Source organism: Acidovorax sp. LjRoot194 (assembly GCF_964253015.1).
GTDB lineage: Bacteria > Pseudomonadota > Gammaproteobacteria > Burkholderiales > Burkholderiaceae_C > Acidovorax.
On sequence record NZ_CAXUQB020000001.1, the window covers coordinates 5,092,501 to 5,315,014 of the forward strand.

General features: G+C 66.4%; 219 protein-coding genes, 1 tRNA gene, 1 pseudogene and 1 riboswitch (2 of these 222 running past the window's edge). Of the genes and pseudogenes, 109 read left to right on the plus strand and 112 right to left on the minus strand.

The features are described 5' to 3' along the window. A protein-coding gene (locus ACSQ3N_RS22980; protein ID WP_056172988.1) for an ATP-binding cassette domain-containing protein crosses the window boundary here: on the plus strand, positions 1-1,560 show its 3' portion. It extends 351 nt beyond the left edge of the window; the window shows 1,560 of its 1,911 coding nt (coding positions 352-1,911); its start codon lies beyond the left edge, outside the window; its stop codon occupies positions 1,558-1,560. 124 nt (positions 1,561-1,684) lie between these two features. Here ACSQ3N_RS22980 and ACSQ3N_RS22985 read toward each other — a convergent pair whose 3' ends face one another. From ACSQ3N_RS22985 to ACSQ3N_RS23015, 7 genes are all read right to left on the minus strand, one after another. Further along, the gene (locus ACSQ3N_RS22985) at positions 1,685-2,785 is read right to left on the minus strand and encodes a protein-glutamate methylesterase/protein-glutamine glutaminase (RefSeq protein ID WP_056172983.1); all 1,101 of its coding nucleotides are present in this window, start codon (positions 2,783-2,785) and stop codon (positions 1,685-1,687) included. 15 nt (positions 2,786-2,800) lie between these two features. Beyond that, positions 2,801-3,550 (minus strand): chemoreceptor glutamine deamidase CheD, encoded by a 750-nt coding sequence (cheD, locus tag ACSQ3N_RS22990; RefSeq protein ID WP_056172980.1) that lies wholly within the window; start codon positions 3,548-3,550, stop codon positions 2,801-2,803. 32 nt (positions 3,551-3,582) lie between these two features. Then, the gene (locus tag ACSQ3N_RS22995; RefSeq protein ID WP_056173073.1) at positions 3,583-4,482 is read right to left on the minus strand and encodes a CheR family methyltransferase; all 900 of its coding nucleotides are present in this window, start codon (positions 4,480-4,482) and stop codon (positions 3,583-3,585) included. Positions 4,483-4,582: 100 nt separating this feature from the next. Beyond that, positions 4,583-5,071 (minus strand): chemotaxis protein CheW, encoded by a 489-nt coding sequence (locus tag ACSQ3N_RS23000; RefSeq protein ID WP_056172977.1) that lies wholly within the window; start codon positions 5,069-5,071, stop codon positions 4,583-4,585. A gap of 63 nt (positions 5,072-5,134) precedes the next feature. Further along, positions 5,135-7,285 (minus strand): chemotaxis protein CheW, encoded by a 2,151-nt coding sequence (locus ACSQ3N_RS23005; protein ID WP_056172974.1) that lies wholly within the window; start codon positions 7,283-7,285, stop codon positions 5,135-5,137. A gap of 43 nt (positions 7,286-7,328) precedes the next feature. Then, positions 7,329-7,691, minus strand: a complete 363-nt coding sequence (locus tag ACSQ3N_RS23010; RefSeq protein ID WP_056173069.1) for a response regulator — start codon at positions 7,689-7,691, stop codon at positions 7,329-7,331. 49 nt (positions 7,692-7,740) lie between these two features. After that, positions 7,741-8,187, minus strand: coding sequence for a hypothetical protein (locus ACSQ3N_RS23015; RefSeq protein WP_056172971.1), 447 nt, complete (start codon positions 8,185-8,187; stop codon positions 7,741-7,743). 184 nt (positions 8,188-8,371) lie between these two features. Between ACSQ3N_RS23015 and ACSQ3N_RS23020 the strand changes: the two genes are divergently transcribed. Together ACSQ3N_RS23020 and ACSQ3N_RS23025 are read left to right on the plus strand one after the other, a co-directional pair. After that, positions 8,372-9,484, plus strand: a complete 1,113-nt coding sequence (locus ACSQ3N_RS23020) for an ATP-binding protein (protein WP_436147560.1) — start codon at positions 8,372-8,374, stop codon at positions 9,482-9,484. Continuing rightward, positions 9,481-10,110: a response regulator gene (locus ACSQ3N_RS23025; RefSeq protein ID WP_056172965.1), complete on the plus strand. Its 630-nt coding sequence runs from the start codon at positions 9,481-9,483 to the stop codon at positions 10,108-10,110. Before ACSQ3N_RS23020 ends, ACSQ3N_RS23025 begins: the two co-directional genes overlap by 4 nt. A gap of 16 nt (positions 10,111-10,126) precedes the next feature. On the opposite strand, the gene fliR is transcribed toward ACSQ3N_RS23025, so the two are convergent. The 13 genes from fliR to fliF all read right to left on the minus strand — a co-directional run bounded on the left by fliR (position 10,127) and on the right by fliF (position 21,264). After that, complete coding sequence (fliR, locus tag ACSQ3N_RS23030) at positions 10,127-10,891, minus strand: flagellar biosynthetic protein FliR (RefSeq protein ID WP_436147561.1); 765 nt, start codon at positions 10,889-10,891, stop codon at positions 10,127-10,129. Positions 10,892-10,963: 72 nt separating this feature from the next. Continuing rightward, positions 10,964-11,233 (minus strand): flagellar biosynthesis protein FliQ, encoded by a 270-nt coding sequence (gene fliQ, locus ACSQ3N_RS23035; RefSeq protein WP_056172960.1) that lies wholly within the window; start codon positions 11,231-11,233, stop codon positions 10,964-10,966. A gap of 11 nt (positions 11,234-11,244) precedes the next feature. Further along, the gene (fliP, locus tag ACSQ3N_RS23040) at positions 11,245-12,015 is read right to left on the minus strand and encodes a flagellar type III secretion system pore protein FliP (RefSeq protein ID WP_056172958.1); all 771 of its coding nucleotides are present in this window, start codon (positions 12,013-12,015) and stop codon (positions 11,245-11,247) included. After that, a complete protein-coding gene (locus tag ACSQ3N_RS23045; protein ID WP_056172956.1) occupies positions 12,008-12,397 on the minus strand; it encodes a FliO/MopB family protein in 390 nt (129 codons plus the stop codon). The genes fliP and ACSQ3N_RS23045 overlap by 8 nt, the downstream gene beginning before the upstream one ends. A gap of 7 nt (positions 12,398-12,404) precedes the next feature. Continuing rightward, positions 12,405-12,848 (minus strand): flagellar motor switch protein FliN, encoded by a 444-nt coding sequence (gene fliN / locus ACSQ3N_RS23050; RefSeq protein ID WP_056172953.1) that lies wholly within the window; start codon positions 12,846-12,848, stop codon positions 12,405-12,407. Then, on the minus strand, positions 12,838-13,842 hold the full coding sequence (gene fliM / locus ACSQ3N_RS23055) for a flagellar motor switch protein FliM (RefSeq protein ID WP_056172950.1): 1,005 nt from the start codon (positions 13,840-13,842) through the stop codon (positions 12,838-12,840). The genes fliN and fliM overlap by 11 nt, the downstream gene beginning before the upstream one ends. An 18-nt stretch (positions 13,843-13,860) precedes the next feature. Further along, positions 13,861-14,457, minus strand: a complete 597-nt coding sequence (locus tag ACSQ3N_RS23060; protein WP_056172947.1) for a flagellar basal body-associated FliL family protein — start codon at positions 14,455-14,457, stop codon at positions 13,861-13,863. Positions 14,458-14,666: 209 nt separating this feature from the next. Continuing rightward, positions 14,667-15,968 (minus strand): flagellar hook-length control protein FliK, encoded by a 1,302-nt coding sequence (locus tag ACSQ3N_RS23065; RefSeq protein ID WP_436147562.1) that lies wholly within the window; start codon positions 15,966-15,968, stop codon positions 14,667-14,669. Positions 15,969-15,973: 5 nt separating this feature from the next. Beyond that, a complete protein-coding gene (gene fliJ / locus ACSQ3N_RS23070; RefSeq protein WP_056172944.1) occupies positions 15,974-16,435 on the minus strand; it encodes a flagellar export protein FliJ in 462 nt (153 codons plus the stop codon). A 30-nt stretch (positions 16,436-16,465) separates the two neighbouring features. Then, complete coding sequence (fliI, locus tag ACSQ3N_RS23075) at positions 16,466-17,860, minus strand: flagellar protein export ATPase FliI (RefSeq protein ID WP_056172941.1); 1,395 nt, start codon at positions 17,858-17,860, stop codon at positions 16,466-16,468. Next, positions 17,850-18,575, minus strand: a complete 726-nt coding sequence (locus ACSQ3N_RS23080; RefSeq protein ID WP_082517117.1) for a FliH/SctL family protein — start codon at positions 18,573-18,575, stop codon at positions 17,850-17,852. Before ACSQ3N_RS23080 ends, fliI begins: the two co-directional genes overlap by 11 nt. After that, positions 18,559-19,554 carry a flagellar motor switch protein FliG gene (fliG, locus tag ACSQ3N_RS23085; protein ID WP_056172936.1) on the minus strand — a complete coding sequence of 332 codons (996 nt, stop codon included), beginning with the start codon at positions 19,552-19,554 and terminating at the stop codon, positions 18,559-18,561. Before fliG ends, ACSQ3N_RS23080 begins: the two co-directional genes overlap by 17 nt. A gap of 24 nt (positions 19,555-19,578) precedes the next feature. Beyond that, the gene (gene fliF / locus ACSQ3N_RS23090) at positions 19,579-21,264 is read right to left on the minus strand and encodes a flagellar basal-body MS-ring/collar protein FliF (protein WP_056172934.1); all 1,686 of its coding nucleotides are present in this window, start codon (positions 21,262-21,264) and stop codon (positions 19,579-19,581) included. A gap of 177 nt (positions 21,265-21,441) precedes the next feature. Between fliF and fliE the strand changes: the two genes are divergently transcribed. Beyond that, a complete protein-coding gene (fliE, locus tag ACSQ3N_RS23095; RefSeq protein WP_010466044.1) occupies positions 21,442-21,753 on the plus strand; it encodes a flagellar hook-basal body complex protein FliE in 312 nt (103 codons plus the stop codon). 398 nt (positions 21,754-22,151) lie between these two features. Here the strand turns inward: fliE and ACSQ3N_RS23100 are convergent, their stop codons facing one another. The 4 genes from ACSQ3N_RS23100 to ACSQ3N_RS23115 form a co-directional block, all read right to left on the minus strand. Further along, on the minus strand, positions 22,152-22,451 hold the full coding sequence (locus tag ACSQ3N_RS23100; protein ID WP_056172931.1) for a flagellar protein FliT: 300 nt from the start codon (positions 22,449-22,451) through the stop codon (positions 22,152-22,154). Between the two features lie 3 nt (positions 22,452-22,454). Further along, entirely contained in the window at positions 22,455-22,913 is a 459-nt protein-coding gene (fliS, locus tag ACSQ3N_RS23105) for a flagellar export chaperone FliS (protein ID WP_056172928.1), read from the minus strand. Between the two features lie 63 nt (positions 22,914-22,976). Continuing rightward, on the minus strand, positions 22,977-24,410 hold the full coding sequence (gene fliD, locus ACSQ3N_RS23110; protein WP_056172924.1) for a flagellar filament capping protein FliD: 1,434 nt from the start codon (positions 24,408-24,410) through the stop codon (positions 22,977-22,979). A 231-nt stretch (positions 24,411-24,641) separates the two neighbouring features. Further along, a complete protein-coding gene (locus ACSQ3N_RS23115; protein ID WP_056172922.1) occupies positions 24,642-26,132 on the minus strand; it encodes a flagellin in 1,491 nt (496 codons plus the stop codon). A gap of 321 nt (positions 26,133-26,453) precedes the next feature. Between ACSQ3N_RS23115 and ACSQ3N_RS23120 the strand changes: the two genes are divergently transcribed. Next, positions 26,454-27,944 (plus strand): flagellin, encoded by a 1,491-nt coding sequence (locus ACSQ3N_RS23120; protein ID WP_436147563.1) that lies wholly within the window; start codon positions 26,454-26,456, stop codon positions 27,942-27,944. A 117-nt stretch (positions 27,945-28,061) separates the two neighbouring features. Further along, a complete protein-coding gene (locus tag ACSQ3N_RS23125) occupies positions 28,062-30,275 on the plus strand; it encodes an O-linked N-acetylglucosamine transferase family protein (protein WP_056173058.1) in 2,214 nt (737 codons plus the stop codon). A 14-nt stretch (positions 30,276-30,289) separates the two neighbouring features. Here ACSQ3N_RS23125 and ACSQ3N_RS23130 read toward each other — a convergent pair whose 3' ends face one another. From ACSQ3N_RS23130 to rfbF, 7 genes are all read right to left on the minus strand, one after another. After that, complete coding sequence (locus ACSQ3N_RS23130; protein WP_056172915.1) at positions 30,290-30,937, minus strand: hypothetical protein; 648 nt, start codon at positions 30,935-30,937, stop codon at positions 30,290-30,292. A gap of 61 nt (positions 30,938-30,998) precedes the next feature. Next, entirely contained in the window at positions 30,999-31,649 is a 651-nt protein-coding gene (locus tag ACSQ3N_RS23135; protein WP_056172912.1) for a GNAT family N-acetyltransferase, read from the minus strand. A gap of 16 nt (positions 31,650-31,665) precedes the next feature. Beyond that, the gene (locus ACSQ3N_RS23140) at positions 31,666-32,790 is read right to left on the minus strand and encodes a DegT/DnrJ/EryC1/StrS family aminotransferase (RefSeq protein WP_436147564.1); all 1,125 of its coding nucleotides are present in this window, start codon (positions 32,788-32,790) and stop codon (positions 31,666-31,668) included. Between the two features lie 88 nt (positions 32,791-32,878). Next, entirely contained in the window at positions 32,879-34,120 is a 1,242-nt protein-coding gene (locus tag ACSQ3N_RS23145) for a methyltransferase domain-containing protein (protein ID WP_436147565.1), read from the minus strand. Next, a complete protein-coding gene (locus tag ACSQ3N_RS23150; protein ID WP_436147566.1) occupies positions 34,117-34,689 on the minus strand; it encodes a dTDP-4-dehydrorhamnose 3,5-epimerase family protein in 573 nt (190 codons plus the stop codon). The genes ACSQ3N_RS23145 and ACSQ3N_RS23150 overlap by 4 nt, the downstream gene beginning before the upstream one ends. Then, complete coding sequence (rfbG, locus tag ACSQ3N_RS23155; RefSeq protein ID WP_436147567.1) at positions 34,686-35,744, minus strand: CDP-glucose 4,6-dehydratase; 1,059 nt, start codon at positions 35,742-35,744, stop codon at positions 34,686-34,688. Before rfbG ends, ACSQ3N_RS23150 begins: the two co-directional genes overlap by 4 nt. A gap of 45 nt (positions 35,745-35,789) precedes the next feature. Then, positions 35,790-36,560 carry a glucose-1-phosphate cytidylyltransferase gene (gene rfbF / locus ACSQ3N_RS23160; RefSeq protein ID WP_436147568.1) on the minus strand — a complete coding sequence of 257 codons (771 nt, stop codon included), beginning with the start codon at positions 36,558-36,560 and terminating at the stop codon, positions 35,790-35,792. A 501-nt stretch (positions 36,561-37,061) separates the two neighbouring features. Between rfbF and motA the strand changes: the two genes are divergently transcribed. The 9 genes from motA (at position 37,062) to ACSQ3N_RS23205 (ending at position 46,513) form a co-directional block, all read left to right on the plus strand. Then, positions 37,062-37,922, plus strand: a complete 861-nt coding sequence (motA, locus tag ACSQ3N_RS23165) for a flagellar motor stator protein MotA (protein ID WP_056172898.1) — start codon at positions 37,062-37,064, stop codon at positions 37,920-37,922. 38 nt (positions 37,923-37,960) lie between these two features. Beyond that, positions 37,961-38,893: a flagellar motor protein MotB gene (gene motB, locus ACSQ3N_RS23170; RefSeq protein WP_056172895.1), complete on the plus strand. Its 933-nt coding sequence runs from the start codon at positions 37,961-37,963 to the stop codon at positions 38,891-38,893. Positions 38,894-38,965: 72 nt separating this feature from the next. Next, a complete protein-coding gene (cheY, locus tag ACSQ3N_RS23175; protein WP_010466076.1) occupies positions 38,966-39,352 on the plus strand; it encodes a chemotaxis response regulator CheY in 387 nt (128 codons plus the stop codon). A gap of 4 nt (positions 39,353-39,356) precedes the next feature. After that, on the plus strand, positions 39,357-39,977 hold the full coding sequence (locus tag ACSQ3N_RS23180) for a protein phosphatase CheZ (RefSeq protein ID WP_056172893.1): 621 nt from the start codon (positions 39,357-39,359) through the stop codon (positions 39,975-39,977). A gap of 254 nt (positions 39,978-40,231) precedes the next feature. After that, entirely contained in the window at positions 40,232-41,386 is a 1,155-nt protein-coding gene (locus ACSQ3N_RS23185) for an EscU/YscU/HrcU family type III secretion system export apparatus switch protein (RefSeq protein WP_056172890.1), read from the plus strand. Next, positions 41,383-43,464, plus strand: a complete 2,082-nt coding sequence (flhA, locus tag ACSQ3N_RS23190) for a flagellar biosynthesis protein FlhA (protein ID WP_056172887.1) — start codon at positions 41,383-41,385, stop codon at positions 43,462-43,464. Before ACSQ3N_RS23185 ends, flhA begins: the two co-directional genes overlap by 4 nt. Continuing rightward, positions 43,461-45,005, plus strand: a complete 1,545-nt coding sequence (flhF, locus tag ACSQ3N_RS23195; protein WP_436147569.1) for a flagellar biosynthesis protein FlhF — start codon at positions 43,461-43,463, stop codon at positions 45,003-45,005. Before flhA ends, flhF begins: the two co-directional genes overlap by 4 nt. Next, positions 44,998-45,795, plus strand: a complete 798-nt coding sequence (locus ACSQ3N_RS23200) for a hypothetical protein (protein WP_056172883.1) — start codon at positions 44,998-45,000, stop codon at positions 45,793-45,795. The genes flhF and ACSQ3N_RS23200 overlap by 8 nt, the downstream gene beginning before the upstream one ends. 4 nt (positions 45,796-45,799) lie before the next feature. Next, positions 45,800-46,513: an RNA polymerase sigma factor FliA gene (locus ACSQ3N_RS23205; RefSeq protein ID WP_056172879.1), complete on the plus strand. Its 714-nt coding sequence runs from the start codon at positions 45,800-45,802 to the stop codon at positions 46,511-46,513. Positions 46,514-46,784: 271 nt separating this feature from the next. Here ACSQ3N_RS23205 and ACSQ3N_RS23210 read toward each other — a convergent pair whose 3' ends face one another. The 3 genes from ACSQ3N_RS23210 to flgA all read right to left on the minus strand — a co-directional run bounded on the left by ACSQ3N_RS23210 (position 46,785) and on the right by flgA (position 48,426). After that, positions 46,785-47,159, minus strand: a complete 375-nt coding sequence (locus tag ACSQ3N_RS23210) for a hypothetical protein (protein ID WP_436147570.1) — start codon at positions 47,157-47,159, stop codon at positions 46,785-46,787. 85 nt (positions 47,160-47,244) lie between these two features. Further along, on the minus strand, positions 47,245-47,565 hold the full coding sequence (gene flgM / locus ACSQ3N_RS23215) for a flagellar biosynthesis anti-sigma factor FlgM (protein ID WP_056172875.1): 321 nt from the start codon (positions 47,563-47,565) through the stop codon (positions 47,245-47,247). Positions 47,566-47,658: 93 nt separating this feature from the next. Then, a complete protein-coding gene (gene flgA, locus ACSQ3N_RS23220) occupies positions 47,659-48,426 on the minus strand; it encodes a flagellar basal body P-ring formation chaperone FlgA (RefSeq protein WP_436147571.1) in 768 nt (255 codons plus the stop codon). Between the two features lie 256 nt (positions 48,427-48,682). On the opposite strand from flgA, the gene flgB reads away from it, so the two are divergent. The 21 genes and pseudogenes from flgB (at position 48,683) to ACSQ3N_RS23325 (ending at position 69,830) form a co-directional block, all read left to right on the plus strand. After that, positions 48,683-49,144 (plus strand): flagellar basal body rod protein FlgB, encoded by a 462-nt coding sequence (gene flgB / locus ACSQ3N_RS23225; RefSeq protein WP_056172869.1) that lies wholly within the window; start codon positions 48,683-48,685, stop codon positions 49,142-49,144. A gap of 40 nt (positions 49,145-49,184) precedes the next feature. Further along, a complete protein-coding gene (gene flgC / locus ACSQ3N_RS23230) occupies positions 49,185-49,589 on the plus strand; it encodes a flagellar basal body rod protein FlgC (protein ID WP_436147572.1) in 405 nt (134 codons plus the stop codon). A 15-nt stretch (positions 49,590-49,604) separates the two neighbouring features. Beyond that, positions 49,605-50,264 carry a flagellar hook assembly protein FlgD gene (locus ACSQ3N_RS23235; RefSeq protein ID WP_056172862.1) on the plus strand — a complete coding sequence of 220 codons (660 nt, stop codon included), beginning with the start codon at positions 49,605-49,607 and terminating at the stop codon, positions 50,262-50,264. Between the two features lie 43 nt (positions 50,265-50,307). Continuing rightward, complete coding sequence (flgE, locus tag ACSQ3N_RS23240; RefSeq protein ID WP_056172859.1) at positions 50,308-51,588, plus strand: flagellar hook protein FlgE; 1,281 nt, start codon at positions 50,308-50,310, stop codon at positions 51,586-51,588. A 59-nt stretch (positions 51,589-51,647) separates the two neighbouring features. Continuing rightward, on the plus strand, positions 51,648-52,388 hold the full coding sequence (gene flgF / locus ACSQ3N_RS23245; protein ID WP_056172854.1) for a flagellar basal-body rod protein FlgF: 741 nt from the start codon (positions 51,648-51,650) through the stop codon (positions 52,386-52,388). 36 nt (positions 52,389-52,424) lie between these two features. Next, entirely contained in the window at positions 52,425-53,207 is a 783-nt protein-coding gene (gene flgG, locus ACSQ3N_RS23250; protein ID WP_056172850.1) for a flagellar basal-body rod protein FlgG, read from the plus strand. Between the two features lie 29 nt (positions 53,208-53,236). Then, complete coding sequence (locus tag ACSQ3N_RS23255; protein WP_056172847.1) at positions 53,237-53,926, plus strand: flagellar basal body L-ring protein FlgH; 690 nt, start codon at positions 53,237-53,239, stop codon at positions 53,924-53,926. Between the two features lie 431 nt (positions 53,927-54,357). Continuing rightward, complete coding sequence (locus ACSQ3N_RS23260) at positions 54,358-55,509, plus strand: flagellar basal body P-ring protein FlgI (protein ID WP_369817191.1); 1,152 nt, start codon at positions 54,358-54,360, stop codon at positions 55,507-55,509. 153 nt (positions 55,510-55,662) lie between these two features. Beyond that, positions 55,663-56,583 (plus strand): flagellar assembly peptidoglycan hydrolase FlgJ, encoded by a 921-nt coding sequence (gene flgJ / locus ACSQ3N_RS23265; protein ID WP_056173050.1) that lies wholly within the window; start codon positions 55,663-55,665, stop codon positions 56,581-56,583. Between the two features lie 16 nt (positions 56,584-56,599). Continuing rightward, on the plus strand, positions 56,600-58,576 hold the full coding sequence (flgK, locus tag ACSQ3N_RS23270; RefSeq protein WP_436147573.1) for a flagellar hook-associated protein FlgK: 1,977 nt from the start codon (positions 56,600-56,602) through the stop codon (positions 58,574-58,576). Between the two features lie 31 nt (positions 58,577-58,607). Beyond that, a complete protein-coding gene (gene flgL, locus ACSQ3N_RS23275) occupies positions 58,608-59,861 on the plus strand; it encodes a flagellar hook-associated protein FlgL (RefSeq protein WP_056172828.1) in 1,254 nt (417 codons plus the stop codon). Between the two features lie 91 nt (positions 59,862-59,952). Further along, complete coding sequence (locus ACSQ3N_RS23280; protein ID WP_436147574.1) at positions 59,953-61,182, plus strand: HDOD domain-containing protein; 1,230 nt, start codon at positions 59,953-59,955, stop codon at positions 61,180-61,182. Positions 61,183-61,507: 325 nt separating this feature from the next. Further along, positions 61,508-62,734: a hypothetical protein gene (locus ACSQ3N_RS23285; RefSeq protein ID WP_436147575.1), complete on the plus strand. Its 1,227-nt coding sequence runs from the start codon at positions 61,508-61,510 to the stop codon at positions 62,732-62,734. Beyond that, positions 62,731-63,333, plus strand: a complete 603-nt coding sequence (locus tag ACSQ3N_RS23290; protein ID WP_436147576.1) for a hypothetical protein — start codon at positions 62,731-62,733, stop codon at positions 63,331-63,333. The genes ACSQ3N_RS23285 and ACSQ3N_RS23290 overlap by 4 nt, the downstream gene beginning before the upstream one ends. Beyond that, the gene (locus ACSQ3N_RS23295; RefSeq protein WP_436147577.1) at positions 63,330-66,761 is read left to right on the plus strand and encodes a cytidine deaminase-like fold-containing protein; all 3,432 of its coding nucleotides are present in this window, start codon (positions 63,330-63,332) and stop codon (positions 66,759-66,761) included. Before ACSQ3N_RS23290 ends, ACSQ3N_RS23295 begins: the two co-directional genes overlap by 4 nt. A gap of 2 nt (positions 66,762-66,763) precedes the next feature. Next, positions 66,764-67,150, plus strand: coding sequence for a DUF6911 family protein (locus ACSQ3N_RS23300; protein WP_436147578.1), 387 nt, complete (start codon positions 66,764-66,766; stop codon positions 67,148-67,150). A gap of 36 nt (positions 67,151-67,186) precedes the next feature. After that, a pseudogene (locus ACSQ3N_RS23305) lies at positions 67,187-67,462 on the plus strand (IS5/IS1182 family transposase); the annotation flags it as partial. 99 nt (positions 67,463-67,561) lie between these two features. Next, on the plus strand, positions 67,562-67,804 hold the full coding sequence (locus tag ACSQ3N_RS23310; protein ID WP_436147579.1) for a YrhB domain-containing protein: 243 nt from the start codon (positions 67,562-67,564) through the stop codon (positions 67,802-67,804). Between the two features lie 191 nt (positions 67,805-67,995). Then, complete coding sequence (locus tag ACSQ3N_RS23315; protein ID WP_436147580.1) at positions 67,996-68,376, plus strand: deaminase domain-containing protein; 381 nt, start codon at positions 67,996-67,998, stop codon at positions 68,374-68,376. A gap of 1 nt (position 68,377) precedes the next feature. Continuing rightward, entirely contained in the window at positions 68,378-68,551 is a 174-nt protein-coding gene (locus ACSQ3N_RS23320; protein ID WP_436147581.1) for a hypothetical protein, read from the plus strand. Between the two features lie 418 nt (positions 68,552-68,969). Then, positions 68,970-69,830: a hypothetical protein gene (locus ACSQ3N_RS23325; RefSeq protein WP_436147582.1), complete on the plus strand. Its 861-nt coding sequence runs from the start codon at positions 68,970-68,972 to the stop codon at positions 69,828-69,830. Positions 69,831-70,002: 172 nt separating this feature from the next. On the opposite strand, the gene ACSQ3N_RS23330 is transcribed toward ACSQ3N_RS23325, so the two are convergent. Next, the gene (locus ACSQ3N_RS23330) at positions 70,003-71,496 is read right to left on the minus strand and encodes a PLP-dependent aminotransferase family protein (protein ID WP_436147583.1); all 1,494 of its coding nucleotides are present in this window, start codon (positions 71,494-71,496) and stop codon (positions 70,003-70,005) included. 192 nt (positions 71,497-71,688) lie between these two features. Here ACSQ3N_RS23330 and ACSQ3N_RS23335 point away from each other — a divergent pair, with 192 nt between their 5' ends. The 11 genes from ACSQ3N_RS23335 to ACSQ3N_RS23385 all read left to right on the plus strand — a co-directional run bounded on the left by ACSQ3N_RS23335 (position 71,689) and on the right by ACSQ3N_RS23385 (position 80,103). Beyond that, complete coding sequence (locus tag ACSQ3N_RS23335; protein ID WP_436147584.1) at positions 71,689-72,303, plus strand: LysE family translocator; 615 nt, start codon at positions 71,689-71,691, stop codon at positions 72,301-72,303. Further along, positions 72,300-73,214 carry a DMT family transporter gene (locus ACSQ3N_RS23340; protein WP_436147585.1) on the plus strand — a complete coding sequence of 305 codons (915 nt, stop codon included), beginning with the start codon at positions 72,300-72,302 and terminating at the stop codon, positions 73,212-73,214. The genes ACSQ3N_RS23335 and ACSQ3N_RS23340 overlap by 4 nt, the downstream gene beginning before the upstream one ends. A gap of 60 nt (positions 73,215-73,274) precedes the next feature. Continuing rightward, complete coding sequence (locus ACSQ3N_RS23345) at positions 73,275-73,604, plus strand: DHCW motif cupin fold protein (protein ID WP_056172810.1); 330 nt, start codon at positions 73,275-73,277, stop codon at positions 73,602-73,604. 25 nt (positions 73,605-73,629) lie between these two features. Then, positions 73,630-73,953 carry a cupin domain-containing protein gene (locus ACSQ3N_RS23350; RefSeq protein WP_082517113.1) on the plus strand — a complete coding sequence of 108 codons (324 nt, stop codon included), beginning with the start codon at positions 73,630-73,632 and terminating at the stop codon, positions 73,951-73,953. Beyond that, on the plus strand, positions 73,950-75,170 hold the full coding sequence (locus ACSQ3N_RS23355; protein ID WP_436147586.1) for a PLP-dependent aminotransferase family protein: 1,221 nt from the start codon (positions 73,950-73,952) through the stop codon (positions 75,168-75,170). The genes ACSQ3N_RS23350 and ACSQ3N_RS23355 overlap by 4 nt, the downstream gene beginning before the upstream one ends. A gap of 3 nt (positions 75,171-75,173) precedes the next feature. Next, positions 75,174-75,803 (plus strand): glutathione S-transferase, encoded by a 630-nt coding sequence (locus tag ACSQ3N_RS23360; RefSeq protein WP_436147587.1) that lies wholly within the window; start codon positions 75,174-75,176, stop codon positions 75,801-75,803. Between the two features lie 12 nt (positions 75,804-75,815). Continuing rightward, entirely contained in the window at positions 75,816-76,679 is an 864-nt protein-coding gene (locus tag ACSQ3N_RS23365; protein ID WP_436147588.1) for a PhzF family phenazine biosynthesis protein, read from the plus strand. A 190-nt stretch (positions 76,680-76,869) separates the two neighbouring features. After that, complete coding sequence (locus tag ACSQ3N_RS23370) at positions 76,870-77,745, plus strand: PhzF family phenazine biosynthesis protein (RefSeq protein ID WP_436147589.1); 876 nt, start codon at positions 76,870-76,872, stop codon at positions 77,743-77,745. Further along, positions 77,742-78,473 (plus strand): VOC family protein, encoded by a 732-nt coding sequence (locus ACSQ3N_RS23375; RefSeq protein WP_436147590.1) that lies wholly within the window; start codon positions 77,742-77,744, stop codon positions 78,471-78,473. Before ACSQ3N_RS23370 ends, ACSQ3N_RS23375 begins: the two co-directional genes overlap by 4 nt. A gap of 5 nt (positions 78,474-78,478) precedes the next feature. After that, positions 78,479-79,120 carry a LysE family translocator gene (locus ACSQ3N_RS23380; RefSeq protein ID WP_056172781.1) on the plus strand — a complete coding sequence of 214 codons (642 nt, stop codon included), beginning with the start codon at positions 78,479-78,481 and terminating at the stop codon, positions 79,118-79,120. Further along, positions 79,117-80,103 carry a threonine dehydratase gene (locus tag ACSQ3N_RS23385; protein ID WP_056172778.1) on the plus strand — a complete coding sequence of 329 codons (987 nt, stop codon included), beginning with the start codon at positions 79,117-79,119 and terminating at the stop codon, positions 80,101-80,103. The genes ACSQ3N_RS23380 and ACSQ3N_RS23385 overlap by 4 nt, the downstream gene beginning before the upstream one ends. Before the next feature lie 84 nt (positions 80,104-80,187). Here ACSQ3N_RS23385 and ACSQ3N_RS23390 read toward each other — a convergent pair whose 3' ends face one another. Continuing rightward, positions 80,188-80,655 carry a DUF2846 domain-containing protein gene (locus ACSQ3N_RS23390; protein ID WP_056172775.1) on the minus strand — a complete coding sequence of 156 codons (468 nt, stop codon included), beginning with the start codon at positions 80,653-80,655 and terminating at the stop codon, positions 80,188-80,190. A 221-nt stretch (positions 80,656-80,876) separates the two neighbouring features. Between ACSQ3N_RS23390 and ACSQ3N_RS23395 the strand changes: the two genes are divergently transcribed. The 4 genes from ACSQ3N_RS23395 to ACSQ3N_RS23410 all read left to right on the plus strand — a co-directional run bounded on the left by ACSQ3N_RS23395 (position 80,877) and on the right by ACSQ3N_RS23410 (position 84,327). Continuing rightward, the gene (locus ACSQ3N_RS23395; RefSeq protein WP_056172772.1) at positions 80,877-81,548 is read left to right on the plus strand and encodes a histidine phosphatase family protein; all 672 of its coding nucleotides are present in this window, start codon (positions 80,877-80,879) and stop codon (positions 81,546-81,548) included. A gap of 83 nt (positions 81,549-81,631) precedes the next feature. After that, positions 81,632-82,852 carry an aspartyl protease family protein gene (locus ACSQ3N_RS23400; RefSeq protein ID WP_436147591.1) on the plus strand — a complete coding sequence of 407 codons (1,221 nt, stop codon included), beginning with the start codon at positions 81,632-81,634 and terminating at the stop codon, positions 82,850-82,852. Positions 82,853-82,971: 119 nt separating this feature from the next. Then, complete coding sequence (locus tag ACSQ3N_RS23405) at positions 82,972-83,754, plus strand: tripartite tricarboxylate transporter permease (protein ID WP_156372204.1); 783 nt, start codon at positions 82,972-82,974, stop codon at positions 83,752-83,754. Between the two features lie 195 nt (positions 83,755-83,949). Further along, complete coding sequence (locus ACSQ3N_RS23410) at positions 83,950-84,327, plus strand: VOC family protein (protein ID WP_056172762.1); 378 nt, start codon at positions 83,950-83,952, stop codon at positions 84,325-84,327. Positions 84,328-84,417: 90 nt separating this feature from the next. On the opposite strand, the gene ACSQ3N_RS23415 is transcribed toward ACSQ3N_RS23410, so the two are convergent. Further along, positions 84,418-85,281 carry a creatininase family protein gene (locus tag ACSQ3N_RS23415; protein ID WP_056173043.1) on the minus strand — a complete coding sequence of 288 codons (864 nt, stop codon included), beginning with the start codon at positions 85,279-85,281 and terminating at the stop codon, positions 84,418-84,420. Positions 85,282-85,338: 57 nt separating this feature from the next. On the opposite strand from ACSQ3N_RS23415, the gene ACSQ3N_RS23420 reads away from it, so the two are divergent. The 4 genes from ACSQ3N_RS23420 (at position 85,339) to ACSQ3N_RS23435 (ending at position 93,550) form a co-directional block, all read left to right on the plus strand. Further along, positions 85,339-86,100: an alanyl-tRNA editing protein gene (locus tag ACSQ3N_RS23420; RefSeq protein WP_436147592.1), complete on the plus strand. Its 762-nt coding sequence runs from the start codon at positions 85,339-85,341 to the stop codon at positions 86,098-86,100. Between the two features lie 262 nt (positions 86,101-86,362). After that, on the plus strand, positions 86,363-90,304 hold the full coding sequence (locus ACSQ3N_RS23425) for a DUF748 domain-containing protein (RefSeq protein WP_436147593.1): 3,942 nt from the start codon (positions 86,363-86,365) through the stop codon (positions 90,302-90,304). A gap of 252 nt (positions 90,305-90,556) precedes the next feature. Continuing rightward, on the plus strand, positions 90,557-92,830 hold the full coding sequence (locus ACSQ3N_RS23430; RefSeq protein WP_436147594.1) for a protein-disulfide reductase DsbD family protein: 2,274 nt from the start codon (positions 90,557-90,559) through the stop codon (positions 92,828-92,830). A 105-nt stretch (positions 92,831-92,935) separates the two neighbouring features. Then, positions 92,936-93,550, plus strand: a complete 615-nt coding sequence (locus ACSQ3N_RS23435) for a thioredoxin family protein (protein ID WP_056172753.1) — start codon at positions 92,936-92,938, stop codon at positions 93,548-93,550. Between the two features lie 43 nt (positions 93,551-93,593). Here ACSQ3N_RS23435 and ACSQ3N_RS23440 read toward each other — a convergent pair whose 3' ends face one another. From ACSQ3N_RS23440 to ACSQ3N_RS23455, 4 genes are all read right to left on the minus strand, one after another. Continuing rightward, a complete protein-coding gene (locus ACSQ3N_RS23440) occupies positions 93,594-94,205 on the minus strand; it encodes a hypothetical protein (RefSeq protein WP_056172750.1) in 612 nt (203 codons plus the stop codon). Continuing rightward, positions 94,181-94,717: a hypothetical protein gene (locus ACSQ3N_RS23445; protein WP_436147595.1), complete on the minus strand. Its 537-nt coding sequence runs from the start codon at positions 94,715-94,717 to the stop codon at positions 94,181-94,183. The genes ACSQ3N_RS23440 and ACSQ3N_RS23445 overlap by 25 nt, the downstream gene beginning before the upstream one ends. After that, entirely contained in the window at positions 94,717-95,121 is a 405-nt protein-coding gene (locus tag ACSQ3N_RS23450) for a L,D-transpeptidase (protein ID WP_235507492.1), read from the minus strand. The genes ACSQ3N_RS23445 and ACSQ3N_RS23450 overlap by 1 nt, the downstream gene beginning before the upstream one ends. A gap of 171 nt (positions 95,122-95,292) precedes the next feature. Beyond that, complete coding sequence (locus tag ACSQ3N_RS23455; RefSeq protein ID WP_056172748.1) at positions 95,293-96,105, minus strand: IclR family transcriptional regulator; 813 nt, start codon at positions 96,103-96,105, stop codon at positions 95,293-95,295. Between the two features lie 144 nt (positions 96,106-96,249). Between ACSQ3N_RS23455 and ACSQ3N_RS23460 the strand changes: the two genes are divergently transcribed. The 4 genes from ACSQ3N_RS23460 (at position 96,250) to ACSQ3N_RS23475 (ending at position 100,407) form a co-directional block, all read left to right on the plus strand. Then, a complete protein-coding gene (locus ACSQ3N_RS23460; RefSeq protein ID WP_056172744.1) occupies positions 96,250-97,206 on the plus strand; it encodes an MBL fold metallo-hydrolase in 957 nt (318 codons plus the stop codon). Positions 97,207-97,370: 164 nt separating this feature from the next. Continuing rightward, complete coding sequence (locus ACSQ3N_RS23465; RefSeq protein ID WP_436147596.1) at positions 97,371-99,023, plus strand: FAD-dependent oxidoreductase; 1,653 nt, start codon at positions 97,371-97,373, stop codon at positions 99,021-99,023. A gap of 19 nt (positions 99,024-99,042) precedes the next feature. Next, a complete protein-coding gene (locus tag ACSQ3N_RS23470) occupies positions 99,043-99,318 on the plus strand; it encodes a DUF2783 domain-containing protein (protein WP_436148002.1) in 276 nt (91 codons plus the stop codon). A 120-nt stretch (positions 99,319-99,438) separates the two neighbouring features. Continuing rightward, positions 99,439-100,407, plus strand: coding sequence for a Bug family tripartite tricarboxylate transporter substrate binding protein (locus tag ACSQ3N_RS23475; RefSeq protein ID WP_436147597.1), 969 nt, complete (start codon positions 99,439-99,441; stop codon positions 100,405-100,407). A gap of 182 nt (positions 100,408-100,589) precedes the next feature. Here ACSQ3N_RS23475 and ACSQ3N_RS23480 read toward each other — a convergent pair whose 3' ends face one another. Genes ACSQ3N_RS23480 through ACSQ3N_RS23490 form a run of 3 tightly spaced genes read right to left on the minus strand, consistent with a single transcriptional unit; the run spans position 100,590 to position 102,325 of the window. Then, a complete protein-coding gene (locus ACSQ3N_RS23480; protein ID WP_436147598.1) occupies positions 100,590-101,153 on the minus strand; it encodes a DUF2062 domain-containing protein in 564 nt (187 codons plus the stop codon). A 7-nt stretch (positions 101,154-101,160) separates the two neighbouring features. Beyond that, on the minus strand, positions 101,161-101,322 hold the full coding sequence (locus ACSQ3N_RS23485) for a hypothetical protein (RefSeq protein ID WP_200912460.1): 162 nt from the start codon (positions 101,320-101,322) through the stop codon (positions 101,161-101,163). Positions 101,323-101,341: 19 nt separating this feature from the next. Then, on the minus strand, positions 101,342-102,325 hold the full coding sequence (locus ACSQ3N_RS23490) for a TerC family protein (protein WP_056172726.1): 984 nt from the start codon (positions 102,323-102,325) through the stop codon (positions 101,342-101,344). Positions 102,326-102,479: 154 nt separating this feature from the next. Between ACSQ3N_RS23490 and ACSQ3N_RS23495 the strand changes: the two genes are divergently transcribed. Continuing rightward, positions 102,480-103,385: a LysR family transcriptional regulator gene (locus ACSQ3N_RS23495; protein ID WP_056172723.1), complete on the plus strand. Its 906-nt coding sequence runs from the start codon at positions 102,480-102,482 to the stop codon at positions 103,383-103,385. A 411-nt stretch (positions 103,386-103,796) separates the two neighbouring features. On the opposite strand, the gene ACSQ3N_RS23500 is transcribed toward ACSQ3N_RS23495, so the two are convergent. Together ACSQ3N_RS23500 and ACSQ3N_RS23505 are read right to left on the minus strand one after the other, a co-directional pair. Further along, positions 103,797-105,125 carry a sulfatase family protein gene (locus ACSQ3N_RS23500; protein ID WP_056172721.1) on the minus strand — a complete coding sequence of 443 codons (1,329 nt, stop codon included), beginning with the start codon at positions 105,123-105,125 and terminating at the stop codon, positions 103,797-103,799. A 333-nt stretch (positions 105,126-105,458) separates the two neighbouring features. Beyond that, entirely contained in the window at positions 105,459-106,412 is a 954-nt protein-coding gene (locus tag ACSQ3N_RS23505; RefSeq protein WP_056172719.1) for a tripartite tricarboxylate transporter substrate-binding protein, read from the minus strand. A 133-nt stretch (positions 106,413-106,545) separates the two neighbouring features. On the opposite strand from ACSQ3N_RS23505, the gene ACSQ3N_RS23510 reads away from it, so the two are divergent. From ACSQ3N_RS23510 to ACSQ3N_RS23550, 9 genes are all read left to right on the plus strand, one after another. After that, positions 106,546-107,085: a MarR family winged helix-turn-helix transcriptional regulator gene (locus ACSQ3N_RS23510; protein ID WP_056172716.1), complete on the plus strand. Its 540-nt coding sequence runs from the start codon at positions 106,546-106,548 to the stop codon at positions 107,083-107,085. A 163-nt stretch (positions 107,086-107,248) separates the two neighbouring features. Beyond that, positions 107,249-108,829: an MFS transporter gene (locus tag ACSQ3N_RS23515; RefSeq protein WP_056172711.1), complete on the plus strand. Its 1,581-nt coding sequence runs from the start codon at positions 107,249-107,251 to the stop codon at positions 108,827-108,829. 157 nt (positions 108,830-108,986) lie between these two features. Next, positions 108,987-110,099 (plus strand): uroporphyrinogen decarboxylase, encoded by a 1,113-nt coding sequence (gene hemE / locus ACSQ3N_RS23520; protein ID WP_056172708.1) that lies wholly within the window; start codon positions 108,987-108,989, stop codon positions 110,097-110,099. A gap of 717 nt (positions 110,100-110,816) precedes the next feature. Then, positions 110,817-112,946 carry a replication restart helicase PriA gene (gene priA / locus ACSQ3N_RS23525; protein WP_436147599.1) on the plus strand — a complete coding sequence of 710 codons (2,130 nt, stop codon included), beginning with the start codon at positions 110,817-110,819 and terminating at the stop codon, positions 112,944-112,946. Positions 112,947-113,054: 108 nt separating this feature from the next. After that, on the plus strand, positions 113,055-114,095 hold the full coding sequence (locus tag ACSQ3N_RS23530; protein WP_436147600.1) for a type IV toxin-antitoxin system AbiEi family antitoxin: 1,041 nt from the start codon (positions 113,055-113,057) through the stop codon (positions 114,093-114,095). Next, a complete protein-coding gene (locus ACSQ3N_RS23535) occupies positions 114,076-114,966 on the plus strand; it encodes a nucleotidyl transferase AbiEii/AbiGii toxin family protein (protein WP_436147601.1) in 891 nt (296 codons plus the stop codon). Before ACSQ3N_RS23530 ends, ACSQ3N_RS23535 begins: the two co-directional genes overlap by 20 nt. Positions 114,967-115,057: 91 nt before the next feature. Next, on the plus strand, positions 115,058-115,339 hold the full coding sequence (locus ACSQ3N_RS23540) for a cupin domain-containing protein (protein WP_436147602.1): 282 nt from the start codon (positions 115,058-115,060) through the stop codon (positions 115,337-115,339). A 229-nt stretch (positions 115,340-115,568) separates the two neighbouring features. Then, positions 115,569-115,949, plus strand: coding sequence for a hypothetical protein (locus tag ACSQ3N_RS23545; protein ID WP_056420195.1), 381 nt, complete (start codon positions 115,569-115,571; stop codon positions 115,947-115,949). After that, entirely contained in the window at positions 115,950-116,768 is an 819-nt protein-coding gene (locus ACSQ3N_RS23550; RefSeq protein WP_056420197.1) for a hypothetical protein, read from the plus strand. Positions 116,769-116,829: 61 nt separating this feature from the next. Here the strand turns inward: ACSQ3N_RS23550 and ACSQ3N_RS23555 are convergent, their stop codons facing one another. Together ACSQ3N_RS23555 and ACSQ3N_RS23560 are read right to left on the minus strand one after the other, a co-directional pair. Beyond that, on the minus strand, positions 116,830-117,783 hold the full coding sequence (locus ACSQ3N_RS23555) for an AEC family transporter (protein WP_056420200.1): 954 nt from the start codon (positions 117,781-117,783) through the stop codon (positions 116,830-116,832). A gap of 221 nt (positions 117,784-118,004) precedes the next feature. Beyond that, positions 118,005-119,192 carry an ABC transporter substrate-binding protein gene (locus ACSQ3N_RS23560; protein WP_156372209.1) on the minus strand — a complete coding sequence of 396 codons (1,188 nt, stop codon included), beginning with the start codon at positions 119,190-119,192 and terminating at the stop codon, positions 118,005-118,007. Positions 119,193-119,540: 348 nt separating this feature from the next. Here ACSQ3N_RS23560 and ACSQ3N_RS23565 point away from each other — a divergent pair, with 348 nt between their 5' ends. From ACSQ3N_RS23565 to ACSQ3N_RS23575, 3 genes are all read left to right on the plus strand, one after another. Then, positions 119,541-121,616 carry an ATP-dependent helicase gene (locus ACSQ3N_RS23565; RefSeq protein WP_436147603.1) on the plus strand — a complete coding sequence of 692 codons (2,076 nt, stop codon included), beginning with the start codon at positions 119,541-119,543 and terminating at the stop codon, positions 121,614-121,616. A 569-nt stretch (positions 121,617-122,185) separates the two neighbouring features. Further along, on the plus strand, positions 122,186-123,472 hold the full coding sequence (locus ACSQ3N_RS23570; RefSeq protein ID WP_436147604.1) for a phospholipase A: 1,287 nt from the start codon (positions 122,186-122,188) through the stop codon (positions 123,470-123,472). 362 nt (positions 123,473-123,834) lie between these two features. Next, on the plus strand, positions 123,835-124,221 hold the full coding sequence (locus tag ACSQ3N_RS23575) for a hypothetical protein (protein WP_436147605.1): 387 nt from the start codon (positions 123,835-123,837) through the stop codon (positions 124,219-124,221). Positions 124,222-124,335: 114 nt separating this feature from the next. Here the strand turns inward: ACSQ3N_RS23575 and ACSQ3N_RS23580 are convergent, their stop codons facing one another. Then, positions 124,336-124,815 carry a universal stress protein gene (locus ACSQ3N_RS23580; RefSeq protein ID WP_056172679.1) on the minus strand — a complete coding sequence of 160 codons (480 nt, stop codon included), beginning with the start codon at positions 124,813-124,815 and terminating at the stop codon, positions 124,336-124,338. Positions 124,816-125,010: 195 nt separating this feature from the next. On the opposite strand from ACSQ3N_RS23580, the gene tgt reads away from it, so the two are divergent. Together tgt and ACSQ3N_RS23590 are read left to right on the plus strand one after the other, a co-directional pair. Further along, the gene (gene tgt / locus ACSQ3N_RS23585; RefSeq protein WP_436147606.1) at positions 125,011-126,183 is read left to right on the plus strand and encodes a tRNA guanosine(34) transglycosylase Tgt; all 1,173 of its coding nucleotides are present in this window, start codon (positions 125,011-125,013) and stop codon (positions 126,181-126,183) included. Between the two features lie 33 nt (positions 126,184-126,216). Next, the gene (locus tag ACSQ3N_RS23590) at positions 126,217-127,056 is read left to right on the plus strand and encodes a YiiX/YebB-like N1pC/P60 family cysteine hydrolase (RefSeq protein WP_436147607.1); all 840 of its coding nucleotides are present in this window, start codon (positions 126,217-126,219) and stop codon (positions 127,054-127,056) included. A gap of 12 nt (positions 127,057-127,068) precedes the next feature. Here ACSQ3N_RS23590 and ACSQ3N_RS23595 read toward each other — a convergent pair whose 3' ends face one another. After that, the gene (locus tag ACSQ3N_RS23595; RefSeq protein ID WP_436147608.1) at positions 127,069-127,482 is read right to left on the minus strand and encodes a hypothetical protein; all 414 of its coding nucleotides are present in this window, start codon (positions 127,480-127,482) and stop codon (positions 127,069-127,071) included. Positions 127,483-127,738: 256 nt separating this feature from the next. Between ACSQ3N_RS23595 and ACSQ3N_RS23600 the strand changes: the two genes are divergently transcribed. Further along, on the plus strand, positions 127,739-128,353 hold the full coding sequence (locus ACSQ3N_RS23600) for a hypothetical protein (protein WP_436147609.1): 615 nt from the start codon (positions 127,739-127,741) through the stop codon (positions 128,351-128,353). Positions 128,354-128,598: 245 nt separating this feature from the next. Next, entirely contained in the window at positions 128,599-130,023 is a 1,425-nt protein-coding gene (locus ACSQ3N_RS23605) for a diguanylate cyclase (RefSeq protein WP_436147610.1), read from the plus strand. A gap of 223 nt (positions 130,024-130,246) precedes the next feature. Here ACSQ3N_RS23605 and ACSQ3N_RS23610 read toward each other — a convergent pair whose 3' ends face one another. From ACSQ3N_RS23610 to ACSQ3N_RS23625, 4 genes are all read right to left on the minus strand, one after another. Further along, positions 130,247-131,299 carry a serine endopeptidase gene (locus tag ACSQ3N_RS23610; protein ID WP_436147611.1) on the minus strand — a complete coding sequence of 351 codons (1,053 nt, stop codon included), beginning with the start codon at positions 131,297-131,299 and terminating at the stop codon, positions 130,247-130,249. A gap of 92 nt (positions 131,300-131,391) precedes the next feature. Further along, a complete protein-coding gene (locus ACSQ3N_RS23615; RefSeq protein WP_436148003.1) occupies positions 131,392-132,189 on the minus strand; it encodes a DUF2145 domain-containing protein in 798 nt (265 codons plus the stop codon). A 79-nt stretch (positions 132,190-132,268) separates the two neighbouring features. Beyond that, positions 132,269-132,724: a hypothetical protein gene (locus tag ACSQ3N_RS23620; protein WP_056172661.1), complete on the minus strand. Its 456-nt coding sequence runs from the start codon at positions 132,722-132,724 to the stop codon at positions 132,269-132,271. A 104-nt stretch (positions 132,725-132,828) separates the two neighbouring features. Beyond that, entirely contained in the window at positions 132,829-133,323 is a 495-nt protein-coding gene (locus tag ACSQ3N_RS23625) for a YiaA/YiaB family inner membrane protein (protein ID WP_056420228.1), read from the minus strand. Between the two features lie 228 nt (positions 133,324-133,551). Between ACSQ3N_RS23625 and ACSQ3N_RS23630 the strand changes: the two genes are divergently transcribed. Together ACSQ3N_RS23630 and ACSQ3N_RS23635 are read left to right on the plus strand one after the other, a co-directional pair. Further along, positions 133,552-134,751 (plus strand): saccharopine dehydrogenase family protein, encoded by a 1,200-nt coding sequence (locus tag ACSQ3N_RS23630; protein WP_436147612.1) that lies wholly within the window; start codon positions 133,552-133,554, stop codon positions 134,749-134,751. A 151-nt stretch (positions 134,752-134,902) separates the two neighbouring features. Next, positions 134,903-135,808, plus strand: a complete 906-nt coding sequence (locus ACSQ3N_RS23635; protein ID WP_200926966.1) for an EamA family transporter — start codon at positions 134,903-134,905, stop codon at positions 135,806-135,808. Between the two features lie 143 nt (positions 135,809-135,951). Here the strand turns inward: ACSQ3N_RS23635 and ACSQ3N_RS23640 are convergent, their stop codons facing one another. Then, positions 135,952-136,470 (minus strand): Lrp/AsnC family transcriptional regulator, encoded by a 519-nt coding sequence (locus tag ACSQ3N_RS23640; protein ID WP_056172649.1) that lies wholly within the window; start codon positions 136,468-136,470, stop codon positions 135,952-135,954. Positions 136,471-136,630: 160 nt separating this feature from the next. Between ACSQ3N_RS23640 and ACSQ3N_RS23645 the strand changes: the two genes are divergently transcribed. Continuing rightward, positions 136,631-137,647 carry a 1-aminocyclopropane-1-carboxylate deaminase gene (locus tag ACSQ3N_RS23645; protein ID WP_056172646.1) on the plus strand — a complete coding sequence of 339 codons (1,017 nt, stop codon included), beginning with the start codon at positions 136,631-136,633 and terminating at the stop codon, positions 137,645-137,647. A 289-nt stretch (positions 137,648-137,936) separates the two neighbouring features. Then, on the plus strand, positions 137,937-138,938 hold the full coding sequence (locus ACSQ3N_RS23650) for a Bug family tripartite tricarboxylate transporter substrate binding protein (RefSeq protein WP_056172643.1): 1,002 nt from the start codon (positions 137,937-137,939) through the stop codon (positions 138,936-138,938). A 63-nt stretch (positions 138,939-139,001) separates the two neighbouring features. Here ACSQ3N_RS23650 and ACSQ3N_RS23655 read toward each other — a convergent pair whose 3' ends face one another. Next, positions 139,002-140,987 carry an MFS transporter gene (locus ACSQ3N_RS23655; protein ID WP_056172639.1) on the minus strand — a complete coding sequence of 662 codons (1,986 nt, stop codon included), beginning with the start codon at positions 140,985-140,987 and terminating at the stop codon, positions 139,002-139,004. Continuing rightward, on the minus strand, positions 140,984-141,934 hold the full coding sequence (locus ACSQ3N_RS23660) for a hypothetical protein (RefSeq protein WP_436147613.1): 951 nt from the start codon (positions 141,932-141,934) through the stop codon (positions 140,984-140,986). The genes ACSQ3N_RS23655 and ACSQ3N_RS23660 overlap by 4 nt, the downstream gene beginning before the upstream one ends. Positions 141,935-142,077: 143 nt before the next feature. On the opposite strand from ACSQ3N_RS23660, the gene ACSQ3N_RS23665 reads away from it, so the two are divergent. The 12 genes from ACSQ3N_RS23665 to ACSQ3N_RS23720 all read left to right on the plus strand — a co-directional run bounded on the left by ACSQ3N_RS23665 (position 142,078) and on the right by ACSQ3N_RS23720 (position 154,047). After that, a complete protein-coding gene (locus tag ACSQ3N_RS23665; RefSeq protein WP_436147614.1) occupies positions 142,078-142,818 on the plus strand; it encodes a helix-turn-helix domain-containing protein in 741 nt (246 codons plus the stop codon). 496 nt (positions 142,819-143,314) lie between these two features. After that, entirely contained in the window at positions 143,315-144,235 is a 921-nt protein-coding gene (locus tag ACSQ3N_RS23670) for a TetR/AcrR family transcriptional regulator (RefSeq protein ID WP_056172635.1), read from the plus strand. After that, complete coding sequence (locus ACSQ3N_RS23675) at positions 144,232-144,807, plus strand: DUF2867 domain-containing protein (protein WP_436147615.1); 576 nt, start codon at positions 144,232-144,234, stop codon at positions 144,805-144,807. Before ACSQ3N_RS23670 ends, ACSQ3N_RS23675 begins: the two co-directional genes overlap by 4 nt. Before the next feature lies 1 nt (position 144,808). Further along, entirely contained in the window at positions 144,809-146,176 is a 1,368-nt protein-coding gene (locus ACSQ3N_RS23680) for an ABC1 kinase family protein (protein WP_436147616.1), read from the plus strand. Further along, positions 146,154-146,612: a DUF6463 family protein gene (locus tag ACSQ3N_RS23685; RefSeq protein ID WP_436147617.1), complete on the plus strand. Its 459-nt coding sequence runs from the start codon at positions 146,154-146,156 to the stop codon at positions 146,610-146,612. Before ACSQ3N_RS23680 ends, ACSQ3N_RS23685 begins: the two co-directional genes overlap by 23 nt. Further along, positions 146,609-146,992 (plus strand): hypothetical protein, encoded by a 384-nt coding sequence (locus ACSQ3N_RS23690; RefSeq protein WP_056172629.1) that lies wholly within the window; start codon positions 146,609-146,611, stop codon positions 146,990-146,992. The genes ACSQ3N_RS23685 and ACSQ3N_RS23690 overlap by 4 nt, the downstream gene beginning before the upstream one ends. Before the next feature lie 179 nt (positions 146,993-147,171). Continuing rightward, entirely contained in the window at positions 147,172-147,645 is a 474-nt protein-coding gene (locus ACSQ3N_RS23695) for a YXWGXW repeat-containing protein (protein WP_056172626.1), read from the plus strand. 174 nt (positions 147,646-147,819) lie between these two features. Further along, complete coding sequence (locus ACSQ3N_RS23700; protein ID WP_056172623.1) at positions 147,820-148,275, plus strand: YXWGXW repeat-containing protein; 456 nt, start codon at positions 147,820-147,822, stop codon at positions 148,273-148,275. Between the two features lie 206 nt (positions 148,276-148,481). Continuing rightward, positions 148,482-149,489, plus strand: a complete 1,008-nt coding sequence (locus ACSQ3N_RS23705) for a Bug family tripartite tricarboxylate transporter substrate binding protein (protein WP_056173027.1) — start codon at positions 148,482-148,484, stop codon at positions 149,487-149,489. Between the two features lie 51 nt (positions 149,490-149,540). After that, positions 149,541-151,076 (plus strand): NAD(P)-binding domain-containing protein, encoded by a 1,536-nt coding sequence (locus ACSQ3N_RS23710; RefSeq protein WP_436147618.1) that lies wholly within the window; start codon positions 149,541-149,543, stop codon positions 151,074-151,076. Positions 151,077-151,124: 48 nt separating this feature from the next. Beyond that, positions 151,125-152,327, plus strand: coding sequence for a CMD domain-containing protein (locus ACSQ3N_RS23715; RefSeq protein ID WP_436147619.1), 1,203 nt, complete (start codon positions 151,125-151,127; stop codon positions 152,325-152,327). A gap of 189 nt (positions 152,328-152,516) precedes the next feature. Beyond that, positions 152,517-152,637: riboswitch (glycine riboswitch) on the plus strand. Between the two features lie 93 nt (positions 152,638-152,730). Then, positions 152,731-154,047 carry a D-amino acid dehydrogenase gene (locus ACSQ3N_RS23720; RefSeq protein WP_436147620.1) on the plus strand — a complete coding sequence of 439 codons (1,317 nt, stop codon included), beginning with the start codon at positions 152,731-152,733 and terminating at the stop codon, positions 154,045-154,047. Positions 154,048-154,149: 102 nt separating this feature from the next. Here the strand turns inward: ACSQ3N_RS23720 and ACSQ3N_RS23725 are convergent, their stop codons facing one another. Both ACSQ3N_RS23725 and ACSQ3N_RS23730 read right to left on the minus strand, forming a co-directional pair. After that, positions 154,150-154,566, minus strand: coding sequence for a c-type cytochrome (locus ACSQ3N_RS23725; RefSeq protein WP_082517108.1), 417 nt, complete (start codon positions 154,564-154,566; stop codon positions 154,150-154,152). Next, positions 154,563-155,783, minus strand: coding sequence for a sulfite oxidase (locus tag ACSQ3N_RS23730; protein WP_436147621.1), 1,221 nt, complete (start codon positions 155,781-155,783; stop codon positions 154,563-154,565). Before ACSQ3N_RS23730 ends, ACSQ3N_RS23725 begins: the two co-directional genes overlap by 4 nt. A gap of 234 nt (positions 155,784-156,017) precedes the next feature. Between ACSQ3N_RS23730 and ACSQ3N_RS23735 the strand changes: the two genes are divergently transcribed. Continuing rightward, positions 156,018-157,196 (plus strand): rhodanese-like domain-containing protein, encoded by a 1,179-nt coding sequence (locus tag ACSQ3N_RS23735; protein WP_436147622.1) that lies wholly within the window; start codon positions 156,018-156,020, stop codon positions 157,194-157,196. A 183-nt stretch (positions 157,197-157,379) separates the two neighbouring features. Continuing rightward, the gene (locus ACSQ3N_RS23740; protein WP_056172606.1) at positions 157,380-158,702 is read left to right on the plus strand and encodes a hemolysin family protein; all 1,323 of its coding nucleotides are present in this window, start codon (positions 157,380-157,382) and stop codon (positions 158,700-158,702) included. A gap of 86 nt (positions 158,703-158,788) precedes the next feature. Here the strand turns inward: ACSQ3N_RS23740 and ACSQ3N_RS23745 are convergent, their stop codons facing one another. The 6 genes from ACSQ3N_RS23745 to ACSQ3N_RS23770 all read right to left on the minus strand — a co-directional run bounded on the left by ACSQ3N_RS23745 (position 158,789) and on the right by ACSQ3N_RS23770 (position 165,203). Next, entirely contained in the window at positions 158,789-160,129 is a 1,341-nt protein-coding gene (locus tag ACSQ3N_RS23745) for an FIST signal transduction protein (protein ID WP_436147623.1), read from the minus strand. Positions 160,130-160,194: 65 nt separating this feature from the next. Continuing rightward, the gene (locus ACSQ3N_RS23750) at positions 160,195-161,082 is read right to left on the minus strand and encodes a PhaM family polyhydroxyalkanoate granule multifunctional regulatory protein (RefSeq protein ID WP_436147624.1); all 888 of its coding nucleotides are present in this window, start codon (positions 161,080-161,082) and stop codon (positions 160,195-160,197) included. A gap of 166 nt (positions 161,083-161,248) precedes the next feature. Then, positions 161,249-161,743, minus strand: coding sequence for a copper chaperone PCu(A)C (locus ACSQ3N_RS23755; protein WP_436147625.1), 495 nt, complete (start codon positions 161,741-161,743; stop codon positions 161,249-161,251). Positions 161,744-161,846: 103 nt separating this feature from the next. Beyond that, complete coding sequence (locus tag ACSQ3N_RS23760) at positions 161,847-162,392, minus strand: YcnI family copper-binding membrane protein (RefSeq protein ID WP_235507489.1); 546 nt, start codon at positions 162,390-162,392, stop codon at positions 161,847-161,849. Positions 162,393-162,403: 11 nt separating this feature from the next. Beyond that, complete coding sequence (locus tag ACSQ3N_RS23765) at positions 162,404-164,755, minus strand: TonB-dependent receptor (RefSeq protein ID WP_436147626.1); 2,352 nt, start codon at positions 164,753-164,755, stop codon at positions 162,404-162,406. A 79-nt stretch (positions 164,756-164,834) separates the two neighbouring features. Then, positions 164,835-165,203 (minus strand): DUF2946 family protein, encoded by a 369-nt coding sequence (locus ACSQ3N_RS23770; RefSeq protein WP_436147627.1) that lies wholly within the window; start codon positions 165,201-165,203, stop codon positions 164,835-164,837. 146 nt (positions 165,204-165,349) lie between these two features. Between ACSQ3N_RS23770 and ACSQ3N_RS23775 the strand changes: the two genes are divergently transcribed. Continuing rightward, positions 165,350-165,988 (plus strand): glutathione S-transferase, encoded by a 639-nt coding sequence (locus ACSQ3N_RS23775; protein WP_436147628.1) that lies wholly within the window; start codon positions 165,350-165,352, stop codon positions 165,986-165,988. Between the two features lie 530 nt (positions 165,989-166,518). Then, on the plus strand, positions 166,519-166,932 hold the full coding sequence (locus ACSQ3N_RS23780) for a VOC family protein (RefSeq protein WP_056173014.1): 414 nt from the start codon (positions 166,519-166,521) through the stop codon (positions 166,930-166,932). Between the two features lie 337 nt (positions 166,933-167,269). Here ACSQ3N_RS23780 and ACSQ3N_RS23785 read toward each other — a convergent pair whose 3' ends face one another. Continuing rightward, the gene (locus ACSQ3N_RS23785) at positions 167,270-167,818 is read right to left on the minus strand and encodes an Rrf2 family transcriptional regulator (RefSeq protein ID WP_056172588.1); all 549 of its coding nucleotides are present in this window, start codon (positions 167,816-167,818) and stop codon (positions 167,270-167,272) included. 150 nt (positions 167,819-167,968) lie between these two features. Between ACSQ3N_RS23785 and nhaR the strand changes: the two genes are divergently transcribed. Continuing rightward, positions 167,969-168,865 carry a transcriptional activator NhaR gene (gene nhaR, locus ACSQ3N_RS23790; protein ID WP_056172586.1) on the plus strand — a complete coding sequence of 299 codons (897 nt, stop codon included), beginning with the start codon at positions 167,969-167,971 and terminating at the stop codon, positions 168,863-168,865. A gap of 367 nt (positions 168,866-169,232) precedes the next feature. Here the strand turns inward: nhaR and ACSQ3N_RS23795 are convergent. From ACSQ3N_RS23795 to ACSQ3N_RS23915, 25 genes are all read right to left on the minus strand, one after another. After that, a tRNA-Met gene (locus ACSQ3N_RS23795) sits at positions 169,233-169,309 on the minus strand. Positions 169,310-169,331: 22 nt separating this feature from the next. Continuing rightward, a complete protein-coding gene (gene rplQ, locus ACSQ3N_RS23800; protein WP_436147629.1) occupies positions 169,332-169,724 on the minus strand; it encodes a 50S ribosomal protein L17 in 393 nt (130 codons plus the stop codon). 169 nt (positions 169,725-169,893) lie between these two features. Continuing rightward, positions 169,894-170,886 (minus strand): DNA-directed RNA polymerase subunit alpha, encoded by a 993-nt coding sequence (locus ACSQ3N_RS23805; RefSeq protein WP_008906514.1) that lies wholly within the window; start codon positions 170,884-170,886, stop codon positions 169,894-169,896. A 112-nt stretch (positions 170,887-170,998) separates the two neighbouring features. Beyond that, positions 170,999-171,622 (minus strand): 30S ribosomal protein S4, encoded by a 624-nt coding sequence (gene rpsD, locus ACSQ3N_RS23810; protein ID WP_056172580.1) that lies wholly within the window; start codon positions 171,620-171,622, stop codon positions 170,999-171,001. Positions 171,623-171,712: 90 nt separating this feature from the next. Then, a complete protein-coding gene (gene rpsK, locus ACSQ3N_RS23815) occupies positions 171,713-172,117 on the minus strand; it encodes a 30S ribosomal protein S11 (protein ID WP_005793662.1) in 405 nt (134 codons plus the stop codon). Positions 172,118-172,135: 18 nt separating this feature from the next. After that, the gene (gene rpsM / locus ACSQ3N_RS23820; RefSeq protein WP_035206424.1) at positions 172,136-172,501 is read right to left on the minus strand and encodes a 30S ribosomal protein S13; all 366 of its coding nucleotides are present in this window, start codon (positions 172,499-172,501) and stop codon (positions 172,136-172,138) included. A gap of 23 nt (positions 172,502-172,524) precedes the next feature. After that, positions 172,525-172,638, minus strand: a complete 114-nt coding sequence (gene rpmJ, locus ACSQ3N_RS23825; protein ID WP_005793651.1) for a 50S ribosomal protein L36 — start codon at positions 172,636-172,638, stop codon at positions 172,525-172,527. Positions 172,639-172,779: 141 nt separating this feature from the next. Further along, the gene (gene secY / locus ACSQ3N_RS23830; RefSeq protein WP_436147630.1) at positions 172,780-174,099 is read right to left on the minus strand and encodes a preprotein translocase subunit SecY; all 1,320 of its coding nucleotides are present in this window, start codon (positions 174,097-174,099) and stop codon (positions 172,780-172,782) included. A 24-nt stretch (positions 174,100-174,123) separates the two neighbouring features. Continuing rightward, positions 174,124-174,555, minus strand: coding sequence for a 50S ribosomal protein L15 (gene rplO, locus ACSQ3N_RS23835; RefSeq protein WP_056172575.1), 432 nt, complete (start codon positions 174,553-174,555; stop codon positions 174,124-174,126). 10 nt (positions 174,556-174,565) lie between these two features. Further along, entirely contained in the window at positions 174,566-174,748 is a 183-nt protein-coding gene (gene rpmD / locus ACSQ3N_RS23840; RefSeq protein ID WP_007861725.1) for a 50S ribosomal protein L30, read from the minus strand. A gap of 13 nt (positions 174,749-174,761) precedes the next feature. Then, positions 174,762-175,280, minus strand: coding sequence for a 30S ribosomal protein S5 (gene rpsE / locus ACSQ3N_RS23845; RefSeq protein WP_056172572.1), 519 nt, complete (start codon positions 175,278-175,280; stop codon positions 174,762-174,764). Between the two features lie 17 nt (positions 175,281-175,297). Continuing rightward, on the minus strand, positions 175,298-175,663 hold the full coding sequence (rplR, locus tag ACSQ3N_RS23850) for a 50S ribosomal protein L18 (protein ID WP_007861721.1): 366 nt from the start codon (positions 175,661-175,663) through the stop codon (positions 175,298-175,300). A gap of 11 nt (positions 175,664-175,674) precedes the next feature. Further along, on the minus strand, positions 175,675-176,208 hold the full coding sequence (rplF, locus tag ACSQ3N_RS23855; RefSeq protein WP_056172570.1) for a 50S ribosomal protein L6: 534 nt from the start codon (positions 176,206-176,208) through the stop codon (positions 175,675-175,677). Positions 176,209-176,233: 25 nt separating this feature from the next. Continuing rightward, on the minus strand, positions 176,234-176,629 hold the full coding sequence (gene rpsH, locus ACSQ3N_RS23860; RefSeq protein WP_056172567.1) for a 30S ribosomal protein S8: 396 nt from the start codon (positions 176,627-176,629) through the stop codon (positions 176,234-176,236). A 20-nt stretch (positions 176,630-176,649) separates the two neighbouring features. After that, a complete protein-coding gene (rpsN, locus tag ACSQ3N_RS23865) occupies positions 176,650-176,955 on the minus strand; it encodes a 30S ribosomal protein S14 (RefSeq protein WP_007861712.1) in 306 nt (101 codons plus the stop codon). Positions 176,956-176,963: 8 nt separating this feature from the next. Further along, the gene (gene rplE / locus ACSQ3N_RS23870; protein ID WP_056172563.1) at positions 176,964-177,503 is read right to left on the minus strand and encodes a 50S ribosomal protein L5; all 540 of its coding nucleotides are present in this window, start codon (positions 177,501-177,503) and stop codon (positions 176,964-176,966) included. Positions 177,504-177,512: 9 nt separating this feature from the next. Then, positions 177,513-177,833 carry a 50S ribosomal protein L24 gene (gene rplX / locus ACSQ3N_RS23875; RefSeq protein ID WP_056172560.1) on the minus strand — a complete coding sequence of 107 codons (321 nt, stop codon included), beginning with the start codon at positions 177,831-177,833 and terminating at the stop codon, positions 177,513-177,515. A 9-nt stretch (positions 177,834-177,842) separates the two neighbouring features. Beyond that, positions 177,843-178,211, minus strand: coding sequence for a 50S ribosomal protein L14 (gene rplN / locus ACSQ3N_RS23880; RefSeq protein ID WP_007861702.1), 369 nt, complete (start codon positions 178,209-178,211; stop codon positions 177,843-177,845). Between the two features lie 205 nt (positions 178,212-178,416). Further along, positions 178,417-180,015, minus strand: a complete 1,599-nt coding sequence (locus ACSQ3N_RS23885) for an FAD-dependent oxidoreductase (protein ID WP_436147631.1) — start codon at positions 180,013-180,015, stop codon at positions 178,417-178,419. A 200-nt stretch (positions 180,016-180,215) separates the two neighbouring features. Continuing rightward, entirely contained in the window at positions 180,216-181,946 is a 1,731-nt protein-coding gene (locus tag ACSQ3N_RS23890; RefSeq protein WP_396504930.1) for an ABC transporter substrate-binding protein, read from the minus strand. A gap of 111 nt (positions 181,947-182,057) precedes the next feature. Then, positions 182,058-182,366, minus strand: coding sequence for a DUF2160 domain-containing protein (locus tag ACSQ3N_RS23895; protein ID WP_056172550.1), 309 nt, complete (start codon positions 182,364-182,366; stop codon positions 182,058-182,060). A gap of 149 nt (positions 182,367-182,515) precedes the next feature. Next, complete coding sequence (locus ACSQ3N_RS23900; RefSeq protein WP_436147632.1) at positions 182,516-183,328, minus strand: carbohydrate ABC transporter permease; 813 nt, start codon at positions 183,326-183,328, stop codon at positions 182,516-182,518. Then, positions 183,321-184,217, minus strand: a complete 897-nt coding sequence (locus ACSQ3N_RS23905) for a carbohydrate ABC transporter permease (RefSeq protein WP_056172543.1) — start codon at positions 184,215-184,217, stop codon at positions 183,321-183,323. The genes ACSQ3N_RS23900 and ACSQ3N_RS23905 overlap by 8 nt, the downstream gene beginning before the upstream one ends. Before the next feature lie 58 nt (positions 184,218-184,275). Then, entirely contained in the window at positions 184,276-185,367 is a 1,092-nt protein-coding gene (locus ACSQ3N_RS23910) for an ABC transporter ATP-binding protein (protein WP_436147633.1), read from the minus strand. A gap of 1 nt (position 185,368) precedes the next feature. After that, on the minus strand, positions 185,369-186,457 hold the full coding sequence (locus tag ACSQ3N_RS23915) for an ABC transporter ATP-binding protein (RefSeq protein WP_056172541.1): 1,089 nt from the start codon (positions 186,455-186,457) through the stop codon (positions 185,369-185,371). A gap of 212 nt (positions 186,458-186,669) precedes the next feature. Between ACSQ3N_RS23915 and ACSQ3N_RS23920 the strand changes: the two genes are divergently transcribed. The 3 genes from ACSQ3N_RS23920 to proC all read left to right on the plus strand — a co-directional run bounded on the left by ACSQ3N_RS23920 (position 186,670) and on the right by proC (position 190,115). Further along, entirely contained in the window at positions 186,670-187,434 is a 765-nt protein-coding gene (locus tag ACSQ3N_RS23920; protein WP_056172538.1) for a DeoR/GlpR family DNA-binding transcription regulator, read from the plus strand. Positions 187,435-187,599: 165 nt separating this feature from the next. Next, on the plus strand, positions 187,600-189,093 hold the full coding sequence (gene glpK, locus ACSQ3N_RS23925) for a glycerol kinase GlpK (RefSeq protein ID WP_056172536.1): 1,494 nt from the start codon (positions 187,600-187,602) through the stop codon (positions 189,091-189,093). A gap of 164 nt (positions 189,094-189,257) precedes the next feature. After that, positions 189,258-190,115: a pyrroline-5-carboxylate reductase gene (gene proC, locus ACSQ3N_RS23930; protein ID WP_056172533.1), complete on the plus strand. Its 858-nt coding sequence runs from the start codon at positions 189,258-189,260 to the stop codon at positions 190,113-190,115. 37 nt (positions 190,116-190,152) lie between these two features. On the opposite strand, the gene ubiA is transcribed toward proC, so the two are convergent. Continuing rightward, positions 190,153-191,040, minus strand: a complete 888-nt coding sequence (gene ubiA, locus ACSQ3N_RS23935; protein WP_056172530.1) for a 4-hydroxybenzoate octaprenyltransferase — start codon at positions 191,038-191,040, stop codon at positions 190,153-190,155. A gap of 331 nt (positions 191,041-191,371) precedes the next feature. Between ubiA and ACSQ3N_RS23940 the strand changes: the two genes are divergently transcribed. The 4 genes from ACSQ3N_RS23940 to ACSQ3N_RS23955 are packed head-to-tail and all read left to right on the plus strand — an operon-like array spanning position 191,372 to position 197,575. Then, positions 191,372-194,881, plus strand: coding sequence for a response regulator (locus ACSQ3N_RS23940; protein ID WP_436147634.1), 3,510 nt, complete (start codon positions 191,372-191,374; stop codon positions 194,879-194,881). 29 nt (positions 194,882-194,910) lie between these two features. Continuing rightward, positions 194,911-195,750: a CheR family methyltransferase gene (locus tag ACSQ3N_RS23945; protein WP_056420379.1), complete on the plus strand. Its 840-nt coding sequence runs from the start codon at positions 194,911-194,913 to the stop codon at positions 195,748-195,750. 11 nt (positions 195,751-195,761) lie between these two features. After that, positions 195,762-196,391, plus strand: a complete 630-nt coding sequence (locus ACSQ3N_RS23950) for a chemotaxis protein CheB (protein ID WP_436148004.1) — start codon at positions 195,762-195,764, stop codon at positions 196,389-196,391. A gap of 23 nt (positions 196,392-196,414) precedes the next feature. After that, the gene (locus tag ACSQ3N_RS23955) at positions 196,415-197,575 is read left to right on the plus strand and encodes a hybrid sensor histidine kinase/response regulator (protein ID WP_436147635.1); all 1,161 of its coding nucleotides are present in this window, start codon (positions 196,415-196,417) and stop codon (positions 197,573-197,575) included. 143 nt (positions 197,576-197,718) lie between these two features. On the opposite strand, the gene ACSQ3N_RS23960 is transcribed toward ACSQ3N_RS23955, so the two are convergent. The 5 genes from ACSQ3N_RS23960 to recG form a co-directional block, all read right to left on the minus strand. Beyond that, positions 197,719-198,087, minus strand: coding sequence for a response regulator (locus tag ACSQ3N_RS23960; RefSeq protein ID WP_056172520.1), 369 nt, complete (start codon positions 198,085-198,087; stop codon positions 197,719-197,721). Between the two features lie 163 nt (positions 198,088-198,250). Next, on the minus strand, positions 198,251-198,775 hold the full coding sequence (locus tag ACSQ3N_RS23965; protein ID WP_436147636.1) for a Dps family protein: 525 nt from the start codon (positions 198,773-198,775) through the stop codon (positions 198,251-198,253). Positions 198,776-198,897: 122 nt separating this feature from the next. Then, positions 198,898-200,637: a dipeptidase gene (locus ACSQ3N_RS23970; protein WP_436147637.1), complete on the minus strand. Its 1,740-nt coding sequence runs from the start codon at positions 200,635-200,637 to the stop codon at positions 198,898-198,900. 188 nt (positions 200,638-200,825) lie between these two features. Further along, the gene (locus ACSQ3N_RS23975) at positions 200,826-201,791 is read right to left on the minus strand and encodes a LysR substrate-binding domain-containing protein (RefSeq protein ID WP_436147638.1); all 966 of its coding nucleotides are present in this window, start codon (positions 201,789-201,791) and stop codon (positions 200,826-200,828) included. 67 nt (positions 201,792-201,858) lie between these two features. Beyond that, positions 201,859-203,922 carry an ATP-dependent DNA helicase RecG gene (gene recG, locus ACSQ3N_RS23980; RefSeq protein WP_436148005.1) on the minus strand — a complete coding sequence of 688 codons (2,064 nt, stop codon included), beginning with the start codon at positions 203,920-203,922 and terminating at the stop codon, positions 201,859-201,861. Positions 203,923-204,253: 331 nt separating this feature from the next. Here recG and queA point away from each other — a divergent pair, with 331 nt between their 5' ends. Next, on the plus strand, positions 204,254-205,378 hold the full coding sequence (gene queA, locus ACSQ3N_RS23985; RefSeq protein WP_436147639.1) for a tRNA preQ1(34) S-adenosylmethionine ribosyltransferase-isomerase QueA: 1,125 nt from the start codon (positions 204,254-204,256) through the stop codon (positions 205,376-205,378). Positions 205,379-205,409: 31 nt separating this feature from the next. Here the strand turns inward: queA and ACSQ3N_RS23990 are convergent, their stop codons facing one another. Genes ACSQ3N_RS23990 through ACSQ3N_RS24000 form a run of 3 tightly spaced genes read right to left on the minus strand, consistent with a single transcriptional unit; the run spans position 205,410 to position 207,053 of the window. After that, the gene (locus ACSQ3N_RS23990) at positions 205,410-206,174 is read right to left on the minus strand and encodes a hypothetical protein (RefSeq protein ID WP_436147640.1); all 765 of its coding nucleotides are present in this window, start codon (positions 206,172-206,174) and stop codon (positions 205,410-205,412) included. After that, on the minus strand, positions 206,175-206,423 hold the full coding sequence (locus ACSQ3N_RS23995; RefSeq protein ID WP_436147641.1) for a helix-turn-helix domain-containing protein: 249 nt from the start codon (positions 206,421-206,423) through the stop codon (positions 206,175-206,177). It lies immediately after the preceding gene. A 30-nt stretch (positions 206,424-206,453) separates the two neighbouring features. Further along, positions 206,454-207,053, minus strand: coding sequence for a DUF2975 domain-containing protein (locus ACSQ3N_RS24000; RefSeq protein WP_436147642.1), 600 nt, complete (start codon positions 207,051-207,053; stop codon positions 206,454-206,456). A 134-nt stretch (positions 207,054-207,187) separates the two neighbouring features. On the opposite strand from ACSQ3N_RS24000, the gene ACSQ3N_RS24005 reads away from it, so the two are divergent. Continuing rightward, a complete protein-coding gene (locus ACSQ3N_RS24005) occupies positions 207,188-207,835 on the plus strand; it encodes a hypothetical protein (RefSeq protein WP_436147643.1) in 648 nt (215 codons plus the stop codon). A gap of 54 nt (positions 207,836-207,889) precedes the next feature. On the opposite strand, the gene ACSQ3N_RS24010 is transcribed toward ACSQ3N_RS24005, so the two are convergent. Together ACSQ3N_RS24010 and ACSQ3N_RS24015 are read right to left on the minus strand one after the other, a co-directional pair. Continuing rightward, entirely contained in the window at positions 207,890-209,491 is a 1,602-nt protein-coding gene (locus ACSQ3N_RS24010; RefSeq protein ID WP_056172492.1) for a gamma-glutamyltransferase family protein, read from the minus strand. Between the two features lie 241 nt (positions 209,492-209,732). Then, complete coding sequence (locus ACSQ3N_RS24015; protein WP_436147644.1) at positions 209,733-210,716, minus strand: Bug family tripartite tricarboxylate transporter substrate binding protein; 984 nt, start codon at positions 210,714-210,716, stop codon at positions 209,733-209,735. 266 nt (positions 210,717-210,982) lie between these two features. Here ACSQ3N_RS24015 and ACSQ3N_RS24020 point away from each other — a divergent pair, with 266 nt between their 5' ends. Continuing rightward, on the plus strand, positions 210,983-211,894 hold the full coding sequence (locus tag ACSQ3N_RS24020; protein WP_436147645.1) for a LysR substrate-binding domain-containing protein: 912 nt from the start codon (positions 210,983-210,985) through the stop codon (positions 211,892-211,894). On the opposite strand, the gene ACSQ3N_RS24025 is transcribed toward ACSQ3N_RS24020, so the two are convergent. From ACSQ3N_RS24025 to trpE, 9 genes are all read right to left on the minus strand, one after another. Beyond that, positions 211,866-212,162 carry a DUF3253 domain-containing protein gene (locus ACSQ3N_RS24025; protein WP_436147646.1) on the minus strand — a complete coding sequence of 99 codons (297 nt, stop codon included), beginning with the start codon at positions 212,160-212,162 and terminating at the stop codon, positions 211,866-211,868. The two genes, ACSQ3N_RS24020 and ACSQ3N_RS24025, sit on opposite strands and share 29 nt — an antisense overlap. Before the next feature lie 96 nt (positions 212,163-212,258). Next, complete coding sequence (locus tag ACSQ3N_RS24030) at positions 212,259-212,975, minus strand: uracil-DNA glycosylase (RefSeq protein WP_436147647.1); 717 nt, start codon at positions 212,973-212,975, stop codon at positions 212,259-212,261. Positions 212,976-213,043: 68 nt separating this feature from the next. Beyond that, positions 213,044-213,844, minus strand: a complete 801-nt coding sequence (trpC, locus tag ACSQ3N_RS24035) for an indole-3-glycerol phosphate synthase TrpC (protein WP_436147648.1) — start codon at positions 213,842-213,844, stop codon at positions 213,044-213,046. An 827-nt stretch (positions 213,845-214,671) separates the two neighbouring features. Beyond that, on the minus strand, positions 214,672-215,709 hold the full coding sequence (trpD, locus tag ACSQ3N_RS24040; RefSeq protein ID WP_056172475.1) for an anthranilate phosphoribosyltransferase: 1,038 nt from the start codon (positions 215,707-215,709) through the stop codon (positions 214,672-214,674). Between the two features lie 159 nt (positions 215,710-215,868). Then, positions 215,869-216,540: a LysE family translocator gene (locus ACSQ3N_RS24045; RefSeq protein WP_436147649.1), complete on the minus strand. Its 672-nt coding sequence runs from the start codon at positions 216,538-216,540 to the stop codon at positions 215,869-215,871. Positions 216,541-216,544: 4 nt separating this feature from the next. Beyond that, the gene (locus ACSQ3N_RS24050) at positions 216,545-217,075 is read right to left on the minus strand and encodes a DinB family protein (protein WP_436147650.1); all 531 of its coding nucleotides are present in this window, start codon (positions 217,073-217,075) and stop codon (positions 216,545-216,547) included. Next, complete coding sequence (locus tag ACSQ3N_RS24055; RefSeq protein ID WP_436128727.1) at positions 217,072-217,644, minus strand: aminodeoxychorismate/anthranilate synthase component II; 573 nt, start codon at positions 217,642-217,644, stop codon at positions 217,072-217,074. Before ACSQ3N_RS24055 ends, ACSQ3N_RS24050 begins: the two co-directional genes overlap by 4 nt. Further along, a complete protein-coding gene (locus ACSQ3N_RS24060; protein WP_436147651.1) occupies positions 217,641-218,015 on the minus strand; it encodes a chorismate mutase in 375 nt (124 codons plus the stop codon). The genes ACSQ3N_RS24055 and ACSQ3N_RS24060 overlap by 4 nt, the downstream gene beginning before the upstream one ends. Continuing rightward, a complete protein-coding gene (gene trpE, locus ACSQ3N_RS24065) occupies positions 218,012-219,511 on the minus strand; it encodes an anthranilate synthase component I (protein WP_436147652.1) in 1,500 nt (499 codons plus the stop codon). The genes ACSQ3N_RS24060 and trpE overlap by 4 nt, the downstream gene beginning before the upstream one ends. A gap of 382 nt (positions 219,512-219,893) precedes the next feature. Here trpE and ACSQ3N_RS24070 point away from each other — a divergent pair, with 382 nt between their 5' ends. Together ACSQ3N_RS24070 and ACSQ3N_RS24075 are read left to right on the plus strand one after the other, a co-directional pair. Next, positions 219,894-220,484: a chalcone isomerase family protein gene (locus ACSQ3N_RS24070; protein WP_436128725.1), complete on the plus strand. Its 591-nt coding sequence runs from the start codon at positions 219,894-219,896 to the stop codon at positions 220,482-220,484. A gap of 295 nt (positions 220,485-220,779) precedes the next feature. Further along, positions 220,780-222,450 carry a methyl-accepting chemotaxis protein gene (locus tag ACSQ3N_RS24075; protein WP_436147653.1) on the plus strand — a complete coding sequence of 557 codons (1,671 nt, stop codon included), beginning with the start codon at positions 220,780-220,782 and terminating at the stop codon, positions 222,448-222,450. 63 nt (positions 222,451-222,513) lie between these two features. Here the strand turns inward: ACSQ3N_RS24075 and gph are convergent, their stop codons facing one another. Beyond that, a protein-coding gene (gph, locus tag ACSQ3N_RS24080) for a phosphoglycolate phosphatase (RefSeq protein WP_436147654.1) crosses the window boundary here: on the minus strand, position 222,514 shows a 1-nt sliver of it. It continues 695 nt past the right edge of the window; just 1 of its 696 coding nucleotides falls inside the window; the start codon falls outside the window, past its right edge; its stop codon straddles the right edge of the window (only 1 of its three bases is visible, at position 222,514).

Genomic DNA, 222,514 nt, shown 5'->3' on the forward strand with positions numbered 1-222,514 from the left:
GAGGCATACGACGCGTGGAACTGGGAGCAGCGCGTAGAAGAAACATTGCAACGACTGCATCTCGACCCTGACGCCGTCGTTGGCACGCTGTCGGGCGGGACCAAAAAGCGTGTGGCCTTGGCCCAGGCGCTGGTGGCGCGCCCTGATGTGCTGCTGCTGGACGAGCCCACCAACCACTTGGATCTGGACTCGATCGAATGGTTGGAGGAACTGCTGATCGACTTCCCTGGCAGCGTGGTCACGATCACCCATGACCGATCATTCCTGGACCGGGTCGCGACGCGAATCGTGGAGCTGGACCGGGGACAACTGCGCTCCTACCCCGGCAATTTCGCCCAGTACGTGCTTCAGAAGGAAGAGCAGCTGGCCCAGGAGGCTGTGATTTCAGCCAAGGCCGACAAGCTTCTCGCCCAAGAAGAAGTGTGGATACGCAGGGGGGTGGAAGCGCGCCGCACACGCAGCCAGAGCCGCATCAGCCGCCTGGAGCAACTGCGCTCCAAGCGCGAAGCCCGTCGCGATGTCGTGGGCAGCGTGCGCATGGACGTTGCCTCCGGGGGCTCCAACGGCTATCAAGGGAAGATCGTGGCCGAGCTCACGGATGTGAGCAAAGCATTTGGCGACCGGACCATCGTGCGCAACTTCACGGGCACCATCCTGCGCGGCGACAAGGTGGGACTGATCGGCCCCAATGGTGCGGGCAAGACGACCCTTCTCAAGTTGATCCTGGGTGAACTGCAGCCCGACAAGGGCACCATCCGCCAAGGTGCCAACCTGCAGGTCGCATATTTCGATCAAATGCGCCACGCGATCAATCTGGACGCAACGCTGGAGGACTTCATCAGCCCCGGCAGCGAATGGATCGAGATCGGCAATCAGCGCAAGCATGTGAAGAGCTATCTGAGCGACTTTCTGTTCTCTCCTGCGCGCGCGCATTCGCCCGTGCGTTCGCTCTCTGGCGGAGAGCGCAACCGCCTGCTGTTGGCCCGGCTGTTCGCACGCCCAGCCAACGTGCTGGTACTGGACGAGCCCACGAACGACCTGGACATCGACACGCTGGACCTGCTGGAAGAATTGCTGGAGAACTACGACGGCACCGTGTTCCTCGTCAGCCACGACCGGACCTTTTTGGACAACGTGGTCACCAGCACCATCGCATCCGAAGGCGATGGGCTGTGGCGCGAATACGAGGGCGGGGTCCAGGACTGGCTGCTGCAGTCCAAGCGCAGCCGTGCACTGGCCACCGCCACAGCAGCAGCACCGGCAGCCGCATCCAAGGTAGAGAGCGAAAGTTCAGATAAAAATACTGCCTCGCGCGCATCTGGCGACGCTTTGCCGCTATCAAAAAAGAAGCTGAGCTACAAAGAGCAGCGTGAGCTCGAGCAGCTGCCCGCACGTATCGCTGCACTTGAAGCGGAACAAAAAACCCTGCAAGAAGGACTGGCCGATGGCAGCTTGTACAGCACTGACCCTGCCCGCGCAGCCACCATGGGCGCACGCTCCAGTGAAATTGATGACGAGTTGATGGCGGCGCTGGAGCGCTGGACTGCGTTGTCCGCCTGAGGAGCATGAAGAACCCGAGGCGCTGGGCGCCTGGGCGAATCAGCCGGCTATTGGGATTGGGGACCGGCGAAGCGCCTCGGTGCTGAGCCTGGCATTCCAAGCGCCCCCGCCCTCCATCCATCCATCAAATACGATGGTGCAGCCTGTCGGTGGCCCCGCGCAAGCGGCTGATCAGCGCTGGCGCAATCTGCCCCAGTGGCAGCACTTCGTCCGCTGCCCCGTGCGCAATCGCTTCGCGCGGCATGCCGAACACGATGCAGGTCGCTTCGTCCTGCACGTAGTTGTAGCTGCCCGCATCTTTCATTTCCCGCATGGCTGCGGCGCCGTCGTTGCCCATGCCCGTGAGCATGATGCCAAACGCGTTGCGCCCCACCACCGCGGCAGCGGACTTGAACAACACCTCGACCGAGGGTTTGTGGCGGTTCACCGGCGGGCCGTCGTCCACCACAGCCACGTAGTTGGCGCCACTGCGCGCCACATGGAACTGCGTTCCCCCAGGAGCAATGTAGGCGTGGCCAGGCAGGATGCGCTCGCCATTGACCGCCTCTTTAACCGTGATCTGGCACAGGCCGTTCAAGCGCGCGGCAAAGCTGGTGGTGAAGCCGGGCGGCATGTGCTGGGTGATCACAATCGCCGGCGAGTCCGCCGGCATGTGCACCAGGACCTCCTTGATCGCTTCGGTGCCGCCTGTCGACGCGCCGATGCAGATCAGCTTCTCGGTGGACAGACGACCCAGCAGTGCCGACGCGGACGGCGGCGCGGCGGCGGCACTGCCAGCGTGACCGGGAACCGCAGCCTCCCGCACCGGCGCACGGCGCACCTGCGCAACCGCGGCGACGCGGATCTTCTCCACGATCAGCGATGCCAGATCATTGAGCCCGCTGGCCAGGCCGACACGGGGCTTGGCCACAAAGTCGACGGCGCCCAGCTCCAGCGCCTTCATAGTCACTTCGGCTCCGCGCTCCGTCAGCGTCGAGATCATCACCACCGGCATGGGACGCAACCGCATGAGCCGACCCAGAAAATCGATGCCGTCCATGCGGGGCATCTCGACATCCAGCGTAATGACATCGGGGTTGAGCTCGCGAATCATCTCGCGGGCTATCAAGGGGTCATTGGCAGTGCCGATGCACTCCATGTCCCGCTGCCGGTTGATGATCTCGGACAGCAGACTCCGCACCAGTGCCGAATCGTCCACCACGATCACCCGGATTTTCCTGCTCATTCACTCACGCTTTCTTTAAAACAGATCCACAGAACCGCCAGAGGTGGTCTTGGCCACGGTAGCCGCATTGCCCTTCACTTCCTGGGCCACCAGGGCCTCCGGATGGGCGTGGGCCAGCCGCTTGACCATGGCTTTCCCGGTCACGGGAAAGAAGACCACCTTGCGCGGATAGATGTCCAGCACGTCCTCGGAGACGATGGGAATGCGCTCGGTATGCAGGTAATTCAGAACAAAGTTGGTGTTGCGCTCGCCGACGTTCATGGTCGTGAAGTTGTGCATGACCTGCGCACCGCCAAAGATCTTGGCCTGCATGGTCTCGCGCCGGGCACCCTGCTTCATCATTTCGTTGATGAGCAGTTCCATCGCGTACGAGCCGTAGCGCCCCGATGCATCCGCGATATCGCCATCGGGCAGCATGAAGTGGTTCATGCCACCGATGCGCGCCCGGCTGTCCCACAAACATGCGGCGATGCACGAGCCCAGCACCGTCATGATGACCATGCTTTCGTCGGCAACGAAATACTCCCCGGGCAGCACCTTTACTGCGTTGTGCTGAAAGTGATGGTCCAGGTAGAAGAACGACGCTTCGCCCGGCTTGCGGCTGCGCGCCTTGAGGTCCTGCAGCGAAGACTCCCGCGCAGGAGCATTGCCGGGCGAATAGATGTCCGCGCTCAGCGGGGCAATGCGCGGTGCGCGGCGCCGCTCTGCGGAGCCGCTCGCGGCTGCCGCCAGAGAGGGGGATGATCCTGCTTGGATGTTGGTCATGGTGCTAGGTGCGGTGCGACAACATGGACAGGTCAACGGCGCTCGTACACCGTCTTGCCACGCAGCGTAAACAGGTCTCTGGATTCACTGAAATTCTCTGCATGGCCCACAAACAGCATGCCACCGGGCTTGAGCACCCTGTGGATTCGTTCCAGCACACGCCGCTGGGTGGGCGCATCGAAGTAGATCATGACGTTGCGGCAAAAGACCACGTCGAACGGTTCCTTGAACGGCCAGTCGTCGCGGATGAGATTGACGCTCATGAAGTCGATGGCGCGGCGCAGTTCGGGCTTGGCCCGCACCATGCCGGTGTTGCCCGCCTTGCCGCGCAGAAAGAACTTTTGCAGGCGCTCGGGGCTGAGGCCCTTGAGGCCATCCAGCCGGTACACGCCCTGCGCCGCCGTCGCCAGCACCCGCGAGTCGATGTCGCTGGCCGTGAGCTTGAACGAACCGTTGGCCCCCAGCGCTTCGAAAGCGGTCATGACGATGGAATACGGCTCCTCGCCCGTGGACGCAGCATTGCACCAGACTCGCCAGCTGGTGCCCGGCTTGCCCCGCAGGTGCGAGGCAAAGATTTCGAAATGGTGCTGCTCGCGAAAAAAGGCCGTGAGGTTGGTGGTAAGCGCGTTGATGAATTCCTGCCACTCGGGGCCGTCGTGCGTTTCCAGCCAACCCAGGTAGTCATGAAAGCTCGAATGGCCGGTATCCCGCAGCCGCCGCGACAGGCGGCTGTACACCATGGCGTGCTTGCCATCGTGCAGGCTGATGCCCGCGCGTTGATAGATCAAGGCCTGGACGCGCGCGAAGTCGGCATTGGTCCAGACGAACTCACGCCCCTGCGCCAAAGGCCCCGATGGAGCCCCGGCCATGGCGGATTCCGCCCGGGACGCGGGGGATCGGGCTGAAGCAGATGCGCTGGTGGGTTGGGCCATATTGATCATCCGACGGGAAGTTCTGTTCACTCCAAGAGATCTGCAAGCCACAGTGGCGACGCGGCCCACTGCCGCCGTCGCCGGTCCATGCGGGTGTGGCCTATTCGGTGGCCGCCACCAGCCCCATGTCTACGCCGGACATGAGCTTTTCGATATCCAGCAGGATCAGCATGCGCTCACCCACCGAGCCCAGGCCCAGGATGCAGCTGGCATCGATCGCGCTTTCGATATCGGGTGCGGAACGGATGCTTTCAGGCGTCAGCTCCATCACATCGCTCACCGAGTCCACCACGATCCCGACCACCCGGTTGCGCAGGTTCAGGATGATGACCACCGTGAAACTGTTGTAGTCGGCCTGCGCGCAGTTGAACTTGATGCGCATGTCCACGATAGGCACGATGGTGCCGCGCAGATTGACCACACCCTTGATGAAGCTCGGGGCGTTCGCAATGCGTGTCGGGGGCTCGTAGCCCCGGATCTCCTGCACCTTCAGGATATCGATCCCGTACTCTTCCTGATCGAGACGGAACGTGAGGTATTCCCGCGTACCGGTTGGCACCGCTTCTGCTGTCTTTCCAATCACACTCATGGTGCACACTCCTTTTTAAGCCGCGCCGCCCGCTGCAGGCTGGCGCGCTCGAATCGCTTGAAATTAGTGGCGCGCCCTGCGCACCAGACCGCCCGTGTCCAGAATCAGGGCCACCGTGCCGTCGCCCAGAATGGTCGCGCCAGACACGTTGGGCACCTTGCGGTAGTTCGACTCCAGGTTCTTGACCACCACCTGGTGCTGGCCCAGAAGCTCATCCACCAGCAAAGCCACGCGGCTGCCATCGGCCTCCACGACGACCATGATGTTGCTGGACTTGTTGGGGTCGAAGCGCGGTACCTGGAAGATCTTCTCCAGGGCGATCACCGGCATGTACTCGTCGCGCACCTTCACCAGCTGGGAACCTTGCGCCACGGTGCTCACGTCGTCCGAGTTGACCTGGAAGGACTCCACGACCGACGACAGCGGCAGGATGTAGACCTCGTCGCTCACGCCCACCGACATGCCGTCCATGATGGCCAGGGTGAGCGGCAGGCGCACGGAGACCTTCATGCCGTAGCCTTCGGCGGAATCGATCTCGACCGAGCCGTTGAGCGCTGCGATATTGCGCTTGACCACGTCCATGCCCACACCGCGGCCGGACACGTCGGTAACTTCGTCGGCGGTGGAGAAGCCCGGCGCGAAGATCAGCTGCCACACCTCGGCGTCGCTCATCTGCTCGGACACTTCCAGGCCACGCTCCTGGGCTTTCTTCAGGATCTTGTCGCGCGACAGCCCGCGGCCGTCGTCGCGCACCTCGATCACGATCGAGCCGCCCTGGTGGGACGCCGACAGGGTGATGGTCCCGTGCTCCGACTTGCCCTTGGCCAGGCGGTCGGCCGGCATTTCGATACCGTGGTCGCAGCTGTTGCGCACCAGGTGGGTCAGTGGGTCGGTGATCTTCTCGACCAGGCCCTTGTCCAGCTCGGTGGCTTCGCCCAGCGTGACCAGCTCCACCTTCTTGCCCAACTTATTTGCGAGGTCGCGCAGCATGCGCGGGAACCGGCTGAACACGATGGACATGGGGATCATGCGGATCGACATGACCGATTCCTGCAGGTCGCGCGTGTTGCGGTCCAGATCGGCCAGGCCTGCCAGCAGTTGCTGGTAGGCGCCGGCATCCAGGCCACGGCTGTTTTGCGCCAGCATCGCCTGGGTGATGACCAGTTCACCCACCAGGTTGATCAGCTGATCGACCTTCTTGACGTCCACCCGGATGGTGGTGGATTCCATTTGGGCCTGGATGGCGGCTTTGGGCTCGGCAGCCTTGGGAGCCACAGCCTTGGCCTGAGAGGGGGCCTGTGCGGCAGCCTGCGGCGCGTCAGAAGGCGCTCCGGGCGCATCGTTGAAGAAACCGTACGGCGCCTCGCTGCCAGACGGGTCGACAGCGACCAACACTTCCTCGTCGTCTGCCAGAGGCTGAGCGCTGTCTGCTGCTGCCGCTGCATCGCGGATGAGCACCTGTTCCTTGGCCACATGGAAGGCAAACAGGTCCAGCAGGTCGTCGTCGGTGGAGGTGGTTTCCACTGCGAAGAGGCGGGTGTTCGGCTGCGAACTCTCCAGGTCCTGGATCGCGCCCAGGCCTGGAATGTCGCGGAACAACTCCTTGATGGCATCGGCTTGCTGCAAACGCTCCAGCGGGCCGATCTGAATCTGGAGTTTGCGTGCCTGCCCTGCCACGGCTGGCGTTGCGGCCTTGGGCGCAGGTGCAGCTGCTACCGGAGCAGGCGCTGGCGCTGGTGCCGGTGCTGGGGGCGGCGGTGCCGCTGCAGCGGCAGCCTCGCCAGGCACTTGCCCGGCCGCCAGGTCGCTGATACGGCGCACCAGCGATGCGGTGGACACCGCCTCGCCCTGGCCACCTGCCTGGTGGCGGGCGAGCAGACTGCGCGAAGCGTCGGCAGACTCCAGCAACACGTCGACCATCTGAGGAATCGGCTGCAGCTCGTGGCGGCGCAGCTTGTCCAGCAGCGACTCCATCTGGTGCGTCAGCTCCGCCACATCCGAAAAACCGAACGTGGCTGAGCCGCCCTTGATCGAGTGAGCGCAACGGAAGATCCCGTTGAGTTCCTCGTCATTGGCATTGACCAGGTCCAGATTGAGGAGCATGTGCTCCATCTGGTCGAGGTTCTCGCCGGCCTCTTCAAAGAAGATCTGGTAGAACTGGCTCAGGTCGAAGTCAGCGCCCCCGCCCGATCCTTCTTGGTAGGTATCCGCCATCGTAGGCTCCTGCTGTGTACTGGGTAGTCCGGGCCGACTGGGCTCAGCGGATCACTTTTTGGATGACTTCGATCAGGCGATTGGGGTCGAACGGCTTGACCAGCCAGCCCGTTGCGCCTGCGGTGCGTCCTGCCTGCTTCATCTGGTCGCTGGACTCGGTGGTCAGGATCAGAATGGGAATGGTCTTGAACTTGGGGTTCTCGCGCAGTTTGCGGGTCAGGCCGATCCCGTCGAGCCGCGGCATGTTCTGGTCGGCCAGCACGAGATCGATATCGTGACTCTCGGCCTTCTCCAGGGCATCCTGCCCATCCACCGCCTCCACAACGTGATAGCCGGCGCCCGTCAGGGTGAACGACACCATTTTCCGCATGGAGGGTGAATCATCTACGGCAAGGATCGATTGCATGTATGGCTCCAACTGACTTGAATATATAGGTTAACCAGCGGTGTAAAGGTCAGAACAGGTCCACCGAACCTGCATCCATCTCGCTCTGAGTGACCGGGTTCGGGCGGTCTGGCGCCATTTCGGCGAAAGGCGCGGCCTCTTCCCCATCCTCGTGTCCCATGGCCTCCGAGGCCAGCCGGAAAGCGCATCCCTGCAGAACCTTGGTGGTGTGCCAGATCAATTGGGACGCCATGTCCTGGAACTGGAGCTCGGTCACGGCGTTGCGCAGCGCAGCCCGCGCCGCCACCAGTTCCGGGGAATGGGCCACGGTCTCATCGGTCAGCACCGCATTGGCCTCGCCAAAGCGTTCCATGAGGTTGTCGGTGGCATGGCTCAGCAGTCCCTCCAGCCGATGGAGGTCGTGCATGACAACCAGCAGGGAGTCTTGCAACTCTGCCGCCACCATGACGGGAACCTGGACAGCAGGTCCTCCAGAGGTTGTTAGCGTAGATTGCATCGTTTCTCCATCGCAGCACGCAGCAGCACAGCACGCAAAAAACACAGGACTACGATACACGCACAACAGCCAAAACCGGTGCACGCACCGCGGCGTTATCGCCCATTGGACGCGTACGCTGAAACCGCCCCAACCGGACAAACACCCTTGTTTGTTCCAATTTGTATCCTATGATAGCGCCCCTATGGTCACCATAGCATCAGACCAGACCCTGAACATCCTGCATCTTGAAGATTCACTGACAGATCACGACCTGACTGCCAGGATATTGCGGCGATCCGGCCTTCAATGCCACCTCCAGAGGGTGGATTCGCTTCCCGAATTTCAAAAGCTCACCGATCAGCAGTCTTTTGACGTCATCCTGGCGGATTACCGACTGCCAGGCTTCACCGCACTGGACGCCTGGTCACATGTGGCGCAAAAGCCGCAACATCCCCCCTTCGTGCTGCTTTCAGGGGCTATTGGCGAAGCGGCAGCGGTGGATGCGATGCGCCTGGGGATCGCCGACTACCTGCTCAAAGATGACCTCCAGCGGCTTCCGCACGTGATTGCACGCGCGATCGAGGTGCACGAGGCCCGCCGGGCGCGCGAGCAGGCCGTGGCGGACCTGGCCGCATCGGAGCGCAGGCTCGCAGACCTGACCGAACACCTGCAGCTGTCGATCGAGCAGGAGCGCGCATCGATAGCCCGCGAGATCCACGACGACATCGGCGGCGCGCTGACCGCGGTGCGATTTGATGTGGCGTGGATCGGACGCCACAGCTCGGACCCGGCCATGCAGGAGCACGCCCAGTCCGCCACCGACATGCTCCAGCACGCCATTGGCGCCAGCCAGCGCATCATGATGAACCTGCGCCCTCCCATCCTCGAGCAGGGTCTGGTGGCTGCCGTGCAGTGGCTGGCCGCCGGTTTCGAACGCCGCACGGGCGTTCCGGCCCGGGTGGTCAGCAGCAGCGAGACCGTGCACACGCCCCCGGAGGTCCAGCTGGTGGCCTACCGCACCGCACAAGAGGCGCTGACCAACATTTCCAAGCATGCCCAGCCCCGCAAGGTGGACATCGACCTGTCTGACAGGGAGGGAGTGTTGACCCTGGAAGTGACCGATGACGGCAAAGGTATCGACGCTCAAATGCTCGACAAGCCCAAGGCTTTCGGCCTCAAGGGCCTGCACGAGCGTGCCCGGACCGTCGGGGGATGGCTGGATATCAGCAGCCGGCCGGGCCACGGAACCTCCGTGATCCTGTCCATACCGCTAACATCACAGGCCATACCACCCGATTCTGGAGATGCTCAGTGATTCATGTGGTCCTGTGCGATGACCATGCCGTGCTGCGGCGTGGGATTCGCGACACACTGGCCGATGCGCCGGACATCGAGGTCACGGGCGAAGCCGGGGGGTATTCCGAGCTCCGGGACGTGCTGCGCACCGCCACCTGCGACGTGCTGCTGCTCGACCTGAACATGCCGGGCCGCAGCGGCCTGGAAGTGCTCACCAGCCTGCGCGAGACCCACTCGGCCATCAAGGTCCTGGTGGTGTCGATGTACCCCGAAGACCAGTACGCCCTGCGCTGCCTCAAAGCCGGGGCCCAGGGCTATGCCAACAAGGCCGGCGACCCGGTCGAATTGATTGCGGCCGTGCGCACCGTGATGCAGGGCCGCAAGTACCTCACGGCGGAGGTGGCGCAGATGCTGGCCGACAGCTTGGCGCAGCCGACTCCGGAGCTGCCTCACACCACGCTGTCAGAACGGGAGCTGCAGACCCTGGTCAAGATCGCCTCCGGCAGGCGCCTGTCGGACATCGCCGAAGAGCTGATGCTGAGCCCCAAGACCGTGAGCGTCTATCGCTCCCGGGTGCTCGAAAAACTCAAGCTCTCCAACAACGCGGAACTGACGGTCTACGCCATCCGCAACGGTTTGGTGTAGCGCGCCACGGTGCCGCCTACCTGGCGAAAAGATCCACCGCCTTTTGCATCAGCGCCAGCACGGGTTGCTCCAGCAGGGGCAGTGTCGCCGCAATGCCCAGCATGCCCACCGTCAGCGTGACGGGAAACCCCACCGAGTAGATGTTCATCTGCGGTGCGACCCGCGAAATGATGCCCAGGGTCAGGTTGACGAAGAGCAGCAGCGCAATCATGGGCAGCGCAATCCACAGCGCACTCGAGAACAGCGCTGAGCCCATCTCGTGCAGCCGCATCTGGCCCAATGCCTGCATGAAGTTGCCGTTGACCGGAAACCGCTCGAAGCTCTTCACCACGGCCATGAGAATCAACAGATGCCCGTTGATCACCACGAACAGCAGCAAGGACATGTGTCCAAAGAAGCGCGCGACCGCGCTGATCTGCGTGTTGGACGACGGATCGAAGAACGACGCGAAGTTGAGCCCCATCTGCAAACCAATGAGTTCGCCCGCCAGCTCCACGGCGGCAAACACCAGCCGCACCGCAAAGCCGATGGCGAGCCCCACGATCACCTGCTGGGCCACTGCCGCCATCGCTTCGCGCCCATTGACGCTGATGACCGGCTGCTCACCCAGCACGCCTTGCGCGCACACGGCCACCAGAAACGCCAGGCCGACCTTCACCCGCATCGGGATGACGCGCATGGAGAACACGGGCGCCACCGTAAACACCGCCAACACCCGCAGAAAAGGCCACAGGATGGGCGACAGCCACGCCATCAACTGGGCTTCCGAGAAAGTGATCACGCGCGGTCCTCAGCGGGGCAAAACAGGCAGGGCCAGACAACCGTCGCCGGGTGGGGACGGCAGATGCGTTGCCTAGCCGATCATCGACGGAATGGACTCGATCGTCCGGCGGATGAAATCCACCAGCGTGCTGATCATCCAGGGGCCAGCGATGGCAAACACCACCATGGCAGCGATCAGCTTGGGCACGAATGCCAGCGTGGCTTCATGGATTTGCGTGACGGCCTGGAAGATGCTCACGACCAGGCCGACAGCCATCACCACGCCCAGCACGGGCATGGAGATCATCAGCAGCAGCGTCAGGGCATCGCGCCCGATGGTCAGCACCATTTGCGAGGTCATTGCGGGCTCCTTCAGGGTACGAAGCTGGCTGCGAGCGAGCCGATCAGCAGGTTCCAGCCGTCGGCCAGCACAAACAGCATGAGCTTGAACGGCAACGCCACCAGCACCGGCGACAGCATCATCATGCCCAGCGACATCAGGATGCTGGACACCACCATGTCAATCACCAGAAACGGGATGAAGATCATGAAGCCGATCTGAAACGCCGACTTCAATTCACTGGTGACGAAGGCCGGCACCAGCACGCGCAGTGGCGCCGTCTCGGCAGTGACCTTCGGGTCCAGGCGGGCCAGACGGGAGAACAGCGCAAAGTCCGACTGCCGGGTCTGCTTGAGCATGAAGCTGCGCATCGGCGCCTCGGCCTTCTCCAGGGCCTGATCGAACGTGATCGCATTGGTGGTGTACGGCACATACGCGTCCTGGTACACCCGGTCCAGCGTCGGCCCCATCACAAAGAACGTGAGAAACAACGACAGCCCGATGATGACCTGGTTGGGCGGCGCCGACTGCGTGCCCAGCGCCTGCCGCAGCAACGACAGCACGATCACGATGCGCGTGAAGCCGGTCATCATGAGGAGCACGGCGGGCAAAAAGGACAGGGCCGTGAAGAAGAGCAGTGTCTGGATGGGCACCGAGTAGTTGGTGCCACCAGGGCCGCTGCCCACCACCAGAGGCAATGACCCACCCGCAGCCTGCGCAAACGCCGGAGCTTGCAGCGCAAGGCCCAGAGCCGCCAGCGCTCCCCAGGCCGCCAGGCGGCGCACAGAGCGCCCTTCAACCATTGGACGGCTTTCCTGCACCAGCCACGGCGATAGCCACTTCCTGTGCGAATGAAGGCTCAGCGCGTGCGCTGCCCACCACCGGAGCGGCACCCACCGCGGGGGCGCCCAGGCCCGTGGCTGCGGGAGCGGTCGGCAACACATGCAGGCAGCTCACGTTCTGAGCCGTCACCCCCAACACCAGCCAGGTGCGCGCATGCTCGGGTCCGACCTCTACCGTCACCACCCGCTGCTGCGGACCGACCGCCACCACCGACAACACGCGCGACGCGGTGCCTGCGGCCATCGAGCTGGCGGCATGCCGCTGCTGCAAACGCTTGATCAGCCACGGCAGGCAGGCCATGGCGCCCACGAAGAGCACCACCACCAGCAAGGTCTGGGTCATGCCGCTGCTATCCACGGCTGACACGGCGCAAGCGCTCCGAAGGCGTCACCACATCGGTCAGGCGGATACCGAACTTGTCGTTCACCACCACCACCTCGCCCTGGGCGATGAGATAACCGTTCACCAGCACATCCATGGGCTCGCCGGCCAGCGCATCGAGCTCGACGACCGAGCCCTGCGCCAGTTGCAGGATGTACTTGATGGGCACCTTGGTGCGGCCCAACTCCACCGACAGCTGCACCGGAATGTCCAGCACCATGTTGATGTCGTTGATGGTGTCGCCACCACCGCCCGCACCGGAGAAAGGCCGCACGGGCTCGCCCGACAAAGGCCCGCCCTGCTCGCCATCGGCGGGCTTGCCGTCCGTGCTTTTTTGCTCTTCCAGCGCCTCGGCCCAACCCGCAAACGGATCTTCCGCGGCAGCGTCCTTGTTGTCTTCTTCAGTTGCCATCTTTTTCTCCCAGCCAGCTCATGTCCGAATTGCGCAGGCACTCTTCAATGCGAATGGCGTACTTGGAATTGTGGGTTCCGTACTGGCATTCAAAAATTGGAACTCCGCCGATCGACGCGCGGATGCGCGGCTCACGGTCCAGTTCTATGAAATCTCCCGGCTTCATGGCCAGCAGCTGCTCCACCGTGGCATCGGCCTTCGCAAGCTCTGCCACCAGCGTCACCTCGGCCGCCTGGATCTCGCGCGTCAGCACCCGCACCCAGCGGCGGTCCACCTCGATGGAGTCGCCCTGCGTGGAGGAGTACAGCACATCGCGGATAGGCTCCAGCGTGGCGTACGGCATACAGATGTGGATCGCACCGGAGAGGTCGCCGATTTCCAGCTGGAACGCCGTCGACACCACGATTTCGCTGGGGGTGGCGATGTTGGCGAACTGTGGCTGCATTTCCGAGCGCTGGTACTCCAGCTCCAGCGGGTAGATCCCCTGCCAGGCCTTCTTGTACTCCGTGCAGATCACCTCCACCAGGCGGTTGATGACCCGCTGCTCGGTGGGCGAAAAATCACGGCCTTCGATCCGCGTCTGGAACTTGCCCACGCCGCCATACAGCGTGTCGATGATGCCGAACACCAGCGACGGCTCGCACACGATCAGCCCGCTGCCGCGCAGCGGGCGGATGGCCACGATGTTGAAATTGGTAGGCACCGCCAGTTCGCGCAGGAAGGCGCTGTACCGCTGCACCGACACCGTGCCCACCGAAATCTCGGGGCTTCGGCGGATGAAGTTGAACAAACCGATGCGGAAGTTGCGCGCAAACCGCTCGTTGACGATTTCCATCGTCGGCATGCGGCCGCGGACGATGCGCTCCTGGCTGGAGATGTCGTAGTTGCGGACCGAGCCCGCCTCGGCCACTTCCTCGACCGACTTCTGGCTTTCGCCCGTGACCCCTTCCAGAAGGGCATCGACCTCTTCCTGCGAAAGAAACGAATCACTCATGACTGGTCCTTGCCCGGGTCATTGGATGATGAAGTTGGAGAAAAGCACGCGGCGCACGGGGTTGCGCGGTTCCGCGCGGCGGCGCGCGGGGCGGTCGTCTTCATCATCGGCAGACTCTTTCTCGCGGGCGCGCTCGCGCTCACGTTCACGCTCTGAGGGCACCGAGTAGCCCAGGGGGCGCGAGACTTCGCGCAACACATCGGTGGCCAGCTTTTCCTTGCCCTCGCGCTGCAGCAGCTCGGCAGACGTGCGCTGCGACACCAGCATCAGGATGCCGCTGCGGATGGACGGAAGGTACTGCTTGACCTGCTCGGCCGTCTTCGCATCTTCCACTTCCAGGGTGATGCCGATCTGGGCGAACCGGTCGCCGCCAGGATCGGCCAGGTTGACCACCATGTTCTCCAGCGGCAAAAACGTGGGCGCGACCTTTGGGGTCTCTTTTTCCTTGTGCGCCACTTTTTCACCGCCGTCCTCTGCATCGGCGTGCGAGCGGCTGGAGATGAACCACGCCGCAGCACCGCCACCGATCACCAGCACAGCCACGGCTGCAATGATGATGATGAGCATCTTCTTGCTTTTGGCCGGAGGTGCTGCTGCAGGAGTATTGGCTGACACGATGCGGATTCCTTGCGGTAGTGAGCAAGCCGCGCCTGCGCCATCAGGGGGCGGGCAAAGCTGGAAGGCCCATTATTGGACGAAGAGGCAGCCCATAATAGCCAGAATAAAAGCCATAAACCATGGCATTCGGCCCGCTCGACCTGCCCTGGGGCTCAGACTGTGCGTGGCACCCTGCCTAGGCCCGGCCCCGCACGCCCCGGGTAGCGTTACACGAAGACATCGACCGCACGGTCCGGTGAGCCGCCGCTGCGCTGCAGCGACGCGGTACCCACCGGCGCTGTCGCCACCACCTGCGCCTGGCGGGTGCCGCCGCCGTCGCGCTGACGCGGCTGCTCGCCGGAGCCTGTGCCCTGGCCGGCAGACGTACCCACGGACATGCCCGACAACACCAGCCCCTCGCTGCGCAGCAACTCGCTCAACTGCGCCATGCTGCGGTCCAGCATGTCTCGCGTTTGCGCCTGGTCGCTGCGGAAGGACACATGGGCTTCGTTGCCCGAGAGCGTCACCGACACCTCCACGGGCTGCCCGTCACGGTTGAGCGTGAGTTCGGCGTTCTGGGTCTTCTGGTGGACCCAGTAAGCCACCTGGTCTGCCACCTGCTCTTCCACCCCGGCCTGGGCCGGGTCGGTGAACACGGACCCATCCACATTGCCGGCCTCTTGCGGGGCACTGGCCGACAGGCCGTCGGACCACGCTGCTGCACCCTGCTGGCCATCGCCCGAGCGGCCGCCCGAAGACTCTCCGCCGCGGGCCGATGCCGTCGCTGCCAGCAAGCCGTCGACCGCCGGCGCGCCCGACTCCATGGCCGACATCCCCGGCACGCCGGAGAAGGAACGCTCACCCGCGCCGCCACCGGCCGTGCGCGGCTCGCCCATCGCCTGGAAGCTTGCGCCCACCGTTGGCGTGAAAGCCTGCAGCGTCGACTGCAGCTTGCCGCTGTCTCCCGCCGCCGTCCGGCCGCCGAGGGCCTCCAGCGAATCGGCTTTCTGCGCCAGTGCATTGCTCTGCAGACGTGAGAACGCACGTCCGAAGCCTTGCCCCACTGCAGGTTGCGGGCCGCCTTTGAGGTCGCCAGAGGTATCGAGCATCGCGGTCTCGGCCACAAGGCCTTGAGGCATGCCGTCCACGCCCACCAGCGCGCTGTTCAGTGCGCTGGCGCGCCCTCCACCGCCCAGGACCCCGTCTTGCGCAAGCGTTGCTGTATCGACGCCAGAAAGTCCCGGGGCCGATGGCGCCAGCAGCCCCTGCCACGCAGCCATCGCGGCGGCATCTGCGGCATCCTTGCCCGCGTCAGGCAGCAAGGCCACCGTGGCATCCTGCTCAGCACTCCCCAAGTCGAGCGGCGCACCGTCCAACGGTGAAGATCCGTCCCCCAGCGCTGCCAGCAGCGCAAGGAATCCGCCCGAACCCGCAGCGTCGGCGGTATCGGTCGCTGGTGCGGAAGAACGGGACCGTGCAGCGTGGGCCGGCTGCGTTCCCTGTGAAGAAGAAATTTTTGTCTGTTCCATAGTGCTTACTCCTGGCCCACCGAGTTGCGGCTCACATTGCTGTACTGCAACGAGGCTCGCTCATCGGTTTGTTTCTGTTCTCGTCGTGTCTGCACCAGCTCCAGGTCATGGCGGCGCTTGTCGATGACCTTGCGCAGGCTGGCGAGCCGCAGTTCGGCCTCCAGCAAGGCGCGCCGGGCGGTCTCGACCCGGCCGGCATGGTCGCCCACCACGCCCGTCTGCATGCCGGCGGCGTGGCCGAGGCGGTCCATGAACTGGTAGTGGTGGTACATCACCTCGGGCTGCATGGCCGTGTCGGCCTTCATGCCCCAGCGTGCCTCGGTCTCGCGGGCGTAGTCTTCCAGCTGGTCCAGCTGCGCACGTGCAGCCTGTTGCGCAGCCAGGGTGTCCTGCAGCACCTGGCGGGCTGCGTCACGCTTGCGCTCGGCGACGTCGATCGCGATGGCGAGGGAGTTGAGGTTGGACATGGCGGATTACGGGATATGACGCCGGGGCGGTCAACGGTCCAGCACCGAAGCCATGCCGGCGATGCTGTCGTCCATCGAGGCTGCCTCGAACATGTCCTGCTGCAGAAAAGCCGCCATCTCCGGCTGCAGGCGGATGGCCTCGTCCAGCGCCGGGTCCGAACCGCTCATGTAGGCACCCACCTGCACCAGGTCGCGGCTCTTCTGGTAGCGCGAATACACCGCCCGAAAGCGCCGCGCCAGGTCGAAGTGGCCGCGCGACACGACGTTGTGCATCACCCGCGATGCGGACTGCTCAATGTCGATGGCGGGGAAATGCCCCGTTTCGGCCAGCGCGCGCGACAGCACGATGTGGCCGTCCAGAATGGCACGGGCCGCATCGGCGATCGGGTCCTGCTGGTCGTCCCCTTCCGACAGCACGGTGTAGAAGGCCGTGATCGAGCCCACGCCGTGCAGGCCGTTGCCGCTGCGTTCCACCAGCTGCGGCAGCTTGGCAAAGCACGATGGCGGGTAACCCTTAGTAGCGGGCGGCTCGCCAATGGCCAGCGCAATCTCGCGCTGGGCCATGGCGTAGCGCGTGAGCGAATCCATGAGCAGCAGCACATGCTTGCCCTTGTCGCGAAAGTGCTCGGCCACCGCCGTGGCATAGGCCGCGCCCTGCATGCGCAGCAGCGGCGGCGCATCTGCCGGGGCTGCCACCACCACCGAACGGGCCCGGCCTTCTTCGCCCAGGATGTCCTCGACGAATTCCTTGACTTCGCGCCCCCGCTCGCCGATCAGCCCCACCACGATCACGTCGGCGCGGGTGTAGCGGGCCATCATGCCCAGCAGCACGCTCTTGCCCACGCCCGAGCCGGCAAACAGCCCCAGGCGCTGGCCGCGCCCCACGGTCAGCAGCGCGTTGATGGCGCGCACGCCGGTGTCCAGCGACTCGCGCACGGGGTCGCGGTCCATCGCGTTGATCTGGCGGCGGCCCATGGGCTCAGCCACCACGTCCTGCACGGGCCCGCCGTGGTCCAGTGGCAAACCTTGCGAATCCACCACGCGCCCGAGCAGGCCCTCGCCCATCGGCAGGCGCAGGACGCCGGCGCGCTGGATGGCCCGGGCAGGCTCGCCCAGGCGCGGAATCGGTATGTACGGTGCTGCAGGCACCACGCTCGCGCCGCTGGAGAGCCCATGGATATCGCCCGCAGGCATCAAGAACGCGCGGTCGGCAGAAAAGCCCACCACCTCGGCCAGCACAGGCTCGGCCCCCGGCATCTGCACCATGCACTGCGACCCCACCGGCACGCGGATGCCCACGGCCTCCAGCACCAGGCCGGTCAGCCGCGTCAGCGTGCCGCGGGTTTCCAGGGGCGCTGGCTCGGCCACGCGCTCGCGCGCATCGTCGATGAAACGCGTCCAGTCAGAGGGCGATTCAACGGTCATCGCCGCCGTCCTCTTCCTGCCAGGGCGACTGCAGGCCCAGCGCCGCAATGGCGCGCTGCCAGCGTTTGTCCAGGCTGCCGTCCACCACCGTGCCTGCCGACTCCACCAGGCAGCCACCCGGCGCCACAGCGGCGTCTGCCACCCACTGAACGCCAGGCCCATCCATCTCTGCGCGCAGCGGCTGCGCCAGGGATTCCATGTCGGCAGGGTTCAGCCGGACCATGGCGGGCCGGCCTTCGGCAACCAGCATGTTGACGGCTTCGCGCACCACCGGCTGCAGCGTGTTCGGGTTGACCGACAGCTCCTGGCGCACCACCTGGCGTGCAATGTCGCAGGCCAGCTCCAGCAGTTGCTGCGCCATCACCTGCTGCATGTCGATCAGGCTTGCATCGAAGGTCTGCATCGTGGCCTGCAGCCGCTGCGCGGCGTCTGCACCCTGCTGGGCGATGTAGTCGTCCATGCGCCGCTGCCACTCCAGACCAGTTTCGGCCTGGCCCTGGGCAAAACCTTCGGCGTAGGCATCGTCGCAGGCCTGTTGAACCAGCGCTTGCTGGGCCGCTTCGTCCACTTCGGGGGGGAGTTCAGGGACCGCCTCGGCGGGCTCGGGCTCGACCAGGTCGGAGCCATCCACAGCGCCGAACTTCCATTGGACGAAGTCGCCCACCTCTTCGCTGGGGATGAAGCGGGAGTACGAGCGGCTAGACGAATGCATCATCACCACCGCCTCCGATCACGATCTGGCCTTCGTCGGACAGGCGACGCACGGTCTTCAGGATTTCCTTTTGCTGCGCCTCGACCTCGGACAGGCGCATCGGGCCGCGCGACTCCAGGTCTTCGCGCATGGCCTCGGACGCACGGGACGACATGTTGGACAGAAACTTCTCGCGCAGCTCGGGCACTGCGCCCTTGAGCGCCACGATGAGCGTCTCGGACGCCACTTCCTTGAGCACCGTCTGGATCGCCTTGTCGTCGAGCTTGAGCACGTCGTCGAACACGAACATCTTGTCCATGATCTTCTGGGCGAGGTCCGGGTCGTAGCCGCGGATCGACTCCAGCACCACGGCATCCATGTTGCCGCCCAGCAGGTTGATGATCTCGGCCGCGGCCTTGACGCCGCCCAGCGAGCTCTTGCGGATCTTGTCGCCGCCGGCCAGCACCTTGAACAGCACCTCGTTGAGGTCCTTGAGCGCCGTGGGCTGGATGCCCTCCAGCGTGGCCACGCGCAGCAGGATTTCGCTGCGCTGACGGTCCGTGAGGTGCATGAGGATGCCGGATGCCTGGTCGCTGTCGAGGTGCACCAGGATGGCCGCCACGATCTGCGGATGCTCGTTGCGCAGCAACTCGGCAACAGACAGCGGGTCCATCCATTTCAGGCTTTCGATGCCCGAAACATCTCCGCCCTGCAGGATACGGTCGATCAGCAGGCCCGCCTTGTCGTCGCCCAGCGCGCGCTTGAGCACGGCCCGCACATAGTTGCCGGTGTCGGACACCAGCAGGCTCTGCGCAGACGCGGCGTTGGAAAACTTGTTGATGACCTGGTCGACCTTCTCGCGCGACACCGACCGCATGCGGGCGATGGTCTCGCCCAGCTTTTGCACTTCCTTGGGCGAGAAGTGCTTGAAAACCTCGGCAGCCTCTTCTTCGCCGAGGGACATCAGCATGATGGCGGCGTCGTTGAGTCCTTGCTCGTCCATGGTGGTCGTCCGGAATAGGTAGTTTTAGGCAGGGTCGCCGTTGAGCCAGGACTTCAGGATGTTGGCAACGGCCACAGGATTTTCCTTGGCCAGCACACGGGCATCGTCCAGGCGCAGCTGCTCGGGCGTCGCAGGGAGCACCTCGTCCTTCTTGTTGGGCGCAGGCAGTGCGGCCCGCTCGGGGGTTTCCGACTCCAGGGCATCGAGCTGGGCACCCGCCGCGGTGACGGGCTGCGGCTTGGCGGAAGCGCCGCCCTTCAGGGCAGGCCGCACCAGACCCAGCAGCACGAGGGCTGCGAACAGCACCGCACCCACCGGCCAGGCAAAGGTCTTGGCCAGGTCCATCACCTCCGGCTGCTTCCACAGCGGCACGTCGTTCGAGGGGGTGGCATCGACCTGGAACGGAGTGTTCATGAGGTTGACCGAGTCCCCGCGCTCCTTGTTGAAGCCGATGGTCTCGCGCACCAGCGCCGTCATCTGCTCCAACTGCTCGGGCGTCAGCGCCTTGGTGATGGGCTTGCCCTTGTCTTCGCCCGTCTGGTAGTTCACCACCACGGCGGCGCTCAGGCGCTTGACGTTGCCGGTGCTCCCACGGGTGACGCGCACGGTCTTGTCCACCTCGAAGTTCGTGGTCGACTCGCGCTTGCTGGTCTGCTCTTCGGTGCCCTGCTGGCTGTTGCCGGCTGTGGGTGCGGGGTTGGCGCCATTGACAGGGGCCGTGGTCGGGGCCGGGGGCTGGTTCGACACGGCACCGGGCACGCCCGTGGCGGTCTTGTTCGCGCTGCCCTTGCTCTCGAGCACCTGCTGGCTGCGGATGGCGGTGGAGTCCGGGGTCTGGTTGGGGCGGAATTGTTCCGACGTGGACTCGGTCTGCGTGAAGTCCACCTCGGCCGTGACCTGGGCCTTCACGTTGTTGCGGCCCACCACGGGCTCCAGGATGTCCATGATGCGGCGGGTGTACTGCTGCTCCAGCTGCTGCACGTGCAGCAGGTGCTGCGCGTTCACTTCGGTACCGGTGCCGCCGTCGGGCGACTGCGACAGCAGCTTGCCGGTGTCGTCGAGCACGCTCACGGCGGAGGGCGACAGCTCGGGCACGCTGGACGCCACCAGGTGCACGATGCCCGCCAGTTGCGCGCGGTCCAGGATGCGGCCGGGGTGCAGGCTGACCAGCACGGACGCCGATGGCTTTTGCTGCTCGCGGAAGAAACCATTCTGATTGGGCAGCGCCAGATGCACGCGGGCACCCTGCACCGACGACAAGGCCTGGATGGAACGGGTCAGTTCGCCCTCCAGCCCGCGCTGGAAGTTCAGGCGTTCCTGGAACTGGGTCATGCCGAACTTGCTGGACTCCATGAGCTCGAAGCCCGTCACCGAGCCCTTGGGCAGGCCCTGGGTGGCCAGGCGCAGGCGCACGTCGTGCACACGGTCGGAGGGAATCAGGATGGCGCCGCCGCCATCCGCGTACTTGTAGGGCACGTTCATCTGCGACAGCTGGGCGACGATGGCGCCGCCATCCTTGTCGCTCAGGTTGGCAAACAGCACGCGGTAGTCAGGCTGGCGACCGAGCACGATCGCCGCGATGGCCGCCACCACCAGCAGCGCCACACCCACACCCAGCCGCATGCGCTTGGCTCTGTCCAGGGTGGACAGCCGCTGCAGCAAGTTCGGGCTGGCGGGGGAATTGAGGGGTATTTCAGCAACTGCAGACATCTTGCGTTCCAGTAAGGAAGGCCCGACGAGGGACCAAAGCGTGGGGTCGATTATTCGGTCCCGCCTCCAAAATGTTCGCTGAATAAGCCGCCCGTTTGGCCATCAATTCAAAGCGATGGGTCCCGGCGCGATGGCTAGGATACGCAGCATACCCCTATTCCCCACGGAACCACAGCCATGGACCTTCGCATCTCCAGCTCTACCGCCCCCCTGACGGGCGCAGGCGTGGCGCGCCGTGCTGCAGCGCCGCAAAACGACGCCAACGACGTGGGGTTCTCCGGTGCCCTCAAGGGCGCGCTGCAGTCCGTCAGCGCCGCACAGAACAAATCGTCCAACCTGCAGACCGAAGTGCAGATGGAAAACCCCTCCGTCAGCCTGGAAGAGACCATGGTCGCCATCCAGAAGGCGCAGATCGGCTTCCAGGCCACGCTGCATGTGCGCAACCGGATGGTGCAGGCGTATACCGACATCATGAACATGCAGGTATAGCAGGGGCACGCCCCTGAGGCGCTGCGCGCCTTCCCCTCGCTCTCACAGCGCTGCGCGCTGTGGGCAAGGGGACGATGCCCTCGCTGCGGGGCGGCCCTTGCTGGGCATCTCTCGCCTGGGGCGCGCCGGTATCGAACCGTGGGGGCCTACTCCTGATTTCGTAGCTGCTTGCGCTGGTTGGATAAGCGCTGCGGTCACTTTTTACCTCCCAAAATACACGCCACGCTCTTGGTATCGGGGACTTCGTTGCCCGTGGAGCCTTCGCGCCAGGAGTCAGGAGCCAATCGCTCTTAATTTGATAGCTGCTTGCGCTTGATAGACAAGCGGTAGCACCCTATTTGGCCCATGAAAAAGCCGACCTCGTAGGGTCGGCTTTGTCTTGGACGTCAGCGCAGGGCTCAGTGCATCATCTGCGGCTGGCCTTCGAACAGGTGTTCGAACTGGGCCAGCCAGGGTTCTGCCAGGCAGCGGATCTGGGCATCGTTGCGCAGGATGCGCTGCATGATGCGGCTCTTTTCGCGGCGGTGTTCGGGGAGCAGCTCGTGCTCTTGCGACTTGAAGCGCAGTTGCTCGATCAGCACAGCGCAGGCGCCTTCGTAGCGCACCACGCCATCCCAGTCCTTGAGCCTGGCGGCTTCCAGCATCTTGGCGCTGCTGTCTTCAATCGCCTTGTAGTAATCAATCAGCATGTGGGACATGACTCAAGCCTCCACCAGCACAGGCTGGCCAGCGGCAGAAGAATAGGCAGATGGCGCGTTGGTGGCGCCGGTTTTCTTGATCTCGTTCCAGCCCTGGGCCACGGGTTCGATCAAACGCATCACTTCCAGCATGATGGCGTCGTCGTTGCGGGCATTGGCCAGAATCAGGCGGCGCATGCAGTAGTCATACAGCGCACCGAGGTTTTCGGCCAGTTCGCCGCCGTCCACCTTGTCGAGCGACGTGCTCAAACCCTCTTCGAGGATGCGAACGGCCTTGCCGATGGCGTTGACCTTGCCCAGCACATCGCCGCGGGCCAGGGACCCGCGCGCGGTGGCGATGGAGTTGAGGACACCTTCATACAGCAGGCTGACCAGCTGGTGCTGGTCCATCGTGTGCATGCTGGTTTCCACATTGATGCGCTGATAAGCGTTGGCTGCACGAGGGCTGTAGGCGCTGAACATGCTGGCAATCCTTCCGAGGTATTACTTAAGTTATCGGCCTGCGCCAGAAAAACTGAAGCCTCTTTAACCCGTCGATTTGTTCCAGGCGGCCACCTGCTGCGAGATATAGGTGTTCAGGCCGTTCAAGCTGCTCAGCTGGGTATCGAGCGCGTTGTAGCGCCGCGTGATCCGCTTCTCGAATGAGTCGACTTTCTCCGCCACGCGGGTCTGGTCCTGCGAATTGCGCTTGAGGTTCAGCTGCAGCGTGTCGTCCTTGGATTTGAAGAAACCATCGTTGGACAGCAGGTTGGTGGTCAGGGCCTTCAACTGCACGGCGATGCCATCGGCCTTGCCGCCGCCGGTGCTGCGAAACAGGTCCTTCACGTCGTCCGGCTTTTCGGTCAACGCCTTGTTCAGCTTGGCGGTGTCCACCGCCAGATTGCCGCCCAGCTGCTGGGTGATGCCCACATCGGCCAGGCGCTGGAAGGCGCCGCCACCCGAGGTGACGGACTGGATCGCATTGCGCAGCGAGTTCTGCAGCGCCACCGCGGTCGAGTCGCCTTGCAGCAAACCGGCCGACTTGGTCTTGGCGTCGTACTTGGTCGCGTCCTGCAGTAGTTCGTTGATGGCGTTGTAGGCCTTCACGAACCCGTCGATGTTCGACTGGATCGCAGACTGGTCCTTGCCCACCGCGATCTCGATCGGTGCGGTGGTGACCTGCTCGGCCTTGAAGGTCACGCCGGACACGGTGGATGCAAACGTGTTCGTCGCGGACGACACGGCAATGCCGTTCACGGTCGCCTTGGCGTTGGCGGCCACCTGCGTCACGGTGGAGCCCGCCACCAGGCGCGACAGCCCGGAGGCGTCGGTGTTGCCTGCGCTCTGCGGATCGGTGTCCGCGCCCTCCGTCACGCTCAGGCGAAAACCGAATTCTTCGCCCGTGCTCTTGCTGCGCAGCAGCAAACGCTCGCCCGAAGCATCCGACAGGATGGACGCGGTCACACCCGCATTGGAGCCATTGATCTTGCTGGCCACATCAGAGAGCTTGTCGCTGGCGCTGACGGTGATGTCCACCGGCTGGCCGGCGCCGGGCGTGAAGGACGCCGGGGAGACGCTCCACTTGCCCAGTTCAAGCCGCAACGTGCCTGCGCCCAGGGCGCCGCCCACCGGCAGCAGCGCCGCCGAGGCTGTAGCCTGCGCCTTGGCCAGGCTTTGCACTTCCACGCTGAACGTGGTGGGCAAAGTGCCGCCGACGGCGGTGGCCGATACAAATTTGGAGTCAGACGATGTGGTGGAGACACCGTTCCAGCCGGTGACGCTGGTGAGCTTGCTCGCGGCGTCCTGCAGCGTGGACACCATCGACTTGATCTGCCCGTAGGCGGAAATCTTGGTCTTGACCGTGGCGGCCTCGACACCCAGCTTGGTCAGCGGCGCTTTTTCCAGTTCGACCAACTTGGAAATGATGTCTTTGACATTAAGTCCGTTCGTGCCGACACCTACGGATGAAATCGTGGCCATAACAACCTCCTGAACTGGTCCAACGGAAATTATGGCGCCGAATGGTCGCCAGCATCGTCCGTATTCACACCAGGAAACCCGTCTTATCCAGCGGTCCTGGCACCCGCTGGCTTACAGAGCCCGCTGGCGGCACCACCATCTGCCGCCAAAAAGCCAAATGGCGGCGACAGAAATCTGCCGCCGCCTGGTCCTGCCGGAGCGCTGCAACGCCCCGGCCGCCTTACCCGCCGCTTAACGCAGCAGGGCCAACACACCTTGTGGCAGCTGGTTGGCCTGGGCCACCATCGCCGTACCAGCTTGTTGCAGGATCTGCGAGCGCGACAGGTTGGCTGTTTCTGCGGCGAAGTCGGCATCCAGGATGCGGCTGCGCGAAGAAGACAGGTTTTCCGAGGTCACTTGCAGGTTGCTGATCGAGGTTTCGAAGCGCGATTGCAGAGCACCGAGCTTGGCACGCTCACCGTTGATGAAGGACAGGGCGGAGTCCACCGTCTTCAGGGCGTTGGTCGCGTTGCCGAACGTGGTCACGTCCAGGTTGGCCACCGTTTGCAGCGACGAGCCGCCGGCGTCCAGCTGGTTGCTGGCGGAGGTCAGGGCGAACGACTTTTCCGAGTCCAGGGTGATGTAGCCACCGGTGGAGACGTTTTCTGCCGTGGTGTCGGCGGTCAGCGTGCGGGCCGTGCCGTTGCTGGCGCCGGCAGCGTCGTAGCCCGTGACCGTCACGGCGGCAGCGTTGGCGTTGGCGGTGTCGCCGACCACGATGTCATTGCCGGTGGCGTTGGTCAGGATCACTTGCGTGCCGTCCGAGCTCAGCGAGGCGTTGATACCGGTCTTGGCGGTCTGGTCGTTGATGGCGGACACAGCGGCGGACAGGCGGTCGGTGCCGGTGGCGGAGGTCAGCGTGAACGACACGGTGCGGGCGGCACCGGCGTTGTCGCCTTCCAGCGTCAGCGAGTAGGAGCCGGCCGATGCCATGCCGCCCAGGCGCACTTCGGTACGGGCCGTGGCGGTCACGCCGGTGGTGGCCTTGATACCGTTGATCTGGTCGGCCGTGGCCTTGGCAGTGGCGCTCGACGCCACGGTCAGGCTGCCGGTGCCCAGGTAGCCGCTGATGGACACAGCGCCGCTGGTCACACCGTTGTTCACGGCGGTGGTGCCGCTGGCAGGGGCTTGTGCGCCGATGCCGGAGCCGTTAGAGGCGACGTTCTGGTTGTTACCGTAGACGCTGGTGCGCAGGTTGCCGGTGGCAGCCACGATGGTCTGGTTGGCGTTGGCGCCCACTTGGAACTGTTGCGTACCGAACGAGCCGTCCAGCAGCTTGGCGCCGTTGAATTCGGTGGTTTGCGAGATGCGGTCCAGTTCGGAGACCAGCTGGCCGACTTCCTGTTGCAGGGCTTGGCGGTCGCCGGCGCTGTTGGAAGCGTTGGCCGACTGCACAGCCAGTTCACGCACACGTTGCAGGATGTCGCCGGAAGCCTTCAGTGCGCCTTCAGCGGTTTGCGCCAGGGAGATACCGTCGTTGGCGTTGCGAACCGCTTGGTTCAGGCCGCGGATCTGGCTGGTGAAACGCTCGGAAATCGCCAGGCCAGCAGCGTCGTCCTTGGCGCTGTTGATGCGCAGGCCCGAGGACAGGCGTTGGATGGACGTGTTCAGCGACGTTTGGCTGGTGCCCAGGTTGCGCTGAGCGGTGAGCGAGGCGATGTTGGTATTGATGGTGGAAGCCATTGCAAATCTCCAGAAAGAACTGACTGAATATGGCGTTGCCGCCGGCCGGGGTTGCCAGCACCACGCTGGCCTCCTGGGTTCGCCAGCGCTTTTGCTACCTGGTGAACGGCGGGCCGCTTACGGACCGTTGCAAATGTTTTCGGGTTCCCGCCGGAAAACTTGAGGGTCAAACGCACAAGTTGTGCGACTTTTTTGCCGCTTATCTCCCCAACGCCAAAAAGTGGCATCTCCACAATTCGTCCATCGTTCCCCCATTGACAGCCGGACGGGTGCGCTTGAACCGGCAAACAGATCCGTCTTGCGACGTTAAGGAGTTTCGCCATGGCAGCAACCATCAATACCAACATCAGCTCGCTCACAGCACAGCGCAATCTGGGCACCAGCCAGGCCTCGCTGAACACCGCCATCCAACGCCTCTCGTCGGGCCTGCGCATCAACAGCGCCAAGGACGACGCCGCGGGCCTGGCCATTTCCGAGCGCTTCACCAGCCAGATCCGTGGCCTGAACCAGGCTGTTCGCAATGCGAACGACGGGATTTCCCTGGCCCAGGTGGCCGAAGGCGCCATGGGCTCCGCCGGCAACATCCTGCAGCGGGTGCGTGAACTGGCTGTGCAATCGGCCAACGCGTCCAACAGCGCCGGCGACCGCCAGGCCCTGCAACAGGAAGTCGGCCAATTGGTGGCAGAACTTGACCGTATTTCGCAAACCACCGAGTTCAACGGCCAGAAATTGCTGGACGGCACCTTTGGTACGCAGCAGTTCCAGGTCGGCGCCAACGCCAACCAGACCATCGTGGCGGCCACGGCCAATCTGCGCACCAGTGTGTACGGCAACAACCAGAACGTCGCCTCCAACGGCTCCGGCATCGGCGCGCAGGCTGCCGTCAGCGGCACCACGGCCGTCTCCAACGGCGTGACCAGCGGCGCTGTGTCCATCAGCGGCTACCTGGGCACCGGCACCATGACGGTGGCATCGAACGCCACGGCCAAGGCCACGGCCGACCAGATCAACTCCCTGCAATCCACGACCGGCGTCACCGCCACGGCCCGCACCGAAGTGCGCCTGGCCGGCATGGCATCGGCCGGCTCGTACTCACTGACGCTCGAAGGCGACAACGTGGGCGCCTCCCGCACCGTGTCCTTCACGCTGACGTCTGCCACCGGCACCGACCGCCTGTCGCCCGCGGTGTCGGCCATCAACGAGCAATCGGCCAAGACCGGCATCAACGCCTCGCTGAGCTCGGACGGCACGCAGATCATCCTGACCAACGCCACCGGCAACGACATCGTGATCGGCGACACCCTGAACGCCAATGCGGCAGCGGTGACCGTGACCGGCTACGACGCTGCAGGCGCCAGCAACGGCACGGCCCGCACGCTGGCCGCCGACACCACGGCAGAAAACGTCTCCACCGGTGGCTACATCACCCTGGACTCGGAAAAGTCGTTCGCCCTGACGTCGACCAGCAACCAGCTGGACAACGGCGGCTCGTCGCTGCACACGGTGGCCAACCTCGATGTGACCACGTTCACCAACGCGACCGACGCCCTGAAGACCGTGGACTCCGCGCTGGCCTTCATCAGCGGTGAGCGTGCCAAGCTCGGCGCCATGCAGTCCCGCTTCGAGACCAGCATTGCCAGCCTGCAGATCACGTCCGAGAACCTCTCCGCCTCGCGCTCGCGCATCCAGGATGCCGACTTCGCGGCCGAAACCGCCAACCTGTCGCGCGCCCAGATCCTGCAACAGGCCGGCACCGCCATGGTGGCCCAGGCCAACCAGATCCCGCAGGGCGTGCTCTCGCTGCTCAAGTAAGCCCCCCCGCTGGTGGTGGACCGATGACGACGACAAAGGGGCCCCGACGGGCCCCTTTGCCTTGGTGCATGGCACACTGCCGCATTGACGCCCCTTTGCCCGGAGATCGGCCGCAACGTGCAACCCAAACACACCGAACAGGACGACGCCCGCCTGCATGCGGCGCTCACCGCCGCTGACTGGCCCCTCCTCACCCGCCTGTGCCGCCAGGCGCTGCGCAAGAACGGGCGACACCTCACCGCGCACCGCCTGCTGGGCTTCTCGCTGAACAAAGAGCGCGATTTCGATGGCGCGCTCAAGGCCTACAAGCAGGCGCGGATCTACTGGCCGGACGATGCCGAACTGCTCGTCAACTACGCCAACATCCTGATCGAGCACGCCTACAACATCGATGCCCTGCCGCTGCTGGAGAAGGTGTGCGCCCTGCGCCCCCTGCAGGCCATTGCCTGGATCAAGCTGGCCGAGTGCTGCTACCTGATCAACCTGCACGACAAGGGCTTTGCCGCCAGCCAGGAAGCCGCCAAGCTGGCGGACACGCTCCACGACCAGGTGGCGGCCCTGATGCAAAGCGCCATCCACCGGCGCGAACTGGGCCAGGTGCGCGAGGCCGTGCACGACTGCGAAAAAGCCATCGCGCTGCGCCCCAACGACCCGGGCAACTACACCAACCGGCTGCTGTTCATGCTGGCGGACCCCCAGGTGGATGCGTCCCAGTTGTCGGTGGCGGCACGCCACTTCGGCAGCGTGTTCGAGCCCCCGCTGCGGCCCGAGTGGCCCCATTTCGACGCGCACCGCGGCCCGCCGTGGCGGCGCCTCAAGATCGGGTTCCTGTCGCCCGACTTCCGGGTGCATGCGGTGATGTACTCGGTGGAAGGCCTGCTCGCACAGCTCGACCGCCGGCAGTTCGAGGTCTATGCCTTCTTCCTGTTCCCCCGGTCCGACCATGTCACGGACCGCGTGGAGCGCCATGTCGATCATTTCGTGCGGCTGGCCGGGTTCACGCCGGAGCAGCAGGCGAAGGCCATCCACGCGCACGGCATCGACATCCTGATCGACCTGGCCGGCCACACCGGCAACAACGGGCTGCTGGCCCTGGCGCACAAGCCGGCACCGGTGCAGGTGTCGTGGCTGGGGTTTCCGGCCACGACCGGCCTGGAGGCCGTGGACTACAAATTCTCCGACGAGATCACCGACCCGCCCGGAGCCGAGGCGCAGTACACCGAGCACCTGTACCGGCTGCCGACGTTGTTCGCGTGCTATCGGCCCATGAGCCGCAACCCCCTGTGGCGCTACCAGCCGCGCTACCAGGTGCGCACCTCGCCCGCGGTGGGCAACGGCTTTGTCACCTTCGGCAGCTGCAACAACCTGGGCAAGCTCACGGACGAGGTGCTGGCGCTGTGGGGCAGGATTCTTGCGGCCGTGCCTGATTCCCGATTGCTGATCGAAGGCAAGAACCTGGACCGCCCCGAGTTCGCGCAGGCCTACCGCGACCGGTGCGAGCGGCTGGGCCTGCCCCCGGCGCGCGTAGACCTGGTGGCGCTCAGCCACGACAACCAGTACCTCACCTACCACCGCATCGACATTGCGCTGGACCCGTTTCCGCTGACGGGCGGCACCACCACCTTCGACGTGCTGTGGATGGGCGTGCCCATCGTCTCCATGGTGGGCGAGAGCTTCAAGAGCCGCATGGGCGTGGGCATGCTCACCTACCTGGGCCGCACCGAGTGGCTGGCCGAGACGCCCGACGACTACGTGCGCATCGCGGCGGGCCTGGCGGCCGACGTGCCCGCGCTCAACAACCTGCGGCTCAACCTGCGTGGCGAGACGGAGAACTCACCCCTGATGCGCGAGGACCTGTACAACCAGCTCTTCGGCGAGGGCCTGCGGGTGATGTGGCTGCAGTGGCTGGCCCGGGCCGAACACCCGGACGACCCCGAGGCGCAGGAGCAGGCCATCCAGGCCTGGGTGCAGCAATACCCGCCGGAATGGACGCAGCCCCCGGTGCCCGGCGTGGGCCTGAAGCCCGGCCAGCGGGTGAGCCTGCACGAAGCCCACCAGCTCCTGCAGGACCTGGTGGAAAAGGCCAAGGCAACGCCGGCCGCATCGTCGGCCTCACCCTCCCCGGCCGGGGCACCGGCGCAAGCGGTCATGGGCAGCCACTGGGTGGCCGTGACCGAGCTGGCAGAGCTGGTGCTGAGCGCCGTGCCGCACGACCCCGTGGCCCTGGCCTGCCTGGCCGAGGTGGAACATGCCCACGGACACACCGAGTTTGCGGTGACCTACCTGCAGCACGCCACGCAGGCGATGGGGATGGGCGTCACGGCCGGCTGACGCGCGCTGGCGTGTCAGAGCCGGAAGATGTCCTGCAGTGCGTCGCGCCGGGTGGGCTTGAAGCTCACCTTGCCGGCCTGTGCCGGGTACACCGTGCAATGCCCCGGCGTGTCGGTATTCACGAGGCTCGTGCCCTGCGACAGCACCGTGGCATCGCCCACCTGGCAGCCCCCGATGATGGCGGTGCCGGGGTACATGACGACGCCCTCTCCCAGCACCGGCGCCACACCGTGGTTCTTGCCCACCGTGGAGTTCTGATAGATCACCAGGTAGTTGCCGTAGGTGGCCTTGGCAAAGACGATGCCGACGGAATGGCCGATGAAGAACACCGGCGGCAGCTCGATTTCATAAAAGAGATCGATGCCGTTCAGCGCCTTGTTCAGCAAGAAGAGCCGCGTGGGCGTGTCGGCGTTGCCGGTGCTGCGCCAGATGGTGTGCGCCAGAAAGTACAGAAAGCTGCAGTACTGCGTGGAGTGCAGCGGGTCGAAGCAGTCCTGCCGCCAGGGCCGCACGGCATTGATGCACGTGTGCAGCCGGTGCAGCGCCTCGTCCAGGTGCGCATCGATGTCCGGGCGCGGGTCGAAGTCGTCGGGCAGGGTGTTGTGCAGTTGCTGCACCACGTAGCGCAGCAACCGGTCGCGGTCCATCCGCAAGATGTCCATGGTGGGTCTCCCAAGGCGGTGCGCCGCAACCGCTCAGTCAGTCAGTTATCCAGTCATTCATTCAGGCCGCGGGCAGCTGCAATTGCATGTACACGAGGCTGGCCGGCGCGCCGACCGCCGCAGGGTCTTCGTTCCAGTCCACGCCACCCGGCACGGTGGTCGCGACGATGGGCACGCGCTGGTATTCCTGAAAACCCACCTTGCGGTAGAACTCGACCGCCGGGTTGTCCGAGCGCACCCGCACGGCCAGGGTCTGCAACCCCAACGCGTCGCGGGCCCAGCGCATCAGCACCAGCAGCGAGGCCTTCATCAACCCCGGGGGCGACGCCCCGCCGCTCACGATGGCATCGGCTTCGCCATAGCCCCGCTGCCAGTCGATGAAGCCCAGGCCCACATGCCCCACGCGCTCGCCGTCCAGCGTTTCCACCATGAACAGCATCTTGCCGGGGTTGTCATGGACGGCTCCCGCCAGCCAGGCCGCCGTGCGCTCGGGGGTGGAAACGAATTCGGTCAGGAAGGATTTGACATGGCGATTGCGCCAGTCGGTCAGGAGTTGCGCGTCGAGGGCGTCGGTGTGTCCGGGGACGGTGGCAATGGGCCGCACGACCGCCGCCAGCGGCTGCCCCACCGGCAGCACCAGGCCGGGCTCGCCAGCGCGGGCCGTCTGCTTGATCGCTGCGAAAAGCTGCTGTCCAGGAGTTGGTGCTTGCATGGCCGCCCCCCGTTCGTCAGATTTGCTCGAAGTAGCGGCGCACCTGCTCGGCCACGGCGTCCACCGTGTCCAGCGACATGCGCGAGTGCAGGGGCAGCGAGAGAATGCCTTTGCCCACGCTGTCCGTCACCGACAGGTCGCCCGCGCGGCAGTCCTTCCACAGCGAGAACCAGTGCCCCGGCTGCCAGTGGATGCCCGTGTCGGCGCCGTTGGCCTTCAGAAAGTCGCGCAGCGCATCGCGGTGCTCCGCCGGCACGCGGATGTAGTACAGGAAGGGGTTCACATCGGCAAAGTCGGTTGCCGGCGTGCGCACCTGTGCGATGCCCTGCAGCTTTTCGTTGTAGCGGCGCGATGCCGCCTGGCGGCTCGACTTGATCACGTCGAGCTTGCCCAGCTGGGCCAGGCCGATCGCGGCGTGCATGTTGAGCATGTGGTAGCGAAAGCCCACCCGCTCGACGTCGAAAGTCCAGGCGCGTTTGTTCTGGTACATCACCTCGGCGGGTTGCTGCATGCCGAGCAGGCGCAGTTCGTGCACGCGGCGCAATTCCTCTTCGGTGCGCACGACGACGGTGCCGCCGTCCAGGCAAGTCACGGTCTTGACCGGGTCGTGGCTGAACACGCAAATGTCCGAAAAGCTGCCGACCATGCGGCCTTTGTAGCTGGAGCCGAACGAGTGGGCCGCATCGTGGATGACGCGCAGCTTGTGGCGCTCGGCAAACGCGGCAATCTCCTCGTGGTTGCTGATGATGCAGTCGTAGTCCATCACGATGATGGCCTTGGTGCGCGGGCCCACCAGGGACTCGGCCTTGGCGAGGTCCAGCTCGAGCGTGTCGTCGGTGCAGTCGCAGAACACGATGTCCGCCCCCACCCAGGTGATGGCCTGGTAGTCGGCCGAGCAGTTGAAGGCCGACACGATCACCTCGTCGCCCGGGCCCACGCCCGCCAGCAGCAGCGCGATGTGCAGGCCTGCCGTGCCGGTGCTGACCGCGGCCACATGGCGGTCCGGCGCCTGCAGGATCTCTTTCACCTTCTTTTCAAAGCCGGACACATAGCTGCCCATGCCGAGCCATCCCAGCTCCAGCGACTCTCGGCTGGCATCGATTTCTTCCTGTTCGATCAAGGGCTTGAACATTGGGATCATGGTGGTCTCCTTCGGTTGTGTACGGTTCAGATGGGCGTGGCGGGTGCGTTGCTTTGCGTCGCGGATGCGTAGGGAGCGCGTGAGGCGGCTACCAGACTTCCAGGCGGGGAACGGCCGTGACGAACTGCCCTCCCCATCCCCGTATGTCGCTCAGCTGCGCGCTGACTTCGTCCCGCAGGTTCCACGGCAGGATCAGCACGCGCTGGGGCCGGTGGGCGTGCAGGTGCGCCTCGCTCACCACCGGGATGCGGCTGCCGGGCAGGTACTGGCCTTGCTTGGCGGGGTTCTTGTCCACCACGTAGGGCAGCAGGTCGGGCCGCACGCCCGCAAAGTTGAGCAGGGTGTTGCCCTTGGCGGCTGCGCCATAGGCCCCAACGGTGATGCCGTCCGCCTGGCATTGCAATAAAAAAGTGAGCAGCTCGCGCTTGATGCGCAAGGCCTGGGCCTGGAAATTGCCATAAAAATCGGCGCCCAGCATGCCCGCAGCGGCCTCGTCGGCCAGCAACTGCCGCACGTGGCTGGCGCCGTCGGCCGTGGCGTGCGGGTGGCTGGTTGCATCGGCCCGGCCCGCGAACACGCGCAGGCTGCCGCCGTGGGTGGGCAGCTCCTGCACGTCCAGCACCGCCAGGCCGTTGGCCGCGAAGATGCGCTGCACGGCGGTGAGCGACAGGTACGAGTAGTGCTCGTGGTAGGCGGTGTCGAACTGGCAGCCCTGCACCATGCGCAGCAGGTGCGGAAACTCGAACGTGGCCACGCCGTGGGGCTTGAGCAGCCGCGCAAAGCCGCCCACGAAGTCGTTGATGTCCGGCACGTGCGCCAGAACGTTGTTGGCGGCGATCAGGTCGGCCTGGCGGCCGGCAGCCACCAGCTCGTCGGCCAGGGCCACGCCAAAGAAGCGCTCGACCACCTCGATACCCTTGGCGCGGGCGGCAGCCGCCGTGCTGGCCGTGGGCTCCACGCCGTAGCAGGGGATGCCCGCGGCCTGCACGTACTGCAGCAGGTAGCCGTCGTTCGAGGCGACCTCGACAACGCAGCTGTCGGCATTCAGCGCCAGGCGCTCGCGCATCGCAACGACGTACGCGCTGGCGTGGGCCAGCCAGGACGACGAGAACGAGCTGAAGTACGCGTAGTCGTCGGTGAACAGCGCCTCGCGCCCGGCGTGGTCTTCGGTCTGCACCAGCCAGCACGTCTCGCACACCAGCAGGCGCAGGGGGAACCAGGTTTCGGGCGCGCGCAGGGCGGCCTCGGGCAGGTAGGCGTTGGACGGGGGCGCGCTGCCCAGGTCCAGGAACGGCAGTTGCAGCGGGCTGCCGCAGTGTCGGCACTTCACAGGCGCACTCCTTCGAATTCGGGGCCGGGCCCGTCGGTCAGCCAGGGCTGGCCCGCGTCGCGCGGCGACAGGCCCACGGGCGGCAAGGGCCAGGCGATGGCCAGGCGCGGGTCCAGCGGGTTCAGGCCCGCCTCGGCCCCCTGCACATGGGCGGCCGAGTGGCAGTACAGCAGCTCGGCCTGGTCGGTCAGGGCCTGAAAGCCGTGCGCAAAGCCCGGGGGTATGAGCAGCGCCGTGCCGTTGTCGGCCGACAGGCGCTCGGCATGCCACTGCAAGAAGGTGGGCGAGCCGTGGCGCAGGTCCACGGCCACGTCCAGCACTTCGCCGCGCAGGCAGGTGACGAGCTTCATCTCGGCATGCGGCGGGCGCTGGTAGTGCAGACCGCGCACGGTGCCGGCCCGCGCGGTATGGCTGTGGTTGATCTGCGCGATGGGTTGCGTCCAGCCGGCGGCGGCCAGCTCGTCCGCGCAGAACAGGCGGACGAAGAAGCCGCGCTCGTCGGCCAGCGGCTGCCGCTCTATGCGGAACAGCCCGGCCAGGGGCAAGGGAGTGCGGACTAGGCGGCTCACGCCTGGGCCTCCCAGGCGGCGATGTCGGCCAGGCACAGCGTGCGGGCATCGGCGCCGCCGTGCTGCTGGCGGTACCAGTTCATGGTGCGGGCCACCGAGGTGGTCAGCGCCCAGCGCGGGGCCACGCCCAGGGCTTGGCGGGCGTGGGCGGTTTCCAGCGCCAGCCAGCCGGCCTCGTGCGGGCCGTCACTATCATTTTCGTAGCTTACGGCGCTTGCTGGATAAGCACCAGAGGCCATTTCGATCACATTTTTGACGCTGGCCGCCTCGTGCGGCAGCGGCCCGAAGTTGTAGGGGCCCGCCAGCGACGGGGCATCCCACAGGCGCTGCGCCAGCCGCAGGTACGCGGCCAGGGGTTCCAGCACGTGCTGCCAGGGGCGGGTGGCCTCGGGGCGGCGGATGTGCAGCGTCTCGCCCTTTTCCCAGGCGCGCACGGCGTCGGGCAGCAGGCGGTCCTGCGCCCAGTCGCCGCCGCCGATCACGTTGCCCGCCCGGGCCGTGGCCACGGCCACGCCCTGCGGCGCCAAAAAGGCGTCGCGGTAGCTGGCGGTGACCAGTTCGGCCGCGGCCTTGCTGGCGCTGTAGGGGTCGTGCCCGCCCAGCGGGTCGTCTTCGCGGTAGGGGTAGGCCCATTCGCGGTTGCGGTAGACCTTGTCGGTGGTGACGACCAGGGCCACGCGCGCCTCGGGCAGGCCGCGCAGGGCATCGAGCACGTGGGCCGTGCCCATGATGTTGGTGCCAAAGGTGGCCAGCGGGTCGGCATAGCCGGGCCGCACCAGCGCCTGCGCGGCCAGGTGCAGCACCACGTCGGGCCGCGCGGCGCGGATGCGCATCGCCAGGGCCTGGGGGTTGCACACGTCGCAGAAATGGCTGTCCATGCCCTCGTCCACCTGCGCCAGCGTGAACAGGTTGGGGTCGGCCGGGGGCGGCAGGGCCACGCCGGTGACCTGGGCGCCCAAGCGCTGCAGCCACAGGGCCAGCCATGCGCCCTTGAAGCCGGTGTGGCCCGTGAGCAACACGCGCTTGCCGCGCCAGAAGTCGGGATCAGGACGCATGGTGCTGCTGCCTTGTGGTGGTTGTCGTCGTCCGGACTGCCGCCATCACCAGCGCTTCCAGGGCGCCTGGCCGCTTTGCCACAGGTCTTCGAGCAGGTTTTTCTCGCGCAGAGTGTCCATGGGCTGCCAAAAGCCGTGGTGCTCATAGGCCATCAGCTCGCCGTCGCGCGCCAGGGTGTCCATGGGCTCGGCCTCCCAGGGGGTGGCGTCGCCCTCGATGCGGCTGAGCACCCGGGGGGACAGCACGAAGAACCCGCCGTTGATCCAGCCGCCGTCGCCCCGGGGTTTTTCAACGAAGCCTTCGACCCTGTCGCCGTCGCGCATCAGCGCGCCATAGCGGCCGGGGGGCAGCACGGCGGTGACGGTGGCCAGCTTGCCGTGCGCGCGGTGAAAGGCGAACTGGGCGGGCATGTCGATGTCGGCCACGCCGTCGCCGTAGGTGAAGCAGAAGGGCTCGTTGGGCTCGAGGTATTCACCCACGCGCTTGAGGCGCCCGCCGGTCAGCGTGCTTTCGCCGGTGTCCACCAGGGTCACGCGCCAGGGCTCGGCGTGGCGGTGGTGCACTTCCATGCGGTTGTTGGCCATGTCGAAGGTCACGTCGGACATGTGCAGGAAGTAGTTGGCGAAGTATTCCTTGATGACGTAGCCTTTGTAGCCCAGGCAGATGATGAAGTCGTTGACGCCATGGGCGGCATACATCTTCATGATGTGCCAAAGGATGGGCCGCCCACCGATCTCGATCATGGGCTTGGGACGCAGGTGCGACTCTTCCGAGATGCGGGTTCCCAGCCCCCCCGCGAGCAGTACGGCTTTCATGCCCGCAGCATAGTGCAGCCCCCGCAGCATCAAAAGGCCCTGTGGGTGCGCAAAAGCGCCCCAAATGCAGCGATTGATGCCGGCCGCCGGGAGCGGCTCCGGTCGTGTTTTCCACCAAATGCTATTAAAAATATAGCTATCTGCGCTTGCCTATCGCGCGGCAGAGGCCGTTTTCATTCAATTTCGGGGGCTGCTGCCGTTGCGCCGATGCCTCGTCGCGGGCTCAGCGGGTCTGCAGATCCTCTGCTTCTCAAGTGTTGCCGCCATTCCCGGCTGCACCCGAAGTCCGCACGCGGGTCGCAGGGGGCTGGCAGCGGGTCGCGGCCTGTCGCTCTGGCGCCATTTGCCCAAGAAGCGCTGTGATGTCCGCTCTCTTGACGCCATTTGGCACTCTTCAATCCGATACATTTGCAGTAACCTTCGGTAAGCTGCATTGCCAGCAGCCGTGCCCAACCCGCCGTTCCCGGCCTCATTGCAGTTGCCGCCCAACACGTCCAAAGCATGTTTGTCATCATCGGTTACGTCGTCTGCCTCGGCTGCATCTTCGGCGTGTACATCGTGCACGGGGGGAACATCAGCGTGATCCTGAAGGCGCTGCCCTTCGAGATCATCACCATCCTGGGCGGCGCCCTGGGCGCCTTCGTGGTGAACAACCAGCCCAAGGTGATCAAGGCCACCATGGCCGCGCTGCCGATGGCGCTCAAGGGCTCCAAGTACACGAAAGAGCGGTACATGGAGCTCATGGCGATGCTCTATGACATCCTGCAGAAGGCCCGCAAGGAAGGCCTGATGGCGATCGAAAAGGATGTCGAGGCGCCCCACGAGTCCGAGATCTTCAAGAAATACCCCACGGTGGGCAGCGACCACCACGTGATCGAGTTCACCACCGACTACCTGCGCATGATGGTGTCTGGCAACCTCAACTCCCACGAGATCGAGGCGCTGATGGACAGCGAGATCGACACCCACCACCAGGAGGCGCACGCCCCCGTGGCCGCGCTGGCCCGCCTGGCCGGCGCCCTGCCCGCCTTTGGCATCGTGGCCGCCGTGCTGGGCGTGGTGAACACCATGGGCTCGGTGGGCCAGCCGCCGTCGGTGCTGGGCGGCATGATCGGCTCGGCGCTGGTGGGCACGTTCCTCGGGATCTTGCTGGCCTACGGTGTGGTCGAGCCCCTGGGCGGCCTGGTCGAGCAAAAGACCGAAGACGCGGCCAAGGAGCTGCAGTGCATCAAGTCCACCCTGCTGGCCAGCATGCAGGGCTACAACCCGGCCACCGCCATCGAGTTCGGCCGCAAGGTGCTGTTCTCCAACGTCCGCCCCAGCTTCTCCGAGCTGGAGGGGCATGTGAAAGGCAAGAAGTAGCGGGAGCGGCACGCTCCCTCCCCTGATTCCCACGCGCCATGGCAGAAAAGAAACTCCAGCCCATCATCATCAAGCGCATCAAGAAAGGCGGCCATGCAGTGCATGGCGGCGCCTGGAAGATCGCGTACGCCGACTTCGTGACGGCGATGATGGCGTTCTTTTTGCTGATGTGGCTGCTGGGCTCCACCGCCAAGGGCGAGCTGCAAGGCATTGCGGCGTACTTCTCTTCGCCGCTCAAGGTCGCCATGACGGGCGGCGACGGCTCGGGCAACAGCTCCAGCATCATCCCGGGCGGCGGCAACGACCTGGCCAAGGTGCACGGCCAGGTGCGGCGCTCGGACGTGGAAGAGGCCAAACAGCGCCGCATGAGCATCGACGCGGCCAAGGCCGAGCGCGCCAAGCAGGACCTGGCCCGCATCAAGGCGCTGGAGGCCAAGATCGACGCGCTCATCACCGAAAACCCGCGCCTGAACGAATACAAGTCGCAGATCCGCATCGACATCACCCCCGACGGGCTGCAGATCCAGATCATCGACGACCAGAACCGCCCCATGTTCGACAGCGGCAGTGCGTTGGTGAAACCCTACATGCGCGACATCCTGCGCGAAATCGGCGCTGCGCTGAACGGCGTCGAAAACCGCATCAGCCTGGCCGGCCACACCGACGCCGTGCCGTATGGCAACAGTGATCGCGGCTACAGCAACTGGGAGCTGTCGGCCGACCGGGCCAACGCGTCGCGGCGCGAATTGGTCTCGGCCGGCATGCCAGACGCTAAACTGGGGCGTGTGGTGGGCTTGGCGGCCAGCGATCTGCTGGAGCCAAAGACCCCGCGTGCCCCTGCCAACCGGCGCATCACCATCACGGTGCTGACCCGCGAAGCCGAAGAACGTCTCATGGGTAAAGGGATCCCCGAAATCACTTCCACAGAACTGTTGAATGAAAAGCGGGAAAATCCCACCCCTGGCAGATAACGGTTACGACTTGTCACCAAAGCTGCCGCCCATGACAATACTTACAGATACTTCCGACCGAAAGGGTCCCACGTGACCACAGCCCTTCGTTTTTTGATTGTTGACGACTTCTCCACCATGCGGCGCATCGTGCGCAACCTGCTCAAGGAAAGCGGCTTCGCCGACGCCGACGAGGCCGAGGACGGCGTCGCTGCCCTGAACAAGTTGCGCAACAGCAAGTTCGACTTCGTGGTCACCGACATCAACATGCCCAACATGAACGGCTTCCAGTTGCTGGCGGAGATCAAGAAGGACGACAAGCTCAAGCACTTGCCCGTCCTGATGGTGACCGCCGAAGCCCGCAAGGAAGACATCGTGGCCGCCGCCCAGGGTGGCGCAGCGGGTTACATCGTCAAGCCCTTCACCAAGGCCACCCTGGAGGAAAAGGTGACCTTGATCCTCAAGAAGATGGGGCTATGACATCATGGATGCCACACCGGACCACAGCCAACAGCCTGCCGAAGTCCACCAGAAGATCGGCCTGCTGACCCGGCAACTGCACGACTCGCTCAACGAACTGGGCTACGCCGACAAGCTGCGCGGCTCCATGGGCGAGCTGCCCGACGCGCAAAGCCGCCTCTCCTACATCGCCCGCCTGACCGGCGAAGCGGCGGAAAAGGTGCTCAACCGCGTCGAGCAGGCCAAGGCGCAGCACGACTACATCGCGGCGGAAACGCGCCGGGTGGTGACTTCATTGGTCAAGGACCCCGTGGCCGCCGTGGCCAAGGGCGAGATCATGAACTTCCTGACCGACGTGGAGCGCGTGACCAAGGAAGCGGACACGCACCTCACCGAAATCATGATGGCCCAGGACTTCCACGACCTCACCGGTCAGGTGATCGCGCGCGTGGTGAACCTGGCGGCCAACATCGAAGAGCAGCTGGTGCAGCTGCTCATCCAGACGGCGCCCCCCAACGCCCAGGTGCCGGTGGTCGAAGCCAAGCCCATGCACCTGCAAGGCCCGGTGGTCGACCCCGAGAACACCGCGGACGTGGTCACCGACCAGTCCCAGGTGGACGACCTGCTCGCCAGCCTCGGGTTCTGATCTCCCCCTGAGTCGCCTTCGGCGCCTTCCCCCTGAGGGGGACGCACCCAGTGGCCTGGCAAAGCCAGTTCCACGGGTGCGCTGGCTTCGGGCGCGCCGGTTTCGGAGAGCGTGCGTGTAGCTGGTCGCGCTGGCGCTCAAGGAGCCCTCCAAAGGCCTCGCGGCACGGAAAAGCGGGCATCGACGCCCCCTTATCCACCTTTAGATTTCCGGGTCGCTCACGACAATGGCATGGCACCAGCCGTCATGCCATCATGGAATCCAGCCAAGAAAAAAACCTACCCGCGTCAGAGCGCAAATTGCAAAAAGCGCGCGAAGACGGCCAGGGTGCGCGCTCTCGCGACCTGTCGCACCTGGCGATCCTGGGCGCGGGTGCGGCCTGCATGCTGATGATGGCCCCGGCACTGATGGACCACATGCAGCTGGCCATGAGCCGCCAGCTGGCGTTCGACTCCGCCATCGTGATGGCGCCCGGCACCATGCTCAAGCGCCTGTCGGACATGGTGATGATCGGCCTCATCGCCAGCGCCGTGTTCGCCATCCTCACCAGCAGCGCGGCCCTGATCAGCGCCATCGGCGCAGGCGGCTGGATCATGAGCAGCAAGCCCATCACGCCCCAGTTCAACCGCCTGAACCCGATCTCGGGCCTGGCCAACCTCTTTTCCAAGCAGCAGATGGCCAACGTGGCCAAGATGGTGCTGATGACCGTGATCCTGAGCTACGTGGCCTGGAAGTTCATGGGCAACAGCATCGAGACCGTGGCCATGCTGGTGCTGCAGCCCTCGCCCATCGCCATCCGCCAGCTGGCGGACTGGCTGACCTCGGGCATGAGCCTGCTGCTGCTGGTGGTGTTCCTCGCAGCCCTGATCGACGTGCCGCTGCAGGCGTATTTCTTCAAGTCGCGCCTGAAGATGTCGCACGAGGAAATCAAGCAGGAGCACAAGGAGTCGGACGGCAACCCCCACATCAAGGGCCACATCCGCCAAAAGCAGCGCGAGATCGCCGAGCGCGCCAGCGTCGGCGCCGTGCCCAAGGCCGACTTCGTGGTCATGAACCCCACCCACTATGCCGTGGCGCTCAAGTACGACGAAAAGACCATGAGCGCCCCCCAGGTGATCGCCCGCGGTACCGACCTGATCGCCCTGCGGATCCGCGACGTGGCCAAGGAGCACGAAGTGCCCGTACTGCAGTCCCCCATGCTGGCACGTGCGCTGTATGCCCACGCCGAGCTCGACCAAGCCATCCCCGCCACGCTGTACACCGCCGTGGCGCAGGTGCTGGCCTACGTGTACCGCCTGAAGGCCGCGCTGCGCGGCGAAGGCCGCATGCCCGACAGCCTGGAGGAGCCCTTCGTTCCGCCAGAGCTTGATCCGCTGAACCGCACCACCGTGCAAGGCGCCGCCGTATGAATACCTCTGTAAAGTCTGTCCGACTCTGGGCGGGCAACCACTCGAGCGCCCTTCAAGGCATGTCGGCGCCGCTGCTGGTGGTCGCCATCCTGGCGCTGATGGTGCTCCCGATCCCGCCGTGGCTGCTGGACGCGTTCTTCACGCTGAACATCGCTGTCGCCCTGATGGTGATGATGGTGGCGGCATACATGCTGCGCCCGCTGGACTTCGCGGCATTCCCCGCAGTGTTGCTGCTGACGACGCTGATGCGCCTGTCGCTCAACGTGGCCTCCACCCGGGTCGTGCTCCTGGAAGGCCACACCGGCCCCGGGGCGGCCGGTGCGGTGATCGAGGCCTTCGGCCACTTTCTGATCGGCGGCAATTTTGCCGTGGGCCTGATCGTGTTCGCCATCCTGGTGGTGATCAACTTCGTGGTGATCACCAAGGGCGCGGAGCGCATCGCCGAAGTGTCCGCGCGCTTTGCCCTCGACGCCATGCCGGGCAAGCAGATGGCGGTGGACGCCGACCTGAACGCCGGGATGATCGACGAAAAGGAAGCCAAGCGCCGGCGCGCCGAAGTCGCTGAAGAAGCGAACTTCTTCGGATCCATGGACGGTGCTTCCAAGTTCGTGCGCGGGGACGCCGTCGCCGGCATCCTGATCCTGGTGATCAACATCGTCGGCGGCTTTGCCATCGGCATGCTCCAGCACAACCTGTCGGCCGGGCAGGCCGCCGACAGCTACATCTTGCTGGCGGTGGGCGATGCGCTGGTCGCGCAGATCCCCGGGCTGCTGATCTCGGTGGCCGCCGCGATGGTGATCTCACGCGTGGGCAAGGACCAGGACATGGGCCGCCAGATCGTGGCGCAGCTGTTCATGTCGCCCCGCGTGGTGGGTGTGACGGCCGCCATCTTGCTGCTGCTGGGCATGATCCCCGGCATGCCGCACCTGGTGTTTTTGACCATGGGCGGCATGATGGCCTATGGCGCCTGGCTGCTCTACGAGCGCCAGAAGGCACCGCCCGAGGTCGAGGCCCCGCCCGCCCCTGTAGCCGACGGCGAAGCCACCTGGGACGACCTGCAGCCCGTGGACCTGCTGGGCCTGGAGCTGGGCTATCGCCTGATCAGCCTGGTGGACAAGAGCCGCCAGGGCGACCTGCTCACCCGCATCAAAGGCGTGCGCCGCAAGTTCGCGCAGGAGGTGGGCTTCCTGCCCCCGGCCGTGCACGTGCGCGACAACCTGGAGCTCAAGCCCAGCGGCTACCGCATCACCCTGCGTGGCGTGGTGGTGGGCGAAGGCGAGGCCTTCCCCGGCATGTTCCTGGCCATCAACCCCGGCGGCATCACCACGCCGCTGATCGGCACGCCCACGACCGACCCCGCGTTCGGCCTGCCCGCGCACTGGATCGATGACCGCCAGAAGGAAGCCGCACAAATGGCAGGTTTTACGGTCGTTGATTCCGAAACCGTGATGGCCACCCATTTGTCACACTTGATGCAAGTGCAAGCCGCCAAGCTCCTCAGTCGCACGGAAACGCAGCAACTGGTGGAACACGTGGCCAAGCTGGCCCCCAAGCTCATCGAAGAAGTGGTCCCCAAAATGGTCTCCATCGCAACGTTCCAGAAAGTCCTCCAGCTGCTGCTGGAGGAATCTGTGCACATCCGCGATATCCGCACCATCATCGAGACGCTGGCCGAGTTCGCTGGCGGCATCAGCGACCCGGTCGAGCTGGCCCGCCGCGTGCGCATTGCGCTGTCGCCCGCCATCGTCCAGCAGATCTACGGCCCGACGCGCGAACTCAACGTCATCGCCATCGAGCCGGGCCTGGAGCGCCTGCTGGTGCAGGCCCTGGGCAATGCCGCCGGCCCGGCCCTGGACCCCGGCGTCGCCGACATCCTGACCCAGAAGGCCGCCGAAGTGGCCCTCAAGCAGGAAGAAATGGGCCTGCCAGCCTGCCTGCTGGTGCCCGACCAGATCCGCAATGCCATCTCCCGCCTGGTGCGCCGCGTCGCGCCCCGCCTGCAGGTGCTGGCGCACAGTGAAATCCCCGAGACCCACACCATCCGCATTGGGCCGATCCTTAGAGGTGCATCAGCATGAACATCAAACGCTTTACCGCCCCCACGTCCCGGGAAGCTCTGGCCAAAGCGCGCATGGCCTTCGGTGACGGCACCCTGATCCTGTCCAACCGCCCCACGGCCAACGGCGTCGAGGTGGTGGCCACGGCCGAGGACACGCTCTCGGCCCTGGACGGCAGCGGCGCGGGCGGCGGCTCTTCGCCGGCCTCCAACCAGCCCCTGCTGGCCCCAACGCCGGCCCGCAGCGCACCACAGCGCGCCAGCCAAGCCCAGAGCCAAAACCACAACCAGGCCGCCATGGCAGCCCTGTCGGCCATGAACCGCAACCCCGTGGAAGAAGACACCGAGCAGCTCGCGATGAGCACGCTGTCCTTCCAGGACTATGTGCGCGAACGCATGCTGCGCCGTCGCCACGAAGCCCTGAACGGCCCGTCGGACCCGCCCACCCTGTCCGAGCGCAGCCGCGACGAAGCGCCCGAGCGCGAGCGCATCAGCAGCGCACCAGCCGTGGCGCGCCACAACCCGCTGCGCACCATCCCTATGGACCTGCCGCCCGAGCAGCCCCGCCGCCGGCCAGAGCCCGCGGTGAGCCACGCCGTGCAGTCCGCCGCCAACCAGCAAAGTGTGATGACCGAGCTGCACGCGATGAAGGAATTGATCGAAGACCGCTTCAACACCCTGGCATGGCTGGGGCAGGCGCGCCAGAACCCCATCCAGTCCAACCTGATGCTCAAGATGATCCGCGCGGGCTACTCGCCCTCGCTGGCCCGCGCCGTGCTGGAGCGCATGCCCGAAGAGCTGTCGGCCGCCGAATCGGTGCGCTGGCTGATGGAAGTGCTGGAGCGCAACCTCAAGACCGACCTAGCCGAGACCCCGCTGTACGAGCAGGGCGGCATCTTCGCGCTGGTGGGCTCTACCGGCGTGGGCAAGACCACCACCACCGCCAAGCTGGCCGCCATGTGCGCCCGCATCCACGGACCCGGCAGCGTGGGCCTGATCACCCTGGACACCTACCGCGTGGGCGCCCACGAACAGCTGCGCACCTACGGCCGCATGCTGGGCATCGTGGCCCACCTGGCCCACGACCGCGCGGCGCTGCAGGACCTGCTGGGGCTGCTGTCGGGCAAGAAGATGGTGCTCATCGACACCACCGGCGTGGCCCCGCGCGACCCGCGCAAGCGCGACATGCTCGACGTGCTGGACCTGCCGCACGTCAACCGCCTGCTGGTACTCAACGCCGGCTGCCATGGCGACACGCTGGACGACGTGCTCACCGCCTTCAAGACCGACGGCTCGCAGCAGGCCATCCTGTCCAAGGTGGACGAAGCCGTCAAACTCGGCCCCGCGATCGACGCCCTCATCCGCCACCAGATGGTGCTGCGCGGCGTGACCAACGGCCAGCGCGTGCCCGAGGACTGGGAGCGCGCCGATGCGCACAAGCTCATCAACACCTCGATGCGCGCACCGGTGAAGTCGGCGTTCGACCCCAAGGCCAGCGACCTGAACTTCTTCTTCTCGCACTCGCCAGACGGCATCAACGAGCGAGGGATGGTCGATGCTTGATATCGGATTTCACCAAGGCGCCAGCCTGCACAGCTTCACGCCGCAGTCCGAACTGCGCGTGGTGGCGGTCGCCAGCCAGGACAACGCCGGCACGGGCCTCGAAGCGCTGTGGCAGGTCTGCGCCATCCTGCAGCGCCTGGGACACCCGGTCGTGGTGCTGGACGGCACGGCGCAGGAGACCGACGACAGCCCCGGTTTGCTGCACCTGCTGCAGCAGGCGCCGTGGAACGACGGCGCGCACCTGAACATGGGCGCTGCGGCCTCGTCGCTGGCTGTGATCCCCGCCGCGCGGGGACTGCAGCTCACCACCCGCCGCGCGCTGGCGCAGGACACACCGCCGCTGCAGGGCCTGCTGCCTTACTTCAGGACCTACGGCCTGATGGTGCTGCACGCGCCTGCGTCCACGCTGGGGCCGTTGCTCACGCACACGGCGACCATTCCGCTCGTCGTGATGGGCAACGATGCCGCAGGCGTGCTCAAGAGTTACAAGAGCTTGAAGCAGATTGCGCTGCACACCGGCCTGCCCTGCATGGTGGCCGGCCTGCTGCACGGCAACACCGCTGCCGAGCGCCGAAAGACCCAGGGCGCCCTGCAAACCCTGCAGGAGTGCGCCGAACAGCACCTGGTCGGCCCCGTGCGCACGACGACCATCGCCACGCAAAACCCGCAGGACCTGCAGCGCCTGGCCTTGCAACTGCTGGAAAATGCGGGCACTATCAGTGAATCGATGACGGCTCTCCCCACCCACAATCTGACAGGTGCGCCTGTCCATTTTGCCCGGAGCCACTGATCTGATGTACACCGCCAAAGGCCAGCTCGATCGTGACGCGATGATCCGCCAGCATGTTCCGCTGGTTCGCAGGATCGCGCACCACATGATCGCCAAGCTGCCCCCCAATGTGGAGCTGGACGACTTGATCCAGGTCGGCATGATGGGCCTGGCGGAGGCGCTGTCGCGCTACGAGGTGGCGCAGGGCGTGCAGTTCGAGACCTTTGCCACCCAGCGCATCCGTGGCGCCATGCTCGACGAGCTGCGCGAGGGCGACTGGATGAGCCGCAGCTCGCGCAAGAGCCAGAAAGACATCGAGCACGCCGTGCACCGCCTGGAGCAAAAGCTCGGCCGCAGCCCGCTCGAATCCGAGATCGCCGACGAAATGGGCATGGAGCTGTCCGACTATCAGAGCTTGCTGGGTAAGGTGCGCGGCACCCAGCTGGTGTATCTGGAGGACATGACCCACAACGAGGACGACGACGGTTTCCTCGACCGCCACGTCGCGGACGGTGACGCCGACCCGATGGAGATGCTGCGCGACCAGCGGCTCAAGGTGTCCCTGGTCAACGCCATCAAGAGCCTGCCCGAGCGCGAGCAGCACATCATGGGCATGTACTACGAGCACGACATGAATCTCAAGGAGATCGCGGCCGTGCTGGGCGTCACGGAATCCCGGGTGTGCCAGCTGCACAGCCAGTCCATCGCCCGCTTGCGGGCAAAAATGCGGGCGCACTAGCGCTCCCCCTGAGCGGCTGCGCCGCTTCCCCCTGAGGGGGACGCCACCCCTGGACTGGCGGAGCCAGATCCACGGTGGCACTGGTATGGGGCTGCGACCGTTTCGACGGGCATTGCTCAAGGCGAACTCCCGACGTACTGACCCGCTTTCGCCATCGCTTCTGCTATCGATAGGATAGCTGCTTGCGCTTGGCTGACGGCAGATCGAGCCGGTTTATCCATTCCAACCCAGGCGAGGCAAGCGTCAGCAGCTATCTTTTTTGAGTTGCGACTCAACCCGCCGACTTGTAGATGCGGGCCACGCCGGGCTTGCCGGGCTGGGTGCCGCGGCCATCGCCGTAGGTGGCGGGGGTGCCGGACTGAGGGATGAGGCTGGCGACCTGACGGTCGGCGTTGGCGGACAAGCGGGCCAGGCCTTCGCGGTGGTTGGCCAGCGCGTCGCGGATGGCATCCACCCGCTGTTGCAGCTGTGCGGGCACGGGGAGCCCGCGGTGCGCCGTCTGCTCCAGCGCATAGGTGAACTGCGCCGCAGCATCGCGCAGGGCGATGCTGTTCTTTTCCAGGATTTGGGGATCGGCCGCAAGCAGCGCGGCGGAGACTTTTTCGATCAGCTGTTCAACAGCCGAGAGGGATTCTTCCAGCGACATGGCGCATTGTGCGATGAACCGTGCTGGTCTGCCAAGGAAAGTTCAGGACTCGAGAAACGCGCGGTCTGTCCGATAACAAGTCAGATCAGCCGCGTGAGCGGGACAGGATTTCCTGGGCGTTGGTGAGCATCTTGTCGGCAATGGCTTCGGCGTTCACCGAGAAGGTGCCTTTGTCGATCGCCGCGCGCACGGCTTTGACCTTGCCGGCGTCGAAGTCGCCCGTGGTGCGGGCCGTCTGGTCCAGGGCGCGGGCCGCGGTCGACACCGTGACAGGCACACCGGCGGCTGACGCCTTCAGCGCGTCTTTCGTGGCTCCTTCAGCAGCCGTGGCAGGACTCTTGGCTTGCTTGGCAAGCGCTGCCTGCGGCAACCCGCCCGGGAGTTCCGGTTTTTGACCAATCTTCATCGCTCTCTCCACCACCCCGTTCGATGTGGGGCACAGTAGCAATGTTTTCGACCCATTTAACGGGGACTTTAGCGATTTATCGCAGTCCGGTCATCAAAGAGTGACGTCGATTGTCCCGTTTTCGCTCACAGTGCCACTAACGATGCGGCCATTGTCCATTCGGATACGGACAATCTGGCCTGCAGCACCTGCAGACATCGCCTGCCCAGCGGAGGTGACCGCGTAGCCCGGCCCCTGCGCCACCACCTTGACCTGGGCCCCGGCACGGAAGAGGTTGGGCGCGCGCACCATGCTCTGGCGCAGCGCCTGTCCGGGCACCAGTTGGCGCGCCGCAATCTGTCCTACCCACATTTCCGGGTTGGCCATGACGGCTGCAGATTCTGCTGCCCAGTCGACCTCCGACTCGGTGGCGTCGGCGGCGGTCAGGACGGCCCCCGGTGCGACGGCGCTGGTCAGCACCCAGGCAGGGCCGAACGCCTTGACCGTGACCGGAAGGTACACGTTCCAGGCGGTCTGCCCCTCTACGCAGCGCAGCCCCAGGCGGGTGCGGCCCCACAGCCGCGAACCCACCGGCAAGTAAGGCTCGACCCGCGCACAGGGCGCCAGCCGCAGGCGCGAATCCAGAGAGCCCACGCTCACTTCCATGCGCAGCGGCAAGCCCGAAGACTGGTTGCGCGTGAGGGCATCGTCCAGCCAGCGCTGGGTCAGCGGCCCCAGGTCCGCCGCAGGGTCCGCAGCGGCCTGGGCGCGCGCGGAGCCCATGGTGCACAGCGCCGCGGCCAGCAGCAGCGCAGCCGTCAGGGCATGGCGGGCTGCGGCACGGGGAGCGGAGAAGGAACGGGGGAACGAGATCGATGGCATGGGGCCTCCTGGGGCATCGCGGGGCGGGTTCGCAAGTCGTCGCACGTCGTCGAGTCGTCGCGGGTCTTCCCGCGCAGGGCGGCAAAGACTATTTCACGACTGGAACTATAGGCAGGCCCGGCCCGGGCAAAACCCGAAACTGCGCGCCCATTTCCGCGTTCTTCGCGCTTTAGAAAAAAGCCACGCTCTCCACAATCGAGCCACGCCGGAAAACCCCCTGGACCGGCGTCTTTGCACTCCAGGGCACGAGGCAAACATGCTCGACAAGATGACCAACCGGCTGGACTTCCACGGCAACGCACTGATCCTGCGTTCCGAGCGCCAGCGTGCCATCGCCAGCAACATTGCGAACTCGGACACCCCCGGCTACGTGGCGCGCGACTTCAAGTTCAGCGAAGCGCTGAAAGAGGCCACGGGCGAGAGCAGCACGGGTACCGGCTCGGGCTTCACCACCAAGCTGACCGCGGGTTCCGTGGGCACGGCCGGCACCACCGACGCGCGCCACATGCCCCTGCCCACCAGCCGCATGAGCGGCGAGCTGGGCGCCAAGGGCTCGCTGGGCTATTCGGTGCAGACCCAGCCCGCCCTGGACAACAACACGGTCGACCTGGACCGCGAACGCGCCAATTTCGTCGACAACGCCGTGCGCTACGAAGCCACGCTGCGGTTCATCAACGGCAACGCCAAAACCATGCTCAGCGCCATCCAGGGCCAGTAAGCAGACGCCCCCGCACCGAGCGCAGAAAGCGAGTCACCCCATGTCCATGTTCTCCATCTTCAATGTGTCGGGCAGCGCCATCAGTGCGCAGTCGCAGCGGCTCAACGTGGTGGCCAGCAACCTGGCCAACGTCGATGCCGTGGCCGGCCCCGATGGCAAGGCCTACAAGGCACGCCAGGTGATGTTCCAGACCGAGCCCATGGGCGCGGAAAGCTCTGCCGGCGTGCGCGTGACGGGCATCAACGAAAGCAACACGCCCGGCCGGAAGGTGCACGACCCCAGCCACCCGTCCGCCGACGAGCGGGGCTACGTCACGCATTCCAACGTCAACGCGGTGGAGGAGATGGTCAACATGATCTCCGCCTCGCGCTCCTACCAAAACAACGTCGAGGTCATGAACACGGCCAAGTCGCTGCTCCTCAAGACCCTGCAGATGGGCCAGTAACTCAAGGACCTCACCATGATCCTCAACTCCACCACCAGCGCGCCCACCGTCACCGACGCCACCGGCGGCACCAAGGCCAACGCTGCCACGGACCCCGCGGCTGCGCAGGACCGGTTCTTGAAGCTGCTCGTCGCGCAGCTGAACAACCAGGACCCGATGAACCCGCTGGACAACGCCCAGATGACCTCGCAGATCGCGCAGATCAACACGGTCACCGGCATCCAGCAGCTCAACCAGACCATGCAGAGCATGTCCGAGCAGTTCAACTCGCTGCAGGTCATGCAGGGCACCACGCTGATCGGGCGCAACGTGCTGACCGAAGGCGCCTCCATCGCGGTGGCCGACAAGGTCGGCAAGGGCGGTTTCGAGCTGCCGTCGGCGGCCACGAACGTGAAGATCGAGGTCACCACCGCCGGTGGCCAGGTGGTGGACACGATCGACCTGGGCGCCAAGGGCGCAGGCCGCCACACCTTCGAGTGGGATGCCAGCAAATACACCGGCGCCACCGATGCGCTGCAGTTCCGCGTCAGCGCCGTCAACGGCTCGGCCAAGCTGTCGAGCACGCCGCTGGCCCTGTCCAAGGTCACCGCCGCGGGCGCCGAGGACGGCCAGCTCCAGCTGACCCTGTCCAACGGCAAGACCATCAGCTACAGCCAGATCAAGGCCCTGGTGTAACGCCGGCCCGCCCCCCTTTTCTTCGCGTCCATAGGAGAACACCATGAGTTTTCAGCAAGGCCTGTCGGGCTTGAATGCCGCCAGCAAAAATCTCGATGTCATCGGGCACAACATCGCCAACTCCAACACCGTGGGCTTTAAGGCCTCGCGGGCCGAGTTCGCTGAGATGGTGGCCTCGGCCATCGGCTCGGCCGGCGGCACCAACGCCGGCATCGGCGTGGAAGTCGCTGCGGTGTCGCAGCAGTTCACGCAGGGCAACCTCACCATCACCGGCAACAGCCTCGATGTGGCCATCAACGGCAACGGCTTCTTCTCGCTGACCATGCCCGATGGCACGCCTGCCTACACCCGCTCCGGCAACTTCAAGCTGGACAAGGAAGGCAACATGATCACCAACGACAACGCCAAGGTGATGGGCTTTCCGGTGGACCCGGCCACGGGCCTGCGGTCGGGCACCGACCCGATCCCGATGGTGTTCCCCACGACCGAACCGATCCCTGCCAAGCAGACCACCAAGATCACGGCAGCGTTCAACCTGGACGCACGCGCCACCGACGCAGCAGGCAACCCCACGGCCACGCCGCCCGTGCCCGCCACGCCGCGCGCCACCTACGGCACCTCGATCAACGTGTACGACAGTCAGGGCGTTGCCAAGCCGGTCAACCTGTACTTCCAGAAGACCGCCACCGCCAACACCTGGGACGTGTACGACGCGCTGGACGACCCCACCGCCACGCCGCCCGTGGTGGCCACGGCCATCGGCCAGATCACCTTCGACAACAACGGCGCCATCGTCGGCCCGGCCGCCACGCCGCCTGCCACCGGCTTTTCGCTGCCGCTGACCGTCAACCCGACGCCCCCGAACCCCAACAACCTGACGCCCTACACGGTGGATGTGGCGCTGGACAAGGTAACGCAGTTCGGCCAGAAGTTCTCGGTGTCCACCCTGAGCCAGGACGGCTACACCTCCGGCGAGCTGACCGGCATCAACATCGAGAACAACGGGATGATCATGACCCGTTACTCGAACGGCGTGACCCGTGCCGAAGGCCAGGTCGCCCTGTCGAGCTTTCGCAACACGCAGGGCCTGGCCTCGGTGGGCGGCAACAACTGGGTGGCCACGTTCGAATCCGGCCAGCCGGTGGTGGGCACCGCCACCGATGGCAACTTCGGCTCTCTGCGCTCGGGCGCGCTGGAAGACTCCAACGTCGACCTGACCGCCGAACTCGTGAACATGATGACCGCGCAGCGCGCCTACCAGGCCAACGCGCAGACGATCAAGACGCAAGACCAGGTGATGTCCACCCTGGTGAATTTGCGCTGATCGACCTGATCGACCTGATCACACGCCACTGACCCTGCACTGGACTCCCGAAAGCACTTATGGACCGCATCATCTACACCTCGATGACAGGCGCCAACGCGGCCGCCCACCGGCAGGCCGTGCTGTCCAACAACCTGGCCAACGCGTCCACCCAGGGCTTTCGCGCGGAGATGTCGACCTTCCGCTCGGTGCCCATGCAGGGCGACGGCTCCAAGACCCGCGTCTTCGCGCTCGAAGCCACCTCGGGCTACGTGAACACGCCCGGCCCGGTGCAACGCACCGGTCGCAATCTCGACGCCATGGCCGCCGGCAATGCATGGTTTGCCGTGCAGGGCCTGGACGGCACGGAGGCCTATACCCGTGCGGGCACCTTTGAAGTGTCGGCCGCCGGCCAGCTGATGACCCCTACGGGCCTGCCCGTGCTGTCCGACGGCGGCGCACCCATCGACGTGCCGCCGGGTGCCGAGGTTTCGCTGGGCGGCGACGGCACCATCACCGCCAAGATCCCGGGCCAGGCCGCGCAGAACATCGGCCGCCTCAAGCTCGCCACGCCCGCACAGGAAGACCCGCTCAAGCGCAGCGACGATGGCCTGTTTCGCACCACGTCGGGCGACCCCATGCCCAACGATGCCAACGCCCGCATGCTGTCCGGCGCAGTGGAAGGCTCCAACGTGAACCCGGTGGAAAGCATGGTCGGAATGATTGCCGCATCGCGCCAGTTCGAGCAGCAGATGCGCCTGCTGCAGACCGCCGAGACCAATGACAAGACCGCCAGCCAGTTGCTGAGCATGAACGGCTGAAGCGGATCGCACGCTGACACGCCATAAGGAAGCACCATGATCAACTCCCTCTGGATCGCCAAGACCGGCATGTCTGCCCAGCAGACCCAGCTCGACGTCGTCTCGCACAACCTGGCCAACGTCTCCACCACCGGCTACAAGCGCAACAACGCGGTGTTCGAAGATCTGATCTATCAGAACCTGCGCCAGGTGGGCGCTGCCACCACCGAGCAGAACCAGCTGCCCACCGGCCTGCACCTGGGCCTGGGTGTGCGCACCGTGGCCACCAGCCGCAACTTCGTGCAGGGCAGCCTGCAGGAGTCGAAGAACAACCTGGATGTGGCCATCAACGGCAACGGCTTCTTTGAAGTGACCATGCCCGACGGCACGCTGGGCTACACCCGCGACGGCTCGTTCCAGGTCGATGCGCAAGGCCGCATGGTCACCTCCAGCGGCCTGCCCGTGGCCAACGGAATCACCGTGCCCGCCAACGCCACCAGCGTGACCATCAGCGCCGACGGCGTGGTGTCTGCCACAGTGCAGGGCAACACCCAGCCCCAGCCCCTGGGCAACCTGGCGATGGCCGCGTTCATCAACCCGGCGGGCCTGGAGCCCATCGGCCAGAACCTGTTCAAGGAATCCGCCGCGTCCGGCCAGCCCCAGCAGGGCACGCCCGGCACCAACGGCCTGGGCATCCTGAAGCAGGGTTTTCTGGAAGCTTCCAACGTGAACGTGGTGGAAGAGCTGGTCACCATGATCCAGACCCAGCGCGCCTACGAAATGAATTCCAAGGCCATCCAGACCTCCGACCAGATGCTGGCCAAGCTCGCACAGCTGTGACGATGACGATGACGACAGGAGCCTTTGCCATGCTGCAGTTCAACCGCTTTCTCGCCCTGCCTGCCGCCCTCGGCGCGCTGGTGCTCACCGGCTGCGCCACCATGTCGCCGCCCCCGCCCGTGGACATTTTGCCCACCACGCCGCCGCCCATCGCCGCAGTGCAGCGCACACCGCCACCGGTGACCGGCAGCCTGTTCCACAACGCCAGCTACCGGCCTGCGTTCGAAGACCGCCGTGCACGCCTGGTGGGCGACAACGTGACGATCATGATCGTGGAGAACGTGACGGCCAGCCAGAAGTCCACATCCACCGTGGACCGAACCTCCAACGCCAAGGCCGGCATCACCAACCTGCCCTTCGTGAAGAAGTCGCTCAGCGACGTCACCACGCTGGGCGCGGGCTCGGAAAACACCTTCTCCGGCAAGGGCGGCACCGAAAGCGCCAACACCTTCACCGGCTCGATCACCGCCACCGTGGTGGACGTGCTGCCCAACGGCCACCTGGTCGTGACGGGTGAAAAGCAGATCGGCGTGAACCAGAACGTGGACGTGCTGCGCTTCTCGGGCACCATCGATCCGCGCGCCCTGCAGCCCGGCAGCATCGTGAATTCCACCCAGGTGGCCAACGTGCGCGTCGAATCGCGCGGCCGCGGGGCGCAGAACGAAGCCCAGGCCATGGGGTGGATGAACCGGATCTTCAATACCGTCACGCCGTTCTAGAAGTTCTGGAATTTCACCCCCTGAGGCGCTGCGCGCCTTCCCCCTCTCTCTACGCGCTGCGCGCTACGGGAGGGGGACGCCGCCAGCGCGGCGGGGCGGCCCTTGCGCGGCGGCCCTCGCCTGGGGCGCGCCAGGTTTTACGAATGCGGGTTCGGGATGCGCCCGGGCTCCAATACCGGGGGCATGGAGACCCTGTGCGTCTGGGCGCTGTCGTGCCCCACACCATCATTGCTACACAATTTATAGCTACTAGCGCTTATTCATCAAGCGGTAGAGGCTGTTTTTATTCAAATTCTTTTTCGTAGCGCGGCACCAGCGTCTGCCTGGTTTTCCGCGCGCCACTGGCCGCGCCCCACCCGCCCGGGAACGCACGCAATAAGCCGGTGAACCCGCTTCTTTTTGGGTTTTAGTTCTTGGCGGGGCCGACCACAATCGATGCCATGAAAGCCTTGTCCCACTCCTTCCTGCCACGCACTTCGCGCGCTCTCTGGCTGCTGCTGGCCCTGGTGGCCGCTGGGGTGGCGCTGCCCGCCCATGCGTTGCGCATCAAGGAAGTGGCTGCGGTGCAAGGCGTGCGCAGCAACCAGTTGACGGGCTACGGCCTGATCGTGGGCCTGGACGGCACTGGCGACCAGACCACGCAGATGCCCTACACCACGCAGGCGATGTCGAACTACCTGCAGCAGATGGGCATCAGCCTGCCGCCCGGCGCGGCCAACCAGCTGCAGCTCAAGAACGTGGCGGCCGTGATCGTCACGGCGCAACTGCCGGCCTTTGCGCAGCCCGGGCAGATGATCGACATCAACGTGTCCTCCATGGGCAACGCCAAGTCGCTCAAGGGCGGCACGCTGATCGTCACGCCCCTGCGCGGTGCCGATGGCGAGATCTACGCGCTGGCCCAGGGCAACGTGGTGGTCGGTGGCGCAGGCGCCTCCGCCGGCGGCAGCAAGGTCCAGATCAACCACCTGAGCGCCGGCCGCGTGCCGCAGGGCGCACAGGTCGAGCGGGCCGTGCCCACCCCCCTGAACGAAGGCGCCACCATCAACCTGGGGCTCAATGCCTCCGACTTCCAGGTGGCGCGCCGCGTGGCGCAGGCCATCAACGGCAAGCTGGGCAACGGCCTGGCCACGGCGCTCGACGGCCGCACCGTGCAGGTCCGCGCGCCCATCGACCCGGGTGCCCGCGTCGGCTTCATCGCCGACCTGGAAGAGCTGCAGCTCGAAGCCATGACACCGGCCGCCAAGGTGGTCATCAATGCCCGCACCGGATCGGTGGTGCTCAACCAGGCGGTCACGCTGGGCCCGTGTGCCATCGCACACGGCAACCTGTCGATCACCATCAGCTCCACCCCGGTCATCAGCCAGCCCAATCCGCTCTCGCAAGGGCAGACCGTGGTGGCGCAGCAAAGCGACATCCGCATCAACCAGGAGCCGGGCAACATCATCCAGATGCCGTCGTCGCCCCAGTTGGCGGACGTGGTCAAGGCGCTCAACTCGCTGGGCGCCACGCCCGGCGACCTGCTGGCCATCCTGCAGGCCATCAAGGCCGCGGGCGCCCTGAACGCCGAACTGGAAGTGATTTGACATGAAGCACCCCCTGAGTCGCTTCGCGCCTTCCCCCTCTCCTTCGGGATGGGGACGCACCCGGTGGCCTGGCAAAGCCAGTTCCACGGGTGCACTGGCCTGCGCCGCGCCCGATTCACGGCCAGTGGGTAGCCCAACGCAAGAGGCTTGACCATGGCCCTCACCCTCCCTTCGTCCGGTAGCACCACCAGCAAGTCGAACGCGCTGGCGGTGGACATCCGCTCGCTGAACTCGCTCAAGTACGACGCGGGCACGGCCAACAACGCGCAGACCACGCGCGAGGTGGCCAAGCAGTTCGAATCGCTGTTCATGCGCGAGCTGATCAAGAGCATGCGCGACGCGACGATGAAGTCGGGCCTGATGGAGGGCGGCCAGGCCGACCTGGGCCAGGACATGCTGGACCAGCAGCTGTCGGTGAACATGGCCGGCATGCAGGGCGGGCTGTCCGAAGCCATTGCGCGCCAGCTGTCGCGCCAGATGGGCGGGGCCGACACCAACTTCTCCGTACCGTCCACGCTGAGCCTGCAGCGCTCGCTGCCCGGCGCTGCCGCGGCTTCGGGCAGCGCGCCGGCCGAGTCCACCATCCAGGCGCCCAAGGGCCGCGAAGGCTTTGTGCAGCATCTGTCCGGCACCGCCGAGCGCGTGGCGCAGGACAGCGGCATTCCGGCCAGCTTCATGCTCGGCCAGGCCGGCCATGAAACCGGCTGGGGCAAGAGCGAGATCCGCCACAAGGACGGCTCCAACTCGTTCAACCTGTTCGGCATCAAGGCCGGCAAGGGCTGGACGGGCAAGGTCGCCGAGATCACGACCACCGAATTCATCAACGGCAAGCCGCAAAAGGTGACGGCCAAGTTCCGCGCCTACGACTCGTACGAAGACTCCTTCCGCGACTACGCACGGCTGATCAACGACAACCCCCGCTACGAAAAAGCCCAGGCCACCGCCAAGACCGGCTCGGCCGTGGCCTACGCCGCCGAGCTGCAAAAGGCCGGCTACGCGACCGACCCCGACTACGCCAAGAAGCTCAGCGGTGCCATCAACAGCGCGCTGCGCACTCAACGTGCCCAAGCATGACAACGCGAGGTAAGCCATGAGCCTGCTCAACGTCGGCGCCCGCGCGCTGCTGGCCAACCAGGTGGCCCTGCAAACGGCGGGCCACAACATCGCCAACGTCAACACGCCCGGCTACTCGCGCCAGACCGTGGCGCTGCAGACCGTGCAGGGCCAGTTCACCGGCGGCGGCTACATCGGCCAGGGTGTGGACGTGCAGACCATCCTGCGCAACCAGAGCGAGCTGCTCACGCGCCAGTCGGCTACGGCCGGCTCGGTGCAGGCGTCCGACATCGTGCGGGCCGAGCGCCTGCGCCAGCTGCAGGAAGTCTTCAGCGGCGGCACCGCCGGCCTGGGCGCAGCCATCAACGACATGATGAACGCATTCTCCGACGTGGTGAGCGCGCCCACCGACATCACCGCCCGCACCGTGGTGCTCACCCGCATGGACGAAACGGCTGCGCGCATGCGCTCGGCCGCGGACCGCCTGACCGAAATCCAGTACACCGTCACCGAGCAGCTCAACAGCAGCGTCACCGCCGTGAACAGCCTGGCCAAGCAGATGGCCAGCATCAACGAGCAGATCGCCCGCGCCAAGGGCAACGGCCAGACGCCCAACGACCTGCTCGACCAGCGCGACCAGGTCATCCGCGACATCAACCAGTACATCCAGACCACGCAGATCCCCGCCGACGACGGCACCGTGGGCCTGTTCGTGGCGGGCAGCCAGCCGCTGGTGCTGGGCACCACCGCCACCAGCCTCTCGGTGGACGACGCCACCGCCTTCCCGGGCAGCGGGCAGATCAAGCTGTTCTTCAACCGCCCGGGCTCGCCGTCCATCGAGATGGACGAGAACGTGCTGGGCGGCGGATCGATGTCGGGCCTGCTGCGCTTCAACAACACCGATCTGGCGGAAGGCCGCAACCTGCTGGGCCGCATGGCCATGGCCATCGGCACGACGATGAACGACCAGCACAACCTGGGCCTCACGCTCGACGGCGCGCTGGGCAAGGACCTGTTCTCGCTGCCCACCAGCATGCCCGGCCACACGAACGGTGCGGGCGTGGGATCGGTGTCGTTCACCGGCCCCACGCAGTTCGCTGCGTCGGACTACGAGATCCGCTTCACCACCGGCACCGCCGGGCAGGTAGTGCGCCTGTCGGATGGCAAGGCCACTGCGTTCACGAGCGCCGCCAACCTGGCCACGCTGCAGATCGACGGGCTCAACTTCAACCTGACCACGCCGGGCAACCCGGGCGAGCGCATGCTGTTCAAGCCGTTCAGCACGGCCGCCAGCAACATCCAGGCGCTGGTGTATTCGCCGCGCGACCTGGCCGTGGCCAACCCGGTCAACGCGGCCATGGGCACGTCCAACGGCGGCACCATGCAGCTGGCGGGCCTCAAGGCCACCGGCCTGCCCAACCCGCCCGGGCTGGTGCTGCCGCCCAACGCCAACGCGGCTGCCGTGCCCCCCATCCTGGGCGGCATCCAGCTGCGCTTTACTGCCGGCCCGCCGACCACGTACGACGTGCTCGACCGCGGCACCGCGCCGCCCACCACCGTGGCGGCCGCGCAGCCCTACACGCCGGGTGCACCCATCACCATCAACGGGTGGGAGATCAAGCTGCAGGGCACGCCCAACACCGGCGACACGGTCGTCATCGGCAATGCGTCCGACCCGCAGTACGGCGACACCTTCACCCGCAACTCGGGCAACGCCAGCGCGCTGATGGGCCTGCGCGACGTGAAGATGTTCGACGAATCCACCCTCTCGGACGGCTACGCCGGCGCCATTGCGCAGGTGGGCACCCGCACGCAAAGCTCGCTGTTCGCGGCCGAGCTGTCCACCACCATCGCCTCCAACCTGGAGCGCGACCGCACCGCGATCTCGGGCGTGAACCTGGACGAAGAGGCCGCCCGCCTGATCCAATACCAGCAGGCCTACCAGGCATCGTCCAAAATGATCCAGATCGCGCAGAACATCTTCGACTCGCTGATCCAGGGCATGGGCCGCTGATGACCGCACCGTACAGAGCTAGGAGCCTCCCATGAGCAGCAGCATCTACCGCATTGGCACCGCCAACATGTACGACAACGCCCTGCGCAATTTGGGCACGCGGCAGACCAACCTGTCCAACCTGCAGGAGAACCTCACCTCCGGCAAACGCGTGGTGCGCGCCAGCGACGACCCCGTGTCGGCCGCGCAGGCCGAGCGCGCCATCAACCGCCTGTCGCGCATCCAGACCGAGCAGCGCGCGCTGGAAACACAGCGCAACGCCATCGCCCAGGCCGAATCCGCGCTGGGAGACGCGGTCGACCTGGTGCAGAACTTCCGCGAGCTGGTGGTGAACGCCGGCAGCGCCGCCCTGACGCCCAACGACCGCGCCACCATTGCCAACCAGCTGCAGGGCCTGCGCGAGCAAATGGTGGAGGTGGCCAACCGCAAGGACACCAACGGCATTCCGCTGCTGGGCGCGCTGGGCAGTGCCCTGGCGCCCTTCCTCGGCCCGCTGAGCAGCTCGCCCGACTACGGCTTCAACGGCCTGCCCGGCCAGGCGGCCAGCTCTGGCGTGACCATCCCCGGCACGCTGGACGGCGAGGCCGCCTTCATGTTCGACCCGCAGCGCGACGGCGTGTACACCGCCGGCGTGAGCGCCATTCCGAGCAGCCGCTTTCTGAACACCACGGCCATCACCCCGGTGAACCCGAGCCTGGTGACCGGCAACAACTACTCGATCGCCTTCAGCGCCGTCGGCCCCGGCGCCACGGCGGGCACCACCACGGCCACCTACACCATCACCAACACCACCACGGGCGCCGTGTCGGCCCCGGTGACGGTGCCGGACTTCCCGTCCGACAAGCCCATGAACGTCACGGTCGCCAGCATCCCGGGGCTGACCTTTGACATCAAGGGCACACCGGCCAACGGCGACACCATCACGCTGGCGCCCAGCCCCAGCATGTTCAGCGCCATGGACGCCGCCATCCGCGACATCCGCAACGCCCCGGACAGCAATGCCGCAGCGCAGGCCGTGGGGCAGGCACTGGGCAACATGGACATCGGCCTCGAACGCATGCACAACATGCGCGGCTATGCAGGCGAGCTGCTCAACCGCGCGGACCGCATCACGGGCGACCAGGACAAGCGGTCCGTGCAGCTTGAAGGCGACCGGTCACGGGCGGAGGATCTCGATATGATCCAGGGGATATCGGACTTCCAGAACCAGCAGGTCGGCTATGAGGCTGCACTCAAGTCCTACGCGCAGGTTCAAAAGCTGTCCTTGTTCAATTTCATCAGCTAACGCGGGTCTGCCCACGGCTCCACGCATCCCCAAGCCGGGGATGCCGGGGAATGCTGGGGAACAGACCCCATGAGACAACGCCTGAGAGCACATGGTCCAATCTGTCCTTGGCAGCCTGATTCTGGGCTACCGCCCCCTGTGGAGCCGGGCCCGCAAGCTCGCGGGCATCCAGCTCTATGCCCACAACGATGCGTCGGTGGTGGTCGACGCGGCGCATTTGCTGCGCACGCTGCAGGAGCTCTGGTCCGCCAGCTCCCCGCCCATCCTCCTGTCACCCCAGAACCGCCAGCTGCTGTGCGACATGCTGGAGCACGCCCCCCGCGGCGCACCGTGGATCGAAGTGCGCGGCGAGTGGCTGGCCGACTCGGCCATCTACACCCGCGTGATGGCAGCCCACCAGCGCGGCCTGCGGCTGGTGTGGCGCGGCGAGCTGGGCAAGCTGCCCGAGCCCGACGTGGCACAGTGCTTTGACAACAGCCTGCTGAGCCTGCGGCCCGAAGACGCGGTGGCGGCCCTGAAGCCCCCTGCCCCTGGCCGCCCCGGAGCCGCGGGCGCGCGCTCGGGCCCGCCGATCCTGGCCGGTCAGATGTACGAAGGCATCGCCAGCCGCGCCCTGATGGAGCGCTGCCTGGACGAGCACAACGCGATGGCGCTGGCCGGCTGGCCCGCCGAAGACGTGCTCTACAGCCTGCGCCACCACCCCCAGCAGCCGTCGCACGCGGTGATCTTCAAGCTCATGAAGGCCATTGACGCGGAGCAGTCGCTCGAGACGTTTGAAGCCATCATGGGCGAAGACCCGCTGTTGGCCTACCGCTTCATGGTCTACACCAACTCGGCGGCGCTGGGCCTGCGCACGGGCATCGACTCGCTGCGCCGGGGCCTGGTGATGATGGGCTACGGCTCCATCAAGCGCTGGCTGTCCGACCAGCTGCCACACGCCAGCACCGACCCCAACATGCAGCCCGTGCGCGAGGCCATGCTGATGCGCGCCGAGCTGACGGCGCACCTGCTGGATGCCGGCATCGAAAACGACCTGCGCCGCGAGATCTATCTGTGCGGCCTCCTGTCGCAGATCGACGACCTGATGGGCGAGCCCCTGGGCACCATCCTGCGCCGCCTGCCCTTGTCCGAACGCATCTACGACGCCACCGTGCTGCACACCGGCCCCTACGCCGCGGGCCTGCAGATGGCCTGCGCACTGGAGACCGACGACGCCAGCGCCATCCGCCAGCTGTGCGAGACGCACGAAATGGACCTCGAGGAAGTCAACCGCGCGCTGCTGCGGGTGCTGGCCGATCTCGAGGTCGAACGCAGCAAGTAGGCCTGCGCACCGCCGGCCGCCACGCATGGGGCCGGCGGCCGGTGGCGGCGGTGCGCGCGTTATTCGGCCTTGTGCGGGCGTGGACGCACCAGCAGGAGTCACCCAAATTGGCAACCCTCTCGCTGATTCATATGCATTGATTTTCTGCCGTTATGGCGTGCAAAACGCGGTCCAAATTTTGCAACATATCAATACAATTTTTTATTGACCGGAACGATGAAGTAGCTTTTGAGCACACCCCTGCGGGGCAGCGAAGGAAAGAATTCCTTCACAGGGCCGGACACCCTCATCCACTTGTTCGGCACCTTAGAAGCCGCGTCAGACAATGCTTTCTTGCTCTCATTTTTCTGCAATCCGTGTTTGCAGGCTGTTCGCTGCCGCCTGTGCCTTATCCCTCACCGCTTGCGGCACCCTCACGGGCATACCCTCTCACGGCGGCGGCAAGCGCTTCGCCACCGAACAGCGGCTGGTATCGGCCAGCATCCGCTCCTCGCTCAAGGACCTGGACATCTCCAGCCTGAAGGGCATGCGTGCAGCGCTCGTGTTCGACCTGGTGGCCGACGAGGGGGGCGGCAACCTCTCCGGCGGACGCTGGAGCCCCGGCCTGCTCTTCAGCGTGGGCAGCGCCATGAGCCCCGTCAGCAGCACCGTGAACGCCTTCCAGGTCTACAACCTCGCCGAAGGCGGCACCAACTACACCAACACCAATTCGGGCGGCGCCTCGACCACCACCGGCACCACCCTGCAGACTGGCACCAGCAACACCGTGAGCTCCAGCCAGACGGCCGAGACATCGAACAGCTCCACCAGCGGCACCAGCAGCAGCATAGGCACCAGCACCAGCACCACGGGCGGCACGACCACCACCACCAACTACAGCCAGACCGACAACAACAGCTCGAGCACCAGCGGCAGCTCCAACAGCACGACCAACAGCACCAGCACCACCAACTCCAGCGGGCGCACCAACTCCGACAGCAACACCAACAGCACCGGCAACAGCCGCACTGCGGGTGGCCAGAACTACCAGCGCGAAGCCATCACGCCCGCAGCCGTCACCAGCGTCACCAGCAGCCAGGGCAACCGGCGCGACAACACGGCCTCCCTGCAATACAGGGGCCTGGGCGAGTACCAGAACTTCCCGGTGCCCAAGAGCGACGCCAGCCTGCTCATGGGGCTGGTGCGCAACTACTTCCTGCTCAGCGGCGTGGTCCCCACCACGCCCAACGACCCCTCGGCCGACGTCCTGGTCTACGTGACAGTGGACATCTTCGGCATCGTGCGCAGCCGGTTCGATGCCATGGTCTACAACAACGAAACCGTCAAGGCCGAGACCAGCTTTGAAATCATGGCCTTCGACCGCGAAGGCAAGAACGTGCTGCGCCCGCAGCAGGCCAGCAACGAAGCCCAGTACCGCGAACACTACCTGATGTGGGTCGGCCCGCTGGAGACCAAGGAGACCGTGCGCGACGCACAGGGGCTTCTGGTCAACTTCAAGGACGTGGGCCTGCGCTCCCCGCTGGCAGCCGCTGAACGCGCGGAGCAGCCATGATGCCCGGCCTCATCCATCGCATCCACCGCATTCCGCGCCTCGTGCGCCTCTTGCGCCTCTCCCACCACCTGCGGCGCATGGGCGCATCCACCGTCCTGGCACTGGCTGCATGCCTAGCAGCGGGCATGGCGCCAGGCCCTGCCGCGGCCCAGGCTGCCAGTGACGCCTCGGTGCTGAAACTGCTGTCCGTCAACGGCGCCCAGAAGTCGCTGGAGCAGGCGCTGGCCGGCATGGAGGCACAGATCCGCCAGCAGGTCACCGCCGACATGGTCCGCTACAACGGCGGCAAGCCGCTGACCCGCACCCAGCAGACCGCCGTCGACCAGGTCGTGCCCAAAGTCGTCCAGCTGCTGCGCGAGAAGCTGAGCTGGGAGACCCTCAAGCCGAGCTACATCAGCATCTACAAAAGCCAGCTCGACCAGGCCGATGTGTACCGCCTCATCAAGCTCTACCAGGACCCAGACTACGTGCGGGTGGTCGAGAAGATGCAACTGGTCAACCAGCAATCGGCGCGGGTGATGTTCGAGCAGGTGCCAGGCATCATGAAGGGCCTGCAGCCGCTCTTGGAAGACGCAGTGCAAAAGGCGCTGGCGCAATGACGAGCGCTCTGCGCAACGCACAAGGCCGTGAACAAAGCAGCGGCCGCGCAGGCTGGCTGGCCCGCCTGCTCATCTGGGTGCTGCTCGTGTCCGTGCACACGGCCAGCTTCGCACAGGTCGTGCGCCCCATCATCTGGGGGCCCCACGGCGCGCCCCAGACCGGCTTCACCGCCAATGGCACCTTCCTGCAAAACGGCATCATCACGCCCAACCCGCACCAGGGCCTGCACACCCTGATGAACATCTCGGTGTGGACCGTCAGCGCTTTCGCGCTGAGTAACACCACCGACCCCAACTACGTGCAGCCGTCGCTGGCCGACATGGCCACCGCGCTAAACCTCACGCCCCAGCAAGCCGCATCGCAGATCAACACGCTGTACGTGGGCGCCAACCCCTACGCCAACGTCAGCACGCCCAATGCCCACACAGCGGCCAACATGGCCGCCTACGACCAGATCCTGGCCGACTACGCTGCGCTTGGCGGCGTGGCCGCCACCACACAGCCTCAGGGCGGGCTGTCGATCTTCGGCTCTGACGCGCTGCTGAACACCCCCGTGTTCCAGGCCGCCCTGCCCAGTGGCCAAGGCGCAGCGGGCGTCGTCATCTCAGAGAGCGTCGAATCGGTGCAAAACACCGCAGTCGTGGCCAACTTCAACGCCATCCAGCTGCAGAACTCCACGCTGCTGGGCTCGCCCATCTTCTACTCCAAGCACCGCATCCCCACCGGGCCCGGCGCTGGCGGCGCCGGTGCGGGCAACTCCAACTGCATCGCCATGGGCGAATGCGCCGCCGACGGCGCCCAGCAACTGCACCAGAACCTGTTCGGCGCGTTCAACCCGCACAGTGGCGTCGAACTGGGCTACGTGATGCCCGGCGGGCAAGCCCACGCCTTCGACCTCAAGAAAAACCCCCACTTCGCTGCCTCGTTCATGAACGCGCAGTCGGATAACGGCGACATCAACCCACGCCAGAACGCCATCGTGGGGCAGAACCTGGCCAAGGCCACCAGCCAGCACGCTAAGGGCCTGCAGGCCAGCGCGGGCATCAACTTTGCCGGATTCGAGGAAGACCGCGCGCTGTTCATGCAGGGCGTGGACCTGTATGCGCACGTCAGCTCGCCGGCCGAGCGGGCCACGCTCGATGCCCTGCGCAGCGGCACCCTCAAGCCCGGAGACCCTGGCTACGAAGCCGCCCAGGCCCTGGCCCAACGCACCTTCAGCCGCGCATGGGCGCAGCATGTGGAGTACGAAACCGCCATCGTGCACAACCGCGAGTCGGCGCACTACCAGGCGCAGAAGCTGCAGCTGCAAGGCGCGGGCGACCGCGAGCTCTTCCAGCAAGGCCTGAACCTGTACTGCAAGAGCTGCGATGCGCAGCAGGAGCAAAGCCTGCGCAGCCTGGCCCAAGGCCAGCTCAAGGAAGGCGATGCCGGCTGGCGCGAGGCGCGCGACCTGGCCGAGCAGCGCTTCAAGCGCGCCTACGAAGACAGCCTGATGCCCCCGCCCAAGAAAAGCCTGTTCAAGCAACTGGCAGCGGTAGTAGTGGCAGCCGTGGCCGCGTTCTTCATCGGGCCGGCGGTCAGCGGCTGGCTGGCCAACCTCATCCCTGGCGCCACGGCAACCAGTGCTGCAGGCGCCACCGTGGTGGCCGGCACCGCCGGTACATCGCTGACCGTGGGGGGCGCCATGGCCACCGGGCTGGGCACCATGGCAGCAACCACCACCAGCGCGTTCCTGAGCACCGGCATCGCCACCGGCAGCGTGAGCCAGGGCCTGAAGGCCGCAGGCCGCGCCATGCAGGGCGGCCTGGTGTCGGTCGCGGTCAACATGCTGGCGCCGGGCCTGGGCTTCACGAATTCCGAGAGCCTGATCAACCGGTCCTTCAACGTGCTGGCCAACGCCGCCGGTGCCACCGTCGCGGGCGGAGGCAGCTTCGGGCAGAACCTGCTGAACGCCGGCGTGGGCGCAGGCATGCAGGCCGTCGGCGCCCAGGTCGCAGGCGCCGTTGGAGACACTTACAGCGCCGGCAGCGGGCTCAACTACACTGGCCACGCGGCCTGGGGCTGCGTGAGCGGCGCCGTGGCCGCGCGCTCGGGCAGCGGCTGCGGCACGGGCGCGGTCGGCGCTGTGGTCGGAGACTGGGCGGGCCAGCAGGTGCATGCCAACCTGAACAGCGCCAATCCCAACCCCGTGCTGCAAGGCTTTGCCAACGCCGGGGGCAGCATTGATGGCACCTCCACCTTCTTCGCGGGCCTGAGCGGTGGCGCAGCAGACGCCCTGGTCGGCGGCAAGCCCGACAAGGTCCAGCAGAACTTCGGCATCGGGCAAAGCGGGGCTGAGAACGCGTTTGCCAACAACTACCTCAAACACCAGGAAATCAATAGCCGGGTCGCGGCCCAAAAAGCCTGTGATGCAGGCAACTCGTCAGCATGCGCACAACGCGATGCACTCAACCAACTCGACTCCAATCGGCAAGCAGAACTGGGCAACTGTGTTGGTACGCGAAGCACTGCGTGCGACACGATTCGCGCGCAGGCAGTAGAAGCGGCGAACGGGCTGGATCTCTATACCAAAGCACTGCTGAACAAGGTCGAAAAGGGGGAGATGACCTATGCGCAAGCCAAGCCCTACGTGGAGCAGGCGCAACGTGAGAAGCGCGACATCACTTCACCGCTGGCCGCTGACGCGTATGTTCGCTCGGGAGGACGATCAGACCCTGGCAATCCCGCCTGGATAGAGTACAAAGCGCTGACGGCCACCGAAGGGAATGACGCCGCGATGGCCCTGGGCATGGGCAGTGCGGGAGGACGCTACGAAGGGCAGCATGGGGGCAAGGCGTCGACAGGCATGCGGACTCCAGAGGGCGATGGCCTTGCCGCTTCAGACGCTGGGGCTAGTGAGGGAGGCAAAGTTGCAGGGGAAATTGCAACCCCTGTGACTTCCGGCGGGACTGCGAATTCAGCGACAGGGCCGAAGCTTGCGGAACAACTTTCAAACGAATCCCTGACGGCTAGCGGCGCCAATCTGAATAACATTAAGGTTGTTGCGGAAGGCAAAGTCAACGGGCAGGTATACATCGATACAAATCAAACTGCCAGGCCAAGTACTGCCGCCAACGCATCAGAAATTACGTTGGTGCCAGCCGATAGAGTAGCTGCGAGAGAAGCGCAAGGTCTTGGAAATGTCAACGGCAACATGGCCACTGCTCACGCAGAGGTGGGCGTAATTCAGCAAGCTTCTAACGCCGGGGTTGCTAAAGGTGCTGATATGACGCTTACGGTTAAGGGCGAAAGGGTGTGCGATTTCTGTCGTGGAGACATTCCAGCGGCAGCACAAGCAGCTGGGCTAAAGTCGTTGCAGATAGTCGATGAAGCGGCAGGTGTGACCTACTACTGGTTCCCCGGCATGACAAGACTGAAACCGAGATAATTATGAATGATTTAATTTTAACTTGGAGTGACGCAGGTACAGGTGGCCATATCAGAAATCCTGAGTGGAGCGACGTTGAGGCTAAGTTGATAGCAAACCTTGGCGGCAAGGGAGTTATTGGCATTGAAGGCGAAACCGAACATGGCCTTGGTCGGTCGATTCAAGTCAGATTTGAAAATGGCAATTATTTACTGACTTTCGGCTATGAAACAGAAGACGAATGGATTGTGCGCATGCATCAAAGAAGTGAACTTAGTTCGGACGAGATTACGCTACTTGGAGATATTTGGCGCAGCAATTGCATTTTTAAAAATCCCGCGATTGTCAGACAAGCCTTCAATGAGTTTTTTGATACTGGCACCGTGTCCGATGATCTGATGAGCGAATGATGGTTCATTCGAGTCGAGGCGGAGGCATACTAATGTCGTAGCATCACCCGAAAGCTAAAGGCCATGATCAAAAGGCGCAGCGCGATTGAGCCCGCCATTGGGAACATGAAGATGGATGGGCGGCTGGGCCGCAACCCGCTCAAGGGCGCGCTGGGCGACGCACTGCACGCGGTGATGTGCGGCGCCGGGCACAACCTGCGCATGCTCGTGGCGGCGTTGCGGCTTTATTGCGCTCGATTCGGGGTGTCGATGCAGGCGGTTATCGCCGCGCAGATCGCCCCTACGCTCAACAAACGATCTACTTGCAGCTGAGAATTGGATTTTTCAGGGCGAACCAAGTAACCTCAAGGCATTCAAAAACTTTAAATTTGGGATACTTCCACGAGCAACGATTTTGCAAATGCGAGGCAAATGGTTGAAACGTATCTCCGCACGCTTGAAGCTCAGCCAGAAGGGGGGCCGTACACCATTCTTGATGAGCGTATCCTAGAAGATGAGGAAGGGTGGTATTTCCCGTATCAGTCTACAAGCTTTGTGATGACGGGAAATTTTAGTGACTCGCTTGTTGGAAATTGGCCGATATTTTTCCGCCATAGCGACTCATACATTGGGCCACATCGACCAGGAATGGCGTTGCCGCCGTTGCAGAATTAAAGCTGGGCGCTGCGCGCAGAGCATTGATTACAGGCCGTGCCGGGCATCGAGCCCGGTTTGCCCTGGCAGGTCTGCGGGGCAACTTTGCTGATCGTAAAATTAATATAACGGGCGGTCTCAAATCCGAAGCGCAACACCAGTTGGTTGAAACGGCTCAATTGAGACTCAGTGAATGGTAGCGCCGTAGAAACATGGGTGTTGCAGAAATTGGTATTCCAGGCATTCAGTCGATCATCGCAGCGTCCAGCCGTATCGCTACTCCAACAACTGAACAACGAGACTTGGGGTTTGTTGGCCAAGTCCCAGAGACATTTCCAAGCTCAGTTGTTCCATTGCCGAATGGATATCGGCTATTCCGTGGCCCAGATTCTGAAGCGATCATTCTTAACAACGTTGCCGCCAAATTGGGAAACAGCACGTCAGCGATTGGTACGATCAACCTCCTGACAGAGCGCGCTCCCTGTGTCAGTTGCGCGAACGTCATTGACCAATTCAAAGCCAAGTATCCCAACATCACAATAAATGTGCTCGACAACGGTGGAAACATCGTGCCCCCGATCAGGAAACCATGACATGAATTTACATGAACAAAGAGTCAATTATTCAACAATTAAGCAGTGGGCAATGGATGCCTATTTTTATTTCAGCCGTGACCGAGGTGTGATTCTGGGACGGCCGCACGCAGAAATTATAGGCGGTGTTTTTATGAATATGAATTTTCATTTGATTGAAAAATTGAACGACTGATGTTACATGTAATTTGCATGGTTTTGAGTGGAGGGTGGCATCGGGAGCCGAGGAACTATCACAGAGAGCAAATAAAAGAGATTTTTGCCAACGACACACTCCAGAGCCTGCTGGCTGACATTCCTCAAGAAGAAGCTGCTTTATTCCAGCATGACCTAAAAATCCTTCAGTTAATTTGACGCTGAAGTCAACTGTTTACTCAAGCTACCCCCCCCGCCTCCGAACTACGTGCGAGTTGCGAGAAGTTGCAACTGTCGACCAACAATGGGCGCGGGTGATGGAAGCAGGCTGGCTAGACCGACTGTTCATTGGATGCTGCTCGTGTCCGTGCACTCACCCAGCAATTTTGATGACTATAAAGGCTTCCATTTATTGAGGACGGCCAAGCCATGATTTCAAAACTGGAACCTTGAGTTCCATGCGTGCAGGCAATGCTCCAGTCATTGTCAACCGCAGAGAGAGGGCAGTACACGCTTTAGAAACTGCGCATCCAGCGAATATTTACCTCAAAGAATACGCGTTACTTCACCAGCAGGGTTCAATATCCAATTTTGCCCCTGGAAAACGCAGGAAGCTCATTTTCCATCAGATCAATACCATGAAAATTGCACTCCTTATCCTCAGCCTTTTATTGACTGGCTGTGCCGCTCCAAAACGCTTTTATATTTACGATCAGCCTGATGCTGCAACCATAGTGCTGAGCCAAACTTCCGACTTCAGCATGTCCAAAGTCGTGCTGTGGGGCATGCAAATGGATCAGGTGGAGCCAAATCGGGATGAGAAACTGGGTCCCTTTGCCTTTCCAGTTTCGACACGAATCTACAGACATAGTTCTGCAGAAAAGCAATTTATCATCTACGATACTAATGAGTATGGGATCGTCCACCAGTCATTCAAAATGCCACCAGGAAAATACAAAATATCGGCCATCAACGTACAACGAGTCAGTGGAACCGGGCCCGAGGCGATGTCCCTCACGGCAATGGTGGATGCAGGGCGCCCCAAAGGGCTTTTCAGCTCTCAAGATTTGAGAACATTTCCCAAGATTTTTGTTGACCTAAAGCCAGGAAGTGTCAATTACATTGGAAATTTTCGTGCGCACCTAGATAATTGCAACAACATATTGACATTGTGCGGAGAATACAGGATAGAAGTTCGAGACAGATTCGCCAGAGACATCGATCTGCTAAAAATAGAATCGCAAGACACCAAGACGATCGTCAACGAGACGATCATGATCGATCGGAAGAGCAGTCCGTACTTTTACAGAGCGGACTGAGCGCCCTCTCGAACCGCAGCTCGAAGACGCAGCACAAAATCGTGCGCACAGCACACAAAAACCCTTCCCGATTGAGGCTGCCGCGCGCGCCAGGCCGCCAACCCCCGCCTGCCTCCCTGGATGAATACTCTTCAGCCCGCACATCGCGCCCACCAGCGCTGAGCCACAGGCCTCACCCACGCCCCTGCTGCTGAGCCCGCACGCGCGCAAACGTCTTCCAGAACGCGGCCTCCTGCGTGGTGGCGAAGTTGATGCGCATGAGCGTGCTGGGCTTGCGCTCGGCATGGAACAGCGCGCCGGGCGCCAGCAGGTAGCCCTCGTCCAGCATGCGCTGCGCGAGCGCATCGGTGTCCACGCCAGTCTCCACCCAGCCGAACAGCCCCACGGGCTCGGCGGCGAAGGTGCAGCCTGCGCCCAGCGCCAGCTTCACGCTGCGGGCGCGGGCGGCATCCAGGCGGGTGCGGATGCGCTCGGCGTGGCGCCGCAACTGGCCCTGTTCGATGCACAGTGCCAGCGCCTTTTCCAGCAGCGCGGGCGTGGTCAGCGTGGCCAGCAGCTTGGTGTCCAGCAGTTGCTCGATGAGTGACGACGGCGCGGCCAGGAAGCCGATGCGCCAGTTGGGCGCGAGGATCTTGGCAAAACCGCTCACGTAGATGGTGCGCTGCAGGCCGTCGAGCGCGGTGAGGCGCGTGGCGTGCTCGGGCGCGATGTGGCTGTAGGTGTCGTCCTCGACGATGTGGAAGTTGTGCTGGTTGGCCAGCTGCAGGATGCGGTGCGCGCTGCCCGGCGACAGGCAGTAGCCGGTAGGGTTGTGGAACACGCTCACGCTCACATACAGCTTGGGCTGGTGCACCTCGCAGTACCGGGCCATGACCTCCAGGTCGGGGCCGTCGGCACGGCGCGGCACGGGCAGGATGTGCATGCCCAGGGCCGCCAGCCGCGCAAATTCCACGGCCCAGCCGGGCTCCTCCACCATCACCGGGTCGCCAGGGCGCAGCAGCGTGCGGCTCACGATATCGAGCGCGTGCGTGGCGCCCACGGTGGTGATGATGTTCTCGGGCGTGGCATGCACGTTCAGCGTGGCGAGCTTTTTGGACAGCACCCTGCGCAGCCCGGTGTCGCCCAGCGGCTCGCCGTACTGCAGCGAAAAGTCGTTCAGCGCGCGGGTGCTGGTCACCTTGCGCACTGCGGCGGGCATGAAGGTGGACTCGAGCCAGTCGGGCGGGAACACGCCCATGCCGGGCTGCGGCTTGTCGCTGATCTTGTGAAACATGCCGCGGATCAGCGCCGTGGCGTTGACGGGCGGCGCCCCGCGCGCCGCACCGCGCCCGGCGCCACGGGCCGCAAACCAGTGCGCAGTGCTCCAGTTGCCCATGCCGCGCTCGGCCTCGGGCGTGTCGGCTTCGTTGTCGGGCATGCGCTCGGCCAGGCCCGTGGCCATCTCGCGCACGAAGAAGCCGCGGTTCTTGCGCGCCTCCACCAGGCCCTGCGCCAGCAACTGGTCGTAGGCCGCCACCACCGTCGACGGGCTCACGCCGTGCTGCTGCGCGCACTGCCGCACCGACGGCAGGCGCGCGCCGGGTGCCAGCAGCCGGTTGCGGATGCGCTCGCCAAAGCGCGCCGACAGCTGTTCGGTGAGCGACTGGGTGGTGGTTTTCATGAGCATGGCGGGGTCCTTGCAGTGTGTGTGCAGCGTTCTTGCGGTGGTCTCGCCGTGCACTTGTGTACTGTTATCGCGGCCAATACAGATTGCGAACTGCGCTGCTGAACTGTATTGGTTGTGTACTGGCAGCCAAGATTACATTGAAGCCTCGGCATTGACAAGTCTCCCCACCCGGAACACCGCCCCTCCCGCACCATGAGCGCCCCCGAACTGACTGCCCTGCTGCTGTTCTGCACCGCGATGAGCTTCTCGCCGGGGCCCAACACCACGCTGTCCACGGCCCTCGCGGCCAACCTGGGCCTGCGGCGCGCGCTGCGCTTTTGCTTTGCGGTGCCCACGGGCTGGACGCTGCTCATGCTCGCCAGCGGCCTGGGCCTGGGCGCGCTGATCACCGGCGTGCCAGCCTTGCGCTGGGGCGTGACGCTGGCGGGCGTGGCCTACATGCTGTGGCTCGCTTACAAGCTCAGCCGCGCCGGCCAATTGGCCGAAGTGGACAGCGCCCGGCTGAACGTGACCTTCTGGCAGGGCGTGGGCCTGCAGTTCGTGAACATCAAGGCCTGGATGCTGGCGCTCACGCTCAGCGCGGGCTGGGTGGTCAACGCCGCGGGGCAGCCCGCCGTCAACCCCGGTGAGCGCCTGGCGATCATCTGCGTGGTGATGATGCTGTTCGCCTTCACCAGCAATTTTGTATACGCGCTGATCGGCTCGCTGCTGCGCCAGTGGCTGGCCCAGGGCACCCGCCTGCTGTGGTTCAACCGCGCGCTGGCCCTGGTGCTGGTGGTGACCGCCGTGTGGATGCTCACGCTATGAACCGCGCGCAAGAGCGTGAAGCCCTGGTCTGGGGTCTGGTGGGCGTGACTTTGTTCGCCGCCACGCTGCCGATGACACGCCTGGCCGTGGGCCCGGTGGACGCGCCGCAACTGTCGCCATGGTTCGTCACCTTCGGCCGCGCTGCGGTGGCGGGGCTGCTGTCCGTCGCGTACCTCGCGTGGCAGCGCAGCCGCGGGCAGCTGAACGTGCCGCGCCGCCCGGATTGGCCGCTGCTGGGCGTGACCGCGTTCGGCGTGATCGTCGGCTTTCCGCTGTTCCTGGCGCTGGCGCTGCGGCATGTGCCCAGCACGCACGGCGCGGTGGTCACGGCGCTGCTGCCCTTGTCCACGGCCGTGTTGGGCGCGCTGTGGTACCGCCAGCGGCCCTCCGCAGGCTTCTGGGCGTGCGCGGTGCTGGGCAGCGGGCTGGTGCTGGGCTTCATGGCCTGGCGCGCGGGCGGCTTCTACCTGGGCGCGGCCAACATCTACCTCATCATCGCGATGACCACCGGCGCCTTCGGCTACATCGGCGGTGCACGCCTCACGCCCAGCCTGGGCGCCGAGCAGGTGATCTGCTGGGTGCTGGCCTGCAGCTTGCCGCTCACCCTGCCCGTGGCCTGGTGGTTTGCACCCGCCGTGCCCGGCGCGATCAGTGCGATGGCCTGGACGGGGTTTGCCTACGTGGCGCTGTTCTCGATGTGGATCGGCTTCTTTGCCTGGTACCGCGCGCTGGCGCTGGGTGCCGTGCGGGTCAGCCAGATCCAGCTGGTGCAGCCCTTTCTGAGCCTGCTGTTCGCCGTGCCGCTGCTGGGCGAGCGCCTGGACCTCGTCACCGCATGCTTCGCGCTGGCCGTGATCGTCACCGTTTTCGTGGGCAAGAAGATGCCCGTTCACCAAGGAGCCACCGCATGACCGCCAACACCCCGTGTGCGCCGCGATCCAGGCCGTGGTGCGTTTGAAGGAGTCCAGAACATGCAGATGCACAACATCCCGTTCGCCACTACCGACTGGTCTGCCCTGCCCCGCGAGGAAAAGAGTGCGCAGGCCGGCCAGGCCTTTTGGCGCACCCAGCAGTTCGGCGACCTGCGCGTGCGCATGGTCGAGTACACGCCGGGCTATGTCTCAGACCACTGGTGCGTCAAAGGCCACGTGCTGCTGTGCGTGAGCGGAGAATTGCACACCGAGCTGGAAGACGGCCGCACATTCACTTTGACGCCCGGCATGAGCTACCAGGTGGCCGACAACGCGGAGCCCCACCGCTCCGAGTCGCCCCAGGGCGCCACGCTGTTCATCGTGGACTGAGCCACACAACGACGCACGAGGCCCTGTGAAATACTCCGTGGATCAAGGTTTGCAGCAACTGCCCGGCCCCGCCGGAGAGCGGTTCGTGGAACTCCTGCGCCATGGCAGCATGCGCACCGAGCTGTATGCGCCCCGGGGCCAGGACCCTCAGCAGCCCCACGCGCAGGACGAGCTGTACTTCATCCAGCGCGGGAGCGGAGAATTCGTGCAGGACGGAACCCGCCACCGCTGCGCTGCTGGGGACGCCTTTTTTGTACCGGCGGGGCAAGTGCACCGCTTCGAGAATTTTTCTGACGACTTTGCAACATGGGTGGTCTTTTGGGGACCGCCCGGAGGAGAACGACAATGAAACTGAACGACCTTCCGCCCACCAGCACCTGGACCCTGGCGCGCCGCGCCGAGCGCATGAACCCCTCGGTCATCCGCGAGATCCTCAAGGTCACCGAGAAGCCCGGCATCATCAGCCTGGCGGGCGGCCTGCCCTCGCCCAAGACCTTCCCGGTCTCGGCCTTTGCCGAAGCCTCGGCCGCCGTGCTGGCCAACGACGGCCCGGCCGCCCTGCAGTACGCGGCCAGCGAAGGCTATGCCCCGCTGCGCCAGGCCATCGCCGACTTCCTGCCCTGGGACGTGGATGCCGACCAGGTGCTGATCACCACCGGCTCGCAGCAGGCGCTGGATTTGATCGCCAAGGTGCTGATCGACGAAGGCAGCCGCGTGCTGGTCGAGACGCCCACCTACCTGGGTGCGCTGCAGGCCTTCACGCCCATGGAGCCCACCGTGGTGTCCGTGGCCAGCGACGATGAAGGCGTGCTGGTGGACGACCTCCGGGCCAAGGTGGGCACCGGCGCCGACAAGGCCCGCTTCCTGTACGTGCTGCCCAACTTCCAGAATCCCACCGGCCGCACCATGAGCGATGCGCGCCGTGCCGAGCTGGTCAAGGCCGCGGCCGAGCTGAACCTGCCGCTGGTCGAAGACAACCCCTACGGCGACCTGTGGTTCGACAATCCGCCGCCCGCACCGCTCACGGCCCGCAACCCCGATGGCTGCATCTACATGGGCTCGTTCTCCAAGGTGCTGGCCCCCGGCCTGCGCCTGGGCTTCGTCGTGGCCCCCAAGGCCGTGTACCCCAAGCTGCTGCAGGCCAAGCAGGCGGCCGACCTGCACACCCCCGGCTACAACCAGCGCCTGGTGGCCGAGGTGATGAAGGGCAACTTCCTGGACCGCCACGTGCCCACCATCCGCGCGCTGTACAAGCAGCAGTGCGAAGCCATGCTGGCTGCGTTGACGAAGGAAATGCAGGGCCTGGACGTGCACTGGAACCGCCCCGACGGCGGCATGTTCCTGTGGGTGCGCCTGCCCGACGGCATGAGCGCCGTGGAGCTGTTGCCCAAGGCGGTGGAGCGCAACGTGGCCTTCGTGCCCGGCGCTGCCTTCTATGCCGACAACGCCGACCCGCGCACGCTGCGCCTGTCGTTCGTGACCTCGAGCGTGGAGCAGATCGCCACCGGCATCGCGGCGCTGGCCGCGGCCGTTCGCGACCAGCTGGCCGCGCAGGCCAAGGGCTGACGCATGCTGCGCTTGTGGGGACGCATGTCGTCTATCAATGTGCGCAAGGTGGTGTGGGCCGTGCAGGAGCTGGGCCTGCCGTCGGTGCAGCGCACCGATGCGGGCGGACAGTTCGGCATCGTGCGCGAGCCCCGCTATCTGGCCTTGAACCCGAACGGCCTGGTGCCGCTGGTCGAGGACGAGGACACGGGCGCGGTGCTGTGGGAGTCCAACACCATCGTGCGCTACCTGTGCGCCCGGCATTCACTGGGCAACCTGTACCCCGAAGACCTGCCCGCGCGCTTCGTGGCCGAGCAGTGGATGGACTGGCAGCAGACCACGCTGAACCCCGCCGGGCGCGATGCCTTCCTGCAGTGGGTGCGCACACCCGCCGCGCAGCGCAATGACGCGCTCATTGCCGCATCGGTGGCCGTGACCGAGCCGCTCATGGCGATGCTGGACGCCCACCTGGCGCGCCAGCCCTTCATGGCCGGCGAGCGCTTCACCATGGCCGACATTCCCGTGGCATGCGAGATCCACCGCTGGTGGGGCCTGCCGCAAGAGCGCCCCGCGCGCCCACACCTGGAGCGCTGGTACCTGGCAGTGAGCAGCCGCACGGGCGCTATCGGCGTCCTGGACCAACCTCTCTCCTGAGCGCAGGTTGCCATGCACCAGCGCCCCTTCAAGCAGATCGACGTGTTCAGCGACCAGCCGGGCTACGGCAACCCGGTCGCAGTGGTGCTGGATGCGCAGGACCTGAGCGAGAGCGACATGCGCCGCTTCGCGGCCTGGACCAACCTGTCGGAGACGACCTTCCTGCTGCCGCCCACCGAGGCTGGGCGTGCGGCGGGTGCGGACTACCGGGTGCGCATCTTCAGCCCCAATGGCGAGCTGCCGTTTGCCGGCCACCCCACGCTGGGCACCTGCCACGCCTGGCTGCAGGCCGGCCACGCACCGCGCGTGGCGGGCATGGTGATGCAGGAATCCGCCCTGGGCCTGGTGCGTGTGGAGCACAGCGGCAGCACGCTGGCCTTTGCCGCGCCGCCATTGGCGCGCAGCGCGCCCAGCCCCGCGCTGGTGCCGCTGATTGCCAGCGCGCTGGGCGTGCGCCCGCAGCAGATTCGCGGCGCACAACTGCTGGACAACGGCCCGGTGTGGCTGGGCCTGCTGCTCGACAGCGCAGAGACGGTGCTCGGCCTCAAGCCCGACCACGCCCGCCTCAAAGACCTGGGCCAGGACGTGGGCGTGATCCACGTCGGCCCGCAGGCCAGCGACATGCGCCAGCCCGGCGCCGTGGTGCGCGCCTTTGCCGCGCCCATGGGTAACCCGGAAGACCCCGTCACCGGCACGCTGAACGCGAGCCTGGCGGAGTGGCTGATCGCCGACGGCCTGGCGCCCCCAAGCTACCTGGTGGCCCAGGGCGAGTGCCTGGGCCGCGCCGGCCGCGTGCACATCCGCAAAGACAACGCCGGGCAGATCTGGGTCGGCGGCAAGGCTGTCACCTGCATCGAAGGGACCGTTCTGCTGTGAATTCACTGTCCATCGCCCCGCCCTCCAGCGGTTGATCCACCCAGGCCCCAAAGGCCGACCGAACCTGTAGCAGCAACGCCGCCAGAGCGCCGGTCGCGCCCCCGGCGTTCCCGTCGTCCGAACCTCCTCCACCCCTCTTACACCCCTCTTCCATTTTTCATCACCCTTCGACACCAGGACTTTGAGCACCATGCACCAGCGCCCTTTCAAGCAAGTCGACGTCTTCACCAACCAGCCCTACCGCGGCAACCCCCTGGCCGTGGTGCTCGATGGCACCGGCCTGACCACCGAGGCCATGCAGGAGTTCACCAACTGGACCAACCTGTCGGAAGCCACCTTTTTGCTGCCGCCCACGCCCGAGGGCCGCGCGGCCGGCGCGGACTACCGCGTGCGCATCTTCTGCCCCGGGCGTGAGCTGCCGTTTGCCGGCCACCCCACGCTGGGCAGTTGCCACACCTGGCTGCAGGCCGGCGGCCAGCCGCAGGTGGCGGGCACCGTGGTGCAGGAATGCGGCGTGGGCCTGGTCACGCTGCGGCAGGACGGCGAGCGCCTGGCGTTCGCAGCGCCGCCCCTCATCAAGAGCGGCCCGCTGCCTGAAGACGATGTGGCCCTGATCGCACGCGGCCTGGGCGTGGCGCGCAGCTACATCCTGCACCACGCCTGGTGCGACAACGGCCCCAACTGGCGCGGCGTGATGCTGCGCAGCAGCGAGCAGGTGCTGGCGCTCAAGCCGGATGCGAGCATCCTGGGCAAGCTCGATGTGGGCGTGGTCGGACCACGCGGAAAAGTCGGCGTCATCGGCAGCACGGACGCGGACGGCATTGCGTTTGAAGTGCGCGCCTTCTTCCCCGGCAACAACGGCCTGGCCGAAGACCCGGTGACGGGCAGCCTCAACGCCGCGCTGGCCCAGTGGCTCATCGGCGCGGGCCTGGCCCCCGCCCAGTACGTGGCCAGCCAGGGCACGTGCCTGGCCCGCGCGGGGCGCGTGTTCGTGGAGCAGGACGGCGACACCATCTGGGTCGGCGGCAGCTCGGTCACCTGCGTGTCGGGCGAGGTGCTGCTGTGACGGCCGCCGCAGGCACCGCGGCCAGTGCTGCACGTCCGCCCTGCGTGGACCACCTTGTCGTGCTGGCCGCGGACCTGGCGTCGGGCGTGGCCTGGTGCGAACGCACGCTGGGCATCACCCCCACGGCGGGCGGCGAGCACCCGCTGATGGGCACGCACAACCGCATCTTGAATGTCTCCAGCCCGGCGCACCCGCGCGCCTACCTGGAAGTCATTGCTATCAATAAAGGAGCTACTAGCGCAATACCATCAAGCGGTAGGCGGTGGTTTGACATGGATGATGCGGCCCTGCAGCAGCAGGTGGCCGAACACGGGCCGCAACTCATCCACTGGGTGGCCGCGGTGCCTGACGTCGAGGACCGGTGCGCCGCCCTGGCCGCGCAGGACCTGGACCGCGGCGAGATCATCGCCGCCAGCCGCCCCACCGCACAGGGCCTGCTGCAGTGGCAGATCACCGTGCGCGAAGACGGCCTGCGCCTGATGGACGGCTGCCTGCCCACGCTCATCCAGTGGGGCCCCGTGCACCCGTGCGACAGCCTGCCCGCCAGCGGCGTGCAGTTGCAATCGCTGGCGCTGCAGCACCCGCAGGCGGCCACGCTGCAGGCGGCGTGCGAGGCGATCGGCGTGGCAGCGCAGGTAGCGATCGCCGCAGGTGGCGCCCCCCGCCTCACGGCGCAACTGACCACGCCACGCGGACCGGTCGCCGTATCGTCATTCACACCGGAGTAACCACGATGCTTTTTTCTGCACAGGAACTGCTGATCTTTGCGCTGGCCGCCCTGGTTCTGGTGCTCACGCCCGGCCCCAACATGGTCTATTGCGTCTCGCGCAGCCTCACGCAGGGGCCGCGTGCGGGGCTGGTCTCGCTGGGCGGTGTGGTGCTGGGTTTTCTGGTGCACTTGCTGGCGGCGGCACTGGGCCTGACCGCGCTGCTGGCCGCCGTGCCGCTGGCCTTCGACGCCATCCGCTACGCCGGCGCCGCCTACCTGCTCTGGATGGCCTGGCAGGCCGTCAAGCCCGGCGGCGCCGCGCCCTTCGAGGCCCGCAACCTGCCGCACGACGGCCCCCGCACGCTGTTCCTCATGGGCTTCATGACCAACCTCTTGAACCCCAAGGTCGCCATGTTCTACCTGTCGTTCTTCCCGCAGTTTTTGCACCCAGAGCGCGGCCAACTGCTGCTGCAGAGCCTGACGCTCGGCAGCGTACAGATCGCCACCAGCGCGGTCGTCAACGCACTGCTCATCCTGTGCGCCGCGCGCGTGGCGCTGTTCCTTAACCGCAACGCCGCCTGGATGCGGGCGCAGCGCTATGTCATGGGCACCGTCCTCGGCCTGCTCGCACTCCGACTCCTCACCGAAAAGAAAGCCGCCGCATGAACGCCCGCCTCGACCCCGCCACCGCGCTGCTGCCCACCCTGGCCGACATCGAAGCCGCCGCACAGGTGGTGTACCGCGACTTCCCGCCCACGCCGCAGTACCGCTGGGGCCTGTTGAGTGAACGCCTGGGCACCGACTGCTGGCTCAAGCACGAGAACCATACACCCGTCGGCGCCTTCAAGATCCGCGGCGGCCTCACCTACTTCGACCAGCTCGCAAAGCGCGGCGCCATGCCCCGCGAAGTGATCAGCGCCACGCGCGGCAACCACGGCCAGAGCATGGGCTGGGCCGCGCGCAGCCATGGCGTGGCTTGCACCATCGTCGTGCCACAGGGCAACTCGGTCGAGAAGAACGCCGCCATGCGCGCCCTCGGCGTCACGCTCATCGAGCACGGCGCGGATTTTCAGGAAGCGCGCGAATTCGCGATCCAGCTGGCCGCCGAGCGCGGCGCACACATGGTGCCCAGCTTCCACCCCGACCTGCTGCGCGGCGTGAGCACCTACTGGTGGGAATTCCTGCGCGCCGTGCCGCAGATGGACGTGGCCTACGTGCCCATCGGCCAGGGCTCGGGTGCCTGCTCGGCCATTGCCGCCAAGCTGGCGCTGGGCCACGGCGTGCGCGTGGTGGGCGTGGTCAGCAGCCACGCCACCACCTACGCCGACTCGCTGGCCGCCGGCCGCGTCGTCGAGGCGCCCGTGACCACCCACCTGGCCGACGGCATGGCCTGCCGCGTGGCCGACGCCGAGGCCTTGTCCATCATCGCCCCGCACATCGACCACATCGTGCAGGTCAGCGACGACGAGGTGGCCGCAGCCATGCGCGCGATCTTTACGGACACGCACAACGTGGCCGAAGGGGCGGGTGCTGCTGCGCTGGCGGCGGCGCTGCAGGAGCGCGGTGCATTGAAGGGGAAGGTCGTGGGGCTGGCGTTGACGGGGGGCAATGTGGATGCGCCCATGTTCAGCGGCGTGCTGAGCGGTTGATGCTCTGCGCGAATAAAAAAAAAGGGGCTTGGAAGCCCCTTTGTTCCTTTTAAGCGCCGGATGAACGGCTGCGGAGCCTACCGATCATTTGGCGGGAGGACTGCATTTCCCGCCCTCGGCCATTTCCAGCTTGGCGACGTCTGCCTTGCCTTGCGCCTCAGGCACCTGCTCCAGGTCTGCACCGGCCACGAACACGCCCATCTTGATGAACTGCCGAATGAAGTAGTTCTTGCCCGATTCAAACGCGATCTCCAACTTGTTCGGGGAGAATTCAGAAGCAGTTTCTACCGTGTGGTTCTTGCCACCATCCACCTGGGTGTAGAAAAAAACATCGGGGGCGCTGGTGCCCACACAAGCGCCATCAATGCGAAGGTCTTTTGTCACGGCCTTGCCCAACACACTGTTGCGATAGAGATAAACACCCGCTTTGCCTTCAGGTGGTTGCTGAAACTCCTTGGCCTTGGCGGACTGCTCTTTGGAAGCCATGTTGACCGACGCGCAACCGGTCATCAGCACGGAAAGTGCCAGCGCGAGATAAATTGTTTTCTTCATGATTTTTGAGTGACGAATAAGCAAAGCCGCTGGCCGAACGTCAGTATGTTCAGCCTCCCTCTGACTCTGCGCTATAAATTTTAGCCAGCGCCAACACGCTCCACAGACACACTGTTGCACCGCCGCCATCAATGCTGCACGGCAGCAAGAAACTCACAATTCGATAGCACCAGTCGCCCCAGTGACAAGCGGCCACGATGTTTGTTTCCACAATCCGCCGCATGGGAACCCTCTACCTCGTGCGCCATGGCCAGGCCTCGTTTGGCGCCGATGACTACGACCAGCTGAGCCCGCGCGGCCGCGAGCAGGCCGTGCGCCTGGGCGAGTACTGGCGGGCGCGCGGCCTGCGGTTTGACGCGGTCATCACCGGCACGCTGCGCCGCCACACGCAGACACTGGAGGGCATTGCCGAAGGCCTGCAGATCGCGCCCGAGGCGCTGCAGCTGCCGGCCCTCAACGAATACGACAGCCATGCGCTGATCGCCGCCATCCACCCCCAGCCCCTGGGCCCTGCCGATACGCCCGAGAAGTACCACCAGCACTTTCGCATCCTGTGCGACGCGTTGGCGCAATGGATGGCCGGCGTCATCAGCCCGCAGGGCATGCCCAGCTGGAACGATTTCTCGGCCGGCATCCGCGCCACGCTGGACCACGTGCGCCACCACCATGCGGGCCAGAACGTGCTGATGGTGAGCAGCGGCGGGCCCATTTCTGCTGCGGTGGGCGAGGTGCTGGGCACAGCGCCCGAGGTCACCATTGCGCTCAACATGCGCATCCGCAACAGCGCAGTGACGGAGTTCTCGATCGCGCCCAAGCGGCTGATGATGCAGACGTTCAACACCCTGCCGCATTTGAATGAAGGCCCGCACCTAGACTGGATCACGCACGCCTGAGCATTGCGCGGACTTGCAATAAATTTCTGTAAAACAATAATTTTTTACTGTTTAATAGCAACTCTCAAACAACGGGAGTTGCCATGCGCCGTCGCGAAGTCCTGGGCCGTGCCCTGGCGGTGTCTTCTTTTCCGCTGGCGGGCTTGAATGGCTGCGGCGGATCGCTGGGCCTGGGCGCAGAGGCGGAGGTGGTGCCGCCGCCCGGCCCCGGCCCCGTCACCGTGCCCCTGGAGCGCCGGCAAACCCATGTGTCGCTGGCCGTGCGCGTCAACGGGCAGCCCCTGCGGTTCTTGCTGGACACGGGCGCGGACCACAATGTACTCACGCCCCACACAGCACAGCTGCTGGGCTTGCCCCTGTCCACCGAGCGGGTGCCCAGCTCGGGCGCCGAAGCCTCCGACGAGACCGTTCCCTGGACGGTGGTAGATGACCTTGCCGTGGGAGACGCGCTGCACCTCAAGCGCGAGATCGCGTTCGTCGTGCCCATGCCGGTCGAGTTCGACTACGACGGCATCCTGGGCGCCACGTTCTGGCGCGCCTTCGCGGTGCGCCTGGACTACGGCGGAGCTCAGGCCACGCTGGCAGCACCCGGCCGTCTCGCCCCATCGCCCGCGGCCGCGGGGCTCCCGCTGCGGGTGCTGCCGGGCGGCAAGATGCTGGTGCAGGCCACCGCAGCCGGGCATGCAGGCTTGTTCTCGGTCGACACAGGCGATGCCGGGGCCGTGACGCTGTTCCGCCCGGTGGTGGAGCGGCTGTGCCTGCGCGCCGCGCTGCAGCCCTCGGTGCGCATGCTCACCGGCGTGAGCGTGGGCGGCACCACCTGGGCGGATGTGGCGCGCCTTCCCACGTTCGACATCGGGCCCTGGCAACTGTCGCGCGTGCCGGTGCACCTGTCTTTGGCCACGGGCGGGCTGTTCGGCAGCGATGCCTGGATGGGCAACCTGGGTGGAGAGCTGTGGCGGGGCTTCGCCGTCACCATCGATGCGGCGGGCGGTGCGCTGTATCTGGAGCCGCAGGCCGCACTGGCCGAACCCTTTGCCGGACCCCGCAGCGGCCTGGTGGCGCGGTGGACGGGCGAGCGGTTCGATGTGCTGGACGTGGTGGGCGGCAGCCCGGCCGACGAAGCGGGCGTGCGCCGGGGCGAATCACTGCTGGCCGTGCAGGGGCGTGAACTTGCAGCCACCGATGCGATCTGGCTGCGCACCCAACTGGCGGGCGAGCCGGGCACGTCCGTTGCGCTGCGCCTGCGCGGTGCCAGCGCGCAGGAGCGGGTGGTGACGATGGTGCTGCGGGAGTTGGTGTAGCCGCCGGTGCGGCCTTTCATGCTCCCGGCGGGCGGCACCCCGGTGCGAGAATCTCGCCCCATGCTCACAGCGACCTGCCACGACAACCTCCTCCAACATATCGCGGAGAGGCGACCCGCATGACCTGGGCAGACATTGCTTTTCGGTTCGGACCTGCAGAATATGCGGCCACCTTGACCCTGCTGCTGATGGGGGTCTGCCTGGCTGCGCCACAGCCACTGCCCCGCTCCAGCGGTATGGCAGTGGTGGGCCTGTTGCTCGGGACTCAAGGACAAGACCCAGCCGGTGATCTGCGCGATATGACGGGTCTTGCACTGCTGCACGAAGACCCGTCCGTGGTTGTGGCCTGCCTGGGAATTTTCGCACTGCTCGTTCCCCACATCGCGCAACACCTCATCCCCAGACCGGACGCCCCACCGCCGCCACCGCATTCCAAAGCGCCCCCCCGAAGCACAAGGCTCTGGAGCACGGTGTATCTTTGCCTGGGCTTTTGGCCTGCTTCAGGCGCTTTCATTGCCACCGCGGGATGGCTGCAGCGCCCGGCCTGGACGGGCCCTTTCGCGACAGCGTGGTGTGCAGGGCTGCTGGCATGGTATGGGTTGACGCCCGACCTGCTGTGGCCCTGTGTAGCGCTGGCGGCCTTGGGCATGCTTTTCTTGCAACTCGACTGCCCCGTCGTGCCCCTGCTGGTCGGCCTGTCTGCATCTGCCATGCTGGAAGAAAACCTGAGGCGAGCGTTGCTGCTGAGCCGGGGTGAATGGTTGCCACTGGTGCTGGACCGGCCCATCGTGGCCAGCATGTTCGCTGTGGGTATGCTGGGGGTGACAGTACGTCTGCTTTTGCTGAGGCGCGGAAAAAGACCTCGCCCAGCGCAAGAGACTTGGGAACCAGCACAAGGTTGAAGCTGACAGGCGCTACAGGCGCAAGGCCCAAAGACCCATAAAGCGTTTGGGCTGCAACGACATCGGGCGACACGTGCAGCTCATGTCGCGCGTGCTCAGCGAGGCGGAGCCCGGACAACCCCAGCTTTTGGTGACCCATTCCATGCCCCGTTAGGTACCTTGGCGCAAACAGGGTCAGAAAAAAGAAAATCGCTCATGAATCTCAACCAGATCACGTTGCCTGTCGCGGACCTCGACGACGCTGTCGCGTTCTATCGCAACATGGGTTTCCTGCTGATCGTTCACGCGCCACCCCGGTACGCCCGCTTCGAGTGCCCGGAGGGCGACGCTACGTTCTCGCTGCACGCAGACCATGGGGGCCCACGTGAGACGGGCGTTGTCGTGTACTTTGAATGCGCGGACCTCGACGTGAGGGTGGCGGCTTTGCAAGCCGCGGGATTCCAGTTCACACAGCTACCCAAAGACGAGCCTTGGCTTTGGCGCGAAGCACGCTTGGCGGACCCGTCCGGCAATGTGATCTGCCTGTTCCGGGCCGGTGACAACCGCAAGAACCCGCCCTGGCGCTTGGCGTAGCGCGGCATTTGCAGCTCTCTACCAACTGCCTCACACACCCAGCAGACAGAACGCCACCGGTGTCTGTGCAGCGGCCGTCCCACCGCCACGTTAGGGCGCGCCCGCCTCGTTCACCAGCGTTGACAGGGGAAGCGCATGCACCTCTTGCAGCAGCGCCACGAGCTGCTGCGCCGCAGCGGCCACCACAGCCTGGCCCTTGGCGGCAGAGGCCCCGGCAGCATTGCCGACCGCGCCGGCGGGGTGGTAGTCCTGCATCTGCCAGCCCAGCTTGGCGCTCTTGCCGTTGCCCAGAATGGCGTACTGCTCCGACCGGTCCTGCGAGGTGGAGCGGAAGTCGCGCGCGTGCTCCATGTGCACGGTGCCAGGCGCCAGGTGCAACATCATTGACGTCTCGATCTCGCCGGCGTGGATGCCGAAGCGGTGCTCCTGCGCGCTGAACTGCCCGGCCACCGCATCGGGCAGCGGCAGGCTGAACCAGCTGGCGCTGTAGACGATAAGGTCGCAGCGGGTGCGCAGCTCGCGCGCCACGATGTCCATCACGCTGACCTGGCCGCCGTGGCCGTTGAAGAGCAGCAGCTTACGGATGCCCGCGCGCGCCACGCATTCGCCGATCTCGGTCCACAGCGCGATCACCGTGGCGGGCGACAGCGTGAGCGTGCCGGGAAAGCGGATGTGCTCCGGGCTCAGGCCCACATTCTGCGGGGGCAAAAACAGCACCGGCAGGTCAGCGGGCAGCTGCGGCAGCGCGGCGTCGATCACGCCCTGCAGAAGCGTGGCATCCACCGACAGCGGCAGGTGCGGCCCGTGCTGCTCGATGGCGGCCACGGGCAGCACCGCCACGGTGTGCGCGGCCTGGCCGGAAACTTTCAACTGCGCGAAGTCGCGTGTCGAGAGGTCGGCCCAGAAACGCGAGGGCAGCGGAGGCAGTGGGGCGGTGTTGGGAACGGCAGTCATGCCCGCCATGGTAGCCGTGCAGGGACATGGCGGTGCCGCGGCGCTACCATGGAACCCATGACCCACGACCTCTTCCGACAAGACGCCTACCTGCGTGAATGCAGCGCCCACATCACCGCCATCACCGACGCCGGCATCGTGCTGGACCAAACGGTGTTCTACCCCCTGGGCGGTGGCCAGGCGGGAGACAGCGGCGTGCTGGCGCTTGCCGACGGCACCGAGATCGCCATCGCCGACACCCGCAAGGGCAAGGACGCCGATGGCAAGCCCACCAGCGACATCGTGCATGTGCCGGCGCCGGGACAAGACGACCGCCTGGCGCAGCTGGCCGCCGGCACTGCGGTCATGGCCCGTATCGACTGGGAGCGCCGCCACCGCATGATGCGGCTGCACACCACGTCGCACCTGCTGTGCCATGTGGTGCCGCAGCTGGTCAACGGCTGCTCCATCACTCCCGACTATGCGCGGCTGGACTTTGCGATGACCGACCCGCTCGACAAGGACCAGCTGACCGCCGCCATCGCCACGCTGGTGACTGCTGCGCACCCGCTGACCGTGGCCTCGATCAGCGACGAGGAGCTGGACGCGAACCCCACGCTGGTCAAGAGCATGAGCGTGCAGCCCCCGCGCGGCACGGGGCGCATCCGCACCATCCGCATCGGGGGTGACGGGGGTGACGGCGGCACACCGCTGATCGACCTGCAGCCCTGCGGCGGCACGCACGTGGCCAACACCGCGGAGATCGGGGCCATCGTGGTGACCAAGATCGAAAAGAAGAGCGCCACCACCCGCAGGGTGGTGCTGGGGTTTGCCCAGTGAGGCCACGCCAAAAGCACGCCCGGTGAAGCTGCTTCGGATGCCCAGCACCCGTTGACCCCGCTGCGCGGTGCAGGGGGCTTCGACGCGCGAGAAGGCCCAACGTCAACAATCTTGAACCGGGCCCGCGCCTTCGTTGCAATGGCTTACCCAGGCTTTCGCACAACAGGGACAATAGCGACCCACGCGCGCGGCCGTATTGCCTGTTGTCTGTCTTAGCTTCCAGGCCTCTGCCTGGGCCGCGGAGCCCCATGAATCTGCTGCCATGCCGCCTGCCCTGCGCCCCGTCTCTCTCGCTTCCATCCGCCAGCACCGCTGGTTCCGCCCTGCGGCCTGCACGCTGGCGGGGCTGATCGGCGTGTGGGCGGTGGCCTGGCTGGCCGTTCCGCCGCTGCTCAAGGGCCCGCTGGAGCGTGCGGCTACCGCGCAGTTGGGCCGTGCCGTGACGGTGGGCGCCATCGATTTCAAGCCGTGGACGCTGGAGCTGGCCCTGCGCGACGTCGCGGTGGCAGGCGCTGCGGGCGCACCGCCGCAGCTCACCATCGGCCGCATCTACGCGGATGGCGAAATGCAGTCGCTGCTGCGCTTGGCACCGGTGGTGGACGCGTTCACCATCGAGAACCCGGTGCTGCGCGTCACGCACCTGGGCGACGGCCGCTACGACGTGGACGACATCATCGCCAAGGCCACAGCCCCCAGCGACAAGCCAGCCACCGGGCCTGCACGCCTGGCGCTGTACAACCTGGCGCTGACGGGCGGCAGCGTCGACTTCACGGACCAGGGCGTGGGCAAGACCCACGAGGTGCGCGACCTGGCGCTGAAGGTGCCGTTCATCAGCACGCTGCCCACCCAGCAGCAGGTCAAGGTCGAACCCCACTTGTCTTTTGCGATCAACGGCAGCCGCTTCGACTCGTCCGCCGAGGGCACGCCGTTTGCGCAGACGGGCCGGGGTGACGCGAGCATCCGCCTGGACGGCCTGCGGTTGGCCCCCTACCTGAGCTACCTGCCCGCCAGCCTGCCGGTCAAGGTGCAGGACGCCACGCTGGACGTGGATGTGAGGGTGGCTTTCGAGCAGGCGCCGCGCATGTCGGTGAAGCTGACCGGCACGGTGCAGGCGCGCGATGTGCGCCTGACCGACCGCCAGGGCGGCGACCTGCTGTCGTACGAGCGCCTGAAGGTCGACATGGCCGACGTGCGCCCGTTGGAGCAGGTGGTGCACCTGAGCCAGGTGGAGCTGACCGCGCCCGTGATCACCGCGGTGCGCGATGCATCGGGCCAGATCAATCTGGCGCAATTGGCCCCGAGCCCTGCAGCGACACCCACGACAACGACAATACCCAACCCGGCAACCGCAGCCTCGGCCACCGCGGCAGCCGAACCCTCTGCCGCCCCAGCCTCGGCAGCCGAGACCACCGCCAGCGCTTCTGCCGCCCCGTCCAGCGCTGCGCCGCCAGCGAGCGCAGGCATGGCGGCGTCCAAGCCCCGCGCTGGCGCCAGCCAGGCAGGCAACAAGCCCCCCGCGGCACCCGCCTGGGCCGTGCGCGTGGACCGCGCCGCGGTGCGCGGCGGCACCGTGCGGTGGTCGGACCAAGGCACCCGGCCCGCCGCCACGCTGCAGGCCACGGACTTCACGCTCGACATGGCGGACCTGTCGCTCCCGCTCGTCAAGCCCTTCAGCTTCAAGGGCGGGCTCAAGCTGCAGGACGGCGGCTTGCAGTTCACCGGCGAGGCCACCGACCAGAAGGCGCAGGTGAACGCGTCGGCGCAGGCGCTGTCGCTGCAACTGGCCGCGCCTTACCTGGCGCAGGTGCTGGAGCCCACCGTGGCAGGCCTGATCACCGGCGACCTGGGCGTGGCGTGGGAGGCGCCCGGCGCCAAGGCGGCGCAGGCCGGTGCCACGGGCGTGACGCTGACCGCCGGCCCGCTGGCGCTGGAGCAACTGGCCGTGAAGCAGGGCCGCACCACGGTGGCGGGCCTGACCAAGCTGGCGGTCGAAGGCGTGCAGGTGCCGCTGGATGCGCGCACGGCCACGCTGGCCAGGCTGACCCTGTCCCAACCCCTGGCGGCGGTGGAGCGCGGCACGGACGGGCGGTGGATGTTCGAGCGCTGGACGAAGGCCGCCAGCCCCGCGCCGACACCGGCCGTCGACAGCAGTGGCAGTAGCAGTAGCAGTGGCAGCACCAGCACGAGTACCGCCACCACGAACGCCACCAGCGCCAGCACCTCCACCCCTGCGCCCTGGAAGCTGCGCGTGGCCGACCTCGCGGTGGAAGGCGGCACCGTCACGTTCGCCGACAACGCCCAGGCCCGCCCTGTGGCGCTGGACCTGTCGGCACTGAACATCACCGCCAAGAACCTGGCCAGCGACGGCAGCAAGCCCGAGGCGTTCCAACTGTCCGCACGCGCTGCCGCACCCCGCAAAGGCAACGGCAAACCCGAGGCCGGCAAGATCGACTACCAGGGCACGCTGGCCCTGCAGCCGCTGGCAGCACAGGGCAAGCTCGACCTGGCGCGGGTGCCGCTGCATGCGCTGGATGGCTACCTGGCCAGCCAGCTGTCGGTGGAGCTGCTGCGGGCCGATGTGGGCTTCAAGGGCCAGGTTGCACTGGCACTGGGCGACAAGGGCCCCAGCCTGCGCCTGGCGGGCGATGCCGCCATCGATGAGCTCACGGCCAACAGCACCGCCGCCTCCACGCCCAAGACCGAAGCCCAGGTGGGCGAGGAACTGCTGGCCTGGAAGAGCCTGAACCTGCGCGGCCTGTCCGTGGCCACCGCGCCCGGCACCGCGCCGCGCGTGGAGGTCAAGGAGACCAGCCTGGTGGATTTCTTCGCGCGCATCACGGTGAACGAGGCGGGCCGCATCAACCTGACCGACATCGCCAAGACGCCCGCCGAGGCGCAGGCAGCCAACGCGGCCAGTGCAGCGAATGCGGCCACCGCCGCAGCCTCGGCCAGCGGGCCCGCCGCCGCGTCGGCAGCCGCTGCCAGCACACCCGCCAGCGCTGCCGTCGCCAAGGCCGACCCGCTGGCACCGGTGGTGCAGTTCGGGCCGGTGAGCCTGGTCAACGGCAAGGTGCTGTTCTCGGACTTTTTCATCAAGCCCAACTACTCGGCGGATCTGTCGGAGCTGACCGGCAAGCTGAGCGCCTTCTCATCCGAGACGCCCGGCGGCGAGCCCGTGCTGGCGGACCTCGAACTGCGCGGCCGGGCGGAAGGCTCGGCGTCGCTGGAGATCACCGGCAAGCTCAACCCGCTGGCCAAGCCGCTGGCGCTCGACATCGTGGGCAAGGTGCGCGACCTGGAGCTGCCGCCGCTCACGCCCTACGCCGTGAAGTACGCCGGCCACGGCATCGAGCGCGGCAAGCTCAGCATGGACGTGAACTACAAGGTGCTGCCCAGCGGCCAGCTCACCGCCAGCAACCGGCTGGTGCTCAACCAGCTGACCTTTGGCGAGCCCGTGCAGGGCGCCCCCAACAGCCTGCCGGTGAAGCTGGCCGTGGCCCTGCTGGCCGACCGCGACGGCGTGATCGACCTGGACCTGCCCATCAGCGGCTCTCTGAACGACCCGCAGTTCCGCCTGGGGCCGGTCATCGGCCGGGTCATCGTCAACCTGATCGGCAAGGCGCTGACTGCTCCGTTCAGCCTGCTGGCCAACGCCTTTGGCGGCGGCAGCGAGATGAGCCATGTGGCCTTTGCGCCCGGCAGCGCGGCGCTCTCGGCGGATGCGAAGCAGAACCTGGACAAGGTGGTGAAGGCCCTGGCCGACCGGCCTGCGCTCAAGATCACCGTGACCGGCATGGCCAGCCTGAAGGACGAGCGCGAAGGCCTGCAGCGCGAGCGCCTGCAGCAGCAGGTGCTGGCCGAAAAGCGCCGCGCCAACCCTGCCGACAGCAGCCCGGTGTCGGCCGCCGAATATCCCGCCCTGCTCAAGGAGGTGTACCGCCGCGCCGACATGGCCAAGCCGCGCAACCTGGTCGGCCTGGCCAAGGAGCTCACGGTGCCCGAGATGGAAGCCCTGCTGCTGGCCAACCAGAGCGCCACCGACGCCATGGCCGCCGACCTGGCCCACGACCGCGGCCAGGCGATTCGCAGCTATCTGGTGGCGCAGAAGCTGCCGGCGGAGCGGCTCTTCGTGGCGGCGCCCAAGTCGGGCAACCAGCCCGACAAGTGGACGCCGCGGGCGGATCTGAGCCTCGAGGCTCGGTAGCCCCCTGAGCCGCTGCGCGGCTTCCCCCCAAGGGGACGCACCCGGTGGACCGGCGCAGCCAGATCCACGGGTGCACTGGCGGTGGCCAGCGCCGGTTCGGAGGGCGATGACCGGGGGCTACATCCCCCAGCCCATGGGGCCGTGGCGCGCCGGTTTTCAACGGCCGGGCTGCCCCGCGCACAATGGCGGACCACCGGAATCGACGGAGCGGGCCGGAACCAACGGCGCCGCGCCCGCTCCCACACTGCAACCATGCCTTCACGCCTGCTCAACCGTCTTGCAGTTACTCTGCTTTTGATAGCTGCCAGCGCTTTCTGGACAAGCGCCAACGCCCAATTCAGCCCCAAAACGACAGGCCAGGGGACCAGCGTGGTCACCACGCCGTACGTCCGGGCCGAGCTGATGGCCCATGCTCCCCAGGGCGTGGCGCCGGGGCAGCCGCTGTGGCTGGGGCTGCAGATCACCCACCAGCCCGAGTGGCACACGTACTGGAAGAACCCGGGCGATTCCGGCCTGCCCACCGACCTGGCCTGGACGCTGCCCGCAGGGCTGGACGCGGGCGAGATCGCCTGGCCGCTGCCCAGGAAGATCCCCATCGGCACGCTGGCCAACTACGGTTATGAAGGCACGGTGCTGCTGCCCGTGCCCGTCACGGTGGCCAGCACCTTTGCCGCCGGCCCGCTTGCCAAGGACGCCGTCATCAAGCTGCGCGCCTCCTGGCTGGTGTGCCGCAAGGAGTGCATTCCCGAAGAGGGCGAGTTCACCCTGCAATTGCCCCTGCGCAGCACCACGGCGCTCAACGGCGCCGCGTTCGAGGCGGCGGCCAAGGCGCAGCCCCAGCCGGTGCTGGCGGGCACCAACGGCATCGTGCCGGACAGCCAGGCGCAGATCGCCGACGGCAACGCGCTGCAGATCAGCGTGCACGGCCTGCCGGTGGCGGTGCGCGGCAAGACCCTGGATTTGTTCCCGGAAACCAGCGAAGTCATCGAGAACGCCGTGCAGTGGACGCAGGCCTGGAACGGCAGCGTGTGGACGGCAAAAATTCCGCTGGCCGCCCAGCGCAGCAGCAGCCCCAGCCTGATGCCCGTCGTGCTGGCCGAACGGGCCGCGGAGCAAGGCGCAGCCGCCCACGGCACGGGCCCCGACACCCGCACCGGCTACCGGGCAGAACTCAAGGTACTGGGCACCTGGCCGCAGGGTGCCGCGGTGGCCAGCGTGTCGCCCGCGCTGGACGCGGCGCTCAAGGCCAATGCCGCACAGGCAGCCCAGGCTACCGGCGGCGCCGGGGCTCCGCTGGCGGGCTCCGGCGCATCCACCCTCACGCTCTCGGCCGCGCTGCTGGGGGCCTTGCTGGGCGGGCTCATCTTGAACCTCATGCCCTGCGTGTTTCCGGTGCTGGCGATCAAGGTCGTGGGCTTTACCCAGCACGCGCAGGACCGCCGGGCGCACCGCCTGAGCGGCCTGGCCTACACGGCCGGCGTCGTGCTGTCGTTCCTGTTGCTGGGCGCGCTCATGCTGGGCCTGCGCGCTGCGGGCGAGGCGGTGGGCTGGGGCTTTCAGCTGCAGTCGCCCGCCGTGGTGGCGGGGCTGGCCGCACTGTTCACCGTGATCGGGCTGAACCTGGCGGGGGTGTTCGAGTTCGGGCACTTTCTGCCGTCGTCCGTGGCCAGCCTGCAGGCACGCCACCCGGTGGCCGACAGCTTTCTGACGGGCGTGCTGGCCGTGGCCGTGGCGTCGCCCTGCACCGCGCCGTTCATGGGTGCTTCGATGGGCCTCACGGCGACGCTGCCGGTGCCCCAGGCGCTGGCGGTGTTTGCAGTGCTGGGCCTGGGCCTGGCGCTGCCCTACTTGGCCGCGAGCTTCATCCCCGCCGTGGCGCGCGCCCTGCCCCGCCCCGGCGCGTGGATGGACACCTTCCGCAAGTTCATGGCCTTCCCCATGTTCGCCACCGTGGTGTGGCTGGTGTGGGTGCTGGGGCAGCAAAGCGGCATCGACGGCGCGGGCGCGCTGCTGATCTTGCTGGTGGGCGTGGGCTTGGTGGCCTGGTCGCTGTCGCTGGCGGGCCGTGCACGCCGCTGGATGGCCACCGTGTCGGTCGCCGCGTTCGCGTTGCTGGCCTGGTCGTTCGGGCCGCACATCACCAACGCATCGCCCGCACACACCGCAGAGGCCACCCGCGCCGGCGGCGCGCAGTGGCAGGCCTGGGCGCCGGACGCGGCCGAGCAGATCGTGGCCAGCGGCCGCCCCGTGTTCGTGGACTTCACCGCCGCGTGGTGCGTGACCTGCCAGTACAACAAGAAGACGACGCTGGCCGATAGCGACGTGCTGGCCGACCTGTCTGCCAAGAATGTGGTCCTGCTGCGCGCCGACTGGACGCGCCGCGACCCGGCCATCACCGCCGCGCTGGCCCAGCTGGGGCGCAACGGCGTGCCGGTGTACGTGTTCTACCGGGCCGGCAAGCCGCCCGTGGTGCTGACCGAAGTGCTGAGCGTGCAGGAGGTGCGCGCCACCATCGCCCAACTGTAAAGGCCATGAAGAGCGCGGCCACGAGGCTGCGCTGGGTTCCGTGCGGCGCGTTGTTCGTCGTGTTGTCGTTGTTCACCTTAGCCATCTACCGAAGGAGATTCCGCCATGAAGTTGCTTCGCCGTACGCTGATTGCATCCGCCGCCGCGCTGTTCGCCACCGGCGCCGCACAGGCCGCCACCACCGTGGGCCAGCCGGCGCCCGACTTCACCCTCAAGGACGCCACCGGCAAGACCGTGAAACTGTCGGACTTCAAGGGTAAACACGTGGTGCTGGAGTGGACCAACCCGGGCTGCCCCTTCGTGCGCAAGCACTACGACAGCGGCAACATGCCGGCCACGCAAAAGGACGCGACTGGAAAGAACGTGGTGTGGCTGGCGGTCAACTCCACCGAGAAGGCCAGCAGCGACTACCTGGAGCCGTCCAAGCTCACGGCCTGGCTCACCGAGCGCAAGGCCCAGCCCACCGCGGTGCTCATGGACGAGGAAGGCACCGTGGGCAAGAGCTACGGCGCACGCACCACACCGCACATGTACATCGTCAACCCGCAGGGCGTGCTGGTGTACGCGGGCGGCATCGACAGCATCCCCTCGGCCCGCCCGGCCGACATCGAGAAGGCCACCAACTATGTGAAGGTGGGGCTGTCCGAGGCGCTGGCGGGCAAGCCGATTTCCGCGGCGACGACGCAGCCGTATGGGTGCAGCATCAAGTACAAGTCGTAGGCGCCGCCCGAATCGACAGGCTTCAGAGTCCAAGCTGGATTCATCAATGCATGGCCAGCTTCGAGCACCCCGCCTCCAGTGCTTTGAACAGGTCTTTGGACGTTTCCACTTCGCCTCTCACGTCCATGTACTGAGCGGCGATCCGCTCGCCATCTTTTGACGAGAAGAACAAGACGGGCTCGTTGCTGATATTGACTGTGCCGTCCAGCATTTCTATTCGACCCAGGAATATGGGGAATAGGGTCGTCATGTCCTTGGCCTCGACCAATTTTTTGGGCTTGAGGGAGGACATTTGCTCAATGAAGCCGCCCAGATCCGGGCTGCCGAGGCAATGTTTGGATTTTCCATTGGCAACTACATGCAGATAAAAGGGATCATCGTTGTTGGCTCGGTGCGCCACCAGTGAAATGCGATCACTTTTGAAGTAGTACACCAGCCCGGGAGATCTCTCGAAATTCAAGACTTCCATGTCGCCAACCCCGGGATATCCGCCCGGCCACATTGCAGAATAGAAGACCATGGAACCCGCGCCAAAGGCAAAGCCAAAAAGAAGCAAAGTCGGGTAAACAAGGTATTTTTTCACAAAAATATGCACAATGGTGCGCACATAATCCAGAACAACTCGATAGCTTACCTCTTCGCCAGCTCCGAACATCCCGCCTCCAAGGCGTGAAATACACTCTCTGAAATACTTATCTCCCCAGCTATACCTGCATGTTGTGCCGCTATTCTTGAACCATCGACCGAAGAGTAAAAGTAAATTGGCTCGATATCATATTCAATTATTTGATCTTGAATTTCAATTTTCCCAATGAATTTTGGAAATTTATCTCTCAGGTATTTTTTTTCGATAAAATTATTGGAGTGAAAAGATGATATTTGATGAAGATAACCACCAAAATCATTACTCACATTGCAATGCCGTGATTTCCCACCCGAAATAGTATGCAGATAAAAATCATCAGCATCATCTTTTCGATGAGCAACGAGTGAGGTTTTAGGGCTTGTAAATACAAACAACAGAACTCCACTCGCAGAAATATCGAATGATTTTTCCCGGCGAAGCAACAAATCATCAAAAATCGTTGAAAATAAAAAACACCCACACAACAACCCAGCAACAAAAAGAGCACCGCATTTCAGGAAATTTTTATCAATAGAAATCATCAGAATATATGCACCATGGTACCTTCAGGTGCCCAATCATACAAAGCTCTTGCATTTGCCTGCGTCAATCTGACGCAGCCGTGCGAACCAAACCAATCACTCATCGAACTTTTTGCAGATCGAACCACTGACAGTGGGATGCTTCCGTGATACTGATGGAATGCTTTGCCATCAGCTGTAAAAAACATTGCATAATCCATTTGAACATCATATGTCTTACTTCTGTAAGGATGTGCCTTACGCGATATTCTAAAGCTTCCTCGATTAGTTGGATGCCCCTTATCCCCAGTAACACAATCAAAAACAAAAACCCTTTTCAAACCTTCCATCGCCTCAACAATCTGAAGCGACAAATTGACTTTGATTGTTTTTGAAATTTTATTGGCATTCTTTTTTGGCAGCACTATTCTCACCCTCGAAATTTGAGTACCTGAGTTTAGACACAGACCGAACAGAACGCACAGCTTCTCAAGCCAACATTTACACAGATCCAGCCATCTGCTAATTACTGCCTTTTCATAGCAACCATCCGCTTGAATTGCGCTTCAAGTTCAACTTAAAAAGAATAATATTTTCTAGCCAGTTACAGCAGTCCCAAGTCGCTGCGACAAACTCCGAGCAGCCTCGCGCAAATGCTGCGCCGCCGCGCTGCTTGGCCCCGTCTGCAGCGTGGCACTGGGTCCGATCACCGCCAGGCACAGCACCAACTGGCCGAACCCGTCGAACACCGGGGTGGCCAGCGCGCTGATGCCGGGCAACAACTGATCGGTCACCTGCGCCACCTGGTGCGCGCGCACCAACTCCAGTTCGGCAGCAAACGCCGGTTCGTCCAGCGCCCCTGCAAACCCCTCGGCCGCCAACGCAGCAGCAGCACGTTCGCGCGGGCCGAAAGCCGCGAACACCTTGCCCGTGGCCGTGTGGCGCACCGACGCGGTGGTGCCGTGGCGCATGGCCACGTACACCGCGGTGGGACCTTCTTCCACGCGGATGATGGTGGGCCCGTTGTCGCCCCAGACCGAGGCCGACACGGTGTAGCCGATGCGCTGGGCCAGCGCGGGCAGCTCGGCGATGGCCAGGCGCACCGGGTCTACCTGCTGCAGGCTGATCAGGCCCAGCTGCATGGCCAGCGGGCCCAGGCCGTAGTGGCCGCTCACGGCGTCCTGCTCGATGAGGCCCAGCTTGCCGAAGCTCACCAGGTACGGGTGCGCCTTGGCGGGCGTCATGTCGGCGGCGCGGGCCAGGTCCTTGAGCGCCATGCGGCGGCCGGTGCGGGCCAGCACCTTGAGCAGTTGCCCGCCCACTTCCACGCTCTGAATGCCGCGTGGCGTGCGCGGGCTGGTGTCGTCTTCGTCGTCGGGGCGGGGCGGGTCGATGGGGAAGGAAGGCATGGCTGCGATTGTCCACGGCAAGCGCTGGCGTATGGATCTCCGGGTTTTCACCTAAGCAAATGCGTTAGACATTGGCGAATTTATTGCCTAACATCAAAACATTCCGTTTAGATAAACGCATTCACCCATAACGAATTTCACACCATGACCACCAAGACCTTTGCCTCCGCCGCCGACCTGGACGTCAAGAAGGTGAGCTTCGACAAGCTTTCCGACCACGCGTATGCCTACACCGCCGAGGGCGACCCCAACACCGGCATCATCATTGGCGACGACGCCGTGATGGTCATCGACACCCAGGCCACGCCCGTGATGGCGCAGGACGTGATCCGCCGCATCCGCGAAGTGACCGACAAACCCATCAAGTACGTGCTGCTGTCCCACTACCACGCGGTGCGCGTGCTGGGCGCGAGTGCCTACGGGGCGGAGCACATCATTGCCAGCGAGGACACGCGCGATTTGATCGTCGAGCGCGGCCAGTTCGACAAGGACAGCGAGATCGGCCGCTTCCCGCGCCTGTTCCAGAACGTGGAGAGCGTGCCGGACGGCCTGACCTGGCCCACGATGACCTTCAACAAGAAGATGACGCTGTGGCTGGGCACGCTGGAGGTGCAGATCCTGCAGCTGGGCCGCGGCCACACCAAGGGCGACACGGTGGCCTGGCTGCCGCAGGAAAAGATCCTCTTCAGCGGCGACCTGGTGGAGTTCGACGCCACCCCGTATGCGGGCGACGCGTACTTCCAGGACTGGCCGCAGACGCTCGACAACATCGCGGCCCTGAAGCCCGAAAAGCTCGTGCCCGGCCGCGGCGCCGCGCTGCAAACGCCCGACCAGGTGCAGGCGGGCCTTGCCGGCACGCGCGCCTTCATCAGCGACCTGTACGAGAGCGTGAAAGCCAGCGCCGCCCAGGGCGAAGACCTGCGCAAGGTGTACGAGGCCACGTTCGCAAAACTGCAACCCAAGTACGGCCACTGGGTGATCTTCAACCACTGCATGCCGTTCGACGTGACCCGCGCCTACGACGAAGCCACGCAGTACCCGGACCCGCGCATCTGGACGGCCGAGCGGGATGTGCAGATGTGGAAGTCCCTGGAAGGTTGAATAGAGAACAACACCCTGAGGCGCTGCGCGCCTTCCCCCTCCTCTCGCACCGCTGCGCGCTGTGGGACGGGGGACGACGCCCTCGCTGGGGGGCTGCGCCAGTTGCACAGGTCCGTTCCCAGAGCAGCGCCCGGTTCGATCCAAGACACAAAGGTCATGACGCCATGAACCCCAGAGACATCCCTCCCGAGGCCTTCCACGCCAGCGGCGCCGAGGTGCAGGCCCTCGAATTCGGCTACGTGCGCTCGCCCGACCAGGACAGCCCCACGCCCGCGCAGCACCCCGTGGTCATCGTGGGTGCGGGCCCCGTGGGCCTGTCGCTCGCCATCGACCTGGCGCAGCGCGGGCAGCGCGTGGTGGTGCTGGACAACGACCACAAGCTCTCCACCGGCTCGCGCGCCATCTGCTTTGCCAAGCGCACGCTGGAGATCTGGGACCGCCTGGGCGTGGGCCAGCGCATGGTGGACAAGGGCGTGTCGTGGAACGTGGGCAAGGTCTTCCTGCAGGACGAGCAGCTGTACGAGTTCAACCTGCTGCCCGAGGCCGGCCACGAGCGGCCGGCCTTCATCAACCTGCAGCAGTACTACGCCGAGGCCTACCTGGTGGAGCGGGCGCTGCAGCTGCCGGGCATCGACATCCGCTGGCACAACCGGGTCACCGCCGTGGAGCAGCACGGCGACGGCGCGCTGCTGACCATCGACACGCCCGAGGGCGACTACCGTATCGGCGCGCAGTGGGTGGCCGCGTGCGACGGCTCGCGGTCGCCGCTGCGGCAGGCCATGGGCCTGGAGAGCAAAGGCCGCATCTTCAAGGACCGCTTTCTCATCGCCGACGTGAAGCTCGCGGGCGGTGCGGAGTTTCCGACCGAGCGGTGGTTCTGGTTCGACCCGCCGTTCCACCCCGGCCAGAGCGTGCTGCTGCACCGCCAGCCCGACAACGTGTGGCGCATCGACTTCCAGCTGGGGTGGGACGCCGACCCCGAGGAAGAAAAGAAACCCGAGAACATCCTGCCCCGCGTGCAGGCGCTCCTGGGCCCCCACGCACAGTTCGAGCTGGACTGGGCCAGCGTCTACACCTTTGCCTGCCTGCGCATGGACCGCTTCGTGCACGGCCGCGTGGTGTTCGTGGGCGACAGCGCCCACGGTGTCTCGCCCTTCGGCGCACGCGGCGCCAACAGCGGCATGCAGGACGCGGAGAACTTGGCCTGGAAGCTCGACTGGGTGCTGCAGGGCCGCGCCAGCGCTGCTCTGGTGGCCACCTACGGCCCCGAGCGCGAATACGCGGCCGACGAGAACATTGCCAACTCCACACGCGCCACCGATTTCATCACGCCCAAGAGCGAGATCAGCCGGCTGTTTCGCGACGCCGCACTGCACCTGGCCCGCGACCATGCGTTTGCACGGCGCATCGTCAACAGCGGGCGCCTGTCGGTGCCGGCCACGCTGCATGCGTCGCCGTTGAACACGCCCGACACCGACGCCTTCGCGGGCCCGCAGGTGCCGGGCGCCGTGCTGCTGGACGCGCCGTTGACGCGGCAGGGCCAGCCCACCTGGCTGCTGCGCGCGCTGGGGCCGCAGTTCACGCTCATCGTCTTTGGCGCGGCGCCTGGCTGGGCGCTCGAAGTACCGCAGGTGCAGGTGCTGCAGATCGGCGTGGAGGTGCACGACAGCGAGGGCCTGGCCGCGCAGCGCCTGGACGCCCTGCCCCACACCGCCTACCTGGTGCGCCCCGACCAGCACGTGTGCGCGCGCTGGCGTGCACCCACCGAAGCCGCCGTGCGCGCCGCCCTGGCCCGCGCCACGACAGCGCATGTCTGACACCCAACCTGCTCGCCACATGCTCAACACCCAGCCCCACCTGCAGGCCTGCGACGATTTCTACGAAGCGCTGATCAACGCCCACCAAGGCCTGTCCACCCCCGAGAGCCACGCCATGAACGCACGCCTGGTGCTGCTGCTGGCCAACCACATCGGCGACCACGCCACGCTGTGCGACGCGCTGCGGCTGGCACGCGGCACGGTGGGCCTGAAGACGGCCACCGCCACCGCAACACCCACGGCGGCAGACCACCCGGTCATCACACCGATCCTGCCCTCGCAAGCCATGGCCTGAATGCCGGCCCGCCCCGTACCTCACTGCACCACACCTTTTCCCCCGGCCGCAGCAGCATCGCAAAGACGGTGCACTGCAGCCTCTGCCCCGACCACATCACAACAACCCGGAGACAAAACCATGCTGCGCAAACACTTCCTCGCCACCCTCGGTGCCCTGGCACTCACCACGCTGGCCCTGCCCGCCACGGCCCAAGACACCAAGCCGCTCGAATGGGTGGTGGGCTATGCGGCCGGCGGCGGCTCCGACATCGTGGCGCGCACGATTGCCGAGTCGATGTCGGCCACGCTGGGCCGCCCCATCATCATCAACAACAAGCCCGGCGCGGGCACCAACATCGCGGCCGAATACAGTGCGCGCAACAAGGACTACGGCAACCTTATCTTCTCGGCCGACTTCGCCACGCTGGCGGCCAACCCCTTCCTGTTCAGCAAGCTCAGCTACAACGCCGAGAAGGACTTCCAGCCCGTGGGGCTGCTGGTGCGGTTCCCGATGTTTCTCGTGGTGTCCAACAACGTGCCGGCCAAGAACCTCAAGGAGTTCATGGCATGGGCCAAGGGCCTGCCGGATGGCGTGAACTGGGCGTCCGCTGGGCCGGGCAGCCCGCACCACCTGGTGGGCGAGTTGTTCCGCGAGCAAAGCGGACTCAAGCTCACGCATGTGCCCTACCGCGGTGCCGCCCCGGCCATCCAGGACGTGATCGGCGGCCAGGTGCCCGCGATGTGGATCGACAGCGCCACGGTGTACCCGTTCCTCGCGACCGGCAAGGTGAGGGCCATCGGCGTGGCCAGCCCGCAGCGCGTGGGCACCATGCCCGATGTGGCCACCATTTCAGAGCAGGGCCTGCAGGGTTTCGAGGGCTACGCATGGCAAGGCGTGGTCGCTCCCACCGGTACGCCGCCCGAGGTGGTGGCGAACTTCAGCAAGGCCCTGCAGGCCGCGCTGGCCGACACGCGCACCAAGGCGCGCCTGCAGGCTCTGGGCGTGGAGCCCATGCCTGGCAGCGCGGCGCAGATGGGGAGCTTTGCGCGCACCGAGCGGGAGAAGTGGGGCCGGGTCATCACCAAGGTGGGCGTAAAGCTTGACTAACCCCACTGATTGAGCCCTCTGAGCGGCTGCGCCGCTTCCCCCTCAAGGGGACGCCTCCAGCGGCCCGGCGAAGCCGGTTCCGCGGTGGCACTGGCGATGGCGGCGCGCCGGTTTCGCAGCCTGTGGACTTTAGGATCTGCCTAGCCTCGCGCTTCGGGACGTGGGCAGCGCCGATTCGCCCGTTACGCAGCGGCTGATCGGCAGCGTGCCAGCCGGCGCTTGCGCTGCAAAGCAGGGGCCAGCCACATCAGTTGCACCGCGGCATAACCCAGCGCCGCCAGCATCAGGCCCAGTGTGGGCAGGCCGACGAGCAGTGGCGTGCCCAGGGCCTGGATCCACGCCGCCATCGCCTGCACCGAGAAATCGCCGCCCGGTGCGACGCTGCTCCACGGCGGCAGGGTTTGCGTGCCGGGCATCGCCAGCGACCCCAGGTAGAACGCCAGCGCATACAGCGGCACGGTGGTGAACGGGTTGGTATAGAAGGTGGCCACAGACCCGGCCACCACGTTGCCGCGAATCCCGGCGCACACCACCAGCGTGCCCGGGATCTGCAGCGGCCCGGGGATGAGCCCGCAGAACATGCCGGCTGCCACACCGCGCGCCAGCGGCTCGCGCTGGAAGCGGAACAGCGCGCGCTGCTCCAGCCAGGGCCGCAGGCTGGCCAGCCAGCTGCGGTCCAGGTGGGTGCGGGCCCGCGGTTCCAGCCCGCGCAGCCAGCGGCGCAGGGAGCACAGCATGGACATCATCGCGCGGTCAGTTCCAGGCGAAGGCCGCTGCCGTGCCCGCGCCGCACAGGGCCGACAGCCCCATCAGCAGGCGCACATCGCGCTTCTCGTTGCCCGCCCGGTGGGCGATGACGGTGGCGGCGACGAGGCCGCCCAGGAGAAACAACAGTACAGAGTCCAGCAGTTCCATGGTGTGCGCTTCCTTGCGGTCAGTCCTTGGGTGGCAGGGCTGGCGCAGGCTGCTGGGTGTTGCCACCCGAGCTGCGCAGCGACAGGAAGATGGAGCCTGCGATCAGGCCGGCCGTCACCAGCAGGGCGTAGCCGATCGGAATCTTGACCAGGTCGATGAGCAGCATCTTGCCACCGATGAAGATCAGCACCAGCGCCAGACCGTAGGCCAGCAGGTGGAAGCGGTCCGCCAGGTCGGCCAGCAGGAAGTACAGCGCACGCAGGCCCAGGATGGCGAAGATGTTGGCGGTGAGCACGATGAACGGGTCGTTGGTGATCGCGAAGATGGCAGGGATGCTGTCGACCGCGAAGATGATGTCGGTGGTGCCGATGAGCACCAGCACCACGAACAGCGGGGTGTAGTGCTTCACGCCGTTGACCAGCGTGGAGAGCTTCTCGCCGTCGAACTGGTCGGTGATGCGGATGCGCTTCTTCAGGAACTTGAGCACCGGGTTGGTGGCGATGTCAGGCTCCTGCCCTGCAGCGAACCACATCTTGGCACCCGTGACCACGAGGAAAGCGCCGAACACGTACAGCAGCCAGTGGAAGGTGGCCAGCAGCCAGGCGCCCGCCAGGATCAGCAGCGTGCGCAGCACGATGGCGCCGATGATGCCGATGATGAGCGCGCGCTTTTGGTACTGCGGCGGCACGGCGAAGTAGCTGAACAGCATCAGGAAGACAAAGATGTTGTCGATGGACAAGCTCTTTTCCACCAGGTACCCGGTGATGAACTGCATCGACACCGTGTTGGCCACCTCGCGGCCCTGGCTGCTGTCGAGGTACCACCACAGGATGGCGACGAACACGAACGCCAGCGAGAACCACAGCAGGCTCCAGCGCAGCGCCTCTTTCATCGTGACCTTGTGCGCCCCCTGGCGCTCCATCACCAGAAGGTCGACGCCGATGGCGACGACCACGAAGACGGCGAATCCCGCCCACATCCACCAGGTTCCTATTGTTTCCATGAATCTTTGCTCCGAAGGGAATTGGTTCGTCTGCCGGGCGCCCCACCCGGCAACAGCCCGCACTGTAGGGATGCAAGAGATTCTTAAAAACCTGTCATATTGATACCATTGGTTCGGTTTTTACGAACCTTTGCGATTTCTCCCAGGAAACCCCATGAGCCAGAGCTTCAACTACCGCCATCTTTTCTACTTCTGGGTGGTGGCCAAGGAGGGCGGCATCGCGCGCGCCGCCGAGCGGCTGGACATGGCCGTGCAGACCATCAGCGCGCAGGTGCGCGAGCTGGAAAAGGCCTTGGGCGTGAGCCTGCTGCGCTCCGAGGGCCGCAACCTCGTGCTCACCGACGCAGGCGTGGCCGCGCTGCACGAGGCGGACCACATCTTTGCCCTGGGCGAGCTGCTGCCGGTGCGCGTGCGCGAGGCCGCCACCGGCCAGACGCTGCGGCTGAACCTGGGCATCTCCGACGGCATCGCCAAGCTGGCCGTGCACCGGCTGCTGACCCCCGTGCTGGACGAACCCCACCTGCGCCTGCTGTGCCACGAGGGCGAGTTCCAGCCGCTGCTGGGCGAGCTGGCGCTGCACAAGCTCGACGCGGTGCTGGCCGACCGCGCCGCGCCGCCCAACCGCGCGCTGCGCACCACCAGCCAGCTGCTGGGCACGAGCGCCATCGCCTGGTACGCCCCGCCGCTGTGGGCCGAGGCGGCGGCGACGGACTTCCCGCACAGCCTGGCCGTGGTGCCCGTGCTGCTGCCCACCGACCACGCCGCCATGCGCGCCCGCATCGACCACTGGCTGGAACGCGAACGCATCCGCCCGCGCATCGCCGGGGAGTTCGAGGACAGCGCCCTCCTGAGCACCTTTGCCGCCACCGGCATGGGCGTGATGCCCGCCCCCGTGTCGCTGGGCGAGCACCTGGCACACACCCACGGCCTGGTGCAGGTGGGCACCACGCCGGATGTGCAGGAGCAGTTCCACCTGATCTACAGCGCCCGCAAGGTGATGCACCCGCTGCTCACGCGCCTGCTGGAGGCGGGGAAGAGCGGGACGCTATTGAATCAATAGCTGGTGGCGCTTGTCTATCAAGCGGTAGGGGCCTAAAACGCTTAAAAACATGCTCCATCCATGTCATCCCATCCGTTCGGGCTGAGCCCGTAGAAGCTAGGGCATGGAAGGGGACAGCCCTTCGGCGAGAGCAGCACGAACGAAGTTGGGATTAGCTTCGAAGATTTCGCAGGTCGTGCAAGGCGTCGACAAACTCAGCCCGAACGGTCGTTGGTTGCGCGGCGCTCCGGCCGCCAAAACTGGCGCGCAATCATCCCAGTGCCACCGTGGAACCAGCTTTACCGGGCCACCGGTGGCGTCTCCCTCCGGGGCTGAGCTGCGGCTCCAAGCCTGCCTGCGCATGCTTGGACAGGCCGAAGAGGCCGCGCCTCTTGGCGCGTACCACCGAGGCGCGCAGCGACTCAGGGGGCTTTACCTCCCCGGCATGTCCTTTACCGAATAGCCGAGGCTCACTGTCGCGTCCTCGGGAATCGCAGGCATCGACGCATTCCACGCCTCCCACGCCGCGCGCATGGACTGCAGGCGCGCGGGCTCCAGCAGCGCGCGGTTGGCGCGCTCGCGCTCGTCCTGGGCCAGGTTGAAGAGGTAGTCGTTGCCGTCCACGCGCAGGTACTTCCAGTCGCCCTGGCGCATGGCGCGCTGGCCGCGATGGTTCATGCGCCAGAACAGCGCGGGCTCGTCCAGCACCGATGGGTCGCGCAGCAGCGGCATCAGCGAGCGGCCGTCGAGCGGGTAGTCGGGCGCAGCGGCCGCACCTGCTGCATCGAGCATGGTGGCGGACCAGTCCATGGTCATGCAGGTTTGCGGGCTCACGCCGCCCGGCGCGATCACGGCGGGCCAGTGGGCGATCCAGGGCACGCGGATGCCGCCTTCGGTCAGGTCCATCTTGCCGCCGACCAGGGGCCAGCTGTCCGAGAAGCGCTCGCCGCCGTTGTCGCTGGTGAAGACGACCAGCGTGTCGCGCTCCAGGCCCTGCGCCTGCAGCAGCGCCATGATGCGGCCGATGCCCTCGTCCATGTGGTGGATCATGCGGCGGTAGGTGTCGATGTTGCCGCCGTGCAGGTGGAACAGGTTGCCCTTGACCTCCTGCGCCAGCGCCTCGTCGTCGCGCGTCTCCCACGGCCAGTGGGGCGCCGTGTAGTGCAGGCTCAGGAAGAACGGCGTGCCGGCCTGCGCGCCCGGGGCCATGCGCTCCACGTAGTCGAGCGCGTGGTCGGTGATGAGGTCGGTGAGGTAGCCGTCCTGCTGCTTTTCCTCGTCGCCCAGGTACAGGTCGTGCTGACCGCCCGAGCTGCAGTGCGTGAAGTAATCCACCCCGCCCGACATGGGGCCGAAGAACTCTTCGTAGCCCGAGCGCAGCGGCCCGAAAGCGGGCGGGTAGCCCAGGTGCCACTTGCCCATCAGCGCCGTGCGGTAGCCCGCTGCGCGCAGCAGCGACGGCATCGTGGGGTGATCGGGCGGCAGGCCCAGCGTGGTGCTGCCGCGGCTCTTGCTGTTGATGGGCTCCTCGGCCGCGCCGCGCAGGCGGTACTGGTAGCGCGCGGTCATCAGCGCAAAGCGCGTGGGCGAGCAGACGGGTGAATTGGAGTAGCCCTGCGTGAGCTTGAGGCCGCGTGCGGCCAAGCCGTCGAGCACGGGCGACACGGCGCCGAAGCTGGCGTCGCGCCCGCCGTAGCAGCCCAGGTCGGCATAGCCGAGGTCGTCGGCGACGATGAAGATGATGTTGGGGCGCTGGGGCATGGGGCGGGTCCGAGGGGTCGAGTGATCGGTTGGCTCTCACCACCACCCAAGTCCGTTCGGGCTGAGCTTGTCGAAGCCTTGCGCAGCGCTTCGACAAGCTCAGCGTGAACGGGTAAATGGTGTTGGGAGGTGGCGGCGAAGGTGGTGGCAGAGGCGGGGTGTATGTGGGAGCTTGTCGGTAGCGCTCGGCGATATCGTCAATACCGTTCGGGCTGAGCCTGTCGAAGCCTTGCGCGGCGCTTCGACAGGCTCAGCGTGAACGGTTGGTGGTGTGTGGTGCGCAGCGTTTGGCGATTGACGATTGAAGTTTGGCGCTGACGAAAGCGCGGCGCGTCAAGGTTTGAAGCCCGAGCGCTGCACCACCGGCGCCCACTGCGCGCGGTACGCCTTCAGCATCGCTTCGGTCTGCGCCATGGTCGCCACCACCGGCTCCATCTTGGCCGCCTCGAACTTGCGCTGGGTGTCCGGGTCCTTCATCACCTCCACAATCAAGCCGGCCAGGCGTTCGGCCTGGGCCTTGGGCATGCTCATCGGTGCAAAGAAGGTGTTCCAGCCGGTGGCGGCCAGGTCCATGCCGCTTTCCTTGAAGGTGGGGATCTTGGGGTCCAGCGGGCTGCGCTTGGCGCTCGACACGGCCAGGATGCGGATCTTGCCGGCCTCGTGCTGGGGCAGCAGGGTGTCGAAGGTGTCGAACGCCACGGGCACCTGGCCGCCCAGCAGGTCGTTGAGCAGCGGTGCCGAGCCGCGGTAGCCCACCACCTCGGCGCGCACCTTGGCGGCGTCGCCCACCATCAGGCCGAAGAAGTGCGGCAGGCTGCCGGTGGCGGGCACGCCGAAGTTGGCCTTGTCGGGATTGGCGCGCAGCCAGGCCATCAGGTGCGGCAGTTCCTTGACCGGCACGGCGCTGGCCACGGCCACGCCGAACTCGTAGCTGTTGACATGGCTCACGGGGCGGAAGTCGCGCTCGGGGTCGTAGCCCGCGTCGGGGAACACCAGGGGCGCCACCAGCATGACGGCGGGGTTGGCCAGCAGCAGCATGGGCTGGTTGGCGGGGGCGGCCTTCACAGCCTGGGCCGAGAGGCGGCCGCCCGCGCCGGTCTTGTTCTCCACGATGACGGGCGTGCCGAGCTTGGAGCCCAGCTTGTCGGCCACGATGCGGGCCACGCGGTCGGTCGCGCCACCTGGGGCGTACCCGACCACGATGCGCAAGGGCGTGTCCTGCGCCTGGGCCAGGGTGGCGCACAGGGCGAGCGCGGCGGTCAGCACGAGGGCGAGGGGTTTTCGCATGGTCGGGTCTCCAGGCAGGGGCAGTGGCAAAGGACAGGCAGGCAGGCATCGAGCAAAAGAGCGTCGCCGCGCGGCCCACTGTATTGGGCCCACAATCGATTGATCTAATCAATTCATGCCCGGAGATACCCTGATGCCCGCGCCCTCCCCGGCCACGCCAGCGGCCAGCCGGCTGGCCGACCCGCTGGTGGCCCACGACCTGTTGATGTACCGCCTGAACCGCCTGCTGGCGGTGGCTGGTAGCCTGGTGGTGCGGCTGTGCGAAGGCGGTTACGGCATCACCCGGCGCGAATGGGGCCTGCTCATGGTGCTGGCGCAGCACCCGGGCCTGCCGCCGGCGGAGCTGGCCCTGCGCCTGGGGCTGGACCGGGCCCGCACCTCGCGCGCCATCACCTCGCTGCTGGCCAAGAAGCTGCTCATCCGCGAGGCCATGCCGGGCGACCGCCGCCAGGCCGTGCTGTCGCTCACGCCTTCCGGGCAGGCGGTGCACGATGGGCTGTTCCCGCAGGTCAAGGCACTCAACCAGGAGCTGTTGGCCGGGCTGGACGCGCACGCCGTGCAGAGCCTGGACCAGGCCCTGGCCGACATGCAGCAGCGCGCCGAGGCGCTGGTCGCCACCCGCACCGACGTGCCCCGCACCTACCGGCTGCGCGGCGGGCGGCACACAGATTGAAGGGGATGCGCGCGGAACCGCCCTAAAACGGGGAACCGACGATATCCTCCAGAGCGGGACTCGCGGCCACAAACTGCTGAGCGCACCCCACGACGACATACGACCGCACCACGACGAACCCGCGGCCGACCCCGGCCCACACCCACCGCCCCACCATCCATTCATGTCGCAGCCATCAACCTCTTTGTGGAGCCCCTTGCGCCAACCAGCATTCCGGGGCCTGTGGGTCTGCGGTGGCGTGTTCTTCATCGGCAGCGGCATGCAGACCATGGCCGCGGCCTGGCTGATGGTGGAGCTCACGGGCTCCTCGTTCCTGGCGGCGCTGGTGCAGACGGCGGTGTTCATGCCGATGTTCCTGCTGGCGCTGCCGGCGGGCGTGCTGGCCGACACGACGGACCGGCGGCGCCTGATCTCGGGCGCGCTGCTGGCGCAGGTGGGTGCCAGCGTGCTGCTTACGCTGCTGGTGCTGGGCGGCTGGGGCGGGCCGGCGTCGGTGCTGTTCCTGGTGTTCATCTGCGGCTGCTGCACGGCGGTGCTGACGCCGGCGTGGAACTCGTCGGTCATCGACCCGGTGCCGCGCGACGAATGGCCGCAGGCCATCACCGCCGTGAGCATTGCCTACAACGCCGCGCGCGCCATCGGGCCGACGCTGGCGGGGCTGGTGTTTGCCCAGCTGGGCGCGGGGTGGGTGTTTGCCGTCACCGTGACCACCACGCTGGTAATGTGGCAGTCGATCCGCCGCTGGCCGCCCAAGGCCCACCCGCCCTCCAAGCTGCCCGCCGAGCGCCTGTGGGGCGGCACGCTGAGCGGCCTGCGCTTTGCCTGGCACTCGCGCATCATCCTGGCGCAGCTGGTGCGCGTGATGGCGTTCAGCGCCGCGGGCTCGGCCCTGTGGGCGCTGCTGCCCGTCATCGCCCAGCGCCTGGGCACCGGGGCGCCGGGCTTCGGCCTGCTGATGGGCTGCCTGGGCACCGGCGCCGTGGCGGTGGGCCTGGTGCTGGGGCGGCTGCGCGCGCGCTTTGGCATGGAGATCATCGTGGGCGCAGGCGGCGTGGTGTTTGCCGCCGCCATGCTGGTCGCTGCCATGACCAAGATCGCGTGGGTGGTGTACATCGCCATGCTGTTTGCGGGCGCGGCCTGGATGTCGGCCATGTCCACCTTCAACACCGCCACCCAGGCCAGCGCGCCGCAGTGGGTGCGGTCGCGCGCAGTGGCCATGCACATGGTGGCGGCGCTGGGTGCGTTTGCGATGGGCTCCGCCTTCTGGGGGGCGGCATCGGACATCGTGGGCCTGGCCCCCACGCTGTACACGGCCGCCGCGCTCATGGGGGCGGGGCTGCTGCTGGCACGGCCCATGCCGCTGCGCATGGGCGCGCTGCACGAAGTGACGCAGGCCACGCCCTGGGACGAACTCTTCATCGAGGCCGAGCCCCTGCCCGAGGCCGGCCCGGTCGCCGTGGAGGTGGGCTACCGCATTGCGCCCGGCTCGGACGCCGAGTTCCTGGACACCATCAGCCGCATGAAGGCCCCGCGCCGCCGCGACGGCGCCACCTTCTGGCGCGTGTACAAGGACCTGGGCGAGCCCTCGCGCTACGTGGAGCGCTTTATCGTCGAGTCCTGGGCCGACTATTTGCACCAGCGCGCCCGCGCCACCATGGCCGACCAGGCGCTGGAGACGGAGGTGCGTGCATTTTTGGCACCCGGCGAGGTCGTGCGCATGTCGCACTACATCGCTGAGAGATAGTTAGCTCCCGCTGAGCCGCTTCGCGTCTTCCCCCTGAGGGGGACGCCACCCGTGGACCGGTAAAACAGGACCCACAGTGGCGCTGGCCTGGGGCGCGCCAGGTTCAGCCGCAGCACACCGTGCCGGGCCTTGCCGTCCACCCTGCGACAATTGCAGGATGAGCTTTGCCCCCCTCTCCAACGACACCTTCCTGCGTGCCTGCCGCCGCCAGGCCACCGACTACACGCCCTTGTGGCTCATGCGCCAGGCGGGGCGCTATCTGCCGGAGTACAAGGCCACGCGCGCCAAGGCGGGCAGCTTCATGGGGCTGGCCACCAATGTGGACTACGCCACCGAGGTCACGCTGCAGCCCCTGGAGCGCTTTCCGCTCGATGCGGCCATCCTGTTCAGCGACATCCTCACCGTGCCCGACGCGATGGGCCTGGGGCTCTCGTTCGCCGAGGGCGAGGGCCCGCGCTTTGCCAAAGTGGTGCGCGACGAGGCCGCTGTGGATCAGCTGGCCGTGCCCGACATGGACAAGCTGCGCTACGTATTCAACGCCGTCACCAGCATCCGCAAGGCCCTGAACGGCCGCGTGCCGCTGATCGGCTTCTCGGGCAGCCCCTGGACGCTGGCCTGCTACATGGTCGAGGGCAAGGGCAGCGACGACTATCGAATGGTCAAGAGCCTGATGTACGCGCGGCCCGACCTGATGCACCGCATCCTGGCCATCAACGCCGACAGCGTGGCCGCCTACCTCAATGCCCAGATCGACGCGGGTGCCCAGGCCGTGATGGTGTTCGACAGCTGGGGCGGCGTGCTGGCCGACGGCGCCTTCCAGGAGTTCAGCCTGGCGTACACGAAACGGGTGCTGGCACAGCTCAAGCGCACCGGCGTGGACGGCACCGACGTGCCGCGCATCGTCTTCACCAAGGGCGGCGGCATCTGGCTGCCGGACATGAACGACCTGGACTGCGAAGTACTGGGCCTGGACTGGACGGCCAACCTGGGCCATGCCCGTGCCATCGTCGGCGGCCAGGCGGGCGGCCCCGGCAAGGCGCTGCAGGGCAACATCGACCCGAACGTGCTGTTTGCGCCCCCCGCGCAAATCGCCACCCAGGTGCGCCACGTTCTGGACAGCTTTGGCAAGCCCCACACCGACCGCACCACCACCGGCCCCACGCACATCTTCAACCTGGGCCACGGCATCAGCCAGTTCACGCCGCCCGAGCATGTGTCGGCCCTGGTCGAGGCCGTGCACAGCCACTCGCGCGCGCAGCGGCAGGGCTAGCCTGCCCGGCGGTGCTTCGGCGGCGGCCTGCGGGCGCCGCCCTGCCCCCAAGCCGGGCATCAAGCGGGGCCAGGCGCTACTTATGCACAAAATTGGAGCAGCGCACGCACCCCCTGCACGCAACGGCAAGGCGTGCGAGAAAAAGCGAAAAGATTCTCAACCGCCACGTAAGTCATTGATTTCAAAGGAATGCACTGCGTTGCATTTTTTGCAGGCAATCCACCGAAAGCACGGCGTTTCAAGGGCTTGCGAGGCAAACACAGGGGATATCAACAAAGTTATCCACAGAAATTCTGGATTTCTTACAAATTCCCAGTCAAATCAAGCACTTGCAGGCCAAACCGCACAAAACGTCGAGCATGCGCCACCGCCGCTAGCACAAAAATGGGGCTGTTCCGGGGCTTGACGCCGGATCGATGTTCGACTTATGCACACAAATCTTGATGCGGCGCAGCATTGCGCAGTAGCCGGGCCATAGCACAGAAAATGCGGTCAAAATTCTTCAGATGATTGATTCATAACGATTTTTTCTAGCTGCCAATTTTGTGGGCAATGTGTTCCGGGCCAGTATTCATGCGGCTTGGCGGGGCGTCCAGGCAGGATGTCAACAAAGTTATCCACAGAAAGTCGGGATTACTCCCCACCCACAGCAAATCAAGCACTTAGCCGTCAAACCTCTACATCGCCTGCACAAGCACGTGTAACTGTCCAATACCCGTGACCACCCCTTCCACCATCGTCCATGTCGCGCTGCACACGCCCTCCCACAGCGGCGTGGGGGACCTGCTCAGCTATGCCAGCGAGCGGCCCTTGCCGCCTGGCACGCTGGTGCGGGTGCCCTTGGGCAAGCGGGAGGTGCTGGGCGTGGTGTGGGACGCGCAGGATGCGACCGGAGAGCTGCCCGAAGGCGCGGCGATGCGCTCGATTGCGGGGGTGCTGGAGGGTGTGGAACCCCTGGGCCTGCCCTGGCGCCGGCTGGTCGCCTTTGCGGCGCGCTACTACCAGCGCGCCCTGGGCGAGGTGGCCCTCGCAGCCCTGCCGCCGCAACTGCGCGACCTGCAGCCCGATCAACTGGCGCGGCGGCTGCGGCGCCCGGCCAAGGGAACGGCAGGCGGTGACGCCGCCAACGCTATCGAAACCATAGCACTTACCGCAGAGCAGGAAAGCGCCAGGGCCCGAATTTCATCCGAATCCGGCCCGTTTTTGCTGTTCGGTAGTACCGGCAGCGGCAAGACCGAGGTCTACCTGCGCTGCGTGCAGGAGGCGCTGGAGGCCGACCCCACGGCCCAGGCGCTGGTGATGGTGCCCGAGATCAACCTCACCCCGCAGCTCGAAGAGCGCTTTACCTCCCGCTTTGCGCCGCGCTTTGGCAGCCAGGCGGTGGTGTCGCTGCACAGCGGCATGACCAACCCGCAGCGCCTCAAGAGCTGGCTGGCCGCGCACAGCGGTGTTGCCCGCATCGTGCTGGGCACGCGCATGGCGGTGTTCGCCAGCTTGCCGGGCCTGAAGATCATCGTCGTGGACGAGGAGCACGACCCCAGCTACAAGCAGCAGGAAGGCGCCCGCTACTCGGCGCGCGACCTGGCCATCTGGCGCGGGCGCGAGCAAGGCGCCAAGGTGCTGCTGGGCTCGGCCACGCCGTCGCTGGAGACCTGGCACGCCAGCCGCCCGCCCACGGCGGAAGACCCCGAAGGCGGGCGCTACGTGCGCCTGGCGATGCCCAGCCGGATCGGCGCTGGCGCCCCGGCCCGGGTGCGTCGCGTGGACATGAACCAGCAGCCGCGCCGCGCCATCTTCAGCGCACCGCTGCTGGCCGCCATCACCGAGCGCGTGGCGCGCGGGGAGCAGAGCATGGTGCTGCTCAACCGCCGGGGCTACGCGCCCGTGCTGCACTGCGCCGACTGCGGCTGGAAGAGCGACTGCCCGCACTGCAGCGCGCACCAGGTCTTCCACAAGGCCGACCGCACCCTGCGCTGCCACCACTGCGGCTACACGGTGCGCGTGCCCCGCGCCTGCCCCACCTGCGGCAGCCCGGACATCCATTCCATGGGCCGGGGCACCGAGCAGCTCGAAGAACAGCTCGGCGACCTGCTGTCCGAGGTGCTGCGGCCCGACCGCACCCCCGCCCGCATCGCCCGCATCGACGCCGACACCACCAAGGCAAAAGGCTCGCTCGAAGCGCAGCTGGCCCAGGTGCATTCGGGCGAGGTGGATGTGCTGGTGGGCACGCAGATGATCGCCAAGGGGCATGACTTTCGGCGCATCACGTTGGTGGCGGCTGTGCAGCCCGACGGTGCGCTGTTTTCCAGTGACTTCCGAGCCCCCGAGCGCCTGTTCGCCCTGCTCATGCAGGCCGCCGGCCGCGCGGGGCGCGACGCGGCCTACATGGCGGCCCAGGGCACGCAGTGCGAGATGTGGGTGCAGAGCTTTCACCCGCAGCACCCGGTGTACGAGGCGCTGCGCACCCACGACTACCCGGCCTTTGCCGCCCAGCAGCTCCAGGAGCGCGAAGAAGCCGCCATGCCGCCGTTCGCCTTCCAGGCCCTGGTGCGCGCCGATGCCCGCACGCAGGAGGTCGCACAGGGCTTTCTGACCGCCGCCACGGCTGCGGCCCATGCCGCCGCATTGCCGGGGCTGGAGGCCGTGACGCTGTTCCCGCCCGTGCCTCTGACCATCCAGCGCGTGGCCAACGTGGAGCGCGCCCAGATGCTGATGGAAAGCAGCAGCCGCGCCGCCCTGCAGCGGTTTCTGGCCGCTTGGCAGCCCGTGCTTCAGGTCACGCGCAGCGCACCGGAACATAAGGGGTTGGTGCGATGGCTGGTGGATGTGGATCCGCTGGTGATCTGATTGTTCATTTTTATGTTTTGTTCACGTTTCACGAACAGAAAAATATATTGAACAAAACAATGCGTTCAGTTATTCTCGATGTTCACACTGCGTGAACACTTTAAAAACATGAACACCCAGACGACCCTGAGCGACGCCATCGCCGCACTCCAAGCAGAAACAGGGGTGCGCATGGAGCGGGCTGCCATCCACCAGGTCAGGGAAGAAGCCCCCGGCGACGCATCGCCCGATGCCTGGCTGGACGTGATCTCGCCCCAGGCTCAGCCCGTCCGCTTTGCGGCCGAGATCAAGGCCGTCGACCGTTTCCACACACTGGGCACGCTCCAGGCCAGGGCCCGCCAGCGGCGCGAGCCGACGGTGCTGGTCGCACCGTTCGTCACCACCGAGGCCGCCCGGCAATGCCGCAGCCTGGGACTGAACTTCATCGATGCGGCAGGCAACGCCTACCTCGACGTACCGGGATGCTTCGTGTACGTGACCGGCAAGCCCCGCCCCGAGAGCGCGCGGCCAGTGGGGCGGTTCAAGTCCCTCACACCAGCCGGACTGCGCATCGTCTTTGCGCTGCTGACCCGGCCTGCCCTCGCCACCGGAACCTACCGCGACATCGCGACCGCCGCCGACGTGGCGCTGGGCACCGTGGGGGACGTGCTGGCCGACCTGCAGGCACGCGGGCACCTGGCGCCGACCGAGCCGCGCCGCCTGCTGGCGCCCGGAGCGTTGCAGGAAGAGTGGGCCACGCACTTTCCGGTCAAACTGCGTCCCCGGTTGCACGCCCGGCGCTTCGCAGCGCCAGCCGCAGACTGGTGGAAAGGCGTGGACTTGCGCACGCAACAGGCCGTGTGGGGCGGCGAAGTCGCGGCCTACCACCTGACCGGGTATCTCCAGCCCGAGCAATCGACTATCTACACCGCCAAGCCCGAAGCGCTGATCCTGAAACACCGGTTGCGCCCCGACCCCACCGGCGCCATCGAAGTGCTCGACACCTTCTGGCCCCTGGCCGAAGAGGCCGACGCTGCGAGCGCCACGGTGCCGCCACTGCTCGTCTACGCAGACCTGATGGCCAGTGCCGACCCGCGCAACATCGACACCGCCCAGCGCATCCGCGCGCAGTATCTGGACACCGGCCGCGATGCTCAAGATAGCGCCTGAGCGCCCTATCGACCCGCTGCTGCGCGAAATCCTGCAGCAGGCCAGCACTGCAGCGCACAGCCTGGGCATCGACTTCTTCGTCGGCGGCGCGCTGGCCCGCGACCTGATGCTGTGGCATGTGCACGGCCAAAACACGGGCCGCGCCACGCGCGACGTGGACCTGGGCCTGCACCTGACCGACTGGGCCGCCTTCAGCGCCATCAAGGACCGGTTGCTATCACAAGGCAGCTTCCACCCACAGCCTGGCGTGGCCCACCGGCTGATGTACCGCCCGGCAGACATGCCCCACGGCGTTCCGCTCGACCTGCTGCCCTTCGGCGCCGTGGCAAGCTCGCAGGCCACCATCGCCTGGCCGCCGGAGCATGCGGTGGTGATGAACGTCGCGGGCTTTGCCGAAGCTCACCGCGCCGCCGTCGAAGTGGCGCTGGATGGAGCCTTGGTGGTGCGCGTGGCATCGCTGCCGTCGCTGGCGGTGCTCAAGCTGATCGCATGGCGCGACCGGCATTTGGACACCGCCAAGGACGCCACAGACTTTCTGCTGATCACGCGCCGCTATGCAGAGGCGGGCAACATGGACCGCCTGTACGAGACCGGCACCGCCCTGCTGCTGGCCAGTGACTACGACCCCGACCTGGCAGGCGCCATGCTGTTGGGCCAGGACGCCGCTGCGGCCACCACGCAAGCGACCACCGCGCAGGCCGTGGCCGACATCCTGGACCGACGAGGACGCTGGCGCCAAAAGCTGGACGACCAGTTGCAAAGAGCCCTGCAACTGGCCGGCACCATCCCCGAGCGCGGGCCGCACCCGCTGCAGCATGTCGATGCGTTCCTGCTGGGATTTCTGCAGAGCCAGGGCCCGGCGCCGGATTGACCAACGCTCCGGCAGACACGCACCGCCAGCGTTGTGCGACGGCCCCTCGACTGCCTACACTGGGGCCTCACCACACAGACAAGAGACATCGATGGACCACACCGATACGTTCACCCGCGCCCTGGCCGATGAAGGCTTCGAGCCCCCAGTCACCGTCACACGCGAGCCTGATGGCAGGCTGGACGACCACACGCACCCGTTCGAGGCCAAGGCGCTCATCCTGTCGGGCGAGATCCGCATCGTGACCGCAGGGTCGGAGCGGCTGTACGGCGTGGGCGATGTGTTCCACCTGCAGGCGCACGAGCCGCATTCGGAGTTCTACGGCCCCGACGGGGTGAGCTACCTGGTGGGGCGCAAGCCAGCAGTGCCTTGATACGAGGACAGGCGAAAGCAAACAAGGGATGCAGGCATCGACGGATGCCGGGCCAGAAGGGGGCCCCTCCACTCACAGATCGAACAACGTCAAAGCGTATCGTTCTGCGCTACCGCCAGTAGCCCCGAGCTGGCCGGCCGCTGAAAGCCTGCGGCGGTGGCGCATTGGCCGCCACACTGCAGGGCATCACCACGGTACATACTCCGGACGATATTCGCCGCCGGCTCCCATGAAGCTCTACACCACCCTTCTCTCCCCTCTGTGGACCACCATCGCCGTCGCGGTGTCCACGCTGGCAACCAACTGGATCTGGGCATCGTGGTTCATGAAAGCCAAGGGCACCGGTCTCGCCGTGCTGCTGATCTACAGCATCTTCGGCTGGCCGCTGATGTTGGCCGTGATCTATCTGGTCCTCGGATATTCCCTCAGATTGTGCGAAGGCCTGTCATGGCTTCGCATGGCCATCGTGCTGGCAGTGATCGGTGCGGGCTGGGCTGTGTACGGTATGCCTGGTCCGTGGAACCTGCTGCTGTGCATCGCCCTCACCATCCCCGTGGCTTTGCAGTCCAGGCGCACCGCGCAGGACGATGCCGACCTGGAGCACCTGTAGATGGCCGTCAAGGAGAAGCCGCCCAGGGGCCTGCTGGACAATTTTTCGGCGCCACTGTGGGAGCGGCTCGGCCTGACAGGCACTCGGCCTCAATGGATCGTGAAGGGGCAGCACCGAGGCTACGACTGGATGGCCATCGAACTGGACCACCAGCCCACGGGAATGGTCCAGAGCACCTACGTCACCACCACGGTGTTTGTAGTCTGGCTACCGCGCCAATCCGACGACTGGTACCTGCCCGGCAGCCACATCACCCCCGACAAACAGGTGTGTGTCGACGACACCTGTGTCTACGCCGCCGCCCTGGGCCAGCAACCCCGTGTGCGCACATGGATCCAATGGCTGGACCTGGCGGTGGATACGGCCGAAGAAGTGATCAGCACCGAAGGCATGCGCCGCGACGAAAGCCCTGAGCAGAAGGCCGAGCGGGCCGACGATGCCAGCTGGAACACCCTTGATGCGAACCTGGTCCTTTTCTGCCTGGTGCCGATGGCGGTTTTCAGCTTTCTGAACGCGATGATGCTGTGGGAGGCCTACGGCGACTGGCAACGCCACGGTGCAGTCATCCGATGCCATCCGACGGTTCCGATCGGCACCTATCTTCAAGGCTGGAAGGCCGTGGCATATACCGCGTCGCTGGCAGCGCCCATGCTGATCGTGCTCAAGGCGGTGTACACCAGTGTCACGCGCATCTACAGGCCGGATTTTTTCGTTGACCTCTTTTTGGAAGGATTGGTCTGGGTAGGGGCCATGTATGCGATGCACCACGCACGCGAGGCGCTGGTTGCATCGGTAAGCCAGGCCTGCAAAGCCTATTGATAGAAAAATCTGCCCCTCCCGCTCACCCCGCCTGCGAAAGCAGCTATACAAACAATAGCATTCAGGTCAGTAGCGCCACCGCAGCCGAAAAGCTGAGAAACGCGAGCGCCGTCGACACCAGGATGATCCGCGCCACGCGCCCGTTGTTGGCGCCGAACTTCTCGGCCAGCAGCGAGACATTGCTGGCGCTGGGCAGCGCGGCCAGCAGCACCAGCACCGAGAGCGCGAACGGCGTGAGCGGCACGCCCAGTGCGATGGCCGCCGTGCCCACAGCCCACACCAACAGCGGGTGCACCAGCAGCTTGGCCAGCGCCAGGGGCACGTAGTCGCGCGGGGGTACCTGTTCGTGCTGGTTCATCTGCGAGCGCGCCAGCACCGCGCCGATGGTGAACAGCGCCACGGGCGAGGCCGCGTCGGCCAGCATGGCGATGGTCTTGTCCACCGGGCCGGGCAACTGAAAGTGCAAGGCCGAGGCCAGCGCACCCAGCGCAATCGACCAGGGCATGGGGTTGGTTGCCATGCCCCGGAAGGCGCTGCGCAGCGCCACGCCCACACCGTGGGTGCCCGCGCCATCCAGGCGCGACAGCGCGATGCACAGCGAGCTGGTGACGACCATGTCCACCACGATGGTCACGATGGCGGGGCCCGCACTCTGCGCACCCAGCAGCGCCACCAGGAGTGGCACGCCCATGAAGCCGGTGTTCGGAAAGGCGGCCACCAGCGCGCCGAAGGCCGCGTCGTTCCAGCCGATGTGCGCCTTGCGCGTGAGCGCCACCGCAGCCCCCACCATCACCAGCGCGCACAGCACGTACACGCCCGCCACGGCGGGGTCCAGCAGCTGGCCGATGGGCGTGCTGGCGCCAAAGCGGTACAGCATGCAGGGCAGCGCGAAGTACAGCACGAAGGCGTTGAGCCCCGGGATGGCCGGCTGCGGCAGCACGCCGCGCCGCGCGGCCAGGTAGCCGCACAGCACCAATGCGAAGAAGGGGAAGGTGATGAGAAGGACGGAGAGCACGGGGGATATTGTCCGTGCTGGGCCGCGCAGCCGTGCAGGGCGCCCGCGCGGTGGTCAGCGCAAAGTCAGGCGGGTGCCATCACGCGCGGCGAATGCGAAAGCAGCTTGAGAGCGGATCACAAAGCTCAGCGAAGCGGTTCTGGCCAGGCGCTGCGTCGCAGGCAGTACGAGTAGTACGACAAGACGCGGCAACACCGCCAGCAGAGTTTTGTGAGCCGCTCTCACTGCTTGCGCTGGATGATCAGGTTGCGCTTGGCGTCCTCGGGGTAGGCAAACGTGATGGCGCCGTTCTTGACCATGCCGATCACCAGCATGTTGCGCGTGATCGCATCCTTGTCCTGCAGACTGAAGGGCTTGTCGTAGGTGGCGACCACGCCGTAGTAGGTCTTCATCTTGCCCTCCAGCGAATCCTTGACTGCCTGGCCCGACAGGTTGCCGTCGCGGATACCGAGGAACGAATACATCAGCAAATAGGTGGCGTCGTACGCGTTGGCCGCTGCCATGGGCACCGCCACCTTGCCCTGGTACTTGCGGGTGTAGCTCGACAGGAACGAGGCCCGGCGCTCGTTGCTGGGCTCGGCGATGAAGGTCTGCACCATGAGCGCGCCCTCGGCGGCGTCCTTGGCGCCTTCGAGGAAGAACGGGAACGACAGCGGCCAGGCGCCCACCTGGGGCACCTTCCAGCCCATGGCCTTCTTGCCGTTGGCGATCGTCGCGTTCTCCGGCCCTACCGTGTAGCTGTAGACCACGTTCGCGCCCGCGGCGCGGGCGGCCGTGAGCTCGGCCGTGAGGTCCTTCACGCCCAGGTCGAACCGCGCCACATGCACGGGCTTGAGGTTCTTGGCGGCCAGCGCGGCCACCACGTCGTTGTAGCCGCCCTCGCCGTAGCCGGTCTTGTCGGCAAAGATGGCCACCTTGTCCCAGCCGCGCTTGACGATGTCGTCCACCATGAAGGGCGCCTGCAGCGCGTCGCGGGCCTGTACGCGGAAGATGTAGCTGTCGGCCGCCGGGTACTTGGTCGTCACCGCCGTGCCGGTGGAGCACGGCACGATGAGGGGGCTTTTGGCGTCCTGGAACAGGTCGATGGCCTTCATCGCCACGCCGGTGTTGCAAAAGCCGATGGTGGCGACGACCTTCTCGGCCAGCAGCTCCTGCGACACCTTGCGGCCCTGGTCGGGGTTGGCGGCGTCGTCCTTCACCACCAGCTCCAGCGGCCGGCCCAGGTAGCCGCCCACCGCGTTGATCTCGTCCACCGCCAGCTTGATGCCGTTGAGCATGGGCACGCCAAAGTCCGCCGACGGCCCGGTGAACGGCCCGACCACGCCGATGCGCACGGCTGCGTTGTTGCCGGACTGGGCCCGCGCAGGCTGTGCCAGGAAGGCCCCCGCCAGCAGGGTGCCCGCGGCCATCAGGTACAGGGCGCTGGTGCGCGTACGCAGAGACAGGGACGGGAACAGGGACGCAGGGGTCGATGCAGAGGGGGTCATGGTGTGGGGCTCGTGATCTGATCGGTGGGTGGAGCTGCCGCGCCAGTATCAAAGTGTGTGCATGCGCGCCCTAGCGGGGTTTCCCGCAGCCCGCGGGCCTGGCGGGGCCGGGCGCAGCTGCCCGTCAGGGCCGTGTCAGCCGCGGCGGTGGCCCCGCCCTCCCGGGACGGCCGGTATCATTGCGGCCCTGGCCTGCGCATTGCGAGGCCCAGCCCCGCGGCGGCCCCCGTGCCCCCTTCTCCTGGTTTTTCTTCGCCCCCCTCCCTCCCCATGTCGTTCGGTCTCAATCTCGCCCAGCTTCAGGCTGTCCACTACACCGATGGCGCGTGCCTGGTGCTGGCCGGTGCGGGCTCCGGCAAGACGCGGGTGATCACCCAGAAAATCGCCCACATGATCGAAAAAGGCATGGAGCCCAAGCGCATCGCGGCCATCACCTTCACGAACAAGGCGGCGTCCGAAATGCGCGAGCGTGCGCAGCACCTCATCGGCAAGCGGGCCAAGGAGGTGCTGGTGTGCACCTTCCACGCCCTCGGGGTGCGCATGGTGCGCGAGGACGGCAGCGTGCTGGGCTTGAAGCCCCAGTTCAGCATCCTGGATGCCGACGACGTGACGGGCATCCTGAAGGAAGCCTCGGGCGGCACCACTGACATGGCCACGGCGCGCCAGTGGCAGTGGGTCATCAGCAAGTGGAAGAACATGGGCCTCACGTCGGAAGAGGCGCTGGCCCAGGCGGCGGACGACAACGAGCGCATCATCGCCACGCTGATGGCGCGCTACGAGGAGCGCCTGGCCGCCTACCAGAGCGTGGACTTCGACGACCTGATCGGCATGCCGCTGCGCCTGCTGCGCGACTTCCCCGAAGTGCGCGCCAAGTGGCAGGCACTGCTCAGCCATGTGCTGGTCGATGAATACCAGGACACCAACGCCACGCAGTACGAGCTCTTGAAGCTGCTGGTGGGCGAGCGCGGCCACTTCACAGCCGTGGGCGACGACGACCAGTCCATCTACGGCTGGCGCGGCGCCACGCTCGACAACCTGAAAAAGCTGCCGGTGGACTTTCCGCAGCTCAAGGTCATCAAGCTGGAGCAGAACTACCGCTCCACCAGCGCCATCCTGCGCGCGGCCAACAATGTGATCGGGCCCAACCCCAAGCTCTTCCCCAAGACGCTGTTCAGCGAACTGGGCGAGGGCGAGCCCGTGCGCGTGGTGGACGCCGACAACGAAGAGCACGAAGCCGACCGCGCCGTGGCCCGCATCCAGAGCCTGCGCGCGGCCAGCAACCCGCCGCCGGACTGGAAGAATTTTGCGCTGCTGTACCGCGCCAACCACCAGGCCAAGCCGTTCGAAAAAGCGCTGCGCAAGGCCAACATTCCGTACAAGGTGTCGGGCGGCACGAGCTTTTTCGACCGCGCGGAAATCAAGGACCTGTGTGCCTGGTTTCGCCTGTGGATCAACAACGACGACGACCCGGCGTTCTTGCGCTGCATCACCAGCCCCAAGCGCGGCATCGGCCACACCACGCTGGCCGCTCTGGGCGCGTTTGCCACGCAGCACAAGCAAAGCATGTTCGGCGCACTGTTCAACGGCATGCTGCCCGCCGCAGTGCCCAAGCGCGCCATGGACGGGCTGCACGAGTTCGGCCGGTACATCAACTACCTGGAGTACAGTGCGCGCCGCGTGCATGGGGCCGAAGACTCGCGCACGTTCCTGAACGAGTGGCTCAAGGAAATCGGCTACGAGCAGCACCTGTACGACAACGAAGACAGCGAGAAGGTGGCGGCCGCGCGCTGGAGCAACGTGATGGAGTTCTGCGACTGGATGGCCCAGCGCGCAGGCGGCCAGATCGACGACACCGCCGGCGCCGTGGTGGCCAAGGAAACCAAGAGCCTGCTGGAGGTGTCGCAGACCATCGCGCTGCTGTCCACCATCAGCGAGCGCGAGAAGGACCAGGACATGGTCACGCTGTCGACCCTGCACGCCAGCAAGGGGCTGGAGTGGCCGCACGTGGTGCTGGTGGGCGTGACCGAGGGCATGCTGCCGTTCAAGCTCGACGACGACGAAGGCCGCCAGCAAAAGGTGAGCGACGACACCCTGCAGCGCCTGCAGGAAGAGCGCCGCCTGATGTACGTGGGCATCACCCGCGCCCAGCGCACCCTGGCCGTGAGCTGGACCAAAAAGCGCAAGAAGGGCCGCGAGATGGTGTCGGCCCAGCCCAGCCGATTCATCGCCGAAATGGGCCTGGACAAGGCCACCGTGCGCGAAGACCCCCGCGAAAAGCTCAAGGCCCTGCGCGCCGAGTTTGCCGCCAAGAAAGCGCTGGCCGACAGCGCCCCGCCCACGCCCTGAGAGGCCCCACAGCGAAGCGAGCCCTCACCGCAGCGCCGTTGCGGTACCGCCACACACCGGCAGACTGGCGCCGGGTGCTTTGCTTTTGATAGCTATCAGCGCTTATCCTACAAGCGCCAGGAGCCGGTACCACCCACAATCCAGCCCGGCCCGCCCGGCTGCTGTGGACATGAACACGGCACCCGCGAGGCCGCTGGCACGCATCGGACACCTGGGAAAAGCACCCGCCACACCGCAACCAGACTTGGCCATTGACCACCGCTAGCGAAAGGCGGGAAGTTCGGGAGCGGAGTGTGGAAGGTGCGGTGTGGGGGTGCGGCACAAGATGCTGTGTACGGGGCTGGCACAGGACGTGCGTGGTACCGTACAGCGCAGAAACAGCGGCAGTGGCGGCGGCAATTGGAATTGCAGCGGCACGCAGCACGGACCTCTTCAGGCAGCGATGCAGGCGGATGGCCCGGGAACCCGCGGTGTCGCGGACATGAATGAATCGATCAACGGCACTTGCACTGGTGCCACCCGGACAGGCTGGGTGGCGGTGGAAGTTGCGGCAAGGAAATAAGCGGACCATGGAACACAGCGCACACCCCTCCCCCGGCTCCAGCAGCCCTCTGCGCGGAGCTTGGCGTTCTGCGCCGGCACGCACTGTGGCCGCGGGACAGACCGCTGCCGCAGCACCCGGCCGCTGGGCACTGCACCGCACCGCCGCCCTGGTGATCGCCACGCTGGCACCCGCAGGCGCTGCGTTCGCCCAGTCCGCGGCCCCTGCAGCGGCCGCCACCGGTGCCGACGCCGGCTGGCGCCGCTGCGCAGCGCTGTCCACCGACAACCAGGCGCGCCTGGCCTGCTTCGACCAGCTGTCGGCCGAGCAGACCTGGAAGGCGCCCGGCGCCTCGGCAGGTGCTGCAGGCGCGGCCACCGATGCCGCCGCCGTGCCACCCCCCGTGGACAGCACGCTGCCCGCCACCCGCATCATCGACGTGGCCAAGACCGACGGCTGCCGCGACGCGCAGTACAGCGACCTGTCGCGTTTTTGGGAGCTGGAGTCGGGCACCGACTGCGGCACCTTCCGCTTCCGCGGCTACCGCCCGATCACGCTGTCGGTGGTGGCTGGCAGCAACGTCAACCGCCAGCCCACGTCGGACGCGGCAGACCACTCGGCCACCGAGTCCACCCCCTACCGCCGCGCCGAGAACCGCATCCAGCTGTCGGTGCGCACCAAGGTCGCGCAGGGCCTGCTCACGCAGGGCCACCCCACGCTCAAGGATTCGGTGTGGTTCGGCTACACCCAGCAGTCGTACTGGCAGCTGTTCACGCCCGAGATCTCGCGCCCCTTCCGCGCCACCGACCACGAACCCGAAGTCATGTACGTCTACCCCACCACGGCCGAGCTGCCGTTCGGCTGGAAGTGGCGCTACAGCGGCGTCGGGCTGGTGCACCAGTCCAACGGCCAGAGCAAGCCCCTGTCGCGCAGCTGGAACCGCGTGTACATGATGACGGGCCTGGAGCTGTCCAACAGTGTGAGCGTGAACGCCCGCATCTGGAAGCGCATTCCTGAAAGCTCGGGCAGCGACGACAACCCCGGCATTGCCGACTACATCGGCCGCGGCGAGCTGTCGGCGTTCTGGAACGTCAACAAGGACAACACGCTGTCCGCCACCGTGCGCCATTCGCTGTCCAGCACCGACCGCGGCTCCGTGCGCGTGGAATGGCTGCAGGCCGTGGGCTCGACCCTGGGCGGCAAGAGCAACCTGCGCCTGCACACCGCACTGTTCAGCGGCTACGGCGACAGCATGATCGACTACAACCGCAAGCGCACCGTGTTCAGCGTGGGTGTGAGCTTGGTGGACTTTTAATTCCCCCTGAGTCGCCTTCGGCGCCTTCCCCCTGAGGGGGACGCCACCCGTGGCCTGGCAAAGCCAGTTCCACGGTGGCGCTGGCTTGGGCAGCGCCAGTATCAGGCGCTGCGCCGCTCGTGCGGGCTGGCTTTCCTTGGCAACGGCATGGGTTGCGCAGCTGACCGGCGAGACCCATCACAACTCGTTACCAGAACTCTCTCAAGTTTTGCGCCATGCTGCCGGCGCGCCGCCACAATCGCACGCGCACCGACGCTGGCATGGTGGCCGCCGCAGCCTGCGATAAGGGCGGCTTTTCAGCCGTTTTACTGGGCACTGCCCTGCGTGTGCACCCTCGAAAATGCCGACAGAGAGGAACACCCATGGACATGCAATACCAGCTCAAGGCAGGCAGCTACTACCTGTACGACATGCGCGACACGCCGAGTACCGTCACGGGTGAGCGCAAGTTCAAGCTCAAGACCGACACCGTCGCCATTGCGTTCGATGTGCACACGGGCGAGGTGCACCAGCACGGCAGCCCCACGCGCATCCAGTCCTGGGCCAACAACACCCGCCGCCGCCTGCGCGCCGCGGGTGCCCAAGAGGCCGCCAACGACATCGTCGTGGTGTCCGGCCCGCTGCCGGTGGACGAGCTCAACAAGTGTTTGTGGATCAGCGGTTATTGCCGCCGCATGTTCACCCGGCTGGCCACGCTGCCGCACGGCAAGCTGCAGCGGCCTTCGGAGCCGTTTCGCAAGGCAGCCTGACGCGGCACGCCGCGGGGTAACGCGGCCTTCTTTGCCAAACTGAAGCCATCCCAGGGCCGCAGCACGCGGCCCTTGCTGTTTCTGCCAGGCGCTTCCGCCCGGCCTGCAAAGCCATCAGGCCTGTGCGTCTTCCACCAGATCACCGTCCACCGTTTCCAGCACGTCGGCATGCTTGACGATGGTCACGGGTACGGGGCTCGCGTTGGCAACTTGCTGCGACACCGAGCCGAGCAACGCCGTGGTGATCGCGCCCTGCCCCTTGGCGCCAATGACGACCATGTGGCAGCCCGAGCGCTCGATCATGTCGACGAGCGTGTGGGCCACGTCGCCCACACCGATGTCGGTTTCGTACGGCACGCCGGCGGCATCGAGCAAAGTGCGCGCCGACGCCATCAGGTGCTCGCCCGCCTCCAGGCTGGCCGCGGCGATGAGGTCGGGGTCGCGCGTGGTCACCAGCTCGTACAGCGTGGCGGGCTCCTGTACGTTGGCCAGCACCACGCTGGCCTGGAGGCCCTGCCTCACCAGCGCCAGCGCATGGTGAACGCCATCCAGAGCGAGTTCCGAGCCATCCACGGCGATGAGGATCTTGAGCATGAAGGTCTCCTTTGAGCGGGTTGTCCGCGTGTTACGGATCAGTGTAGCCACGCACCGCGCCAGCGCCAGCCCTTGTCCCTGCGTGCCGATGGGGCGTCTGCCACCCGATGGAAGCCCCCTGAAAACGCCGTGGGCCGTGGCGGCCGCCGGGCAACCGTAGATCGCCGCAGGCCGTCTGGGACAATACGGCCCATCATGCTGCAGTTTGACCTTCTCAAGACCGACCCCTCCAGCCACGCACGCCGTGGCACGCTCACGCTCAACCATGGCGTGGTGCAGACCCCCATCTTCATGCCTGTGGGCACCTATGGCACCGTCAAGGGTGTGATGCCGCGCAGCCTGCACGACATGGGCGCGCAGATCATCCTGGGCAACACCTTCCACCTGTGGATGCGCCCAGGCCTCGACGTGATGCAGAGCTTCGGCGGGCTGCACGGGTTCGAGAAATGGGACAAGCCCATCCTCACCGATTCGGGCGGCTTTCAGGTGTGGAGCCTGGGCGCGATGCGCAAGATCACCGAAGAAGGCGTGACGTTCGCCAGCCCGGTCAACGGCGACAAGCTCTTCATGTCGCCCGAGGTGAGCATGCAGATCCAGACCACGCTCAACTCCGACATCGTGATGCAGCTCGACGAGTGCACGCCGTACGAGACCAAGGGCCACCTCACCACCGAGGCCGAAGCCCGCAAGAGCATGGAGATGAGCCTGCGCTGGGCCCAGCGCAGCCACGACGAGTTTCACCGCCTGAACAACCGCAACGCGCTCTTCGGCATCGTGCAGGGCGGCATGTTCAAGCACCTGCGCCAGGAGTCGCTCGAGCGCCTGGTCGAGATGGACTTCCCCGGCTACGCCGTGGGCGGCGTGAGCGTGGGCGAGCCCAAGGACGAGATGCTGGACATCATGGCGCACACGCCGCACCGCCTGCCCGCGCACAAGCCCCGCTACCTGATGGGCGTGGGCACGCCCGAAGACCTGGTGCAGGGCGTCGCCGACGGCGTGGACATGTTCGACTGCGTGATGCCCACGCGCAATGCGCGCAACGGCACCATCTTCACGCGGTATGGCGACCTCAAGATCCGCAACGCGCGCCACAAAACCGACCACCAGCCCCTGGACACCAGCTGCACCTGCTACGCCTGCGCGGGCATGTCGGGCGTGTCGTGGGACGAAGGCGGACGGGACGGCTTCAGCCGCGCCTACCTGCACCACCTGGACCGCTGCGGCGAAATGCTGGGCCCCATGCTCACCACCGTGCACAACCTGCACTACTACCTGAACCTCATGCGTGAAGTGCGCGAGTCGCTGGACACCGGCGCCTTTGCGCAGTTCCGCGCGCAGTTCAAGGCCGAGCGCGCGCGCGGCGTCTGACGCCGTCGTTCAGCAACCCCACCGGCACCCACCATGGCACAACTCCACAAGCTCGCGGCACTCTCCCGCCCCTTCGGCCGCAGCAACCGTGCCGCGTTGTGCGCGCTCCTGGCCGTGGTGGTGGCTGCCAGCGGCTGCGCCACGCGCATCGGCCGCGATGCGGACAACGGCCTGCCCACGCTGCAGCTGCAAAACAGCAGCCTCCTCACCCCCGCGAACGGGGGGCAGTCCATCAGCGGGCAGGATTTGCGGGCCGGAGACATCATTCTGTCGGCCACCAACGGCATCAACTCGCTGGGCATCCGCGCCATCACGCTGTCGCCCGTGAGCCATGCGGCGCTCTATCTCGGTGACGACCGGATCATCGAAGCGGTGGGCTCGGGCGTGCGCATGCGCAGCACGGCCGAGTTCGTGGCCGATGAAGCCACCATCGTCGCCTTTCGCCACCCGGGCGTGACCGATGAGCACGCCACGGCGATGCGCGCCTTTGCGCAGGCGCAGGACGGCAAGAAGTACAACACCACGGGCATCGTGCTGCAGGCCCCCTTCACCCTGCAGCGCAAGTACTGCGAGCTGCCGCTCGTGCCGGGCAGCGTGCGCGACGCCTGCATCCGCGGCATCGCTGCCATCCAGCTGGGCGCGGCCCGCAACGACCGCTTCTTTTGTTCGCAACTCGTGCTGGAGGCCTACCGCGCCGCCCAGCTGCCGCTGACCGACGCCTCGGCACTGCTGATCAGCCCCGCCGATCTGCTGCACATGCGCGAGGGCGACGTGCCGTCGGTGCAGATCAAGCAGGCGTTGCAGTACGTAGGGCACCTCAAGGGCGGCCAACCAGCCACCGACGTGGCAGCCGCCGGGCAACCCTTGCCCTGAGGAATCGCGGCGTCAGCCGCCCACGTGCATGGTGAACAGCGCGCCGTTCGACAGGCGGCACGACCCCATGCCCAGCGTGGACGAGTTCATCGAATACTGGCAACTGAGGTAGCTGCCCCGGCTGCCCGCGCCACTGGCGAGCCCTTCGCGGGACGACCCGGCCTTGCGCGTGGCCTCGCCCATGAACGATTCGCCCAGAATGTTGGCCTGGAAAGTGCCCCGGCCATGCAGATCGTTGGTGACCACCGCATGCACCACGCCCAGCCCGGTCGCCTGGTCGTTGGCAGGGTACAGGCGCACAGCCAGCGTGACCGGCGCAGGCGGCGGCGGAACCTGCACCATCACAGGCGCGGGCGCAGGCTGGATGGGTGCCACGTAGCACCCGCTGAGGGCCGCCACGGCAGCAGACACAACCAGGCCCGTCATGGCGCGGTGACGGATCGAAGGCGAAGACAACAAGCCCATAAGGCTCCTTGGAAACCAAGCACATGCTTGTGGCACCGATGATTGGCGCACTGCGGTGCATGTCAGCGGCATTTCGGGGGCGGTGGCATGGCACGGGTCTGGCGGTATCGCTGGCGGATACTTCAGCTGCCCTCGACAACCAAGAGAATCGCAAACCAGAGTCACCGGAGCCGCTGCGTCCACAGCGGTATGCTGGCTGCGCAAACGCAGTCCATGAGTGTGCGGGGCTTTCACGCCCATCACGCCGGGGGGCAAACCCACCACCGGGCACATCAACCATAGCGACCAGGGACCGGCTCACCTGGCGCTGGAGGCCAACATCATTTCAAACCTGCTGCACCAATTGCTTCGCTGGCCCGGCCGCATGGTGGCCGGCCTCGTCAGCGGCCTGCTGGCGCTCGTCATCCTGTTCGAGGAATGGGGCTGGGTGCCGCTGCAACACCTGCTGGCACGCATCGGGCGCTGGCCGGGGCTGCGCTGGATCGAGGGCTGGGTACGGTCCCGGCCGCCCTGGGCGGCGGTGGCGCTGTTCGCACTGCCCACTGCCTTGCTGCTGCCCGTGAAGCTGCTGGCACTGTGGGCCATGGGGCAAGGGCACGTGGTGCTGGGCATGCTGGTGATTGCGCTGGCCAAGGTGGTGGGGACGGCCGTGGTGGCGCGTTTGTTCACCCTCACCCAGCCCGCGCTGATGCAGCTGCGCTGGTTTGCCTGGGCCTACACCCACTGGATGGGCTTCAAGCACCGGGTGCTGGAGCGCGCCCGCGCGTCGTGGGCCTGGCGCGTGGCGCGCGTGCTGCGGCGCCACTGGATGCAGCGCTGGCGCAGACGCTAGCCGCCGCCGCGCACCATCCGCGCGAAGGCCTGCCGCACCCCGCTGGCTTGCACATTGCCGCGTACCTGACAGCGCACCTAGCACAGCAAGACGACCGCCTGCAGACCCTCCACACTGACGTTACATATTGTTGGAGAATGTCAACAGAAGTTTCTGATAGGTGCGAAGAAATGGTCTGTAAGCCTGCCGACAGAGACAATCGAGTGGACGCCGTCGTCCTGCCGCGCCCCTCCCCATTTCCACGCATGCTCCGCACCCTTGCCCCCTCCCGGCCCCTGTCACCGGCGCTTGTCTGGTCCGGCCTGGGACTGCTGGTTTTCGGCGCCTGCCTGGTGGGCATCTTCGCGCGGCCCATCGGCTTTCTGTCGGCCTTCTGGCCGGCCAATGCCTTGCTGCTGGGCCTGCTGGTGCGCTACCCCACTCTGGCGCGGCCCCCGGCATGGATCGCCGCAGGCCTGGGCTATGTGGCGGCCGACCTGCTCACGGGCAGCCAATGGGGCATGGCGCTGTGGCTCAACGCGGCCAATTTGCTCAGTGCCACGGCCGGCTGGCTGGTGCTGCGCCGGCTGGACGAGAACACGCTGCGCCTGCGGCGCACGGTATCGGCCTTGTACCTGCTGCTGGCCGCCCTCACGGCCAGTGCCGTGGGCGCGCTCGCGGGTTGCGGCGCCGCACCGGTGTACTTCAACGCGCCGTGGTCCGACCTGCTGTCGCTGTGGTTCAGCACCGAGCTGATGAACTACATGCTGATCGTGCCCGTGGTGCTGGCGGCCCCGCGTGCCGACGACTCTGCGCCACTGATTCCAGCCACAACCGCAGCAACGAGCACTGCGTGGGCGTCGATGTTCTGGCGCGTGGCGCCCGTCAGCTCGCTGCTGCTGGCCGAAGGCGTGCGCACCGTGATCGGCGGGCCCGGCATGCTGGCTTTTGTCGTGCCAGGGCTGCTGTGGTGCGCCCTGAGCTACAGCACCTTCACCGCCAGCCTGCTGTCGCTGGTGGTATGCCTGTGGACCATGGCGGGCGTGGCCACCGGGGTGCTCAACTTCACGCCGGCCCATGCGGGCGACGTGTTCTCGCTGCGCGTGGGCGTGACGCTGCTGGCCCTGGGACCGCTGGCCGTGGCCTGCGCCAGCGCCGCCCGGGCACAAGCGCTGCGCCGCATGGACCACGCCAAACGCCACGACGACCTGACCGGCGTGCTGGCGCGCCGCGCACTGCTCAAGCAGGGCGACCCACTGGTGGCGCGCCACCAGCGCGGCTGCGCCGGCGCAGCGGTGATGATGCTGGACGTGGACCACTTCAAGCAGGTCAACGACCAGAACGGGCACAGCGCGGGCGACCAGTTGCTCGTCGGCATCACCAAGATCATGGCCATCGCGCTGCGCCCCGCGGACCTGCTGGGCCGCATGGGCGGGCAGGAGTTCGCCGCAGTGCTGCCCGGCGTGTCACCCGCCGAGGCGCACGCCATCGCCGAGCGCCTGCGCACCGCCGTCGAGCAAGCGCCTTTCGCCACAGGCCAGGGATCACCGCAGCACGCCACGGTGAGCATCGGGCTGGTGCACAGCGCCACCCTGGGTGGAGATGCCGACCTGGAAGTGCTGCTGCTGGCCGCCGACACCGCGCTGTACCGGGCCAAGGCCGAGGGGCGCAACCGGGTGGTGGTGGGGTAGGGACGGCTCCCCCCTGAGCCGCTGCGCGGCTTCCCCCTGAGGGGGACGCACCCAGTGGCCCGGCGGAGCCGGTTCCACGGGTGCTCTGGCTTAGAGCGTGCCTATTCCCAGGCCTGGGGCACCAAACATTTGCGGGGAGCCCCGGTATTGGCGCATCGTTCTTCCAACCACAACCCTCCAACCTCTCCGCACTCGAAGTAGCGTCGCCGCTACCTCCGCCACCTCACTCCTGCGCCAGCTTGACCCCTGCCCCGCTGCCGCAGGCATGGCAGAACCTGGCAAACGCGCTCTTGCGTGTGGTGCAAGTGCCGCAGTGGTCGAACAGGCCGATGCCGCAGTGCGGACAAAAGTCGATTTTCTCGTTCTTCAGGTCCACCGGCCGCTCGCAGCCGGGGCACACGCTTTTGGCCAGGCGGGCCAGGGCGAGGTCGTAGCTCAGTTCCTTGCGGCGCTCCTGGTCGGGCAGGGCCTCGGCCTGCTTCTGGCGCTCCAGGTAGCGGTTGAGCGCCAGGATGGCGTAGCGCCCCACCAGCGCCGTCACGCCGATGCCCACCACGTAACGCACATAGCCGCCGTAGCTCGGCAGGTAGGGCACCAGCTCCACGAAGAACGCGAACAGCGCGAAGAAGATGAAGCCCCACACGAACGGCCAGTAGGTGCCCTTGCGCTTCTTCACGAACAGCCAGCCGGCAACAACCAGCAGCGGCAGTGTGAGCGCCAGGCGGTACAGGAACACGCGCAAGTCGACCTTGCGGCGCTCGGCCTCCAGCTTCACGTAGCCGTCGGCCTCCATCGCGTTCAGGCGCTCCTGCGTGGCTGCGGCCCCCTGGCGCGCATCCAGCGCGGCCTGCTGTTGCCGCTCCACTGCCTGCTGCGTGGCGCGCTCGGCGAGCTTGAGCCCATCGAGCGCCTGGGTGCGGGCGATGACCTCGGGGTCCTGGTCGGCGCGCTGGGTGGCGGAGCGGGTGGCGAGCCAGTTGTTGAAGGTCTCGCGCGCGGCCTGGGTCTCGCTGCGGGCCTTGCTGCGCTGCAGCTGCGCCTGCTCCAGCGCGGTCTGCGCATCCTGCTCGGCCTGGCGCGCCTCCTTGACCTGCGCGCGCAGCTTCTCGGCGGCAGCGCGGTCGAGGAAGTCGTCCACCTGCAGCGGGGTCTCGACCTTGGGCAGGTCGCCCACAATGGTGCCGCCCAGACCGATGAGGAAGCTGGCGAACACCACCGCCACCAGCCACAGGCCGCGGCGAAACCACTTCTCCGACAGTCGCAGGGATTTGCTCATGGTCGTTTGCTCCTCACGGGTGCCTGAAGCGCAACGCTTCTTTTTTGATAGCTGCCAGCGCTTGACCATTAAGCGGTAGCAGCACTTTTCATTCAATTTTTGATGGTCACCGGGGCCGACGCCAGCTGCGCACGCTGCAGCCACGCCAGCACCGAATCGACAGTGACGGTCTCGATGCGGTCCGAGAAGCGTTTGTCGTTCGGATGGTCGTCGAACGCGATGTTGGCCGAGCCCACGCGCCCGCCCATGCGGGTGAGCGGCCCCAGCTTGAGCGTGGTGGGCTCATAGCCCTTGAACTGCAGCCAGGCCTGCGCCTGCTCGCGGCTGCGCACCGTGGCGGGCTCCATGGCCACGGCCAGGGTCTCCAGCGCCCACTGGTTGGACTGCTGGTACTTGCGGCCCCACGCGTAGCTGACCATGCTGTAGGGCGGGTGCTGCAGCGTCTTGGTGCGGGCGGTGTCCTGCAGCACGGCCAGCAGGCGCTGCTGCACCTCGGGCGTGGGCACGGCGTAGACGGCCTCGTAGCGCCACAGGTCGTCCAAGAAGAACTCGCCCAAACCCTGGCGGTACAGATAACCCACGGCCGTGCCGCATTCGTTGAGCTTGTGGGCCACGCGCCAGGGGCCCTCGGGCGTCTTGTACGCCCAGCCCAGGTGCGAATAGCGCAGGCCGTATTTGCTCAGATCCTGCCCGGCGCGGGCGAGCACCACCACCTGCGCGCCGGACTTGGCATGCTCGGCATCGAGCGCGGCCGAGGTCTGCTGGGCCAGTTGCATGCCGCGCTCGATCACCTTGGCCGGCACGGGCTTCGCGGCCTCGCAAGAGCGGCCCGCGTGGGCCGCAGGCGCCGCCAGCAAGGCCGCGCCGGCCAGCAGGGCCAGGCCCCACATGCCGGGGTTGAAAGAAGAGCGCACGCGGGCCTGCGCAGGGGTCGTCACGGTCATCAGCTGCATATTCATGGCGGAGCCCTTACAGACGCTCGTTGTGCAGCAGCGCACGGCCGATGGCGTTGGGCACGAAGGCAATCGCCTCGCCAGCCACCGACAGGACCACACCCGTGCCGATCACGCTGCAGGTCACCACGGTGCCCACGCCATGGGCCGATGCGCCCACGCCCCGGCCCGCCACCTCGACACTGACCCGGGCGCCGTCCGATGCGCGCTCCAGCAGGTACACCGTGCCGGTGGCCGATGCCTCCACCGTCTTCACCGTCAGCACCGCACCGGCGACCGACAGCGCAGCAGGCACCGTCACGATCGCGCCAGCGGCGGCAGACGCCACCGAGGCCGTGCCCACCACCGACGCGATGGGCAGCAGCGACAGCGCGGCCGAAGCCTCGCTCTGCGCCCGTGCGGGCAGGGCAGCCAGCGTGCACAGCAGGCCGGCGGCCAGGGCAAGGGTCAGGATCTTGGGCAATGTCTTCATGGTTTCACTCCTCGCGGAAGGTGCTGCGCAGTAGCGCGGCAGCACCGGATTTTTCAGGGCAACCTCCGAGCATCCGCCATGGCTTCATGGCGGACGCCGGAAACTCAGCTGGCGTTGTTACCAGACGTAGCAGGATGTGCTGCGGCAGCTTCGCGGCGGCCTTGCAGGCGCGCTTCGAGCAGGTCCGCCTCATGGCGGTCGCGCAGCATCTTGGCCAGCGTGAACGCGGTGGTGATCAGGTACAGCCAGCTCACGCCCAGAAAGGCCTTGTAGGTCACGTTGATCTCCATGCCGAACAGGCCCCATCCGGTGAGGCCCATGGCCACCACGAAGCCGCCCCAGACCACCAGCTTCCACATCGGTGTGTCGCCCGCGCCGCGCCGCGCGGCGCTCTCGTTGTCCCGCACGAACTTGGCCAGTACGAACGCGGCCGAGAGACAGAACACATAGCCCATCACCATGAACGCCTGCTCCAGCTGCTCGCCCGGCAGCCAGGCCAGCCCCACGGCGCACAGGAAGACGGCGATGCCGAACGAGACCCACACCTGGAGCTGCCAAGCACGGGTGTCACGCTGGATGAGGGTGGAAGAAGACGACATACAAGTGGGGTGGCCTGAAAGGGCCGTGGTTGAACACGGAGCGGATAGTGCCCCGCCCGCCCGCCGCCGCCGCCAACGGGTTGCGCCAGTGGCGGCTGCCCGGCTCATTGGTATCGAATGGCGATACTTTCATCGCATGGACCGGGGCACCTGGGCGACATCACTGCACCCGCTTGTCTTTGACAATCGCAGCCTTTGACTGCTGCAACGCCCGCACGGAGACCGCCCATGACCACCGCCAAACCCTTTGACATCGTCGTCCACGGCGCCACCGGCTTCACCGGCCGCCTCGTCGTCGAATACCTGCTGCAGCGCTACCCCGCCGGCAGCGGCCTGCGCTGGGCCATGGGCGGGCGCAGCGCCGACAAGCTGGCCGCCGTGCGCGACGAAGTCGGCGCCCCTGCCGACACCCCGCTCATCGTGACCGACAGCACCGACCCCGCCAGCCTGCAGGCCCTGATGGCCCAGACCCGCCTGGTGCTGACCACCGTGGGCCCCTACCAGCTGTACGGCAACGAACTCGTGGCCGCCTGCGCCGCGGCCGGCGTGGACTATGTGGACCTGTGTGGCGAGCCCGCCTGGATGCGCCAGATGATCGATGCGCACGAAGCCGCCGCCCAAGCCAGCGGCGCGCGCATCGTGTTCTCGTGCGGGTTCGACTCCATCCCGTTCGACCTGGGCGTGTTCCTGCTGCAAAAGGAATTCGGCCAGCGCTTCGGCCACCCCGCACCGCGGGTACGCGGCCGGGTGCGCAAGATGAAAGGCACGTTCTCGGGCGGCACCGCGGCGAGCCTGAAGGCCACCATGGCCGCCGCCGCCGGCAACCCTGCCGTGCTGGACCTGCTCAAGAACCCGTTCTCGCTGACGCCCGGCTTCGAAGGCCCGCGCCAGCCCACCGGCCACAAGCCCATGCTGGACGAGGCCCTGGCAGGCCCGGGCGGTGAGGGTGTGTGGGTCGCCCCCTTCGTGATGGCCGCGATCAACACGCGCAACGTGCACCGCTCCAACTTCCTGCTGCAGCACGCCTACGGCGCCGATTTTGTCTACGACGAGATGCTGATCACCGGCACCGGCGAAAAGGGCGAAGCGATCGCCAACGCCGTGGCGGGCGACAAGTCGCTCGGCTCCGACAAGGGCCCCAAGCCCGGCGAAGGCCCCTCGCGCGAAGAGCGCGATGCGGGCTTCTACGACGTGCTGTTCCTCGGCACCGACGCGGCAGGCAACACCCTGCGCGTGGGCGTGAAGGGCGACCGCGACCCGGGCTACGGCTCCACCTCCAAGATGATCGCCGAGGCCGCCGTGTGCCTGCTGCAGGACGCGCCGGACACCCCCGGCGGCATCTGGACCACGGCGCCCGCGATGGGCGATACGCTGATCGCGCGGCTGCAGGCAAACGCGGGTCTGAGCTTCGCCGTCGAGGCAGGCTGATACCGCCCACCGGGCACGTGCAGGGCGTGTCCGTTTCTGACCGAAATCCGGCCGGCCACGCGCGGCGCGGGCCCCGTGGCTGTCGGACAATCACAGCCACTGCTGCCGTTGCTGTTGCTGCCCCCGCTGCCACCCTGCCATGAACACCTCCCTGCGCCCCCGCGACCTCTGCCTGGCCTTGCTCGTCATCGTGGTCTGGGGGCTGAACTTCGCCGTCATCAAGGTGGGCGTGGCCGACATTCCGCCCATGCTGCTGGGCGCGCTGCGCTACCTGTTGGCGGCCTTCCCGGCGTTGCTGTTCGTGCGGCCGCCCAAGGTGCCGCTGCGCCTGTACCTGCTGTACGGCATGACGATGGCGGTGGCCCAGTTCGCGCTGCTGTTCACCGCCATCCACATCGGCATGCCCTCGGGCCTGGCGTCGCTGGTGCTGCAGGCGCAGTCGTTCTTCACCTTGCTGCTGGCCGCGTGGTGGCTGCGCGAGCCGTGGCACGGCAACCAGGTGGCGGGCCTGGCGCTGGCGGCCGTGGGGCTGGTGCTGATCGGCAGCGCGCACGGCGCGTCCATGCCACTGGCGGGGTTTGCGCTCACCGTGGCGGCGGCGGCGATGTGGGGCTGCGGCAATATCGTGACGCGCGCCGTGGGCCGGCATGGGCCGATGAACCAGTTCGCCTTCATCGTGTGGTCCAGCCTGGTGGCGCCCCTGCCCTTCGTGGCGCTGTCGCTGTGGATCGACGGGCCCGGCGCGGTGCTGGCGGCCGTGCAGCACCTGTCTTGGAAGTCGATGGCCGCAGTGGCGTACATCGCGTGGATCTCCACGCTGCTGGGCTTCGGGCTGTGGACGTACCTCATGTCGCGCTACCCCGTGAACCGCGTGGCACCCTTCACACTGCTGGTGCCGGTGGTGGGGCTGACCACGGGCTGGCTGGTGTTTGGCGAGGCGCTGCAGCCGGTGCACTTTGCGGGCGCGGGGCTGCTGATGGCGGGGCTGGTGGTGAATGTGTTCGGTGGGGCGGTGTGGGCCCGGCTGACGGGGCGCGCGCGGGAGTCAGCGCGCTGAGGCCTTCCGATTGCCGCAACAATCCCAGAACACCACTACCCGTTCACGCTGAGCCTGTCGAAGCGCCGCGCTAGGCTTCGACAGGCTCAGCCCGAACGGTATTGTTTTTTGGGGGGAGAACTCTGGCAGCGCGAGTTGGCGAATCACACCGCCAGCGGCAACTCCGTCGTCGACAGCACATTGCGCAGCACCATGAACGACCGCACCTGGCGCACGCCCGGCAGGTACAGCAGCTGCTCGGCGTGCAGGCGGTTGAAGCTGTCGTTGTCGCGCGTGCGCACCAGCATGAAGTAGTCGAACTCGCCGGTGACCACATGGCATTCCATGCAGCCGGACACCTTGGCCGCGGCCTTCTCGAACGCCGCGAACGAGTCGGGTGTGGAGCGGTCCAGCACCACGCCGATCATCACCAGCATGCCCGCGCCCACCGCGCGAGGGCTGAGCAGCGCCACCACCTTGTCGATCAGCCCCAGGCGCTTGAGCCGCTCCACGCGGCGCAGGCAGGCGGGCGGGCTCAGGTGCACTTTGGCGGCCAGCGCCACGTTCGACAGCGATGCGTCGCGCTGCAGCAGCCGCAGGATGGCCTTGTCGGTGCGGTCCAGGGCCTCCAGCGTTTCCTCCATGGCATCCACATTCTTTGCACGAACTTTTGTTGCGCTCATTTGTTCATCACCAAAATTTCCATCATCCATTATTCATTGAGCAGCATCAAAACGCCAAATTTCACGCAGAGTTCACAACCCCGTTAGGTGCGTGTTTTCCTACGATGGATGCACGGCAGACGCCCCGGTCTGCGCCCCATCACCGCTTGAGGAAACCGCCATGAACCTGCAGAAATTCGCCCGCCATCCGCTCACCTTCGGGCCCTCGCCCATCACCGCGCTGCCGCGCCTGTCGGCCCACCTGGGCGGCAAGGTGCACCTGTACGCCAAGCGCGAGGACTGCAACTCGGGCCTGGCCTTTGGCGGCAACAAGACGCGCAAGCTCGAATACCTCATCCCCGAGGCGATTGCGGGCGGCTACGACACGCTGGTCTCCATCGGCGGCATCCAGTCCAACCAGACGCGCCAGGTGGCCGCGGTGGCCGCGCACCTGGGCATGAAGTGCGTGCTGGTGCAGGAGAACTGGGTCAACTACTCCGACGCGGTGTACGACCGCGTGGGCAACATCGAGATGAGCCGCATCATGGGCGCTGACGTGCGCCTGGACGCAGCGGGCTTCGACATCGGCATCCGCCCCAGCTGGGAGCAGGCCATGGAAGACGTGAAGAAGGCCGGCGGCAAGCCCTTCCCCATCCCGGCCGGGTGCTCCGAGCACCCGTACGGCGGCCTGGGCTTCGTGGGCTTTGCCGAAGAAGTGCGCCAGCAAGAAAAAGAGCTGGGCTTCCAGTTCGACTACATCGTCGTGTGCTCGGTCACGGGCAGCACGCAGGCCGGCATGGTGGTGGGCTTTGCGGCCGACGGCCGCGCGCGCAAGGTGATCGGCATCGACGCCTCGGCCAAGCCCGAAAAGACGCATGCCCAGGTGCTGCGCATCGCACAGAACACGGCCAAGCTGGTGGAGCTGGGCCAGGAGATCACGGCCGAGGACGTGGTGCTGGACACGCGCTACGGCGGCCCCGAGTACGGCTTGCCCAACGAGGGCACGCTCGAAGCCATCCGCCTGTGCGCGCGCCAGGAAGGCATGCTCACCGACCCGGTGTACGAAGGCAAGTCCATGCACGGCATGATCGACATGGTGCGCAAGGGCGAATTCCCCGAAGGCTCTCGCGTTCTGTACGCGCACCTGGGAGGGGTGCCGGCGCTCAACGCCTACAGCTTTCTTTTTCGCAACGGCTGACGCGCCGCGCGAGGAGACGGAGCAGCAACGCCTGTGCCGGCTGGCCGGGCTGTCGTTGATCTGAGCGCCTCTCCTTTTTCGCCTTTGCATTCCCTCGGACCCGAGCACGCCGCCGGGTCCCACCGCCATGGCACCGGGCCTTCCTGGGTCCATGGCGGCTGATCGAACTTCCGTGGTAGCGACAGGCCCTGGCGGGCCGCCAGAGCGAAACGAAGACTGGCGCATCCTGGACCCTGTCCGCAGGTAGCAATGGCTGAACACAACCAGCCCTCATCCGAAGGATCGCCGAATGAACCGCTTGCCTCTGACGCGACGCACTGGCGTCGCCCTGTCCATCGCTGCGATCGCAGCCACCGCAGGCCTGGGTCTATCGCCCCTGGCCCGCGCAGACGGCTACCCCGCCAAACCCGTCCAGCTCATCGTGCCCTTCCCGCCGGGCGGCGCGGTGGACATCGTGGGCCGGCTCATCAGCAAGAAGCTGGGCGAGCGCCTGGGCCAGGCCGTGGTGATCGAAAACAAGGCGGGCGCGGGCACCATCGTGGGCGCATCGTTCGTGGCCAATGCACCGGCGGACGGCTACACCCTGCTGATCAGCTCGGGCTCCACCTTCACCGTCAATCCGGCGCTCAACAACAAGCTGCCCTACGACCCGGTCAAGAGCTTCGAGCACGTGGGCATGGTGGCGCGCGTGCCGCTGATTTTGCTGGCCCACCGCGATGCGCCGGTGAGCAACCTGAAGCAGCTGATCGCCGCGGTGAACCGCGCGCCCGACAAGTTCTCGTACGGCTCGTTCGGCAGCGGCACTACGGGCCACTTCGCGGCCGAGCTGATGTGGTCGGCCACCGGCGTCAAGCTGATGCACGTGCCCTACCGCGGCAGCGCGCCCGCCATGAGCGATTTGATCGGCGGGCAGATTCCGTTCACCATCGACACGGTGGCCGCCGCGCTACCGCAGCTCAAGGGCGGCAAGATCAAGCCCATCGTGGTCACCGGCGCCACGCGGGCCACGCAGCTGCCCGATGTGCCCACGGTGGCCGAAAGCGGCTTTGCGGGCTTTGCCGCGGACTCGTGGCTGGCGGTGGTGGCGCCGCGCGGCCTGCCCGCCGATGCCAAGGCCAAGCTGGGCAAGGCGCTGGCCGAGACCATGGCCGATGCAGAGATCCGCAGCAAGCTCATCGCCAGCGGGCTGGAGCAGGCCTACGCCAGCGGCGACGCGGTGCAGGCCCAGATCGAGGACGAGTTGCCGCGCATGCGCGCGATTGCGCAGCGCGCGAACATCAAGGCGGAGTGAGCGTGACCGCGGCCCGCATGCCCACCGTGGGCGCGGGTGCGGTCCGTTGACGGCAAACCAGGCTCAGAGCAGGCGCGCCACCTGCTCGCGCAGCGTGGCCGGCTGTACGTCGCGCGCAGCGATGGGCGCACCCACATTCAAGCCCACGCGGCTGTAGAACCCGCGGCGGAACGGCCGCACCATGGCGCCGCCTTTTTCGATGCGGCTGAAATACGAGCCCCACAGGTTGGTCAGCGCCATGGGAATCACGGGCGCCTCGACGCCCTCTTCGCGCGCACGCTCGATGATCTTCATGATGCCGCCCTTGAACTCCTGCAGCTGGCCGTCCTTGGTGATGCCGCCCTCCGGGAAGATGGCCAGCAGATCGCCCTCACGCAGCACCTGGGCCGCGCGCTCGAAGGCCGCGTCGTAGGTCGCGGGGTCTTCCTTGTACGGCGCGATCGGGATCGCCTTGGCCAGACGGAACAGCCAGCCCAGTACCGGCACGCGGAAGATGCGGTGGTCCATCACGAAGTAGATGGGGCGCGGGCTGGCGGCCATGAGCAGCACCGCGTCGATGAAGCTCACGTGGTTGCACGCCAGGATGGCCGCGCCGGTGGTGGGCAGGTGCTGGTCGCCGTGCACCTTGAAGCGGTACACGAAGCGCGAGGACACCCAGGCCACGAAGCGCAGCAGGTACTCGGGCACCAGCATGAAGATGTAGAACGCCACCACCGCGTTGGCCAGGCCGGTGAACAAAAAGATCTGCGGCACCGTGAAGCCCGCGCCCAGCAGGGCCCCGGCGATCAGCGAGCTGCCGATCATGAACAGCGCATTCAGGATGTTGTTGGCCGCGATGATCCGCGCCCGGTGCGTGGGCTGGCTGCGCATCTGGATCAGCGCGTACATGGGCACGCTGTACAGGCCGGCGAACAGGCTCAGCAGGGCCAGGTCGATCATCACGCGCCAGTGCTGGCTTTGCGACAAGAACGTGGCCAGGCCCATGATCTCGGACGCAGGCAGGCTGCGCGACGCGAAGTACAGGTCGATGGAGAACACGCTCATGCCGATGGCCCCAAGCGGCACCAGGCCGATCTCGACATGGCGGCGCGAGAGCACCTCGCACAGCAGCGAGCCGATGCCGATGCCGATGGAGAACACCACCAAGAGCAGCGATGCCACCTGCTCGTTGCCGTGCAGCACCTCCTTGGCCAAGCTTGGAAACTGGCTCAGAAACACCGCACCGAAGAACCACATCCAGCTGATGCCCAAGAGCGAGCGGAACACCACGACGTTCTGCCGCGCCAGCTGCAGGTTGCGCCAGGTTTCGGTGAAAGGGTTCCAGTTGATGGTGAGGCCCGGGTCGGTGGCCGGCACCGACGGGATGAACTGCGCCACCACCCGCCCCACCAGCGCCAGCGCCACACAGGCGATGGCCACCGTCGTGTGGCCGATGCCGGGCAGCGCCACCAGCAGGCCGCCCGCCACGTTGCCCAGCAAGATGGCCACGAAGGTGCCCATCTCGACCATGCCGTTGCCGCCGGTGAGCTCGCGCTCGCTCAGCACCTGGGGCATGTAGGCGAACTTGACCGGCCCGAACAGCGTGGAGTGCACGCCCATCAGGAAGGTGCACAGCAGCAGGATGGGCACGTTGCCCGCAACGAACCCGGCGGCCGCCACCAGCATGATGGCGATTTCCAGGTTCTTCACGAAGCGGATCATCTTCGTCTTGTCGTACTTGTCGGTCAGCTGGCCCGATGTGGCCGAGAACAGCAGGAACGGCAGGATGAACAGCGCGCCGATCACCAGCCCCGCCATCGCGGGCGGCAGCCAGCCCACGCTGAGCTGGTAGGTCACCATCACGGTGAAGGCGAACTTGAAGAGGTTGTCGTTGGCCGCGCCGGAGAACTGCGTCCAGAAGAACGGGGCGAAGCGCCGCTGGCGCAGCAGCGCGAACTGGTTCGGGTCCTCATGACCCTGTGGCCCATGTTGCCCGTTATGCCCGTGGGCGGGGTGGCCTGCGGCCTGCGCAGGGGGCACGCTCGATGCGGTGGACTCGGCGGGGGTCATGCGTTTCTCCTCGTAGCCGATGGGTCGGCGGTGGCAGCTGCTCCTGTCGCGGCGACAGGGGCAGTGGCCGTGTTCTGGCAGGTACCGGCGCGCACAGTGCGCGCGACACCCACGGTGTGGGCGCCATTCTGCCCGGTGCGGATGATGAACATGGTGCCGGTCGTTGCTTTGTGGCGCAAAGCCTCCACCGCCATCAGCACCGGCCAGGCTGCACCCGCAGCCAGCACGTGCTTGAGGCTGTGGCCCGACACCCATTGCGCCGTGGCGTCGAACACCGCGTGGTCGGCCGCTTCAAAGAGCTTGGCCAGCCCATACATCGCGATCACCGCCCCCAGGTGCACCGGCAGCGTGCCCGCGCGCCGGGGCAGCAGGGCCAGCACCAGCACGACCAGCATGCCGCCCAACTGCACCACCGCCCAGGGCAGCAGGTTGGCGGTGTGCCACCACCACAGCACGGCGGCAGGGCCCGCCAGCAGCACCGCGCCCATCGCGGCCCAGCCAGCGCGGCTGCTCACCCGGCCCGCTGCGGCCAGGCCCAGCAGGCCCGCGAAGGGCAGCACCATGCCCAGCCGGTCCCACAGCAGGCCCGCATCGTTGGGCAGCAGGTGGTACAGCGTGGAGCCGATGGCCGTGAACACCAGGCCGGCGAAGAAGAGGTGTGCGCCAGCGCGGGAGGCACCGTCGATGGCGCGCCGCTCCACACCGCGCAGCCACCACAGGCCCCACACGCCCGCGGCGGCGAACGGCAGGTTGCTCAGCACATCGAGCGCGCAAGGGATGCCCCACAGCAGGCGCTGGTCGGCAAAGTCGTGCTGGTGCACGCTGGCGGGCAGCACCGGGCCGAACAGCGCCAGCGCCGCCAGCAGCATGGCAAGCCCTAGCAGGGCCGCTTCGGTGCGCGACAGGCCGGGCCTGCGCGCGGGGGATGACAGGTAGGAGGGGGACATGCGGGACCGTCTTTCAGGGGTTGGGTGAACGAGATGGAGCGCAGTGTCGGGAGCCCTGCCCCGCCACCCACCCAAAAGTCGCGCAAGGCGCCACCCCGACCACTCTGGGTATTGATAATCGATACCCAGGAGGACACTGACCCATGAGCACTACCGCCGATCTCGTCACCGCGCTGAAGAAAGAACTCAAAAGCGCCCAGATGACTTACGCCGACCTGGCCGTGGCGCTGGGCATGGCCGAATCCAGCGTCAAGCGCATGCTGGCCAAGGGCGACATGCCCCTGTCGCGCATCGACGCCATCTGCCGCGCGCTGGCGCTGGACTTTGCCGACCTGGCGCGCCGCGTGGCCGAGAGCCAGCCCCTGCTCAAGGAACTGACGCAGGAGCAGGAGCGCGCTGTGGTCGCGGACAAGAAGCTGCTGCTGATGGCCATTTGCGTGCTGAGCCAGTGGACGCTGGAGCAGGTGACCACCACCTACCGCCTGTCCGAGGCCGAAGGCATCAAGTACCTGGCGCAGCTCGACCGCATCGGCATCATCGAGCTGCGGCCGCTGAACCGCTACCGCCTCAAGCTCGCCAAGACCTTCCGCTGGCGGCCCCACGGCCCGGTGATGAACTACTTTCGGGAGCACGCGCTGCTCGACTACTTTGCGGGCGGCTTCGACGGATCGGGCGAAGGCGTGCTGCTGGTGCACGGCACCATCAGCCGGGGCCTGGCCCCCGCCTTCATGGAACGCATGCAGCGCGTGGCGCAGGACTTTGCGCAGCAGCACCTGGCCGACCAGAAGCTGCCGCCGCGCGAGCTGGAGGGCTACACGCTGCTGCTGGCGATGCGCAGCTGGGAGTTCGAGGCGTTCACTGGAATGCGCAGATTGCCCCTATGAAGAGTTGCCCCCCTGAGCCGCTGCGCGCCTTCCCCCCGAGGGGGATGCACCCGGTGGCCCGGCAGAGCCGTTTCCACGGGAAGGATTGGTAGTCCCCCTGAGCGGCTGCGCCGCGCCCCACAGGGGGACGCGCCCGGTGGCCCGGCAGAGCCGGTTCCACGGGAAGGATTGGTAGTCCCCCTGAGCGGCTGCGCCGCTTCCCCCGCAGGGGGACGCACCCGGTGGCCCGGCAGAGCCGGTTCCACGGGTGCATTGGCGTGGGGGCGCGCCGGTTTATGGGGGTAGTGAGCGTCGCACGGCGGGGACCACAGGTCAGACACTACGTTTGCTATATTTTTAATAGCTTCTTGCGCTTTACCAGTCGGCGGTAGAGGGCAAAACGATGCTCAAAACGCTGGTTCTGACAGCACTGGATGCCCATTTCGGGCGCTGTTGACTCTTTAATGTGAATCCACTATTCTTTAAATCGTCAATTCGACGAATTTAAAGATAGCAAATGAAAACCACCCGCCAGCAGCAAGACGCCACCCGCCGCCAGATCGTGGCCAGCGCGGTGGACCTGATGACCCGCCAGGGGTTCGACGGCACGACGATGAAGGACATCGCCCGCGCTGCCGGCATTGGCGACGCCACGATCTACAAGTACTTCCCCACCAAGGACCGCATTGCGCTGGGGTACCTGGACGAGGTGGTGCATGCGTCGCTGGCCGACACGCTGCAAGCGCCCGGGTTCGCGAGCTACAGCCTGCAGGAAAAGCTGCAGCGCCTGACGGACGCGGTGCTGGAGCGCCTGCTGGCCGACCGCGAGTTCGTGGCCGAGATGCACAAGGTGGCCCGGCGCTCGCCGCTGGCGCTGATGGCCGAGCCCCTGCCGGCGCGTGCCGCGCTGCGCGATGCGGTGGCGAGCTTTCTGGAGGCCGCGGAGGCCAGCGGCGAGATCGAGCCCTGCGACTTCAAGGGCCTGGCGGGTGGGCTGTACACCGACTACCTGGGCGGTGTGGTGGCCTACTGGCTGGCCGACGAGTCCGACGGCTTTGCCGACACCACGCAGCTGGTGGACCTGTCGCTGGGGGTGCTGGTGCTGACGCTGCGCACAGGGCTGGTGGGCCGGGCGCTGCAGCTGGGCGGCTTTGTGCTGCGCAGCCAGATGGCGCGCTTCATGCAGCGCGGCAGCGGGCTGGTGGGCGTGCTGCGCGCGGCGCAGCAGACGCTGGACGACATGGGCACCGTGCCCGTGCGCCGCGCAGCTGCCACGGCGCCCGCAGCGCCGCCTCCACCCGAGACGGCTGCCGAGCCGAAGCCCCGCAAGGCGCGCACCAAGGCCGGTGGCCCGTCACCCGCGGCAGCCACCCCGGCAGACGTTGCCCCTGCAACCGCCGCCGCCCCAGTCCGCCGCACCCGCAAGGCCGCACCATGAGCACAACCGCCACTCTGCGCACCGTGCACGCGGTGCCCCTGCCCGAAGGCACCGTGATCCACGCCGCCCTGCCCGGCGCGCAGTACGCCGACGCATACCAGACACCCGACCCGCACCCCAACGCCAGCGCGCTGCAGGCATGGCTCGACATGGTGGCGCGCACACCCCACTGGACGCGCGCGCTCATGGCGGTGCGCAACCGGCTGGTGCGGCTGGTGGGCCTCAAAGACGTGGGCCAGCTGCACGATGTGCACGACCAGCGCAGCGGCCCACACGCCGACCCGCGCAACGCCGCCAGCTACCGCCAGGGCGACCGCGTGGGCATCTTCATCCTGCGCCACCTGGGCGAGCGCGAGGTGGTGATGGGCCAGGACGACAAGCACCTCGATGTGCAGGTGTCGCTGTGCAAGCGGCTCGTGGCCGGGCAGCCCATGCTGGTGCTCAGCACCGTGGTGCACATCCACAACACGCTGGGCCATGCCTACATGGCGGTCATCACGCCGTTCCACTGCGCCATCGTGCGGAGCATGCTGCGTCGCGTGGCGGCCGTACCCACACGCACCGGGCACTGACATGGCCCGCAACACCCCGCCCCGCACCAGCCGCCTGGCGCGCGGCGCCATCACCAGCGTGGCCGCGGCGCGCATCGGCCTGGCACGCATCGGGCACAGCGTGCGCGCGCCGTCCGAGCAGGCGCAGGCCGACCATGAAGCGGCGCTGGGCCGCATCCTGTTCGGCGCGCTGGGCCAGCTGCGCGGCACCGCCCTCAAGGTGTCGCAGATGCTCAGCATGCACCCCAGCCTGCTGCCCGAGGGCGTGCGCCGCGAGCTGGCGCGCGGCCAGCACCAGGCGCTGCCGCTGAACCGCGCGCTGGTGGGCCGCGTGTTCCGCCAGGCGTTCGGGCAAGAGCCCGAGGCGCTGTTCGACCACTTCGAGCCCACGGCGTTTGCCGCGGCCAGCCTGGGCCAGGTGCACCACGCCCAGTTGGCGGGCCACGGGGCGGTGGCGGTGAAGGTGCAGTACCCGGGCATCGCCGCCACCATCGCCAGCGACATGCAGCTGATGCGCACCGCGCTCAGGGCGCTGGCGCACACCGACATGCCCCTGCCCGCCGCAGGCATCGTGGACGGCGTGATGGACGAGATCGAGGCCACACTGCTGCGCGAGGTGGACTATCTGCAAGAGGCCGAAGAGCTGGCCTGGTTTGCCCAGCACGCTGCCTGGCCTGGCGTGGTGATGGCGCTGCCCATCGCGTCGCACACGCGCGCCCAGGTGCTCACGCAGCAGCACCTGCCCGGCCTGCACCTCGATGCCTGGCTGGCCACCGGCCCCACGCAGGCGCAGCGCAACCAGGCCGGGCAGCGGCTGTGGGACTGGTACCTGCACTGCATCTTTGCGCTGGGACGCGTGCACGCCGACCCGCACCCGGGCAACTTTCTCTTCATGCCGGTGGGCGATGGCGACTGCCACCTGGGCGTGCTGGACTTCGGCTGCACGCGCGCGCTGTCACCCGCATTTCGCGCCGGCGTGCAACAGGCCTGGTCGGCGCTGCTGCAGCCTGCCAGCGCCGCGCGGGACCTGCAGGTGCTGCAGGCCTACCAGTCGCTGGGGTTGGTCGGCAGTGGCCTGAGTGCACAGGAGTTCAGCGCCACCATGCCGCTGCTGGCAGGGATGCAGGACTGGCAGCTGGAGCCCTTCACTGCCGAGGTCTTCGACTTCCGCCACAAGCAGCCGCCGCCGATGCCCACCGCCGAACAGCAGCGCGTGCTCGGCCGCCACATGGCGGGCGTGCCGCCCGAGATGCCGTCGTTCGAGCGCCTGTGGATGGGGCTGATGCACCTGCTCACGCGCCTGGGCGCGCAGGTGCGCACCACCAACCCCTGGGTCCACAGCCTTCCCCTCACTACAGGCCACGCACATGTCACCACCACTCGCCGCTGACGGCCCCGTGCAACCCTCGCTGCGCCACCGCTGGAAGGGCCCATGGCTGCTGGCCGTGGCGGCCCTGCACATGGGCTATGCGTTCGTGGTGTTCACCGAGCCCCTGCGCGAAATCCTGCGGCGCGGCGTTTTCGCCAGCGTCCGGAACGACCCGCTGCTGGGCGCCGTGGTGTGGTTCGTCCTGTTCGGCGTTCTGTTTGCGCTGCTGGCCTGGGTCGTGCTGCAGCTCGAACGCCATGGCGGAGCAGCGGCCGCCGCCACGCAGCGCCCGCTGGGCTTTGGTTTGTTGGCGCTGGCATTGCTGGGCATCGTGCTGATGCCGCCGTCCGGCTTCTGGCTGGTGCTGCCGCCTGCGCTGGCGCTGTGCGCAGCGCAGCCTCCGCCGCCAACGCCGTCCACCGTTTTCACGCCGGACTCACGAAAGACCGCTTCATGAACATCCTCTTCATTGTGGCGGCCGGGGTGCTGGCCGTGGTGGCCCTGGCGCACTCGGTGCTGGGCGAGATCATGGTGTTTCGCAGCCTGCGAACGCGGGGCGTGGTGCCCACTGCGGGCCGCCCCGTGCTGCGCGAGCCTCAGGTGCGCATTCTCTGGGGCACGTGGCATCTGGCCACGGTGCTGGGCCTGGCCTTGAGCGCACTGCTGTGGCGCCTGGGCACCTCGCCCTGGACCGACGCCGCACTGGCCGCGTGGGTGGCCGATGTGGCGGGCGTGGCCACCCTGGCCAGCGGCCTGCTGGTGTTCTACGCCACACGCGGCAGGCACCCCGCGTGGGTGCCGTTGATGGCGGTGGCCGCACTGGTGTGGTGGCGCTAGCGCGCACGGTGGGTGCACTGCACAAACCCGCAGCGTGACGTGGTTCACGCTGCCCGTGCTGCAGCCCGAGACAGGAAACACAACTTCACAAGACTTCGCAAATGGACTACACCGGCTTGACGCAAGTTGAGCACTATGAAGTCCTCGGTTCCGCAAGGAATCATTTTGAGGAGATCGTCATGGCCCGTAATGCACTCGCCGCTGTTTCCATCGCCCTGTTGTCGCTGGGCGCCGCAACGGTAGCGCAAGCACAAAACAGTGCCACTGTTGTCTTTCAATCGGGGCAGCACCAGTACCACTCAGGTGCGCCCGTCGTGGTCCACGGCGCGCCCGTCCTGGTCCAGTACGGCCCCCCACCACCACCCCGCCACGAAGTCGCGCCGCACCCCCGCCGCGGCATGGCATGGGTGCCCGGCCACTGGGAATGGCGTGGCAACCGCCACGTGTGGATGCAGGGCTACTGGGTGAAGGCCCGCCCCGGCTACGCATACCGCGAACCCCGCTGGGAGCAGCACGGTGACCGCTGGGAAATGCGCCGCGGCGGCTGGGACCGCGATGGTGACGGCATCCGCGACCGCCGAGACCGAGACCGCGACGGTGACGGCGTACCGAACCGCCACGACCGCCGCCCCGACAACCCCAACCGCAACTGACCGGTAACCCATCCTCGGTAAATCATCCTGCGTGACGCGACCTGCGCCACCCAGGATGTCCCACCCCGATCCACAGCATTTTTGTGGCCGGTGTGTGCCCCCCACAACGCGGATATCTACAACGCCGCGATGTGCATCACCGGCATGCCACCGTCCACCCACCGGAGAACAACAATGAAACATACCAAGACACTGTCCGCCGCTTCCATCGCCCTCGCATCGCTGATGACGCTGGCCACCGCCCATGCTGCCACCCCTGGCGTGGTGGTGGCGCAGGGCCATTCCGACCGCGGGTACCAGCAAACGCAGACCTACCAGGTCATCCCCGCGCCCCCAGCGCCTCGCCGTGAAGCCGTGCCACGCCCCCGCCGTGGCCAGGTGTGGGAAGAAGGCCATTGGGAGTGGCGTGGCAACCGCTACCAGTGGGTGCGCGGCCATTGGGTGCAAGCCCGCTCTGGCCACCAGTACCGCCAGCCCCAATGGGCCGAACGTGATGGCCGCTGGGAATTCCAGCGCGGTGGCTGGGACCGGGACGGTGATGGCGTGTCCAACCGCAATGACCGGGACCGTGATGGAGACGGCGTCTCCAACCGCCGCGACCAGCAGCCCGACAACCCACGCCGCAATTGATGGACGACGGACCGCTGATCCGCTGATCCACTGACCGGCTGATCGCAGCCCCGCAGCGCGGCGTGCCTGGCACGTCGCGCTGTTGCGTTTTCAACGGCACTGCGCAGCCGCCCGGACTGTGCTGCCATATGCATATACGACGTCGCACATGTTGGATTTCCCACAATAGCGCATCCCTGCTGCACACCCCATTGAAGGATTTCCCCATGCGCGCCCTGCCCTCTCTCCGCTGGATTCCAGCCGTCGCGCTCGCCTGCGCTGCGTTGCTCGCCACCACTGGCGCACACGCCGCCGGCCCCGCCACCTGGCCCCAGCAACCCATCACGCTGATCCTCGGATTCCCGGCCGGGTCGGGCGTGGACGTGATCGCCCGCTCCGTGCAGGAGCCCCTGGCCCAGCGCCTGGGCCAGCCGGTCATCATCGACTACAAGTCCGGCGCGGCCGGCAACATCGCCAGCGAATACGTGGCGCGCGCCAAGCCCGACGGCTACACCTTCGCCTTCGGCACCGCGGCCACGCACGGCAGCAACGCCGCGCTGTACAAGAAGCTGCCGTTCGATGTGGAAGAGGACTTCGTGCCCGTGGCGCCGCTCATCGATGTGTCGAACGTGCTGACCATCAACCCCACCGTCATCGACGTGAAGACGCTCAAGGAGTTCGTGGACCTGGTCAAGGCCAACCCGGGCAAGTACAACTTTGCGTCTACCGGCAACGGCGCGGGCACGCACATGGCGTTTGCCGAGTTCAACGCCCGCTTGGGCCTGAACATGGTGCACGTGCCCTACAAGGGCGGGCCCGAGGCCATCGCGTCGGTGGTGCGGGGCGAGACCTGCTGCATCATGAACCAGGTGCAGACGGTGTTGCCACACTACAAGGCCGACAAGGTGCGCCTGCTGGGCGTGACCACCGCCAAGCCGGTGAACGCCGTGAAGGAAGTGCCGACCATCGCATCGAGCGGCCTGCCGGGCACCAAGGGTTTCGACAGCTCGATCTGGTTCGGCATCTTCGCGCCCAAGGGCACGGACGCGGCCATCGTGAAGAAGCTCAACACCGCCGTGCGCGAAGTGCTGGAGCTGCCGGACGTGCGCGCCCGCTTCGAGGCCAACGGCAACACAGTGCGCATCGAAACACCCGAGCAATTCCGCCAGACGGTGCACACCGACCGCAACAAATGGGCCCAGGTGGTGAAGGACGCGAAAATCAGCATCGACTGAACTGCGGGCTTCGCACTGCGGCACCACCGCCGCGGGCAAGCCTTTGACTCCATGCCACTGAACGAAGAAACCAACCACACCTCCCCAGCCGGCACCGGCCTGGCTGTGCTGGAACAGCGCCTGAAGGACGACCTGTCCATGCTGGGCTGGCCGGCACGCAGCTGGGTGCCGCAGCGCACCTACGCAGGCCATGCCGTGGTCGATGTGCTGATCATCGGCGCGGGCCAGGCGGGCCTGGCGGCAGCGGCCGCGCTGGCGCAGCTGGGCATCCGCGCCGTGCTGCTCGACCGCGCGCCGCGCGACCATGAAGGCCCCTGGGCCACCACCGCGCGCATGGAAACCCTGCGCTCGCCCAAAGAGCTGACGGGCCCTGCGCTGGGCCTGCCCAGCCTGACCTTTCGTGCCTGGTTCGAAGCGCAATGGGGGCGTGCCGCCTGGGCTGCGCTCGACAAGATTCCGCGCCTGCAGTGGATGGACTACCTGCGCTGGTACCGCCGCGTGACCGGGGCCGACGTGCGCAACGAGCATGCTGTCACCGCCCTGCGCCCGCGGGCCGATGCGCTGGTGGAGGTGGACGTGCAAAGCACCGGCGGCCCCCGCACATGGCTCGTGCGCCGCGTGGTGCTGGCCACCGGCCGCGACGGCCTCGGCGGCCCGCAGATCCCGGCCTTCATGCAGGGCGTGGACCGCAGCCGCTGGGCGCATTCGTCGGACGTGCTCGACTACGCCACGCTGCGCGGCCTGCGCGTGGGTGTGGTGGGCGCGGGTTCATCCGCCATGGACAGCGCGGCCACGGCGCTCGAGAGCGGCGCCGCCAGCGTGGACCTGCTGGTACGCCGCGCCGATCTGCCCCGCATCAACAAGTCCAAGGGCTCCGGCGTGCCGGGCCTCACCCACGGCCACTACGACCTGCCCGATGCATGGCGGTGGCGCCTGCGCCACTACATCAACGTGCAGCAGGTGCCGCCGCCGCACGGCAGCACGCTGCGCGTGTCGCGCCACCCCAATGCGCATTTCAACCTGGGCTGCCCGGTGGAGCGTGTGGAGCAGCAGGGCAACACCCTGCGCGTGGCCACGCCCAAGGGCACCTTCGTGCTCGACTTCCTCATCGTCTCCACCGGGTTTGCCATCGACTGGCTGCAAAAGCCCGAGTTCGCGCACATCGCACCGCACGTGCGCGCCTGGAGCCAACGGTATCAGCCTGCACCGGGCGACGAGGACCAGGAGCTGGCCGACTCGCCCGACCTGGGCCCGGTGTTCGAGTTCCAGCCAAAGACCCCCGGCAGCTGCCCGGGCCTGGAACGCATCCACTGCTTTTGCTACCCCGCAGCGCTGTCGCACGGCACGGTGTCGGGCGACATACCGGCCATCAGCGATGGCGCGCGGCGGCTGGCCCAAGGGCTGGCCAGCCTGTTCTACCGCGAAGACGTCGAGCAGCACTTTGCCAACCTGCAGGCCTATGCCGAGCCCGAACTGGTGGGCGACGAATGGACGGCGGCTGATACGGCGCAGCGCGTCGAGCAGCTGCAGACCCAGCCCCACGTCTCGCCGAACGCCCAGCCCCTGCCCCAACCCGACCGCGCCTGACGCGCCCGGCCGCCTGCGCGCGGCCTCCTCTTCTGGATTGCACACCCCATGACCACCATCCCTGACACCACTGCCACCACGTCCAGCGAAGACACCATCGACACCCTGCTCGCCCTCACGCCCGAGCGGCCCGCGTTCGCCACGCGCCACGCGCGCGACAAGGTGGCCGTGGCCACGCAGGGCTGCTACGACGCCCTGTTCAGCGCCGACCTGTCCGGCACGCTGACCCACACCGAGCGCCTGTGGGTGGCCAGCGATATCGCCGAGGCCAGCGGCATGCCCGTGCTGGCAGCGCATTACCGCGACCAGGTGCTCAAAAGCACCGCCCATACCGTGCTCTCGCAGCCGCTGCAGGAATTGCTGCAACACCCCGGCAGCACGCCCACCGATGCGCGCCTGCAGGCGGTGGCCCAGTTCACCCGCACGCTCGCCACCCACCCGGACCGCAGCGACCGCGCCGCCCTGCTGGCCCTGCCCGCCGCCGGCCTGTCGGTGGCGGACACGGTGCTGCTGGCGCAGCTCATCGGTTTCGTGACGTACCAGCTGCGCTTGGTGGCGGGCTTGGCGGCGCTGGACGCGCTGGGTGGCGAAGGCGATGCGCCGCCCGCACCGGACACCGCCGAGGCCGCGCCCTTCGTGCACCCTGCCAACCTGCCCGCCCCCGGCGAACCGCTGCGCCTGAACGGCTACACCAGCGAGACGCTGGGCTGGGCCTCGTGGCTGGAGGTGGTGGACCCCGCCACCGCCACGCCCGAGCAGCAGGCGGTGCTGGACCTGAGCCACCCCAAGGCGCGCAGCTCGGATTTTTACCTGCTGCTGGTGCACCAAGCCCGTGTGCTGTCGGAGCGCTCGCAGGCCTTCAACGCCATCATGTACGCGCCCGGCGGCCTCTCCCGCGCCGAGCGCGAGGTCGCCAGCACGGCGGTGTCTCGCGCCAACGGCTGCGTGTACTGCGCCTCGGTGCACGCCCAGCGCTTCGAGCAGCTGGCGCGGCGCAACGACGTGATGGCGCAGATCTTTGCCGACCCCGACCAGGCGGGCACCAACGCCCGCGAGCGCGCCATCGTGCAGGCCGCGCTGGCGCTGACGCGCAGCCCCGGCAGTTTCAGTGCGCAGCACCTGCAGCCGCTGCGCGCGGCGGGCCTGTCGGACCTGGATATCCTGGACGCGCTGCACGCGAGCGCCCTGTTCGCCTGGGCCAACCGCCTCATGCTCAACCTGGGCGAGGCCGTCTTCCCGCAGGGCGCCTGAACCGCTTCGGGCCGGCTTCAGCGGTCCGTTGCATCAGCAAACGTTGCGGTGCATTAGCGCTCGCGGCCCGGCCATGTGCGCGGGGCCGCCCCTAGAATCCGCCCAGCAGGAGAGCACGGCGGGCACCACCCGCTGCTGCACCGAAGGCGCAAACTCCCATACACGCTCAGGTCCCGTACTGCCCATTCATCAAAGCCGTCTGGAGAGCCGCCCCACCCCTTATCGGCGTGGTGGCGCACCGAAGGAGCAAACCGCACGCCATGTGGGCGCGGCGGTGAATCTCTCAGGTACCAAGGACAGGGGGAGCGGCAGCCTGGCAGACGTGCGCCAGCTGCATTGCTATTGAATTCATAGCTGGTAGCGCACGCCTGGCAGGCGGTAGACCTTCAAAAGGTTCTGAACCATGCGCGTGATCGTTCTTGGCGCCGGCTTGCTCGGCGTGACTTCGGCTTACTTCCTCTCGCAACTCGGCCACGACGTGACCGTCATCGACCGCCAGGGCGCGCCCGGCGCCGAGACCAGCTTTGCCAACGGCGGGCAGATCTCGGTGAGCCACGCCGAGCCCTGGGCCAACCCGAGCGCACCGCTCAAGGTGCTGCAGTGGCTGGGCCAGGAAGACGCGCCGCTGCTGTTCCGCCTGCGCGCCGACATGCGCCAGTGGCTCTGGGGCCTGGCCTTTCTGCGCAACTGCACGCCGGCGCGCACGCGCCACAACATCGAGCAGATCGTGAGCCTGGGCACCTACAGCCGCAGCGTGCTGCAGCAGCTGCGCGCGGCCACCGGACTCCAGTACGACCAGCGCACGCAGGGCATCCTGCACTTCTATACCAATGCCAAGGAGTTCGACGGCGCCCTGGCCCCCGCCGAGCAGATGCGCGCCCTGGGCTGCGAGCGCCAGGTCATCAGCGCCGACGAGGCCGTGCGCATCGAGCCGGCCCTGGCCCATATCCGCCCACAGCTCGCGGGCGCCACCTTCACCGCCGAGGATGAATCGGGCGACGCGAACCAGTTCACGCGCGCGCTGGCCGCCCTCTGCGAGGCGGCGGGCGTGCAGTTCCGGCTGGGCCACCACATCACCGCGCTGCGCGAGGCCGGGGGGCGCATCGACCATGTGGAGGTGACCACGCCCGAAGGCCGCTTCGAGCGCGTGCAGGGCGATGCCTTTGTGCTGGCCATGGGCTCGTTCAGCCCGCTGCTGGCGCAGCCGCTGGGCATCCGCCTGCCGATCTACCCGGCCAAGGGCTATTCGGTGACCATGCCGGTGAAGGATGCGGCCAAGGCCCACCAGGTGAGCCTGACGGACGACGAGTTCAAGCTCGTGTTCTCGCGCTACACCAGCGCGCAGGGCGACCGGCTGCGCATCGCAGGCACGGCGGAATTGAACGGCTACGACCGCCACCTGAACCCAGTGCGCTGCGACGCCATCGTGCGCCGCGTGGAGCAGCTCTTCCCCGGCGCGGGCGACGCCAGCCAGGCGCAGTTCTGGACCGGCCTGCGCCCCGCCACGCCGAGCAACGTACCGCTGATCGGCAAGACGAAACTCGCCAACCTGTTTCTCAACACCGGCCACGGCACGCTGGGCTGGACGCACGCCTGCGGCTCAGGCCAGGCGCTGGCCGACATCGTGAGTGGGCGGGTGCCGCAGGTGGACTTCGACTTTCAAGGCCTGGAGCGCAGCCCGCGCCCTGCGGCGCTGCTGCCGACGCGCACCACGGCCTGAGCACAGAATGACCACGGCGCGCGGCCCGTTGAGGCCGCGCGGCAGTCCTGTACGGCCATGAAAAAGCACTGAGGGCTACAACCGAATGCCGCCGTACCTCGTCTACTTGGCAGCCCCGGTGGCATGCGCCACAAAGCTCGCCACGGCCTTCATGTCCTTCTCGCTCATGCGCTCGGCATACGACGGCATCACGCCGATGCCCGCCTTCAATGCCCGCAGCACGCGCGGCGCATCGGGCTTGAGCTCGTCGAGCACGGGGCCCACCTGGCCTTCGGCACCGGCGGCCTGCAGCGTGTGGCACACGGCGCAGGCGGGCTGGATCTTGGTGAACAGCTCTTTGCCGCGCGCCAGCTCGGCGGCATCGGCGGCCCAGCTGGTGCCTGTCGACAGCAACAGCAATGCCAATGCGAGGTCGCGCCCCAAAGCCAGTGCCGCCGTGGATCTGGCTGCGCCAGTCCACCGGTGGCGTCTCCCTCCAGGGGGGAAGGCGCGCAGCGCCTCAGGGGGGAGCTTTTTCATGCTGCCGTGATCGTCACGGCGTGGTCGCGCCAGCTGGCGTTGTTGTAGCCGCCGACGTTCTCGTCACGCTGCTCACCCTGCACCGTGCCTGCCATGTCGGTGGCGCGGCTGGCCAGTACATGGGTGCCCGCGCCCAGTTGCACGGGCAGCACGAACTGGCGCCAGGCGAACTTGCCCAGGTCGGGGCCGATGAGGCGTGCGGCCTGCCAGGTCTTGCCGCCGTCCACCGACACCTCCACGCCCTTGACGGCCTGCGTGCCGCCAAAGGCCACGCCGTGCACCTGCACCAGGCCGGCCTTGAGCGTGCCCTTCTCGGGCAGCGGGCCGTTGATCCAGGACTTCACACCCATCTCCCACACCGAGGGCTGGTCGGGCGCGGCCTTGGTGCCGGGGGGCGACATGCGGTAGCCGTGCGACATGATGCGTGCCTGCGACTGCGCGCTGGTGAACGCCACGCGCTTGACGTACTTGATGTTGTTCACGCCCTGGTAGCCCGGCACCACCAGCCGCAGCGGGCCGCCGTGGGCCAGCGAGATGGGCTCGCCATTCATCTCCCAGGCCAGCAGTGCATCGTCGGTGGCCTTGACGGGCACCGAGCGCTCCACCAGCACGGACAGCGGGTCCACGCCCTCAGGCAGCTTCTCGCCGCCCGTGCCGGTCAGGTACACCGCGCCATCGGCCAGCCCGCCCAGGGCCGCCACCACATTGCGCAGCGGCACGCCGCTCCACACCACGCAGCCCGCCGCGCCCACGGCCCAGGGCGTGCCGCTGGGCTTGCTGGGGAAGAAGCCGCGCCCGTTGCCCGAACACTGCAGCACGGTGGCGACGGTTTCCACACCCAAAGTCTTGAGCTCGGCCAGCGTGAGGCTGCGCGGGTTCTTCACGCCCTCGATGGCCACGGTCCACGCGTCGCGGTCGTTCAGGATGGCTGCGTCGGGCGCCGGCAGGTTGTTGCGCACGTACAGCTGGTTCGATGGCGTGATGACGCTGGTGCCGAACGCGGAGCGCTTGGTCTCCAGCGTGCTGCTGCTGTGCACGATGAGCGCGTCGGAGGTCTTCCACCCCGCGTATGCAGGCAGCGGCTTGGCGGCGGCAGCAGTTGCTGCTGCGGCCTGGGCTGCAGCGCGGCCGCTGAAGCCGGCCAGGCCGATGGCGCTCAATGCGGCGGCGCTTCCGGCCAGCAGGTGTCGGCGCGGAAGAGTCATCGATTCTTTCATGGGTCAATCTCCGGAAAGTTGTAAACCAATCAACACAAACAGCTACATGCCTGGCGCGGTGCATCAAGCTCCCGGCGCTCTGCTCAGCAATAGTTGCCGCATTCTGTGCGCCACACACCCACCTCAGACGCCTTCATCATTGTCAAAAGATGTAATAGTAATAAGCATATGGAAACATTCGTGCATCCGTAAAGGGTCTGCGGCATATTCGGCTGAACACAGAAGGGGGCCGGCATGAACCGCTACAGGACTTGCATCGACATCGGAATGAGGCTGGGGGTGGCGCTGCTGGCTGGCGCGGCATTTCATGCGCAGGCGCAGCTCACGGCGCTGGTCGCGGTGGAGCCCACCGCTAAGAAGGCGGCGCACTCCATTCTGCGCAGCGCGGCCGAAACCGGGCTGGCCAAGGCCGCCGGCCAGGCCGTCACGGTGACCACCAGCGAAGACCTGTCCGACGTGATGCGCGCCACGCGCAGTGCAGGCTTCGACATCTTCATCGGGCCGCCCCAGGTGGCTGCGTCGGCCCTGCAGCGCGGCTACGAGTTGGTGGGCGCCACGCAAAAATCCGACAAGTACCTGCTGGTGGGCGTGCAGCAGGTCGACGCCGTGGCGGCCATGAAGGGCCGCCGCCTGTACCTGCCGCAGCAGGACTCGGTCTACACCTACATGGCGCGCGGCATGCTCAACGAGGCGGGCTTGTCGTTCCAGGACCTGCGCAGCGTGCAGTACGAAAAGTTTCCCCAGGCAGGCCTGACCGCGCTGACCCTGGGCTCGGCCGAGGCCACCGTGGTGCGCGAGGACGAATGGGCCGAATGGTCTGCAGCCCACCCCAAGACCGCCCGCGTGCTGGCCACGTCGCAGCCGGTGCCCGGCGGCTTCTCGGTGGTGGTCAAGAAGGACCTGCCCGCCGACACGCGCAACAAGCTGGCGCAGTGGTTCGGCACATCGTCCGCCAACGTGGGCCTGCCCGCCGTGGCGGTGCGGCCTGAAAACACCGAGTACAAGCGCCTCGCCGAGCTGGGCCTGTTCACGCCCAGCAGCCTGCCGGGCGTGAACCGGGTGAGCGCCAAGGAGGCGCGCGACCTGCTGGCGCGCGGCGCCACGCTGGTCGATACCCGCACCGAAAAGGAATACAAGGCCAAGCGCATCCGCGGCGCGGTGTTTGCAGCCTATGTGGAAAAGAGCCTCAAGGACGTGGCCTTCAACGCCGCGCAGGACGACTTTGCTGCCCTGGACAAGGTGCCGCAGCTGGACAAGGGCAAGCCGGTGATCTTTGCCTGCAACGGCGCCGAGTGCTGGAAGTCGTACAAGGCCGCCAAGGTGGCGGCGGGCAAGGGCTTCACCTCGGTGTACTGGCTGCGCGGCGGCCTGCCCGAATGGGATGAAAACGGGCTGCCCACCGAGGGCGGCTAGCCCCGGAGCAGCGCCCGAAACCGCCTGCTGCGGGCCGCTGCACAGGCATCTGCACAAGCACCTGCAGGCCACGCGACGGGCCAATGCCCCACGGTCCTGCCCCACCATCTCCGGGGTGTCACCGGTTGTGTCCCTACAATCGTCAGCTTCTCAACACCCAAGGGCGCGCAAGGCGCCCTTTGTATGGAAATAGCAATACTGTTCGCCCTCATCTGTCTTAACGGCCTGTTTGCCATGTCGGAGATCGCCCTGGTCACCGCACGCAAGGCCCGGCTGCAAAAGCTGATAGACGAGGGCGATAGCGGCGCCGCCGCTGCCGTGAAGCTGGGCGAAGACCCTACGCGTTTTCTCTCCACCATCCAGATCGGCATCACGTCCATCGGCGTGCTCAACGGTATCGTGGGCGAGGCCGCGCTGGCCGCACCACTGGCGTCGTGGCTGTACTCGCTGGGCATGCCCCAGCCCTACGGCAACTATGCCGCCACCGGCTTGGTGGTGGTGCTGATCACGTACTTCTCGATCGTGGTGGGTGAACTGGTGCCCAAGCGCATCGGCCAGTCGTACCCCGAGACCTTTGCCCGCCTGGTGGCGCGGCCCATCAACTTTCTGGCGCTGGCGACCAAGCCGTTCGTGCTGCTGCTGTCCACGTCCACGCGCACCCTGCTGCGTTTGCTCGGCGTGAAGGAAACCAGCGGCAGCCCCGTGACCGAAGAAGAGATCCACGCCATGCTGGTGGAGGGCACGACGGCCGGCGTGATCGAGTCGCACGAGCACACCATGGTGCGCAACGTGTTCCGGCTGGACGACCGCCAGATCGGCTCGCTGATGCTGCCGCGCGGTGACGTGGTGTGCCTGGACATCGAAGCGACGTTCGAGGAGAACCTGGCGCGCATCGAAGAATCGGACCACGCGCGCTTCCCCGTGGTGCGTGGCGGCATGGACAACATCGTGGGCGTGATCAACGCGCGCCAGTGGCTGTCGCGTGCGCTGCGCGACCGCCAGCAGGGCCTGGCCGACCAGCCGCTGCAGACGGCGCTGTATGTGCCCGAGACCATCACCGGCATGGAGCTGCTGGACAACTTCCGGCTGCAGGACGTGCACATGGCGTTCGTGATCGATGAGTACGGCGAGGTGCAGGGCATCGTCACGCTGCAGGACCTGATCGAAGCCATCACCGGCGAGTTCCAGCCGCGCGACCCTGAAACATCCTGGGCGCTGCAGCGCGACGACGGCAGCTGGCTGCTGGACGGCCACATCCCCGTGCCCGAGCTGAAGGACCGCCTGAACCTGGACACCGTGCCCGAAGAAGAGCGCGGCCGCTACCACACGCTGAGCGGCATGATCATGCTGCTGACGGGCCGCCTGCCCAAGGTGACCGACACGGTGAAGTGGGAGAACTGGAAGCTCGAAGTGGTGGACATGGACGGCAAGACCATCGACAAGATCCTGGCCACCAAGCTCACCGACGAAGAGCGGGACGAGCCTGAAGGGCTGCCCGCAGGTTGATGCTCACTGAGGCGCACCCATGACGAAGGCGACCCGCGGGTCGCCTTTTTCTTTGGCTTTGAGCAGCCTGGGCTCGGCGTCGGGGCCTAGTCCCCCACGAACACCGTCAGCACGCCGGTGTAGCCGTACAGGTGGTGGTGCGCGATCTCGCCTCCGGCAAAAAAGCCCACCAGCGGCACGTCGCCCAGGGCATGGCGCACGATTTGCAGCTCGGCGCTGGGCCCGCCGAAATGCGGCCCCCCGCGGCCGGAGCAGCTCACGTAGATCGCGCCGCAGATGCGCTGCCCGGCCTTGGGCGATGCGCCCTGGCCTGGCCCCGTGCTGGTGGCCAGCGACGCAGGCAGGGTGTCGCTGTCGGCGTCCGACACCAGGTGCATCGGCTCCAGTTCTTCAGGCTCGAGCTCTTCGCGGATCTCGGCGCAGATGCGCATGAGGTCGGCGCGGGCCGCGGCCACATTGCGCTGGCAGAACGCCAGGTGCATGCCTGCCTCCACGCGGTCGGCCAAGGCCACGCCCCGGCGCGAGCCGTCGAGCCCCACGATATGGCGCACGCGCGTGTCGGTGCCGAAGTGGCCGGTGCGGCGCTGGCCCTGGGGCTGCTCGCCCGCATTGACCAGCCCGGCCAGCGTGGCGCGCACCTTGCGCAGCGCGGGCTGCGGGTCGCCATCGAGCGACACGTCCAGTGTGTCCAGCAGCACGTCGAGCGCGGGCTCGCCGTCGAGCTCCAGCACCACGTTCTCCTGTGCGGCGGTGACCGCGCGCAGCGCGCCCACCGGCTGGCAACCTTGGGTGACGCGCGACACCAGTGCCACGCCAGAGCCGAACGCCACGCCCGACAAGCCGCCGTCGAACACGCCGGTGGCCGCGCCCTGCCCCGCCAGGTTGCCGTTGCCGCCGACCGCGAACTGCACGCTGGCGCTGCGGCTGGCCGTGAGCCCGCCGAAGAGGTAGCCGGTGTCCGTGCGCTCGGCCATCTCGAGGATCAGCTCGGGCAGCTCGGGCGTGTGGCCATCGGCATGGACCAGCGCAGTGTGCGCGGTGAAGCCGCCGCCCCCGTGCGCAGGGTGCGCCGGATGCGCTGGATGCGTGGGCAAAGGTGCCACGCCCGAGAACACGCGGTACTGGTCGGCCGGCACGTCCAGCAGCAGGACCGACAGCGCGGGCTCGTCGAAGTATTCGGCGTTGTTGGCCGACACGCCCACGCCCACCGTGCCGCTCCAGTCGGTGACCTCGGGCAGTTCGCCGCTCAGGTAGTCGAGCAGCGCCTGCGCTTCATCGGCGTAGTGGTCGGTGATGTACAGCAGGCCCAGCGTGGGCGCCGCGGCGTAGCCGGGCAGCGCCATCTGGGCGCGCAGCTGGGCCAGCACCAGTGCGGCGGCCATGCGCCACTGCGGGTGTGTGGCATGGCCGGAGGGGAATAGTTTCATCATGGTCTCTCTGGGGGCGGGCCAGCCGGCCAACAGGCTTGTTGCACCCGCCGCGCCCGGCCCCGTCAGCCCGCGCGCTTGCGCGGCGAGGCGCTGGTGCGGGAGGTGGATTTCTTGGCTGCGGGCTTGGCGGCGGCCTTGCGGGGCGCGGACTTCTTGGCGGCAGCCGGCGCGGCTTTCTTGGTGGCGCTGGAGGCGGAGGCGCGTTTGCCAGTGCCCTGGACGGTCTGCAGGCCCTTGGCGGCGAACTGGCTGGCCATGCCCGACGCTGTCTTGAATGCTTCTTTGGCCAAGCCTGTGGCCATGTTCTTGGTGGTGTCGATGGCCGTCTGCTTGGCGGCGTCCTTCATCGCGTTGGTGGCGATCTGCTGGAACTGGCTGGTGAGCGCGCCCCACCATTGCATCGGGTCGACCACGTTGGGCTCGGCGGCACTCGCTGCCTTGGCTTTGCCTGCCTTGTCCGCCTTCGACTTGGGGGCCGCTGCGGGGGCGTCGTCTTCCTCTTCGGCTTCTTCCGCCTCATCCGCCTGCGCGTCGGCAGCACGGCTCGCCACGCGGGCTGCGGCACCTGCCACGGCGTCGGCAGCGCCGCTCACGGTGCCAGCGGCCTTCTGCACACCGCTCATCACGGTGTCGGCGGTCTTGAGCTTGAAGGCGTTGGCCACGTCGCCCATGCTGAAGTTCATGCCCTTGAGCGTGGCCAGGGTCATCTTTTGCACTTCCAGCGCCTGGATGGTGGCGGCCAGGGCGCGCGAGTTCTGCTCCAGCCAGAACTGCACCGCCTTGAGTTCATCGATGCGCTTTTCCAGCTCTTCCACGCTGATGGTGGGCGCCACCCAGTTGGAGAGGTTGGGCAGCTGGGGAATGCTGCTCGATGCGCCCTTGGCCAGGCTTTGCAGAAAGTCGAATCCGGGGACGAGTTTGCCGAAACCGAAGTTGGATGTGTCGCTCATGGCCGCTCCGCAAGAGGTGGGGACTGGGTGATTCTGTGGTGGGAGCACAGCTTACTCCAATGCCTGCCCTGCGGGCGTACGGTCTTTTCCGGGGTGCGCGCCGGGCTATCGGGCCGCGGCGCACCTCAGGCGCCCAAGAAAGGACGGCAGCAGCGCATCGCGACGGTCAGTGCTTGTGTCCGTGTGCCGCAGGCGCGGCGCCCGGTGCCGACGTGCCCACCGGCACGCTCAGGTTCAGCTTGCTCTCGGCGCCCTTGGCGTCCTGGAACACCAGGGTGATGGGCACGGTGCTGTCCTTGGCCAGCGGGGCCTTCAGGTCGAGCAGCATCACGTGGTAGCCGCCGGGCTTGAGCTCCACCGTCTTGCCCGCGGGCAGGTCCAGGGCGGGCACGGCGCGCATCTTCATCACGTCGCCTTCCATCTTCATCTCGTGCACTTCGGTGACGCCCGCGGCCGGCGACTCGGCGCGCACCAGGCGGGCGCCGTCCTTGGCGGTCAACTGCATGAAGGCGCCGGTGCCTTTTTGGCCCTGCACGCTGGCGCGGGCCCAGGCGCCCTCGACCTTGACGGCGGCAGCGGTCTGCGCCCAGGCATGGGCGCCAGCGAGCGTGGCGGCCAGGAGGCAGGCCTGGGCGGCGGTGTGAAAGCGTGTGGATGTCATGGTGTCTTGTCTTTCAGTTCAGAAGAGGTGCAGCGCCACGCACGATGCGGCGTGGCAGGAAGAGAGAGATAGCTAGCGACAAAGATGAGGAACGCGGCCACTGTCAGTGATTGTGGCCACCCGCGCTGCCGCCGGGAAGAATCTCCAGTGCGGCCGCAGGGGACTTCAGGTCCGACAGCTTCTGACCGGGCTTTGGCACCTCGGTCCAGTCGCTGCGGCCCTCGGTGCAGACCTGGCGCACGGGCCAGTACACGGTGCCCGCCTGCTCGGGCGTGGTCGCGACCACCACGAACTCGTCGTAGTGCGCGCTTGGCAGCACGTCGTCCGGCGTCTTGGCCGTCCAGGTGATGCGCACTACGTCTTCGGTGACGCTGCGGCCATGGCTGCTATACGGCTGCGCGAGCTTGTCGCGCTGCACGTCCAGCACCCAACCCGGCTTGGGCATGGGCCGCGCACCGCGCATGCCGGCCGGAATGTCCACCACGATCTGCCGCGTGGGCGCCGCGCCGCAGCCATGGCCCACCTTGAAGGTCGCCTTGTAGCTGCTGGCCGCCGGGGCCACCTGGTATTCAAGCACCACGTGGGCGGATGCAGGTGCAAAAAGGGCGCTACCGCTGATCCATAAAGCGCCAGCAGCTATCTTTTTCATAGTATTCACATTCATTTCCGTAACCTTTCTTTCTCGGGGGTGACCTTCAGTTCAGCCATGTACGTCCGCTGCGGATACGGATGGAAATTCCAGTAGCGGTAGTTGTTGAGGTTGTCGATGCCCACGGCCACGCTGACCTGCTGGCTGACCTGGTAGCGCACGCGCACGTCGGTGGTGAAGTAGCGGCTCGTGCCCTGGTAGGCAAAGCCGTTGGAGTCGGTGTTGTCCAGCGTGCCGTACTGCTTGCCGCTGTAGCGCGCGCCCAGGGTGTACGACCAGGTGGCGTCCGGCCGGTAGGTGGCCACGGCGCTGGCGCGCCACGCGGGGATGCGCGGCTGCCATTTGCCGACGCTGGCCGGGAACTTGTCGTTGCGGGTGATCTTGGAGTCGGTCCAGGTCAGGCTGCTGCCGATGTCCAGGCCGCGCACGAACACGTTGGCGGCCTGGTAGGACGCTTCCAGGCCCTGGGTGCGGATGGCGTCCACGTTCTGCACGTTGGTCACGTTGGGGGTGACGAGCACGTTGGTCTGCGAGTACAGCGCGTCGCGCGTGCGCTCGAAGAACGCGGTCAGGCGCAGCAGGCCCTCGCCGCCCCAGCCGGCCAGGTCGCGCTCGGCGGTCAGCTCGGTGGTCCACGACTTTTCAGGCCTGAGGTTCGGGTCGTTGTTGACCAGCACCCCGCTGCCGCTGATGCCGCCCTGGTAGAGCTCGGACACGGTGGGCATGCGCACCGCGCGGCCGGTGGAGGCTTTGAGCACCCACTGCGGGCTGGCCTGGTAGGCCACGGCGGCCTTGGGCGAGAGGTAGTTCTCGGTGCGCTCGGGGTGGCCCAGCACCGTGCTGGCATTGGCCGTCTGGCCGTGGCTGGCGCTCCAGCGCTCGGCGCGTGCGCCCAGCACGGCCTTCCACCGGGGCGCGATCTTCCAGGTGTCCTGCGCCCACAGGCCGATTAGCTGCGTGTCGCCGTTGAACGCCTGGTTGCGCGCGCCGGCGGCGCCGTTGATCCAGTCCGTGGTGGCGTTCTCGATGCTGCGCAGCTGGTAGCTGTCGCGCTGCAGGCCGAAGTCCACGATGTGCGTGCCCTGCAGCCCCTCGGGCCGCCACGTGCCCTTGGCCGCCAGCGTGGTCCAGCCTGTGCCCTTGCCGTCGACAATGCGGCCCGCGCCGCCGTTCAGTGCGGCGGGCAGAGCCACGGTGGCTGCGCGCAGCGTGTCCTGGTGGTAGTCGTAGCGGCTGGCGGCGACCTCCCAGTCGAACACGCCCTGGGTGCGGCTCTTGACCGACAGGCCGTGCATGAAGTGGGTGAGCGCCTCGTTCGACACATTGAAGTCTGTGGGCATGAGCATGAACGAGCGGCCGTTGATGTTGACGTTGCCGCTATAGACCGCGTTGCCGCCCGCATCGCGCAGGTAGCTGGCGGGGCGGCCTTCGGACTCGTTGTGCCACCAGCCGAAGGTGTAGGCCGCGCGCACCGTGGGCGTGACGTCGTAGGCGAGCTTGGCCTTGATGTGGTCCTGCTGCGTGCGGTACTGCGTGGCGGTGCCCAGCAGGTACCACGGCTGGTTGCTGCGGTTGCTGCCCGCCACCGCGCCGGTGACCGGTGTGCCCGCGTTGCCGGATGTGCCCGCTCCGCTCGGTGTGCCGGCAGCAACCAGGCGCGTGGGGAAGGTCAGCGGCTGGCCTTCGCTGTCGGTTTTGCTGAAGTTGAGGAACCACGACCAGTCGCCGTTCTTGTTGCCGACCGACGCACTGGCCTGCTTGCCGCCGTAGCTGGCGCTGGTGCTGTACAGGTCGAACGGCTGGTGCTGCACGCTGACCTTGCCGTGCGCCTCGAACCGGGTGGGCATGCGGGTGACGTAGTCCACCACCGCGCCCACCGAGTTGCCGGCATACGCGGCCGAGAACGGGCCGTAGAGCACGTCCACCCGCTCGATCTCCTCGGGGGTGACCAGCATCCAGCGCGGCGCGTTGGTGGGGCCGTTGCCCAGATAGTTGCTCAGCAGGATGCCGTCGGCAAACACCATCGACCGCGCCGGGTTGCCCGTGCCCGAGGCGCGCGTGGACAGCACGGCATGGTTGTAATCGCCGATGTAGCGCTTGCGCACCAGCAGGCTGGGCAGGTATTTGAGCGCGTCTTCGCTGTCGGTGGCGTTGATCGAATGCTCGATCTGCTCGCGCGTCACGCCTTCGATGGTGGTGGGGATCTGCGTGGGCAGCGAAGTGGGCTGGCCGCCGGTGATGGTGACGACGCCCAGCGCCTTGACGGGCGCGCCGTCGGCGGCCTGGGCCTGCGCGGGCGCAGCCGCGAACAGGGCGAGAGGAAAGGCACCGGCCACGGCCAGCACCCTGCGGCTTTTGCGCATGGAAACTCCTGAAATACAAGCCAAACAGGCTGCTACCGCTTGATGGACAAGCGCCAGCAGCTATTGAATCAATAGCAAATCAGGAGAGTACGGGCGGCCCGCGCGGCGGCAGCGGCGCGGCCGTGCGCGCAGCGATGTGCGCGGCGGGGATGGGGCGCAAGGCATGCGCGAGGGGATGAACGACCGGCAGCGGGGCCTGCGCGGCGGGCGGCGGTGCGCCGACGTGGGCGCACAGCGGGCAGTCGAGCGCGTGGCTCGTCACTTCCTGCACGCCGTCGTCGGTCTTGACCAGCAGCTTGATCGCGCCGGAGCCCGAGCAGATCAGCTCCATGGCCTGCGGGCTGACCAGCGGCGACGCCACCGCCACCCCGATGGACACCACAAACCACGCCAGCACACAGCGGGCGAGCCAGCGAAGGCTGCGGAGGGTTTGCAGGGACGGCACCATGGAGGTCCGATTGTAGATGCCGCACCTGCAGCGGCCTTGACGGGGGTCATCTGGGCGACGGGCGCCCTGGCGGGCCGGGCCTACGATCCGGCCTGGCGCCTGCCTGCACCGCCCCCTGCCTCAACGACAACAACGGAGACACCACCATGCTCACGCTCTGCGGCTTTTCGGCCAGCAACTACTACAACAAGGTCAAACTCGCCCTGCTCGAAAAGGGCCTGCCCTTCACCGAGGAGCTGGCCTGGGTCGGCGAGACCGACCGCAGTGCGTCGCCCCTGGGCAAGGTGCCCTACCTGCGCACGCCGCACGGCACGCTGTGCGAATCGGCGGTGATCGCGGACTACATCGAGTCGGCCCACCCCGAACACCCGCTGATCCCGGCCGACCCGCTGGCCGCCGCCAAGGTGCGCGAGCTGATCACCTTTCTGGAGCTGCACCTGGAGCTGGTGGCGCGCAACCTGTATCCGCAGGCCTTCTTCGGCGGCACCGTGAGCGAGGCCGCGCGCGAAAAGGTCGGTGCGCAGCTCACCAAGAACATCGCTGCGTTTGCCCAACTGGCCAAGTTCAGCCCTTACGTGGGCGGCGACACCTTCACGCTGGCCGACTGCGCGGCCATCGTGCATTTGCCGCTGGTGAGCTCGGCCACCAAGATCGTCTACGGCCGCGACTTTTTGGCCGACCTGCCGGTGCGCGACTACCTGGCCCGCATGGCCGAGCGCCCGCATGTGCAGCGCGTGAATGCGGACCGCAAGACCAATACGGCGGAGATGTTGGCGAGGAAGTGAAGCCGTCAGGTGAAGCCCCCCCTGAGCCGCTGAGCGCCTCGGTGGCACGCGCCAGAGGCGCGGCCTCTTAGGCCTGTCCAAGCCTGCGCAGGCAGGCTTGGAGCCGCAGTCCTCAGCCCCGGAGGGGGACGCCACCGGTGGCCCGGCAGAGCCGGTTCCACGGTGGCACTGGCGTTGGCGGTGTGCCAGTGGTTGGGGCTGGCGGGTTCAAGGCAAGGGAGTGTTGGCGGGGCGGTCGACGCGGGCCGGCTCTGATTAGCTCTGGCCAGCGCTAGAAGCTCTGGCCGCCCGCTCTGACTATCTCGGGCTCAATCGGGCTGAGGCAAGGTGTAGAGGTGTGCAGGCAAGGAGTGCTGTGATCGCCTTTCGCGAAGCGGGGCCCTTTGGGTGCATTGGAGTGCAGCGGGGCGCCGCGCAGCAAGGGTTGAGCGTGGAGACTTGATCTGCGGGATTGGTCAGGTTGGTCGTCGTCGAGGCCGGTGAGCAAGATCCGCTGCCGCAGGGCCAGTGCCGCTGCTATCCTGCTCGGCATGCGCAGCCTCTTTCATCTTGCTTTTCATGTCACCGACCTCGATGCCGCGCGCCGCTTTTATGGCGGCGTGCTGGGATGCGAGGAAGGCCGGAGCACCGATACCTGGGTGGACTTCGATTTCTTCGGGCACCAGATCTCTTTGCACCTGGGCGAGCCGTTTGCCAGTGCCCGCACCGGCCATGTCGGCGACCATCTGGTGCCCATGCCGCACTTCGGCGCCATTCTGGAGCTGCCCGAGTGGCATGCGCTGGCCGCGCGGCTCAAGGCGGCAGGCACGACGTTCGCGCTGGCGCCGCAGGTGCGGTTCAAAGGCCAGCCCGGCGAGCAGTGGACGATGTTCTTCCATGACCCCAGCGGCAATCCGATCGAGATGAAGGGCTTTCGCTCGCTCGACGAGGTGTACGCGAGCTGAGGCACACCCTGCTTGGCCGGCACTGAGCCGCAGGCGCGCGGCGCGCGCCAATGTCGGCTGCTGACAGATGTGGCCCGCGCATGCTCGCAGCGCAGGGCCTGCCGTACGGATCAAACCCGGCTGCGCGATCTAGCGGGCATCTTCACACCCTGTATGCGCACCTGCCGAAGTACTCAACCAGGTACACCGGAACGCTTTTGCGCGACGCCACCGCGCGGCGCCCCCCGTCTTCAGTGACGTCATTGGCCTCCTGCGGCGGCTGGGCGACAAGGTCTCATCCTGGCCCAACGGGCATGCATGACGCCATCCTCCGCAGATCGCCTGCGGAGGTCGCGCGTCAGCGGCGTTGCAGCAGCGGGATGGTGCCGAGTGCAAACACCGAGTTGGGCACACCCACACGCGCCATCAGCGGGCGCGGCTTGGCGCTCAGCTTGGGGCGTGGCGCGGCTGCAGGTGCGGCGACTTCTGCCACCACGCCCTTTTCGATCTGCTCGGCCACCAGGTCCTGCAAGGTCACGGACTGCAGGTAGTCCATCACCCGTGCGTTGAAGGTGGACCACAGATCACCGGTCATCGACTTCACCTGGGCAGCCTGGCCGGCACCGAGGTTCTGCAGGTCGTCGGCCTTGAGGTTCTCGACCGCCAGGATGATCTCGGCCACCGACACCTGGTCGGCGCGCCGGGCCAGCGTGTAGCCGCCACCGGGGCCGCGCGTGCTGTCCACCAGCCCCGCACGGCGCAGGGCGCTGAACAGCTGCTCCAGGTACGACAGCGAGGTGCCCTGGCGTGCGCTGATGGTTGACAGCGCCACCGGGCGAATCTTCTGGCGCAGCGCGAGGTCGGTCATCGCCGACACCGCAAGTTGTCCTCTGGTAGTGATTCGCATCGTTGTACTCCTTGTGTGAACACGACAATTTCCAAGCCGGGCACTTGCCACGGAATGGGGCCAGGCGTTCAATGTAGAGGCTTTGACACTTCGCGTATATTCGTTTTATCGATTCAAATAGATCGGTTTTTTCGAAGCATCGGAGCACCCATGAACTTCAAGCACCTGCGCTACTTCTGGACCGTGGCCAAGGCGGGCGGCGTGATGCGCGCCGGCGAACAGCTGCACACCGCCCCGCAAACGCTGTCCGGCCAGATCAAGCAGCTGGAGGAATGGCTGGGGCACGACCTGTTCCGCAAGCGCGGGCGGGGCCTGGAGCTGACCAGCGAAGGCCGGGTAGCGCTGGGCTACGCCGAGCAGATTTTTGCGCTGGGCGACGAGCTGGAAAAGTCGGTACGCCTGTCCCGCGGCCAGGTCAAGCCGCTCGAATTTCGGGTCGGCGTGGCCGATTCCATCGCCAAGTCGGTGGCGTACCACCTGTTGGAGCCGGCGCTCGGCATGCCGCAGCAGGTGCACATGACCTGCCAGGAAGGCAAGTTCCCCGAGCTGATCGCCCAGTTGAGCCTGCACAAGCTCGACCTCGTACTGGCCGACGAGCCCGTGTCCAAGAAGATCGGCGTGAAGGCGTTCAACCACCCGCTGGGCACCAGTGGTATGAGCTTTTTGTGCGCCCCCGGGCTGCGCGCGGAGTTGCAGGGCGACTTCCCTCAGTGTCTGCAAGGCGCACCCATGCTGATCCAGGGGCCCATGTCATCGGTGCGCCAGCAGCTGGACCACTGGTTCAACAAGTACCAGCTGCAGCCCCGCCTGGTGGGCGAATTCGACGACAGCGCGCTCATGAACGCGTTTGGCCGCGAAGGCCGGGGCGTTTTCACGTCGCCCACCGTGCTGGACGATGAAACCACGGCGCAATTCGGCGTCGAGGTCATCGGAAGATCGAGCGAGCTGGTGGAGGAGTTCTTTGCGATCTCGGTGGAGCGACGCATCACGCACCCGTGCGTGGCGGCCATCACCAAGGCGGCGAAGGCGGATCTGTTCGGGAAGTGAATCGCTGGCCGGTGCGTTGTGGTGGACCGGTGCGCAGGTGGGAACACCCGTCCTGGCGGGCTTGGCAGCGCTGACGAGCTGCTACGCCGGGCGGCGTGAAGACAACCAACGTGATCGCAACGTATCACGCAGCGCCGTGCGATGCTGGTGCGGCTTGCAAGCGCCGCAACCGATCAATTGATCGACCCAGTCAGCCGGCCAACCAACCAACCTGCTACACCGTCAGCCAGGAAGGAAGCCTCTAGGCAGCTAGGCACTTCCAGCGCCAACGTTGCGCAGCCAACCGGGCACCGATAGCGAGCCCACAAACAAAAACGCCCACATTGCTGTGGGCGTTTTGCTTTGACTGACTGAATCAGCCAATATTTGGTTGCGCGAGAAGGATTTGAACCTCCGACCTTTGGGTTATGAGCCCAACGAGCTACCAGACTGCTCCATCGCGCGGTAAGAAATAAATTATACCCTATTATTCAGCTGCTGCCGAATTATTTTCGGTATCTGCAGCACGGTCGACCAATTCGACCAGGGCCATAGGCGCATTGTCGCCCACGCGGAAACCCATCTTCAGAATGCGGGTGTAGCCACCGGGACGCGCGTTGAAGCGGGGGCCCAGGTCGTTGAACAGCTTGGTGACGCTGTCACGGTCGCGCAGGCGGTTGAAAGCCAGGCGACGGTTGGCCACGGTGTCGACCTTGGCCAGGGTGATCATGGGTTCGATCACGCGGCGCAGTTCCTTGGCCTTGGGCACGGTGGTCTTGATGGCCTCGTGCTCGATGATCGAGTTCATCATGTTCTGCAGCATCGCAAGGCGGTGCGAGCTGGTGCGATTGAGTTTGCGGAGTCCGTGTCCGTGGCGCATGGTGCTTTCCTTCTACTGTCTATGTAATTAAATCGGGCAGCCGTGTCAGGTACTTCCCGAGGCACTTGTTCCCTTCAGCTGCTTGCCTCCAGGGAACAAAAAGTCCCCCTTGCGGAGGACTTGAAAACCGGGCTCCCCTGTTCGGGGAACCCATGATTATAACGGTTGCTTAGCGCTTGTCCAGACCGGCTGGCGGCCAGTTTTCAAGCTTCATGCCCAGCGTGAGACCACGCGAAGCCAGCACTTCCTTGATTTCGTTCAGCGACTTGCGACCCAGGTTAGGCGTCTTGAGCAGCTCGTTCTCGGTGCGCTGGATCAGGTCACCGATGTAGTAGATGTTCTCGGCCTTCAGGCAGTTGGCGGAACGCACGGTCAGCTCCAGCTCGTCCACAGGGCGCAGCAGGATCGGATCGAACGTGGCATTGCCGCGTGGGCCTGCAGGTGCGTCGAACGCAGCCAGCTCGCCACCTTCCAGCTGTGCAAACACAGCCAGCTGTTCCACCAGGATCTTGGCCGATGCACGCACTGCGTCTTCGGCAGTGATGGCACCATTGGTTTCGATCTCGACCACCAGCTTGTCCAGGTCGGTACGTTGTTCGACGCGAGCGCTTTCCACGGTGTAGCTCACGCGCTTGACGGGCGAGAACGACGCATCCAGCACGATACGGCCGATCGACTTGGTCGATTCGTCAGCGTAGCGGCGCAGGCTGCCAGGCACGTAACCACGGCCCTTTTCCACCTTGATCTGCATGTCCAGCTTGCCGCCTGCCGACAGGTTGGCAATCACGTGATCGGGGTTGACGATCTCGACGTCATGGGGTGTCTGGATGTCGCGCGCGGTAACCACGCCTTCGCCATCCTTGCGCAGGCTCAGCGTGACTTCATCGCGGTTGTGCAGCTTGAACACCACGCCCTTGAGGTTCAAGAGGATGTTGACCACATCTTCCTGAACGCCATCGATGGACGAGTACTCGTGCAGAACGCCTGCAATGGTGACTTCCGTCGCTGCGTAACCCACCATGGACGAGAGCAGGACGCGCCGGATGGCGTTGCCCAGCGTGTGACCGTAGCCACGCTCGAACGGCTCCAGTGCGACCTTGGCACGATTGTGGCCAAGCTGCTCGACATTGATCGCCTTGGGTTTCAGCAAATTGGTTTGCATTCAGACTTCCTCTCAATACCCCCAGCTCGTTACACCGGTAAGGCTGGTGAAGCGCCTAAACCGCGATGCCTCGCGGTTCAGGGACGGTTTCTTGAATTACGTATTCGACCGATTAGCGCGAGTACAACTCAACGATCAGCGATTCGTTGATGTCGGCACCGAACTCATCACGGTCAGGCGTCTTCTTGAAGATGCCTTCTGCCTTGTCGGCATTCACTTCCACCCATGCAGGCATGCCGACTTGGGCAGCCAGTTGCAGGGCTTCGACGATACGTGCTTGCTTCTTGGACTTTTCACGCACGGCCACCACGTCGCCGGCCTTGACCAGGTAGGACGCAATGTTCACGGACTTGCCGTTCACGGTGATCGCCTTGTGGGACACCAGCTGACGCGCTTCAGCGCGGGTCGAGCCGAAACCCATGCGGTACACCACGTTGTCCAGACGCGATTCCAGGAGGAACAGCAGGTTGGCGCCGGTGTTGCCCTTCTTGCCATCAGCGGCTTCGAAGTAGCGGCGGAATTGCTTTTCCAGCACGCCGTACATGCGCTTGACCTTCTGCTTTTCACGCAGTTGCAGGCCGTAGTCGGACGTGCGCGCACCGGAGGTACGGCCGTGTTGACCTGGCTTGGAGTCGAACTTGGACTTGTCGGCGATCGAGCGGCGGGCGCTCTTCAGGAACAGGTCCGTGCCTTCACGGCGGGAGAGTTTGGCCTTGGGGCCGAGGTAACGTGCCACTTGAGCTTCCTTTGTGTCATCTACCGCAAACCATTGCGGGAGCCGCCTGAGGCGCTTGCGCGTTCACAGGCGGCGGTGGGCTTAGAGAGATTAGATACGGCGGCGCTTTTGAGGGCGGCAACCGTTGTGGGGCACCGGAGTCACGTCGGAGATCGACGTGATGCGGATGCCCAATGCGCCCAGAGCGCGCACCGAGGATTCACGGCCAGGACCAGGACCCTTGATTTCGACGTCGAGGTTCTTGATGCCTTGGTCGATGGCAGCGCGGCCAGCCACTTCCGATGCCACCTGGGCAGCGAATGGGGTGGACTTGCGCGAGCCCTTGAAACCTTGGCCACCGGACGATGCCCACGACAGGGCATTGCCCTGGCGATCGGTGATCGTGATGATGGTGTTGTTGAACGAGGCGTGCACGTGAGCGATGCCGTCGGAAACGTTCTTGCGAACCTTCTTGCGGACGCGCTGGGCTGCGTTATTGGCAGGAGACTTAGCCATGATGATCTTTCAATCTCTTTATTTCTTCAGTGCAGCTGCGCCCTTGCGCGGACCCTTGCGGGTGCGGGCATTGGTACGGGTGCGCTGACCACGCATTGGCAGACCGCGGCGATGGCGGAAGCCACGATAGCAGCCGATGTCCATCAAACGCTTGATGTTCATCGTCGTTTCGCGGCGCAGGTCACCTTCAATGGTGAACTGCTCGATTTGCTCGCGAATTTTTTCCAGATCGCTGTCCGTCAGATCTTTGATCTTCTTGGAGTAAGCGATACCAGTTGCTTCGCAAATCTTGCGAGCGCGGGTGCGACCGATACCAAAAATGGAGGTCAAACCGATTTCCGCGTGCTTGTGGGGCGGAATGTTAATGCCAGCGATACGTGCCATATGCGTCCTCTAATACTTTCCAATCAACCTTGGCGCTGCTTGTGACGCAGATCCGTGCAGATCACGCGCACCACACCCTTGCGGCGGATGATCTTGCAGTTGCGGCAGATTTTTTTGACCGAAGCCGAAACTCTCATTGCATTCTCCTAAAACTTTTCCATCCGTCCCGGCTGCATGCACGGAACACAATTTGTGCCCGCAAAATCGTGGGGCGTCGACGTAACCGATATCCAGCTTGCAGGCAGCGCATCGCAGTGCGATCTCTGCCTTCCTTATCCTCAACCGCCCGCGTTGCCTTTGAAATTGGCTTTCTTGAGCAGTGATTCATATTGCTGCGACATCATGTAGTTCTGTACCTGGGCCATGAAATCCATGGTCACCACCACGATGATCAGCAGCGACGTTCCACCGAAATAGAACGGCACGTTGTACTTCAAGATCAGGAACTCCGGCAGCAGGCACACGAATGTGATGTACACAGCACCCGCCAGCGTCAGGCGAACCAAAATCTTGTCAATGTAGCGCGCAGTCTGCTCACCCGGGCGAATGCCTGGAATGAACGCACCGCTCTTCTTCAGGTTGTCTGCAGTCTCGCGGCTGTTGAACACCAACGCCGTGTAGAAGAAGCAGAAGAAGACGATGGCCGCAGCGTAGAACATCACATAGATGGGCTGACCAGGGGTCAGAGCACCAGAAATGTCCTTCAACCAGCGCATCGACTCACCAGCACTGAACCAGTTCACCACCGTTGCCGGCAGCAGGATGATCGACGAGGCGAAGATCGGAGGAATCACACCGGCCATGTTCAGCTTGAGGGGCAGGTGCGACGATTGACCGCCATACACCTTGTTCCCCACCTGCCGGCGAGCGTAATTCACCAGTATCTTGCGTTGACCGCGCTCCACAAAGACCACGAAGTAAGTCACGAGACCCACGACGACGACGATGAAGATGGCAGCCAGGATGCTCATCGCACCCGTGCGGACCAGTTCCAGAAGACCACCGATGGAGCTGGGCAGGCCGGCAGCGATGCCAGCGAAGATCAGGATCGAGATCCCGTTGCCGAGACCGCGTTCGGTGATCTGCTCACCCAGCCACATCAGGAACATCGTTCCAGCTGTCAGGCTGACCACCGCCGTCAGGCGAAAGCCAAAGCCAGGGCTGATCACCAGGCCAGCAGAGCTTTCCAGCGCCACAGCGATACCCAGCGACTGGAACAAAGCCAGACCGAGCGTGCCGTAACGGGTGTACTGCGTGATCTTGCGGCGACCTGCCTCGCCTTCCTTCTTCAACTGCTCGAAGCTCGGCACCACGTAGCCCATCAGCTGCATGATGATCGATGCCGAGATGTACGGCATGATCCCCAGAGCGAAGACTGTGAAACGCGACAGCGCGCCACCCGAGAACATGTTGAACAGGTTCAGGATCCCGCCTTGCTGGCCACTGAACAGCTGCTGGAGTTGGGCTGGATCGATACCGGGCACAGGGATATGAGCCCCGATGCGGTACACGACCAGCGCCATCAACAGAAAAACCAGACGACGACGCAGGTCGCCGAACTTGCCGGTCTTTGCGATTTGAGCCGCGCTAGTAGCCACAGATGCCTTCCTTCGAAGTCAAACTCAGGCGACGCTGCCGCCGGCAGCTTCGATCGCTACCTTGGCACCCGCCGTGGCACCGATGCCATTGAGCTTGACAGCCTTCGTGAGCGAACCGCTCTTGATGACCTTGACCACCTTGGCCAGCTCGCCGATCAGGCCAGCTTGCTTGAGTGCCAGCACGTCCACTTCGGCCAGGCCGAGTTGGTCGAGTGCAGTCAGCGTGACTTCTGCATTGAACTTGAGCAGGTGCGACTTGAAGCCGCGCTTGGGCAAGCGACGTTGCAGAGGCATTTGACCGCCTTCGAAGCCGACCTTGTGGTAGCCACCGGAGCGAGACTTCTGACCCTTGTGACCACGGCCAGCGGTCTTGCCCAGGCCGGAGCCGATACCACGGCCTACGCGGCGCTTGGCATGCTTGGCGCCGTCTGCGGGCTTGATGCTATTGAGTTCCATGATCTATCTCTCAGAGGACTTTGACCAGATAGCTGATCTTGTTAATCATGCCGCGCACTTCGGGCGAGTCCTGCAGTTCGCTCACGCTATTGAGCTTGCGCAGGCCCAGGCCACGGACGGTGGCGCGGTGCGATTCCTTGGTGCCAATAGGGCTGCGCACCAGTTGAATCTTGACGGTTTGTTGCGTAGTCATTTCCAGCTTCCTATCAGGCGAAGATGTCTTCGACCGTTTTGCCGCGCTTGGCTGCCACGTTCGACGGGGTGGTCGAATTGATGAGCGCATCAAAGGTGGCACGGACCATGTTGTAGGGGTTCGACGAACCATGGCTCTTGGCCACGATGTCGGTAATGCCCACAACTTCGAAAACAGCGCGCATGGGGCCGCCAGCGATGATGCCGGTACCCTTGGGAGCTGGGTGGAGTTCCACCGAAGCCGCACCGTGGTGACCCTTCACCGAGTGGTGAATGGTGCCGCTCTTGAGCGAAACCTTGACCAGGTTGCGACGGCATTCTTCCATCGCTTTTTGCACAGCTGCAGGCACTTCCTTGGACTTGCCCTTGCCCATGCCGACGCGGCCGTCACCGTCGCCAACCACAGTCAGTGCAGCGAAACCGAGAATACGGCCGCCCTTCACGACTTTGGTCACGCGGTTGACCGCGATCATTTTTTCGCGCAGACCGTCGTCTTGACCTTCGGTCTGCACTTTGGGTTGAAATTTAGCCATTTTGTATTCCGCTCCGCTTAGAACTGCAGGCCGGCTTCACGGGCTGCGTCGGCCAAAGCCTTGACGCGACCGTGGTAGGCAAAGCCTGAGCGATCAAATGCAACCTTCTCAACGCCAGCAGCCTTTGCTTTTTCAGCAATGCGCTTGCCGATGGCCGTGGCTGCGGCGGCATTGCCACCCTTGCCCGAACCACCGAGTTCCTTGCGCACATCGGCTTCTGCGGTGGAGGCACTGGCCAACACCTTGCTGCCGTCGCCGGAAATGACGCTGGCATAGATATGGAGGTTCGTACGGTTCACCGTGAGACGCGCCACGCCTTGCTGTGCAATGCGGATGCGGGTCTGACGCGAACGACGAAGACGCTGCTCTTTCTTGGTCAACATGTTGCAGCTCCTTATTTCTTCTTGGTCTCTTTGATCGTGACTTTTTCGTCCGCGTAGCGGATGCCCTTGCCCTTGTAGGGCTCGGGTGGACGAACAGCACGGATCTCAGCAGCGATCTGGCCGACGCGCTGGCGGTCGGCACCCTTGATCACCACTTCCGTGGGAGTCGGGGTAGCCACCGTTATGCCGGCGGGCATTTCGATGTTGACCGGATGCGAATAACCGACCGCCAGGTTCAGCTTGGAACCGGACGCTGCAGCCTTGTAGCCCACGCCGATCAGGCTGAGCTTCTTTTCAAAGCCCTTGCTGACGCCGACCACCATGTTGTTGACCAACTGGCGAATCGTGCCGCTCATGGCATTGGCTTCGCGGGAATCGTTGGCGGGCTCGAAGCTGAGCTTGCCTTCGTTGTTCGACACCTTCACCAGCACGTTTTGTGCGAGCAACAGGGTGCCGCCAGAACCCTTGACAGAGATCTGGTCATCTTTCACGGACACATCCACGCCAGCGGGGATGGTCACGGGCATTTTTCCTACTCGGGACATTTCAGTTTTCTCCTCAATGCCGCGGTTAGGCCACGTAGCAGAGCACTTCGCCACCGACACCGGTAGCGCGCGCTTTGCGATCAGTCATCACGCCCTTGGGCGTCGTGACAATTGCCACACCCAGACCGTTCATGACTTGTGGAATGGAATCACGGCCTTTGTAGACACGCAGACCAGGGCGGCTGACGCGCTCGATGCGCTCAATCACTGGACGGCCTGCGTAGTACTTCAGGGCAATTTCGAGTTCCGACTTGCCGTCTTCGGTCTTAACCTGGAAGCCGTCAATGTAACCTTCGTCCTTCAGCACTTGGGCGATGGCAATCTTCACTTTGGAAGAAGGCACCAGCACCGTGGCCTTGGAGACCATTTGTGCATTGCGGATGCGGGTCAGCAAGTCAGCGATGGGATCACTCATGCTCATGTTGTATCTCTCCTGCCTGCTTACCAGCTGGCCTTGGTGACACCGGGGATGTCGCCTGCAAAAGCCAGTTCGCGGATCTTGGCGCGAGCCAGACCGAATTGACGGAAGGTGCCACGTGGACGACCGGTGATTTCGCAACGGTTGCGCTGACGCGTGGGGTTTGCGTTGCGGGGGAGCTTTTGCAGGCCCAGACGGGCTGCATCACGCTCTTCATCGCTACGCTTGGCATCGCCAGCGATTGCCTTCAGTTCCGCATACTTGGTTGCGTACTTGGCAGCCAATTTTTCGCGCTTCAGTTCGCGCTGGATCAAAGCTACTTTAGCCATGCTTCGCCTCAGTTCTTGAACGGGAAACGGAAACCAGCGAGAAGCGCCTTGGCTTCTTCGTCGGACTTGGCCGTCGTGGTGATGCTGATATTGAGACCGCGCAAGGCATCCACCTTGTCGTACTCGATTTCAGGGAAAATGATCTGTTCCTTGACGCCGATGTTGTAGTTGCCACGGCCGTCGAAAGCGCGACCGGAGATACCACGGAAGTCACGGACGCGGGGCAGTGCCACGGTCACGAAACGGTCCAGGAACTCATACATCTGCACGCCACGCAGCGTGACCATGCAACCGATGGCCTGGCCTTCGCGGATCTTGAAACCGGCGATAGCCTTCTTGGCCTTGGTGACGACGGGCTTTTGACCAGCAATCTTGGTCAGGTCAGCCACAGCGTTGTCCATCACCTTCTTGTCCGAGACTGCCTCGCTCACACCCATGTTGAGCGTGATCTTGGTCAGACGGGGAACCTGCATCGGCGAGGAGTAACCGAACTGCTTGATCAGTTCGGGAGCGATCTTGTCGCGGTAGATTTCTTGGAGTCGTGCCATGTTTACCCCTTAGGCCGCCTTGATTTCAGCGCCGCTGGACTTGAACACGCGAACGCGCGAACCGTCGGCTTGCACCTTGATGCCCACACGATCAGCCTTGCCGGTAGCCGCATTGAAGATGGCTACGTTGGACTGGTGGATAGGCATGGACTTTTCAACGATGCCGCCCGTCGTACCCTTCATGGGGTTCGGCTTGGCGTGCTTCTTGACGACATTGATGCCGTCGATCAGCACATAGGAATCGTCCTTGCGCGACGACACCGTGCCGCGCTTGCCCTTGTCGCGCCCTGTCAGCACGATGATTTCGTCGCCCTTGCGAATCTTGTTCATGGCGCGTCCTTAGAGAACTTCAGGAGCCAGGGACACGATCTTCATGAACTTTTCGGTACGCAGTTCACGCGTCACGGGTCCAAAGATGCGGGTGCCGATAGGCTCCAACTTTGCATTCAGCAACACTGCTGCGTTGCCGTCGAATTTGACGAGCGAGCCATCACCGCGGCGGATACCCTTTGCGGTACGAACCACCACTGCGCTATAGACCTCGCCTTTTTTGACGCGGCCACGCGGAGCGGCTTCTTTGATGCTCACCTTGATGATGTCGCCAACGCTTGCATAGCGACGCTTCGAGCCACCCAGCACCTTGATGCAAAGGACGGACTTGGCGCCGGTATTGTCGGCAACCTCTAACCGAGATTCTGTCTGGATCATTTCAATATTCCCAACTTGCACCAGAAGACAACAGCCCCAGAGAACTTCTCAAGGGCTGCAGATCAGCCAGTCAGTCTTGGGCCCGTCGTCCGCACCGCAAACCATTTGCAGCACTTCCCGCTGGGCAGAAACTTCACGTAGGAAACGCGAAGCCCTCGATTATTGCAAAGGCATGCCGCGAAGTCAAGCGCCTTGGAACCTGTTCCTACACCGGGGCATGCAAATACTGCTCGGCCAGTGCCAGGAATGCATCAAGTTGCGGGTCTGTGCCCAGCTCTTCCTGCAGGATGACGGCCACCGCAGGGGCGCAGACGATGGCCTGGCGGGCGTCGAGAAACAGCATGCGCGAGCGGCGTGCAAGCACGTCCTCCACGGTGCAGGCGTACTCGAAGCGGGCCGCGAAGCGCACCATGGCTTCGGTAAGCCCTCCGCCCAGTGCCTTGGCAGCTCCTGGCAACAGCTGAACGGAAGGCGCCTCCCCGCCATAGGAATGCAGGCCCTGGGCGTCGCTGATGCGGTGGCGCACCGGCTCGGAGGGCGTGCCCACCAGGGGCAACCGGTTGGTGACACCCGCGGCTTTCTCCGGCAACAGCCCTACCGTGAAGCATTTTTGCAACACATCCTCGGCCATGGCGCGGTAAGTCGTCCATTTTCCGCCGGTCACGGTCACCAGGCCGCTCTTGCTGGCCAGCACCGTGTGTTCGCGGCTGATCTTCTTGGTGTTGTCGCCGTCGTCGTCCTGCGGCTTCACCAGCGGGCGCAAGCCCACCCACACGCTGCGGATGTCTTCGATCTTCGGCGCGCGGGTCAGGTAGCGGGCGGACTCCTCCAGGATGAAGCGGACTTCCTCGCGGAAAGGCAGGGGCTCGCGAACGATGTCCTGGCGCGGGCTGTCGGTGGTGCCCAGGATGAGCTTGCCCAGCCACGGCACGGCGAACAGCACGCGCCCGTCTGCGGTCTTGGGCACCATCAGGGCGTGGTCGGACGGCAGGAACTCCCGGTCCACCACGATGTGCACACCCTGGCTGGGGGCGACGATGGGCTTGACCGGCCGGCCGATGGCCTCGCCGTCCATCTGGCGCAGGGCGTCCACCCACACACCTGTGGCGTTGACCACCGCGCGCGCGCGCACCGTGAATGGCTGGCCCGACTCGGAGTCTTCGCAGACGAAGCCAGCCACCTTGCCGTCTTCGTGGATCAGCGAACGCGCCGGGCAGTAGTTGACCAGCAGGGCCCCGCGGCTGGCGGCCGTGCGCGCCAGCGCCAGCGCGAGCCGGGCGTCGTCGAACTGCCCGTCCCAGTATTTCACGCCGCCCTTGAGCCCCTCGGTGCGGGCGGTCGGAAGGCACGCCAGCGTGCGGTCGCGCCCCAGGAACTGCGTGGCGCCCAGGCCCGCCTTGCCGGCCAGGGCGTCGTACATCATGAGGCCGATGCCATAGAACGGCGTCTCCCAGAAACGGTAGGACGGCATCACGAACGGCAGCGGCTGCGCCAGGTGCGGCGCATTGTTCAAGAGCGTGGTGCGCTCGTGCAGGGCCTCGCGCACCAGGGCGATGTTGCCCTGCGCCAGGTAGCGGACGCCGCCGTGCACCAGCTTGGTCGCGCGCGACGACGTGCCTTTGGCAAAGTCGTGCGAGTCCACCAGGACCACGCTGAAACCCCGCGCTGCCGCATCCAGCGCCACCCCCAGGCCCGTCGCCCCCCCGCCGATCACGGCCAGGTCATATTGATGGGGCTGGGCGAGGCGCGCCAGAAGATCGGCACGCCGGGTAGCAAGGGGAGCGGAAGCAGAAGCGGTGGTCATAGGGCGATTGTCCATGGGTGGGACAAAATTTAAGGGTTAACCCTTAAATTCTTGACGTATCGGGGAGAGATTCACAGCACACCGCGAGGGCGGCCGGAATGCTCCCGCGCCAGTAAAAAGGGCAGCCGGGGGCCTTGTGGGCTCCGGCTGCCGGTGAAGACCGCCGCACTGCAGCGCAGTGCGGCGGCAGGAGAGCCGGATCAGCGGGCCTTGCCGTCCTTCCAGGCCTGCAGCAGCTTGTCGTAGGCGATGGTTTCGCCCTTGGGCTTTTCGTTCGCCAGCTTCTTCCAGGGGGCCTGCTTGTCGCTCAGCCACTTGTTGGGGTCACCCTTGGGGTTGAGCTTGGGCGCGCAATGGGCCATGCCCGCGCGCTCCAGGCGTGCCATCACCTGGTCCATCTCGTCGGCCAACGTGTCCATGGCGCCCTGGGGCGTCTTTTCACCCGTGACGGCCTGGGCCACGTTCTTCCACCACAGCTGGGCCAGCTTGGGGTAGTCGGGCACGTTGGTGCCGGTGGGCGACCATGCCACGCGGGCGGGGCTGCGGTAGAACTCCACCAGGCCACCCAGCTTGGGGGCGGCGTCGGTCATGGCCTTGGACTGGATGTCGGACTCGCGGATCGGGGTCAGGCCCACCAGGGTCTTCTTGAGCGAGGTGGTCTTGGCCGTCACGAACTGGGCGTACAGCCAGGCCGCCGCCGTCTTGTTGGCGTCATGGCCATTGAAGAACGACCACGAACCCACGTCCTGGTAGCCGTTTTGCATGCCCTGCTTCCAGTACGGGCCGTTCGGGCCTGGGGCCATGCGCCACTTGGGCGTGCCGTCGGCGTTCACCACGGGCAGGCCGGGCTTGACCATGTCGGCCGTGAAGGCGGTGTACCAGAAGATCTGCTGCGCGATCTGGCCCTGGGCGGGCACGGGGCCGGCTTCGCCGAAGGTCATGCCCGTGGCTTCCTTGGGCGCGTACTTCTTCATCCAGTCCACGTACTTGGTCAGCGCGTAGACGGCGGCGGGCGAGTTGGTCGCGCCGCCGCGGGCCACCGAGGCGCCCACCGGCGTGCACTTGTCGTCGGCCACGCGGATGCCCCACTCGTCGATCGGCAGGCCGTTGGGCGCGCCGATGTCGGCCGTGCCGGCCATGGACAGCCAGGCATCCGTGAAGCGCCAGCCGAGGGACGGGTCCTTCTTGCCGTAGTCCATGTGGCCGTAGATGGCCTTGCCGTCGATGTTCTTCACGTCGTTGGTGAAGAACTCGGCGATGTCCTCATACGCGCTCCAGTTGAGCGGCACGCCCAGGTCGTAGCCGTACTTGGCCTTGAACTTGTCCTTGATGTCCTTGCGGTCGAACAGGTCGGCGCGGAACCAGTACAGGTTGGCGAACTGCTGGTCGGGCAACTGGTAGAGCTTGCCGTCGGGCGCCGTGGTGAACTTGGTGCCGATGAAGTCCTTGAGATCCAGGCCCGGGTTGGTCCATTCCTTGCCCGTACCGGCCATGTAGTCGGTCAGGTTCATCATCTTGCCGTAGCGGTAGTGGGTACCGATCAGGTCCGAGTCGGAGATCCAGCCGTCATAGATCGACTTGCCGGACTGCATCGAGGTCTGCAGCTTCTCGACCACGTCGCCTTCCTGGATCAGGTCGTGCTTGACCTTGATGCCGGTGATTTCCTCGAACGCCTTGGCCAGCGTCTTGGATTCGTACTCGTGGGTGGTGATGGTCTCGGACACCACCGAGATTTCCTTCACGCCCTTGGCCTGCAGCTTCTTGGCGGCTTCGATGAACCACTTCATCTCGGCCATCTGCTGGTCTTTGCTCAGCGTGGATGGCTGGAACTCGCTGTCGATCCACTTTTTGGCTTCCGCCTCACCCGCCAGGGCGGACTGCCCCGTCATGACCGCCACTGCCAGTGCCAGCGCTGTGTACCGCGTCTTCATAGTGCCTGTCTCCTCATAGTCATCTCCCCTTTGGATGCAAGGGTTGCGCAGCTCCGGGGAAGGGTTGAGCCGCGCAACGGGAATCTACGGATGGGTGGCTGTGTCGGCGGCTCAGCCCTTGCGCAGGATCAACGCCAGCAGCGCCATCGACAGCACGAAGCTGATCCACACCGACGGCTCGGCCGACAGGCTGAACCACTGGACAAGCTTGCCGCTGATGCCGACAAAGATCAGGTTCACGTACGCCGCCGACAGCAGCCCGATGAAGAGCCGGTCGCCGCGCGTGGTTTCCAGGGGCAAAAAGCCCTTGCGCATCGACGTGGGCGACTTGAGCTCCCACACCGTCATGCCCACCAGCATCAGCACGATGCATGTAAAGAACACTGCCACGGGCAGGGTCCAGGCCATCCAGTCAAACATGGGTACCCCCCTGTGCGCCTGCGGGGCTTCCCCCCAGGGGGAGGCAGCGGGTGGCCGGGCGAAGCCCGTTCCACCGCTGCCGCTTGCCTGGGGTGCGTTGCACACTCTGCGGCGAATTGGTGTAGTTCATGGTTCTGCTCCCTCTCTCGTCAAACGCGGCCCATCGCGAAGCCCTTGGCGATGTAGTGGCGCACGAACCAGATCACGATGGCGCCGGGCACGATGGTCAGCACGCCGGCGGCGGCGAGCGTCGCCCAGTCCATGCCGCTGGCGCTCACGGTGCGCGTCATGGTGGCCACGATGGGCTTGGCGTTCACGCTGGTCAGCGTGCGGGCCAGCAGCAGCTCCACCCAGCTGAACATGAAGCAGAAGAACGCCGCCACGCCCACGCCGGCCTTGATCAGCGGCAGAAAGACGGTCATGAAGAAGCGCGGAAAGCTGTAGCCGTCGATGTACGCCGTCTCGTCGATCTCGCGCGGGATGCCGCTCATGAAGCCCTCCAGAATCCACACCGCCAGCGGCACGTTGAACAACAGGTGCGCCAGGGCCACGGCCAGGTGCGTGTCCATGAGCCCCACCGTGGTGTACAGCTGAAAGAACGGCAGCAAAAACACCGCGGGCGGCGTCATGCGGTTGGTCAGCAGCCAGAAGAACACATGCTTGTCGCCCAGGAACTGGTAACGGCTGAACGCATAGGCTGCGGGCAGCGCCACGGTGAGCGAGATCACCGTGTTGATGGCCACGTAGATCAGGCTGTTGATGTAGCCCGAGTACCAGGACTCGTCGGTGAAGATGGTCTTGTAGTTGTCCCACGTGAAGTGCTGCGGGAAGAACGAAAACGTCGAGAGGATCTCCGCGTTCGTTTTGAAGCTCATGTTGACCATCCAGTAGATGGGCAGCACTGCAAATGCCAAGTACAGGATCAGAAAGACCGACCGCTTCTGAAAGCGCTTTTCATTCATGGCCGGCCCCTTCGTTGCTGGCGGTGCCCACGCGCTGCATCCAGTTGTAGAGGATGAAGCACAGCAGCAGGATGATGAAGAAATAGATCAGCGAGAACGCTGCCGCAGGGCCCAGGTCGAATTGGCCGACCGCCTTGGTGGTGAGGTACTGCGACAGGAACGTGGTCGCATTGCCCGGCCCGCCGCCCGTCAGCACGAAGGGCTCGGTGTAGATCATGAAGCTGTCCATGAAGCGCAGCAGCACCGCGATCATGAGCACGCCCCGCATCTTGGGCAGCTGGATGTAGCGGAACACCGCGAACTTGCTGGCGCCGTCGATGCGCGCTGCCTGGTAGTACGCATCCGGTATGGAGCGCAGCCCGGCAAAGGCCAGCAGCGCCACCAGCGGCGTCCAGTGCCACACGTCCATCAGCAGCACGGTGAGCCAGGCGTGGGTGGCGTTGCCGGTGTAGCTGTACTCGATGCCCGCCTGTTGCAGCAGGCGACCCATGAGCCCGATGTCGGCACGGCCATAGATCTGCCAGATGGTGCCCACCACGTTCCAGGGGATCAGCAGCGACAGCGCCACCACCACCAGCACGGCGGACGACTTCCAGCCCTGCGCGGGCATGGACAGCGCGAGCATGATGCCGAGCGGAATCTCCACTGCCAACACCGCCAGCGAGAACGTGATCTGGCGCCACAGCGCGGCATGCAGCTCTTCGTCGCGCATCACCTGCACGAACCACTCGGTGCCCACGAAAACGCGGCGCTCGGGCGAGATGATGTCCTGCACCGAGTAGTTCACCACCGTCATCAGCGGCAGAATGGCCGAGAAGGCCACGCACAAAATCACCGGCAGGATCAGGAACCAGGCCTTCTGGTTCACGGGTTTGGTGGTGGTACTCATTGGAAACCTCCGTGCTGCGCACTGCGGTGCTGAGCGCCTTCGGGCGGCCGGGCGGCGCTCATAGGGAGACCTCCGCGGTCAGCAGCTGTTCGTTCTGATAGAAGCAAGTGTGTGCACCCAGCACCTGCAGCCACACCGCGTCGCCGGCCGATGGCAACCGGGCCTCTGGTGCGAAGCGAGCCTTGAGCGTGTGCTCGCCCACCTTGGCGGTCAGCATCAGGTAGGTGCCGATGTCCTGCACCTGCACCACGGTGCAGGGCAGCGCGCCGGCCTGCTGCGGCTGGGCCAGTGCCAGGTACTCGGGCCGTATGCCGACCTGCAAGGCGCCTTCGGGCAGCGCGCGGCCCGCGGCGCCCGCTAGGGCGTGCCCGGCCACCGACAGGTTCGCGCCGTCGCTGTGCGCGGGCAGAAAGTTCATGCCCGGAGAGCCGATGAAGTGCCCCACGAACACGTGCGCAGGCCGCTCGAACAGCGCATCGGCCGATCCCACCTGCACCGCCTTGCCGCGCGTCATCACCACCACCTGGTCGGCAAAAGTGAGCGCCTCGACCTGGTCGTGCGTCACATAGATCAGCGTGAGCTTGAGCTCGTGGTGAATCTGCTTGAGCTTGCGCCGCAACTGCCATTTGAGGTGCGGGTCGATCACCGTGAGCGGCTCGTCGAACAGCACGGCCGCCACGTCCGAGCGCACCAGGCCACGGCCCAGCGAGATCTTCTGCTTGGCATCGGCCGCGAGGCCCGCTGCGCGCTGGTTGAGCTGGCCGCTCATCTCCAGCATCTCGGCGATGGCGCCCACGCGCTGCTTGATCTGCGCCTCGGGCACCTTGCGGTTGCGCAGCGGAAAAGCCAGGTTCTCAGCCACCGTCATGGTGTCGTAGATCACGGGGAACTGGAACACCTGGGCGATGTTGCGCTCCTGGGGGCTCGCGCGGGTCACGTCGCGGCCGTCGAACAGCACCTTGCCATGCGAGGGTACGAGCAGGCCCGACATGATGTTGAGCATGGTGGTCTTGCCGCAGCCCGAGGGGCCCAGCAGCGCGTAGGCGCCACCGTCGTCGAACTCCATCTTCAAAGGCATCAGCGCGTAGTCGCTGTCCTGCTGCGGGTTGGGCTTGTACGAATGCGCCAGGTCCAGACTGATGCGTGCCATGTCAGCGGCCTCCTTGTGCCAGGTGCCGCGCAGGCGCCCAGACCAGCCGGCCATCGGCACCGAACACATAGACCTGCGCAGGGTCCAGGTGCAGGGTGACGGCCGCGCCCAATTCAAAGTAATGCACGCCGGTGAGCTGCGCCACCAGGTCGCCCCAGGGCGTGGACACGTGCACGAAGGTGTCTGAGCCCGAGATCTCGGCCAGCTCCACCACGCCGCTCACACCCACATCGCCGGGCCGGGCCTGCACACGCAGTGCACTGGCCCGCACGCCGACCGTGAGGCCATCGGCCGCCAAGCCTTGCTGCGGCAGCGGCACGGCGAACTCGGCACCGCCCTGCAGGCGCACGCCCTGGGCCGTGGCCGATGCGGCCATGAGGTTCATCGGCGGGTCGCTGAAGGCACGGGCCACGCGCAGCGAGTTGGGCGCGTGGAACACCTCCGCCGTGGGGCCGTACTGCAGCAGCTCGCCCTCGTCCAGCACGGCGGTGTAGCCGCCCAGCAGCAGGGCCTCGCCCGGCTCGGTGGTGGCGTAGACCACGGTGGACTGGCCGGCGGCGAACAGCTGGGTCAGCTCTTCGCGCAGCTCCTCGCGCAGCTTGTAGTCCAGGTTGACCAAGGGTTCGTCCAGCAGCATCAGCGGCGCGCCCTTGGCCAGGGCCCGCGCCAGCGCCACGCGCTGCTGCTGGCCGCCCGACAGCTCGGCCGGGTAACGGTCGAGGAACATGTCGATGTGCAGGCGGGTCGCGATTTCGCGCACCCGGGCGTCGATGTTCTTTTCGCCGCGCAGCTTGAGCGGCGAGGCGATGTTGGCCGCGACCTTCATCGACGGGTAGTTGATGAACTGCTGGTAGACCATGGCGACGTTGCGCTCGCGCACCGGGGTGCCGGTCACATCCACGCCATCGACCGTCACGCGGCCGGCGGTGGGTGTATCCAGCCCCGCCATGATGCGCATCAGGCTCGTCTTGCCCGCCTGGGTGGCGCCCAGCAGCACCGTGACGGCGCCGCTGTGCAGTGCCAGGCTCATGTCATGGAGCCAGGTCTGCGGTCCTACCTTCTTGCTGATGCTGTCCAGTGCCAGCTGCATCCCGCAACCTTTCTGTTGTTGTTGCCCGAAGGGCGTTTGTTCTGTGGAAACCCTGCGCTGCTACGCTGCCGGGCACCAGCCACAGCAAACCCTCTCGGTTTCGATTGCGTTCATTTTTGTTCTTTTGTGATCGTATTGAATCAAGGTTTACCCTTAACAGGTTCCTTTTTGTTCGATTTAAAGTACCCACACACTCTGACTGCCCCAACCGCGTGAATACGAACCCCCGACAACTGCTGCTCCTCGAAGAAGTCCGCGCGCGCAAGTCCGCCACCGTGGAACAACTGGCCGACACCCTGGGCGTGACGCTGCAGACCGTGCGCCGCGACGTGCAGCGCCTGGCCGAATCGGGGCTGCTGACGCGCTTTCATGGCGGCGTGCGCGTGCCCAGCTCCACCGTCGAGAACTTGGCCCACACCCAGCGCGAAACGCTGCACGCCGAAGGCAAGGCGCGCATCGCGCGCGCCGTGGCAAGCCAGGTGCCCAACGACTGCTCGCTGATCCTGAACATCGGCACCACCACCGAAGCCATCGCCAAGGCGCTGCTGCACCACCGCGGCCTGCGCGTGATCACCAACAACCTGAACGTGGCGGCTATCCTGAGCGGCAACCCCGAGTGCGAGGTCATCGTGGCCGGCGGCGTGGTGCGCACCCGCGACCGCGGCATCGTGGGTGAGGCGGCGGTGGACTTCATCCGCCAGTTCCGGGTGGACATCGCGCTCATCGGCATCTCGGGCGTGGAGCCCGATGGCTCGCTGCGCGACTTCGACTACCGCGAGGTGAAGGTGGCCCAGACCATCATTGCCCAGTCGCGCGAGGTGTGGCTGGCGGCCGACCAGAGCAAGTTCAACCGCCCGGCCATGGTGCAACTGGCCACGCTGAACCAGATCGACCGCCTGTTCACCGACGCGCCGCCACCGGAGCCGTTTCCAGCGCTGCTGCAGGATGCCGAAGTCCTGTGCACCGTTGCGGCATGACACCCCATACGCCCTCTCTTTCAACAACACACAACCGTTCACGCTGAGCCTGTCGAAGCGCTGCGCAAGGCTTCGGCAGGCTCCGCCCGAACGGTCTTCATGAGTTGAACGCAAGCCCCCACCACCCCTTTGCGGCAGTGCGCTGCTGACTTATCCTTGCCCGCCATGACCTACCTGCTCGCACTCGACCAAGGCACCTCCAGCTCCCGCAGCATCGTCTTCGACGAAGGCGGCCACATCGTGGCGCAGGCGCAGGTGGAGCTGCCGCAGATCTACCCGCAGCCCGGCTGGGTGGAGCATGACCCGCTGGAGATCTGGCGCACGCAGCTGGCCACCGCGCGGGACGCGCTGGCCAAGGCGGGCATTGCGGCCGACGCGGTGCGCGCCGTGGGCATTACCAACCAGCGCGAAACCACGGTGCTGTGGAACCGCAAGACGGGCAAGCCCGTGCACCACGCCATCGTGTGGCAGGACCGCCGCGCCGAGCCGGCCTGCGCGCAACTGCGCGAACAAGGCCACGCCGGCACCATCCAGGCCAAGACCGGGCTGCTCGTCGATGCGTACTTCTCGGGCACCAAGCTGCAGTGGCTGCTGGACAACGTGCCCGGCGCGCGCGACGCGGCCGAGCGCGGCGAGCTGGCCTTCGGCACGGTGGACAGCTGGCTGATCTGGCAGCTGACCCACGGCCAGGTGCATGTGACGGACGTGAGCAACGCCTCGCGCACCATGCTGTTCAACGTGCACACCAACCAGTGGGACGATGAGCTGCTGGCCCTGCTGCGGATCCCCAAATCCTTGATGCCGCAGGTGCAGCCGTCGAGCTCGCACTTCGGCGACATCGCGCCTGACCTGCTGGGCCACGGCATCCGCATCGGCGGCGTGGCGGGCGACCAGCAGAGCGCGCTGTTCGGCCAGGCCTGCTTCACGGCGGGCATGGCCAAGAACACCTACGGCACGGGCTGCTTCATGCTGATGCACACCGGCCACAAGTTCCAAACGAGCCAGAACGGCCTGCTCACCACCAGTGCAGCGCAGGCATCCGCAACGCCCGAGTTCGCGATGGAAGGCAGCGTCTTCGTCGGCGGCGCCGTGGTGCAGTGGTTGCGCGACGGCCTGCGCGCCATTCCGTCGAGCAGCGAGGTGCAGTCCCTGGCCGAGAGCGTTCCCGACTCGGGCGGCGTGATGATGGTGCCCGCCTTCACCGGCCTGGGCGCCCCGTACTGGAAGCCCGAGGCGCGCGGCACCATCACCGGCCTCACGCGCGGCACCACCATCGCCCACATCGCCCGCGCGGCGCTGGAGAGCATCGCCTACCAGAGCGCGGCCCTGCTGCAAGGCATGAGCCGCGACGCCACCGCGGCGGGCGGCGCGCCGGTGAGCGAGCTGCGGGTGGACGGCGGCGCGTGCGTGAACGACTTGCTGATGCAGTTCCAGGCCGACCTGCTGGGCATACCGGTGGTGCGCCCTGCCGTCATCGAGACCACGGCGCTCGGTGCCGCGTACCTCGCGGGCCTGTCCTGCGGCGTCTACAGCAGCACGGCAGAGCTGTCGAAGCTGTGGCGCGCGGACCGGCGCTTTGTGCCCACGCTGGGCAATGCGCGCGCGCAGGAGCTGATGGCGAAATGGGAGCACGCGGTGCGCCAGACGACCGCTGAATGAGCCCGGAACATCGCCCTGCGCAGCAATACTACAAAAACAATAGCAAACTATGAGACAGGGCAAGCGGTAGCGCCCCATTTGGCTAAAACCTGCAGTGTGCAGCTGGGCGGGCGCTACCATCATCGCCCCAGTTGTCGCCACCTTGCAGCCACCTTGCTACCACCATGAGCCTGAACACCGCCGCGTCCTCGCCCTCCTCTGCCCCCCTGCCCACCATCGCCTTCATCGGCGGCGGCAACATGGCCAGCGCCATCATCGGCGGGCTGATCCGCCAGGGCCACCCGGTCGGGCAGATCGAAGTGGTGGAGCCCTTCGAGCCCACGCGCGCAGCGCTGCTGCGGAACTACGGCCTGGCCGCGCAGCCTGCATCGGGCCCTGCCCTGCAGCGCGCCAGCATCGTGGTGTGGGCCGTCAAGCCGCAGACCTTCAAGGACGCCGCAGGCGAGGCCAAGGCCCACACGCAGAGTGCCCTGCACCTGAGCGTGGCCGCCGGCATCCGCTCGGACAGCATCGCCCAGTGGCTCTCCAGCGAGCGCATCGTGCGCACCATGCCCAACACGCCCGCGCTGGTGGGCAAGGGCATGAGCGCGCTGTACGCCCGCCCTGCCGTGGGCGCCGACGAGCGCGCCCAGGTCGAGGCCATCATGGCCTCGACCGGCGAGTTCCTGTGGGTGGACGACGAAAAGCAGCTCGACGCCGTCACCGCCCTGTCGGGCTCGGGCCCCGCCTACGTCTTCTACTTTTTGGAGGCCATGACCCGCGCCGGCACCGCCATGGGCCTGAGCGAAGCGCAGGCGCACCAGTTGGCCGTGGGCACCTTCGTCGGCGCGTCAGAGCTGGCGCGCCGCTCCGATGAGCCCCCGGCCGTGCTGCGCCAGCGCGTCACGTCCAAGGGCGGCACCACCTACGCGGCGCTGCAGTCGATGGAAGCGGCTGGCGTGGGCCCTGCGTTCGAGCGCGCGATGGAAGCCGCCCGCCAGCGCGCGGACGAGCTGGGCAACGAGTTCGGGGCAGCTGCCTGAGCAGCAGCTGCGCTGGTGTGTCCTGCGCTGGCAGCTATCAGTGGCTGAGCAGCGAGCGCACCAGGTAGCTGCCCGCGATGCCGGCAAACACCGTGGCGCCCAGCCAGTGGTTTACCCGGAAGGCCTTGAAGCAGCCCTCGCGGGTGCGGTGGCGGATCAGGCTCCAGTGCCAGGCCACCTGGGCGAGTGCGGCGGCAATTGCTACATAAAACATAGCGCCTAGCGCATACGGGACCAGCGCAAGGGCCCAAACGGCCAAGAAAATCAGGTAAAAAGCCACGATGGCGGGCACGTCCCAGCGGCCCAGGGTGATGGCCGATGTCTTGATGCCGATCTTCAGGTCGTCGTCGCGGTCGACCATGGCGTATTCGGTGTCGTAGGCCAGCACCCAGCACAGGTTGCCCAGCCACAGCCACCACGCCACGGCCGGCACGGTGCCCTGCACGGCGGCGAACGCGATCACGATGCCGAAGTTGAACGCAATGCCCAGCACCGCCTGGGGCATGGAGATGACGCGCTTGGTGAAGGGGTAGGCGATGGCCACCAGCAGCGCGGGCACCGACCAGGCAATGGCGGCCGCGTTGGTGGTGAGCACCAGGCCGAACGCCAGCAGCGCCAGCACGGCACCCAGGCCCAGGGCCTCCTTCACCGACACGGCGCCGGTGGTGACAGGGCGCTGCGCGGTGCGCTTGACGTGTTTGTCGAAGTCGCGGTCGGCCACATCGTTCACGCAACAGCCGGCGCTGCGCATGAGGATGGTGCCCAGCACGAAAACCGCCAGCAGGTGCCAGCCCGGGAAGCCGTCGGCCGCGATCCACAGCGCGCCCAGGGTGGGCCACAGGCACACCAGCCAGCCGGCGGGCCGGTCCCAGCGGATGAGGTCGAGGTACAGGGCGAAACGGCTGCGGGGGGCGGCGGTGGACATGTGAAAACAGACGACAAGCTGCGGGACAAACCTGCGAAGACCTGGCAAAGCCGGGGACGATCTGGAATAACCCGGGAGAACCTGGGGAACCCGAGCAAGACCCGGCGGCAACCGGCCAACGGCGGGGGGCCAAAGACCGGGCGGTTGGTGCCCCGGCCCGGCCGCCCGGCGCACGGGCTGTGCGAATGTAGCAGCCGGCTGGCGGCGCGCCCCCGGCATGCCCCGCAAGCCGGTGGCCACAAATTGGCCGCGCGGGGATGGCCCTCCCTGTAACAAGCGTCTCAAACCCGGTAAAGTCCCCGGGTCATCCCACCCTAAGGACCTGCCCCGCATGCCCAGATCCTCCAGTACCCAGGCCACCACCCGTTTTGCCATTCCCCGCACGCTGATGGCGGGTTTCGTCGTGGCGGCTTTGGCCACCCTGGTCATCGCCCTTGTGAATTTCCGCGCGTCCGAAACGCGGGGCGAAGCGGTGGCGGCGATGGATCGCACCACGCTGGCCATGCGCCAGCTCAACCTCTTCAGCTCCGCGCTCAAAGATGCCGAAACCGGCCAGCGCGGCTTTTTACTGACGGGTGAGGTGTCCTACCTGCAGCCCTACCAGCTGGCATTGACGTCGCTGGAGCGCCAGATGACGGCGCTCAAGGCCAGCACCAACGAAGAACCCATTCACCGGCGCCTGGTCACGCAGATCGATGACCTTACGCGCCAGAAGCTGCGCGAACTGAACGAGACCATCGAGCTGCACAAGGGCGGCAACCGGGACGCCGCCATGGCCCTGGTGCGCACCGACGCGGGCAAGAACCTGATGGACCGGGTGCGCGACCTCTCGTCCGACCTGTTCACCCTGCAAAGCCAGCAACTGGAAGCCCGCCGCCAGGCCTGGGTGGATGCCGCCACGATGTCGGCCTACTACTCGTGGGGCGGCTCGATCGTGCTGCTGGCGCTGATCTGCGCCTCGGCCGCCATGACCTCGCGGGAATACCGCTCCAAGTCCCGCCAGTCGTGGGTGTCCGCCGGCCTGACCGGCCTGGGCCAGCGCCTGCAGGGCGACCACCGGCTGGAAGACATCGGCAAGCTGGCCCTGGAGTACCTGGCCGGCTACCTCAAGGCCAACGTGGGCGCAGGCTACGTGGCCGAGCCCGGCGGCGGGTTCTCGCTGTTCGGCGGCTATGCGCTGCCGCGCGAGCGGCTCACCCAGACGCTGCTGGCCGACGAGGGCCTGGTGGGCGAGGCAGCGCGATCGCGCACCTTGCTGCATGTGCGCGACGTGCCTTCCACCCACCTGCTGGTGTCCTCCAGCACCGGCCAGTCGAGCCCCGCCGAGCTGCTGGTGGCCCCCGCGGTCGAAAACGGCAAGGTGTATGCCGTGATCGAGCTGGGCTTTTACCGCGCGCTGGACGATGCCGAGCGCAACCTGATGGAGCGCGCCTCCGAGATGCTGGCCATCGCCATCCGCTCCGGTGCGGACCGCACCCGGCTGGAAGCGCTGCTGGAGGAAACCCAGCGCCAGTCCGAGGAACTGCAGACGCAGCAGGAAGAGCTGCGCGTGAACAACGAAGAGCTGGAGCAGCAAAGCCGCATCCTGCAGGAGTCGCAGGCGCAGATGGAGGTGCAGCAGACCGAGCTGGAGCAGACCAACGCCCACCTGGAAGAGCAGACCCAGCAGCTGGAATACCAGCGCGAGCAGATGCTGCGCGCCCAGAGCGCCCTGACCGACAAGGCGCGCGAGCTGGAAACGGCCAGCCAGTACAAGAGCGAGTTCCTGGCCAACATGAGCCACGAGCTGCGCACCCCGCTGAACTCCACGCTCATCCTCGCCAAGCTGCTGGCCGACAACAAGCCCGGCAACCTCTCCGGCGACCAGGTCAAGTACGCCCAGACCATCTACTCCGCAGGCAACGACCTGCTGGCGCTGATCAACGACATCCTCGACCTGGCCAAGATCGAGGCCGGCCAGGCCACCGTGTCGGTCGAGCCCGTGCAGGTGGGCAAGGCGGTGCAGGCGCTGGTGGAGCCGCTGCGCCTGCTGGCCCAGGAAAAGGGCCTGGCGCTGTCGGCCACCGTGGCGGCCGACGTGCCCACGATGGAGACCGACCCGCTGCGCCTGGGCCAGGTGCTCAAGAACCTGCTGTCCAACGCGCTCAAGTTCACCGAAAAAGGCTCGATCACCCTGCAGGTCTCGCGCGGCACGGGCGACACGGTGGTGTTTGCGGTGCGGGACACCGGCATCGGCATCCCGGCGCACCAGCAGGAGTTGATCTTCGAAGCCTTCCGCCAGGCCGATGGCAGCACGCACCGCAAGTACGGCGGCACGGGGCTGGGCCTGTCGATCTCGCGCGACCTGGCGCAGCTGCTGGGCGGTGCGATCTCGGTGGAGAGCAGCGCGGGCGAAGGCAGCGTGTTCACATTGACACTGCCCGCGCGGCTGGCGGCGTTGCAGGCTGATCCTGCAGCGGTTTCAAATTCCCCGCACACAGCACAAACAGCACACACGGCCAACGCAGGCCACACCGCCCATGGGGCGACGCCGTCAGCGCTGGCGCCAGCCGCGCCCCAGCTGGCAGGCGTGGTGCAGGCACTGAGTTCGATCGCAGCGCCACCAGCGGCCCAGGCAGGCGGCAGCGCCACCGCGGTGGTGCCCCAGCGGGCCAGTGCCCGCAGCATCCTGGTGGTTGAAGACGACGAACGGTTTGCCAACATCCTGTGCGAGCTGGCCCGTGAAATGGACTTTGAAAGCCACATGGCTGCCAACGCGGCGGACGGGCTGGCCATGGCCGCGCAGCTCTTGCCCAGCGCCATCGTGCTCGATGTGAACCTGCCCGACTTCTCCGGCCTGGGCGTGCTCGACCAGCTCAAGCGCAACCCCGCCACGCGGCACATCCCTGTGCACGTGGTTTCGGTGGCGGACTATTCACAAGAGGCCATGGGCCGTGGCGCCGTGGGCTACGCGCTTAAGCCCGTCAAGCGCGAAGAGCTGGTGCAGGCTCTGCAGCGCCTGGAGGCCAAGTTCACCCAGAACCTGCGCCGCGTGCTGGTGGTGGAAGACGACGAGCGCCAGCGCGAGAGCGTGCGCCACCTGCTCAGCCGCGACGACGTGGAGATCGTCTGCGCCGGCACTGCCGGCGTGGCGCTGGACCACCTGCGCGGCTCCACCTTCGACTGCATGGTGATGGACCTGAACCTGCCCGACCTGACCGGCTTCGAGCTGCTGCAGCAGATGACCGAGCAGGACGGCGTGTCGTTTCCGCCCGTCATCGTCTACACCGGCCGCGCACTGTCGCGCGACGAAGAGCAGCAGCTGCGGCGCTTCTCCAAATCCATCATCGTCAAGGACGCCCGCTCGCCGGAGCGCCTGCTGGACGAGGTCACGCTGTTCCTGCACCAGGTGGAGTCGGAGCTGTCGGTCGAGCACCGCCAGATGCTGCAGTCCGCGCGCAGCCGCGAGACGGCGCTGGAAGGCCGCAATGTGCTGGTGGTGGAAGACGACGTGCGCAACGTGTTCGCGCTCTCGAGCATCCTGGAGCCCACGGGCATCAAGCTGCAGATCGCCCGCAACGGCATCGAGGCACTGGAGGCGCTGGAACGCGCCGACGCCAGCGGCCCTGCGGTGGACCTGGTGCTGATGGACATCATGATGCCGGAGATGGACGGCTACACCGCCATGCGCGAGATCCGCAACCGCCCCGCGTGGCGCCGCCTGCCCATCATCGCGCTGACCGCCAAGGCCATGAAGGACGATCAGGAAAAGTGCCTGGCCGCCGGTGCCAACGACTACATCGCCAAGCCGCTGGATGTGGAAAAACTCCTGTCGCTCGTGCGCGTCTGGATGCCCAAGTAACCTACCCAGCGAGCACCCCAGCCCGGCCCATGTCCCTCTTGAAGAAAGCGAAGACCGCAGACATCGAGCAGCACCTGCTGATCGATGCGATCTACCACCGCTACCACTACGACTTCCGGGGGTACTCGCCGGCATCGCTCAAGCGACGGCTGACCACGGCGCTGATCGAGTTCCAGTGCAAGACCCTGTCGCAGCTGCAGGACCGCGTGCTGCACGAGCCCCACGTGTTCCCGGCGCTGCTGGAGTACCTCACCGTGCAGGTGAGCGACATGTTCCGCGACCCCACGTACTTCCGCTCGCTGCGCGAAGAAGTGGTGCCGCTGCTGCGCACCTACCCTTCGCTCAAGGTCTGGGTGGCCGGCTGCAGCGCGGGTGAAGAGGTGTACTCGCTGGCCATCCTGCTGCAGGAAGAAGGCCTGCTGGACCGCACGCTGATCTACGCCACCGACATCAACCCCCACGCGCTGCGCCTGGCCGAGTCCGGCGTGTTCGACCTCGCGCGTGTGGCGGCGTTCACCGAGAACCACGCCCGCTCGGGCGCGCGCAGCTCGCTGTCGGACTACTACACCGCGCGCTATGGCCGCGTGGTGTTCGACAAGTCGCTGCGCGAACATGTGGTGTTCTCGGACCACAGCCTGGCCACCGACAGCGTGTTCGCCGAGGTGCACCTGGTGTCCTGCCGCAATGTGCTGATTTACTTTGAGCGCGACCTGCAAAACCGCGCGCTCGGGCTGTTCCGCGAGGCCTTGTGCCACCGGGGCTTTCTGGGCCTGGGCTCCAAGGAGTCGCTGCGCTTTTCGGCCGAGGCCCCGGCGTTCGACGACTTCGTGCTGGAAGACCGCATCTACCGCAAGAAGGCCGGCCTGTGAACGCTGAAGCCATGTCTGCGGCCACCGCCCCCGGCACCTCGTCCTCATCCGCGTCGGGTTCCTCGTTCGCGTACGAGGCCATCGTGGTGGGCGGCTCCTCGGGCGGAGTGGAGGCCCTCGTGGCCCTGCTGCCCGCCCTGCCGGCCACGCTGCAGGCCGCCATGGTGGTGGTGCTGCACCTGCCGCGCGACCGGCGCAGCCTGCTGGCGGACATCTTCCGCCAACGGTGCGCCCTGCCGATGCAGGAGGCCGGGGACAAGGACCGGATCGAGGCCGGCACGGTGTACTTTGCGCCGCCGGACTACCATCTGCTGGTGGATGACGGGCCGCGCCTGTCGCTGTCGGTGGATGCACCGGTGCACTTCTCGCGGCCTTCCATCGATGTGCTGTTCGAATCCGCCGCCGACCTGTACGGCCCGCGCCTGGTGGGCATTCTGCTGTCAGGCGCCAACGAAGACGGGGCGCAGGGCCTGGCGGCCATCCGCTCGGCCGGGGGCCTGGCCATCGTGCAGGACCCTGCCAGCGCTCCCATGCCGACGATGCCGCTGGCCGCACTGGCCCGCACGCCCGTAGACCACACCCTGCCCCCTGCGGGCATTGCAGCATTGCTTGCGCAACTGCACCAACAAAGCCTGCTGTGACGATGATGTACCCCGACCGCCCGATGAACGACCTGACATCACCGCCCCAGCCCCCGCCTGCCGAGCGCATCAAGTGCCTGTTGGTCGACGACGTGCAGGAAAACCTGATCGCGCTCGAAGCCCTGCTGCAGCAGCGCGAAGGCATCGAAATCCTGAAGGCCCAGTCGGGCCCCGAGGCGCTGGAGCTGCTGCTCAGCCACAGCGATGTGGCCCTGGCGCTGCTGGACGTGCAGATGCCGGAGATGAACGGGTTCGAGCTGGCCGAACTGATGCGCGGCAGCGAGCGCACGCGGCACATTCCGCTGATCTTCATGACCGCCGGTTCACGCGAGCAGAACTGGCAGTTCCGGGGCTACGAAAGCGGGGCGGTGGACTTCTTGTACAAGCCGATCGACCCGCACATGCTGGCCACCAAGGCCCAGGTGTTCTTCGAGCTGCACCGCCGCAAGCAGGCGCTGGCCCACGAGCTGCACGAACGCACGCAGGCGCTGCGCATCAACGAGATGTTCATGGCCGTTCTGAGCCATGACCTGCGCACGCCCCTGATGTCGATCACGGCGGCAGCCACCGTGCTCAAGCGCCAGCCCGACGCGGACAAGATCGACGCGATGGCGGACCGTTTGCTCAGCAGCAGCCAGCGCATGAGCCGCATGATCGAGGACCTGCTCGATGTCACGCGCATCCGGCAAGCGGGTGGTCTGGGGCTACAGCCGGGCCCCACCGACATGCAGGCGCTGGTCCAGCGCATCCTGGCCGAAATCCAGGCCAGCTACCCGGAACGCCGCATCGACTCCACGCTGCAGGGGGACCTGGCGGGCACCTGGGACGGCGAGCGGCTGTGCCAGGTGGTGACCAACCTGGTGGGCAATGCCGTACACCACGGCACCGAGACCGAGCCGGTGCGGGTGCTGCTGGATGGCCTCCGTGCCGACACGCTGGTGCTGCAGGTGTCCAACGGCGGCACGATTGCGCCCGACCTGCTGCCCCACCTGTTCGACCCATTCCGTGGCCGCGAACGTGCGCCTGGACGGCAGCAGGGCCTGGGGCTGGGCTTGTTCATCGCAAACCAGATCGTTCTGGCGCATGGCGGGAGCATCGAGGTGTCGTCGCAGCAGGGCGTCACGCACTTCCGGGTCGAGCTGCCACGTGCGGCCCCGTGCCCTGTGAGGGATCGGCGGGCCTGAAGCGAGGCACGCTTGAGTCGCTAGCTGCTGGTTGGTAGCTTGCTGGTGGGTAGCCGCTGGGGGTAGGTGGCGGCCGCCAGTCGCCAGTCGCTTTGCGCCTCGGCACTACCGCCAGAGGCGATGGCTCCGAACGCGAGTCCGTATCAGGCGGCGGTGCCGTGAACCGCGGCGCGGATCGAGCCCAGCAGGCTCTCCAGGTCTTCCAGCTCGAAGGGCTTGAGCAGCGTGCGCACATTGGGGCCCCACGCCGAGGCGTAGTCGCCCAGCTCGTAGCCGGTGCACAGCACCACCCAGCGCTGCGGGTCCACGGCCAGCACCTTGCGGGCCAGGTCCGTGCCCGACATGCCGGGCAGGCTCACGTCCGAGACGAGCAGGTCGAACGGATCGTCGGCGTCCAGGACCAGCGCTTCCTCGGCCGTGGCGCACGAGGTCACTGTCTGGCCGTCGCCTTCCATCAGCATGCCGATGGTTTCGCGCAGCTCGGGGTTGTCTTCAACGTACAGAATTCGCATAGATCACCGGTTGGTCAAGCCGCCATGCCACCGCCACGGGGGCAGCACGACCAAAACTCGCATCATCCGTACAACTGCTCACACATGTTGTAGGACAAAACGCACTTTGACGGGCCTGGGCACCGGTACGGCCCTGGGGCCGCTCTCCGGTGAGCGCCTGCAATCACTCTTCCAGCAGCGAACGGAGCATCCACGCCGTCTGCTCGTGCACGGTAAGGCGCTGGGTCAGCAGGTCGGCCGTGGGCTCGTCGCTGGCCTTGTCGGCCACCGGGAACAGGCTGCGGGCCGTGCGAGCCACGGCTTCGTGGCCTTCGACCAGCACACGCACCATGTCGAGCGCCTTCGGGGGCTGGCTGGGCGCGTCGGGCACGGTGGCCAGCTTGCCGAATTCGGCGTACGAGCCGGGAGCGATGTGGCCTAGCGAGCGGATGCGCTCGGCAATCGGGTCCACCGCGTTCCACAGCTCGGTGTACTGCGCCATGAACATGGTGTGCAGCGTGTTGAACATGGGGCCCGTCACGTTCCAGTGGAAGTTGTGCGTGGTCAGGTACAGCGTGTAGGTATCGGCCAGCAGGCGCGACAGGCCCTGGGCGATGGCAGCGCGGTCCTTGTCGCTGATGCCGATGTTGATGCGGGGGGCGGTGGTGGAGACGGCGGGGGAGATGGTGGTCTTGGGGGCCTTGGCCATGGGGAGCTCCTTCGTTGGATGAGGGTCAATCGATGGAATCCGCCGTGCGCTGCGGCCCCGGTGGGCCCGGAGCTGCAGCGCACGGCGGCTGACGGATCACTTTAGCGCAGGCGTCAAAGCCATCACTGCATCTGGCTCAAATTCCCGATGCGCACGAGCATCTCGGTGAACATCTGCATGTCCGCGTCCATGTCCACCACTTCCTTGAACTCCTTGGCGTTGTGCGCCGTGTACTTCTTGCCGGGCATGGCGGGGCCGAAGTTGATGGCGTTGGGCATGAGCTTGGCCGTGGTGCTGCCGGCCGTGGGCACGGGCTTGGCTTCGAGGCCCGTGGTGTCGCCGAAGGTGTTGAGCAACGTGGAGAGCCAGGCGCCCTTGGGGTCGCGGGCCATCCAGTTGCCCTGTTGGTGGTCCACCTCCACCGCCACGCCGGCCTGGGTGCCCCAGGCCTTGATCCTGGCCGAGGTGGCCTGCGAGAGCGCCTCGGGCGTGCTGCCGCGGGGCATGCGCACGTTCACGAGCACATCGACCTGGCCATCCTTCTCGCGCACGAGGTTGGGCGACATGGTCAGCGGGCCCATGAAGTCGTCGGCATACGCCAGGCCCAGCGTGCGGCCCAGGTAGTCGGTGCCATACAGGTCGGTGAGGTAGCGCACGGCCTGCGCGTAACCGTTGGGGGCCAGCGCGACGCCGGACTCCTTGAGGAACAGCGCCAGGCGCGGCAGCGGGTTCACGCCTTCTTCAGGGCGCGAGCCGTGGGCCGATGCGCCGGTCACCTTCACCTGCACGGCGGCGCCGTCCTGCGTGACGTCGATGCTGAAGGGGCCACCCTGCGGCTTGTACTTCTCGACGAACGCAGCCTTGGCAGCGTTCAGGCGCGCCGCCACGTCGGCGGTGTTGCCGCCTTGCAGCCTGGCCGTGGCGGTCTGCGGCACGGCATTGGTCGATGCGGCCCCTGCCATGGCGGTGATGGCGGTGGCACCGGCGCCGGCCGCCGGCCCCAGCGCGAACGAGGCGCGCAGCGCGCCGGAGCCCTTTTCGGCCACCACGGCGGGGTACTTGCTGTCCAGCACGATGTTGTACTCGGGCAGCGCGGTCTTGGCGCGGTAGTACTTCATCGCGTCGCCACCGGTCTCTTCGGTCGTCTCGATCATGAGGCGGATGGTGCGCGACAGCGGCAGGCCGCTTTCCTTCACGGCCTTCATGGCGTACAGCACGGCAGCGATGGAGCCCTTGTCGTCGATGGAGCCGCGGCCGTACAGGTTGCCGCCCACGCGGGTGAGCTTGAAGGGGTCCAGGCGCGTGCCGTCGTCCAGCACCCATTCGTCGGCCACCACGGGCACCACGTCGGCGTGGGTGAGGATGCCGAACTCCTCACTGCTGCTGCCGGGCAGCTTCACCTCGAAGATGCGGTTGTCCACGTTGCGGTACACCAGGCCGAAGTCGCGGGCCATGCCCTCGACCAGCGCGCCGAAGGCGATGATGTTCTTGTCCTCGTGCGGCGGCACCTTGTCGGCGCGCACCGTGGGGATGGCCACCATCTTCGCCGTGGCGTCGATCACCGCGGCCTGGTTGTGCAGGCGGTTGTACAGGCCCAGCAGCCGGCTGATGTTGACCAGGTCATCGCCCGCCAGCGGCTGTTTGGCCGCATAGGCCGCCACGCTGGCGCGCAGCAGCGCGTTCTCGCGCGCGGCCTGGGCCAGGAACTCGGTGAAGCTGCCTTGCGCTGCAGCGGGCAGCACGGCCACCAGGCGGTCCATGTCGGCCTTCTTGACCGTACCCGCCGAGGGTGCGTTGGTGGGCATGCTGGTGCACGCGGCCAGGCCCACGGCCAGGCTGGCGGCCATCAGAATCTTCTTCATTGCTTGTTTTCCTTGGGTTGTGGAGTGCGCACGGCGCCTGCGGGCCGCCTGTCGCTCGGCCTGCAGTCCGGGCAGCGCGTTGTCGCCGCCCGTGGCGGGCCCCTGAAAGACTGCACGCCATGCGGGGCGAAAGTGTAGCCCTTGCCGCCCTGCTCAGGCGGCGATCGAAACAGCCGTCGAAGCGATGTTCAGGACAGCCGCTTGACGCCCGGCAACTCGCACGCGTACACCGCGTTGCGCAGCGCGGCAATCGCCTCGTAGCGGGTAAAGCTGCGCCGCCAGGCCAGCACCACGCGGCGCATGGGCGGCGGGCCGCCGTCCTCCTCGCGGATGGGCAGGTAGCGCACGTAGGTTTCGTCGCTCTTGCGGCGGCGCGACACCGTGAGCAGCGCATCGCGCGGCACCGACAGGCGCGGCACCAGCGTCACGCCCATGCCGGCCGCCACCATGTGCTTGATGGTCTCGAGCGACGAGCCTTCGAACGACTTGCGGATGCCCTCGGCATTGCTGGAAAAGCGCGCGAACTCGGGGCACACCTCGAGCACGTGGTCGCGAAAGCAGTGGCCCGAGCCCAGCAGCAGCATGGTCTCGCTTTTAAGTTCTGCCGCGGTGATGGACTTCTTGCCCGCCAGCGGGTGCGAGCTGGGCACGGCCGCCATGAAGGGTTCGTCGTACAGCGGCGCCATCGCCAGGCCCGTGTCCGGGAAGGGCTCGGCCAGGATGGCGCAGTCGATCTCGCCGGTGCGCAGCATCTCCAGCAGCTTGACGGTGAAGTTCTCCTGCAGCATGAGCGGCATCTGGGGCGAGCGGCCGATGGCCTGGCGCACCAGGTCGGGCAGCAGGTAGGGCCCGATGGTGTAGATCACGCCCAGGGTCAGCGGGCCCGCCAGCGGGTCCTTGCCGCGCTTGGCGATCTCCTTGATGGCCGCGGCCTGCTCCAGCACGCTCTGCGCCTGCCGAACGATCTCCTCGCCCAGCGGCGTGACCGACACCTCGCCCGCGCTGCGCTCGAAGAGCTTCACATCGAGCTCTTCCTCCAGCTTCTTGATCGCCACCGACAGGGTGGGCTGCGAGACATAGCAGGCATCGGCCGCATGGCCAAAGTGCTTCTCGCGCGCCACGGCGACGATGTATTTGAGTTCGGTCAGGGTCATGGTCTGTTCCTGGGCTGGGGGTGAATGGCAGTCCCCTGCCCGTGGCGGCTTCGGGGGAATGCCATCTTCATGCCTTCAGATAGTCCGATTTTCCACCCAACCAGCGCGCCACGTGTTTCGCCGCCAGGTCCGGGTAGCGGTCCAGCATGACCGGCGCCAGCTCGCGGGCCCAGTCGAGCAGCACGGTGTCGGTGGCCAGGTCGGCAAAGCGCAGCAGCGCGTCGCCCGACTGGCGCGCGCCCAGGAACTCGCCGGGGCCGCGGATCTCCAGGTCGCGGCGGGCGATCTCGAAGCCGTCGTTGGTCTCGGCCATGGCGCGCAGGCGTTCCTTGGCGGTCTCGCCCACGCGGCCGCTGTCGTTGGTGGCATACAGCAGCACGCAGGCCGACGCCGCAGAGCCGCGGCCCACGCGGCCGCGCAGCTGGTGCAGTTGCGACAGGCCGAAACGCTCGGCATGCTCGATGACCATGAGCGAGGCATTGGGCACGTCCACCCCCACCTCGATCACGGTGGTGCTGACCAGCACGCCCATCTGGCCGCTGGTGAACAGCGCCATCACCGCCTTCTTCTCGGCGGTGGGCATGCGCGAGTGCAGCAGGCCCACCATGCAGCCTGGCAAGGCTTCGCTCAGGTCGGCGTGCGTGGCCGTGGCGTTACTCAGGTCCAGCGCCTCGCTTTCCTCGATCAGCGGGCACACCCAGTACACCTGCCGGCCGGCCTGCACCTGGGCGCCGATGCGCTCGATGACCTCGTCCTTGCGGCTGTCGGCGATCAGCTTGGTGACGATGGGCGTGCGGCCCGGAGGCAGCTCGTCGATCACCGAGACGTCGAGGTCGGCGTAGTAGCTCATGGCCAGCGTGCGCGGGATGGGCGTGGCGCTCATCATCAGCATGTGCGGCTCCATGCCGTGCTCGGCCAGCTTTTGCCGCAGCGCCAGCCGCTGCGCGACGCCAAAGCGGTGCTGCTCGTCGATGATGGCCAGCGCCAGGTTCTTGAACCGCACCTGATCCTGGATCACGGCGTGGGTGCCCACCACCAGCGCGGCCTCGCCGCTCTCGACCAGCGCGAGCATGGCGGTGCGGTCCTTCTTCTTTTGCCCGCCCACCAGCCAGGCCACCTTGCGGCCGCGCGCGGCCAGCAGCGGTTCGAGCCAGCCGATCATCTTGGCGAAATGCTGCTCGGCCAGGATTTCGGTGGGCGCCATCAGCGCGCACTGCCAGCCCGCGTCCATGGCAAGGCACGCGGCCAGGGCGGAGACCACGGTCTTGCCCGAGCCCACGTCGCCCTGCAGCAGCCGGTGCATGGGCACCTGGCGCGCCAGGTCGGCCGCGATTTCCTCGCCCACGCGGCGCTGCGCGGCGGTCAGGCTGAAGGGCAGCACGGCCATCAGTTGCTCGTGCAGCGGCAACGCACCATCGGTGGGCCGACGCACGTGCAGCACGGGCGCACGCAGCATGTCCCGCGCGCGGCGCGATTGCTGCTGCGACAGCTGCTGGGCCAGCAGCTCCTCCACCTTGAGCCGCTGCCAAGCCGGGTGGCTGTGGTCTTCCAGCGTGGACATCGCCACGTCCGGCGTGGGGTGATGCAAAAAAGTGAGCGCCTCGCGCAGGCTGAACAAGCGCGGGAGGCCATTTTGGCTATTGAACCGCGCATACGGCGGCTCGGTGCCAGGGGGCAGCGTGTCCGACAGGTCCACCCGGGCCAGCGCACCGACCACCGCGCGGCGCAGGTAGGGCTGCGGCAGGCCGGCCGTGGTGGGGTAGACGGGCGTGAGCGCGGCGGGCAGCTCGCCGCCCGCCAGGCGAAACGCCGGGTGCAGCATCTGCCGGCCCCAGAAGCCGCCCTTGACCTCGCCGCGGATGCGCAGGCGCGCGCCCACCGACAGTGTCTTCTGGTGCGAGGGGTAGAAGCTGAAGAAGCGCAGTTCGCAGGTGCCGGTGTCGTCCTCGACCTGCACCAGCAGCTGGCGGCGCGGCCGCAGCTGCACCTCGCTGGCGATCACGGTGGCTTCGACCTGCACCATCTGGCCGTCGCGCGCGTTGGCCAGCGGGGTGATGCGGGTCTCGTCCTCGTAGCGCAGGGGCAGGTGCAGCGCCAGGTCGATATCGCGCTGGAGGCCCAGCTTGTGCATCGCCTTCTGCGCCACCGACGCGCCGCCTTTGGCCGCGCCAGCAGGCGCTGCCGCGGCTTTGGGGCTCAAGGGAACGCGGGGGGCAGCGGCAGGCATGGAGCGGGGTGGTGCGAACGAAGCAATCGAATCAAAAAGGCTACCACGGTTACCGTGGCCAGCGCCTGAAGGCGGGCGTCTTTTCCCCGGTGCCGGGCCGCCAGGCCCGCTCGGGCGCATCGCGCTCCGGCACGGCCCGTGGCGCGTGGTGCGCAAGGCCGCGTGGGACAATCGCACCCTTTCTTCCCCTGACCTCCGCCTTTCTTGGCACGGGCCCGTCCGGCCCTCAAGCACCATGACCGACATCGACCCCGGCGCGCCGCGCGCCTACACCCTCAGCGACTTCGACTTCTCGCTGCCCCCCGAACTCATCGCCCAGCACCCCGCCGCAGAGCGCAGCGCATCGCGCCTGCTCGACGGCCGCGCCATCGAGCCTGCCGACCGCATCTTCCGCGACCTGCCCGGCCTGCTGCGCGCAGGCGACCTGCTGGTGTTCAACGACACGCGCGTGGTCAAGGCGCGCATCTTTGGCGAGAAGGCCAGCGGCGGCAAGCTGGAGCTGTTGATAGAGCGCGTGCTGCCCGCCGAAGCCGACAACCCGGGGAATGAAGTCGTCGCCCACATGAAGGTCAGCAAGAAGCCCCTGCCCGGCAGCACCGTGCACATGGCCGGCGGGCGCCACGGCGGCGGCTTCGACGCCACGCTGCTGTCGCGCTGGCCCCATGAGGACGGCCCGCTGTTCCGCTTTGCGCTGCAGGGCCCTGCGGGCGAATCGCCCTGGGAGCTGATGGAGCGCCACGGCCACCTGCCGCTGCCGCCCTACATCGAGCGCCAGCAGAACGCCGACCACGACCCCGACGAAGCCGAGGACACCCAGCGCTACCAGACCGTGTTCGCCCGCAACCCCGGCGCCGTGGCCGCGCCCACGGCCGCGCTGCACTTCGACGACGGCGTGCTGGACGACCTGGCGGCGCGCGGCATCGAGCGCGCCAGCGTCACGCTGCACGTGGGCGCCGGCACCTTCCAGCCGGTGAAGACCGAGAACCTGGCCGAGCACCAGATGCACAGCGAGTGGTACGAGGTGCCGCACGCCACGCTGGCCGCGCTGGAGCGCTGCCGCCAGCGCGGCGGCCGCGTGGTGGCGGTGGGCACGACCACGGTGCGCACGCTCGAATCGTGGGCCCGCTCGGGCCAGGCGTCGGGCGACACCAGCATCTTCATCACGCCGGGGTTTGCCTTTCAGGTGGTGGACGTGCTGATCACCAACTTCCACCTGCCCAAGAGCACGCTGATGATGCTGGTGAGCGCCTTTGCCGGCTACGCGCATGTGATGGGCCTGTACCGCCACGCCATCGCACAGAAGTACCGCTTCTTCAGCTACGGCGACGCGATGCTGCTGGAGCGCACGCCCGCGCGCTGACCGGCGATGCGGCCCCCGGCAATCGGCGGGGTCAAGGGCAGTTGCTGACGGGCGCCACGCGCGGTGCGGCGCCCACATCGGGCAGGCGATTGGCCGACGGCAGCCGCACGCAGTAGGTGCCCGCCGGGCCCTCCACCTGCGTGACGCGGGAGCCATCGCCACCGCGCCACTCGCGGGTCGACATCGCCGCACCCAAGGGCCTGTCCGCAGGGGCGCCGTCTCCCACTGCCAGTTGCGCTGCCGGTACGGCACCGTGGCGGCGCTGCCATTCGCGCTCCTGGCGGTCGGCACGGCCCACGGCGTCGGGGCTCCAGCGCAGCGGGGCATTGGTCATCCGGCTGTCGGACGCTGGTGGCTGGGGCGCTGGAGCCGCAGCAGTCCCGGCCTGCGGAGGTGGCATTGGCACGACAGATGCTCGGGCACCGAGGACCGTGCCGGTCACTGCGTCGGGCGCCGCGTTGGCAAGGGCATTGGCGGGCGCGCCTGCGCTGCGCAAACGCTCTGCCGCGCGCACCGGGCGGGCTTCAGATGCAGATGCAGATGCGGAAACCTTGGGGAGAGCCTGTGCACGCTCCATGTCACGCCGCGCTGCAGGGGGCGGCAGCACGTCGGCCTGCGTGATCCACTGCACCTCCATCGCCTGTCGCGGCGAATGCGATGGCGATGGGAGAACATGCCTTTGCTGCAGATTCCAGGCGGTCAGCACGACACCGTGCAGCAGCACGGCGGCCAGCACGGCCACAGCCACGCGCCGGCGCCGGCTGACGGCAGCGGCACCCCAGCCCCACCGGCGCACTTACACGCCTTCTTGCGCCGCGCCGTCCTGGGCGCCATCGCCGCCGCTGTCCACCCACGCCAGCAGGTCGCCGGGCTGGCACTGCAGGTACCCGCAGATGGCCGAGAGCGTCTCGAAGCGCACGCCCTTGACCTTGCCGCTCTTGAGCAAGGACAGGTTCGCCTCGGTGATGCCCACATGGGCCGCCAGGTCGCGCGACTTGACCTTGCGGCGCACGAGCATCTCATCCAGGGTGACAACAATCGTCATGGTGTGGCAGTCGCTTTCGGGGCCTGTTTTTCAGACGAACGCATCGGATTCGGCCTTCAGGCGGCTGCCCTCGGCAAGCACGTGGGCCAGCAGCAGCATCATCAGCCCGACCACCACCACACTCATCTCGAACGAGCTCACGCCCAGCACGACCATACCGCCCTTTTGCCCCGACGCGAGCCACGACAGCAGCGCCGAGACGCCGACCTGGTAGACCAGCGACGCCACGAACATCGCCAGAAAGCCACAGCCCACGCCCCGAAACCCGCGCACGACCTCCGGCCCGAACACCTCGCCACGCAAGAAGGCGCGGCAGATGCGGTGCACGCACAGCACGGTGTACAGCAGAGCCAAGCCAGGTATGCACTCCAGCGCCACGCCCAGCCAGCGCCAGCCGGTGTCCATCGTTGCCGGCGCGACCAGGCCCGCCACCATGGCCTGCGCGGGCACCACGGTCACGGGCAGCCAGCGCCCCCAATCCATCGCATGCCCGATGGCAGCCCAGCGCGCCAACGACAGCCCGATGGACACCAACGCACAGGCCCAACTGGCTAGGAGCAGTCCCCAGGCCAGCCGCCGAAAGGCAGCGGTGTGAACCGGCGAACGCTGGGAGGCAATGGAATGGAGCATTTCGGCACCTGAATTTTTCCGTAAAACAATAATAATATACCGTTTTACAGCAATTTTATACAGCCATGCCATTGCCCAGTCCATTCACCCACCAACACGGTGAGCTTGCGCCCGCAGCACCTCCTCACCGCGCCGTGCCCGCGCTTTCCGGCACAGGCCGTGCGCCGCGGGATACCGCCTTGCTGTTGGCTGTGTGCGCCGCCCTGGTCGCCGCCTTGTTGACCGCGTGCGGCAGCGTGCCGGTGTCGTCGCTGTGGAAGCTGCGCAAGCTGCAGCTGGAGACTGTGGACCCGGCGGCGCTGCGCGCGGCCGTGGTGCACAGCCCGAACCTGCGGCTGCACGGTCAGTCGCTGGTGCTGTCGGTGGGCGTGTCGCGCAAGGTGCGCCTGCCCGGTGGCCGCGACACGGTGGAACGCCTGGAAGAAAAGCTGCCGCTGCAGGAGCTGCGCAGCACCGCGGAACGCAGCCCGCTGGCGCCGTACGAGTCCATCCATACCGTGGTGCAGGTCTGGCGCATCGAGCCTGCCGCCCTGCCGCGCCTGCAGGCGCTGCGCGACAAGGCGCTGGCCTGGAAGGCCACCGACGACGGGCCGCGGGAACTGAGCCTGGGCCTGGAGCTGGCCGGCTGCCAGAAAAACGGCCTGAGGAACCAGGTGGTGAGCACCCTGATGCGCTTCACCGACCCGGGCGAATACATCCCCCTCGTGCGCAAAATTGACGTGGCCGAGACCATGCCGGCGGCCGAGCTGCAAAGGCGGTTTCCGGACTGCGCGGCGGGCTGACCCGCGTGCGGCGGCCGTGGGCGTCCTGCGCCGCCGCCAACGCGCCAGGACCGGTCAGAAAGCGACCGCGTGCCCGTCCTTGCGCGGGTCGGACCCGGCGATGTAGTGCCCGCCCTCGCGCAGCACCAGCTGCGCACCGCCGAAGGCGAACACGCCGTTGCCCTCTTCCACCGTGACCTCATGGCCCCGCGCACGCAGCGCCGCCACCACGGCGGGGTCGAACGCGGGCTCCACGGCCACGCCCTTGCCGCCCGTCACGCGCCAGCGTGGCGCGTCGGCGGCGGCCTGCGGGTTCTGGCCGTAGCGCAGCACGCGCAGCGCCATCTGGGTGTGGCCCTGGCTCTGCATGGGGCCGCCCATCACGCCGAAGGCCATCTGTGGCGTGCCATCCGCATGCATCGCAAACGCCGGGATGATGGTGTGCGAGGGGCGCTTGCGCGGGCCCACTTCGTTGGCGTGGCCGGGCCTGAGGTTGAAGCCGTGGCCCCGGTTCTGCAGGCTGATGCCCGTGCCGGGCACCACCACGCCCGAGCCGAAGCCCATGTAGTTGGACTGGATGAACGAGACCATCATGCCGGACGCATCGGCCGCGGCCAGGTACACCGTGCCGCCCGGACGCGGCGCGCCGTGGCCGGGGTCGCCCGCGCGCTCGGGGTCGATGAGCGCTGCGCGGCTGCGCAGGTAGTCGGCCTGCAGCAGGTCGCGGGGAGTGACCGGCATCGCGTCGATGTCGGCGTTGTACTGGTCCAGGTCGGCCAGCGCGAGCTTCATGGCCTCGATGCTGGCGTGCACGGTCTCCACGCTGTCGAGCGGATGCTTGCCGACACCGTGCGCGTCGAGCATGCCGAGCGCCATCAGCGCGGCAATGCCCTGGCCGTTGGGCGGGATCTCGTGGATCACCGATTTTCCGAAGCGCTGCTCGATGGTGCCCACCCAGTCGGCCTGGTGCGAGGCCAGGTCTTCGAGCGTCATCGCGCCGCCGTGGGCCTGCGCATGGGCCACCATGCGCTCGGCGATGACGCCGCGGTAGAAGGCCTCGCCCTGCGTCTCGGCGATCAGCTCCAGCGTGCGGGCATGGGCCTCGCTGCGGAAGATCTCGCCCGCCTGCGGCGCACGGCCACCCGGCAGAAAGCATTCGGCAAAACCGGGCTGCGCACCCAGCTTGGCACCGCCCAGCGCCCACAGGCGGGCGATGGTGGGCGACACCGGAAAACCATGGCGCGCGTAGTCGATGGCGGGTTGCGCCAGCTGTGCGAAGGGCAGCTTGCCCAGGCGTTTGGACAGTGCCACCCAGGCCGAGACGGCGCCCGGCACGGTCACCGCATTCCACCCCGTCTCGGGGATGCCGCCCAGCTTCTCAAAATACTCCGGCGACCACGCGGCGGGCGAGCGGCCGGAGGCATTGAGGCCGTGCAGTTCCTTGCCGTCCCACACGATGGCAAAGCCGTCGCTGCCGATGCCGCAACCCGTGGGCTCGACCACGGTGAGCGCCATGGCGGCGGCGATGGCGGCATCCACCGCGTTGCCGCCCGCCAGCAGCATGCGCAGCCCCGCCTGCGCGGCCAGCGGCTGCGAGGTGGAGACCACATTGCGCCCCATGACCGCGCTGCGGTGGGAGGCGTAGGGAAGGGACCAGTCGAGGGTTGGGTTATTCATGGCGTTCTGAATGGGTTGCCCGCAAGGGTTCGCGGCGCTTGAAACTGGCGCGGCGCAAAGCGAGAGGCACCGAGGAGGGCCCGCCCCGCACCGAGGGTGTCGTTCTCTCGGGCGAGGGGCCGAAGGCGGCTCCTGCCCAAGCCGTTCGGGCTGAGCCTGTCGAAGCCGTGCGCGGCGCTTCGACAGGCTCGGCGTGAACGGTTCTGTCGTTGTTTGACGGCAAACGGGTACCGGGGAGATGTCACTCCACCGTGATTTTGTGCTGCCGAATCACCGTCGCCCAGCGGTTGCTGTCGGCCTGCACCATCGCACCGAACTGCGCGGGCGTGCGCGGCGCAGCGGGCTCCACGCCCAGCTTGGCCAGGCTCTCGGCCACTTCGGGCGCCTGCACCGCCTTGGCAAAGGCCTTGTGCACCTTGTCGACCAGCGCGGGCGGTGCGCCTGCTGGCAGGTACACGCCGAACCAGGTCACCGACGAATACCCGGGCAGGCCGGACTCGGCCAGCGTGGGCAGCTCGGGCGCCAGCGTGCTGCGCTTTTCGCTGGTCACGGCCAGGGCGCGCAGGCGGCCGGCCTTGGCGTGCGGCATGCCCGTGGGCAGGGAGTCGAACAGCACATGGGTCTGCCCGGCAATCAGGTCCGGGATGGCCAGCGCCGTGCCCTTGTAGGGGATGTGCGTCATCTCCACGCCGGCCTGCGCGCTGAAGGCGGCCGTGTTCAGGTGCACGATGGTGCCGTTGCCGCTGGTGGCGTAGTTGAGCTTGCCGGGATGGGCCTTGCCGTAGGCGATCAGCTCGGCCACGTTCTTGACGGGCAAAGAATTGGTCACCAGCAGCACGCTGGGTGCGTCGGCCACGTGGGCCACCGGCGTGAAGTCCTTGCGCGGATCGTACGCCAGGCGCGGCATCAGGTGGGGCGAAATGGCGTGCGTGCTGCTCGTGGTGAGCAGCAGCGTGTAGCCGTCCGGCGCGGCCTTGGCGGCTTCGGCCGTGCCGATGGTGCCGCCCGCGCCGGGCTTGTTGTCCACCACCATCTGCTGGCCCAGGTCGGCCGCCACGCGCTGGGTGACCACGCGCGCGACCAGGTCGGTCGCCCCGCTGGCCGGAAACGGCACGATCACGCGCACGGGCTTGTCGGGCCACGCGGCTTGCGCCTGTGCGGTTGCGCCCCACACCATCAGCCCGGCCAGGCACAGAACACGACGGCTCCACGGAAAAAGACGCATACAGGTACTCCAGAAGAATGGGAAAAGCGCACAGTGCCGCACACACAGGTCAAAGGTCAAAGGTCACAGGTCACAGGTGGCAGCACTCAGGCAAGACCGGCGGCTGCACGGCACACGCCTGAATGGCCAGCCAACCATCTTAGAAAGCCCGCGCCCGCAACACCAACGCCAAATAGGCAAGCAGCTTTGCCGCAGCGGCAAACCACTTCATACTTTGGGCTGCCCAACGGCAAAACACGCCAACTCCTTACACCCCCCATTGCCCCATGCGCCCCCAGCTTCTGCAAGACACCGCCCTGCGCTACTTCCTGGAGGTGGCGCACAGCGGCTCGCTCACCGAGGCATCGGCCCGCCTGCACGTGGCCGCCTCGGCGTTGAGCCGCCAGATCGCGGGGCTGGAGGCGCAGCTGGGCACGCCGCTGTTCGACCGGCACCCGCGCGGCATGGTGCTGACCGCCGCCGGGGAGATATTGGCCGTGCACGCCCGGCGCACGGTGCTGGACGCCGAGCGCGCGCTGGGCGAGATCGGTGCGCTGCAGGGCCTGCGCGCGGGGCAGGTGCGGCTGGCCACATCGGACGCGTTTGCCAACGAGCTGGTGCCGCGCCTGTGCGTGGAGTTTCAGCGCACGCACACCGGCATCCAGTTCAGCGTGATCTCACTGCCCACCGCCCAGGTGCCCGACGCGGTACGCAGCGGCGCGGCCGACATCGGCCTGTGCTTCAGCCGCGCGCCGCACAAGGACGTCGAGGTGGCCTACCGGCAAAACGCCCCGGTGCTGGCGCTCGTGCCGCCCGGCCATGCGCTGGCGGGCGCGGCCAGCGTCACGCTGGCGCAGATGGCCGCCTACCCCCTGGCCCTGCCACCCGCCGAGACCACGGTGCGCCAGATGATCGACATCGTCTGCAGCCGCCAGGGCCTGCAGCTCGAAGCCGTGCTCATCAGCAACCACGCCAAGACGGTGCTCAACTTCGTGGCACACGGCGGCGGGCTGTCGGTGGCCAGCGAGATCGCCGCGCGCCACCTGGTGGCCGCCGGGGCCGTGGTGGCCTTGCCCATCAGCGACCCGGGCATGGACCTGCGCGACCTGGAAGTGCAGACCCTGGCGGGGCGCAGCCTGCCGGTGGCCGTGCAGGCGTTTCTGGACCTGCTCAAGGAGCGGCTGCCGGGTCGCTGGTAGGTGCGCCGCCCTCCTCCGCACGGGGCAGGCCCAGGCGGATCGGCCCGCCGGGCGCTGTCGCACTGACCGGCACGCCGCCGCGCGTCACGCGCAGGCGGTGGTGCTGCGCCAAGGCCTGCGCGACCTGGCGGACGTGCGGCATGTGGTCGCGCCACGCGCCATCCTCACCCACCAGTGACAGGGCCACCTCCGACGGGCAGATGGTCGCTTCGGGTTGGCGCAGCGCCAGCAGGACGAAGATGCGGTCTTCGATGTCAGCGTCCGTCATGGGTGGTCCCTTCGTCCCGCAGAAACTGTCACGGCCATGTGCAGCGCTGCTGGGGCATGGTCACAAGGCCGGCAGCCAGTCGGCCTGCACAGTCAGTCAGTACCCGTGCTGCGCCCGGAAGTCCCGCGCCTTGCCGAAGTGCCCATTGCCGATGAAGGGCACGGGCGGGCGCAGGGCGGACAGCGGCGAGGGGTGGTTGGACATGAGCAGCAAGTGCCCACGGTCCTGGGGGATCAAGGCGCGCTTGGATTGCGCGTGCGATCCCCAGAGCATGAACACCACCGGCCGCTCGCCCTCGGCCACGTGGCGGATGACCGCGTCGGTCAGGGCCTCCCAGCCTTTGCCGGCGTGGCTGGCGGGCTGGCCCTCTTCCACTGTGAGGCCGGTGTTGAGCAGCAGCACGCCGTTCTTCGCCCACTTCACCAGGCTGCCGCCGGGCTGGGGAAACGGCGGAAAGGCCACGCCGAGGTCGCGCTGCATTTCCTTGAAGATGTTCTGCAGCGAGGGCGGCAGGCGCACGCCCGGCGCCACCGAGAACGCCAGCCCCTCGGCCTGGCCGCGGCCGTGGTACGGGTCCTGGCCCAGGATGACCACGCGCACCTCGTCGGGCGGTGTGAGCTCCAGCGTGCGCAGCGGGCGCGGCGGGAAGATCACCGCGCCGGCATCGAGCCGCGACTGCAGGAACGCGCGCAGCGACTGCCCCCGCGCCCCGGCGAAGAAGGCATCGACCAGGGGCTGCCAGCCTGGGGCCACCGGCCAGTCGGCCGGGTCGGCGCTTTGCAGCTGGGTGGGGTTAGCAGCGGCGTCATTCATGGTCAAAAATGCCTTTATCGCTTGGTGGACAAGCGCAACCAGCTATAGATTTAGGAGTAACCAGGCAATCAGGCGAACAGTTTTGCCAGCGCTTCGCCCGGCTCCGGCGCGCGCATGAACGCCTCGCCCACCAGAAACGCGTGCACGCCAGCATCGCGCATGCGCTTCACGTCGTCGGGCTTCAGGATGCCCGACTCGGTGACCAGCAGCCGGTCCGCGGGCACATCCTTGAGCAGGCCCAGGGTGGTGTCCAGCGTGACCTCGAAGGTGCGCAGGTTGCGGTTGTTGATGCCCACGAGCGGCGTCTTGAGCTGGAGCGCGCGCTGCAGCTCGGCGCCGTCGTGCACCTCCACCAGCACCGCCATGTCCAGGCTGCGCGCAATGGCCTCGAAGTCGGCCATCTGGGCGTCGTCCAGGCTGGCCGCGATCAGCAAGATGGCATCCGCCCCCATCGCCCTCGACTCGTAGATCTGGTACGCATCGACCATGAAGTCCTTGCGCAGCACGGGCAGCTGGCAGCTGGCGCGCGCCTGCTTCAAGTAATCCACGCTGCCCTGGAAGAACTGCTTGTCCGTCAGCACCGACAGGCAGGCCGCGCTCACCTTCCCGTCGCCGTCGGCATAGCTTTGCGCGATGTCGGCGGGGATGAAGTCGGCGCGCAGCACGCCCTTGCTGGGGCTGGCTTTCTTGACCTCGGCGATCACCGCCGCCTGGCCTTTGGCGATCTTGGCGCGCAGCGCGCCTTCGAAGTCGCGCGTGAGCACACGGCTCTCGGCATCGGCGCGGATGGCGTCGAGGGGTGTGCGCTTCTTGGCAGCGGCCACTTCTTCGTGCTTGACGGCCACGATCTTGTTGAGGATGTCGGACATGTTTAATTCTCACAAAAATGGTTAGTCAGCGTCACCAACGGTCGGTGCAGATCAGGATCTTGTCGCTTCAAAAGTTACGACGTTTGTCGTGTTTTGGTCGGCCCCAACAAAGAACCCGAGCGTCGGATACCCAGCCGCTCGGCGAGTCGATCCACGCAGCGGTCCATCATCCTCGCGTCACCGACGCCGCGACCTCCAACAGGGACCATCATCAACGTTGCGACCGGCCCCCGGCGAACGTGGCGCAACTCCAGTAGCCATGCCGGTTGTTGATCTACATCGCTACCCAAATAACAGCCCAAACTGAAATCTGGCCCCAATGAGATCGTGGAATATCCAGACAACCACACAGGGGTCAACGTCCGTTGCTCAAAGTTCACTTCCCAGCCTCGGTGGCGGTTCGGAGGCCACGTACGCTGCACATTCCTTGTGGCAACAAAGACACCGCATCCAATCAGGCAAATCCCCTGCAATAAAAGGCTCCCATCATTCTCCGCCGAGGCAACGTGGAGCAGCCACAGGCCCAGCCCTGCCATTGCCGCACCCACCAGCACAGAGAAAAGCATCGAACCGCCCGTCGCCATTTGCAACGGCAGCCACACACGGGACTGCTGCTCAACAGCAGCGACGAGCCCGTGCAGGGTCCTGGGGTGCGCCAGTTGCCGCATGACGGCGCTCAAACCTCATCCTTGAACGCGAGCTGGGACGGTTCGCAGTAATGCGCACCGGCCGGCTTGACCATGCGGTGCGCGAAGCCCAACGCCCCGAAGAACAACACCGAAACGCCCAATGCCATCCCAGTATCACGGTCGCGCCACATGGCTGCTTCAGGCCGCCGTTGCCAGCGCATGCGTGCGCGTGACCATCCGCTCAAGCTTGACCAGCGCAGCGCCCGAAGCGATGGCGGCCCGGGCCTTATCAAGCCCTGCGGGCACCGAGTCGACCACGTTGGCCGCATACAGCGCCACGCCCGCGTTCAGGCAGACGATGTCCTGCGCGGCGCCGGGTTCTCCCTTGAGCACGCCGATCAGCATCTCGCGCGACTGCTCGGGGGATTCGACCTTCAAGGCGCGGTTGCTGGACATCGACATGCCGAAGTCCTCGGGGTGGATTTCATACTCGGTGATCTGGCCGTTCTTCAGCTCGCCCACCAGCGTGGCTGCGCCCAGGCTGACTTCGTCCATGCCGTCGCGGCCGTAGACCACCATGGCGTGTTCGGCGCCCAGGCGCTGCAGCGCGCGCACCTGGATGCCCACGAGGTCGGGGTGGAACACGCCCATCAGGATGTTGGGCGCGCCGGCCGGGTTGGTCAGCGGGCCCAGGATGTTGAAGATGGTGCGCACGCCCAGCTCCTTGCGCACCGGGGCCACGTTCTTCATGGCCGGGTGGTGGTTGGGTGCGAACATGAAGCCGATGCCCACCTCTGCGATGCACTGCGCGATCTGCTCGGGCTTGAGGTTGATGTGGATGCCCAGCGCCTCCATCACGTCGGCACTGCCGCTCTTGCTGGACACGCCGCGCCCGCCGTGCTTGCTGACCTTGGCGCCCGCCGCTGCGGCCACGAACATGGAGCACGTGGAGATGTTGAAGGTGTTGGCGCCGTCACCGCCCGTGCCCACGATGTCCACCAGGTGCTTGCTATCGGGCACGTGAACCTTGGTGGAGAACTCGCGCATGACCTGCGCGGCCGCCGTGATCTCGCCGATGGTTTCCTTCTTCACGCGCAGGCCGGTGACTATGGCCGCGGTCATGACGGGCGACAGCTCGCCGCTCATGATCATGCGCATCAGGTGCAGCATCTCGTCATGGAAGATTTCGCGGTGCTCGATGGTGCGCTGCAGCGCTTCCTGGGGGGTGATGGACATGGTGATAGATCCTGTCTGCGTTAATTCTTCAATGGCGCGTGGCAGCCGGCGCATTCCACAGTACTGGCGCTGCCAGGGCGGGTGCACCCGTGGATCCGGCTTTGCCGGTCCACAGGGTGCGTCCCCAGGGGGATGACGCGAAGCGGCTTAGCGGGTGCTTCATTGCGTCGGTTGGTCGGTGAAGGCGAGCTTGAGGCCAAAGCCGATGAACATCGCGCCCGCCACGCGGTCCAGCCAGTGCATGCCGCGCTGCACCGCGCCCATGCGGCGCGCCATCCAGCCCGCGGCCAGCGCCCAACCCGTGTTGACGGGAATCGCGTTCAGATTGAACAGCACGCCCAGCAGCACAAACGCCAGCGCCTTGTTCTCGGTGCCCGGCGCGATGAACTGCGGCACGAACGCCAGGAAGAAGATCGCAACCTTGGGGTTGAGCACGTTGGTCCAGAAGCCGCCCATGAACACCTTGGACAGCGGCGTGGCAGCACCGGATGATGCCCCCGCCTGCGCCGCCGCGATGGCCGCTGCGCTGCCGCCATCGCCTGACGGTTTGGACAGCAGCATGCGCACACCCATCCACATCAGATAGGCGGCGCCCACCCACTTGAGCACGGTGAACGCCGTGGCCGAAGTGGCCAGCAGCGCGCCCACGCCCACCGCGGCCGCGAAGATGTGCACGAAGCACCCCGCGGTGATGCCCAGGCCGGCGACGATGCCTGCGCGGGTGCCGGACTTGAGGGCGTTGGAGACGATGTACAGCACGTCCGGGCCGGGCGTGAGGTTCAGCAGCCAGCCGGCCGCGATGAACATGAACAGTTGGTGGCTGTCGGGCATGGGGTTACGACCAGCGTCGCTCCGGTTGCAGGCGGTGCAGGAAGGTGGTGAGCGAGTCGCGCGGCAGCGGCACCGCATGCCCCGCCAGGATGCGGCCGGCCGCGCCCCGGTGGTAGGTGCCGTGCACCACGACGTGGTTCAGGATCTCGGCCCGCGTCATGGTGCCGGTATCGCCATCGGTGAAGCGGAACTGCACGGGCTCGGCCAGCTGGTCCGCGGTGAGGCCGCTGGCGTACTGCAGGTACCAGTCGTCCGACGCGCGGACGGCCTCGCGCAGGGCCGGCAGTGCCGGTGTCTCGTCGGTGTTGGTCGCCGCGTACGCGGTCTGCGGCAGGCCCTGCAGGTGGCTCGCGAAGATGCGGTCCACCACGTAGGTGTGGTTCAGGATGCGCACGAAGAGCCGGTGGTCGCCTTCGGGCAATGCCGCCTGCGACGCCTCGCCCAGCGCGAGCAGCTCGCCGTTGGCCCAGCGCTTGTACTGGAACAGCTGGGCGAACGAGCCCGACGCTGCCGCAGCATCGGCCGGCGCCGTCATGCGCGCTGCTCCAGAAAGTTCTTCAGCATCGCGTGGCCGTGTTCGGTGAGGATGCTTTCAGGGTGGAACTGCACGCCCTCAATGGCCAGCTCCTTGTGGCGCACGCCCATGATCTCGCCGTCATCCGTCCAGGCCGTGACCTGCAGCACGTCGGGACACGCGGCGCGCTCGATGGCCAGCGAGTGGTAGCGGTTGACCGTGAATTTTTCGGGCAGGCCCGCGAACACGCCCTGCTGCGTGGTGGTGATGACGCTGGTCTTGCCGTGCATCAGCTCTTGCGCGCGAACGATGGTGCCGCCGAACGCGGCGCCGATGCTCTGGTGGCCCAGGCACACGCCCAGGATGGGCAGCTTGCCCGCGAAGTGCTGGATCGCCGCCACCGAGATGCCGGCCTCTGCCGGCGAGCACGGGCCGGGGGAGATCACCAGGCGGTCGGGGGCGCGCTGCGCGATGCCTTCGAGGGTGATCTCGTCATTGCGGAACACCTCGACCTCGGCCCCCAGCTCGCCGAAGTACTGCACGATGTTGTAGGTGAAGCTGTCGTAGTTGTCGACCATCAAGAGTTTCATGCTGCGCTCCCTGCGGTCTGTGGTGCGGCCGCGTCGCTGGCGTGCCCGGCGCGCAAGCGCGCGAACTCGCGGTGTTCGTAGGCAATGGAGGCTTCCATGATGCCGCGGTAGATGGCTTCGATCAGGTCGGGTTGGCCGCCTTCGGCTTGGGCCGCGGCGCGCACGCGGCGCACGATGGCCTCGATGCGGGCCACGTCGCGCACCTGGGCGTCGCTTTGCTTGATGCGCGCGGCCTGCGTCATGTAGCCGCTGCGCTCCACCAGCAGCGGCACGAGGATGTCGTCCAGCGCATCGATGCGCGCACGCACCTCGGCCATGGTGGTGCAGTCCTGCACCTTGTCGATGGCTGGGGGTTTCGCGGGGGTGTTCATTCCAGGCCCTCCTCGACGAGTTCTGCCGCGCGCAGCAGGGCGCGGGCCTTGTGCTCGGTTTCCTTCCATTCCAGCTCGGGCACCGAGTCGGCCACCACGCCGGCCGCCGCCTGCACATAGAGCGTGCCGTTCTTGATGATGCCGGTGCGGATCGCGATGGCCACGTCCATGTCGCCGGCGTAGCTCAGGTAGCCGCAGGCACCGCCGTACAGGCCGCGCTTGGTCGGTTCGAGCTGGTCGATGATTTCCATCGCATGCACCTTGGGCGCACCGGTGAGCGTGCCGGCCGGGAAGGTGGCCTTGAGCACGTCGATGGCCGTCATGCCGTCGTTGAGGATGCCTTCCACGTTGCTCACGATGTGCATCACATGGCTGTAGCGCTCGATGGCAAAGGCCTCGGTCACCTTCACGGTGCCGGTCTTGGCGATGCGGCCGATGTCGTTGCGCGCCAGGTCGATCAGCATCACGTGCTCGGCGCGCTCCTTGGGGTCGTTTATGAGCTCGACCTCGGCAGCCTTGTCCTTCTCCAGCGTGGCGCCGCGGGGGCGGGTGCCGGCCAGGGGTCGGATGGTGATCTTCTGCCCTTCGGGCGTGTTCTCCTGGCGCACCAGAATCTCGGGGCTGGCGCCCACCACATGGAAGTCGCCGAAGTCGTAGAAGTACATGTACGGCGACGGGTTCAAAGATCGCAGCGCGCGGTACAGCGAGAGCGGGCTTTCGGTATAGCGCTTGTGGATGCGCTGGCCCACCTGCACCTGCATGAAGTCGCCGGCGGCGATCAGCTCCTTGGCGCGGTCCACGGCGGCCAGGTAGTCGGCCTTGGAGAAGTCGCGCTGCGCGGGGTGGCTCTCGGTGGGCTTGACGATGGGCGCACTCACCGAATACTTGAGCTGCTCTTTCAGGTCGCGCAGGCGCTTCTTGGCTTTGGCGTACGCCTCGGGCTGGGCTGGATCGGCGTAGACGATGAGGTAGAGCTTGCCCGACAGGTTGTCGATGACGGCGAGTTCTTCGCACTGCAGCAGCAGGATGTCGGGGCAGCCCAGGGTGTCGGGCGGGCAGGTGTCTTCGAGCTTCTTTTCGACATAGCGCACCGCGTCGTAGCCGAAGTAGCCAGCCAAACCGCCGCAAAAGCGCGGCAGCCCAGGGCGCAGGGCCACCTTGAAGCGCTTTTGGTAGGCCTCGATGAAGTCGAGCGGGTTGCCCGCGGCGGACTCCACCACCTGTCCGTCGGTCACTACCTCGGTCTTGGCATTAGCGCCGAAGCCGCTGGCGCGCAGCAGCGTGCGCGCCGGCAGGCCGATGAAGCTGTAGCGCCCGAAGCGCTCGCCGCCCACCACGGATTCGAGCAGGAAGCTGTGCTTGCCGCCGTCCTTGCTGTGCGCGAGCTTCAGGTAAAGGGAAAGAGGGGTTTCGAGGTCCGCAAAGGCTTCGGCCATGAGCGGAATGCGGTTGTAGCCTTCGCCGGCCAGGCTTTTGAATTCAAGTTCTGTGATCACGGGGAGAGCTCCCAGCATTTCGCAGCGCGTGTCCCGGCTTTGTCAGCAAGCAGATAGATCAACGGGGCGCTACGGTCCATTCGGTCGGCCCGCCGCTGCAGGCTGCAGGGCAAGGGCCACGGGTGCACGCTGGGGCAAGAGCCCAGGTGCCATCAGGCGTTCAGGCAGACAGGCGGACGCCAGGGCCAGGCTCCCCGGTCGCTGCAACCTGTGATGAACACGTGGTGAATGAACATGGGCCAAAGTGTAGCAAAGGTTTTTTGCCGATCCTTTTTTGACGGGCCTCCCTACAACGCCGCAACCACTCGAAAACCCTGTTGCGGCAAAAGTCGAGCGCAGCAACAATTTGAAACGAACGACCGTTCTTTTTTAGGAGTTGCGCATGAAGTTCTGCAAGCGTTGCGCGGTGACATTGGCTGCCTGGGTACTGGCGGCCAGCGCGATGGCCCAGCCCGTGACCGTGGCCGACGTGAAATACGCGGAGACCGCGACCGTGAGTGGCAGCACGCTGCAGCTCAATGGCGCAGGCGTGCGCTACAAGGCCGTGTTCAAGGTGTACACGGCGGGCCTGTACCTGGAGAAGAAGGCGCAGTCGCCGCAGGAAGTCGCAGCCCTCAAGGGCCCCAAGCGCGTGAGCATCACCATGCTGCGCGAGATCGACTCCACCGAGCTGGGCAAGCTGTTCTCGCGCGGCATGGAAGACAACATGGACAAGGCCGCGTTCTCCAAGCTCATCCCGGGTGTGCTGCGCATGAGCCAGATCTTCTCGGAGCACAAGAAGCTGCGCGCCGGCGACCAGTTCATGATCGACTGGATTCCGGGCACCGGCACCGTGATCACCGTCAAGGGCGAGCCGCAGGGCGAGCCTTTCAAGGAGCCCGAATTCTTCAACGCGCTGATGGGCATCTGGCTGGGCAATGCGCCCGCGGACTGGAAGCTCAAGGACGCCATGCTGGGCAAGCCCGCAGGCTGACTGCACGCCAGAGGGTCCGGGTCAAGCCCCGGGCAAACCCCCACGCGATGAGGCCACTTCTTGTCGCGCGGCCGACAGATGCCAGCACTGCCGGCGCGTAACCTTCATGCAGCGTTTTTTTACAGCGCCGCACCACCCACGGACCCGTACTGACCTACACCGACCCGCTACTGCACATCCCCTGCAGCGCGGCGGGCCGCAGCCTCCTCCCCGCTACCCGCGCGCCGGAACGAGCTGTCTGCAACGCAACGACCTCCCGCCTTTCACGACGACCTCTTCTGCGCCGGACACCACCATGACATTCAGCAACCTCTCCGTCGGCCTGCGGCTGGGCGCCTCGTTCGCCGCCATCCTGCTCATCACCGCGCTCATCGCCGCCATGGGCATGTGGCGCATCGGCAGCCTGCACCGCGCGAGCGAGCGCGTGGCCACGCAGGAGATCGAACAGCAACTGCTGGTGGAAGACTGGGCGGCCGACATCCGGCTGAACTGGGTGCGCACCGAAGCCTTCCTCAAGGCCATCGACCGCGACTACATGGACAAGCTCACGGCCGACACCACGGCCACCGCCAAGGGCATGGACACCAAGGTGCAGCGCATCGAGGCGCTGGCTCAGGGCGAGCAGGCACGCACGCTGCTGGCGGCCATCGCCACGGCCCGCACGGCCTACAACGACAAGCTGACCGAGATCCGCGAACTGCACCGCGGCGGCGAGCCCAATGTGCCGGCCCTCGTGGACAAGGACCTGCGGCCGCTGGCGGACAAATACCTCAAGGCCCTGGACGACCTGCGCAAGGCCATGGCCACGCAACTGGCCGAGGGCCAGGCCGACACCGGCACGCTGGCCACGGCCAGCCAGGTGCTGCTGGGCGTGGGCACGCTGGTGGCCGTGGCGCTGGGCGCGCTGCTGGCCTTCACCGTCACCCGCTCCATCGTGCGGCCGGTGCAGCGCGGCCAGCGGGCCGCTGAGAACATCGCCGACGGCGACCTGACCCACCCCATCGACACCGGCCGCAACGACGAGACCGGGCAACTGCTGCAGGCCCTGGCCACCATGCAGGCCCGCCTGGCCACCATCGTGGGCAACGTGCGCCACAGCGCCGAAGGCGTGGCCACGGCCAGCGCAGAGATCGCGTCGGGCAACAACGATTTGTCGGCGCGCACCGAGCAGCAGGCGTCGGCCCTGCAGCAGACCGCCGCGTCGATGGAAGAACTGGGCTCCACCGTCAGCCAGAACGCGGACAACGCGCGCCAGGCCAACCAGCTGGCCATGACCGCGTCGACCGTGGCCGTGCAGGGCGGCGACGTCGTCGCCGAAGTCGTGGACACGATGAAGGGCATCAACGACAGCAGCAAGAAGATCGCCGACATCATCAGCGTGATCGACAGCATCGCATTCCAGACCAACATCCTCGCGCTGAACGCCGCGGTGGAAGCCGCCCGCGCAGGCGAGCAAGGCCGGGGCTTTGCGGTGGTGGCCAGCGAGGTGCGCAGCCTGGCCGGCCGCAGCGCCGAGGCCGCCAAGGAGATCAAGGCCCTGATCAGCACCAGCGTGGAGCGCGTGGAGCGCGGCACCGTGCTGGTGGACAAGGCCGGCGCCACCATGACCGAGGTGGTCAGCGCCATCCGCCGCGTGACGGACATCATGGGCGAGATCAGCGCGGCCAGCGGCGAGCAGAGCCAGGGCGTGTCCCAAGTGGGGGAAGCCATCACGCAGATGGACCAGACCACGCAGCAGAACGCGGCGCTGGTGGAGCAAAGCGCGGCAGCGGCCGACAGCCTCAAGACGCAGGCAGGGCTGCTGGTGGATGCGGTGGCGGTGTTCCGCCTGGCGCCGGGTGCTTCGGGCACTCCGGGCACTTCGGGTGCGCCCACGCGGTCGGCCACTGCAGACCCCTCGACACCTTCGGGTGGCGCCCGCCTGGGCTACGGTAGCGGCGCTGCGCCGCGGCAACTCCCGGCGTGACGCCTGGATGGCCCAGCAGCCCGGATAGACCGCCGGGCGCGGGGATTGAGGGATCGAAAGACGC

What these genes read in the sequence shown, in the direction of transcription:
- recG (WP_436148005.1), bottom strand. Translation starts at nt 203,922, where the DNA reads ATGCACAAGCTGGGCCTCCAGCGCGATATCGACCTGGCGCTGCACCTG.
- ACSQ3N_RS23725 (WP_082517108.1), bottom strand. Translation starts at nt 154,566, where the DNA reads ATGAAAAAGCTCCCCCCTGAGGCGCTGCGCGCCTTCCCCCCTGGAGGG.
- ACSQ3N_RS23390 (WP_056172775.1), bottom strand. Translation starts at nt 80,655, where the DNA reads ATGAAGAAAACAATTTATCTCGCGCTGGCACTTTCCGTGCTGATGACC.
- ACSQ3N_RS24060 (WP_436147651.1), bottom strand. Translation starts at nt 218,015, where the DNA reads ATGAACACCCCCGCGAAACCCCCAGCCATCGACAAGGTGCAGGACTGC.
- ACSQ3N_RS23180 (WP_056172893.1), top strand. Translation starts at nt 39,357, where the DNA reads ATGGATGCCACACCGGACCACAGCCAACAGCCTGCCGAAGTCCACCAG.
- ACSQ3N_RS24055 (WP_436128727.1), bottom strand. Translation starts at nt 217,644, where the DNA reads ATGAAACTCTTGATGGTCGACAACTACGACAGCTTCACCTACAACATC.
- ACSQ3N_RS23945 (WP_056420379.1), top strand. Translation starts at nt 194,911, where the DNA reads ATGTCCCTCTTGAAGAAAGCGAAGACCGCAGACATCGAGCAGCACCTG.
- ACSQ3N_RS23560 (WP_156372209.1), bottom strand. Translation starts at nt 119,192, where the DNA reads ATGGCCGCGGGCACCCTGCTGGCGGGGGCCTTCCTGGCACAGCCTGCG.
- tgt (WP_436147606.1), top strand. Translation starts at nt 125,011, where the DNA reads ATGCTGCAGTTTGACCTTCTCAAGACCGACCCCTCCAGCCACGCACGC.
- ACSQ3N_RS23950 (WP_436148004.1), top strand. Translation starts at nt 195,762, where the DNA reads ATGTCTGCGGCCACCGCCCCCGGCACCTCGTCCTCATCCGCGTCGGGT.
- ACSQ3N_RS23995 (WP_436147641.1), bottom strand. Translation starts at nt 206,423, where the DNA reads ATGACGATTGTTGTCACCCTGGATGAGATGCTCGTGCGCCGCAAGGTC.
- ACSQ3N_RS23660 (WP_436147613.1), bottom strand. Translation starts at nt 141,934, where the DNA reads ATGTCCCCCTCCTACCTGTCATCCCCCGCGCGCAGGCCCGGCCTGTCG.
- ACSQ3N_RS23200 (WP_056172883.1), top strand. Translation starts at nt 44,998, where the DNA reads ATGCTTGATATCGGATTTCACCAAGGCGCCAGCCTGCACAGCTTCACG.
- ACSQ3N_RS23620 (WP_056172661.1), bottom strand. Translation starts at nt 132,724, where the DNA reads ATGAAGACATTGCCCAAGATCCTGACCCTTGCCCTGGCCGCCGGCCTG.
- rplQ (WP_436147629.1), bottom strand. Translation starts at nt 169,724, where the DNA reads ATGCGCCACGGACACGGACTCCGCAAACTCAATCGCACCAGCTCGCAC.
- ACSQ3N_RS23330 (WP_436147583.1), bottom strand. Translation starts at nt 71,496, where the DNA reads ATGCTCATGAAAACCACCACCCAGTCGCTCACCGAACAGCTGTCGGCG.
- ACSQ3N_RS23770 (WP_436147627.1), bottom strand. Translation starts at nt 165,203, where the DNA reads ATGGTGCCGTCCCTGCAAACCCTCCGCAGCCTTCGCTGGCTCGCCCGC.
- ACSQ3N_RS23345 (WP_056172810.1), top strand. Translation starts at nt 73,275, where the DNA reads ATGCAGATGCACAACATCCCGTTCGCCACTACCGACTGGTCTGCCCTG.
- ACSQ3N_RS23415 (WP_056173043.1), bottom strand. Translation starts at nt 85,281, where the DNA reads ATGACTGCCGTTCCCAACACCGCCCCACTGCCTCCGCTGCCCTCGCGT.
- ACSQ3N_RS24075 (WP_436147653.1), top strand. Translation starts at nt 220,780, where the DNA reads ATGACATTCAGCAACCTCTCCGTCGGCCTGCGGCTGGGCGCCTCGTTC.
- fliG (WP_056172936.1), bottom strand. Translation starts at nt 19,554, where the DNA reads ATGGACGAGCAAGGACTCAACGACGCCGCCATCATGCTGATGTCCCTC.
- ACSQ3N_RS23705 (WP_056173027.1), top strand. Translation starts at nt 148,482, where the DNA reads ATGCGCGCCCTGCCCTCTCTCCGCTGGATTCCAGCCGTCGCGCTCGCC.
- ACSQ3N_RS23720 (WP_436147620.1), top strand. Translation starts at nt 152,731, where the DNA reads ATGCGCGTGATCGTTCTTGGCGCCGGCTTGCTCGGCGTGACTTCGGCT.
- ACSQ3N_RS23395 (WP_056172772.1), top strand. Translation starts at nt 80,877, where the DNA reads ATGGGAACCCTCTACCTCGTGCGCCATGGCCAGGCCTCGTTTGGCGCC.
- ACSQ3N_RS24015 (WP_436147644.1), bottom strand. Translation starts at nt 210,716, where the DNA reads ATGCGTCTTTTTCCGTGGAGCCGTCGTGTTCTGTGCCTGGCCGGGCTG.
- fliN (WP_056172953.1), bottom strand. Translation starts at nt 12,848, where the DNA reads ATGGCAACTGAAGAAGACAACAAGGACGCTGCCGCGGAAGATCCGTTT.
- rpsN (WP_007861712.1), bottom strand. Translation starts at nt 176,955, where the DNA reads ATGGCTAAAGTAGCTTTGATCCAGCGCGAACTGAAGCGCGAAAAATTG.
- fliP (WP_056172958.1), bottom strand. Translation starts at nt 12,015, where the DNA reads ATGGTTGAAGGGCGCTCTGTGCGCCGCCTGGCGGCCTGGGGAGCGCTG.
- ACSQ3N_RS23650 (WP_056172643.1), top strand. Translation starts at nt 137,937, where the DNA reads ATGAACCGCTTGCCTCTGACGCGACGCACTGGCGTCGCCCTGTCCATC.
- fliD (WP_056172924.1), bottom strand. Translation starts at nt 24,410, where the DNA reads ATGGCCACGATTTCATCCGTAGGTGTCGGCACGAACGGACTTAATGTC.
- ACSQ3N_RS24070 (WP_436128725.1), top strand. Translation starts at nt 219,894, where the DNA reads ATGAAGTTCTGCAAGCGTTGCGCGGTGACATTGGCTGCCTGGGTACTG.
- ACSQ3N_RS24000 (WP_436147642.1), bottom strand. Translation starts at nt 207,053, where the DNA reads ATGCTCCATTCCATTGCCTCCCAGCGTTCGCCGGTTCACACCGCTGCC.
- rplE (WP_056172563.1), bottom strand. Translation starts at nt 177,503, where the DNA reads ATGGCACGACTCCAAGAAATCTACCGCGACAAGATCGCTCCCGAACTG.
- fliQ (WP_056172960.1), bottom strand. Translation starts at nt 11,233, where the DNA reads ATGACCTCGCAAATGGTGCTGACCATCGGGCGCGATGCCCTGACGCTG.
- ACSQ3N_RS23290 (WP_436147576.1), top strand. Translation starts at nt 62,731, where the DNA reads ATGATGCCCGGCCTCATCCATCGCATCCACCGCATTCCGCGCCTCGTG.
- ACSQ3N_RS23235 (WP_056172862.1), top strand. Translation starts at nt 49,605, where the DNA reads ATGATCCTCAACTCCACCACCAGCGCGCCCACCGTCACCGACGCCACC.
- ACSQ3N_RS23010 (WP_056173069.1), bottom strand. Translation starts at nt 7,691, where the DNA reads ATGCAATCGATCCTTGCCGTAGATGATTCACCCTCCATGCGGAAAATG.
- ACSQ3N_RS23340 (WP_436147585.1), top strand. Translation starts at nt 72,300, where the DNA reads ATGAACCGCGCGCAAGAGCGTGAAGCCCTGGTCTGGGGTCTGGTGGGC.
- rpsE (WP_056172572.1), bottom strand. Translation starts at nt 175,280, where the DNA reads ATGGCTAAATTTCAACCCAAAGTGCAGACCGAAGGTCAAGACGACGGT.
- ACSQ3N_RS23360 (WP_436147587.1), top strand. Translation starts at nt 75,174, where the DNA reads ATGCTGCGCTTGTGGGGACGCATGTCGTCTATCAATGTGCGCAAGGTG.
- fliI (WP_056172941.1), bottom strand. Translation starts at nt 17,860, where the DNA reads ATGACCGTTGAATCGCCCTCTGACTGGACGCGTTTCATCGACGATGCG.
- ACSQ3N_RS23255 (WP_056172847.1), top strand. Translation starts at nt 53,237, where the DNA reads ATGCTGCAGTTCAACCGCTTTCTCGCCCTGCCTGCCGCCCTCGGCGCG.
- ACSQ3N_RS23675 (WP_436147615.1), top strand. Translation starts at nt 144,232, where the DNA reads ATGAGCACAACCGCCACTCTGCGCACCGTGCACGCGGTGCCCCTGCCC.
- ACSQ3N_RS23130 (WP_056172915.1), bottom strand. Translation starts at nt 30,937, where the DNA reads ATGGACATCTTGCGGATGGACCGCGACCGGTTGCTGCGCTACGTGGTG.
- ACSQ3N_RS23540 (WP_436147602.1), top strand. Translation starts at nt 115,058, where the DNA reads ATGGACCACACCGATACGTTCACCCGCGCCCTGGCCGATGAAGGCTTC.
- ACSQ3N_RS23750 (WP_436147624.1), bottom strand. Translation starts at nt 161,082, where the DNA reads ATGAGCGACACATCCAACTTCGGTTTCGGCAAACTCGTCCCCGGATTC.
- ACSQ3N_RS23365 (WP_436147588.1), top strand. Translation starts at nt 75,816, where the DNA reads ATGCACCAGCGCCCCTTCAAGCAGATCGACGTGTTCAGCGACCAGCCG.
- ACSQ3N_RS23185 (WP_056172890.1), top strand. Translation starts at nt 40,232, where the DNA reads ATGGAATCCAGCCAAGAAAAAAACCTACCCGCGTCAGAGCGCAAATTG.
- ACSQ3N_RS23940 (WP_436147634.1), top strand. Translation starts at nt 191,372, where the DNA reads ATGCCCAGATCCTCCAGTACCCAGGCCACCACCCGTTTTGCCATTCCC.
- ACSQ3N_RS23335 (WP_436147584.1), top strand. Translation starts at nt 71,689, where the DNA reads ATGAGCGCCCCCGAACTGACTGCCCTGCTGCTGTTCTGCACCGCGATG.
- ACSQ3N_RS23765 (WP_436147626.1), bottom strand. Translation starts at nt 164,755, where the DNA reads ATGCGCAAAAGCCGCAGGGTGCTGGCCGTGGCCGGTGCCTTTCCTCTC.
- ACSQ3N_RS23505 (WP_056172719.1), bottom strand. Translation starts at nt 106,412, where the DNA reads ATGCGAAAACCCCTCGCCCTCGTGCTGACCGCCGCGCTCGCCCTGTGC.
- nhaR (WP_056172586.1), top strand. Translation starts at nt 167,969, where the DNA reads ATGAACTTCAAGCACCTGCGCTACTTCTGGACCGTGGCCAAGGCGGGC.
- fliJ (WP_056172944.1), bottom strand. Translation starts at nt 16,435, where the DNA reads ATGTCCAACCTCAACTCCCTCGCCATCGCGATCGACGTCGCCGAGCGC.
- ACSQ3N_RS23685 (WP_436147617.1), top strand. Translation starts at nt 146,154, where the DNA reads ATGTCACCACCACTCGCCGCTGACGGCCCCGTGCAACCCTCGCTGCGC.
- ACSQ3N_RS23890 (WP_396504930.1), bottom strand. Translation starts at nt 181,946, where the DNA reads ATGAAGACGCGGTACACAGCGCTGGCACTGGCAGTGGCGGTCATGACG.
- flhA (WP_056172887.1), top strand. Translation starts at nt 41,383, where the DNA reads ATGAATACCTCTGTAAAGTCTGTCCGACTCTGGGCGGGCAACCACTCG.
- ACSQ3N_RS23425 (WP_436147593.1), top strand. Translation starts at nt 86,363, where the DNA reads ATGCCGCCTGCCCTGCGCCCCGTCTCTCTCGCTTCCATCCGCCAGCAC.
- flgM (WP_056172875.1), bottom strand. Translation starts at nt 47,565, where the DNA reads ATGAAGATTGGTCAAAAACCGGAACTCCCGGGCGGGTTGCCGCAGGCA.
- ACSQ3N_RS23020 (WP_436147560.1), top strand. Translation starts at nt 8,372, where the DNA reads ATGGTCACCATAGCATCAGACCAGACCCTGAACATCCTGCATCTTGAA.
- ACSQ3N_RS23730 (WP_436147621.1), bottom strand. Translation starts at nt 155,783, where the DNA reads ATGAAAGAATCGATGACTCTTCCGCGCCGACACCTGCTGGCCGGAAGC.
- ACSQ3N_RS24045 (WP_436147649.1), bottom strand. Translation starts at nt 216,540, where the DNA reads ATGCCCGACAGCCACCAACTGTTCATGTTCATCGCGGCCGGCTGGCTG.
- ACSQ3N_RS23780 (WP_056173014.1), top strand. Translation starts at nt 166,519, where the DNA reads ATGCGCAGCCTCTTTCATCTTGCTTTTCATGTCACCGACCTCGATGCC.
- ACSQ3N_RS23295 (WP_436147577.1), top strand. Translation starts at nt 63,330, where the DNA reads ATGACGAGCGCTCTGCGCAACGCACAAGGCCGTGAACAAAGCAGCGGC.
- ACSQ3N_RS23310 (WP_436147579.1), top strand. Translation starts at nt 67,562, where the DNA reads ATGGTTGAAACGTATCTCCGCACGCTTGAAGCTCAGCCAGAAGGGGGG.
- ACSQ3N_RS23695 (WP_056172626.1), top strand. Translation starts at nt 147,172, where the DNA reads ATGGCCCGTAATGCACTCGCCGCTGTTTCCATCGCCCTGTTGTCGCTG.
- rpmD (WP_007861725.1), bottom strand. Translation starts at nt 174,748, where the DNA reads ATGACTACGCAACAAACCGTCAAGATTCAACTGGTGCGCAGCCCTATT.
- ACSQ3N_RS22985 (WP_056172983.1), bottom strand. Translation starts at nt 2,785, where the DNA reads ATGAGCAGGAAAATCCGGGTGATCGTGGTGGACGATTCGGCACTGGTG.
- ACSQ3N_RS23740 (WP_056172606.1), top strand. Translation starts at nt 157,380, where the DNA reads ATGGAAATAGCAATACTGTTCGCCCTCATCTGTCTTAACGGCCTGTTT.
- ACSQ3N_RS23580 (WP_056172679.1), bottom strand. Translation starts at nt 124,815, where the DNA reads ATGCTCAAGATCCTCATCGCCGTGGATGGCTCGGAACTCGCTCTGGAT.
- ACSQ3N_RS23910 (WP_436147633.1), bottom strand. Translation starts at nt 185,367, where the DNA reads ATGGCACGCATCAGTCTGGACCTGGCGCATTCGTACAAGCCCAACCCG.
- ACSQ3N_RS23615 (WP_436148003.1), bottom strand. Translation starts at nt 132,189, where the DNA reads ATGTGGGGCCTGGCCCTGCTGGCCGGCGCGGCCTTGCTGGCGGCGCCT.
- ACSQ3N_RS23080 (WP_082517117.1), bottom strand. Translation starts at nt 18,575, where the DNA reads ATGATGCATTCGTCTAGCCGCTCGTACTCCCGCTTCATCCCCAGCGAA.
- rplO (WP_056172575.1), bottom strand. Translation starts at nt 174,555, where the DNA reads ATGGAACTCAATAGCATCAAGCCCGCAGACGGCGCCAAGCATGCCAAG.
- trpC (WP_436147648.1), bottom strand. Translation starts at nt 213,844, where the DNA reads ATGTCCGACATCCTCAACAAGATCGTGGCCGTCAAGCACGAAGAAGTG.
- ACSQ3N_RS23960 (WP_056172520.1), bottom strand. Translation starts at nt 198,087, where the DNA reads ATGCGAATTCTGTACGTTGAAGACAACCCCGAGCTGCGCGAAACCATC.
- ACSQ3N_RS23625 (WP_056420228.1), bottom strand. Translation starts at nt 133,323, where the DNA reads ATGTCGTCTTCTTCCACCCTCATCCAGCGTGACACCCGTGCTTGGCAG.
- ACSQ3N_RS23420 (WP_436147592.1), top strand. Translation starts at nt 85,339, where the DNA reads ATGACCCACGACCTCTTCCGACAAGACGCCTACCTGCGTGAATGCAGC.
- fliF (WP_056172934.1), bottom strand. Translation starts at nt 21,264, where the DNA reads ATGTCTGCAGTTGCTGAAATACCCCTCAATTCCCCCGCCAGCCCGAAC.
- ACSQ3N_RS23435 (WP_056172753.1), top strand. Translation starts at nt 92,936, where the DNA reads ATGAAGTTGCTTCGCCGTACGCTGATTGCATCCGCCGCCGCGCTGTTC.
- ACSQ3N_RS23135 (WP_056172912.1), bottom strand. Translation starts at nt 31,649, where the DNA reads ATGCAAGCACCAACTCCTGGACAGCAGCTTTTCGCAGCGATCAAGCAG.
- ACSQ3N_RS23655 (WP_056172639.1), bottom strand. Translation starts at nt 140,987, where the DNA reads ATGACCCCCGCCGAGTCCACCGCATCGAGCGTGCCCCCTGCGCAGGCC.
- flhF (WP_436147569.1), top strand. Translation starts at nt 43,461, where the DNA reads ATGAACATCAAACGCTTTACCGCCCCCACGTCCCGGGAAGCTCTGGCC.
- ACSQ3N_RS23300 (WP_436147578.1), top strand. Translation starts at nt 66,764, where the DNA reads ATGAATGATTTAATTTTAACTTGGAGTGACGCAGGTACAGGTGGCCAT.
- rfbF (WP_436147568.1), bottom strand. Translation starts at nt 36,560, where the DNA reads ATGAAAGCCGTACTGCTCGCGGGGGGGCTGGGAACCCGCATCTCGGAA.
- ACSQ3N_RS23610 (WP_436147611.1), bottom strand. Translation starts at nt 131,299, where the DNA reads ATGAGCAAATCCCTGCGACTGTCGGAGAAGTGGTTTCGCCGCGGCCTG.
- flgK (WP_436147573.1), top strand. Translation starts at nt 56,600, where the DNA reads ATGAGCCTGCTCAACGTCGGCGCCCGCGCGCTGCTGGCCAACCAGGTG.
- ACSQ3N_RS23550 (WP_056420197.1), top strand. Translation starts at nt 115,950, where the DNA reads ATGGCCGTCAAGGAGAAGCCGCCCAGGGGCCTGCTGGACAATTTTTCG.
- fliE (WP_010466044.1), top strand. Translation starts at nt 21,442, where the DNA reads ATGGACCTTCGCATCTCCAGCTCTACCGCCCCCCTGACGGGCGCAGGC.
- flgF (WP_056172854.1), top strand. Translation starts at nt 51,648, where the DNA reads ATGGACCGCATCATCTACACCTCGATGACAGGCGCCAACGCGGCCGCC.
- proC (WP_056172533.1), top strand. Translation starts at nt 189,258, where the DNA reads ATGAGCCTGAACACCGCCGCGTCCTCGCCCTCCTCTGCCCCCCTGCCC.
- ACSQ3N_RS23565 (WP_436147603.1), top strand. Translation starts at nt 119,541, where the DNA reads ATGTCGTTCGGTCTCAATCTCGCCCAGCTTCAGGCTGTCCACTACACC.
- ACSQ3N_RS23745 (WP_436147623.1), bottom strand. Translation starts at nt 160,129, where the DNA reads ATGAAACTATTCCCCTCCGGCCATGCCACACACCCGCAGTGGCGCATG.
- ACSQ3N_RS23205 (WP_056172879.1), top strand. Translation starts at nt 45,800, where the DNA reads ATGTACACCGCCAAAGGCCAGCTCGATCGTGACGCGATGATCCGCCAG.
- fliS (WP_056172928.1), bottom strand. Translation starts at nt 22,913, where the DNA reads ATGTTCAGCGCCTACAGCCCTCGTGCAGCCAACGCTTATCAGCGCATC.
- ACSQ3N_RS23460 (WP_056172744.1), top strand. Translation starts at nt 96,250, where the DNA reads ATGACCACCAAGACCTTTGCCTCCGCCGCCGACCTGGACGTCAAGAAG.
- ACSQ3N_RS23915 (WP_056172541.1), bottom strand. Translation starts at nt 186,457, where the DNA reads ATGCAGCTGGCACTGGACAGCATCAGCAAGAAGGTAGGACCGCAGACC.
- ACSQ3N_RS23530 (WP_436147600.1), top strand. Translation starts at nt 113,055, where the DNA reads ATGAACACCCAGACGACCCTGAGCGACGCCATCGCCGCACTCCAAGCA.
- ACSQ3N_RS23465 (WP_436147596.1), top strand. Translation starts at nt 97,371, where the DNA reads ATGAACCCCAGAGACATCCCTCCCGAGGCCTTCCACGCCAGCGGCGCC.
- ACSQ3N_RS23515 (WP_056172711.1), top strand. Translation starts at nt 107,249, where the DNA reads ATGTCGCAGCCATCAACCTCTTTGTGGAGCCCCTTGCGCCAACCAGCA.
- ACSQ3N_RS24025 (WP_436147646.1), bottom strand. Translation starts at nt 212,162, where the DNA reads ATGACGGACGCTGACATCGAAGACCGCATCTTCGTCCTGCTGGCGCTG.
- flgL (WP_056172828.1), top strand. Translation starts at nt 58,608, where the DNA reads ATGAGCAGCAGCATCTACCGCATTGGCACCGCCAACATGTACGACAAC.
- ACSQ3N_RS23495 (WP_056172723.1), top strand. Translation starts at nt 102,480, where the DNA reads ATGAGCCAGAGCTTCAACTACCGCCATCTTTTCTACTTCTGGGTGGTG.
- rplN (WP_007861702.1), bottom strand. Translation starts at nt 178,211, where the DNA reads ATGATCCAGACAGAATCTCGGTTAGAGGTTGCCGACAATACCGGCGCC.
- rplX (WP_056172560.1), bottom strand. Translation starts at nt 177,833, where the DNA reads ATGAACAAGATTCGCAAGGGCGACGAAATCATCGTGCTGACAGGGCGC.
- ACSQ3N_RS23490 (WP_056172726.1), bottom strand. Translation starts at nt 102,325, where the DNA reads ATGGAAACAATAGGAACCTGGTGGATGTGGGCGGGATTCGCCGTCTTC.
- ACSQ3N_RS23975 (WP_436147638.1), bottom strand. Translation starts at nt 201,791, where the DNA reads ATGACCCTGACCGAACTCAAATACATCGTCGCCGTGGCGCGCGAGAAG.
- ACSQ3N_RS23710 (WP_436147618.1), top strand. Translation starts at nt 149,541, where the DNA reads ATGCCACTGAACGAAGAAACCAACCACACCTCCCCAGCCGGCACCGGC.
- queA (WP_436147639.1), top strand. Translation starts at nt 204,254, where the DNA reads ATGACCGACATCGACCCCGGCGCGCCGCGCGCCTACACCCTCAGCGAC.
- ACSQ3N_RS23665 (WP_436147614.1), top strand. Translation starts at nt 142,078, where the DNA reads ATGAGCACTACCGCCGATCTCGTCACCGCGCTGAAGAAAGAACTCAAA.
- fliM (WP_056172950.1), bottom strand. Translation starts at nt 13,842, where the DNA reads ATGAGTGATTCGTTTCTTTCGCAGGAAGAGGTCGATGCCCTTCTGGAA.
- ACSQ3N_RS23400 (WP_436147591.1), top strand. Translation starts at nt 81,632, where the DNA reads ATGCGCCGTCGCGAAGTCCTGGGCCGTGCCCTGGCGGTGTCTTCTTTT.
- ACSQ3N_RS23445 (WP_436147595.1), bottom strand. Translation starts at nt 94,717, where the DNA reads ATGATTTCTATTGATAAAAATTTCCTGAAATGCGGTGCTCTTTTTGTT.
- ACSQ3N_RS23315 (WP_436147580.1), top strand. Translation starts at nt 67,996, where the DNA reads ATGGGTGTTGCAGAAATTGGTATTCCAGGCATTCAGTCGATCATCGCA.
- ACSQ3N_RS23630 (WP_436147612.1), top strand. Translation starts at nt 133,552, where the DNA reads ATGACCACCGCCAAACCCTTTGACATCGTCGTCCACGGCGCCACCGGC.
- ACSQ3N_RS23440 (WP_056172750.1), bottom strand. Translation starts at nt 94,205, where the DNA reads ATGTTCGGAGCTGGCGAAGAGGTAAGCTATCGAGTTGTTCTGGATTAT.
- ACSQ3N_RS23645 (WP_056172646.1), top strand. Translation starts at nt 136,631, where the DNA reads ATGAACCTGCAGAAATTCGCCCGCCATCCGCTCACCTTCGGGCCCTCG.
- ACSQ3N_RS23405 (WP_156372204.1), top strand. Translation starts at nt 82,972, where the DNA reads ATGACCTGGGCAGACATTGCTTTTCGGTTCGGACCTGCAGAATATGCG.
- ACSQ3N_RS23410 (WP_056172762.1), top strand. Translation starts at nt 83,950, where the DNA reads ATGAATCTCAACCAGATCACGTTGCCTGTCGCGGACCTCGACGACGCT.
- ACSQ3N_RS23690 (WP_056172629.1), top strand. Translation starts at nt 146,609, where the DNA reads ATGAACATCCTCTTCATTGTGGCGGCCGGGGTGCTGGCCGTGGTGGCC.
- ACSQ3N_RS23065 (WP_436147562.1), bottom strand. Translation starts at nt 15,968, where the DNA reads ATGGAACAGACAAAAATTTCTTCTTCACAGGGAACGCAGCCGGCCCAC.
- ACSQ3N_RS23595 (WP_436147608.1), bottom strand. Translation starts at nt 127,482, where the DNA reads ATGACGGGCCTGGTTGTGTCTGCTGCCGTGGCGGCCCTCAGCGGGTGC.
- ACSQ3N_RS23285 (WP_436147575.1), top strand. Translation starts at nt 61,508, where the DNA reads ATGCTTTCTTGCTCTCATTTTTCTGCAATCCGTGTTTGCAGGCTGTTC.
- ACSQ3N_RS23895 (WP_056172550.1), bottom strand. Translation starts at nt 182,366, where the DNA reads ATGTTTGACTGGATGGCCTGGACCCTGCCCGTGGCAGTGTTCTTTACA.
- ACSQ3N_RS23900 (WP_436147632.1), bottom strand. Translation starts at nt 183,328, where the DNA reads ATGAATGAAAAGCGCTTTCAGAAGCGGTCGGTCTTTCTGATCCTGTAC.
- ACSQ3N_RS23905 (WP_056172543.1), bottom strand. Translation starts at nt 184,217, where the DNA reads ATGAGTACCACCACCAAACCCGTGAACCAGAAGGCCTGGTTCCTGATC.
- ACSQ3N_RS23370 (WP_436147589.1), top strand. Translation starts at nt 76,870, where the DNA reads ATGCACCAGCGCCCTTTCAAGCAAGTCGACGTCTTCACCAACCAGCCC.
- ACSQ3N_RS23355 (WP_436147586.1), top strand. Translation starts at nt 73,950, where the DNA reads ATGAAACTGAACGACCTTCCGCCCACCAGCACCTGGACCCTGGCGCGC.
- ACSQ3N_RS23680 (WP_436147616.1), top strand. Translation starts at nt 144,809, where the DNA reads ATGGCCCGCAACACCCCGCCCCGCACCAGCCGCCTGGCGCGCGGCGCC.
- motB (WP_056172895.1), top strand. Translation starts at nt 37,961, where the DNA reads ATGGCAGAAAAGAAACTCCAGCCCATCATCATCAAGCGCATCAAGAAA.
- ACSQ3N_RS24050 (WP_436147650.1), bottom strand. Translation starts at nt 217,075, where the DNA reads ATGACGGCGCCGGCCGATGCTGCGGCAGCGTCGGGCTCGTTCGCCCAG.
- ACSQ3N_RS23715 (WP_436147619.1), top strand. Translation starts at nt 151,125, where the DNA reads ATGACCACCATCCCTGACACCACTGCCACCACGTCCAGCGAAGACACC.
- ACSQ3N_RS23605 (WP_436147610.1), top strand. Translation starts at nt 128,599, where the DNA reads ATGCTCCGCACCCTTGCCCCCTCCCGGCCCCTGTCACCGGCGCTTGTC.
- ACSQ3N_RS23640 (WP_056172649.1), bottom strand. Translation starts at nt 136,470, where the DNA reads ATGAGCGCAACAAAAGTTCGTGCAAAGAATGTGGATGCCATGGAGGAA.
- motA (WP_056172898.1), top strand. Translation starts at nt 37,062, where the DNA reads ATGTTTGTCATCATCGGTTACGTCGTCTGCCTCGGCTGCATCTTCGGC.
- flgB (WP_056172869.1), top strand. Translation starts at nt 48,683, where the DNA reads ATGCTCGACAAGATGACCAACCGGCTGGACTTCCACGGCAACGCACTG.
- ACSQ3N_RS23485 (WP_200912460.1), bottom strand. Translation starts at nt 101,322, where the DNA reads ATGGAACTGCTGGACTCTGTACTGTTGTTTCTCCTGGGCGGCCTCGTC.
- flgA (WP_436147571.1), bottom strand. Translation starts at nt 48,426, where the DNA reads ATGCCATCGATCTCGTTCCCCCGTTCCTTCTCCGCTCCCCGTGCCGCA.
- ACSQ3N_RS23785 (WP_056172588.1), bottom strand. Translation starts at nt 167,818, where the DNA reads ATGCGAATCACTACCAGAGGACAACTTGCGGTGTCGGCGATGACCGAC.
- ACSQ3N_RS23965 (WP_436147636.1), bottom strand. Translation starts at nt 198,775, where the DNA reads ATGGCCAAGGCCCCCAAGACCACCATCTCCCCCGCCGTCTCCACCACC.
- ACSQ3N_RS23775 (WP_436147628.1), top strand. Translation starts at nt 165,350, where the DNA reads ATGCTCACGCTCTGCGGCTTTTCGGCCAGCAACTACTACAACAAGGTC.
- ACSQ3N_RS23500 (WP_056172721.1), bottom strand. Translation starts at nt 105,125, where the DNA reads ATGCCCCAGCGCCCCAACATCATCTTCATCGTCGCCGACGACCTCGGC.
- ACSQ3N_RS23325 (WP_436147582.1), top strand. Translation starts at nt 68,970, where the DNA reads ATGCGTGCAGGCAATGCTCCAGTCATTGTCAACCGCAGAGAGAGGGCA.
- ACSQ3N_RS23545 (WP_056420195.1), top strand. Translation starts at nt 115,569, where the DNA reads ATGAAGCTCTACACCACCCTTCTCTCCCCTCTGTGGACCACCATCGCC.
- ACSQ3N_RS23955 (WP_436147635.1), top strand. Translation starts at nt 196,415, where the DNA reads ATGAACGACCTGACATCACCGCCCCAGCCCCCGCCTGCCGAGCGCATC.
- ACSQ3N_RS23320 (WP_436147581.1), top strand. Translation starts at nt 68,378, where the DNA reads ATGAATTTACATGAACAAAGAGTCAATTATTCAACAATTAAGCAGTGG.
- ACSQ3N_RS23535 (WP_436147601.1), top strand. Translation starts at nt 114,076, where the DNA reads ATGCTCAAGATAGCGCCTGAGCGCCCTATCGACCCGCTGCTGCGCGAA.
- ACSQ3N_RS23385 (WP_056172778.1), top strand. Translation starts at nt 79,117, where the DNA reads ATGAACGCCCGCCTCGACCCCGCCACCGCGCTGCTGCCCACCCTGGCC.
- ACSQ3N_RS23805 (WP_008906514.1), bottom strand. Translation starts at nt 170,886, where the DNA reads ATGCAAACCAATTTGCTGAAACCCAAGGCGATCAATGTCGAGCAGCTT.
- ACSQ3N_RS23455 (WP_056172748.1), bottom strand. Translation starts at nt 96,105, where the DNA reads ATGCCTTCCTTCCCCATCGACCCGCCCCGCCCCGACGACGAAGACGAC.
- rpsM (WP_035206424.1), bottom strand. Translation starts at nt 172,501, where the DNA reads ATGGCACGTATCGCTGGCATTAACATTCCGCCCCACAAGCACGCGGAA.
- ACSQ3N_RS23430 (WP_436147594.1), top strand. Translation starts at nt 90,557, where the DNA reads ATGCCTTCACGCCTGCTCAACCGTCTTGCAGTTACTCTGCTTTTGATA.
- ACSQ3N_RS24010 (WP_056172492.1), bottom strand. Translation starts at nt 209,491, where the DNA reads ATGAATAACCCAACCCTCGACTGGTCCCTTCCCTACGCCTCCCACCGC.
- ACSQ3N_RS23115 (WP_056172922.1), bottom strand. Translation starts at nt 26,132, where the DNA reads ATGGCTTCCACCATCAATACCAACATCGCCTCGCTCACCGCTCAGCGC.
- rfbG (WP_436147567.1), bottom strand. Translation starts at nt 35,744, where the DNA reads ATGCGTCCTGATCCCGACTTCTGGCGCGGCAAGCGCGTGTTGCTCACG.
- ACSQ3N_RS23015 (WP_056172971.1), bottom strand. Translation starts at nt 8,187, where the DNA reads ATGCAATCTACGCTAACAACCTCTGGAGGACCTGCTGTCCAGGTTCCC.
- ACSQ3N_RS23570 (WP_436147604.1), top strand. Translation starts at nt 122,186, where the DNA reads ATGGAACACAGCGCACACCCCTCCCCCGGCTCCAGCAGCCCTCTGCGC.
- ACSQ3N_RS23005 (WP_056172974.1), bottom strand. Translation starts at nt 7,285, where the DNA reads ATGGCGGATACCTACCAAGAAGGATCGGGCGGGGGCGCTGACTTCGAC.
- rplR (WP_007861721.1), bottom strand. Translation starts at nt 175,663, where the DNA reads ATGTTGACCAAGAAAGAGCAGCGTCTTCGTCGTTCGCGTCAGACCCGC.
- ACSQ3N_RS23100 (WP_056172931.1), bottom strand. Translation starts at nt 22,451, where the DNA reads ATGTCCCACATGCTGATTGATTACTACAAGGCGATTGAAGACAGCAGC.
- ACSQ3N_RS23590 (WP_436147607.1), top strand. Translation starts at nt 126,217, where the DNA reads ATGGCACAACTCCACAAGCTCGCGGCACTCTCCCGCCCCTTCGGCCGC.
- ACSQ3N_RS23380 (WP_056172781.1), top strand. Translation starts at nt 78,479, where the DNA reads ATGCTTTTTTCTGCACAGGAACTGCTGATCTTTGCGCTGGCCGCCCTG.
- glpK (WP_056172536.1), top strand. Translation starts at nt 187,600, where the DNA reads ATGACCTACCTGCTCGCACTCGACCAAGGCACCTCCAGCTCCCGCAGC.
- hemE (WP_056172708.1), top strand. Translation starts at nt 108,987, where the DNA reads ATGAGCTTTGCCCCCCTCTCCAACGACACCTTCCTGCGTGCCTGCCGC.
- flgC (WP_436147572.1), top strand. Translation starts at nt 49,185, where the DNA reads ATGTCCATGTTCTCCATCTTCAATGTGTCGGGCAGCGCCATCAGTGCG.
- ACSQ3N_RS23475 (WP_436147597.1), top strand. Translation starts at nt 99,439, where the DNA reads ATGCTGCGCAAACACTTCCTCGCCACCCTCGGTGCCCTGGCACTCACC.
- flgE (WP_056172859.1), top strand. Translation starts at nt 50,308, where the DNA reads ATGAGTTTTCAGCAAGGCCTGTCGGGCTTGAATGCCGCCAGCAAAAAT.
- ACSQ3N_RS23700 (WP_056172623.1), top strand. Translation starts at nt 147,820, where the DNA reads ATGAAACATACCAAGACACTGTCCGCCGCTTCCATCGCCCTCGCATCG.
- trpD (WP_056172475.1), bottom strand. Translation starts at nt 215,709, where the DNA reads ATGTCCATCACCCCCCAGGAAGCGCTGCAGCGCACCATCGAGCACCGC.
- rpmJ (WP_005793651.1), bottom strand. Translation starts at nt 172,638, where the DNA reads ATGAGAGTTTCGGCTTCGGTCAAAAAAATCTGCCGCAACTGCAAGATC.
- ACSQ3N_RS23480 (WP_436147598.1), bottom strand. Translation starts at nt 101,153, where the DNA reads ATGATGTCCATGCTGTGCTCCCTGCGCCGCTGGCTGCGCGGGCTGGAA.
- ACSQ3N_RS23000 (WP_056172977.1), bottom strand. Translation starts at nt 5,071, where the DNA reads ATGAGTGTGATTGGAAAGACAGCAGAAGCGGTGCCAACCGGTACGCGG.
- ACSQ3N_RS23670 (WP_056172635.1), top strand. Translation starts at nt 143,315, where the DNA reads ATGAAAACCACCCGCCAGCAGCAAGACGCCACCCGCCGCCAGATCGTG.
- flgG (WP_056172850.1), top strand. Translation starts at nt 52,425, where the DNA reads ATGATCAACTCCCTCTGGATCGCCAAGACCGGCATGTCTGCCCAGCAG.
- ACSQ3N_RS23510 (WP_056172716.1), top strand. Translation starts at nt 106,546, where the DNA reads ATGCCCGCGCCCTCCCCGGCCACGCCAGCGGCCAGCCGGCTGGCCGAC.
- ACSQ3N_RS23140 (WP_436147564.1), bottom strand. Translation starts at nt 32,790, where the DNA reads ATGATCCCAATGTTCAAGCCCTTGATCGAACAGGAAGAAATCGATGCC.
- ACSQ3N_RS23970 (WP_436147637.1), bottom strand. Translation starts at nt 200,637, where the DNA reads ATGAAGAAGATTCTGATGGCCGCCAGCCTGGCCGTGGGCCTGGCCGCG.
- flgJ (WP_056173050.1), top strand. Translation starts at nt 55,663, where the DNA reads ATGGCCCTCACCCTCCCTTCGTCCGGTAGCACCACCAGCAAGTCGAAC.
- ACSQ3N_RS23885 (WP_436147631.1), bottom strand. Translation starts at nt 180,015, where the DNA reads ATGACCACCGCTTCTGCTTCCGCTCCCCTTGCTACCCGGCGTGCCGAT.
- cheD (WP_056172980.1), bottom strand. Translation starts at nt 3,550, where the DNA reads ATGACCAACATCCAAGCAGGATCATCCCCCTCTCTGGCGGCAGCCGCG.
- ACSQ3N_RS23735 (WP_436147622.1), top strand. Translation starts at nt 156,018, where the DNA reads ATGAACCGCTACAGGACTTGCATCGACATCGGAATGAGGCTGGGGGTG.
- rpsK (WP_005793662.1), bottom strand. Translation starts at nt 172,117, where the DNA reads ATGGCTAAGTCTCCTGCCAATAACGCAGCCCAGCGCGTCCGCAAGAAG.
- rpsH (WP_056172567.1), bottom strand. Translation starts at nt 176,629, where the DNA reads ATGAGCATGAGTGATCCCATCGCTGACTTGCTGACCCGCATCCGCAAT.
- ACSQ3N_RS23760 (WP_235507489.1), bottom strand. Translation starts at nt 162,392, where the DNA reads ATGAAAAAGATAGCTGCTGGCGCTTTATGGATCAGCGGTAGCGCCCTT.
- ACSQ3N_RS23210 (WP_436147570.1), bottom strand. Translation starts at nt 47,159, where the DNA reads ATGTCGCTGGAAGAATCCCTCTCGGCTGTTGAACAGCTGATCGAAAAA.
- ACSQ3N_RS24020 (WP_436147645.1), top strand. Translation starts at nt 210,983, where the DNA reads ATGCGCCCCCAGCTTCTGCAAGACACCGCCCTGCGCTACTTCCTGGAG.
- ACSQ3N_RS24030 (WP_436147647.1), bottom strand. Translation starts at nt 212,975, where the DNA reads ATGAATGACGCCGCTGCTAACCCCACCCAGCTGCAAAGCGCCGACCCG.
- ACSQ3N_RS23575 (WP_436147605.1), top strand. Translation starts at nt 123,835, where the DNA reads ATGGACATGCAATACCAGCTCAAGGCAGGCAGCTACTACCTGTACGAC.
- ubiA (WP_056172530.1), bottom strand. Translation starts at nt 191,040, where the DNA reads ATGTCCACCGCCGCCCCCCGCAGCCGTTTCGCCCTGTACCTCGACCTC.
- ACSQ3N_RS23755 (WP_436147625.1), bottom strand. Translation starts at nt 161,743, where the DNA reads ATGACATCCACACGCTTTCACACCGCCGCCCAGGCCTGCCTCCTGGCC.
- rplF (WP_056172570.1), bottom strand. Translation starts at nt 176,208, where the DNA reads ATGTCCCGAGTAGGAAAAATGCCCGTGACCATCCCCGCTGGCGTGGAT.
- ACSQ3N_RS23280 (WP_436147574.1), top strand. Translation starts at nt 59,953, where the DNA reads ATGGTCCAATCTGTCCTTGGCAGCCTGATTCTGGGCTACCGCCCCCTG.
- ACSQ3N_RS23045 (WP_056172956.1), bottom strand. Translation starts at nt 12,397, where the DNA reads ATGACCCAGACCTTGCTGGTGGTGGTGCTCTTCGTGGGCGCCATGGCC.
- ACSQ3N_RS23120 (WP_436147563.1), top strand. Translation starts at nt 26,454, where the DNA reads ATGGCAGCAACCATCAATACCAACATCAGCTCGCTCACAGCACAGCGC.
- ACSQ3N_RS22995 (WP_056173073.1), bottom strand. Translation starts at nt 4,482, where the DNA reads ATGGCCCAACCCACCAGCGCATCTGCTTCAGCCCGATCCCCCGCGTCC.
- ACSQ3N_RS23470 (WP_436148002.1), top strand. Translation starts at nt 99,043, where the DNA reads ATGCTCAACACCCAGCCCCACCTGCAGGCCTGCGACGATTTCTACGAA.